202 protein-coding genes, 2 tRNA genes, 1 rRNA gene and 1 pseudogene (1 of these 206 running past the window's edge) are annotated in these 229109 nt (G+C 73.1%); 86 read left to right on the forward strand and 120 right to left on the reverse strand.

Annotated elements, in window-relative coordinates; translation table 11 throughout:
- Positions 1 to 107: ribosomal RNA gene (locus ACFQQL_RS13940) — 16S ribosomal RNA — on the reverse strand; the annotation flags it as partial.
- Positions 108 to 722: 615 nt separating this feature from the next.
- Here ACFQQL_RS13940 and ACFQQL_RS13945 point away from each other — a divergent pair.
- A complete protein-coding gene (locus ACFQQL_RS13945; protein WP_382395420.1) occupies positions 723 to 2537 on the forward strand; it encodes an L-lactate permease in 1815 nt (604 codons plus the stop codon).
- A 58-nt stretch (positions 2538 to 2595) separates the two neighbouring features.
- On the opposite strand, the gene ACFQQL_RS13950 is transcribed toward ACFQQL_RS13945, so the two are convergent.
- From ACFQQL_RS13950 to ACFQQL_RS13995, 10 genes are all read right to left on the reverse strand, one after another.
- Positions 2596 to 3984, reverse strand: coding sequence for a (Fe-S)-binding protein (locus ACFQQL_RS13950; RefSeq protein ID WP_465254063.1), 1389 nt, complete (start codon positions 3982 to 3984; stop codon positions 2596 to 2598).
- A gap of 102 nt (positions 3985 to 4086) precedes the next feature.
- On the reverse strand, positions 4087 to 5352 hold the full coding sequence (locus ACFQQL_RS13955) for an FAD-binding oxidoreductase (protein ID WP_382395424.1): 1266 nt from the start codon (positions 5350 to 5352) through the stop codon (positions 4087 to 4089).
- Positions 5352 to 6812, reverse strand: a complete 1461-nt coding sequence (locus tag ACFQQL_RS13960) for an FAD-linked oxidase C-terminal domain-containing protein (RefSeq protein WP_382395426.1) — start codon at positions 6810 to 6812, stop codon at positions 5352 to 5354. The genes ACFQQL_RS13955 and ACFQQL_RS13960 overlap by 1 nt, the downstream gene beginning before the upstream one ends.
- Positions 6813 to 6929: 117 nt before the next feature.
- A complete protein-coding gene (gene aceB / locus ACFQQL_RS13965) occupies positions 6930 to 8516 on the reverse strand; it encodes a malate synthase A (RefSeq protein ID WP_382395428.1) in 1587 nt (528 codons plus the stop codon).
- A gap of 118 nt (positions 8517 to 8634) precedes the next feature.
- Entirely contained in the window at positions 8635 to 9744 is a 1110-nt protein-coding gene (locus ACFQQL_RS13970; protein ID WP_382395430.1) for a glycerate kinase, read from the reverse strand.
- A 27-nt stretch (positions 9745 to 9771) separates the two neighbouring features.
- Positions 9772 to 11271 carry an NAD-dependent malic enzyme gene (locus ACFQQL_RS13975; RefSeq protein WP_382395432.1) on the reverse strand — a complete coding sequence of 500 codons (1500 nt, stop codon included), beginning with the start codon at positions 11269 to 11271 and terminating at the stop codon, positions 9772 to 9774.
- A gap of 100 nt (positions 11272 to 11371) precedes the next feature.
- A complete protein-coding gene (gene gatB, locus ACFQQL_RS13980) occupies positions 11372 to 12877 on the reverse strand; it encodes an Asp-tRNA(Asn)/Glu-tRNA(Gln) amidotransferase subunit GatB (RefSeq protein WP_382395434.1) in 1506 nt (501 codons plus the stop codon).
- Positions 12874 to 14397, reverse strand: a complete 1524-nt coding sequence (gene gatA, locus ACFQQL_RS13985) for an Asp-tRNA(Asn)/Glu-tRNA(Gln) amidotransferase subunit GatA (RefSeq protein WP_382395436.1) — start codon at positions 14395 to 14397, stop codon at positions 12874 to 12876. Before gatA ends, gatB begins: the two co-directional genes overlap by 4 nt.
- Positions 14394 to 14693, reverse strand: coding sequence for an Asp-tRNA(Asn)/Glu-tRNA(Gln) amidotransferase subunit GatC (gene gatC / locus ACFQQL_RS13990; RefSeq protein ID WP_382395438.1), 300 nt, complete (start codon positions 14691 to 14693; stop codon positions 14394 to 14396). Before gatC ends, gatA begins: the two co-directional genes overlap by 4 nt.
- Before the next feature lie 54 nt (positions 14694 to 14747).
- Complete coding sequence (locus tag ACFQQL_RS13995; RefSeq protein WP_382395440.1) at positions 14748 to 15167, reverse strand: pilus assembly protein CpaE; 420 nt, start codon at positions 15165 to 15167, stop codon at positions 14748 to 14750.
- Between the two features lie 124 nt (positions 15168 to 15291).
- Between ACFQQL_RS13995 and ACFQQL_RS14000 the strand changes: the two genes are divergently transcribed.
- On the forward strand, positions 15292 to 16575 hold the full coding sequence (locus tag ACFQQL_RS14000; RefSeq protein WP_382395442.1) for a phospholipase D-like domain-containing protein: 1284 nt from the start codon (positions 15292 to 15294) through the stop codon (positions 16573 to 16575).
- On the opposite strand, the gene ACFQQL_RS14005 is transcribed toward ACFQQL_RS14000, so the two are convergent.
- The 3 genes from ACFQQL_RS14005 to ligA form a co-directional block, all read right to left on the reverse strand.
- Positions 16572 to 17288: a hypothetical protein gene (locus ACFQQL_RS14005; RefSeq protein ID WP_382395444.1), complete on the reverse strand. Its 717-nt coding sequence runs from the start codon at positions 17286 to 17288 to the stop codon at positions 16572 to 16574. The two genes, ACFQQL_RS14000 and ACFQQL_RS14005, sit on opposite strands and share 4 nt — an antisense overlap.
- Positions 17289 to 17353: 65 nt before the next feature.
- Positions 17354 to 17884, reverse strand: coding sequence for a GNAT family N-acetyltransferase (locus ACFQQL_RS14010; RefSeq protein ID WP_382395446.1), 531 nt, complete (start codon positions 17882 to 17884; stop codon positions 17354 to 17356).
- The gene (gene ligA, locus ACFQQL_RS14015; protein ID WP_382395448.1) at positions 17881 to 20265 is read right to left on the reverse strand and encodes an NAD-dependent DNA ligase LigA; all 2385 of its coding nucleotides are present in this window, start codon (positions 20263 to 20265) and stop codon (positions 17881 to 17883) included. The genes ACFQQL_RS14010 and ligA overlap by 4 nt, the downstream gene beginning before the upstream one ends.
- Before the next feature lie 164 nt (positions 20266 to 20429).
- Between ligA and ACFQQL_RS14020 the strand changes: the two genes are divergently transcribed.
- The 4 genes from ACFQQL_RS14020 (at position 20430) to ACFQQL_RS14035 (ending at position 25985) form a co-directional block, all read left to right on the forward strand.
- Positions 20430 to 21767 carry a sensor histidine kinase gene (locus ACFQQL_RS14020; RefSeq protein WP_382395450.1) on the forward strand — a complete coding sequence of 446 codons (1338 nt, stop codon included), beginning with the start codon at positions 20430 to 20432 and terminating at the stop codon, positions 21765 to 21767.
- Positions 21768 to 21771: 4 nt separating this feature from the next.
- Entirely contained in the window at positions 21772 to 22464 is a 693-nt protein-coding gene (locus ACFQQL_RS14025; RefSeq protein ID WP_382395452.1) for a response regulator, read from the forward strand.
- Between the two features lie 216 nt (positions 22465 to 22680).
- Positions 22681 to 23439 (forward strand): ABC transporter ATP-binding protein, encoded by a 759-nt coding sequence (locus ACFQQL_RS14030; RefSeq protein WP_382395454.1) that lies wholly within the window; start codon positions 22681 to 22683, stop codon positions 23437 to 23439.
- Complete coding sequence (locus ACFQQL_RS14035; protein WP_382395456.1) at positions 23436 to 25985, forward strand: ABC transporter permease; 2550 nt, start codon at positions 23436 to 23438, stop codon at positions 25983 to 25985. The genes ACFQQL_RS14030 and ACFQQL_RS14035 overlap by 4 nt, the downstream gene beginning before the upstream one ends.
- Positions 25986 to 26053: 68 nt before the next feature.
- Here the strand turns inward: ACFQQL_RS14035 and ehuA are convergent, their stop codons facing one another.
- The 4 genes from ehuA to ACFQQL_RS14055 are packed head-to-tail and all read right to left on the reverse strand — an operon-like array spanning position 26054 to position 29164.
- Positions 26054 to 26869 carry an ectoine/hydroxyectoine ABC transporter ATP-binding protein EhuA gene (ehuA, locus tag ACFQQL_RS14040; protein ID WP_382395458.1) on the reverse strand — a complete coding sequence of 272 codons (816 nt, stop codon included), beginning with the start codon at positions 26867 to 26869 and terminating at the stop codon, positions 26054 to 26056.
- Positions 26856 to 27506, reverse strand: coding sequence for an ectoine/hydroxyectoine ABC transporter permease subunit EhuD (ehuD, locus tag ACFQQL_RS14045; protein WP_382395460.1), 651 nt, complete (start codon positions 27504 to 27506; stop codon positions 26856 to 26858). Before ehuD ends, ehuA begins: the two co-directional genes overlap by 14 nt.
- Positions 27503 to 28246: an ectoine/hydroxyectoine ABC transporter permease subunit EhuC gene (ehuC, locus tag ACFQQL_RS14050; RefSeq protein WP_382395462.1), complete on the reverse strand. Its 744-nt coding sequence runs from the start codon at positions 28244 to 28246 to the stop codon at positions 27503 to 27505. The genes ehuD and ehuC overlap by 4 nt, the downstream gene beginning before the upstream one ends.
- 9 nt (positions 28247 to 28255) lie before the next feature.
- Complete coding sequence (locus ACFQQL_RS14055; RefSeq protein ID WP_465254059.1) at positions 28256 to 29164, reverse strand: transporter substrate-binding domain-containing protein; 909 nt, start codon at positions 29162 to 29164, stop codon at positions 28256 to 28258.
- Between the two features lie 456 nt (positions 29165 to 29620).
- Between ACFQQL_RS14055 and ACFQQL_RS14060 the strand changes: the two genes are divergently transcribed.
- A complete protein-coding gene (locus tag ACFQQL_RS14060) occupies positions 29621 to 32902 on the forward strand; it encodes an FtsK/SpoIIIE domain-containing protein (protein WP_382395466.1) in 3282 nt (1093 codons plus the stop codon).
- Here the strand turns inward: ACFQQL_RS14060 and ACFQQL_RS14065 are convergent.
- Positions 32882 to 33295, reverse strand: a complete 414-nt coding sequence (locus ACFQQL_RS14065) for a hypothetical protein (protein ID WP_382395468.1) — start codon at positions 33293 to 33295, stop codon at positions 32882 to 32884. The genes ACFQQL_RS14060 and ACFQQL_RS14065 overlap by 21 nt on opposite strands.
- Before the next feature lie 286 nt (positions 33296 to 33581).
- On the opposite strand from ACFQQL_RS14065, the gene ACFQQL_RS14070 reads away from it, so the two are divergent.
- Entirely contained in the window at positions 33582 to 33833 is a 252-nt protein-coding gene (locus ACFQQL_RS14070) for a WhiB family transcriptional regulator (protein WP_382395470.1), read from the forward strand.
- Positions 33834 to 33911: 78 nt separating this feature from the next.
- Here the strand turns inward: ACFQQL_RS14070 and ACFQQL_RS14075 are convergent, their stop codons facing one another.
- A complete protein-coding gene (locus ACFQQL_RS14075; RefSeq protein ID WP_382396140.1) occupies positions 33912 to 35369 on the reverse strand; it encodes a sensor histidine kinase in 1458 nt (485 codons plus the stop codon).
- A 125-nt stretch (positions 35370 to 35494) separates the two neighbouring features.
- Between ACFQQL_RS14075 and ACFQQL_RS14080 the strand changes: the two genes are divergently transcribed.
- The 11 genes from ACFQQL_RS14080 to ACFQQL_RS14130 all read left to right on the forward strand — a co-directional run bounded on the left by ACFQQL_RS14080 (position 35495) and on the right by ACFQQL_RS14130 (position 42635).
- Positions 35495 to 35992 (forward strand): DUF2505 domain-containing protein, encoded by a 498-nt coding sequence (locus ACFQQL_RS14080; RefSeq protein WP_382395472.1) that lies wholly within the window; start codon positions 35495 to 35497, stop codon positions 35990 to 35992.
- 185 nt (positions 35993 to 36177) lie between these two features.
- Positions 36178 to 36645, forward strand: a complete 468-nt coding sequence (locus ACFQQL_RS14085; RefSeq protein ID WP_382395473.1) for an OsmC family protein — start codon at positions 36178 to 36180, stop codon at positions 36643 to 36645.
- Positions 36642 to 37304, forward strand: a complete 663-nt coding sequence (locus ACFQQL_RS14090; RefSeq protein WP_382395475.1) for a hypothetical protein — start codon at positions 36642 to 36644, stop codon at positions 37302 to 37304. Before ACFQQL_RS14085 ends, ACFQQL_RS14090 begins: the two co-directional genes overlap by 4 nt.
- A gap of 10 nt (positions 37305 to 37314) precedes the next feature.
- A complete protein-coding gene (locus tag ACFQQL_RS14095) occupies positions 37315 to 37617 on the forward strand; it encodes a hypothetical protein (protein WP_382395477.1) in 303 nt (100 codons plus the stop codon).
- A complete protein-coding gene (locus ACFQQL_RS14100) occupies positions 37614 to 38165 on the forward strand; it encodes an AAA family ATPase (protein WP_382395479.1) in 552 nt (183 codons plus the stop codon). The genes ACFQQL_RS14095 and ACFQQL_RS14100 overlap by 4 nt, the downstream gene beginning before the upstream one ends.
- A 137-nt stretch (positions 38166 to 38302) precedes the next feature.
- A complete protein-coding gene (locus ACFQQL_RS14105) occupies positions 38303 to 38671 on the forward strand; it encodes a YciI family protein (RefSeq protein WP_382395481.1) in 369 nt (122 codons plus the stop codon).
- Positions 38672 to 38889: 218 nt separating this feature from the next.
- On the forward strand, positions 38890 to 39330 hold the full coding sequence (locus ACFQQL_RS14110) for an Hsp20/alpha crystallin family protein (protein ID WP_382395483.1): 441 nt from the start codon (positions 38890 to 38892) through the stop codon (positions 39328 to 39330).
- 114 nt (positions 39331 to 39444) lie between these two features.
- Entirely contained in the window at positions 39445 to 40275 is an 831-nt protein-coding gene (locus ACFQQL_RS14115; protein WP_382395485.1) for a thymidylate synthase, read from the forward strand.
- Positions 40275 to 40772, forward strand: coding sequence for a dihydrofolate reductase (locus ACFQQL_RS14120; protein ID WP_382395487.1), 498 nt, complete (start codon positions 40275 to 40277; stop codon positions 40770 to 40772). The genes ACFQQL_RS14115 and ACFQQL_RS14120 overlap by 1 nt, the downstream gene beginning before the upstream one ends.
- A gap of 222 nt (positions 40773 to 40994) precedes the next feature.
- Positions 40995 to 41759, forward strand: a complete 765-nt coding sequence (locus ACFQQL_RS14125; RefSeq protein WP_382395489.1) for an endonuclease/exonuclease/phosphatase family protein — start codon at positions 40995 to 40997, stop codon at positions 41757 to 41759.
- Between the two features lie 219 nt (positions 41760 to 41978).
- Entirely contained in the window at positions 41979 to 42635 is a 657-nt protein-coding gene (locus ACFQQL_RS14130) for a hypothetical protein (protein WP_382395491.1), read from the forward strand.
- Here the strand turns inward: ACFQQL_RS14130 and ACFQQL_RS14135 are convergent.
- A complete protein-coding gene (locus ACFQQL_RS14135) occupies positions 42526 to 44625 on the reverse strand; it encodes a sensor histidine kinase (RefSeq protein WP_382395493.1) in 2100 nt (699 codons plus the stop codon). The genes ACFQQL_RS14130 and ACFQQL_RS14135 overlap by 110 nt on opposite strands.
- Positions 44626 to 44788: 163 nt before the next feature.
- Between ACFQQL_RS14135 and ACFQQL_RS14140 the strand changes: the two genes are divergently transcribed.
- Positions 44789 to 45415, forward strand: a complete 627-nt coding sequence (locus tag ACFQQL_RS14140) for a hypothetical protein (RefSeq protein ID WP_382395495.1) — start codon at positions 44789 to 44791, stop codon at positions 45413 to 45415.
- 18 nt (positions 45416 to 45433) lie between these two features.
- On the forward strand, positions 45434 to 46126 hold the full coding sequence (locus ACFQQL_RS14145; RefSeq protein WP_382395497.1) for a response regulator transcription factor: 693 nt from the start codon (positions 45434 to 45436) through the stop codon (positions 46124 to 46126).
- Between the two features lie 44 nt (positions 46127 to 46170).
- Here the strand turns inward: ACFQQL_RS14145 and ACFQQL_RS14150 are convergent.
- Both ACFQQL_RS14150 and ACFQQL_RS14155 read right to left on the reverse strand, forming a co-directional pair.
- Positions 46171 to 46247 (reverse strand) — tRNA-Met (locus ACFQQL_RS14150).
- 106 nt (positions 46248 to 46353) lie between these two features.
- Complete coding sequence (locus tag ACFQQL_RS14155; RefSeq protein WP_382395499.1) at positions 46354 to 49386, reverse strand: UPF0182 family membrane protein; 3033 nt, start codon at positions 49384 to 49386, stop codon at positions 46354 to 46356.
- 226 nt (positions 49387 to 49612) lie between these two features.
- Here ACFQQL_RS14155 and ACFQQL_RS14160 point away from each other — a divergent pair, with 226 nt between their 5' ends.
- Positions 49613 to 50188: a PPA1309 family protein gene (locus tag ACFQQL_RS14160; protein WP_382395501.1), complete on the forward strand. Its 576-nt coding sequence runs from the start codon at positions 49613 to 49615 to the stop codon at positions 50186 to 50188.
- Positions 50189 to 50191: 3 nt separating this feature from the next.
- On the opposite strand, the gene ACFQQL_RS14165 is transcribed toward ACFQQL_RS14160, so the two are convergent.
- Positions 50192 to 51331: a YlbL family protein gene (locus ACFQQL_RS14165; RefSeq protein WP_382395503.1), complete on the reverse strand. Its 1140-nt coding sequence runs from the start codon at positions 51329 to 51331 to the stop codon at positions 50192 to 50194.
- Positions 51332 to 51472: 141 nt separating this feature from the next.
- Here ACFQQL_RS14165 and ACFQQL_RS14170 point away from each other — a divergent pair, with 141 nt between their 5' ends.
- The 3 genes from ACFQQL_RS14170 to ACFQQL_RS14180 all read left to right on the forward strand — a co-directional run bounded on the left by ACFQQL_RS14170 (position 51473) and on the right by ACFQQL_RS14180 (position 54515).
- A complete protein-coding gene (locus ACFQQL_RS14170) occupies positions 51473 to 52945 on the forward strand; it encodes a zinc-dependent metalloprotease (RefSeq protein WP_382395505.1) in 1473 nt (490 codons plus the stop codon).
- 70 nt (positions 52946 to 53015) lie between these two features.
- Positions 53016 to 53354: a DUF6506 family protein gene (locus ACFQQL_RS14175; protein WP_382395507.1), complete on the forward strand. Its 339-nt coding sequence runs from the start codon at positions 53016 to 53018 to the stop codon at positions 53352 to 53354.
- Positions 53355 to 53468: 114 nt separating this feature from the next.
- The gene (locus tag ACFQQL_RS14180) at positions 53469 to 54515 is read left to right on the forward strand and encodes a ThiF family adenylyltransferase (protein ID WP_382395509.1); all 1047 of its coding nucleotides are present in this window, start codon (positions 53469 to 53471) and stop codon (positions 54513 to 54515) included.
- 94 nt (positions 54516 to 54609) lie between these two features.
- Here the strand turns inward: ACFQQL_RS14180 and ACFQQL_RS14185 are convergent, their stop codons facing one another.
- The 3 genes from ACFQQL_RS14185 to ACFQQL_RS14195 form a co-directional block, all read right to left on the reverse strand.
- Positions 54610 to 54873, reverse strand: coding sequence for a WhiB family transcriptional regulator (locus ACFQQL_RS14185; protein ID WP_382396141.1), 264 nt, complete (start codon positions 54871 to 54873; stop codon positions 54610 to 54612).
- 215 nt (positions 54874 to 55088) lie between these two features.
- Positions 55089 to 55226, reverse strand: coding sequence for a hypothetical protein (locus ACFQQL_RS14190; RefSeq protein WP_382395511.1), 138 nt, complete (start codon positions 55224 to 55226; stop codon positions 55089 to 55091).
- A 225-nt stretch (positions 55227 to 55451) separates the two neighbouring features.
- Positions 55452 to 57518 carry an ATP-dependent DNA helicase UvrD2 gene (locus ACFQQL_RS14195; RefSeq protein WP_382395513.1) on the reverse strand — a complete coding sequence of 689 codons (2067 nt, stop codon included), beginning with the start codon at positions 57516 to 57518 and terminating at the stop codon, positions 55452 to 55454.
- Between the two features lie 117 nt (positions 57519 to 57635).
- Between ACFQQL_RS14195 and ACFQQL_RS14200 the strand changes: the two genes are divergently transcribed.
- Positions 57636 to 57896, forward strand: a complete 261-nt coding sequence (locus ACFQQL_RS14200; RefSeq protein ID WP_382395515.1) for a mycoredoxin — start codon at positions 57636 to 57638, stop codon at positions 57894 to 57896.
- Positions 57897 to 57902: 6 nt separating this feature from the next.
- On the opposite strand, the gene nudC is transcribed toward ACFQQL_RS14200, so the two are convergent.
- Complete coding sequence (gene nudC, locus ACFQQL_RS14205; protein ID WP_382395517.1) at positions 57903 to 58865, reverse strand: NAD(+) diphosphatase; 963 nt, start codon at positions 58863 to 58865, stop codon at positions 57903 to 57905.
- Positions 58866 to 58907: 42 nt separating this feature from the next.
- A complete protein-coding gene (locus ACFQQL_RS14210; protein WP_382395519.1) occupies positions 58908 to 59198 on the reverse strand; it encodes a hypothetical protein in 291 nt (96 codons plus the stop codon).
- A gap of 232 nt (positions 59199 to 59430) precedes the next feature.
- Here ACFQQL_RS14210 and ACFQQL_RS14215 point away from each other — a divergent pair, with 232 nt between their 5' ends.
- Positions 59431 to 60123, forward strand: coding sequence for a ThuA domain-containing protein (locus ACFQQL_RS14215; RefSeq protein WP_382395521.1), 693 nt, complete (start codon positions 59431 to 59433; stop codon positions 60121 to 60123).
- Complete coding sequence (locus tag ACFQQL_RS14220) at positions 60108 to 61202, forward strand: Gfo/Idh/MocA family protein (protein ID WP_382395523.1); 1095 nt, start codon at positions 60108 to 60110, stop codon at positions 61200 to 61202. The genes ACFQQL_RS14215 and ACFQQL_RS14220 overlap by 16 nt, the downstream gene beginning before the upstream one ends.
- A gap of 48 nt (positions 61203 to 61250) precedes the next feature.
- On the opposite strand, the gene mnmA is transcribed toward ACFQQL_RS14220, so the two are convergent.
- From mnmA to ACFQQL_RS14240, 4 genes are all read right to left on the reverse strand, one after another.
- A complete protein-coding gene (gene mnmA / locus ACFQQL_RS14225; protein ID WP_382395525.1) occupies positions 61251 to 62366 on the reverse strand; it encodes a tRNA 2-thiouridine(34) synthase MnmA in 1116 nt (371 codons plus the stop codon).
- On the reverse strand, positions 62366 to 63577 hold the full coding sequence (locus ACFQQL_RS14230) for a cysteine desulfurase family protein (RefSeq protein WP_382395527.1): 1212 nt from the start codon (positions 63575 to 63577) through the stop codon (positions 62366 to 62368). Before ACFQQL_RS14230 ends, mnmA begins: the two co-directional genes overlap by 1 nt.
- Before the next feature lie 73 nt (positions 63578 to 63650).
- Positions 63651 to 64628: an electron transfer flavoprotein subunit alpha/FixB family protein gene (locus tag ACFQQL_RS14235; RefSeq protein ID WP_382395529.1), complete on the reverse strand. Its 978-nt coding sequence runs from the start codon at positions 64626 to 64628 to the stop codon at positions 63651 to 63653.
- Between the two features lie 12 nt (positions 64629 to 64640).
- Positions 64641 to 65423: an electron transfer flavoprotein subunit beta/FixA family protein gene (locus tag ACFQQL_RS14240; RefSeq protein WP_382395531.1), complete on the reverse strand. Its 783-nt coding sequence runs from the start codon at positions 65421 to 65423 to the stop codon at positions 64641 to 64643.
- Between the two features lie 83 nt (positions 65424 to 65506).
- Between ACFQQL_RS14240 and glgX the strand changes: the two genes are divergently transcribed.
- Positions 65507 to 67840: a glycogen debranching protein GlgX gene (gene glgX, locus ACFQQL_RS14245; RefSeq protein WP_382395532.1), complete on the forward strand. Its 2334-nt coding sequence runs from the start codon at positions 65507 to 65509 to the stop codon at positions 67838 to 67840.
- Positions 67841 to 68013: 173 nt separating this feature from the next.
- Complete coding sequence (gene trpS, locus ACFQQL_RS14250) at positions 68014 to 69120, forward strand: tryptophan--tRNA ligase (RefSeq protein ID WP_382395534.1); 1107 nt, start codon at positions 68014 to 68016, stop codon at positions 69118 to 69120.
- On the opposite strand, the gene ACFQQL_RS14255 is transcribed toward trpS, so the two are convergent.
- The 5 genes from ACFQQL_RS14255 to ACFQQL_RS14275 all read right to left on the reverse strand — a co-directional run bounded on the left by ACFQQL_RS14255 (position 69114) and on the right by ACFQQL_RS14275 (position 75249).
- Positions 69114 to 69323 carry a hypothetical protein gene (locus ACFQQL_RS14255; protein ID WP_382395536.1) on the reverse strand — a complete coding sequence of 70 codons (210 nt, stop codon included), beginning with the start codon at positions 69321 to 69323 and terminating at the stop codon, positions 69114 to 69116. The genes trpS and ACFQQL_RS14255 overlap by 7 nt on opposite strands.
- A 22-nt stretch (positions 69324 to 69345) precedes the next feature.
- A complete protein-coding gene (gene glgP, locus ACFQQL_RS14260) occupies positions 69346 to 71928 on the reverse strand; it encodes an alpha-glucan family phosphorylase (RefSeq protein WP_382395538.1) in 2583 nt (860 codons plus the stop codon).
- Between the two features lie 76 nt (positions 71929 to 72004).
- Positions 72005 to 73486, reverse strand: coding sequence for a sodium:solute symporter family protein (locus tag ACFQQL_RS14265; protein ID WP_382395540.1), 1482 nt, complete (start codon positions 73484 to 73486; stop codon positions 72005 to 72007).
- Between the two features lie 47 nt (positions 73487 to 73533).
- Positions 73534 to 73929, reverse strand: a complete 396-nt coding sequence (locus ACFQQL_RS14270) for a RidA family protein (protein WP_382395542.1) — start codon at positions 73927 to 73929, stop codon at positions 73534 to 73536.
- A gap of 54 nt (positions 73930 to 73983) precedes the next feature.
- Positions 73984 to 75249: an amidohydrolase family protein gene (locus ACFQQL_RS14275; RefSeq protein WP_382395544.1), complete on the reverse strand. Its 1266-nt coding sequence runs from the start codon at positions 75247 to 75249 to the stop codon at positions 73984 to 73986.
- A 142-nt stretch (positions 75250 to 75391) separates the two neighbouring features.
- Between ACFQQL_RS14275 and ACFQQL_RS14280 the strand changes: the two genes are divergently transcribed.
- Genes ACFQQL_RS14280 through glgB form a run of 3 tightly spaced genes read left to right on the forward strand, consistent with a single transcriptional unit; the run spans position 75392 to position 83228 of the window.
- A complete protein-coding gene (locus tag ACFQQL_RS14280) occupies positions 75392 to 77455 on the forward strand; it encodes an alpha-1,4-glucan--maltose-1-phosphate maltosyltransferase (protein WP_382395546.1) in 2064 nt (687 codons plus the stop codon).
- Positions 77452 to 79488: a maltose alpha-D-glucosyltransferase gene (gene treS / locus ACFQQL_RS14285; protein WP_382395548.1), complete on the forward strand. Its 2037-nt coding sequence runs from the start codon at positions 77452 to 77454 to the stop codon at positions 79486 to 79488. Before ACFQQL_RS14280 ends, treS begins: the two co-directional genes overlap by 4 nt.
- Positions 79488 to 83228, forward strand: coding sequence for a 1,4-alpha-glucan branching protein GlgB (glgB, locus tag ACFQQL_RS14290; RefSeq protein ID WP_382395550.1), 3741 nt, complete (start codon positions 79488 to 79490; stop codon positions 83226 to 83228). Before treS ends, glgB begins: the two co-directional genes overlap by 1 nt.
- A gap of 36 nt (positions 83229 to 83264) precedes the next feature.
- Here the strand turns inward: glgB and ACFQQL_RS14295 are convergent, their stop codons facing one another.
- From ACFQQL_RS14295 to ACFQQL_RS14305, 3 genes are all read right to left on the reverse strand, one after another.
- Positions 83265 to 84218, reverse strand: coding sequence for a tetratricopeptide repeat protein (locus ACFQQL_RS14295; RefSeq protein ID WP_382395552.1), 954 nt, complete (start codon positions 84216 to 84218; stop codon positions 83265 to 83267).
- A 119-nt stretch (positions 84219 to 84337) separates the two neighbouring features.
- Positions 84338 to 85354: a DUF8094 domain-containing protein gene (locus ACFQQL_RS14300; RefSeq protein ID WP_382395554.1), complete on the reverse strand. Its 1017-nt coding sequence runs from the start codon at positions 85352 to 85354 to the stop codon at positions 84338 to 84340.
- Complete coding sequence (locus ACFQQL_RS14305; protein ID WP_382395556.1) at positions 85351 to 86565, reverse strand: hypothetical protein; 1215 nt, start codon at positions 86563 to 86565, stop codon at positions 85351 to 85353. Before ACFQQL_RS14305 ends, ACFQQL_RS14300 begins: the two co-directional genes overlap by 4 nt.
- Positions 86566 to 86860: 295 nt before the next feature.
- Here ACFQQL_RS14305 and ACFQQL_RS14310 point away from each other — a divergent pair, with 295 nt between their 5' ends.
- Positions 86861 to 88162 (forward strand): coiled-coil domain-containing protein, encoded by a 1302-nt coding sequence (locus tag ACFQQL_RS14310; RefSeq protein WP_382395557.1) that lies wholly within the window; start codon positions 86861 to 86863, stop codon positions 88160 to 88162.
- 28 nt (positions 88163 to 88190) lie between these two features.
- On the opposite strand, the gene ACFQQL_RS14315 is transcribed toward ACFQQL_RS14310, so the two are convergent.
- A complete protein-coding gene (locus ACFQQL_RS14315) occupies positions 88191 to 88673 on the reverse strand; it encodes a GNAT family N-acetyltransferase (RefSeq protein ID WP_382395559.1) in 483 nt (160 codons plus the stop codon).
- 48 nt (positions 88674 to 88721) lie between these two features.
- Here ACFQQL_RS14315 and ACFQQL_RS14320 point away from each other — a divergent pair, with 48 nt between their 5' ends.
- The gene (locus ACFQQL_RS14320; protein WP_382395561.1) at positions 88722 to 89135 is read left to right on the forward strand and encodes a hypothetical protein; all 414 of its coding nucleotides are present in this window, start codon (positions 88722 to 88724) and stop codon (positions 89133 to 89135) included.
- Here ACFQQL_RS14320 and ACFQQL_RS14325 read toward each other — a convergent pair.
- From ACFQQL_RS14325 to ACFQQL_RS14355, 7 genes are read right to left on the reverse strand one after another with little or no spacing between them, the layout of a single operon-like run.
- Positions 89117 to 89953, reverse strand: a complete 837-nt coding sequence (locus ACFQQL_RS14325; protein WP_382395563.1) for an alpha/beta fold hydrolase — start codon at positions 89951 to 89953, stop codon at positions 89117 to 89119. The two genes, ACFQQL_RS14320 and ACFQQL_RS14325, sit on opposite strands and share 19 nt — an antisense overlap.
- 47 nt (positions 89954 to 90000) lie before the next feature.
- Positions 90001 to 91230: a CehA/McbA family metallohydrolase gene (locus ACFQQL_RS14330; protein WP_382395565.1), complete on the reverse strand. Its 1230-nt coding sequence runs from the start codon at positions 91228 to 91230 to the stop codon at positions 90001 to 90003.
- Complete coding sequence (locus tag ACFQQL_RS14335; protein WP_382395567.1) at positions 91227 to 92063, reverse strand: ChbG/HpnK family deacetylase; 837 nt, start codon at positions 92061 to 92063, stop codon at positions 91227 to 91229. Before ACFQQL_RS14335 ends, ACFQQL_RS14330 begins: the two co-directional genes overlap by 4 nt.
- Positions 92060 to 93442, reverse strand: coding sequence for an MFS transporter (locus tag ACFQQL_RS14340; protein ID WP_382395569.1), 1383 nt, complete (start codon positions 93440 to 93442; stop codon positions 92060 to 92062). The genes ACFQQL_RS14335 and ACFQQL_RS14340 overlap by 4 nt, the downstream gene beginning before the upstream one ends.
- 21 nt (positions 93443 to 93463) lie before the next feature.
- Entirely contained in the window at positions 93464 to 93769 is a 306-nt protein-coding gene (locus ACFQQL_RS14345; RefSeq protein WP_382395571.1) for a hypothetical protein, read from the reverse strand.
- A complete protein-coding gene (locus ACFQQL_RS14350; RefSeq protein ID WP_382395573.1) occupies positions 93769 to 95217 on the reverse strand; it encodes a GH1 family beta-glucosidase in 1449 nt (482 codons plus the stop codon). Before ACFQQL_RS14350 ends, ACFQQL_RS14345 begins: the two co-directional genes overlap by 1 nt.
- Positions 95214 to 96431, reverse strand: coding sequence for an N-acetylglucosamine-6-phosphate deacetylase (locus ACFQQL_RS14355; RefSeq protein ID WP_382395575.1), 1218 nt, complete (start codon positions 96429 to 96431; stop codon positions 95214 to 95216). The genes ACFQQL_RS14350 and ACFQQL_RS14355 overlap by 4 nt, the downstream gene beginning before the upstream one ends.
- A 257-nt stretch (positions 96432 to 96688) precedes the next feature.
- Between ACFQQL_RS14355 and ACFQQL_RS14360 the strand changes: the two genes are divergently transcribed.
- A complete protein-coding gene (locus ACFQQL_RS14360) occupies positions 96689 to 98692 on the forward strand; it encodes an HNH endonuclease signature motif containing protein (protein WP_382395577.1) in 2004 nt (667 codons plus the stop codon).
- A gap of 187 nt (positions 98693 to 98879) precedes the next feature.
- Positions 98880 to 99767: a hypothetical protein gene (locus ACFQQL_RS14365; RefSeq protein ID WP_382395579.1), complete on the forward strand. Its 888-nt coding sequence runs from the start codon at positions 98880 to 98882 to the stop codon at positions 99765 to 99767.
- 50 nt (positions 99768 to 99817) lie between these two features.
- Here the strand turns inward: ACFQQL_RS14365 and nucS are convergent, their stop codons facing one another.
- The 14 genes from nucS to ACFQQL_RS14435 form a co-directional block, all read right to left on the reverse strand.
- Positions 99818 to 100513: an endonuclease NucS gene (nucS, locus tag ACFQQL_RS14370; RefSeq protein WP_382395581.1), complete on the reverse strand. Its 696-nt coding sequence runs from the start codon at positions 100511 to 100513 to the stop codon at positions 99818 to 99820.
- 98 nt (positions 100514 to 100611) lie between these two features.
- Positions 100612 to 101019, reverse strand: coding sequence for a DUF2550 family protein (locus tag ACFQQL_RS14375; RefSeq protein WP_382395583.1), 408 nt, complete (start codon positions 101017 to 101019; stop codon positions 100612 to 100614).
- A gap of 23 nt (positions 101020 to 101042) precedes the next feature.
- Positions 101043 to 101306, reverse strand: coding sequence for a F0F1 ATP synthase subunit epsilon (locus tag ACFQQL_RS14380; RefSeq protein ID WP_382396142.1), 264 nt, complete (start codon positions 101304 to 101306; stop codon positions 101043 to 101045).
- A gap of 40 nt (positions 101307 to 101346) precedes the next feature.
- Positions 101347 to 102807, reverse strand: coding sequence for a F0F1 ATP synthase subunit beta (atpD, locus tag ACFQQL_RS14385; protein ID WP_382395585.1), 1461 nt, complete (start codon positions 102805 to 102807; stop codon positions 101347 to 101349).
- A 17-nt stretch (positions 102808 to 102824) separates the two neighbouring features.
- Positions 102825 to 103721, reverse strand: coding sequence for a F0F1 ATP synthase subunit gamma (locus ACFQQL_RS14390; RefSeq protein WP_382395587.1), 897 nt, complete (start codon positions 103719 to 103721; stop codon positions 102825 to 102827).
- A 3-nt stretch (positions 103722 to 103724) separates the two neighbouring features.
- Positions 103725 to 105365: a F0F1 ATP synthase subunit alpha gene (gene atpA / locus ACFQQL_RS14395; protein WP_382395589.1), complete on the reverse strand. Its 1641-nt coding sequence runs from the start codon at positions 105363 to 105365 to the stop codon at positions 103725 to 103727.
- Positions 105366 to 105439: 74 nt separating this feature from the next.
- A complete protein-coding gene (locus tag ACFQQL_RS14400; protein WP_382395591.1) occupies positions 105440 to 106255 on the reverse strand; it encodes a F0F1 ATP synthase subunit delta in 816 nt (271 codons plus the stop codon).
- Positions 106255 to 106833 carry a F0F1 ATP synthase subunit B gene (locus tag ACFQQL_RS14405; RefSeq protein ID WP_382395593.1) on the reverse strand — a complete coding sequence of 193 codons (579 nt, stop codon included), beginning with the start codon at positions 106831 to 106833 and terminating at the stop codon, positions 106255 to 106257. The genes ACFQQL_RS14400 and ACFQQL_RS14405 overlap by 1 nt, the downstream gene beginning before the upstream one ends.
- On the reverse strand, positions 106833 to 107060 hold the full coding sequence (gene atpE / locus ACFQQL_RS14410; RefSeq protein WP_382395595.1) for an ATP synthase F0 subunit C: 228 nt from the start codon (positions 107058 to 107060) through the stop codon (positions 106833 to 106835). Before atpE ends, ACFQQL_RS14405 begins: the two co-directional genes overlap by 1 nt.
- Before the next feature lie 107 nt (positions 107061 to 107167).
- The gene (gene atpB, locus ACFQQL_RS14415) at positions 107168 to 107962 is read right to left on the reverse strand and encodes a F0F1 ATP synthase subunit A (protein WP_382395597.1); all 795 of its coding nucleotides are present in this window, start codon (positions 107960 to 107962) and stop codon (positions 107168 to 107170) included.
- A gap of 243 nt (positions 107963 to 108205) precedes the next feature.
- Positions 108206 to 108727, reverse strand: a complete 522-nt coding sequence (locus tag ACFQQL_RS14420; RefSeq protein ID WP_382395599.1) for a hypothetical protein — start codon at positions 108725 to 108727, stop codon at positions 108206 to 108208.
- On the reverse strand, positions 108724 to 109848 hold the full coding sequence (locus tag ACFQQL_RS14425) for an MraY family glycosyltransferase (protein WP_382395601.1): 1125 nt from the start codon (positions 109846 to 109848) through the stop codon (positions 108724 to 108726). The genes ACFQQL_RS14420 and ACFQQL_RS14425 overlap by 4 nt, the downstream gene beginning before the upstream one ends.
- Complete coding sequence (locus ACFQQL_RS14430) at positions 109845 to 110501, reverse strand: L-threonylcarbamoyladenylate synthase (protein ID WP_382395603.1); 657 nt, start codon at positions 110499 to 110501, stop codon at positions 109845 to 109847. Before ACFQQL_RS14430 ends, ACFQQL_RS14425 begins: the two co-directional genes overlap by 4 nt.
- Positions 110502 to 110551: 50 nt before the next feature.
- Positions 110552 to 112063: an outer membrane protein assembly factor BamB family protein gene (locus ACFQQL_RS14435; protein WP_382395605.1), complete on the reverse strand. Its 1512-nt coding sequence runs from the start codon at positions 112061 to 112063 to the stop codon at positions 110552 to 110554.
- A 48-nt stretch (positions 112064 to 112111) separates the two neighbouring features.
- Here ACFQQL_RS14435 and ACFQQL_RS14440 point away from each other — a divergent pair, with 48 nt between their 5' ends.
- Positions 112112 to 112474, forward strand: coding sequence for a VanZ family protein (locus tag ACFQQL_RS14440; RefSeq protein ID WP_382395607.1), 363 nt, complete (start codon positions 112112 to 112114; stop codon positions 112472 to 112474).
- Here ACFQQL_RS14440 and prmC read toward each other — a convergent pair.
- From prmC to ACFQQL_RS14490, 10 genes are all read right to left on the reverse strand, one after another.
- Positions 112458 to 113339, reverse strand: coding sequence for a peptide chain release factor N(5)-glutamine methyltransferase (gene prmC / locus ACFQQL_RS14445; RefSeq protein WP_382395609.1), 882 nt, complete (start codon positions 113337 to 113339; stop codon positions 112458 to 112460). The genes ACFQQL_RS14440 and prmC overlap by 17 nt on opposite strands.
- On the reverse strand, positions 113326 to 114447 hold the full coding sequence (prfA, locus tag ACFQQL_RS14450; protein ID WP_382395611.1) for a peptide chain release factor 1: 1122 nt from the start codon (positions 114445 to 114447) through the stop codon (positions 113326 to 113328). Before prfA ends, prmC begins: the two co-directional genes overlap by 14 nt.
- A gap of 124 nt (positions 114448 to 114571) precedes the next feature.
- Complete coding sequence (rpmE, locus tag ACFQQL_RS14455; protein ID WP_382395613.1) at positions 114572 to 114781, reverse strand: 50S ribosomal protein L31; 210 nt, start codon at positions 114779 to 114781, stop codon at positions 114572 to 114574.
- Positions 114782 to 114958: 177 nt separating this feature from the next.
- Positions 114959 to 116938, reverse strand: a complete 1980-nt coding sequence (gene rho, locus ACFQQL_RS14460; protein ID WP_382395616.1) for a transcription termination factor Rho — start codon at positions 116936 to 116938, stop codon at positions 114959 to 114961.
- Positions 116939 to 117177: 239 nt separating this feature from the next.
- On the reverse strand, positions 117178 to 118074 hold the full coding sequence (gene thrB / locus ACFQQL_RS14465; RefSeq protein ID WP_382395618.1) for a homoserine kinase: 897 nt from the start codon (positions 118072 to 118074) through the stop codon (positions 117178 to 117180).
- Between the two features lie 4 nt (positions 118075 to 118078).
- A complete protein-coding gene (gene thrC / locus ACFQQL_RS14470; RefSeq protein WP_382395620.1) occupies positions 118079 to 119179 on the reverse strand; it encodes a threonine synthase in 1101 nt (366 codons plus the stop codon).
- Between the two features lie 2 nt (positions 119180 to 119181).
- Positions 119182 to 120474 carry a homoserine dehydrogenase gene (locus ACFQQL_RS14475; RefSeq protein ID WP_382396143.1) on the reverse strand — a complete coding sequence of 431 codons (1293 nt, stop codon included), beginning with the start codon at positions 120472 to 120474 and terminating at the stop codon, positions 119182 to 119184.
- 190 nt (positions 120475 to 120664) lie between these two features.
- Entirely contained in the window at positions 120665 to 122044 is a 1380-nt protein-coding gene (gene lysA / locus ACFQQL_RS14480) for a diaminopimelate decarboxylase (RefSeq protein ID WP_382395622.1), read from the reverse strand.
- Positions 122041 to 123684 (reverse strand): arginine--tRNA ligase, encoded by a 1644-nt coding sequence (locus tag ACFQQL_RS14485; protein WP_382395624.1) that lies wholly within the window; start codon positions 123682 to 123684, stop codon positions 122041 to 122043. Before ACFQQL_RS14485 ends, lysA begins: the two co-directional genes overlap by 4 nt.
- Positions 123685 to 123770: 86 nt before the next feature.
- On the reverse strand, positions 123771 to 124814 hold the full coding sequence (locus tag ACFQQL_RS14490; RefSeq protein ID WP_382395626.1) for a hypothetical protein: 1044 nt from the start codon (positions 124812 to 124814) through the stop codon (positions 123771 to 123773).
- Between the two features lie 188 nt (positions 124815 to 125002).
- Here ACFQQL_RS14490 and ACFQQL_RS14495 point away from each other — a divergent pair.
- Positions 125003 to 125078, forward strand: a tRNA-Arg gene (locus tag ACFQQL_RS14495).
- Positions 125079 to 125151: 73 nt separating this feature from the next.
- Here the strand turns inward: ACFQQL_RS14495 and ACFQQL_RS14500 are convergent.
- From ACFQQL_RS14500 to ACFQQL_RS14515, 4 genes are all read right to left on the reverse strand, one after another.
- Entirely contained in the window at positions 125152 to 125922 is a 771-nt protein-coding gene (locus tag ACFQQL_RS14500) for a glycerophosphodiester phosphodiesterase (RefSeq protein WP_382395628.1), read from the reverse strand.
- 25 nt (positions 125923 to 125947) lie between these two features.
- Entirely contained in the window at positions 125948 to 127018 is a 1071-nt protein-coding gene (locus tag ACFQQL_RS14505; RefSeq protein ID WP_382395630.1) for a M23 family metallopeptidase, read from the reverse strand.
- Positions 127019 to 127281: 263 nt separating this feature from the next.
- Positions 127282 to 128331: a hemolysin family protein gene (locus tag ACFQQL_RS14510; RefSeq protein WP_382395632.1), complete on the reverse strand. Its 1050-nt coding sequence runs from the start codon at positions 128329 to 128331 to the stop codon at positions 127282 to 127284.
- Complete coding sequence (locus ACFQQL_RS14515; protein WP_382395634.1) at positions 128328 to 129647, reverse strand: hemolysin family protein; 1320 nt, start codon at positions 129645 to 129647, stop codon at positions 128328 to 128330. The genes ACFQQL_RS14510 and ACFQQL_RS14515 overlap by 4 nt, the downstream gene beginning before the upstream one ends.
- 277 nt (positions 129648 to 129924) lie before the next feature.
- Between ACFQQL_RS14515 and ACFQQL_RS14520 the strand changes: the two genes are divergently transcribed.
- The 11 genes and pseudogenes from ACFQQL_RS14520 (at position 129925) to ACFQQL_RS14570 (ending at position 141247) form a co-directional block, all read left to right on the forward strand.
- Positions 129925 to 133728: a multifunctional oxoglutarate decarboxylase/oxoglutarate dehydrogenase thiamine pyrophosphate-binding subunit/dihydrolipoyllysine-residue succinyltransferase subunit gene (locus ACFQQL_RS14520; RefSeq protein ID WP_417398504.1), complete on the forward strand. Its 3804-nt coding sequence runs from the start codon at positions 129925 to 129927 to the stop codon at positions 133726 to 133728.
- A gap of 117 nt (positions 133729 to 133845) precedes the next feature.
- Positions 133846 to 134430, forward strand: a complete 585-nt coding sequence (locus ACFQQL_RS14525) for a GDSL-type esterase/lipase family protein (RefSeq protein ID WP_382396145.1) — start codon at positions 133846 to 133848, stop codon at positions 134428 to 134430.
- Between the two features lie 66 nt (positions 134431 to 134496).
- On the forward strand, positions 134497 to 135603 hold the full coding sequence (gene moaA / locus ACFQQL_RS14530) for a GTP 3',8-cyclase MoaA (protein WP_382395636.1): 1107 nt from the start codon (positions 134497 to 134499) through the stop codon (positions 135601 to 135603).
- A gap of 183 nt (positions 135604 to 135786) precedes the next feature.
- On the forward strand, positions 135787 to 136104 hold the full coding sequence (locus ACFQQL_RS14535; protein ID WP_382395638.1) for a MoaD/ThiS family protein: 318 nt from the start codon (positions 135787 to 135789) through the stop codon (positions 136102 to 136104).
- A gap of 188 nt (positions 136105 to 136292) precedes the next feature.
- Positions 136293 to 136652: pseudogene (locus tag ACFQQL_RS14540) on the forward strand (spermine/spermidine synthase domain-containing protein); the annotation flags it as partial.
- Between the two features lie 316 nt (positions 136653 to 136968).
- Positions 136969 to 137739 carry a VOC family protein gene (locus ACFQQL_RS14545; protein ID WP_382395640.1) on the forward strand — a complete coding sequence of 257 codons (771 nt, stop codon included), beginning with the start codon at positions 136969 to 136971 and terminating at the stop codon, positions 137737 to 137739.
- A complete protein-coding gene (locus tag ACFQQL_RS14550; protein WP_382396146.1) occupies positions 137700 to 138266 on the forward strand; it encodes a VOC family protein in 567 nt (188 codons plus the stop codon). Before ACFQQL_RS14545 ends, ACFQQL_RS14550 begins: the two co-directional genes overlap by 40 nt.
- Before the next feature lie 118 nt (positions 138267 to 138384).
- On the forward strand, positions 138385 to 139722 hold the full coding sequence (locus tag ACFQQL_RS14555) for a phytase (protein ID WP_382395642.1): 1338 nt from the start codon (positions 138385 to 138387) through the stop codon (positions 139720 to 139722).
- A gap of 40 nt (positions 139723 to 139762) precedes the next feature.
- Positions 139763 to 140110, forward strand: a complete 348-nt coding sequence (locus ACFQQL_RS14560) for an ArsR/SmtB family transcription factor (protein WP_382395644.1) — start codon at positions 139763 to 139765, stop codon at positions 140108 to 140110.
- Positions 140111 to 140114: 4 nt separating this feature from the next.
- On the forward strand, positions 140115 to 140594 hold the full coding sequence (locus tag ACFQQL_RS14565; RefSeq protein WP_382395646.1) for an SRPBCC family protein: 480 nt from the start codon (positions 140115 to 140117) through the stop codon (positions 140592 to 140594).
- 11 nt (positions 140595 to 140605) lie between these two features.
- Positions 140606 to 141247, forward strand: a complete 642-nt coding sequence (locus ACFQQL_RS14570; RefSeq protein WP_382395648.1) for a maleylpyruvate isomerase family mycothiol-dependent enzyme — start codon at positions 140606 to 140608, stop codon at positions 141245 to 141247.
- Between the two features lie 12 nt (positions 141248 to 141259).
- On the opposite strand, the gene ACFQQL_RS14575 is transcribed toward ACFQQL_RS14570, so the two are convergent.
- From ACFQQL_RS14575 to ACFQQL_RS14600, 6 genes are all read right to left on the reverse strand, one after another.
- Positions 141260 to 141715 carry a molybdenum cofactor biosynthesis protein MoaE gene (locus ACFQQL_RS14575; RefSeq protein ID WP_382395650.1) on the reverse strand — a complete coding sequence of 152 codons (456 nt, stop codon included), beginning with the start codon at positions 141713 to 141715 and terminating at the stop codon, positions 141260 to 141262.
- Positions 141712 to 142017, reverse strand: a complete 306-nt coding sequence (locus tag ACFQQL_RS14580) for a DUF6457 domain-containing protein (RefSeq protein ID WP_382395652.1) — start codon at positions 142015 to 142017, stop codon at positions 141712 to 141714. The genes ACFQQL_RS14575 and ACFQQL_RS14580 overlap by 4 nt, the downstream gene beginning before the upstream one ends.
- Entirely contained in the window at positions 142014 to 142643 is a 630-nt protein-coding gene (locus ACFQQL_RS14585; protein WP_382395654.1) for a hypothetical protein, read from the reverse strand. The genes ACFQQL_RS14580 and ACFQQL_RS14585 overlap by 4 nt, the downstream gene beginning before the upstream one ends.
- Before the next feature lie 8 nt (positions 142644 to 142651).
- A complete protein-coding gene (locus tag ACFQQL_RS14590; RefSeq protein WP_382395656.1) occupies positions 142652 to 143464 on the reverse strand; it encodes a DUF4097 family beta strand repeat-containing protein in 813 nt (270 codons plus the stop codon).
- Between the two features lie 9 nt (positions 143465 to 143473).
- On the reverse strand, positions 143474 to 144448 hold the full coding sequence (locus tag ACFQQL_RS14595) for a zinc-binding dehydrogenase (protein ID WP_382395658.1): 975 nt from the start codon (positions 144446 to 144448) through the stop codon (positions 143474 to 143476).
- A gap of 119 nt (positions 144449 to 144567) precedes the next feature.
- Positions 144568 to 144645, reverse strand: a complete 78-nt coding sequence (locus ACFQQL_RS14600; protein WP_382396147.1) for a 50S ribosomal protein bL37 — start codon at positions 144643 to 144645, stop codon at positions 144568 to 144570.
- Between the two features lie 200 nt (positions 144646 to 144845).
- Here ACFQQL_RS14600 and ACFQQL_RS14605 point away from each other — a divergent pair, with 200 nt between their 5' ends.
- The gene (locus tag ACFQQL_RS14605; protein ID WP_382395660.1) at positions 144846 to 145706 is read left to right on the forward strand and encodes a phosphatase PAP2 family protein; all 861 of its coding nucleotides are present in this window, start codon (positions 144846 to 144848) and stop codon (positions 145704 to 145706) included.
- Here ACFQQL_RS14605 and rsrA read toward each other — a convergent pair.
- Both rsrA and ACFQQL_RS14615 read right to left on the reverse strand, forming a co-directional pair.
- The gene (gene rsrA / locus ACFQQL_RS14610) at positions 145672 to 146007 is read right to left on the reverse strand and encodes a mycothiol system anti-sigma-R factor (RefSeq protein ID WP_382395662.1); all 336 of its coding nucleotides are present in this window, start codon (positions 146005 to 146007) and stop codon (positions 145672 to 145674) included. The two genes, ACFQQL_RS14605 and rsrA, sit on opposite strands and share 35 nt — an antisense overlap.
- Before the next feature lie 16 nt (positions 146008 to 146023).
- The gene (locus ACFQQL_RS14615) at positions 146024 to 146701 is read right to left on the reverse strand and encodes a sigma-70 family RNA polymerase sigma factor (RefSeq protein WP_382395664.1); all 678 of its coding nucleotides are present in this window, start codon (positions 146699 to 146701) and stop codon (positions 146024 to 146026) included.
- Positions 146702 to 146868: 167 nt separating this feature from the next.
- Between ACFQQL_RS14615 and ACFQQL_RS14620 the strand changes: the two genes are divergently transcribed.
- From ACFQQL_RS14620 to rsgA, 3 genes are read left to right on the forward strand one after another with little or no spacing between them, the layout of a single operon-like run.
- Positions 146869 to 147366: a DoxX family protein gene (locus tag ACFQQL_RS14620; protein ID WP_382395666.1), complete on the forward strand. Its 498-nt coding sequence runs from the start codon at positions 146869 to 146871 to the stop codon at positions 147364 to 147366.
- A gap of 6 nt (positions 147367 to 147372) precedes the next feature.
- Positions 147373 to 148722, forward strand: coding sequence for a 3-phosphoshikimate 1-carboxyvinyltransferase (aroA, locus tag ACFQQL_RS14625; RefSeq protein WP_382396148.1), 1350 nt, complete (start codon positions 147373 to 147375; stop codon positions 148720 to 148722).
- Positions 148719 to 149753, forward strand: coding sequence for a ribosome small subunit-dependent GTPase A (rsgA, locus tag ACFQQL_RS14630; RefSeq protein ID WP_465254064.1), 1035 nt, complete (start codon positions 148719 to 148721; stop codon positions 149751 to 149753). The genes aroA and rsgA overlap by 4 nt, the downstream gene beginning before the upstream one ends.
- Before the next feature lie 50 nt (positions 149754 to 149803).
- Here rsgA and ACFQQL_RS14635 read toward each other — a convergent pair whose 3' ends face one another.
- Genes ACFQQL_RS14635 through ACFQQL_RS14645 form a run of 3 tightly spaced genes read right to left on the reverse strand, consistent with a single transcriptional unit; the run spans position 149804 to position 153208 of the window.
- A complete protein-coding gene (locus ACFQQL_RS14635) occupies positions 149804 to 150973 on the reverse strand; it encodes an NAD(P)-dependent alcohol dehydrogenase (RefSeq protein ID WP_382395670.1) in 1170 nt (389 codons plus the stop codon).
- A gap of 58 nt (positions 150974 to 151031) precedes the next feature.
- Complete coding sequence (locus ACFQQL_RS14640) at positions 151032 to 152258, reverse strand: glycosyltransferase (protein WP_382395672.1); 1227 nt, start codon at positions 152256 to 152258, stop codon at positions 151032 to 151034.
- Positions 152255 to 153208 carry a hypothetical protein gene (locus ACFQQL_RS14645; RefSeq protein WP_382395674.1) on the reverse strand — a complete coding sequence of 318 codons (954 nt, stop codon included), beginning with the start codon at positions 153206 to 153208 and terminating at the stop codon, positions 152255 to 152257. The genes ACFQQL_RS14640 and ACFQQL_RS14645 overlap by 4 nt, the downstream gene beginning before the upstream one ends.
- Positions 153209 to 153535: 327 nt before the next feature.
- Between ACFQQL_RS14645 and ACFQQL_RS14650 the strand changes: the two genes are divergently transcribed.
- Positions 153536 to 154741, forward strand: coding sequence for a glycosyltransferase family 4 protein (locus ACFQQL_RS14650; RefSeq protein ID WP_382395676.1), 1206 nt, complete (start codon positions 153536 to 153538; stop codon positions 154739 to 154741).
- On the opposite strand, the gene ACFQQL_RS14655 is transcribed toward ACFQQL_RS14650, so the two are convergent.
- Positions 154696 to 155643: an alpha/beta fold hydrolase gene (locus ACFQQL_RS14655; RefSeq protein ID WP_382395678.1), complete on the reverse strand. Its 948-nt coding sequence runs from the start codon at positions 155641 to 155643 to the stop codon at positions 154696 to 154698. The genes ACFQQL_RS14650 and ACFQQL_RS14655 overlap by 46 nt on opposite strands.
- Positions 155644 to 155714: 71 nt before the next feature.
- Between ACFQQL_RS14655 and hisN the strand changes: the two genes are divergently transcribed.
- Genes hisN through ACFQQL_RS14675 form a run of 4 tightly spaced genes read left to right on the forward strand, consistent with a single transcriptional unit; the run spans position 155715 to position 161303 of the window.
- Positions 155715 to 156521, forward strand: a complete 807-nt coding sequence (gene hisN / locus ACFQQL_RS14660; protein ID WP_382395680.1) for a histidinol-phosphatase — start codon at positions 155715 to 155717, stop codon at positions 156519 to 156521.
- Between the two features lie 52 nt (positions 156522 to 156573).
- Positions 156574 to 156978: a DnaJ family domain-containing protein gene (locus ACFQQL_RS14665; RefSeq protein ID WP_382395682.1), complete on the forward strand. Its 405-nt coding sequence runs from the start codon at positions 156574 to 156576 to the stop codon at positions 156976 to 156978.
- A gap of 57 nt (positions 156979 to 157035) precedes the next feature.
- Positions 157036 to 158244, forward strand: a complete 1209-nt coding sequence (locus ACFQQL_RS14670; protein WP_382395684.1) for an exonuclease SbcCD subunit D — start codon at positions 157036 to 157038, stop codon at positions 158242 to 158244.
- Entirely contained in the window at positions 158244 to 161303 is a 3060-nt protein-coding gene (locus tag ACFQQL_RS14675; RefSeq protein ID WP_382395686.1) for an AAA family ATPase, read from the forward strand. The genes ACFQQL_RS14670 and ACFQQL_RS14675 overlap by 1 nt, the downstream gene beginning before the upstream one ends.
- Here the strand turns inward: ACFQQL_RS14675 and ACFQQL_RS14680 are convergent.
- The 3 genes from ACFQQL_RS14680 to ACFQQL_RS14690 are packed head-to-tail and all read right to left on the reverse strand — an operon-like array spanning position 161287 to position 163920.
- Positions 161287 to 161781 (reverse strand): DUF6912 family protein, encoded by a 495-nt coding sequence (locus tag ACFQQL_RS14680; protein ID WP_382395688.1) that lies wholly within the window; start codon positions 161779 to 161781, stop codon positions 161287 to 161289. The genes ACFQQL_RS14675 and ACFQQL_RS14680 overlap by 17 nt on opposite strands.
- A 31-nt stretch (positions 161782 to 161812) precedes the next feature.
- The gene (locus ACFQQL_RS14685) at positions 161813 to 163201 is read right to left on the reverse strand and encodes an AAA family ATPase (RefSeq protein WP_382395690.1); all 1389 of its coding nucleotides are present in this window, start codon (positions 163199 to 163201) and stop codon (positions 161813 to 161815) included.
- On the reverse strand, positions 163198 to 163920 hold the full coding sequence (locus ACFQQL_RS14690) for a hypothetical protein (protein WP_382395692.1): 723 nt from the start codon (positions 163918 to 163920) through the stop codon (positions 163198 to 163200). Before ACFQQL_RS14690 ends, ACFQQL_RS14685 begins: the two co-directional genes overlap by 4 nt.
- 119 nt (positions 163921 to 164039) lie before the next feature.
- Here ACFQQL_RS14690 and ACFQQL_RS14695 point away from each other — a divergent pair, with 119 nt between their 5' ends.
- Positions 164040 to 164252, forward strand: a complete 213-nt coding sequence (locus ACFQQL_RS14695) for a helix-turn-helix domain-containing protein (RefSeq protein ID WP_382395694.1) — start codon at positions 164040 to 164042, stop codon at positions 164250 to 164252.
- Between the two features lie 49 nt (positions 164253 to 164301).
- On the opposite strand, the gene ACFQQL_RS14700 is transcribed toward ACFQQL_RS14695, so the two are convergent.
- Positions 164302 to 164817 carry a hypothetical protein gene (locus ACFQQL_RS14700; protein WP_382395696.1) on the reverse strand — a complete coding sequence of 172 codons (516 nt, stop codon included), beginning with the start codon at positions 164815 to 164817 and terminating at the stop codon, positions 164302 to 164304.
- Between the two features lie 139 nt (positions 164818 to 164956).
- Between ACFQQL_RS14700 and ACFQQL_RS14705 the strand changes: the two genes are divergently transcribed.
- Entirely contained in the window at positions 164957 to 165715 is a 759-nt protein-coding gene (locus ACFQQL_RS14705; protein WP_382395698.1) for a LysM peptidoglycan-binding domain-containing protein, read from the forward strand.
- Positions 165712 to 166224, forward strand: coding sequence for an Rv3235 family protein (locus ACFQQL_RS14710; RefSeq protein WP_382395700.1), 513 nt, complete (start codon positions 165712 to 165714; stop codon positions 166222 to 166224). Before ACFQQL_RS14705 ends, ACFQQL_RS14710 begins: the two co-directional genes overlap by 4 nt.
- An 11-nt stretch (positions 166225 to 166235) precedes the next feature.
- On the opposite strand, the gene ACFQQL_RS14715 is transcribed toward ACFQQL_RS14710, so the two are convergent.
- The 11 genes from ACFQQL_RS14715 to mtrA form a co-directional block, all read right to left on the reverse strand.
- Positions 166236 to 166853, reverse strand: a complete 618-nt coding sequence (locus tag ACFQQL_RS14715; protein WP_382395702.1) for an FMN reductase — start codon at positions 166851 to 166853, stop codon at positions 166236 to 166238.
- Between the two features lie 22 nt (positions 166854 to 166875).
- On the reverse strand, positions 166876 to 168057 hold the full coding sequence (locus ACFQQL_RS14720; protein ID WP_382395704.1) for an LLM class flavin-dependent oxidoreductase: 1182 nt from the start codon (positions 168055 to 168057) through the stop codon (positions 166876 to 166878).
- 82 nt (positions 168058 to 168139) lie between these two features.
- Positions 168140 to 171004 (reverse strand): preprotein translocase subunit SecA, encoded by a 2865-nt coding sequence (gene secA, locus ACFQQL_RS14725; RefSeq protein WP_382395706.1) that lies wholly within the window; start codon positions 171002 to 171004, stop codon positions 168140 to 168142.
- Between the two features lie 132 nt (positions 171005 to 171136).
- On the reverse strand, positions 171137 to 172453 hold the full coding sequence (locus ACFQQL_RS14730; RefSeq protein WP_382395708.1) for a winged helix-turn-helix domain-containing protein: 1317 nt from the start codon (positions 172451 to 172453) through the stop codon (positions 171137 to 171139).
- Positions 172454 to 172482: 29 nt separating this feature from the next.
- Positions 172483 to 173112, reverse strand: coding sequence for a UdgX family uracil-DNA binding protein (locus ACFQQL_RS14735; RefSeq protein WP_382395710.1), 630 nt, complete (start codon positions 173110 to 173112; stop codon positions 172483 to 172485).
- Positions 173112 to 173948: a DUF72 domain-containing protein gene (locus ACFQQL_RS14740; RefSeq protein WP_382395712.1), complete on the reverse strand. Its 837-nt coding sequence runs from the start codon at positions 173946 to 173948 to the stop codon at positions 173112 to 173114. The genes ACFQQL_RS14735 and ACFQQL_RS14740 overlap by 1 nt, the downstream gene beginning before the upstream one ends.
- Positions 173949 to 174169: 221 nt before the next feature.
- Complete coding sequence (gene hpf, locus ACFQQL_RS14745; RefSeq protein ID WP_382395714.1) at positions 174170 to 174844, reverse strand: ribosome hibernation-promoting factor, HPF/YfiA family; 675 nt, start codon at positions 174842 to 174844, stop codon at positions 174170 to 174172.
- Between the two features lie 262 nt (positions 174845 to 175106).
- The gene (locus ACFQQL_RS14750; RefSeq protein ID WP_382395716.1) at positions 175107 to 175850 is read right to left on the reverse strand and encodes a phosphoribosyltransferase family protein; all 744 of its coding nucleotides are present in this window, start codon (positions 175848 to 175850) and stop codon (positions 175107 to 175109) included.
- Positions 175851 to 175948: 98 nt separating this feature from the next.
- Positions 175949 to 177655 carry an LpqB family beta-propeller domain-containing protein gene (locus ACFQQL_RS14755; protein ID WP_382395718.1) on the reverse strand — a complete coding sequence of 569 codons (1707 nt, stop codon included), beginning with the start codon at positions 177653 to 177655 and terminating at the stop codon, positions 175949 to 175951.
- The gene (mtrB, locus tag ACFQQL_RS14760) at positions 177652 to 179421 is read right to left on the reverse strand and encodes an MtrAB system histidine kinase MtrB (protein WP_382395720.1); all 1770 of its coding nucleotides are present in this window, start codon (positions 179419 to 179421) and stop codon (positions 177652 to 177654) included. The genes ACFQQL_RS14755 and mtrB overlap by 4 nt, the downstream gene beginning before the upstream one ends.
- Positions 179418 to 180101 carry an MtrAB system response regulator MtrA gene (gene mtrA / locus ACFQQL_RS14765; protein WP_382395722.1) on the reverse strand — a complete coding sequence of 228 codons (684 nt, stop codon included), beginning with the start codon at positions 180099 to 180101 and terminating at the stop codon, positions 179418 to 179420. Before mtrA ends, mtrB begins: the two co-directional genes overlap by 4 nt.
- 103 nt (positions 180102 to 180204) lie before the next feature.
- Here mtrA and ACFQQL_RS14770 point away from each other — a divergent pair, with 103 nt between their 5' ends.
- From ACFQQL_RS14770 to ACFQQL_RS14800, 7 genes are all read left to right on the forward strand, one after another.
- Positions 180205 to 181485 carry a DUF7847 domain-containing protein gene (locus ACFQQL_RS14770; protein ID WP_382395724.1) on the forward strand — a complete coding sequence of 427 codons (1281 nt, stop codon included), beginning with the start codon at positions 180205 to 180207 and terminating at the stop codon, positions 181483 to 181485.
- Positions 181485 to 182159: a DUF4129 domain-containing protein gene (locus ACFQQL_RS14775; RefSeq protein ID WP_382395726.1), complete on the forward strand. Its 675-nt coding sequence runs from the start codon at positions 181485 to 181487 to the stop codon at positions 182157 to 182159. Before ACFQQL_RS14770 ends, ACFQQL_RS14775 begins: the two co-directional genes overlap by 1 nt.
- Positions 182156 to 183352 (forward strand): DUF4350 domain-containing protein, encoded by a 1197-nt coding sequence (locus tag ACFQQL_RS14780; RefSeq protein WP_382395728.1) that lies wholly within the window; start codon positions 182156 to 182158, stop codon positions 183350 to 183352. Before ACFQQL_RS14775 ends, ACFQQL_RS14780 begins: the two co-directional genes overlap by 4 nt.
- The gene (locus tag ACFQQL_RS14785; RefSeq protein WP_465254060.1) at positions 183349 to 184530 is read left to right on the forward strand and encodes an AAA family ATPase; all 1182 of its coding nucleotides are present in this window, start codon (positions 183349 to 183351) and stop codon (positions 184528 to 184530) included. The genes ACFQQL_RS14780 and ACFQQL_RS14785 overlap by 4 nt, the downstream gene beginning before the upstream one ends.
- Entirely contained in the window at positions 184530 to 185822 is a 1293-nt protein-coding gene (locus tag ACFQQL_RS14790) for a DUF58 domain-containing protein (RefSeq protein ID WP_382395730.1), read from the forward strand. Before ACFQQL_RS14785 ends, ACFQQL_RS14790 begins: the two co-directional genes overlap by 1 nt.
- Positions 185823 to 185896: 74 nt before the next feature.
- Entirely contained in the window at positions 185897 to 189484 is a 3588-nt protein-coding gene (locus tag ACFQQL_RS14795; RefSeq protein ID WP_382395732.1) for an ATP-binding cassette domain-containing protein, read from the forward strand.
- Between the two features lie 34 nt (positions 189485 to 189518).
- The gene (locus tag ACFQQL_RS14800) at positions 189519 to 189896 is read left to right on the forward strand and encodes an RNA-binding S4 domain-containing protein (protein ID WP_382395733.1); all 378 of its coding nucleotides are present in this window, start codon (positions 189519 to 189521) and stop codon (positions 189894 to 189896) included.
- A gap of 94 nt (positions 189897 to 189990) precedes the next feature.
- Here the strand turns inward: ACFQQL_RS14800 and ACFQQL_RS14805 are convergent, their stop codons facing one another.
- The 6 genes from ACFQQL_RS14805 to ACFQQL_RS14830 all read right to left on the reverse strand — a co-directional run bounded on the left by ACFQQL_RS14805 (position 189991) and on the right by ACFQQL_RS14830 (position 196437).
- Complete coding sequence (locus ACFQQL_RS14805) at positions 189991 to 191349, reverse strand: peptidoglycan DD-metalloendopeptidase family protein (protein ID WP_382395735.1); 1359 nt, start codon at positions 191347 to 191349, stop codon at positions 189991 to 189993.
- 10 nt (positions 191350 to 191359) lie between these two features.
- Positions 191360 to 192274 carry a permease-like cell division protein FtsX gene (ftsX, locus tag ACFQQL_RS14810; RefSeq protein ID WP_382395737.1) on the reverse strand — a complete coding sequence of 305 codons (915 nt, stop codon included), beginning with the start codon at positions 192272 to 192274 and terminating at the stop codon, positions 191360 to 191362.
- 17 nt (positions 192275 to 192291) lie between these two features.
- Entirely contained in the window at positions 192292 to 192981 is a 690-nt protein-coding gene (gene ftsE / locus ACFQQL_RS14815; RefSeq protein ID WP_382395739.1) for a cell division ATP-binding protein FtsE, read from the reverse strand.
- Positions 192982 to 193113: 132 nt separating this feature from the next.
- A complete protein-coding gene (prfB, locus tag ACFQQL_RS14820; RefSeq protein WP_382395741.1) occupies positions 193114 to 194226 on the reverse strand; it encodes a peptide chain release factor 2 in 1113 nt (370 codons plus the stop codon).
- A gap of 11 nt (positions 194227 to 194237) precedes the next feature.
- Positions 194238 to 195392, reverse strand: coding sequence for a multidrug effflux MFS transporter (locus ACFQQL_RS14825; RefSeq protein WP_382395743.1), 1155 nt, complete (start codon positions 195390 to 195392; stop codon positions 194238 to 194240).
- A gap of 139 nt (positions 195393 to 195531) precedes the next feature.
- Positions 195532 to 196437, reverse strand: a complete 906-nt coding sequence (locus ACFQQL_RS14830; RefSeq protein ID WP_382395745.1) for a LysR family transcriptional regulator — start codon at positions 196435 to 196437, stop codon at positions 195532 to 195534.
- A gap of 71 nt (positions 196438 to 196508) precedes the next feature.
- On the opposite strand from ACFQQL_RS14830, the gene ACFQQL_RS14835 reads away from it, so the two are divergent.
- Positions 196509 to 197027, forward strand: coding sequence for a CBU_0592 family membrane protein (locus tag ACFQQL_RS14835; protein ID WP_382395747.1), 519 nt, complete (start codon positions 196509 to 196511; stop codon positions 197025 to 197027).
- A gap of 47 nt (positions 197028 to 197074) precedes the next feature.
- Here the strand turns inward: ACFQQL_RS14835 and ACFQQL_RS14840 are convergent, their stop codons facing one another.
- Genes ACFQQL_RS14840 through ACFQQL_RS14850 form a run of 3 tightly spaced genes read right to left on the reverse strand, consistent with a single transcriptional unit; the run spans position 197075 to position 201096 of the window.
- Positions 197075 to 197989, reverse strand: a complete 915-nt coding sequence (locus tag ACFQQL_RS14840) for a hypothetical protein (RefSeq protein WP_382395749.1) — start codon at positions 197987 to 197989, stop codon at positions 197075 to 197077.
- A 49-nt stretch (positions 197990 to 198038) separates the two neighbouring features.
- A complete protein-coding gene (locus ACFQQL_RS14845; RefSeq protein ID WP_382395751.1) occupies positions 198039 to 199724 on the reverse strand; it encodes an FAD-dependent monooxygenase in 1686 nt (561 codons plus the stop codon).
- A gap of 43 nt (positions 199725 to 199767) precedes the next feature.
- Positions 199768 to 201096: an MFS transporter gene (locus ACFQQL_RS14850; protein ID WP_382395753.1), complete on the reverse strand. Its 1329-nt coding sequence runs from the start codon at positions 201094 to 201096 to the stop codon at positions 199768 to 199770.
- A gap of 142 nt (positions 201097 to 201238) precedes the next feature.
- Between ACFQQL_RS14850 and ACFQQL_RS14855 the strand changes: the two genes are divergently transcribed.
- Positions 201239 to 202198, forward strand: a complete 960-nt coding sequence (locus ACFQQL_RS14855; protein WP_382395755.1) for a LysR family transcriptional regulator — start codon at positions 201239 to 201241, stop codon at positions 202196 to 202198.
- Between the two features lie 179 nt (positions 202199 to 202377).
- Positions 202378 to 203457: an SRA domain-containing endonuclease gene (locus ACFQQL_RS14860; protein WP_382395757.1), complete on the forward strand. Its 1080-nt coding sequence runs from the start codon at positions 202378 to 202380 to the stop codon at positions 203455 to 203457.
- A gap of 148 nt (positions 203458 to 203605) precedes the next feature.
- On the opposite strand, the gene ACFQQL_RS14865 is transcribed toward ACFQQL_RS14860, so the two are convergent.
- The 3 genes from ACFQQL_RS14865 to ACFQQL_RS14875 form a co-directional block, all read right to left on the reverse strand.
- Positions 203606 to 204817, reverse strand: a complete 1212-nt coding sequence (locus ACFQQL_RS14865; protein WP_382395759.1) for a GmrSD restriction endonuclease domain-containing protein — start codon at positions 204815 to 204817, stop codon at positions 203606 to 203608.
- A gap of 363 nt (positions 204818 to 205180) precedes the next feature.
- Complete coding sequence (locus ACFQQL_RS14870) at positions 205181 to 205915, reverse strand: nucleotide-binding protein (RefSeq protein WP_382395761.1); 735 nt, start codon at positions 205913 to 205915, stop codon at positions 205181 to 205183.
- A gap of 64 nt (positions 205916 to 205979) precedes the next feature.
- Entirely contained in the window at positions 205980 to 206324 is a 345-nt protein-coding gene (locus tag ACFQQL_RS14875) for a hypothetical protein (protein ID WP_465254061.1), read from the reverse strand.
- Between the two features lie 382 nt (positions 206325 to 206706).
- On the opposite strand from ACFQQL_RS14875, the gene ACFQQL_RS14880 reads away from it, so the two are divergent.
- From ACFQQL_RS14880 to ACFQQL_RS14900, 5 genes are all read left to right on the forward strand, one after another.
- The gene (locus tag ACFQQL_RS14880; protein ID WP_382395763.1) at positions 206707 to 207066 is read left to right on the forward strand and encodes a hypothetical protein; all 360 of its coding nucleotides are present in this window, start codon (positions 206707 to 206709) and stop codon (positions 207064 to 207066) included.
- A gap of 584 nt (positions 207067 to 207650) precedes the next feature.
- Positions 207651 to 209183, forward strand: a complete 1533-nt coding sequence (locus tag ACFQQL_RS14885) for an ABC transporter substrate-binding protein (protein ID WP_382395765.1) — start codon at positions 207651 to 207653, stop codon at positions 209181 to 209183.
- Positions 209184 to 209199: 16 nt separating this feature from the next.
- Positions 209200 to 210165: a carbohydrate ABC transporter permease gene (locus ACFQQL_RS14890; RefSeq protein ID WP_382395767.1), complete on the forward strand. Its 966-nt coding sequence runs from the start codon at positions 209200 to 209202 to the stop codon at positions 210163 to 210165.
- Positions 210162 to 211061, forward strand: coding sequence for a carbohydrate ABC transporter permease (locus tag ACFQQL_RS14895; protein WP_382395769.1), 900 nt, complete (start codon positions 210162 to 210164; stop codon positions 211059 to 211061). Before ACFQQL_RS14890 ends, ACFQQL_RS14895 begins: the two co-directional genes overlap by 4 nt.
- A 62-nt stretch (positions 211062 to 211123) precedes the next feature.
- On the forward strand, positions 211124 to 213196 hold the full coding sequence (locus ACFQQL_RS14900) for a beta-galactosidase (RefSeq protein WP_382395771.1): 2073 nt from the start codon (positions 211124 to 211126) through the stop codon (positions 213194 to 213196).
- Between the two features lie 10 nt (positions 213197 to 213206).
- Here ACFQQL_RS14900 and ACFQQL_RS14905 read toward each other — a convergent pair whose 3' ends face one another.
- On the reverse strand, positions 213207 to 213914 hold the full coding sequence (locus ACFQQL_RS14905; RefSeq protein WP_382395773.1) for a FadR/GntR family transcriptional regulator: 708 nt from the start codon (positions 213912 to 213914) through the stop codon (positions 213207 to 213209).
- A 214-nt stretch (positions 213915 to 214128) separates the two neighbouring features.
- Here ACFQQL_RS14905 and ACFQQL_RS14910 point away from each other — a divergent pair, with 214 nt between their 5' ends.
- The 8 genes from ACFQQL_RS14910 (at position 214129) to ACFQQL_RS14945 (ending at position 222311) form a co-directional block, all read left to right on the forward strand.
- Complete coding sequence (locus ACFQQL_RS14910) at positions 214129 to 214446, forward strand: UxaA family hydrolase (protein WP_382395775.1); 318 nt, start codon at positions 214129 to 214131, stop codon at positions 214444 to 214446.
- Positions 214422 to 215585, forward strand: a complete 1164-nt coding sequence (locus tag ACFQQL_RS14915; protein WP_382395777.1) for a UxaA family hydrolase — start codon at positions 214422 to 214424, stop codon at positions 215583 to 215585. Before ACFQQL_RS14910 ends, ACFQQL_RS14915 begins: the two co-directional genes overlap by 25 nt.
- Positions 215582 to 217009 (forward strand): NAD-dependent succinate-semialdehyde dehydrogenase, encoded by a 1428-nt coding sequence (locus tag ACFQQL_RS14920; RefSeq protein WP_382395779.1) that lies wholly within the window; start codon positions 215582 to 215584, stop codon positions 217007 to 217009. The genes ACFQQL_RS14915 and ACFQQL_RS14920 overlap by 4 nt, the downstream gene beginning before the upstream one ends.
- The gene (locus ACFQQL_RS14925; protein WP_382395781.1) at positions 216994 to 217998 is read left to right on the forward strand and encodes an NAD(P)-dependent oxidoreductase; all 1005 of its coding nucleotides are present in this window, start codon (positions 216994 to 216996) and stop codon (positions 217996 to 217998) included. Before ACFQQL_RS14920 ends, ACFQQL_RS14925 begins: the two co-directional genes overlap by 16 nt.
- Positions 217995 to 219026, forward strand: coding sequence for an Ldh family oxidoreductase (locus ACFQQL_RS14930; RefSeq protein ID WP_382395783.1), 1032 nt, complete (start codon positions 217995 to 217997; stop codon positions 219024 to 219026). The genes ACFQQL_RS14925 and ACFQQL_RS14930 overlap by 4 nt, the downstream gene beginning before the upstream one ends.
- Positions 219016 to 219816: an SDR family NAD(P)-dependent oxidoreductase gene (locus tag ACFQQL_RS14935; protein ID WP_382395785.1), complete on the forward strand. Its 801-nt coding sequence runs from the start codon at positions 219016 to 219018 to the stop codon at positions 219814 to 219816. The genes ACFQQL_RS14930 and ACFQQL_RS14935 overlap by 11 nt, the downstream gene beginning before the upstream one ends.
- Positions 219813 to 220982, forward strand: a complete 1170-nt coding sequence (dgoD, locus tag ACFQQL_RS14940) for a galactonate dehydratase (RefSeq protein ID WP_382395787.1) — start codon at positions 219813 to 219815, stop codon at positions 220980 to 220982. The genes ACFQQL_RS14935 and dgoD overlap by 4 nt, the downstream gene beginning before the upstream one ends.
- Positions 220983 to 221072: 90 nt before the next feature.
- Entirely contained in the window at positions 221073 to 222311 is a 1239-nt protein-coding gene (locus ACFQQL_RS14945; RefSeq protein WP_382395789.1) for a phosphotransferase, read from the forward strand.
- Here ACFQQL_RS14945 and ACFQQL_RS14950 read toward each other — a convergent pair.
- Entirely contained in the window at positions 222308 to 223234 is a 927-nt protein-coding gene (locus ACFQQL_RS14950; protein WP_382395791.1) for a macrolide 2'-phosphotransferase, read from the reverse strand. The genes ACFQQL_RS14945 and ACFQQL_RS14950 overlap by 4 nt on opposite strands.
- Before the next feature lie 57 nt (positions 223235 to 223291).
- Here ACFQQL_RS14950 and ACFQQL_RS14955 point away from each other — a divergent pair, with 57 nt between their 5' ends.
- The gene (locus ACFQQL_RS14955; protein WP_382395793.1) at positions 223292 to 223867 is read left to right on the forward strand and encodes a TIGR03086 family metal-binding protein; all 576 of its coding nucleotides are present in this window, start codon (positions 223292 to 223294) and stop codon (positions 223865 to 223867) included.
- A 22-nt stretch (positions 223868 to 223889) separates the two neighbouring features.
- On the opposite strand, the gene ACFQQL_RS14960 is transcribed toward ACFQQL_RS14955, so the two are convergent.
- The gene (locus ACFQQL_RS14960) at positions 223890 to 227273 is read right to left on the reverse strand and encodes an ATP-dependent helicase (protein ID WP_382395795.1); all 3384 of its coding nucleotides are present in this window, start codon (positions 227271 to 227273) and stop codon (positions 223890 to 223892) included.
- Positions 227270 to 229109, reverse strand: the 3' portion of a protein-coding gene (locus ACFQQL_RS14965) for a PD-(D/E)XK nuclease family protein (protein ID WP_382395797.1). The gene runs 1355 nt beyond the window's last position; only the last 1840 of its 3195 coding nucleotides appear in the window; its start codon lies off the right edge, out of view; the stop codon is at positions 227270 to 227272. Before ACFQQL_RS14965 ends, ACFQQL_RS14960 begins: the two co-directional genes overlap by 4 nt.

The raw sequence follows: 229109 nt of genomic DNA on the forward strand, positions 1-229109 counted from the left end.
TTCGCCACTAATCCACCCCCAGCAAGCTGGAAGCTTCATCGTTCGACTTGCATGTGTTAAGCACGCCGCCAGCGTTCGTCCTGAGCCAGGATCAAACTCTCCGAACAAAACCATCCCCCACCAACCCAAAAAAAGCCAGCAGGAAACAATCCATACGAAAAAACCCCAGCCCAACACACCCAACCAACACCCAACCAAGGGCACCAGCCAGGCGCATCAAACCAAAAAACAGAACACCCACACAACCACCAGGCCGCACAGGCATCCCAAACATGGCATCAAAAAACTTGGCACACTGTTGAGTTCTCAAAAAACAGACACACACCGAACGGGCCTGACCGTTGAAGGCCGAACCCGTCTCGGGGCAACCGCATCAACTTAACCGATGTGCCCTACCGTGTCAATCCGGCCCGTCGGGCCGAACGCCAGGCAGAGACGCCGATCAGTCGTGACCCAGGGCGCGATGGATCCACGTCCTGGTTCAGGGAGTCGCGCGGGACCGGCCACCGTGAGTGTCCGTACCTCCTCGGCGTGACATGTCGATGTTAGGAGAGCGTTCACCCGAGGGTCAAACGTGGTGGCCATGGCCTGCGTCACAGCATTCGCGCGACACGATGTCCCCTTCGCGCAGCTCGGTGCTATGTTGACCGCGGCGTGGAGTCCCACTTCCGTGATGTGAAAATGTTGCCGATCCGGCGAAGATGCCGGGCCCAGGAGTGCTCATGGATAACCTCGCGGTCCTCGCACTGCTCGCTGTGCTCCCGATCGCTGTCGTCGGCACGCTGCTCGGCCTGCGGTGGCCGGCGAAGAAGGCCATGCCGGTCGGGCTCGTGGTGGTCATCATCATCGCGCTCACCGTCTGGCAGATGCCTGTCCAGACGATCGCGGCGTCCATCGTCCAAGGCGTGCTCGTCGCCGTCGGCCTGCTCTGGATCGTCTTCGGCGCGCTGCTCCTGCTGGAGACGATCACGAAGAGCGGGGCGCTGACGGCCATCCGTGCCGGTTTCACGAACATCAGCGCGGACCGCCGTGTCCAGGTGGTCATCATCGCGTGGCTCTTCGGCTCCTTCATCGAAGGGGCTGCCGGCTTCGGCACACCGGCAGCCGTCGTCGCGCCGCTGCTCCTCGCGCTCGGCTTCCCCGCGATGGCCGCCGTCATGGCCGGCCTCGTCATCCAGTCCACGCCGGTCAGCTTCGGTGCCGTCGGCACGCCGATGATCACCGGGATCGGTACGGGTCTGGCCGGCAGCGACGGGAACCTCGTCCCAGCGGTCCAGGAGCGGGCGGACGCGCTGGGGCTGGACAGCATGGGCTTCGTGGCCCACACCGCGACCCAGGTGGCAACCGTCCACGCGATCGTCGGGGTCCTGGTGCCACTCTTCATGACGACCATGCTGACCGGCTTCTTCGGCGAGAAGCGCAGCTTCCGGGCGGGGTTGGCGGTCGCTCCCTTCTGCCTGTACGGGGCGCTCGCCATGATCGTCCCCTACGTGGCCGTCGCGTACCTGCTCGGTCCGGAGTTCCCGTCCCTCCTCGGCGGGTTCGTCGGCCTGGTGGTCGTCATGTACACCTCGTCCAAGGGCTTCCTGATGCCGAAGGAGACCTGGGACTTCCCGCCGCGGGCGCGCTGGAGCGACCGCTGGATGGGGTCGGTCAACCCGGCGGCGGAGGCCGCGACCACGACCAGGAGGATGTCGCTGCCACTGGCGTGGAGCCCCTACGTCATCGTGGCCCTCCTGCTGCTGGTCACGCGGAACGTGCCGTCCATCCAGGAGTTCCTCAACGTCACCACCGTCATCCCGGTGCAGAACATCTTCGGGACCGGGATCTCTCAGGACACCGCACTGCTGTACTCCCCCGGCGCGATCTTCCTCGTCACCTGCCTCGCCACCTACGGCCTGCACCGGATGAACCGGCAGCAGATCGTGGAGTCCTGGAAGGTCGCGGGCGGGCAGATCGCGGGCGCCGCGTTCGCGCTGCTGACGGCGCTGCCCCTCGTGCGCATCTTCATCAACTCAGGCAGCGACTTCAACGAGGCAGGGCTGGAGTCCATGCCGATCACGCTCGCCGAGGCGGCCGCCAACGTGGCCGGCCAGGGGTGGCCCGTGATCGCGCCGTTCATCGGCGCCCTGGGCGCCTTCGTGGCCGGCTCGAACACCGTCTCCAACACGATGTTCGCGCTGTTCCAGTTCTCGACCGGGGAGGGCATCGGTGCCTCCTCGCCGGAGACCGTCGTCGCCCTGCAGGCGGTGGGCGGGGCCGCGGGCAACATGGTCGCGGTCCACAACGTGGTGGCGGCCGCCGCCACCGTCGGCCTGCTCGGGCGCGAGGGTGACCTCATCCGACGCACCGTCGTGCCCATGACGTACTACTGCCTCGCCGCCGGAGCGATCGGCTACCTGTGGGTCTTCGGCTTCGGCCTCAACCTGGGCCTCGTCGTGCTGCTTGCCGTCATCGCGGCGCTGGCCGTCACGGCCGTACGGCTCAGGACGATGAAGGAGGTCGACAACCCCGACCTGCGGATGCCCGTGACCTGACCGGCCACGTTGCCCGCGCTCGGCGCGTCGCCCGCTGCCGCGGCGGGTGCGCCCGCCGTCAGCCCCCGCAGCCGCCGGGGTTGCCGCAGGCGCACCCGCCCTTCTCGGACGGCCCGGCCTGCCGACGGCTGCGCGTCGCCGGCGGGTCCAGGAGCGTCTCGACACCCTTGCCGCGCAGCGAGGCGTCGAGGACCAGCACCATGTGCGCCGTCGAGATGTGCTTGCCCTGCCGGGCCAGCGCGTCCGTGATCTGCAGGAGGCAGCCCGGGTTGGAGGTGACCAGCAGCTCGGCTTCGGTCGCCGCGACGTTGGTCGCCTTCCGGTCCCCGAGCTGCCGAGCGGGCTCCGGGTTGACGAGGTTGTAGATCCCGGCCGAGCCGCAGCACAGGTCCCCCTCGGTGATCTCCTTGATCGTCAGACCGGGGATGCCCCGCAGGAGCTCGCGCGGCTGCACCCGCACGCCCTGGGCGTGGCCGAGGTGGCAGGCGTCGTGGTACGCGACGGTGACCGGGAGCGGGTGACGCTCCGCGACCGGCCCGAGCTCGACCAGAACCTCGCTGATGTCGCGGACCTTCTCCGAGAACTCCCGGGCACGTTCCGCGTAGTCCGGGTCGTCGGCGAGCAGGTGCGCGTAGTCCTTCATGCTCGAGCCGCATCCGGCCGAGTTGGCGACGATGCGTTCGACCCCGGCGTCGGTGAAGGCGTCGATGAGCGCGCGGGCGTACCGCAGGCCCTCCTCCTCACGGCCGGCGTGGATCGACAGCGCACCGCAGCAGCCCTGCGCCGGCGGCGTGACGACGTCGCAGCCCTCCATGGTCAGCACCCGCACCGTGGCGGCGTTGACGCCGGGGTAGAACTCGCGCTGCACGCAGCCGAGCAGCAGACCGACGGTCATCCGCTTCTCGCTCCGAGCGCGCACCATCTCCGGGATCCGGACCTGCCGCTGGACCGGCGGGGCGATGGCCTCCATGGTCGCCAGCGTCGGGGAGAGCCGCTCCAGCAGGCCGGACCCGCGCACGAGCCGGCTCAGGCCGGTGCGCTGGTACAGGGCCAGCGGACCGCGCAGCAGACGGAGCCGCTCGGGCCGCGGGAAGAGCGCGAAGATCGCCTCCCGGACGGCGCGGTTGACCGCGGACCGATGCTGAGAGCCGCGCCGCTCGACCTGCTGACGCGTCGCCTCGATGAGCTTGTCGTACTGCACTCCTGACGGGCAGGCGGTGACACACGCCATGCACCCGAGGCACGCGTCGATGTGCTGCACGAGGGCGGGCGTCATCGGCTCGCCCTCGAGGCCCTCCTTCATGAGGTAGATCCGCCCGCGCGGGGAGTCCATCTCCTCGCCCCACAGCGTGTACGTGGGACACGCGGGCAGGCAGAAGCCGCAGTGGACGCAGTCGTCGATGAGGTCCGCGGACGGCGGGTGGTGTCCGTCGAACGCGGACGTCATGCCCAGCACGTCCGGCCTGCTCCCGTCCGCCGCGGTGGGCGCAGAGGCGCTCGGGTCCGAGCCCAGCTGGCCCTGCGGGCTGGTGATGTTGGGCCGAGCCACTCAGATACCTCCCACGAATCGTCCGGGCGAGAAGTTGCGGCCCGGGTCGAGCCGCTCCTTGATGCCGCGCATGAGCTCCAGGCCGCCCACCGGCCCCCAGACGTCGAGTCCGGCGCGCAGCTCGGGCGGTGCCACGAGCACGGTCACCGTGCCGTCGCGCGGACTTGGCGCTGCCGCGCGCAGGCGTGACAGGACGGACGCGACGGCGTCGTGCTCCGGTGCCGTGACACCGGCGTGCAGGACGCCGGCCGCGGTTCCCCGTAGCGCGACGGCGGCGCCGTGGGCCTGCTCGGCCTCCCGGGCCGCCCGGAGCAGGTCCGCGACACCCGTCAGGGTCGCCGTCGCCTTGGCGAGCAGATCCCCGCCCGGCAGGCGGCCCCACCACGCCGGCAGGTCGGCGACCCGCCCACCGATCAGGCCACTGGTCTCCTCCGCGCGAGCGGCCACCGCGTCGTCCGTGCCCTCGAGGAGCACGGCGACGGTGGCCTCGTCGCTGCCGGCCGGTCGATCGATCTCGACGGCGGCCGGCGCCAGCTGGGAGGCGACCACCTCCCGGGCGAGGGCCGCGACGTCCTCGAGCGGCCCGGTGCGCAGCACGACCGCCCGGGCTGGACGGACGGGGTGGAGCCGGAACGCCGCGCGGACGACCACGCCGAGCGTGCCGAGCGCGCCTGTCATGAGCTTGGCCAGGTCGTAGCCCGCGACGTTCTTGACGACCTTGCCGCCCGAGGAGGCCACCGTGCCGTCCGCGAGGACCACGGTGGCGCCGAGGACCAGGTCACGGACCGCGAGCCGCTGCAGCCGCCGGGGTCCGGACGGCGCGGTGGCGAGCAGCCCGCCGACCGTCGACCCCGCCGAGACCCGCTCCGGGGGCGCGTCGGCGACGAGCTCCTGGCCCGCGCCCGCGACCCGTTCCTGCAGCTCCCGCAGCGGCAGCCCGGCCTCGGTCACCACGACGAGGTCACCCGCCTCGTGCTCGACGAGGCGGTTCAGCCCGGTGAGGTCGAGGAGCAGGTCGACCCGCTCGGGCGGCGCACCCCAGTCGAGGGCGGTGCCGGCCCCGCGCGGGACGGTGACCAGGCCCTGCGTGGTCGCCTCCCGCACGACGGCGGCGACCGCCTCGATGCTCGTCGGCCCGGCGACGGCGGTGGCCGGCACGCCGTCGACGGCGTCCCGCGGACCGGCCTCACGAACCTCTCCGGCGCCGTCCAGGCTCCGACCGAGCGCCGCGAGGTCGGCGACCGGTGCCTGTGGGGTCGCCGCCATCAGAACACCTCCGCCACGCCGGCCTCCTGGAGCGGGTGCGCACCCTGGCGACGGCCGGGCCGTTCGCCGCACAGCCGCGGCGTCGGGAAGACCTTGCCGGGGTTGGAGATCCGGTCGGGGTCGAACGCGCAGCGCACGTCCTGCATGGTGTCCAGGTCCGCGTCGGTGAACATCCTCGGCATGTACTTGGCCTTGTCGGACCCGACGCCGTGCTCTCCGGTGATCGAGCCCCCGTTGGCGATGCAGAGCTCGAGGATGCCGCCTGCGACCTCCTCGGCCCGCTCGGCTGCGCCTTCCTCGGCGTCGTCGAACAGGACCAGCGGGTGGAGGTTCCCGTCGCCGGCGTGGAAGACGTTGGCCACGCGCACACCCCGCTCCGCGCCGAGCTCCGCGATCTGCCGCAGCACCTGCGGCAGTGCCGTGCGCGGGATGACGCCGTCCTGGACGATGTAGTCGGGGCTGATGCGGCCGACTGCGGCGAACGCCGACTTCCGTCCCTTCCAGATGAGGGCCCGCTCGGTGTCGTCCGCCGCGACCCGGACCTCGAACGCGCCGGCCGCCTCGCAGTGCCGCACGGCGGCGTCGAACTCGCCCGCGACGTCGGCGGAGTGGCCGTCGAGCTCGACGACGAGGACCGCCCCGGCCCCCTCGGGATAGCCGCAGTGGACGGCCTCCTCCGCCGCCTCGATGGCGAGGGCGTCCATCATCTCGATCGCGGCCGGCACCACCCCGGCCGCGATGATCGCCGAGGTGGCGGCTCCGGCGTCGTCGACGCTGCGGAAGCCGGCGAGGATGGTGCGGACCTCCTGCGGCAGCCTGGTCAGTCGCACGGTCACGGACGTCACCACGCCGAGCGTGCCCTCGGAACCGACGAGCGTGCCGAGCAGGTCGTAGCCCGGCGGGTCCGGTGCCTTGCCGCCGATCTGGACCGTCTCGCCGGACGGGGTGACGAGGTCCAGGCCGGTGACGTGGTTGGTGGTGAACCCGTACTTGAGGCAGTGCGCTCCGCCCGAGTTCTCGGCCACGTTGCCGCCGATGGAGCAGACGGACTGGCTCGAGGGATCCGGCGCGAAGTAGTACCCGTCCGGGCTCGTCGCGCCGGTCAGCTGCAGGTTGATGACGCCCGGATCGACGACGGCGCGCTGGTTCTCGGCGTCGATCTGAGCGATGTCACGCATCTGGGACATGACGATGAGGACGCCCTCCGCCTCGGGCAGCGCACCGCCCGACAGACCGGTGCCCGAGCCTCGGGCGACGAACGGCACCCGGTGCCGCGCGCAGGCCCGCACGGCGGCGCGCACGTCCGCGGCGTCCCGGGCGAGCACGACGAGGCCGGGCACCACCTTGTACTGGGCGAGGCCGTCGCACTCGTAGGTCCGCAGGCGCTGCCGGTCGGTGATGACCCGGTCCGGGCCGAGCACCCCGGCGAGCTCGTCGGTGACCGTCCTCAGCGCGGACATGGCACACCCCGGGCCGGTCCCCGACCCACCGTTCGCTCCAGCACGTCAACCTCCTCGTCGGTTCCCGCACGCGCGGCGTCGGTCCGGCGACGTCCCCGGACCGCGGTGCCGGACCGGTCAGGCCATGCGCTCGTACGCCGGCAGCGTGAGGAAGTCGGCGTACTCGTCGGCGACCGCCACCTCGAGGAACGTCTGCTTCGCCTCCTCGTAGTCTGCCGGGTCCCCCGGCAGCTTCGCGATCTCGTCCGCGACCACCCGGTCGACGAGCTCCCGGGTGACCTTCTCGCCGCTGTCGGCGAGCGTCACGTCGTTGTGCAGCCACTGCCAGACCTGGGACCGCGAGATCTCGGCCGTCGCGGCGTCCTCCATGAGGTTGAAGATCCCGACCGCGCCGAGCCCGCCGAGCCATGCCTTGAGGTACTGGATGCCGACGGAGACGTTGTTGCGCAGGCCGGCCTCCGTGCACTCGCCCGGGGTGGAGGCCACGTCCAGCAGCTCGGCGGCGGTGACCTGCACGTCCTCGCGGGTGCGGTCGATCTGGTTCGACCGGTCACCGAGCACGGAGGTGAAGACCTCCTTGCACAGCTCGACCATGCCCGGGTGGGCCACCCAGGAGCCGTCGAAGCCGTCGTTCGCCTCCCGGGTCTTGTCCGCCCGCACCTTCTCGAAGGCGGCCGTGTTGACCTCTTCGTCCTTGCTGGGGATGAACGCCGCCATGCCGCCGATCGCGTGCGCCCCGCGCTTGTGGCAGGTCCGCACCAGCAGCTCGGTGTAGGCGCGCATGAACGGCACCGTCATGGTCACCGCGTTGCGGTCCGGCAGCAGGAACTGCGTGCCGCGGGTCCGGAAAGACTTGATCACCGAGAACATGTAGTCCCAGCGTCCGGCGTTCAGGCCCGAGGAGTGCTCGCGCAGCTCGTAGAGGATCTCCTCCATCTCGAACGCCGCAGGGTAGGTCTCGATGAGGACCGTGGCGCGAATGGTCCCGCGCGGGATGCCGAGGAAGTCCTGGGCGATGACGAAGGCGTCGTTCCACAGGCGGGCCTCGAGGTGGGACTCCATCTTCGGCAGGTAGAAGTACGGGCCCTGGCCCTTCTCGATCTGCCGCAGCCCGGCGGTGGCGAGGTACAGGGCGAAGTCCACCAGGGACCCGGAGGTCTCGCGACCGTCGACCAGGATGTGCTTCTCGGGCAGGTGCCAGCCGCGGGGCCGCACGATGATGGTCGCGAGCTCCTCGTCCGGCTTCAGCGCGTACGTCTTGCCGTTCTCGGCGGTGAAGTCGATGGTCCGGTTGATGGCGTCGAGCAGGTTGAGCTGCCCGCCGACGACGGAGCTCCACTGAGGCGTGTTCGCGTCCTCGTGGTCCGCGAGCCACGCCTTGGCGCCCGAGTTGAGCGCGTTGATGGTCATCTTCCGGTCCGTGGGGCCGGTGATCTCGACGCGGCGGTCCGCCAGGCCCGGGGCGGGCGGCGCGACGCGCCAGCTGTCGTCCTCGCGGACGTGGCGGGTCTCGGGGAGGAAGTCGAGGGTTCCACCGCTCGCCAGGTCCTCGATGCGGCGGGCGCGCGCCTCGAGGAGCTCCAGGCGTCGGTCGTCGAGCTGCCGGTGCAGCGTCGCGATGAGCTCGAGGGCGGTCGGGGTGAGCACCTCGTCGTAGCGCTCGCCCAGCTCGCCGGTGATCGTCAGGCCGTCCGGAGTTGCCACGTCAGTGCTCCAATTTCCGCCATGCGAAATCCAGTGTTTTCTCAGTGGAAACTCTAGATCGCCGGACCGGTCCGGTCAACGCGAACGCGGCGGCCGGAAGCGCGCGACGCGGCTGTGCTCAGAGCGTGGCCGCGAGGCGGGTGCCGAGCTCCTCGAGGAGCTCGCCGGCCCGGGCCATGGACCGCTCGACGTCGGGCTCCAGGTCCGCCAGTGCGTGCACCGAGCGGAAGCCCGCCTCACGTGCGCGGCGGGGGTCGAGCGTCGAACGTCCGCAGACGGCGACCGCGGGCACGCCGTGCGCCGCCGCGGCCCGGGCGACGCCGACCGGCGCCTTCCCGTGCAGGGACTGCTCGTCGAGGCTCCCCTCGCCGGTCACCACCAGGTCGACACCCGCGAGGCGACGCTCGAACCCGGCGAGCTCCAGCACCACCTCGACGCCGGGTCGGAACCGGGCGCCGAGAAGGAGGCATCCGTACCCGACTCCGCCTGCCGCTCCGGCGCCAGGGGACCCCGCCAGGTCACGAGCGCCCGGGCGGACCCGTTCGAGGAGGTCCACCCAGCACGCGAGCCCTTCCTCGAGATCCGCGAGCGCCGCGGCGTCGGCGCCCTTCTGGGGTCCGTAGACCGCGGCGGCGCCGTGCGGGCCGAGCAGCGGGTTGTCCACGTCGCTCGCGAGCACCAGGTCGACCTCGCCCAGGCGCCGGTGCAGCCCGTCGAGGCCGACACTGGCGAGCCGCCGCAGCGCGTCACCGCCGTCCGGCAGCGCCCCGTCGGGGCCGGACAGGGTGGCCCCGAGGGCCGCCAGCATCCCGGCGCCACCGTCGGTGCTGGCCGACCCGCCGACGCCGATGACCACCGTGCGCGCACCACCCTCGAGCGCGTTCACGAGGACCTCGCCGAGACCACGGGACGTCGCACGGCGGGCGGTCGTCGCGTCGGGCCTGAGCATCTCGAGCCCGGTCACGGCCGCCATCTCCACCACGGCGGTCTCGCCGTCGAAGGCGTAGCGGGTCCGGACCGGCTCACCGAGCGGGCCGGTGGCGGTCAGGGCGACCTCACGCATGCCGGCCGCGAGCGCCGCCTCGACCGTGCCGTCCCCGCCATCGGCCACCGGCAGCTCGTCGACCTCGACGCCGACGCTCCGCAGGCCGGCGGCCAGCCGTGCGGCGACCGCTGTGGCCCCCAGGGACCCCTTGAACTTGTCCGGGGCGAGCAGCACGCGCGTCATGGCGTCAGTCACCGGTCGCGGTGGGACTCAGAGCGCCGACCCGACGGCCGGCCCGGTCGCCGGCTCCGTCGCGTAGAGCGCGGCCCGGTCGTCCGTGCCGGACCTCGTGGAGGCGAGGTGCTGCTCGGACTCGCTGCGCACCGCCTCGGCGACGGCCTCGGCGACGCGGCTGTCGAACACGCCGGGGATGATGAACGCGGGGTTGAGCTCGTCGTCCGAGACGACTTCGGCGATCGCGACGGCGGCCACGCGCAGCAGCTCGTCGGAGATCTCGGTCGCGCCGACGTCGAGCAGGCCGCGGAACAGCCCGGGGAAGGCCAGCACGTTGTTGATCTGGTTCGGGTAGTCGCTCCGTCCGGTGGCCACGACCGCGGCCGTCTCGCCGGCGGCGATCGGGTCGACCTCCGGCGTCGGGTTCGCCAGGGCGAAGACGATCGCGCCGTCGTTCATCCGGGCGATGTCCGCACCGGTGAGGATGTTCCCGGCGGAGACGCCGATGAAGACGTCGGCCCCCTCGAGGCCGTCCTGCAGCGAACCTGCGAAGCCCTCGGGGTTGGTGTGCTCGATGATCCAGTCGCGGTGCGCGTCACCGTTGCGCACGCCCTCGTGCAGGGATCCGCGCCGGTCGAAGCCGACGACGTGGCGAGCACCCTGGGCGAGCAGCAGCTTGATGATGGCCGAGCCCGCGGCGCCGACGCCGGAGACGGCGATCCGGACGTCCGCCATCGACTTGCCGACGACCTTCAGCGCGTTGATGAGGGCCGCGAGGACCACGATCGCCGTGCCGTGCTGGTCGTCGTGGAAGACCGGGATGTCCAGCTCCTCGCGCAGGCGTGCCTCGATCTCGAAGCAGCGGGGCGCGGAGATGTCCTCGAGGTTGACCCCGCCGTACGCCGGCGCGAGCGCCTTGACGATGGCGATGATCTCGTCGGTGTCCTTGGTGTCGAGGCAGACCGGCCACGCGTCGACGCCGGCGAACTGCTTGAACAGGGCGGCCTTGCCCTCCATGACGGGCAGCGCGGCCGCGGGACCGATGTCACCGAGGCCGAGCACCGCGGTGCCGTCCGTCACGACGGCCACGGTGTTCCGCTTGATGGTCAGCCTGCGCGCGTCCTCGGGGTTGTCGGCGATGGCCAGGCAGACGCGGGCGACGCCCGGGGTGTAGGCGCGGGAGAGGTCGCGACGGGTCTTCAGCGGCACCTTGGGGTTCACCTCGAGCTTGCCGCCGAGGTGCATGAGGAACGTCGAGTCCGACATCTTCAGCACGCGGACGCCCTCGAGGCGGTCGAGCGACTCACGCACCTGCTCGCCGTGCTCGGCGTCGACGGTGTCGCACGTGACGTCGACCGTCAGCGCAGTGGTCGAGGAGTGCACGATGTCGACGCCCATGACGGCTCCGCCGGCCTCCGCGACGGCATGCACCAGGGTGCTGGTGGCCCGCTGCGAGGCGGGCACCTCCACCCGCAGGGTGATCGTGTAGCTGGGGCTGGGCAGGCCGTGCTGACTGCTCCGGGGCGTGTCGCCCATCGATGTTCCTTTCCGGCGCCGCGGTGCGAGCCGAGATCTAATGTTCCGACATCCGGAATGCTACTTCCAAAGGAGCCTACCGCCCGCGACGCATCCCCGGTCAGCCGACCCGCGACATGAGGATCTCGCGGACCTTGGCCGCGTCGGCCTGGCCACGGGTGGCCTTCATGACGGCCCCGACGATGGCGCCGGCGGCCTGCACCTTGCCCCCGCGGATCTTCTCGACGACGTCGGGGTTCGCTGCGAGGGCCTCGTCGACGGCGGCCTCGAGCGCGCCGTCGTCCGAGACGACCTCCAGGCCACGGGCAGCGACGACCTCCTCCGGCGAACCTTCGCCGGCGAGCACACCGGAGAGCGCCTGACGGGCGAGCTTGTCGTTCAGGCGCCCATCGTCCACCAGCGCCTGCAGCTGGGCCACCTGCTCCGGGGTGACCGGCAGGGCCTCGAGGGCGACCCCGTCGGCCTTCGCCGTGCGGGACAGCTCCCCCATCCACCACTTGCGCGCGGCGGCGGGGCTCGCGCCGGCCGCGATCGTGGCGGCGATGTGCTCGGTGGCCCCGGCGTTGACCAGGTCCCGCATCTCGGCGTCGGTGAAGCCCCACTCGGACTGCAGGCGACGCCGTCGCACGGCGGGCAGCTCGGGCAACGACGCGCGGATCTCCTCGACCCACTCCCGCGACGGCGCGAGCGGCACCAGGTCCGGCTCGGGGAAGTACCGGTAGTCCTCGGCGTCGGACTTCACCCGGCCGGGCGAGGTCACGCCGGTGTCCTCGTGCCAGTGTCGGGTCTCCTGGACCACGGCCGCACCGCCGTCCAGCACCCCGGCCTGGCGCGAGATCTCGTGACGCACGGCCCGGTCGATCGAGCGGAACGAGTTGACGTTCTTCGTCTCGGTGCGGGTCCCCAGCGGCGCATCCGGCGCGGGCCGCAAGGAGACGTTGACGTCGGCACGGACGTTGCCGCGCTCCATGCGGGCCTCAGAGACCTCGAGCGTCCGGAAGATGTCCCGCAGGGCCGAGACGTACGCCCGGGCCACCTCCGGGGCGCGCTCACCCGCGCCGGTGATCGGCTTGGTGACGATCTCCACCAGCGGGATACCGGCACGGTTGTAGTCGACGAGCGAGTACTCCGCCCCGTGAATGCGCCCGGAGCCACCCACATGGGTGTTCTTCCCGGCGTCCTCCTCCAGGTGCGCCCGCTCGATCTCGACCCGGAAGATCTCGCCGTCCTCGAGCTCGACGTCGAGGTACCCGTCGAAGGCGATCGGCTCGTCGTACTGGGACGTCTGGAAGTTCTTCGGCACGTCCGGGTAGAAGTAGTTCTTCCGGGCGAAGCGGCACATCTCGGCGATGCGGCAGTTCAGCGCGAGCCCGATGCGGATCGCGTACTCCACGGCCTTGCCGTTGACGACCGGCAGGGCGCCGGGCAGGCCGAGCGAGACCGGGGTCACGGCCGTGTTCGGCGCGGCCCCGAAGGTCTGGGGTGCGCCGTCGAACATCTTGGACGCGGTGCCCAGCTCGACGTGCACCTCGATCCCGAGCACGGGGTCGTACCGGCGCACTGCGTCGTCGTAGTCCACGAGTGTCGTCGCGTCTGGCTGGGTCATGCCGTGACCTCCAGCTCGGGGGCCTTGTCCAGGATCGGGCCGCCCCACTCCTCGGTCAGCATCCGCTCCAGGACGCCGCCGACCCGGTACAGCCGGGCGTCCTCGCGGATCGGCGCGAGCACCTGGAAGCCGGCGGGGAGCCCGTCGTCGCTGAGCCCGGACGGCAGGGAGAGCCCGGGCACGCCGGCGAGGTTCGCGGGGATGGTGGCGACGTCGTTGAGGTACATCGCCAGCGGGTCGTCGACCTTCTCGCCGAACCGGAACGCCGTGGTCGGAGCCGTCGGGCTGACGAGCACGTCCGCCTGCTCGAACGCGGCGGCGAAGTCGCGCTGGATCAGGGTGCGGACCTTCTGCGCCGAGCCGTAGTAGGCGTCGTAGTAGCCGGCCGAGAGGGCGTGCGTGCCCAGGATGATGCGGCGCTTGACCTCGTCCCCGAAGCCGGCTCCGCGGGTGGCCGCCATGACGGTCTCGGCGGTGACCGGCCCGTCCGCCGGCTCCACCCGCAGCCCGTACCGCATGCCGTCGAACTTCGCCAGGTTGGAGGAGGCCTCCGCCGGCAGGATGAGGTAGTAGGCCGCGAGGGCGTAGTCGAAGCTCGGGCAGGAGACCTCGACGACCTCGGCACCGGCCCCGCGGAGCAGCTCGACGGCGTGGTCGAACGCGGCACGCACGCCGGGCTGGTAGCCCTCGCCCCCCAGCTCGGTGACGACGCCCACCCGCATGCCGGCCAGGTCCCTCGAGCGGGCGGCGGCCACCAGGCCGGTGGCCGGGTCGGTCAGCGAGGTCGAGTCGAGCGGGTCGTGGACGCCGATCACCTCGTGCAGGAGCGCCGAGTCCAGCACGGTCCGGGAGACCGGGCCCGCCTGGTCGAGCGAGGACGCGAGCGCGATGAGCCCGTAGCGCGAGACACCGCCATAGGTCGGCTTGACCCCGACGGTGCCGGTCACCGCGGCGGGCTGACGGATGGACCCGCCGGTGTCCGTCCCGATCGCGAGGGGTGCGAGCCCGGCGGCGACGGCCGCCGCCGAACCGCCGCCCGAGCCGCCCGGGATCCGGTCCAGGTCCCACGGGTTGCGCGTCGGGCCGAAGGCCGAGTGCTCGGTGCTCGACCCCATGGCGAACTCGTCCATGTTGGTCTTGCCCAGGATCGGCATGCCCGCCCGGCGCAGCTCGGTCACGAGCGACGCGTCGTAGGGCGGGACCCAGCCCTCGAGCATCTTCGAGCCCGCGGTCGTGACCTGGCCCCGGGTGACCACGACGTCCTTGACGGCGATCGGGACCCCGGCCAGCTCGGGCAGATCCTCCCCGGCGGCCCGGCGCTCGTCGACCCGGGCGGCGTCCTCGAGCGCCTCGTCGGTGTTGACGTGGAGGTAGGCGTGCACGGCCGGGTCGACGGCGGCCACCCGGTCCAGGTGGGCCCGGGTGACCTCCACGCTGGAGACCTCGCCGGCGCGCAGCAGCTCCGCGAGCTCGGCCGCGGTCCGCCGGGTCAGGTCCTCGCCGGCGCTCCCCGCGCTCATGCGTCTTCCCCGAGGATCTGCGGGACGGCGAACATGCCGTCCTCGGCCTGCGGGGCACCGCCGAGGACCTCGTCGACCGGCAACGGCGTGGTCACGACGTCCTCACGCATGACGTTGGTCAGGGGGACGGGGTGCGAGGTCGCCGGTACGTCGGGGGTCGCGACCTCGTTGACCCGGGCCACGGCGTTCGCGATGACGTCGAGCTCGCCGGCGAGCCGGTCGACCTCCTGCTCCGTCAGCGCGATCCGGGCGAGGGCCGCGACGCGCGCGACCTCCTGCGAGGAGATGGTGGACATGGCGTCGATTCTAGGCGCCCGTCACCGCGTCGCTGTCCCGCCCCCGGGTCGCCGTCAGCCGGTCGAGCGGCGCACCAGGTCCAGAAGCGCGGCACCGTAGGCGTCGTCCGCCACGGGAGCCGCGTGCTCGACCTCCTCGAGGCCCCCGGTCACCGGGAAGGCGGCGCGGACCCGGAACAGCCCGTCGTCACGCTCCAGGACTCGGAAGGTAGCTCCGAGCAGCTCGCGGAGCTGGTCCTCGCGGGGCAACCAGATCGTCTCCTCGAGCGTCACGGAGTCCAGCGCCCACTCCGTGGTGCCGTTGAAGCCGAGGACGGTCCCGGTGGGGAAGGCATGCGCCTCGACGGTCATCTCCGAGACGGTGAAGACCTCGCCCTCGAGAGCCGGCTGGTCGATCGTGAACCGGTCCCCGGAGGACGGCTGCCATCGCAGGCCGGCCCCGGCGAGCGAGCGGGCGAGTTCGATGGAGATCACCTCACCAGTATCGGCAACGTCGTCGCGTCGCGCAGGCCGCGGCCGGAGACTCGTGCGGGCGCCCAGCGGCAGAACCAGGAAATGCGCAGGTGCCGCCCGTGCCGCTCTGCCTAGAGTGCTGTCCATGCGTGCTGCTCGCCCCGGGCGATTCATCAGGCTGCCACGCCCCCGTGCGCGCGACGTGTGGCGCGCGGTGCGGTGGTACGCCGGCAGCGTCGTCACGCTCCAGGCCGCCGCGGTGGCGACCGTGCTCGCGGTCGACCGGGTGCGCAAGCGCCGCAAGCCGCCTTCCGGGCTCTTCCCGCACACCGAGCCCAGGACGGTGGACGTGGCGGGCTCGCAGGTCACGACGTTCACCTACGGGGCCGACCTCTACGCGGACATGCTCGACCGGATCGCCTCGGCGGAGCACACCATCTACTTCGAGACGTTCATCTGGAAGGCGGACCGGACCGGTCACGCGTTCAAGGAGGCGCTGCTGGCGGCCGCGCGACGGGGCGTGCAGGTCTTCGTCGTGCTGGACGGCTGGGGCAACGGCGTCGTGCCGCCGTCGTTCAAGCAGTTCCCGGAGATGCCGAACCTGCACGTCCTGAAGTTCCCGTTCTTCCGGCCGGGCCTGCTCACGCTGGACGTCCGCAAGACCGGCCGCGACCACCGCAAGGTCCTGGTGGTCGACGGCACGTCGGGCTACGTGGGCGGCTACAACATCGGCGATCTGTACGCGACCCGGTGGCGCGACACCCACATCCGGGTGGACGGCCCCTCGGCGTGGGAGCTGGAGAACGCCTTCGTCGACTTCTGGAACGACCACCGCAAGCGTCACCACCCCGAGATCCCCGACCGTGGGGCGCGGTCCTGGGAGGCCCGCATCCGTGCGGCGCAGAACCACCCGGCGCGGCTGCTGTTCCCGGTGCGTGGGATCTACCTGGACGCGATCGACCGGGCCGAGCACCACATCTACATCACGCAGGGCTACTTCATCCCGGACCGGGAGATCCTGTCCGGGCTCGCCAAGGCGGCGCGGCGCGGGGTGGACGTGAAGGTACTCATCCCGGAGGTGTCCAACCACGTGGTCGCCGACTGGACCGCACGCACCTACTACACCCGGCTGCTCGAGGCCGGCGTCACGATCTGGCTGTACCAGGAGGCGATGGTCCACGCGAAGACCATGACGGTCGACGGCCGGTGGACCACGGTCGGCACCACCAACATCGACCGGCTGTCCATGACGGGGAACTTCGAGATCAACCTCGAGCTCTTCGACCGCGAGCTCGCCGAGCACATGGAGACGATCTTCACCGGGGACCTGACCAACTGCCGCGAGCTCACGCTCGAGGAGTGGCAGCGGCGCGGCCTGCTGCCGCGCATCGGCGAGCGACTGCTGAAACCCCTCGGACCGCTGCTCTAGCGCCGGCCGTCCCAGCCGTCCGACCAGTCCCAGCCGTCGCCGCGGTCCCACCCGTCCGGGTCGTCCCAGCCTCCCCCGTCACCGGGGCCGTCCTCCTCGACCGGGCCCGACGGCGGCCAGGCCGGCTGCTGGGGCCAGTCAGCCGGCCACCGCGGCTGCTCCTGGCCCGGCTCCACCTCCTCTGCCGGCTCCTGCGTCGCATCCTCGGTGGGCTCGGCGGGAGCGGCCGGCTGCGGCGCCGGCGGGTCCTCGGCCGGCGGGTCGGGGACCTCCGCGGCCTCGGGTACGGCAGAGGCGGCGGGGACGCCGGTGTCGATCATCTCGACCGACTGTGGCGCGGTGGGCGCGCTGGCCCGGGCCGCGAACTCGGTGAACGACGCCGCCTCCCACGGCGCGTCCGGGGTGTCCGCACGTTGCGGGGGGCCGTGGTCCACCTGCTCGACGGACCGGGTCACTGCGCCGTCCCCTGTGCTGCTGTCGATCGCGACCTGCTGCGTCGCAGACCCGCCCGTGGCGCCGAGGGTTGAGGCCGCGACGACGACGGCGGACACGGCGGCCGCGCCGGCGAGCGTGACGACCACCGCGGATCCGACGGGCGGCGCAGCGGCGCGCCGGTGCACCCGGGTGGCGGTGGTGCTCCGGACTCCCCCGGTGCCGCGGACGACGTCGTCGAAGCGGGCGGCACTGCGGGTCCAGATCGGTGCTTCGTCCACCGGTCTCCCCCCTTCCTCCGTGGCAGGGTACCGGTGCCGGAGGCTGACGTCCTGCGAGCGCGGGCTCAGCGGGAGCCGGTCAGCGGCAGCTCGTAGAACCACATCCTGGGCCGCGGGTGCCACCAGCCGACGTAGTCACGGGACGGGTCCCGCCGGTAGCCGAGCCGCTCGTAGAGGCGGTGCGGCGTGCTCCGGCCGCCGCTGCTCACCACCGACAGCACCAGCGCCTGGTACCCGTGGTCCCGGGCCCAGGTCTCCGCAGACCGCATGAGCGACTCACCCACGCCGCGACCCTGGGCGTGCGGCGCCACCGAGAGCATCCGCACCTCGACCTCGCCGGTCCGTGCCAGGTCGGCCCAGCGCGTCCCGGCGGGGGCGAGGGTGACGGAGCCGACGGCGCCCGCGCCGGTGCGGGCGGCGAGCACGGTGCCCCCACCCGTGGTGCGCTCCTCGACGGCACGCAGCGCATCGGCGTACTCGTCGTTCAGTCCGGCGTCGGTGTAGCCCGCGGAGCGGTATGCGCGGACCCCGATGTCGCCGAGCACGGGGAACTCGCCGGGCTCGGCGGGTGCCACGGTGAGCGGTGGTGCGGTCATGCTCCTCCGTCCTCCTCCTGCACGCGGTCTGCCACGGCGTCCGGCCCGCCCTCGAGCAGGGCGACGAACCCCTCCTCGTCGAGGATCGGGCGGCCGAGCTCGCGGGCCTTGGCCTCCTTGGACCCCGCGCCGTCCCCCACCACCACGAAGTCGGTCTTCTTGGACACCGAGCCGGCCGCCTTGCCGCCGCGGGAGACGATCGCCTCCTTCGCGGAGTCGCGACTGAAGTCCGCCAGCGAACCGGTGACGACCACGGTCAGGCCCTCCAGGGTGCGCACCAGCGACTCGTCGCGCTCGTCCGCGGTGCGCACGCCGGCGGCCTGCCACCGCTGCAGGATCTCCTGGTGCCAGTCGACCGTGAACCACTCGGCCAGGGACTCCGCGATCGTGGGACCGACGCCGTCGACGGCGGCGAGACGCTCGACGTCGGCGTCCTGGATGGCGGCCAGCGAGCCGAGCTCGGAAGCGAGGGCGCGTGCCGCCGTCGGACCGACGTGGCGGATGGACAGCGCGACGAGGACCCGCCACAGGGGCTGCGCCTTGGCCTTGTCCATCTCGGCGAGCATGCGCTCGGTGGTGGCGGTGGGCTTCGCGGGCTCCTTGACGGTGCCGTCCGCCTTGAGCTTCGGCATCGTCCAGAAGAACGGCCGCTGCTCCCACTCGCCGGTCCCCTGACCCTGCCTGCGGATCTCCCGCCAGATCCGCACGTCCTTCAGGTCCTCGGCGGTCAGCTCGAAGAGTCCCGCCTCGGTCTCCAGCACGGGCGTCTGGCGGTCCGGCAGCTCCGCGTCGGCTGCCGCGCGGGCGTCGGCGTCGTCGGTCTCCTCGTGCCCGGCCGCCAGCAGGCGCGCGTCGATGACGCGGTCGCGGGCCGCCTCGGGGTCGGTGAGCGCGAGTGCCGCCTCCCCGCCGAGCGCCTCGATGTCGAGCGCGCCGCGCGAGGCGATGTGGGAGACGCGTTCGGTGAGCTGCGCCGGGCAGGATCGCGCGTTCGGGCAACGCAGGTCGACGTCGCCCTCCTTGGCCGGGGCCAGGCCGGTCCCGCAGGACGGGCACTCGGCGGGCATGACGAACTCGCGCTCGGTGCCGTCACGGAGGTCGACGACGGGGGCCACGATCTCCGGGATCACGTCCCCGGCCTTGCGCAGCACGACGGTGTCACCGATGAGGACGCCCTTGCGACGTACCTCGCTGGCGTTGTGCAGCGTCGCCTGGGAGACGGTCGATCCGGCCACGAGCACCGGCTCCATGACGCCATAGGGGGTCACCCGTCCGGTCCGGCCCACCTGGACGCGGATGTCGAGCAGGCGGGTGTTGACCTCCTCGGGCGGGTACTTGTAGGCCGCGGCCCAGCGGGGGGCTCGCGAGGTGGAGCCGAGCTGGCGCTGGCGGGCGAAGGAGTCGACCTTGACGACGATCCCGTCGATCTCGTGCTCGACGTCGTGCCGGTGCTCGCCGTAGTGGGCGATCATCTCCTCGACCTCGTCGAGCGAGGCCACCCGCCGCGTCCGCGGGGAGACCGGGATGGCCCACGAGGCGAGCAGGTCGTACAGGTCGGACATGGAGGACCAGCGCTCGGGTGGCCCCTCCGGTCCCCACTCCACGGCGCCGACGCCGTGCGCGACCATCTCCAGCGCGCGGGAGGCGGTGACGCGCGGGTCCTTCTGGCGCAGGGACCCGGCGGCGGAGTTGCGGGGGTTGGCGAACGGCGGCTTGCCGGCCTCCACGAGCGAGGCGTTGAGCGCCTCGAAGGCGCTGACCGGGAAGTAGACCTCGCCGCGGATCTCGATGAGCGCCGGGTGATGGTCGCCGTCGAGCTGCTGCGGCACGGAGTCGATGGTGCGGACGTTGAGGGTAACGTCCTCGCCGGTGCGCCCGTCACCGCGGGTCGCGGCGCGGACCAGCCGGCCGTGCTCGTAGAGCAGGCTGACGGCGAGCCCGTCCACCTTGAGCTCACAGGTCATGGCGACGTCGGTGCGTCCCAGCTCGGTGTGCACCCGCCGCGCCCACTCGCGCAGCTCCTCGAGCGAGAAGACGTCGTCGAGGCTCTGCATCGGCCGGCGGTGCTCGACCGTGGCGAACTCCGTGGAGTAGGTCCCGCCCACCCGCTGCGTCGGGGAGGAGGGCACGCGGAGGTCCGGATGGGCCTCCTCGAGCGCCTCCAGCTCCCGCAGCATCGCGTCGTACTCGGCGTCGGAGATCGTCGGTGCGTCCCGCACGTAGTAGTTGAACTGGGCGACCTCGAGCTGCTCGGCGAGGTCCGCCCACCGCTGACGGGCCTCGGCGTCGGCAGCCGGGCGCTCGGTAGCGTCACCGGCAACCGGGGCGGCTCCCGACCCACCGGCCTGCTCATCCTGCTCACTCCGGGCGCGCGCGTTCACGGGTCCATGATGTCGCACACCACCCACGCCCCGGCCGCCGGCGGGCGCGGTGTCCTCCCCCGCGCACCCCCACCCACCGGGCCGCGACGTGCGACCGTGGTCGTACCCCGTGCCCACCCCGGGGACGACCCGCCGTCGGACGCCGCATCTCTACGCTGGGCTCCATGGAGAGGATCGCGCGGCTGCTCGCCCGCCTGCGCGACCCGCGGTCGTACCAGCGCGTCGACACCGCCGTCGCCGTCGTCGCGGCGTTTGTGACCGGTCTGCCGGCGCTGGTCATGGGGGTCGGGTACGGTCTGCCGCCGTACGGCGGCGGCATCATGGGTGCCGCCATCGCGGGGATCGCGATGCTCTGCGCCGCGGTCCAGTGCGCGGCGCTGGCGTGGCGCCGCACCCGCCCGGTCCCCTCCGCGGTGGCGATCTACGCCGCCGCGCTCGTGCACTTCGCCGCCGGGGCTCGGATCCTCAGCACGGACGTGCTGGTGCTCGTGGCGCTGTACTCGGTGACGGTCCACACCGAGCCACGGGAGAAGGTGTCGCGCCGTCTCGCGCTGGCCGGGGCCCTCTGCGGCGCGCTGCTGATGGGCGTCCTGCTCGCCGGCGGACCCGTCGAGGCGCTGGCCAACCTCTCCGCCCTGGGCAGCGGCTTCCTCATGGTCGCGGCCATGGTCTTCGCCACCTGGGCGATCGCCCTGGCACGGCGCGGACGGGTCGAGCGGCTGGCCTCGCTCGAGGACCGGGCTCGCCGGCTCGAGGTCGAGCGGGACCAGCAGATCCAGATCGCGACGGCCGCCGAGCGCACCCGCATCGCGCGCGAGATGCACGACGTGGTCGCGCACTCCCTCTCGGTGGTCATCGCCCAGGCCGACGGCGGACGGTACGCCGCCCGCACCGACCCGGCGGCCGCCGAGCGCGCCCTGGAGACGATCTCCACCATGGGCCGTGACGCCCTGGCGGACATGCGGCGCATCCTCGGGGTGCTGCGCACGGAGCTGGCTGCCGGACCGGGCGGTGAGCCCGCGCCCGGCGAGCGCCGGCCGTTGCCGGACAGCGGCGACCTCGAGCCGTTGCTGGAGCAGGTGCGCGGCGCCGGCACCTCCGTCTCGCTCGTCCGGGCGGGAACGGCCCGGACGCTCCCGCCCGGGGTGGGGCTCGGCGTCTACCGCATCGTCCAGGAGGCGCTCACGAACGTCCTCAAGCACGGCGGGCCGGGAGCCCGGGTGACCGTGCTGCAGCAGTGGCTGCCCGCGTCCCTCGTCGTCCAGGTCGACGACGACGGGCGGGGCGCGGCGTCGTCCTCCGACGGCCACGGGCACGGCCTGCTCGGCATGCGCGAGCGGGCCACGCTGCTCGGTGGCACGCTGTGGGCCGGGCCCCGGCCCGGCGGCGGCTTCCGCGTCCGGGCCGAGATCCCCCTTCCCGCCACCGACGGCGGGCCACCTGGACCGCCCGAGCACCCCACCCACCAGCCCGGCCAGCCGGCCGGCCACACCGGACAGTGAGACCGTGACAGCCCCGACCACGCAGAACCCGATCCGCGTCGCCCTCGTCGACGACCAGCAGCTCGTCCGGGCCGGCTTCGCCATGGTGATCGCCTCCCAGCCGGACATGGAGGTGGTCCTGGAGGCCGGCGACGGTGCGCAGGCGTTGCGCCTGCTCGGATCCCACTCGGTGGACGTGGTGCTCATGGACGTGCGCATGCCCACCATGGACGGGCTGGCGGCGACCGCGTCGCTGACCGGCTCCGACGCCCCCGGCGACGCACCGAAGGTCGTCATCCTCACCACCTTCGACCTCGACGAGTACGTGCTGCACGCGATCCGCGCCGGCGCCTCCGGGTTCCTCCTCAAGGACGCCCCACCGGAGGAGATGCTCACCGCCATCCGCACCGTGCACCGCGGCGACGCCGTCATCGCACCCTCCTCGACGAAGCGGCTGATCGAGCACCTCGCGACCGTGCTGCCCAGCGAGGAGCGCTCCTCCCCCGCGGTCCTCGACGGGCTCACCGAGCGCGAGCGCGAGGTCCTCGTCCTGATGGCGCGCGGACGGTCCAACACCGAGATCGCCGGCGAGCTCTACGTGGCCGAGGCGACGGTCAAGACGCACGTCGGTCGCGTGCTCGCCAAGCTGGGCGCGCGGGACCGGGTACAGGCCGTCGTGCTCGCGTACGAGACCGGTCTGGTGAGCCCCGGCGGCTGACCGTCCACCGTGGTCGTCGGCGTCGGTCGTCGGCGTCGGTGTCGGGCGTCAGCCCTGCGGTCGCGGCCGTCGCCCTCGGGATCGAGGCGGGGCGCGCCGCCGTCCGCCCCAGGGATGACGTGCGGACCAGACCACGGCCCGACGACGCCGACCCGCACGCTCCGTAGCGTCGTTCGTGCCGGCGATCCCGCCGACCCACGCAGCAGAAGGAGCGTCATGAACGAGGTGCCAGCCGCGAGCGCCGTCGGCCTCGCCAAGATCTACGGCAGCGGTGACGTGGCCGTCCACGCCCTGCGCGGCGTCGACGTCGCGTTCGCCGCCGGGGAGTTCACGGCCATCATGGGGCCCTCCGGGTCCGGCAAGTCCACCCTCATGCATCTGCTGGCCGGCCTCGACGAGGCGACGGCGGGACGCGTGTACCTCGGCAGCACGGACCTGACGTCCCTGGACGACAAGCGCCTGACGCTGCTGCGCCGGGAGCGCGTCGGGTTCGTCTTCCAGGCGTTCAACCTGCTGCCCATGTACACGGCCGAGCAGAACATCACCCTGCCCTGCGAGCTGGCGGGCACCTCCGTGGACCGGGCGTGGTTCGGCGAGCTGGTCGGCATCCTCGGCCTGCAGGACCGCCTGACGCACCGTCCGTCCGAGCTCTCCGGCGGGCAGCAGCAGCGCGTGGCGATCGCCCGTGCCCTGGTGACCCGGCCGGACGTCGTCTTCGCGGACGAGCCGACCGGCAACCTGGACTCGGCCGCCGGCGCCGAGGTGCTCTCCTTCCTGCGCACCTGCGTGCGCGAGCTGGGCCAGACGGTCGTCATGGTCACGCACGACCCGGCCGCGGCCGCCTACGCCCAGCGCGTGGTGCTGCTCGCGGACGGCCGGGTCGCCGGCGAGATCACCGACCCCACCCCCGACTCGGTGCTGGCCGGACTGGACGCGCTGCGCGGCGCCGGTGCGCCGGAGGTGGCCGCGCGATGATCCGGCTCACCCTGGCGCAGATGCGCCGCAGCGCCGGCCGCCTCACCGCGGCGGGGATCGCCATCATCGTGGCCACCGCGTTCGTCACGGCCACGCTGCTCAGCGGCTCGCTCATCACCTCGACGACGGAGCGCGCCGTCACGGCGAGCCTCGCCGACGCCGACGTGGTGCTCCGCTCGCCCGACGAGCCGCTCGGCCCGGCCGAGGTGGAGAAGCTGGCGAACCTGCCGGAGAGCGGAGAGGCCGAGGGCACCGTCCAGATCTACGGCCAGGTGACCTCGGGCGGGCGGAGCGACGCCGGCCTCGTCACCCCGGTGGCCGGCGTGGCGGCCCTCGACCCGTACGAGATCGCCGACGGATCGGCACCGGGCGACGGCGAGGTCGCGCTGACCCGCAGCACGGCCGAGCGCCTGGACGTCACGATCGGCGACACCGTGACGGTCGGTGCCGAGGCGGCCGCCGCCGACGGCACGACGGCGCTGCAGGAAGACCTGACCGTCTCCGGCACGATCACCGACCCGCCCGCCATCGTGGCGCCGGTCGGGACGATCCTGGTGGACCGGCCGCTCGCCGAGGGCTGGGCCCAGCTGGCCGGCGGCGGTGAGCTCGGCTACGACTCGGTGCTGCTCACCGCCGCGGACGGCGTCAGCCCCGATGACCTCGCCGACGCGGCGCAGTCGACCACCCCGGGGACCCAGGTCCGCACGGCCGAGGAGGAGGCGCAGTCCAGGGCCGCGGAGCTGACCGGCGGGACCTCCATGCTCGTCGGCATCGTGCTGGCGTTCGCGGCGGTCGCGCTCTTCGTGGCGGGCATCGTCATCACCAACACGTTCCAGGTGCTCGTCGCGCAGCGTCGCAACACGCTCGCGCTCCTGCGGTGCGTCGGGGCGACCCGGACGCAGGTCCACCGGTCGGTGCTCGTCGAGTCCGTCCTGCTCGGTGGGCTGGCCTCGCTCGGCGGGATCGCGGTCGGTCTCGCCTTCGGCCAGGGCGCCCTGTGGTTCCTCACCCGCGCCGACCTCGCGATCCCGGTCCCCGAGGTCATCACGCCGTCCGTCGCCACCATCGTCGTGCCCCTGCTGACCGGCACGGCCGTCACGCTGCTCTCCGCACTCGCTCCCGCTCGGGCGGCCACCCGGGTCACGCCGGTCAGCGCGTTGCGGCCTGCGCAGGACCCGGGCTCCCGCGCGGGGGGCGGACGCCTCCGCCGGGCGCTGTCGATCGCGTTGGTCGCGTTCGGCACCCTGCTGCTGGTCGGCGCCGTGGCGACCGCGCTGTCGACCGAGGACGACCTCACCGTGGTGCTGTCCCTGGGCGTGGGGGTGCTCGGCGGGATGATCTCCTTCGCCGGCGTGCTGGTCGGCGCCGTGTTCCTGGTCCCGCACGTCGTGCGGGCGGCCGGTGCCGTGTGGGCGCGCGTCGCGCGAGGCTCACGCTCCACGGTCCGGCTGGCGGCGGCGAACGCCGGCCGCAACCCGCGGCGCACCTCGGCCACCGCCTCGGCCCTGCTGATCGGGGTGGCGCTGGTGACCATGATGGCCACCGGCGCCGCCAGCTCCCGCGCGACGCTCGACGCCACGCTCGACTCGCACTTCCCGGTCGACGTCATGGTCTCCGGGCAGGGGCAGGCACTCACCACGGAACAGGTCCGAGCCGTGGCCGAGACGGAGGGCGTCGCCCAGGCGGTCGCGATCCCGACGACCACGGCCACCGTGTTCTCGGGCGGCTCGAGCACGGAGCTCACGGTGTCCGGCATGGACGCCCGCGACCGGGCGGTGCTGCGCGATGCGGACATGTTCGCCGGACTCGGCGGCGGGACGGTCCTCCTCGGCCAGGACGTCGCCGCCGAGCTGGACGTCGCCGACGGCGGATCGGTCCGGCTCGAAGGGCCGTCCGGCGAGGTGGTCGCGGGCGTCACGCTGCTCGAGGACGGCGGCAGGACCGTCGTGGTGAGTCGTGCCGCGCTGGTCGGGCTGGACGCCGATGCCCCGGTGACCGACGTCTGGGCCCGGCTCACTCCGGACGCGTCGGCCGGCGCGACCGTGGCGGCCGTTCAGGACGGGCTCACCGAGGTCAGCGCCTCCGGGACGGTGCCGTGGACCACGGGTGCCGCCGCCGAGCGCGAGGCGTACGACCAGATCATCGACACGCTGCTGGGCATCGTGATCGGCTTGCTCGGCGTCGCTGTGGTCATCGCCGTCATCGGCGTCGCCAACACCCTGTCGCTCTCGGTCATCGAGCGGCGGCACGAGCACGCCCTGCTGCGGGCGGTCGGGATGACCCGGGGCCAGCTGCGCGGCTCGCTCATGGTCGAAGGTGTGCTCGTCGCGCTCGTGGGCACCGTCCTGGGTGTGGCCCTCGGGCTGCTGTACGGCTGGGCGGGCTCCGCCGTCGTGTTCGGCGGCGGGGGCGAGCTGAGCCTGGTGGTTCCGTGGCTGTACGTCGCGGCGTGCGCCGTCGGTGCCGTCGCGGCGGGCCTGGGCGCCTCGGTGCTGCCGGCGCGCTCGGCGGCGAAGACTCCTCCGGTGGCCGCGCTGGCCGCCTGAGGACTACGAGGCCCCGGCAGGTCTCCGCGTGGAGGGCGCGGAGACCGCCGGGGCATCGTCGTGGTTGCCTAGAGCACGGCCTTGAGGAAGGCCTGGGTGCGCTCGTTCTCCGGGTTGCTGAACATCTGCGCCGGCGGCTTGTCCTCGATGATGTGACCCTGGTCGAACATGAGGACGCGGTGGGAGACCTCCTGGGCGAACTGCATCTCGTGGGTGACCAGCAGCATCGTGATGTCCGTGGTCTCCGCGATGGTGCGCAGCACGTTCAGCACCTCCCCCACCAGCTCGGGGTCGAGGGCCGAGGTCACCTCGTCGAGCAGCAGGACCTCCGGGTCCATGGCGAGCGCCCGCGCGATCGCCACGCGTTGCTGCTGGCCGCCGGAGAGGCGAGTGGGGTGCTCGTCGACCTTGTCCCCGAGGCCGACGTGGTCCAGCAGCTCACGCGCCCGCTCCTCGGCCTCGGCCCTGGACTTGCCGAGCACGTGGATCGGGGCCTCGGTAAGGTTCTCCAGCACCGACATGTTCGGGAACAGGTTGAACTGCTGGAAGACCATGCCGATCTTCGTGGTCAGCCTCGCGACGTCCTTCTTCTTCCGCTCGACGCGCTTGCCGCCGCGCATCTCGTGCGTGAGCGGTTCGCCGTCGAGGTAGATGAACCCACCCGTGAGGTGCTCCAGGGTCATGACCAGCCGCAGGATGGTCGTCTTGCCGGAGCCGGAGGGCCCGATGAGGGTGACACGCTCGCCCTTGCCGACAGAGAAGTTGAGACCGTCGAGGACCGTGTGGTCCCCGAACTTCTTGAGGACGTCCTCGAACTTCAGGACCGGGGCGGAAGGATCCGCGCCGGACGTGACCGGGACTGCGTTGGGGTCAGTAGCGGGCAAGTCGCACTTCCAATCGCCTCAGGAGGATGGCCGTGGGGTAGCTGGCGGCCAGGAAGATCAGGCCGCACAGGGTGATCGGTTCGAGCAGCCGGAAGTCGGACGCACCGTACTCGTACGCGGCAGCCAGCATCTCCGTCACGGTGATCACGATGAGGAACGGCGTGTCCTTGAACATGGAGATCACCCACGTCCCGAGCGCCGGCACGGTGATGCGCAGCGCCTGCGGGATGACGATCCGCCGCCACGTCCTCGTCGTGGACATCGACAGGGCCGTCGCGGCCTCCCACTGGCCCTTGGGCACCGCGTCGATTCCCGACCGATAGACCTCGGCCATGTAGGAGGCGTAGTGGACGCCCAGGACGACGATCCCGATCGTCAGCGGACTGAACTGCTGGAAGGTGTAGTAGGCGAACAGCAGCTGGATGACGATCGGCGTCATCCGGATGAACTCCATGACGCCGTGTACTGGCATGGCGATCCATGACGGCGCGAGCCGGCGGATCATGGCGATGACGAGGCCGAGCACGGCGGCGATGATCGAGCCGACAACGGTCGCCACCAGCGTGACCTGGAGGAAGGCCTCCACAAGGTCCGGGAGGACCTCGCCGGCAGCCTCCCAGCTCCAATCGAAGGTCATGCCTTGCTTCCCCCTGCCAAGGCCTGGGGCGAGCCGGCCAGATCCATGGAGGCTCGCGCCCGCCGGGTGCCGTCCGGGAGCTGGCCGAGGCGGCGCTTGGCGCGGCGCTCGAGCAGGTTGGCGAGCAGCACGATTGCGAGTGCGATGACGAAGTAGACCACCATGCCCACGCCATAGGAGAAGAACGTGTTACCCGTGGCCTGCCGGAGCTGGTTCGACTCCCACGTGAGGTCATGCATGAGGATGATGTACGCCACCGCGGTGCCCTTGAGCAGCATGACGAAGAGGTTGCTCAGCGACGGAATCATGATGGCCCACGCCTGCGGCCAGATGATCCTGCGCAGGCGGTGGGTCGGTCTCAGGCTCAGTGCCGTGGCCGCTTCCCACTGTCCCTTCGGCACAGAGTTGATCGCCCCGCGGACGACCTCCGACGCATAGGCGCCGTAGTTCAGTCCGAGCGCCAGCACGCCGCAGAACAGAGCATCCAGGCGGTACCCCAGCAAGGGCAGGACGTAGAAGAGCCAGAACAGCTGGACCAGTAGCGACGTGCCACGGAAGAACTCGATCACGGTGCGGGCAGCGCCGCGCACGAGGATGTACTCGCTGCGCGCGGAAACTCCCAGGATGACGGCGATCACGAACGCCAGGACTCCGCCGAGCACCGTGAGCTCGAACGTGATGAGCACACCGTGACCGAAGGCGGGAAGCCGTTCGGCGAGGATCTGGAGGTTGTCGCCCATGGGCGCAGGTCAGCTCGGGTCGTCGGCGCAGAGCTGCTCGGCAGTCAGCTCGCCGGTCGGCCGCTCCTCCGCGGTGAACCCGAAGTCGCCGACCACGTCGAGGTAGGTCTGCTCGTCGCCGGTGACCGTGGCGAGCTCCTCGTTGTAGGCATCACGGAGCTCGGTGTCGGCGCTGCGGAAGACCGTGCCACCCGCGCCGACCTGAGGTTCGCCGTCGATCTCCTGGACGAATGACTCGGTGACCTCGACCGGGGCGTCCGGGTTGTTCTCAGCCATCCAGTTCAGCGAGATTCCGGTCAGTGCGAACACGTCGGCGCGCCCGTTCACAACCGCGTCCATGCCGTCCTGAGGGTTGGCCACCTGGGTGGAGTCCAGTCCGAGGGACTCGGCGTAGTCGGACTCGATCGCACCGGTCATCGTCGAGAGCTGCGCGTCGGTTCCCTCCACGTCGTCGAGAGTCTGCAGGCTGAACGGGTTGCCCTCTTGGACCATCAGTGCCGTGGTGTACATGAACTCCGGCTCCGAGAAGATGGCCTGCTCGCAGCGCTCAGGCAGGATGGACATGCCCGCGGCGATGACGTCGAACCTCCCCGCGTTGAGGCCGGGGATGAGCTGGCCGAACTCAGCCTGGACGCCCTCGACATTGTCGATACCGAGCTCGCCCCAGATGCGCTCGTGGAGCGCGACCGTCGCGCCGGTGAGCTCGCCGCCCTCCCGAAAGCTGTACGGCGCCTCGCCGGCGAAGCCCACGGTGATCGTGCCGTCTTCTCGGAGCTGCTCGAGCGTCAGGGCCTCGCCACCACCCTCACCGCCGCCCTGCGGGTCGCCTCCGGTGGCCGTACAGGCTGCGAGGCCGGCAGCGAGAAGGCCCGCTCCGGCCACGGCAGCCGTCCTGCGTCGGGTGGTGCTTGTCATCATGGTCCCTTCGGTTCGGACGAGGCATGGCCTCCCGGCTCCGCGGACCATCCGGTCGCGCGGCACCGGACGGTCACCCCGAGGTCATGGTGCGCAGCCACGTTAGGAAGGTCTGGGTCCAGCCTCAAATGGCCGAACCGTCGCGCGGCGTCCGCTCCGACCCACCTCCCGACCCGACCCCGACCTCCCAGGCCCGCAGTATGACGCGGTTTCCGCGGGGTCGCACAGCAATCGGCGAGGCACCGTCACGGAGCAGTCGAGAATCCGGCGATCGTTACCGGTCTGCAATCTTGGGGCGAGCGATGTCCTGCACGTGACTCGGCCTTGAGCAGTACTTGAGGACACCTTGACACGACGGCCCGCGCCAGGCAACCGCGCCATCCACAGGGCGTCCCGGACCCTACGGTCGTCCACAGGACGCCCGCCGCGAGCACGGCATGCCGGTGCACTCTCGGACGCGTGACCGCTCTCCTACGCACGCCGCCCGCCGTCGACGTCGCGCGGTCTGCCCTGAGGACGCCCTGGCACCTCGCGGTGGTCGCCGGACCGGACACCGGATGGTGCGCGGGCCTCGGCCCCGACGTCACCGAGCTGGGCCGGCGGCCGCTCGGCTCGGACCAGGTCCTGCCGCTGACCGACCCGCTCGTCTCCCGGCGGCACGTCGCGGTGCGGGCGCGCCGCGGACGCCTCGAGGCCCGGGACCTGGGCTCGGCGAACGGCACCAGGCTCCGCCGGGCCCGCCGGCGACGACGGCGGCGTGGGCCGAGACCCGGGCGATGGGCGCGGTCGCTGCGCTCCCGCTGGCGGCCCCTCGGCGAGGGCGACCGCCTGGAGCTGGGCAGGACGGTGCTGGAGGTGCGCCGTCGGCCGGACGAGCTGCGCCCGCCCTCCCCTCCGGAGCCCGAACGCCGCCGCCCCGCCCGGGACTGGCTGCGGCTGGCCCTGCCCCTCGTCGCGTGCGTGACGATGGTCCCGATCCTGCTGGTGGGGTCCGCGAACCCCTGGCGGTGGGCCGTCCTCGCGGTCCCGGTCGCACTGGTCGTCGCGATGGCGCTCGGGCAACGACGGGCAAGACCACCCGACCTGCCGGATGCCGCTACCGTGCTGCTGCTGGCCGCCAGCCGCGCCGTCCCGGCGGACCCCGGCGAGACGTTGCGGGTCCGGCTCGGGACGGGCGGCCGCCGCTCGCCCGCCCCGATCGACCTGGCCGACGGCGACCGGGTGGCCCTCGTCGGCCCCGACGACGCCGTCCTGGCGACCGGCCGATGGCTCGTCGCACAGCTAGCCACCTGTCACCCGGCGAGCGTCGAGCTCCCCGACCGCCCGCGGCTGGGCGCGCCGCGCGCGCCCTGGCAGGTCGTCGTCCATCGGGAGCCCTTCGCCGCGGAGCCACCGGTGCACGGCCGGACCGGGCGGACTGACGAGCCGTCGCGGGTCGACCTCGTCCTCGCCGGTCCGTTGGAGGCCGTCCCCGCCTGGTGCACCCGCGTACTGAGCGTGCCGGACGACGGCGTCGCACCCCCGTGGGCGAACGCCGTCGCCGACCTGCTCGCCGCGCCGGCCGAGCAGACCGCCGCCACCGCCGCACTGCCCGGCGACGTGCCGCTGCGCGACCTGGTCGGCCCGGCCGAGGACGTCGGCAACCAGTGGCGCGAGCCCTCTCCCGGCCTGTCCGCACCGATCGGGATCTCGGCCGACGGACTGGAGGAGATCGACCTGGTCCAGCACGGCCCGCACGCCCTGATTGCCGGCACCACCGGCGCGGGAAAGTCCGAGCTGCTGCTCGCGTGGCTCGTGGCCCTGGGTGTCCGGTACTCGCCGCGTGACCTGCAGCTCCTGCTGGTCGACTACAAGGGCGGGGCCACGTTCGCCCCGCTCGCCGGGCTGCCGCACGTGGCCGGAGTACTCACGGACCTCGACCCGGCCGCCACGACGCGGGCGCTGACGAGCCTGCGCGCGGAGGTGCGCCGGCGCGAGCGGCTGCTCGCCGCTGCGGGGGCGAAGGATCTCGCCGGTTACCGGGAGGCGGGCCCGGACCGGGAGCACCTGGCTCGGCTCGTCGTCGTGGTCGACGAGTTCCGCGCCCTGGCTGAGAGCCACCAGGACGTCCTGGACGCCCTCGTTCGACTCGCCACCCAGGGCCGTTCGCTGGGCATCCACCTCGTCCTGGCCACGCAGCGTCCGGGTGGCTCGGTGGGCGCCGACGTCCGGGCCAACCTCACGCTGCGGATCTGCCTGCGGGTGCTGGAGCCGGCCGAGTCGCACGACGTCATCGGTTCCGCCGCCGCGGCCGAGCTGCCCGCCGTGCCCGGCCGGGCCGTGGTCCGCGGCGACGGTCTGCGCACCGTGCAGGCCCCGTGGTGCGGCGCGGACGGCTGGGTCGACGCCGTCGTCGCGCGGGCCGCGCAGTCGTGGCGGGAGCTGGCGGGCTCCGCGGCACCACCGCGCCCCTGGGCGCCGCCGCTGCCGGAACGCGTCGCCCTGTCGGACCTGGCCACCGAGGCCGGCCGCACCGCGTGCCTGCCCCTCGCCACGACCGACCTCCCCCAGGAGCAGCGGCTCGGCACCTGGCACTGGGAACCCGACGGACTCCTCGTGGTCGGCGGACCCGGCACCGGCCGGACCACCACGCTCCGCACCGTCCTGGCGGCGGCCCTGGCGGCCGACGTCCCCGTCCATCTGGTCGCGGCCGAGCCGGCGCGGTTCACGGACCTCCGTGGGCCCTCGCGGGGCACGGTGGTCGGCGCCGATGACCCGCGCCGGGTGGCCCGGCTCCTGGAGCGCCTGGACGGCGACGGCCTGCTCCTCGTCGACGACGCCGACCTCGTCACCGAGCGGCTCGACCTCCTCGCCGGGACCGGGCAGGGCGCAGCACTGCTGGCCCGTGCCGTCCGCGACGCCCGCCGGTCGGGCGTGCGCGCGGTGCTCAGCGGACCGCCCTCGCTCGCCGGCGCCCGGTGGCTCGAACCGTTGCGGACCCGCCTGGTGCTCGCGGCCAAGGACGAGACCGAGGCGCTCGTCGCCGGCGTGCCCCGGGACCTCGTCGGCGGGCCGCCGCTGCCCGGCCGCGGGGTGCTCGTGGAGCCCGGGCGCGCCACCGTGCTCCAGGTGGCGACCGCGGGCGCGTGCGACCTGGGCCCGCCGCGGCCGGGGATCCTGCGGCTCGCGCCCCTCCCCGAGCAGGTACCGGTGCACACGCTCCCGCGCCCCGGCCGACCGGACTGGACCGCCGTCGTCGGCCGTGGCGGGGACGACGCCGGCCCGGTCCGGGTCCGCTGCGGCCCGGGCGAGGTGGTCCTCGTGGTCGGTCCGCCCGGCAGCGGCCGCACGACGGCGCTGCGCACGATGCGGGACCAGCTCGCGCCGGTACCCGGCTCGGCCGTCGCCCCGGAGCCGGGTGACGTGCTGCCGGGCGGCACGTCCGTCGTCGTGCTCGATGACGCCGACACCTGGCCGGTGCACCACCTCGAGGAGCTCGCGGCCACGACGCGCGGGGTGGCCGTCCTCGCGTCCGCTCGTCCCGAGTCGGTCGCGGCCGCCTATCGCGGTCCGCTCGCCCTCTGGCGCGCCCGCGCCTCGCTCCTGCTGCTGCGTCCCTCGGCCTCCGGGCCGCAGCTGACCGACGTGCCCCTCCGCACGGCGGTCGACCCGACGCGCCCGCACCAGGCCGGGCTCGGCGTGCTCGTCACGCGTGGCCGGGCGACCCCGGTCCAGGTGGCCTCAGACGACGGCGCCCGGTGAGCGGGTGGTCGAGGCGTGCTCGCGCGAGCTGGGCCACAGGATGCCGACGACGACCGCCACGGACAGCGCCACCACCGCCATGACCGCCGCGACCGGTAGGCCGGTGACCAGCGTGACGGAGGTGATGATCTGGAGGAGCTGCCAGGTGATGAGCGGACCACGTCCCCACCGCATCCCGCGCCACTGCGCGCGCGCCGCCGCGGCCAGGAGCAGGGCGAAGCCGACCAGCAGGACGGCGAACGGCACGACGACGCCCAGGCCACGGCCTCGCCCCGCCGAGAGCGCACCGGCGACCACGATGACGGCTGTCCCGACGAGGAGCAGCGCCTCGAGCAGCGCCCCGGCCAGGGCGAGCTTGAGCGGCAGCGGGACGGCCGCGCGGGTGGTGGTCACAAGCCCGAATCTACCGTCGCGGAGCGTCCGCGGAGATCCCGCCCGAGCGTCCCCCGACGGGCCGTCCGACCCACCCGCGCGTACCGCTGCACGGACACCAGGCGCCCACGTCGCGGACAGGCACCGGCGCCACGCGCGCCTGTGAGAAAGGGCACGACGTCACCGAGAAGTCATCTCCCGGAAACCCTTGTGAACGATTCAAGGGCCGTGCAAAGGTTGTCGGCGGCACTTTGATCCCGGACCGCCCCTCCCTCAGGGCACGGCCCGCATGCGCAAAGGAGACTCTATGGACTGGCGTCACCGCGCCGCCTGCCTCACCGAGGACCCGGAGCTGTTCTTCCCCATCGGAAACACCGGACCTGCCCTCCTCCAGATCGAGGAGGCCAAGGCCGTCTGCCACCGGTGCACGGTCGTCGACACGTGCCTGAAGTGGGCGATGGAGACCGGGCAGGACTCCGGAGTCTGGGGCGGGCTGAGCGAGGACGAGCGTCGTGCGCTGAAGCGCCGCACCGCTCGTGCCCGGCGAGCCGCCGGCTGACGCCAGGCCCACAGAGAACCACCGACGCCGCCGGGAGACCGGCGGCGTCGTGCTCTGTCCGGGCGCCGCGTTCCGCGGTCAGAACCGGCGCACGATCTGCCCAGGGACGCCGATCCACGCCGAGAGCGCGACCTCGGTGCCGCCCTCGTCGCGGCGACGCCACTCGATCGAGCCGTTCAGCTCGCCCTTCACCAGGGTCTCGACGATCTGGGTGCCCAGACCCGAGAGCACCCGGCCGTCCTCGATGCCGACACCGTCGTCGCTCACCGTCACCTCCAGCTCCGGGCCGGATCGTGCGGCCCGGACCTTGACCGTCCCGGTCCGGCCGGCCAGCCCGTGCTCCACCGCGTTCGAGACCAGCTCCGTGAGCACGACGGCGAGGGACGTCGCCGCCTCCGCACCGACCTTCCCGAAGGTCCCGTCCACGACCGTGCTCACCGAGGAGTCCTGCGAGGCGACGTCGGCCGCCAGTCGCAGCAGCCGGCCGAACACCTCGTCGAAGTCGACCACCTCGTCCAGGCCCTGCGAGAGCGTCTCGTGCACCATCGCGATCGTCGAGACCCGCCGCTCCGCCTCGTCCAGCGCCGCCTGCGTCTCCGGGTTCGGGCTGCGGCGGGACTGCAGCCGCAGCAGCGCGGAGACCGTCTGGAGATTGTTCTTCACGCGGTGGTGGATCTCCCGGATGGTGGCGTCCTTGGTGATCAGCTCCCGCTCGCGGCGGCGCACCTCCGAGACGTCACGGCACAGCAGCAGGGCCCCGCGCCGCTCCCCGTTCTCGGTGAGGGGCACGGCCCGCAGGGTGAGGGTCACCCCGCGCGACTCGATCTCGGTGCGCCACGCGGCCCGTCCCATGACGACGACGGCCATCGTCTCCTCCACCGTGCTGTGATCCTCGATGAGGGACGTGACGACCTCGCCGAGGACCTGCCCCTTCAGCTCGCCGATCACGCCGAGCCGGTGGAAGTTGCTCAACGCGTTCGGGCTCGCGTAGATGACCCGGCCCTCCGGGTCGAGCCGGACGAGCCCGTCGCCGACGCGCGGCGCCCCACGCCGGGACCCGGTCGGGGCGCCCTGCTGCGGGAACTCACCCCGGCTGATCATCCCGCACAGCACGTCGGCGATCTCGATGTAGGACACATCCAGCCGGGACGGCACCCGCGAGGTGGGCAGCCCGACCTCGCGGGTCAGCACGCCGAGCATGCGGCCGGCGCAGACGACCGGCAGCAGCACCTCACGCATCGGCAACGAGGCGCGGCCCTGCGGGTCGGCCCGCACGTGGATGCCGCGGTCCGCCATGGTCTGCGCCATGAGCGCGCGCCGCACCTCCGACGGCTGCTGGCCGACGATGTCCTGGTAGTGCACAGTGGCGGCGGTCGACGGCCGGCAGTGCGCGGCCGCCACGAAGTCGCCGTCCTCGGTCGGGAGCCACAGCACGAGATCGGCGAACGCGAGATCGGCGACGACCTGCCAGTCCCCCACGAGCTGGTGCAGCCACTCCGCGTCACGCTCGTCGAGGTGTCCGGACTGGGCGATCATCTGGGCGAGCGTGTGGGCCACGGCCCCAGCGTAGGACGTGCTGGCACCCCCGCGGTGCGACGTTACGCTGGCCGCACCAGCCCGTGCTGAGCCAACGCCGAACCGCGTCCCGAGGAGCCCTCCCCGTGCAGTTCACCACCACGATCACCTACCCCGCGGACGTCGAGACGGTCGCCGCCATGCTCGCGGACGAAGACTTCGTCACCAGGAAGATGGAGGCAGCGGGCGCGCTGCGCTCCAGCTGCGACGTCACCCGGGACGGCGAGGCCTTCACGGTCACCACGCGCGCCGACATGCCGACGACGAAGATCCCGCCCGCCTTCCGCTCGCTGGTCGGCAGCTCCCTGGAGGTCGTCATCGTCGAGGACTGGGGCGCCCCGGTCGACGGCGCACGCACCTCCACGTTCACGCTCGAGATCAGCGGCGTGCCGGTGAAGGTGCGGGGCAGCCAGCACCTGGTGCCGACCGCGGACGGGAGCGAGGAGACCTACTCCGGGGACGTCACGGCCTCGGTGCCGCTGGTGGGCCGGAAGATCGAGAAGACCGCCGTCGACACCGTGGACAAGGTCGCCGCGGTGGAGCGGCGGCTGGGCCTGCAGTACCTCGACGGGCAGCGCGCCTGACGCGGCTCGTCAGCGACTCCGAGAGAGGTGCCCCTGGCTCGCCATTGAGCCAGGTGCGTTGCCCACCGTACTCGGATGTGACGTGGCGCACGGCACATCCGACGCGCGAGACGACTGTTCCGCGCAGCCCAGCACCCGCGCCTCGCCGGACAGCGGCGCGGCCGGACGCGTGCGACGATGCGGTCATGACTGCGACGAGCGAGGACAGTCCGAACCCCGAGGTCGACGGCCGCACGAGGACAGCGTCGGCGCTGTGGGCGGAGCGCACGGGCACCCGGTCCTACACAGGTCGGAACGCCCGTGGCGCCGAGGTCCTGGTGGGCGACGGCGAGGGACAGTTCACGCCCGGCGAGCTGCTGCAGATCGCCCTGGCGACGTGCTGCACGCTGTCCGCCGACCATCGCCTCGCCCATGCTCTCGGCGATGACTTCGCCGCCACCGTCGGGGTCTCCGCGGAGAAGAACAAGGAGGAGAACCGCTACGCCTCCCTCACCGCGGAGATCGTCACCGATCTCTCCGGCCTGGACGACCAGACCCGCACCAGGACAGTGGAGCGGGCGGAGGCGGCGATCGAACGGCAGTGCACGGTGGGCCGCACGCTCGCAGCGGGCGCCGGTCACACCGTCGTGTTCACGGACGAGGTGGCAGGTTGAGCCCCCGCACGGAGCGTCGGCGCGGCCGCACTCTCGAGCGGCTGCTGGATCTGGCCGTGCGGCGTGCCGCCAAGGGAGCCGACCGTGTGGCCGAGCTGCGGCGGGAGCGTCCCGGGATCACCCCGGCCGAGGCGATCGCCCACCTCGAGAAGCGCTACCTGGCTCGGGCGGCCCGGCTCGGCGGCGCCGTCGGCGCGGCGGCGGCCTGGCCGGGCATCGGTACCGTCAGCGCGCTGGGGCTCACCGGCGCCCAGTCGCTGGCCTTCCTCACCAGCTCGGCCGAGCACGTCATGGCCGTCGCTGCGGTCCACGGGATCGACGTCGAGGACGTGGAGCGTCGCCGCACGCTGCTGCTCGCCGCGCTGCTCGGCGAGGACGGCGCCCAGGCCGTGAGCGGGCAGCTCGGCCTCGGCACGCTCTACTGGGCGCGGGCCGCCCTGACGAGGCTGCCGCTGGGCACCGTGAAGGCCGTCAACAAGATGCTCGCACGGCGGCTGGTGCAAGCCGGCCTGACCCGTGCGGGCGCGCTGTCGGTCGGTCGCCTCACCCCGTTCGGCGTCGGCGCGGCCGTGGGCTACTGGGGCACCAGGATGATGGGCCGGAGCGTCCTGGAGGGGACGCGGGAGGCGTTCGGTCCCCCGCCGGAGAGCTTCCGCTAGCCTCACCACGGTGTCCACCGCGGTCCGTGCGTCCGGCCTGCTGCCCGTCGGCGGCGGCCACGAGATCTACTGGGAGGAGTCGGGCGACCCGCATGGGATCCCGGCGCTGTACCTGCACGGCGGTCCGGGCGGCGGGCTCGGCAAGGGCGGGTACCGCGAGCGGTTCGATCCGCAGAGGTTCCGCATCGTCGGCCTGGACCAGCGCGGCTGCGAGCTCGTCGTCGACGAGGACGAGGGCCGTGGCGGCGCCAACATGGCCGAGGCCTGGCAGGCGGCGAACACGCGGCACGCCCAGCGGGTCGGGACGGCGTGACCGACGGCGTCGCGCTGCATCCCCGGCTGATCGTGGTGAGCGGCCCGCCGGGCTCGGGCAAGACCACGCTCGCCCACCGCCTCGCCCGACGTATCGGCTGCCCGGCGGTCTGCCGCGACGAGATCAAGGAGGGCATGGTCCACGCGCACGGACCCGGGTTCCTCCCCGACACCCGCGATCCGCTCACCGCGCGCACCTATCCCCTGTTCTTCGCGTGCGTCCGCCTGCTCCTCGACGGTGGCGTGACCGTCGTCGCCGAGGCCGCCTTCCAGCACGGCCGCTGGGCGGCCGGCCTCACCCCGCTACGCGACCTGGCCGAGCTCCGGATCGTGCGCTGCGCGGCCGCTCCCGACGTCCTGCTGCGACGCCGGCAGCAGCGACTGGCCGAGATCCCCACCCGCTCCGCGCATCCAGACGCCGGCTGGCCTGAGACCGATCCGGCGTGGGAAGCGATCAGGCTCGACGTCCCGACGCTCGATGTGGACACCGGCGACGGGTACGACCCGGCGCTCGAGGACATCGTCACCTTCGCCGCGGCCAGGACCTGACGCGCCGCGCTCGGACCCACGTGATGCGGCCGGCGCAAATTCCGTTCTCGGTACGCCGCCGGTGTGCCAGGCTCCGGAGCGTCAGGGTGGCGCTCACCACGACCCGGGCGGACGGCCTCCGCCGAAGGGAGCAGGCAATGACGCAGTACATGCTGACCAACCCGCACGACTCCGCGGAGGAGCCGACCATGGCCGACATGGATCCGGCCGTCCTCGAGGCGCTGCTCGCCAAGACCATGGCCTTCCTCGACGACCTCCGGGCCCAGGACGCGCTCGTCTTCGCAGGCGGCCTGCACCCGCCGTCGAGCGCGAAGACGGTCGACGCCACCGGTGAGACGCCGACGGTCGAGAACCGGCCGTTCGTCGAGGCCGACCAGTACGTCGGCGGCTTCTGGGTCATCGACGTCGCGAACGAGGAGGCGGCGGTCGAGTGGGCCACCCGCGCCTCGGAGATGCTCGGCGGCCCCATCGAGGTGCGCGCGTTCCAGGAGATCCCGGACGCTTGAGGCCGCACTGCTGGGCCCCGCGGCCGGCGCGAGCCGGCCACCGCCTTGAGCGTTGTCGACTCAACTTTTCGCCCTGAGCGATCACCGCTTAGCACTCGAATAGGGAGAGTGCTAAATCTGTTGTCGTGCACGAAGCACCCGACCGGTCCGCAGCGACGGTCCCGGCCGGGCGGCCCGGAAGGTCCGGGCCGACAGTGTTGGATCAGGGGTGATCTTTCATGGCTACGCGTTTCGACCCGTTCCGGGAGATGGACGAGTGGCTCGCCACCATGCGGCGCCAGGTCCCGAACGCACCCGGCATGCCACTGGACCTGTACCGCGAGGGTGAGTCCTACGTCGCCCGCGTGGACCTGCCCGGCGTCGACCCGGCAACGATCGACGTCGACGTCGAGGACCGAACGCTGACCGTGCGCGCCGAACGGCGCATGGACGTTCCCGAGGACGCGCAGTGGCTCACCCACGAGCGCCCGACCGGCACGTTCGCCCGTCAGCTCTCGCTGGGCCACGGCCTCGCCCTCGACCGGATCCAGGCGGCCTACGCCGACGGCGTGCTCACGCTGACGATCCCGGTCGCCGAGGAGGCCCGACCGCGCAAGATCGAGGTGGCCCACACGGGCAACCGCGCCGAGGTCGAGCAGCGCTCCGAGCCTGCCGCCTGAGGTCCCGGCAGTACACCGAGGCCCGCGCACGTCGCGGGCCTCGGTGCTGTCCGGCACCGGGGCGCACCGCGCGTCGATCGGGTCCCGTGACTTGGCCGGTCCTACCATGGAGGCGTGAGCCAGACCGAGACGCCGCTCGCCGCCACCGCCGCCGGCACGGCCTACGAGGATCTCCTGCGGCACGTCCTGGAGCACGGCACCCCCAAGAGCGACCGGACGGGGACCGGGACGCGCAGCGTCTTCGGCCACCAGATGCGGTTCGACCTGCGTGCCGGCTTCCCGCTGGTGACCACGAAGCGCGTCCATCTGAAGTCGATCGTCGGTGAGCTGCTGTGGTTCCTGCGCGGCGACTCGAACGTCCGCTGGCTGCAGGACCACGGCATCCGGATCTGGAACGAGTGGGCGGACGAGGACGGCGACCTCGGACCGGTCTACGGCGTCCAGTGGCGATCCTGGCCCACGCCCGACGGTGAGCACGTGGACCAGATCCGGCAGGTGCTCGAGACGCTTCGCCGCAACCCGGACTCCCGCCGCATGGTCGTCTCCGCCTGGAACGTCGCCGAGCTCGACCAGATGGCACTCATGCCGTGCCACGCGTTCTTCCAGTTCTACGTCGCCGAGGGGCGGCTCAGCTGCCAGCTCTACCAGCGCAGCGCCGACCTCTTCCTCGGCGTGCCGTTCAACATCGCCTCCTACGCCCTGCTCACGCACATGGTCGCCCAGCAGGCCGACCTCGAGGTCGGCGACTTCGTGTGGACCGGCGGCGACTGCCACATCTACGACAACCACGTCGAGCAGGTCCGCGAGCAGCTGACCCGCGAGCCGTACCCGTTCCCGACGCTGCGCCTGCGCAAGGCGTCCTCTCTGTTCGACTACGACTTCGACGACGTCGAGGTGGTCGACTACCAGCACCACCCCGCGATCAAGGCACCGGTCGCGGTCTAGTGCCCCTCGGTCTCATCTGGGCCCAGGCGCGCGACCGGGTCATCGGCGCCGACGGGACGATGCCCTGGCACGTGCCGGAGGACATGGCGCGGTTCCGCCGGATCACCGCCGGCACGACAGTGGTCATGGGACGGACTACCTGGGAGTCCTTCCCCCCGGGGTTCCGGCCGCTGCCGGACCGCCGCAACATCGTCCTGACCCGCCGCACGGACTACTCCGCGCCGGGCGCGGAGACGGTGGCGGACCTCGAGACCGCGCTCACGGCGGCCGGGAGCGGCACGGTCTGGATCCTCGGGGGCGGGGAGATCTACGCGCAGACGATCGACCGGGCCGACGTCCTGGAGGTCACCGAGATCGACATCGAGGTCGACGGCGACACCCGGGCCCCGGAGATCGACCCGGCCGTCTGGCGCGTCACCTCGGTTGACCCCGACGACGGGTGGCACGTCTCCTCGAAAGGGCCCCGCTTCCGCTTCCTCACCTACCGGCGCGCCTGAGCCGCACGGGCCCCCACGCAGGAACCGGGCACCCGACCTAGCCCCGCGTGCGCGCACTGCGCCCCCGGTGCGCACAGAGGCGCGGTCGACGCGACCGGCACTCAGTGCTGCTGAACGTGCGGGTGCAGCTCGCTCTCTACCGCCGCTGTGTGGTCTGTTGCAACAATCGCGACGTCCACATCGGCTATGGACGCCGTTCGTCCGCACGGGGGGAGAAGCCACATGTCGTACGAGATCAGCCGCCGCGGTCTCATCACCGGGACGCTGGCAACGGGTGTTGCCGCCGGCCTCGGTGTCGATCCCGCAGCGGCCGCCGCGAGGGAACGCGGGCTCAAGCTGTCGACCGCCAATGTCGGCTTGGAGAGCACGCCACGGGTCGGATCGATCCTGTCCGGACAACGACCGCACGTGATGGTGCTCAGCGAGGCCGAGAACGCCCGGTCACATCTGTCCGCTCTGGCCGATCGGCACGGCTACCGGCTCAAGCAGTACACCAGGAAGCACGGTGATCTCGCGCCGGAGATCGCGTTCCTGATCCGCGACGACGTCACGATCCTGCAGCGCCGGCTGCTGAAGATGACTGAACGGTGGCGGTTCAAGCGGTGGCGCGAACCGCGTCGCTACCAGGCCTTCAAGGTCAGGCACAACGGAGCTACCTGGTGGGTGATCGGGATCCACTTCCCCCCGATGGGTTACCTCCGCGAGGCGAACCAGCAGGCGTGGCGGGAGTCCCGGATGCGGATCCAGCGGTTCGCGCACAGCCACCCGAACCACCCCGTGATCGCGGTCGGCGACTTCAACAAGCTCGCGCCCGCCGTCGACGACGCATTCCCTCGTTTCACGACCAAGCTCGGCAGTCATAAGACGCACGCGATCAGCATCAACGGCCGCGGTGACCGGTTCGGCCGGAAGAGACGGCACGAGCCGAAGCCAAAGGGTGGCAACGGCCACGGCTGGGTCACCTTCAATCTGTGGCAGGCTGTCTGATCCCGATGCCCGTGGGGTGATCGACCCGGCCATCCGGCGCGTCACCTCCGCCGACCTCGACGACGGGTGGCACGTCTCCTCGACGGGCCGCGCTTCCGCTTCCTCACCCACCACCGCCGCGGGTGGGGAGGCTGCACCGTCACTGTGCGGGCTCCCCCCTCGTCGTGCTCCGGGGCGGCTGCGACAGTGATCGCAACGACGGCGGAGGCGGTGGGCCCGATGAACGCACGCGCACAGGGCGACGGGCCGGGGTTGCTGCGAGGCGGCGTGCGGCCATGGGCCGCTGTGCTCGTCGGCGCCGTTGCCGGCCTCGCCTGGGCGGCGGCACTACGCGCCTACATGGCCGAGCTGGCCGGCAGCACCTCCGAGGTCGGCTGGGCGGGCACGTTCCTCGCGATCCTCCTCCCCGGTGCGCTCACCGGCGGCGTCCTGGGGTGGGCGCACGCGCGCGGCCGGCGTCCGGCGCCGCCCCGATGGCCTGTCCTGGCGCCACTGCCGTTCGCCGTCGCGCCGCTCTTCCTGCCGGGCGCGCTGGCGGATCTCTTCTCCTCCGCGCTGGGCCTCGGCGCCCTCGCCGTCGCGCTGTACGGCATCGCGGGCGGCTACGCACTCTCGGGCCGTGGAAGCCGCCTCGGACGCGCGCTGTGCGCGGTCCCCACCGCCGCGGTGGCGATCGGGATCGGCATCACGCCCCCGCTCGTCGGCGGGCCCGACCTCACCCTCACCGAGCCCCGCGGCGCATGGGTCGCCGTCCTCGGCGTCACGCTCATGGTCCTGGCGGCCGTGGCGTGCTCGATCCCGTGGCGCTCGGCAGGTCCGGTACAGGTACCGAGCCGCAGATCCGAGCTCCGTCACCTGAGCCGCTCTCGATCGTGAGCGTGCCGCCCACCGCGGCCAGCCGGTCACCGATGTTCACCAACCCGGACGTCGCACGGTCGTCGTCGGTCCGGTAACGGTCGAAACCTACGCCGTCGTCGCGGACCGAGAAGGTCAGCGTGCCCCCATCCACGGAGAGCTCCACCTGGATCCGTCCTGCGCCGCTGTGCTTGAGGGCGTTCTGGATCGCCTCGAGGCACGCGAAGTACACCGCGGACTCGATCGCCGCGTCGTAGCGTGCGACGCCGTCGGCGGACACGTCCACCGGGACGGGCAGCCCGCGGGCGTGGGCGCGCAGCGCCGCGGCGACGCCGGCCTGGTCCAGGATCGGTGGCTGCAGCCCGTGCGCCAGCACCCGCAGCGTGTCGACCGCGCCGTCGATGCCCGCGGCGACCTCCCCGAGATCCGCCGCGAGGTCACCGGGCGCCGGCAGCGCGGCCTGGATCACGGCCAGCCGGAGCCGCAGGGCGATCAGCTGTGCCTGTGCGCCGTCATGCAGATCCCGTTCGATGCTCCGGCGTGCCGCGTCCTGGGCCTCGACGAGGCGCCGGCGGGACGAGCGCAGCTCGACCAGCTGGTGCTCGAGCGCCGCCGACAGTCGGGCGTTGTACAGCGCCGCCGCCGTGATGTGACTGACGTCCGCAAGCAGCTGGTGACTCCAGCGCGGGAGATCGCCCGGGACGTCGGCCAGCAGCCGGAGCTCGCCCAGCTGCTCGTCATGGCTGACGACGGGCGCGGCGAGCACGGTCCCGAACGCGCCCTCGCGGCCGGATGTGGCCGCAAGGACCAGCTCGCCGTGCTCACGCAGCCACGCCTCCGCCCGCGCCGAGCCGGTCGCACGCCTGAGCACGTCGACGACACCCGCGAGCAGGTCCGTGGCGGCGCCGGCACTCGCCTGCGCCGCCATCTGAGAGACCACCTGCGTGTGGTCGGTCCCGAGGTGGTAGACCGCGCGGGTGATCAGGCGGCTCGTCACCCGGCGGACCGGCTCGACGCCGAGGGCCACCAGGCCCACCGCGACCAGGGGCAACAGGTCGTTGTCGCTCATGCGCGCGGCGACCCAACCGACGGCGACGATCGCCGCCGCGACGAGCGCCGTCACCACGACGGACAGCCCGACGACGACGGTGCGCCGGGCGAGCACGGGCTCGAGGTCGTGCACCCGCAACCGGGCCACCGCGAGCGCGTAGGCGAGCAGCACGAGCTGCAGCGCCACCAGGCTCGTCGGCGTCCACATCCACGGCCACGGATACGTCGCGAGGCACAGCACGGCCAAGAGAGTCACCGCCGTGCCGACGACCTGGAACGGGCGACGTTGGTCCGCGGCCGTGTGCCGCCACCGAACGACCATGGCGGCCAACGCCCCCAGCGTGGCCGCGGCGAGCAGCGCGAATCCCGGCAGGAGCAGGAGCGGGACGACGACGGGCTCGGAGCCGACGGCCCAGTCCGCCGCCGGCCAGCCGTCGACGACCAACCCGGCCAGGGCCAGGACCCCACCGGCCGCACCGAGCCGTAGCACGAACCGCCAGCGCGGCCCGGGCAGGTGCCCGTCCGGGAAGATCGCCGGCAGGACCGTCACCAGCAGCACCACCTGCGGCAGCCACAGCCAGTTCATGAACCACAGCGGCACGGACGCCGCGGCCGGCATGCGGGCCGGGATCAGGTCCGGCACGGTCGGGATCGGCGCACTGTGCCCCCACTGCACCATGCCGACGTCGGCGAGCGCGGCGACCACCACATGCGCGGCGCCCAGTGCGGCCACCACCAGCAACAACCTGCCGATCGGGTTGCCAGGCCGTCTGCGGACGACGAGCCGGCCGACCCAGGAGAGCATCAGCGCCGTCGGAGCGTTGTGGAGCACGAACAGGCCGTACATCACCTCGACCGACCGGCCGCGCAACCACAGTGAGCCGACGGCGACCACGACGGCGGCCGAGATAGCCGTCGCCGCCACGGTCGCCCACGGGCGTCGAGCCGCGACCCGCTCCACCCAGCGAGTATCGACCGCTCGGCCGCCGCCCGTGAGGCGATCAGCCGCACCGGGCTCGTACGGCCGGCCTCCCGGCGGTTCGTCGGCGGGCGCCCTGGGCGCAGCACCGGACCGGAGCGAGGCTCGAAAGGTCCGTGCAGCACTAGACCCTTCGGAGACCACCATGAACGTCACCCGTCCTGGCGACCGCTTCCTCGCGTCCGCCGTCGTGCTCGCCCCGATCGTCTTCCTGGCCGGCGACGTCGCCTACATCGTGGCCGGGAACGGCGTGAACGACGGCGTCCTCGGCGGCACCGTGGGCGTCTGGTCGTGCTTCCTCCTCGGCTGGGCCTTCGTCGGCCTGGCACGGTGCCTCGCGGCTTGCGCTCCCCGCGGGTCTCTCGCCCTGCTGGTGCTCGCCCTTCCAGCCGTCTGCGCCGGGGCGGGGTTCAACGTCAACGCGCTGCACCGGGCACAGTTCGGCAACGACTTCCCGGAGGCCGCCTTCACCGATCCTGCGGGGGCCATCGGTGTGCTCGCCTTCGTGCCGTGGGGCTGGTTCGCCCCGGCGGCCTTCGTCCTCACCGGCGTCCTCGTCTGGCGGACCCGGATCGGCCCGCGGTGGGCGGCGGCGCTGACCACAGCCGGTGGTCTGTTGTTCATCAGCGCGCGTCCGGTCGCCATCGACCCGCTGGTCGTGGTCGCCGACCTGACCCTCGTGCTCGGGCTCGTCCCCATCGGCATCGCCATGCTCGCCCGGCGCCGGCCCGCTGCCGATCCGGAGCTCCCGGCCGCGGCCGCGGTGCGCTGAGCGCGCTACCGTCCCGTCATGGAGCCTGCGCCGGCGCTCCGGATCGTCGCCGCCGAGGACAGCTACCTCATCCGGGAGGGGCTGCGGGCCCTGCTCGCGACGCAGGACGACATCGACCTGGTCGGAACGGCCGCCTCCCTCCCGGAGGTGCTGGCCGTCGTCGCCGAGCACCGGCCGGACGTGCTGGTCACCGACGTCCGCATGCCGCCCGGCCAGGGTGACGAGGGCATCCGCGCAGCCGAGGAGCTGCGCGCCGGCCATCCCGAGACCGGCGTGGTGGTCCTCTCGCAGTACGTGGAGCCCGATTGGGCGCTGCGGCTCTTCGACCCGACCGCGGCCGGACGTGCCTACCTGCTCAAGGAGCGCCTGGGCGACATCCGCCAGCTCCGGCAGGCGATCCGCTCGGTCGCAGCCGGTGGCTCCATGCTCGACCCGCGCGTCGTGGAGGCGCTGGTCCGGGCGCGCACGGCGCGGGAACGCTCTCCCCTCACGCGCCTCGCCCCCGGTGAGCGTGACGTCCTGGAACTCATGGCGGCGGGGCTGTCCAACGCGGCGATCGCCGAAGGGCTGGTCCTCTCGGAGAGGGCGGTCGAGAAGCGCATCACCGCGGTGCTGACGAAGCTCGACCTGGGCCCGGATGACCCGGGCGTCCACCGCCGCGTCCGGGCGGTGCTCATGTACCTGGCCGGCACGGCCGGCGGCGGTTCTTGAGCTGACGACGAAGGCCCGGTCCGTGTGGACCGGGCCTTCGTACTTGGTAGCGGGGGCAGGATTTGAACCTGCGACCTCCGGGTTATGAGCCCGGCGAGCTACCGAACTGCTCCACCCCGCGTCGGCCTGACCAGGTTACGCCGCCCGGAGTTCTGCGCACAAATCAGCGGCGCGTGCGTTCCCTCACAGGTGGTCCCGGCAGGCTCGTGGCCGGACCGGTCCCCGCGTCAGCCGTCGGTGGGCTCCTCGTTCGACTCGTCGGTCTGCTGCTCGGCCCCGCCGCCCTCGGTCGCGGCGATCTCCTCCTCGGCGGCGAGCGCCTCCTCGAGCGCCGACTGGAGCCGCTCCTGCGCCTCGCCGTACGCGGCCCAGTCCCCGGAGGCGAGTGCCTCGCTGGAGGCGGCCATGGCCTCCTGCGCCTCGGCGAGCGCCTCGGTGAGGCGCTGCTGGGCCGCGATCGGCACCTCGGTGCTGCCGCTCGGCTCCTCGCCACCGTCCCCGGGCTGCTCCTGCCCGTCCTCCTCACCGGAGTCGCCCGTCTCGGCACCCGAGTCACCGCCGAACACGGCGTCGAGCGCCCCGTCGAGGGTGGGCGCGAAGCCGATCTCCTCGCCGAAGGACACCAGGACGCGCCGCAGCAACGGATACGAGGTGCCGCCGGTGGACTGGACGTACACGGGCTGGACGTAGAGCAGGCCGCCCCCCACCGGGAGTGTGAGCAGGTTGCCCGGCAGCACGTTGGAGTCGCCCTGCCGCAGCAGGTTGAGCTCGCTGGAGATCTGCGGGTGCGAGTCGAAGTTGTTCTGGACCTGGCCCGGCCCGGGCACGGTGATGTCCGATGGCAGCTCGAGCAGCCTCAGCTGGCCGTACTCGTCCCGGGGCCGGCCGGCGGTGTTCCCTGTCTCGGAGTCGACGGCGAGGAACCCGGTGAGGATGTTCCGGTCGGTCTGACCGCCGGGGATGTAGCTCGAGGTGAGCGAGAACGTCGCCGCGTCCTGACCGGGCATCTGCATGGTCAGGTAGTACGGAGGCTGGAGCTCGCCACCCTGGCTCGTGGGGTCCGCCGGCAGGTTCCACTCGTCCGAGCCGGAGTAGAACGTGGCCGGGTTGGTCACGTGGTAGCGGGACAGGAGCGTGCGCTGCACCTTGAACAGGTCCTCGGGGTAGCGCAGGTGGCTCATGAGGTCGCCACTGATCTCGGACATCGGCCGGACGTGTCCGGGGAAGATGTTCTGCCACGTCTGCAGGACCGGGTCCTCCTGGTCCCACTCGTACAGCGAGACGGATCCGTCGTAGGCGTTCACGACCGCCTTGACCGAGTTGCGGATGTAGTTGACCTGCTCGGGGATCTCGCCGGCGGCTGCCGCGTTGGTGGGAGCCCCCTCCTGTGCGAGCAGCGAGTCCTCCGTCGCGGCCTCGAGCGACTCGCGCGCGGAGTACGGGTAGTCGTTCGTGGTCGTGTACCCGTCGATGATCCAGACGAGCTCCTTCGGGGTCGACGGGTCATCATCGGTGTCCACGACGGCCGGGTAGGCACGGTTGTCGAGGGTCAGGTAGGGCGCGACCTTCGCGACGCGGTTGTGCGGATCACGGTCGTAGAGGATCTGCGACACCTCGGTAACCCGGTCGGAGAAGAGGATCTGCAGGTCGCCGAAGCGCAGGGCGTAGAGCAGCTTCTCGAAGAAGTTGCCGACCGACGGGCCGCCGTCGCCCGAGTAGGTCGTCGGGACGTAGCCGTCCTCGGCCTGGTCGTCGGGGTAGTCGAGCTCCCACGGCTCGGCCCCCTCCGGGGCGCCGACGATCGAGTACTCCGGCATGTTCTGCCCGAAGTACACCCGCGGCTCGTACTCGCCGAGCGCACCGGTGCTCGGGATGCCCTGCTGGAAGAACGCCGGACGGCCGTCGGCCGCGGTCTGGTTCCCGTACGCGGCCACCACGCCGAACCCGTGGGTGTACACCGTGTGATCGTTGACCCAGCTGCGCTGGTCCGCGCCGAGCCCGTCCTGGTTGAGCTCGCGGACGGCGATGACGGTGTCCCGGCTCTCGCCGTCGATCGCGTAGCGGTCGACGGCCAGCTGCTCGCTGAACCCGTAGTACTGGCGCGACTGCTGCAGCTGGTTGAACGTCGGCGAGACGATGTTCGGGTCCAGCAGACGGATCGAGGCCGTCGACTGGCTGTCCTCACGCAGCTGGCCGGCCTCGGCCTCCGTGGTGGCCGAGTACGTCTCCATCTGGATGTCCTCCATGCCGTACGCCCGCAGCGTGGCCTGGATGTTCCGGTCGATGTACTCGCTCTCCGCCTCGATGGCGTTGGGCTCGACCTGGAAGCGCTGGATCATCGCGGGGTAGGCCGTGCCGATCACGAGCGCGGAGACGATCATCAGGGCCACGCCCGCCGCCGGCAGCCGCCACGTGCCCCGGACGGCCGTAACGACGAAGAGGACCACGACGATGAGGGCGATGCCCGCGAGGATCAGCTTGGCGGGCAGCGTGGCGTTGATGTCGGCGTACGAGGCGCCCGCGAAACGGTCGTTCTGCCCCACCAGCGCCGAGTACCGGTCCAGGAAGTAGCTGACCGCGATGAGCAGGACGAATACCGCCGCGAGCACGGACAGGTGCACGCGCGCCGGCGTGGTCACGCGCTGCTGGCGCGGTGCAAGCGAGACCCCGCCGTACAGGTAGTGCGTGATCAGCGCGGCGACGGCGGAGAGAAACACGACCGTCATGAGGAACGAGACGACCGAGCGCAGCACGGGGAGGGTGAAGACGAAGAAGCCGATGTCGAGCCCGAACTCCGGGTCGGTCTCACCGAACGGCACCTGGTTCAGCCAGACGAGGACCGGCCGCCACATCCCGCTGAAGGAGGAGCCGGCGAAGAGGCCGAGCACCACCGGCGCGCCGATCATGATGAGCTTGCGCAGCGGCTCGATGCTCTCCCGGTAGCGGTCGAGGTTCCGCTCCTCGGGCGTGGTCGGCGGGTAGACCTGCCGCTTCGAGTAGGCCAGGTGCAGGTTGAGCCAGATGGCCCCGCCCATGACGAGGAAGCCGATCACGAACAGCAGCACCCGGGCCGTCCACTCGCGCAGGAGCACCGCGGTGAAGCCGAGCTGCTCGTACCAGCGGACCTCCGTCCAGACCTGCGCCATCGCCATGACGACGGCGACCAGGACGGCCAGCACCACGAGGGTCGGGACGAACGCGCCGCGGCGGCGCGGCCCACCGTCCTCCCGGCTCGGTCGGGGGGCGGATGCGAAGGTCACTGAGCAGCACCTCTGAGTTGTCTCGTACCGACGATGTGTCTCGGCCCTGGCCGGTCGTCCCGCCGCGCGATCGTCGCGCGCCGCCATCCTGGCAACGGGTGGGCCCTCCCCAAGGTTCCCATATCGCGACCCCGCTTGCCCAAACGGTCGCGGCACGTTTTCGGCGTCGCAGGGCGGCAGGCGCCGCATGCACGCCGCCCGCCCGGCTCGCGCGATGATGGGAGGCATGACGAACCCCGCCGAGCCCGCCGACCCGCCCGCACCTCCCAGCCCGCGCACGCTGGCGCTGCGCGCCGCCGTGCTGGACCTCGAACGCCACGTCGCGACGCTCGGCTGGGACGGTCCGGTCGTGGTCTTCGCGCTGGTTCGCACGGCGGACGCCCTCGGGGCCACGCCGTCGCTGGCGGACGAGCTGCCCGCCGAGGCGCTGGCCGACGCCCGCGAGGACCCCGAGCACCTGACGAGCATCGAGCAGGACGGCCTGCCGGAGGCGGCCACGCTCGAGGAGCTGCTCGGGCAGCTCGCGTGGCCGGAGCAGGTCGACGGCGCAGCGGTCGTCGTCGAGCGGATGGTGGTGCCGCCGGAGGCCGAGCAGGGGCTGCCCGACGACCCGCAGGAGGCGCTCGAGGCGCTCATGGCGCATCCCCAGCGCCAGGACGTGCGGATGGCCGCCGGGGTGCTGCGCAGCGGCGAGTCGTGGTGCGCGCTGCGGAGCCGCAACAACGACGCCGACGACGCCGTCGCCGGCTCGCCGGACGCCGTGCCGGGCCTCGTCGAGGCGCTCCGGGCGACGCTCCGCTGAGCCTCAGCCCTCGGCGCAGGTCGGCAGCGAGTCGCCGTCCCCCTGGCCGATGGCCTCGACCGCGTCACGTGCCTCGGCCAGCGTGCCCACCGGCACCACCCGCAGACCGTCGGGGACGTGCCCCTCGGTCTGCTCGCAGTTGCCCTCGGGGGCGAGGAACCAGTCGGCGCCGTCGCGCCGGGCCCCGACGAGCTTCTGCTCGATGCCGCCGATGATGCCGACCTGGCCGGCGAGGTCCATCGTCCCGGTACCGGCGATGTGCTCCCCGCCGGTCATCTCACCCGGCGTCAGGGTGTCGATGATCCCGAGGGCGAACATCGTCCCGGCGCTCGGTCCGCCGATGTCGTCGATGTCGAAGCTCACGTCGACCGGGACCTGGATCTGCGGGTCGAGGTAGATCCCGAGGACGGAGCCCTCGGTGCCGCTCGGCGCGCGGCGCGTCACGACCGGGACGTCGAGGTCCTCCCCCTCCCGGTGCACCCCGAGCTGCACGGTGGTTCCGGGATCGGTCCGTTGCAGGACCCCCACGAGCTGGGAGTACGCACCGACCTGCACCCGGTCCTGGCCCGGTGCCCGCACGGAGGTGAGGAGGTCGCCGTCGTGCACCTTGCCCGCGGCGTCGGAGCCCTGCGCGACGCCGGAGACGGTCAGCTCCATCGGCACGTCGTAGTCGAGCTCCTCCAAGGCGGCGACGGTGGCGTTGGTCTGGGAGGACGCCATCTGCACGTTGGACTGCTCGTCGAGCTCCTCCTGCGTCGCGTCGTCCGGGAACACCGCCTCCACCGGGAGGACGAGCTGGTCGGCGCGGAACCACCCCAGCAGGACGTCGAACGACGTGACGGGGTACCCCGGTCCGCCGACCACGGAGACCGTGGTCAGCCGCAGATCACCGGAGGTCGGATAGGTCTCCTCATCGGTGACCTCGATGAGCGGCTCGCCCTCGTGCTCGCCCAGGGTGTTGACGGTGGGGCCGGGCCGTTGCACCGCGTACGGGACCGGCAGCAGCATCGCCAGGAGCAGGGAGACCGCCAGCAGACCACCGGAGACCACGAGCGTGACGGCACGCGGCACCCGCCACTCGGAGACCGGTGCCGGGTCGGGTGCCCCGTCCACCTGCGGGACTGCCGGCTCCTGCTCGTGCACCGAGCCATCATGCCCCACCGACGCGGTGGTCCGTGCGGCCCGCTGCGCCCTGAGCGAACCTGGCCGCACGCGACGGTGCCCGGACCCCGCGGCCGGGCCCGTGCGGTTTACCGTGGAGGTCCATCAGGAGCAGGAGGCGGAATGAGCACCGACCCGATCCGCAGCGAGGGCGAGGAGCCCGACGGCTGGGAGGAGCTGCTGCGGTCGATGCTCGGCGGCCCGGCGGCCGAGGAGGCGATCCGCGCGCTGCGAGCCTCGGGCGTGGACCCCGCAGCCATGTCGCAGGCGGCGGGCCTGCCGACGGACCGCAACCAGCTCATGCTGATGATCTCCCAGATGCAACAGATGCTCGCCTCCGGGGGCGGGGATCCGGTCAACTGGCGGGTCGCCCACGACCTCGCCCGGCAGACCGCGCACGCGGGCGGCGACCCCACGGTGACGGCGTCCGAGGCGCAGCAGGTCCGCCAGGCGATGGCCGTCGCGGACCTCTGGCTGGACACGGCCACGGAGCTGGGGCCCGCCGGCGGCGCGCAGGAGGCCTGGAGCCGCGCCGACTGGGTGGAGCGGACCATGCCCACGTGGAAGCGGCTGTCCGAGCCGGTGGCGGCGTCGGTCGCCGCGGCCCTGGCCGACGTCGTGCGGTCCCAGGCCGAGCACCTGCCGCCGGAGGCGCAGGCGATGACCGCCGACGCCGGACCGGTGCAGGGCATGCTCAAGCAGCTCGGCAGCGCCGTCTTCGGGATGCAGGTCGGCCAGGCGGTCGGCACGCTCGCCCGCGAGGCCTTCGGTCCCACCGAGACCGGCCTGCCGCTGGTGGAGGACCGCGCGGCGGCCCTCGTGCCGGCCAACGTCGCCGAGTTCGGCGACGGCCTCGACGTGCCCACCGACGAGGTCCGCATGTTCCTCGCGGTCCGCGAGGTCGCCCATGCGCGGCTCTTCGCGCAGGTCCCGTGGCTGCGCGCGCACCTGCTCGGCATCGTCGAGGCGTACGCGCGCGAGATCACCATCGACGTCGAGGCGATGGAGGAGGCGGTCCGCGGAATCGACCCGACGAACCCGGAGCAGCTGCGCGAGGCGCTCTCCGGCGGGGTGTTCGCCCTGGAGCAGTCGCCCGCGCAGCAGGCCGCCCTGGTTCGCCTGGAGACGGCGCTCGCCCTCGTCGAGGGATGGGTTCAGGAGGTCACCGGCAAGGCCGTGGCGCCCCACCTGCCGCATGCCGTCGCGCTGCAGGAGATGCTCCGTCGGCGGCGGGCCGCCGGCGGGCCGGCCGAGCAGACGTTCGCCACCCTCGTCGGCCTGGAGCTTCGCCCGCGGCGCCTGCGTGAGGCCGCCGCGCTGTGGTCGGCGCTCGACGCGGAACGCGGCCAGGCCGAGCGGGACGCCCTGTGGTCGCACCCGGACCTCATGCCGGCCCCGGAGGAGCTCGACGACCCGTCCGGGTTCGTCGCGGGCCGCAAGGCCGCCCGCGCCGCGGAGGAGGATGTCGACGCCGCGCTCGCGGCGATTCTCGACGGCGACGACGCGCCCGGTGACGACGCTCCCGACGACGGGTCCGACGGGCCCGGCGGGGTGCCCGGCGAGGACACGCAGGACGAGGACCCGCGGCGAGACTGACCGACCAGCGTTGACCTCGACCGCAGTTGAGGTCTTAGCGTCGGTGCGGACAAGCCGGAGGGACCGCACCATGAGCGTCAGCTGGGCGTACATCTACGAGCACCCGGGCACCGATCCGGTCGGGGACCGCACGGTCGTCGATCGTGGCGGCCAGCGCGCGCTGCTGGTGCCGGTGCCCACCGCCGCCTCGGCTGCCGACGTCGCCCGGACGCTCGTCGAGGAGGACGGCGTCACCCTCGTCGAGCTGTGCGGCGGATTCACGTCCGCGGACGTCGCCCAGGTGGCAGGGTCGCTCCCTCATCACGTCGCCGTCGGCCACGTCACCTTCGCGGCGGATGCCCTCGCCGCCGCGGTCGCGTACTCCGGGGCCGCTGCGGCGGCGATCGAGTCCGCCGGGCGGACGGGCTGACAGGCCGCCCACACCCCGGCGGCGTCCTCCAGGTTTTCCACAGCACACGCCCTGCCATCGGCGACACCCGCCACGGTCGTGCCAGAGTCCTGCGCACGACGGACGGAGGGGACGATGCGGCTACGGTCGGGACTGTCGGTGCTGTGGCGCCGCGAGGGAGAGAGCCAGATCGGCGTCGACCCGCGGTGCGCCGTCGTGCTGGAGAATCTCTCGGCCGGCGAGCAACGGCTCCTCGACCGTCTCGACGTCGAGACGGTCGAGCCCAGCGAGGCCGACCTCCTTCGCGCGGGCCGCGCCGAGGGCGTCCGTGCACGGCGGGTCCGGGAGCTGCTCGAGCTGCTGCGGCGCTCCGGCGTGCTGGATCCCGTGACGGACCGTGTCGCCGGGGCACCGGTCGCGCCCGAGGAGGCGTACTGGTCGAGGTTGCTGCCCGACGGCGACGGCCGTGACCTGTTCGCCCGGCGTGGCCGGGCGATGGTCGAGGTCGTCGGGCTCGACCACGTGGGCATGCGCATCGCGACCCAGCTGGCCGAGGCTGGTGTCGGGGCGCTGCGGCTCGAGGACGACGGTCGCGTCCAACCCTCCGACGTCGGGCCCTACGACTCCCTCGACGTCGGTCGCCGGCGGAGCGTGCGTGCTCCGGCACGGCTCCGGTCGCTCTTCCCGGCGCTGCGGACCGAGCTGCCGCCCGACGCCCGCCCGGACGTGCTCGTCGCCGTGTCGTCGGGCGTCGCCGACCCCGTGCGGCTGCTGCCGCTGGTCCGGGACGACGTCGCGCACCTGCCGGTGGTGGTCGGCGACGTCGACGTCGTGGTGGGGCCGACGGTGGTGCCCGGACACGGGCCGTGCACCCGGTGCGTGGATCTCCACCGCACGGACACCGACCCGGCGTGGCCGGCCGTGGCCACCCAGCTGCGGTGCATCCCGCCGCCGGTGACACCGGCCCACCTCGGCCAGCTGGGGGCGGCGATGGCCGTCAACCAGGTGCTGGCCGCGCTGGACGGGCGTGAGCTGGTGACGCAGCAGGCGAGCCTCGAGGTCAGCGCGCTCAGCCCGCTGCCCGTGCTGCGGCCGTGGGCCGTCCACCCCGAGTGCGGCTGCCAGGACGTCTCCATGGCACGCCCGGGCGAGCAGGAGCGGCAGTCGGTCCGGCCGGCGTGAGCACGCACGAACCGGCGGCCTGGGCAGGGTCGGGTACCTGCCTGGCCGCCGGTTCGCCTGGTTCGCCGGGCGAGCCGCCTCGCCGCCGCTGCCGTCAGGCGGCCTCGGTCTTCCGCGGGCGTCCGCGTCCACGCTTGCGCGGGACCACGACGCCGCCGACGAAGACCTCGCCACCCCAGACGCCCCACGGCTCGCCTCGCTCGAGGGCGCCGGCCAGGCACGCCTCGCGCACGGGGCACTCGCGGCACAGCGCCTTCGCCAGCTCGACGTCGGCGGTGCGCTCCGCGAACCACAGGTCACTGTCCTCGGCGGACTGGCACGGGATCACCGCGCCGCCCTGCACGGACTGCGTGGGCAGGACTCCCCAACCGGCCTCGCCGTGGTTCGTCGCCGGCGGGGTCTTGGGCCAGGAGACGGATGATCCCTGGCTGATCTGGTCGAGTAGAGCCGTGAGCTGCACTGCTGCTCCTTGGTCGTTCTCAGTCGGTGTCCTGGTGTGGGGACTCCGGACGTCTCTGACGACGACGGCCGCGGTCCCGATGGGATCGCGGCCGGAGCTGCAGCTCTGAGAGCTCAGGTCCTTCGGGCGATCCCTTTCTCGCCGATGCGGATGCGCACGCGCGTGCCACCCGGGGCGAGGACAGACTTCTCCCCCTCAAAGGCGGCGAAACCGGGTGCGGCCATATCGGCGCAGAGGATCTTGTAGTCCATCGGGTTTCGCACCTCCCTCGGGGATCGGGGACCCTTGATGCTGGCTAGGCAGGATCCGGCGGCTCAGAGAACACGTAGGAGCCTAGACCCACCCTTCAGCGGAGGGCAACGCTTTTTCTCGGAACTTTCTCCCTCGTTCGTTCCGCCGTCCTCGCGGCTCCCCGTGCCGCCTGGTGACTAGGTCCGACAACCGGCTTCGTGCCCGGTTTCTTCCCGTCGTCCGGTTCAGCTCGCCAACCACTCCCGCACGTCGACCTCGTCCCCGCGTACCACGGCGAGGACCTGCCCCCCGTAGGCCTCGAGCTTCGTCGCCCCGATCCCCCGCAGCAGGGCGAGCTGACGCAGGTCTTTCGGCTTCGCGGTCGCGATCGCCTGGAGCGTCGTGTCATGCAGCACCGTGTACGCGGGCTTGCTGATCGCGCGGGCGACCTCGCCGCGCCAGGCACGCAGCCGCTCGTAGAGCTCCGCGTCCGCGGGGTTCTCCTCGAGAAAGGCCTCCGTGCGCGCCCGCGCCGCAGCGCGCCGGGACACGCCTCCGCGCCGGGCGGCGGCGCCGTCGTCCGGCCAGATCCCGTCGAGGAAGCGCGAGCGCTTGCGAGAGGCGCGCCCGCCGACGGTCCGTGCCCGGGCGTAGGAGAGCTGCAGGTGCTCCCGGGCTCGGGTCACCCCGACGTAGAGGAGCCGCCGCTCCTCGGCGATCGCCTGGTCAGTCTCCGCGAGCGAGATGGGCAGCAGTCCCTCGCACACCCCCACGAGGAACACGGCGTCCCACTCCAGCCCTTTCGCGGCGTGCAGGCTCGCGAGGGTCACCCCCGCGACCGTGGGCGCGTGCTGCGCGGCGGCGCGCTCGTCGAGCTCGGCCACCAGCTCCCCCATACCGGCGCCACGGGTCGCGTGCAGGTCGTCGGCGAGGTTGACCAGCGAGTTGAGCGACTCCCACCGCTCACGGGTCGCCCCACGGGCGGCCGGTGGCGTGACGGACCATCCGACCGAGGACAGCACGTCCCGGACGGCCTCCCCCACCGGCTGGTCCGCGCTGGACCGGACCGCGGCACGCAGCATCGCGATGGCCTCCTTGACCTCGCGCCGGGCGAAGAACCGCTCCCCGCCCCGGACGAGGTAGGCGATGCCGGCGTCCGCGAGCGCCTGCTCGAGGACCTCCGACTGCCCGTTGGTGCGGTACAGGACGGCGATCTCGTTCAGCGGGACGCCGTCCTTCTCCAGGGCCGCGACGCGGTCCGCGACGGCACGGGCCTCCGCGAGGTCGTCGTCGTACACCTCGAGGCGGACCGCGACGGAGGAGGGGCGCTGCGCGACGAGCTCCACCGCGGCCGAGTCGCGTTGCCGGCCGGCACGGGCCAGCACCTTGTTCGCGAGGTCCACGACCTGCGGCGTGGAACGGTAGTCACGCACCAGCCGGACCACCGGCGCCTCCTGGAAGCGCCGGGTGAACTCGGTGAGGAACCGGGGCGTCGCCCCGGTGAAGGAGTAGATCGTCTGCGAGACGTCACCGACGACGCACAGCTCGCGCCGCTCGCCGAGCCACAGGTCGAGGAGCCGCTGCTGGAGCGGCGAGACGTCCTGGTACTCGTCGACGACGAAGTGGCGGTACTGCCCGCGGACCTGGGCGGCGACGTCGTCCCGCTCGAGGAGGATCCCGACGAGCAGCAGCAGGACGTCCTCGAAGTCGATCACCCCACGTTCGTTCTTGACGTCCTCGTAGACGCTGAGGAGCCGGGCGATGGTGGCGTGGTCGTGCCCACCCACTGCCTCCCGGCCGGAGCGGGCGGCCCTGGCCGCGTAGTCGTCCGCGGTGACCATCGAGACCTTCGCCCACTCGACCTCGCCGGAGAGGTCCCGGATCGTGGTCCGGTCGGCGCCCAGACCGAGTCGTCCGGACGCCTCGGCGACCAGTGACGCCTTGTGCTCGGCGATCCGCGGCAGGCCACCGCCGACGACCTGGGGCCAGAAGTAGGACAGCTGGCGCAGCGCAGCGGCATGGAAGGTGCGGGCCTGGACCCCGCCGACGCCGAGGTCGCGCAGCCGCGAGCGCATCTCGCCCGCCGCACGCGCGGTGAACGTCACGGCCAGCACGGTCTGCGGGTTGTAGGTGCCGGTCAGGACGCCGTGCGCGATCCGGTACGTGATCGCACGGGTCTTGCCGGTACCAGCGCCGGCCAGCACACACAGGGGTCCGGTGAGTCGCTCGGCGACGGCGCGCTGGTCCTCGTCGAGCGCGTCCAGGAGCTCGTCCGTGCTGCGGGTGGGCTGCTCGGCCGGGGGGTTGCTCATCGCCGGTCAGTCTCTCAGGTGCCGGTGACACGGCGGAGCACTCGCCACACGCGCTGTGGACGGACGGGAAGAATCTCGGCGGCCGTGTGGTTGGCTGCGAGGACGAGAGGAGATGTCATGACGACCGAGGCTCCCGAGGCCGGCACGATCACGATGTACTCGACCAGCTGGTGCGGCTACTGCCGACGACTGAAGTCCCAGCTGGATCGTGAGGGGATCACCTACCGCGAGGTCAACATCGAGGAGCACCCGGAGTCCGCGGACTTCGTCGAGTCGGTCAACCAGGGCAACCGCACGGTCCCCACCGTCCTCTTCCCGGACGGCTCGGCGGCCACCAACCCGTCCCTGGCGGAGGTCGTCGAGCGGCTCGGCGCCTGACGGCGATCAGAAGCCGCGGGTCTCCAGCGGTCCGCCGTACCAGTCCTCGATGAGCGCACGGGCGATCGAGGAGCGCATCGGCAGCAGGATCTCGCCGGCCGCGACGGCGGCGGCGAGCTCCTCCCGGGTGAAGAACCGGGCCGCGGTGATCTCGACGGCATCGACCCGCACCTGGTCCTGCCCGTCGGCGAGCACCGCCCGGAAGCCCAGCATGAGCGAGGCCGGGAACGGCCACGGCTGGGACGCGACGTACTCGACGTCGGCGACGTCGAGCCCGACCTCCTCCTTGACCTCGCGCGCGACCGCGACCTCGATGGACTCCCCCGGCTCCACGTAGCCGGCGAGGGTCGAGAACCGCCGCTCGGGCCAGTGCGCCGCATGCCCCAGCAGGATGCGGTCCGCCCGGTCGGTGACGGCCATGATGACCGCCGGGTCGGTGCGCGGGAAGTGCAGGGAGCCGTCGGCGGTGCAGCGCCGGACCCAGCCGGAGTCGACCACCTCGGTGGGCTCGCCGCACCGCGGGCACCTCGGGTGCCGCGCGTGCCACGAGCTGACCGCGACGGCGGTGGCGGCGAGACCGGCGTCGAGGTCGCCGAACGCGTCCCCCACGTCCCTGAGGTGGGTGAAGCGCAGGGCCGCCACCAGCTCCACCAGCCGGGCGTCCTCGACGACGGGGACGCCGTCGAGGTCGCGCTCCTCCCCCAGGTGCTCCGGCAGCGTCAGCGACAGATAGGCGTGATGCTCGTCCCGCCCGAGATAGACGACGTGCTCTGCGTCCCAGGCGTCCGAGGGCAGCTCGTCGGGCGCCCGGAGGTCGAGCCCGTCGCCGTCGGTCGCGAGCAGGCCGCGCTGCACGAGGACGACTCGCGTGGTCGGGTCGGCGACGAGCCGGGACACGAGTGCCGCGTCGGTGCGGGAGACGGCGTCTGGGTCGACGGCGGTCCGGGCCAGCGGGAGGAGGTCGTGCACGACGCCACCGTAGCGGGCGACGCTGCCGGGCCCGCGGGCGTCTCAGAGCGGCCAGACGAGCGGTGCTCCCGCACGCACGAGCTCGTCGAGCCCGAGATGCAGCGCGGTGCCGACGACGAGCCCGCTCCCGAGCCATGTCACCTCGCGGCTCCACGGCGTCAGGTGCCGGCGGCCGTGCAGGCCGGCGGCCAGCACGACCGGCCCGATCGCCCACGCCATGAACCCGAACGGGCCGAGCGCGATCAGTCCGCCCACCACGGCGGTCACCAGGACGAGCGGCAGGGTGGTCCTCGACCGTTGGTGCCCGGCCAGTGCGGTGTTGTGCTGCGTCATCAGGTCTCCCGCGCCATCGCGACTCCTGGGCACCGAATCTATCGCCTCGGGAGCCGTGACGGGGCAGAGACGGCCGCGTGGCGGCGAGGAGATTTCGGGCATGGCCGTCGCTTCCGCCACACTGGTCCCGCTGGCCCCGCCCGCGACCGAGCGGGGACCGGCTCTCGGACGTCCCACGGCTCATCGGAGGCCGTGTGGCACGCTGCCACCGACGAGGGGAGCAGAGCACCGCATGAGCAAGCAGGCGATCATCATCCGCGGAGGCTGGGACGGGCACCAGCCCGTCGAGGCCACCGACCTCTTCCTGCCGTTCCTGGCGGAGAACGGCTTCGAGACCGAGATCTTCGACTCGCCGGCGATCTACGCGGACGCCGGGCGGATGGCGGGGACCGACCTCGTCGTGCAGTGCATGACGATGTCGACGATCGAGAAGGAGCAGGTGGAGGGGCTGCGCGCCGCCGTCGAGGCCGGCACCGGACTCGCCGGCTGGCACGGCGGCATCGCCGACTCCTACCGCTCCTCCGACGCCTACCTGCAGCTCATGGGCGCCCAGTTCGCCAACCATCCGGGCAAGCACCCGAGCGAGCGGGTCGGGGACCAGGCGGACAACTACATCCCGCACCGGATCGACATCCTGCCGGAGGCCGCCGACCACCCCATCACGCGCGGCATCGAGAGCTTCGACCTCGTCACGGAGCAGTACTGGGTGCTCACCGACGGCCTGCTCGACGTCCTCGCGACGACCACGCTGCCGAAGCGCGAGTTCGACCCGTGGCACCGCGAGCACACCTCGCCGGCGGTCTGGACGCGGCAGTGGGGTCGCGGCCGTATCTTCGCGTGCACGCCGGGTCACCGGGTCGAGATCCTGGAGAACCCGAACGTCCGGACGATCATCGAGCGGGGCATGCTGTGGGCCAGCCGCTGAGGGTCGGGCTGGTCGGCGCCGGGAACATCTCCGCGCAGTACCTGGCGACGTTCGACCGCCTGGCGGACCTGGAGCTGGTCGCCGTCGCCGACCTCGACCTGGAGCGGGCCCGCTCGGTCGCCGAGCAGCACGGCGCCGTCGGTCTGAAGGTGCCGGAGCTCCTGAGCCGGGACGACGTCGACGCCGTGGTCAACCTGACCGTCCCGGCCGCGCACGCAGACGTCTCGCTCGCCGCCGTCGCAGCAGGCAAGGGCGTGTACGTCGAGAAGCCGCTGGCGGCCACGACGGCGGCGGCCACCCAGATGCTCGACGCCGCCTCCGCCGCCGGCGTGGTGCTCGGCGGTGCACCGGACACCGTGCTGGGCACCGGCGTCCAGACCGCCCGCTCCGCCGTCGACGGCGGCGCCATCGGCATCCCGACGAGCGCCATGGCGACGATGGTCACCCCGGGGCACGAGCGCTGGCACCCGGCTCCGGACTTCTACTACCAGCCGGGCGGTGGCCCGCTGCTCGACATGGGCCCGTACTACATCACGGCGCTGGTGACGCTGCTGGGCCCGGTGGTCCGCGTGATCGGTGCGGCGAGCGCGCTGCGGGACGAGCGCGTCATCGGCTCGGGCCCGCGCGCGGGCACCCGGATCCCGGTCTCCACGCCGAGCCACGTCACCGGTGCCCTCGTGCACGCCTCGGGCGCGATCTCCACGCTGCTCATGAGCTTCGACGCGGTCGCGTCCCGCGCGGCGAACATCGAGGTGCACGGCACCGAGGGCTCGCTGGCGGTCCCCGACCCCAACCACTTCGCCGGCACCGTCTCGGTCGCGACGACCGAGGACCCCGCCTGGCGGGAGCTGCCCGTCTCGGCCGGGTACCGCGGCGCCGCGCGCGGCTACGGGCTGGCCGACCTGCTGTGGGAGGGCGCGTTCGCTTCCGACCCGACGGCGGGACGCGCCCAGGGCGTCGTGGCCTTCCACGTGCTGGAGGTCATGGAGGGTGTGCTCGAAGCCGCCCGCGAGGGCCGCTCGGTCGAGATCACCAGCACGGTCGAGCGCCCGGCGGCGGTCCCGCTCGACGACCGCTGACCGCCGGGCCGCCCCTGCGCCACCGGCCGGCCCGGTCAGGCGGCCCGGTCAGGCCGGGACCGGTGCGCCGCGCCGCGCCGCGGCGATGGTCGCCTGGCCCAGCACCCGCGTGCCGCGGTAGACCACGAGCGACTGGCCCGGCGCGATCCCGCGCAGCGGTGTCGCCAGTCGGGTGACGATCTCCTCCGGCGTGCGCCGTACCGTCGCCGGGACCGGGTCGCCGTGCGCCCGCACCTGGACCTCGGCGTCGGTCCACTCCCCGGCCGCGACGTCCTCGGCGAGCCAGACGCTCTGCTCGGCGCGGATCTCGTCGACGCTGAGCAGCTCGCTCGGCCCCACGACCACCTGGTTGGTCTCCGGGCGGGTCTCCAGGACGTAGCGGGGGCTCCCGTCCGGGGCGGGGCGGTCCAGCCCCAGGCCCTTGCGCTGCCCGACGGTGAACGCGTAGGCGCCGTCGTGCTCGCCGAGGACGGTGCCGTCGGCGTCGACGATCTCTCCGGGCCGGCTGCCCAGCCGGTCGCGGAGGAACCCCCGGGTGTCGCCGTCGGCCACGAAGCAGATGTCGTAGGAGTCCGGCTTCGCCGAGACGCTCAGGCCGCGCGTCGCGGCCTCCTTGCGTACCTCGTCCTTGGACGGGGCGTCCCCGAGCGGGAAGAGCGAGCGGGCGAGCCGCTCGGGCCCCATGACGGCGAGCACGTAGGACTGGTCCTTGGCGACGTCGACGGCGCGGTGCAGCTCACGCCGGTTCTCGCCGTCCGGCCCGGGCACGTCGACGATGCGGGCGTAGTGCCCGGTGCACACCGCGTCGAAGCCGAGCGCGAGTCCGCGGTCCAGCAGGGAGGCGAACTTGATGTGCTCGTTGCAGCGCACGCAGGGGTTGGGGGTGCGACCGGCCTGGTACTCCGAGAGGAAGTCGGCGACGACCGTGTCCTCGAACTCCTCGGACAGGTCCCACACGTAGTACGGGATGCCCAGGACGTCGGCGGCGCGGCGCGCGTCGGAGGCGTCCTCGATGGAGCAGCAGCCGCGCGAGCCGTTGCGGTGCTGGGCGCGGGAGCGGGACAGCGCCATGTGCACGCCGACCACATCATGGCCGGCCTCGACGGCACGGGCGGCGGCGACGGCGGAGTCGACCCCTCCGGACAGGGCGGCGAGGACGCGCATCAGGCGGCTCCCTCCCGGACTGCGCCGCGTGACGTGCGCGCGGCGGCGCGTGCGGCGTAGGCCTTGCGGGCGGACCCGACCACGCCGGGGAGCGCCGCGAGCACGGCGTCGACGTCCGCATCGGAGGTGGTCCGGCCCAGGCTGAAGCGCAGCGCGGAGCGGGCCTCGTCGGTGTCGTAGCCCATGGCGAGCAGGACGTGCGACGGCTGCTGGACGCCCGCCTGGCAGGCCGACCCGGAGGACGCCGCGATGCCGGCCATGTCCAGGCCGAGCAGCAGGGCGTCGGGATCGGCTCCGGCGACCGTCAGGTGCGCCAGCCCGGGCAACCGGTGGTCCGGCCCGGGTCCGGTCACCCGCAGCCCGTCGACCGCCGCGGTGGCCCCGGCGACGAGCCGGTCCCGCAGGTCGCGCAGCCGGGCGGCCTCCGCCTCCTGGTCCGCGACCGCCATCTCCACCGCGAGCGCGAGGGCCCGGGCGCCCGCGACGTGCAGCGTGCCGGACCGGACCCCGCGCTCCTGGCCACCGCCGTGCTCGACGGGTATGAGGGCGAGGTCGCGGCGGGCCACCAGGGCACCGGTGCCCACCGGGGCGCCGAGCTTGTGGCCGGTGAGGCTGAGCGCGTCCAGGCCGGAGCGGTCGAGGTGGACGGGCACCTTCCCGACCGCCTGGACGGCGTCGGAGTGCACCGGGACGCCCGCGGCGTGCGCGCGGGCCGCGACGTCCCGGACCGGCTGGAGGGCGCCGGTCTCGTTGTTGGCCCACATGACCGACACGACGGCGACGGTCCCGGTGGCGAGCACCTCCTCCAGGTGGCCGGGGTCCACGACGCCGTCGCGGTCGACGTGGAGCAGCACGACCTCGGCCCCCTCGTGCTCGCCTAGCCACTCGGCGGCCTCGAGCACCGCGTGGTGCTCGACGGCGGAGACGGCCACCGTCCGCAGGCGCTCGTCCCCGGCCCGGCGTGCCCAGTAGCCGCCCTTGACGGCGAGGTTGTCGGCCTCGGTGCCGCCGGAGGTGAAGATCACCTCGGCCGGCTCGGCGCCGATCGCCGCGGCCAGCTGTTCGCGGGCCTCCTCCAGCCGCCGGCGGGCGTCGCGTCCCGCAGAGTGCAGCGAGGACGGGTTCCCGAGCCGCGTGAGCTCCTCGGCGTAGGCGGCGGCCACCTCCGGGCGCACCGGGGTGGTGGCGGCGTGGTCGAGGTAGGTGCTCACCGATCCAGTGTAGGGACGGCCGTGAGCCCACTACATGGGTCCAGGCGTAAGGAATACGTCACGCCTGGACCCATCAGGCGGTGGCGTCGCCCTCGCGCAGCCGCCGGATGGCCTCGATCGCCTGCGGCAGCACGTCGTTCAGATCCCCGACCACGGCGACGTCGGCCATCTCGAGGATCGGGGCGTCCGGGTCGCTGTTGATGGCCACGATGGTCTGGGCCGCCTGGATCCCGGCGGTGTGATGGATCGCGCCGGAGACACCTGCGCCGATGTACAGGCGCGGCGCGATGGTGACACCGGTCTGACCGACCTGGGCGGCGTGGTCGATCCACCCCTCGTCGGTGGCCACGCGGGTGGCGCCGACGGCCGCGCCGAGCACGTCGGCGAGCTCCTCGACCAGGCTGAAGTCCCCCTCGACCCCGCGCCCGCCGACGACGACCGTCCGCGCCTCGGGCAGCGGGGCCCGGCCGCGCGGGTGCGCGGTCCGGCCGAGCACCCGGACCGCCCGCGCGGTGCCGGACAGCTCCACGGGCACCTCGACCACCTCGGGGGTGACGCCGTCGACCGGGACCGCGTCCACCACTGTGGGCTTGACCGCGATCACCGGGGTCCCGGCGGTCACCCGGCACGTGGTGTCCCAGGTGCCCTGGAGGACGGTCTTCGTCGCGACCAGTGCGCCGTCGTCGTCGCGGACACCGGTGGCGTCCACGACGGCGCCGGAACCCAGGCCGACGGCCAGGCGCGCGGCCAGCTCCTTGCCGGCGAAGGTCGAGACCAGCAGCACCGCGGCCGGGTCGAGCGCCGCGACCACCGCGAGCACCCCCTCGGCGGCGACGGCGGAGACGGTCGGTGCGTTCCCGTCGAGGTCGGGCACGTGGACGGTGCCGGCCCCGTACCTGCCCAGGGCCGGGAGGTCCGGCGGTTCCAGCGCGACGGCGGCGACCGGGGCGTCGGTGAGCTCCCGGGCGAGCGTGAGGACCTCGGCGGACGGGGTCGTCAGGGCGCCGTCGACGTGATCGACGACGACGAGGATCGGCTGGTCGTCACTCATCACGGATTCCCCTCAGACGAGCTTCTGCTCGACGAGGAACGCGGCGAGCTTCTCTCCCGCGTCCCCCGTGTCGGTGATGATCCGCCCCGTCTCCCGCGGCGGGCGTGGCTCGGCGGACAGGACCGCGGTGCCGGTCAGGGTCTCGCCGGCTGCCGCACCGCCGTCGAGCTCGTCCAGCGAGAAGGTGGCGACCGGCTTCTTCCGGGCGGACATCAGCGACGCGGCGCCCGGGATGCGCGGCTCGTTGAGCTGATCGGTCACGGACAGCACCAACGGAAGGCCCGCGCTCTGCTGTTCATCTGCGTCCCCGATGCTCCGGGTGATCGTCACCGCGCGGTCCGCGAGGGAGACGCTGCTGGCGAGCGTGAGGGCCGGGCGATCGAGCACGGCCGCGAGCGCCGCCGGGACCATCGACGTGAGGCCGTCCATCGTCGCCATGCCGGTCACCACCAGGTCCACCGGCCCGTCCCGCTCGACGGTGCGCACCGCGGCGGCGAGCACCCGAGCCGTGCCGACGACGTCCGCGCCCGCGATCCGGTCGTCGAGGACGTGCACGCCCGAGGTGGCGCCCATCTGCAACGCGCGGCGCACGGCGTCCACGGCGTCCTCGGGTCCGACGGTGAGCGCGACGACCTCGGCCTCCGTCTGCTCGGCGAGGCTGACGGCGGCCTCGACGGCGTTCTCGTCCAGCTCGTTGATGGCGTCGTCGAGCCCGCGTACCAGGCGCCCATCGGCATCGAGCGACCGGTCCGACTGCAGGTCAGGGACGTACTTGACGCACACGACGATCCGCATGGGACCAAGGGTGCCACCTGTCGCGGCACGGCACGGAATCATCCCGACGCCGGACACCGCCCCCGTGGAGTTCAATGGGGCGGGTGACCACCGCTCACCTCTCGACCCCGGCCCTCGGCGACGCGACCGGGCGGGCACCCGGCCCGGCGGCCAACCCGCGGCGGCTCGGGGCTCACCTGGTGGGCGACGGCATCGACGTCGCGGTGCACGCGGCGCAGGCGGAGCGGGTGGACCTGTGCCTCCTCGACGTCTCCGGGGAGGCGCTGACCGAGCGGCGGTTCACCCTCCACGGGCCCGTCGACGGCATCTGGCACGGTCACGTCCCCGGCATCGGCGCCGGCCAGCGCTACGGGTTCCGCGCCCACGGCCGGTGGGAGCCGGACGCCGGCCTCCTGCACAACCCCGCGAAGCTGCTCCTCGACCCGTACGCCCGCGCCCTGGCCGGGACGGTCCGGCTCCGGCCGGAGATCTACGGCCACGTGGTCGGCGAGGACCTGAGCGCCCCGGACGGACCGTGGGAGCCCGACCCGCGGGACTCCGCCGGCCACGTCGCGCACGGCGTCGTCGTCGACGACGGCTTCGACGGCGCGGTGCCCCCGCCGCGGGTCCCGTGGGAGAGGACGGTGATCTACGAGGCCCACGTGCGCGGACTGACGAAGCAGCTTCCCGAGGTGCCCGAGGAGCTCCGGGGCACCTACGCGGGCCTCGCCCACCCGGCCACCGTGGCGCACCTGAAGGACCTCGGTGTGACCACCGTCGAGCTGCTGCCGATCCACGCCAAGGTCACCGAGCCGTGCCTGGCGCAGCGAGGGCTGAGCAACTACTGGGGCTACAACACGCTGGCCTTCTTCGCGCCGGAGCCGTCCTACGCGACCCGCGCCGCGCAGGAGGCGGGTCCCGCGGCGGTGCTCGCGGAGGTCAAGGGGATGGTCGCGCTGCTGCACGCCGCGGGCCTCGAGGTGATCCTCGACGTCGTCTACAACCACACGTGCGAGGGCGGCAGCGGCGCGGACGGGGCGGGGCCGGCCCTGTCCTTCCGTGGCCTGGACAACACCGGCTACTACCTGCACGACGGCGGAGCCCCCGCCCGGCTCGTCGACGTCACCGGCACCGGCAACTCGCTCGACTTCCGCCGCACCCGCGTGGTGCAGCTGGCCCTGGACTCGCTGCGGTACTGGGCGGGCGAGGTGGGCGTGGACGGGTTCCGCTTCGACCTCGCCGTCACGCTCGGCCGCCAGGGCGCGGACTTCAGCTCGCACCACCCGTTCCTGGTGGCGATGGCGACGGACCCGGTGATCGGGGCGACGAAGCTCATCACCGAGCCGTGGGACCTCGGCCCGGGCGGGTGGCGCACCGGGCAGTTCCCGGCTCCGGCGGCGGACTGGAACGACCGCTTCCGCGACGCCGTCCGATGCTTCTGGCTGGCCGACGCGGCCGCGGCGGCGAAAGGGCAGACCGGTCATGACCTCCGCGAGCTCGCCACCAGGCTGGCCGGCAGCGCCGACCTCTTCGGCCGCGGCGAGGCTCCGGGTGGCCGGGGTCCGCTGGCGTCGATCAACTTCGTCACCGCCCACGACGGCTTCACCCTCGCCGACCTCGTCACCTACGAGCACAAGCACAACGAGGCGAACCTCGAGGGCAACCGGGACGGCAGCGACGACAACCGCTCCTGGAACCACGGTGTCGAGGGTCCGGTGGGCCGGCACTCCCCCGCCGCCCAGGTGGCCCCGGTGCGCCGGCGGTCCGTGCGGAACCTGCTGGGCACGCTGCTGGTGGCGGCCGGCACCCCGATGCTCACGGCCGGCGACGAGATCGGCCGCACCCAGGGCGGCAACAACAACGCCTACTGCCAGGACAACGAGATCTCGTGGGTGACCTGGGCGCGCGAGGGCTGGCACGGCGAGCTGCTCGAGACCGCGACCTACCTGCTGCGGCTGCGCCGCGAGCACCCGGTGCTCCGGCCGGCGCGGTTCGCCACCGGCCGGCCCGGGCTGGGCGACGACGTGCCGGACCTGTCGTGGTACGACGAGGCCGGGAACCCGATGACCGCGGAGGCATGGCACGACCCGGGCGTGCGCGTGCTGCAGATGCACCGATCGGGGCCGCACGGCTGCGCCGACGCGCTCGTGGTGCTCAACGGGTCGCTCGACGAGCGCACCGTCCGGCTCGCCGCCGGGCGCGGCGAACGCTACGCGCTGGTGTGGGACTCGGCCTGGGAGCACCCCGGCGACCACCGGGCGGAGGACTCGGCCGACGACGAGGCCGAGCGGGCGACCGGCGACGAGAGCACCGCCGACGAGGCGGTTGCGGAGAACGGGAACGGTCGGGACAGCCTCGCCGAGCCGGGTTCCGCCGTCGAGCTGGAGTCGCTGAGCATGCGGATCTACCTCACGGGCGGTGCCGCCGCCGGGTGGTGAGTGGGACCTGGGCCGTGTCCGCGGCCCGGCGCGGAGTCAGTAGAGTTGTCCCGTGCCGATGACCCGCTCCTGGTGGCCGTCCTGACGGACGGACCCGAGCAGCGTCCCCACGCCCGGCCGTCCCCGTGCGGCGGCCGCCCGCCCGCGGGCCGGCCCCGACACCCGAGGACCACATGACCGAGCAGCAGACCGCCGACCTGGCGGAGTCCACCTCCGACGCGTCTCTCGAGCGCACCCGGGTCCGGAGCGCCGAGATCGAGCGGGAGATCACCAGCGACCCCGGCCGGTTCCGTATCCTCACCGGCGACCGGCCCACCGGGAACCTGCACATCGGCCACTACTTCGGGTCGCTGCGCAACCGGGTGCGCCTGCAGCAGGCGGGCGTGGAGACGTTCGTGCTGGTGGCCGACTACCAGGTGATCACCGACCGCGACGGCGTCGGCCCGATCCGCGACCGTGTCCTGTCGCTGGTCGCCGACTACCTGGCCATCGGCATCGACGCCGAGGCGGGGACGATCTTCACCCACTCCGCCGTCCCGGCGCTCAACCAGCTCATGCTGCCGTTCCTGTCACTGGTGACCGACGCCGAGCTGCGCCGCAACCCGACGGTGAAGGCGGAGCTGGAGGCGACCGGGGACCGTCCGATGTCCGGGCTGCTCCTGACCTACCCGGTCCACCAGGCGGCCGACATCCTGTTCTGCAAGGCGAACCTGGTGCCGGTCGGCAAGGACCAGCTGCCCCACCTGGAGCAGGCCCGCGTGATCGCCCGCCGCTTCGACGAGCGCTACGGCCGGTCCGGCGAGGGGTCCGCGCCGGTCTTCCCGCGACCGGAGGCGCTGCTCTCGGAGGCGGCCAGCGTCCTGGGCACGGACGGGCAGAAGATGAGCAAGTCGCGCGGGAACACGATCGAGATCGGCATGGACGCCGACTCGACGGCGAAGCGGCTCAAGAAGGCGGTCACCGACGCCGACCGGCACATCACCTACGACCCGGTGAACCGGCCCGAGGTCTCCAACCTCGTGCTGCTGGCGGCACTGGCGAGCGACCGGGCGCCCGAGGACGTCGCCGCGGAGATCGGCGACGGCGGAGGTGGCACGCTCAAGAAGGTCGCCACCGAGGCCGTCAACGAGATGCTCGCGCCGATCCGCGCGCGGCGCGCAGAGCTGGCCGCCGACCCCGGTTACCTGCTCGGCGTGCTGCGGTCCGGCAACGAGCGCGCGGGCGCGATCGCGGAGGCGACGCTGGCCGAGGTCCGCGAGGCCATGCAGATGGTCTACTGAGCCCGCGGGCGGGCGACGGCGAACCCCAGCGCCGCCGCCGCGGCGGCCAACCTGTCGTCGTAGGTGACGATCTCCCCGACCGCGTCCTCGTCCACCGCGTCGCCGGCGAGGATCATGGCAGCTCCGAGGTGGATGTCCGCCAGGGCCCGGTCCAGGTCCTCCCGATCCCGCCCGAGGCGCACTCCGAGCCGTGCGAGCTCCACGTCGTGCAGAGCCGCTACCGGCTCAGCTCGCGGAGGTCGCCAGCCCCAGCTCGGCCGGGCCGTCCATGAGCGCGTTCTTCGGCACGATCCGCACCGTGTACCCGAACGGCCCGGTGCCGTCGAGCACGTGCGTGCCGGAGAAGGCGTGCCGGCCGCCCTCGTAGGACTCGGTCAGCTCCAGCGGGAAGAGGCGCAGGTCGGTGAGGTTGTCCTCGTCGTCGACCCGGCCCCCGACCGCCTGGACCTCGACGTCCTGCGGCGTGAGGTCGTCGAGCGCGACGTAGGCGGTCACCGAGACGGGGTCCCCGACGTTGACGACCTCGCCGATCCCCTCGGACTCGACGTGGTCGACCCGGACGGACGGCCATGCGGCGCGGACCCGCGCCTTCCAGTCGGCGAGCACCCGAGCCTGCTCGTGCCCGGGACCGTCCAGGGCACGCGAGGCGGCGGCCGCCGGCGTGTAGAGCTCGGTGACGTACTCCCGCACCATCCGGGTGGCCTGCACCTTCGGCCCGAGCGTGGCGAGCGTGTGCCGGACCATCTCCATCCAGCGGCGCGGGACGCCGCCGTCGTCCCGGTCGTAGAACCGGGGGACGACGGTGTCCTCGAGGAGCTCGTAGAGCGCGGAGGCCTCGAGCCGGTCACGCTCGGCCGGGTCCTGGACGCCGTCGGCGGTCGGGATCGCCCAGCCGTTGCGGCCGTCGTACCACTCGTCCCACCAGCCGTCGAGGATCGAGAGGTTCAGGGCGCCGTTGAGCGCGCACTTCATCCCGGACGTGCCGGAGGCCTCGAGCGGACGCAGCGGGTTGTTGAGCCAGACGTCGCAGCCGGGCATGAGCCGCTGGGCCATGGCGATGTCGTAGTTCGGCAGGAACACGATGCGCTCCCGCACCCCGGCGTCGTCGGCGAACTGGACCAGCCGCTGGATGAGACCGACGCCCTGCTCGTCGTCCGGGTGGGACTTGCCGGCGACGACGATCTGGATGGGCCGCTGGGGGTCGGTCAACAGCCGGGTGAGGCGCGCGGGGTCGGAGAGCATGAGAGTGAGGCGCTTGTACGTGGGGACCCGCCGCGCGAACCCGATGGTCAGGACGTCCGGGTCCAGCACGTCGTCGGTCCAGCCGAGCTCGGCGGGTGACGCGCCGCGGTCCAGCCAGGCCTTGCGCACCCGCCGGCGCGCCTCGTGCACCAGGGCGGTCCGCAGCCGGCCGCGGAGCGTCCACAGCTCCTCGTCGGACAGGCCGCCCTCCTCGGGTGGCAGCCGGAACCCATCGCCGGAGGCGATCTGCTCGTCGGTGAGCCGCTCCCGGGCCAGGGACACGAACTGCGGGTCGGTCCAGGTGTCCCCGTGCACGCCGTTGGTGATCGAGGTGATCGGCACCTCGCTGACGTCGAAGCCGGGCCACAGCTGGTGGAACATGCCGCGGGAGACCTTGCCGTGCAGCGTCGCCACGCCGTTGGCGCGGCGCGCGGTCCGCAAGCCCATGATCGCCATGTTGAACACGGCCGGGTTGCCGCCCTCGAAGTCCTCCGCCCCCAGGGCGAGGATCTTCTCCAGGGGCACCCCCTCGAGCGCGGCGCCGCCGCCGAAGTACTCGCCGATCAGGTCCGTGCCGTAGCGGCTGATGCCGGCGGGCACCGGGGTGTGGGTGGTGAAGATCGTGCCGCCCTTGACGGCCTCGAGAGCGGCCTCGAAGGTCAGGCCCTCCTCCTGCACGAGCTCGCGGACGCGCTCGACGGACAGGAACCCGGCGTGGCCCTCGTTGCAGTGGAACACCTGGGGTGCCGCGGTCCCGGTGAGCCGGCAGTACGTCCGCACGGCCTTGACCCCGCCCATCCCGAGCAGCAGCTCCTGCCGGAGGCGGTGGTCGGCGCTGCCGCCGTAGAGCCGGTCCGTGACGCGGCGGGCCGCGTCGTCGTTCTCCACGACGTTGGAGTCCAGGAGCAGCAGCGGGACCCGGCCCACCTGCGCCACCCAGATCTGGGCGTGCAGGCGCGTGCCGCCCGGCAGCCCCAGCGACACCCGGGCGGGGGTGCCGTCGGTCTCGCGCAGGAGGGTGAGCGGGAGGTTGTCGGGGTCGAGCACCGGGTAGGTCTCGTGCTGCCAGCCGTCCCGTGTGAGGGACTGCTTGAAGTAGCCGGAGCTGTACAGCAACCCGACGCCGACGATCGGCACGCCGAGGTCGGACGCCGACTTCAGGTGGTCGCCGGCGAGGATGCCCAGGCCGCCGGAGTACTGGGGCAGCACCGCCGTCGTGCCGTACTCCGCCGAGAAGTAGGCGATCGTGTCGGGCTTGTCGGGGTCCTCGAGCTGCTGGAACCAGCGCGGCTCGGTCAGGTAGGTGCGCAGGTCGGCGTCGAGCCGCCCGACCTCGGCGATGAGGCTCCGGTCCTCCGCCAGCTGGGCGAGACGGCGCGGGCTGAGCGAGCCGAGCAGGGCCACCGGGTCGCCGTGCACCCGCTGCCACAGCTGCGGGTCCAGCGAGGCGAACAGGTCACGGGTCGGGGCGTGCCAGGACCAGCGCAGGTTCAGCGCGAGGGTGTCCAGGGGCGCCAGCGACTCGGGGAGCACGTTACGGACCGTGAAGCGTCGGATGGCTCGCACGACGCCGAGTCTAGGGCCGCCGGCCGCCCGCCGAGACGTGACGGACGCCGAGGCGGCCCGCCCACGTCCACGGCGGCTACCCCTCGCGGGCCCGGAGGGCGTCTGCGGTCTCCAGGTGGGCCCTCTCCTCACGCAGCACGCGCAGCGCCTCCTCGCTGCTGACCCGGTTCCGCGGCGTCACGAGGCTCACCACGACGCCCGCGACGAGCGCGGCGGCGAGCGACGGGATGACGGCGTTGCCCCAGAACTCGGTCAGCGGGCCGCTGCTGTTGACCACGAGGGCCGCGGCCGAGCCGCACACCATCGCGGCGATGCCGCCCGGCCACGTGGCCCGCCGCCAGAACTTCCCGAGCAGCGACGCCACGAGCAGTCCGGTGAGGATCGTGGCGATCATGGTGGTGATGTACTCGATGATCGTCTCGGCCGCCAGGGCGAACACCAGTGCCAGGCCGAGAACGGCACCGAGCCCGAGGCGGGAGTAGAGCACCACCCGGTCCGCTCGCGGGACCCGTCCGGTCACGAGCTGGGCGACGTCGCGGATGAGGATGCTGACGCCGACGATGGCGTCGGAGTCTCCGGAGGACATGGTCGCGGACAGGCCGGCGATGAGCAGGAACGCCCCGACGAACGCCGGGAAGAGCTCGGTGGCGAGGTACGGGAAGGCCATGTCCGGGCTCGGCAGGTCCGGCGCGAGCCGGCTGGCCGCGATGCCGGCCACGGCGGGCAGCGCGGAGAAGGCCGCGAAGAGCAGCCCGGCGAGCAGGAAGCTGCGCCGCACCGTCCGCACATCGGCGGCGGCGTAGATCCGCTGCCGGTAGGACGGCCCGGCCACGACGCCGACCGCGATCACCAGCGCGAGGGAGACCGCGGGCAGCGGGCCGAGCGCGTCGAGCCCGAGGGCGCCGGCCGCCTCGGCCGACGTGCCCTCCGACAGGCCGGCCGGCCCGCCCACCTTGACCAGCGCCAGCACCGCCAGCAGCGTGAAGCCGAGGAAGAGCAGGGTGCCCTGGATCGCGTCGGTCACGACGACGGCCAGGTAGCCGCCGATGATGGTGTAGATGCCGAAGCCGAGGGCGATGACGATCTTCGCCGTGTCGTCGCCCATGCCGGTCAGGTACGACAGGTAGATCGCGCCGCCCATGATGTGCGCGCCGAGCCAGCCGACCGAGGCCAGGAAGAGCAGGACGGCCACCAGGCCCTTCACCACGCGGTTCGCGCCGTAGTAGTAGCTCATCTCCTCGGCGAACGTCATGAAGCCCTTGTCCCGGACGTCGGCGAAGAGCCACAGCAGCGCGAAGACGCCGACCGCGCCGCCGATGCCGTACAGGGCGCCGGCCCAGCCGCTCTCGTAGGCGTACCCGACGGCACCCAGGCTCGATCCGGTCCCGACGAGCGTGGCGAGCGTGGTGCCCATGACCAGCGGGGTGCGGAGCTTGCGTCCGGCGAGGAGGAAGTCCTCCCCGTCGCGGGTCCGCATCGCGACCCACCAGCTGATCCCGATCATCAGCAGGACGGCACCGGCGAGCGGGACCAGGAATCCGGGATTCGGCTCGATCATGTCGTGGCTCCTTCGGGTGTGGGCGGGTCGTCGTGCCGGGCGGAGCCTCAGCGGCGGGGCGTGTACAGCACGGCGTCCACCTCGATGAGGAAGCCGGGAAGGTCGGCCTGGATCGTGGTCCGGACGGGCGGCTCGTCGCCGAAGTACTCGGCGAAGATCTCGTTCATCGCGGCGAAGTCGTCCTGGTGGCGGAGGTAGACACGGGCCTGGACGGCGTCCGCTAGGGAGGAGCCGGCGGCCGCGGCGATCGCGGCGAGGTTGTCGAAGGTCTGCCGGGCCTGCTCGTCGAAGCCGCCCTCGACGAGGGAGCGGTCCGTGCGGTGCGGCGTGGCACCGGCCAGGTACACGAAGTCCCCGGCGATCGCGGCGTGCGAGTAGGGGCCACCGGGAGGGGCGGCGTCGGGGGTGATCAGGACCTGCTTGCGGGTGGTTGCGTCGGTCATGTGTCCTCCTTCGGGACGGTGGGTGGTGCGGATGTCGTTGATCGGTCGGTGTGGTCAGGGGGCTTGGTCCCGCGGGAACGGCTCGTCGAAGTCCTCCGGACGCTCGAGCGTCGGGGCGGCGTCCCGCAGGCGCCGGACGCGCTCCGCCTCCGCGGCGCGCTGGGCGTCGGACAGCGGCACCCAGGGCGGGGGCGGGGCGGCGGCGGCCGGGGGCAGCAGCCGTCCGGCCACGTAGGTGGCGGTGTTGCGGAGCCGGAGCGGCGCGTGCCGCACCTGCCGGTGGACGTCGAGGGTGGGGAACGAGCCCTCCTCGACGTCGAAGACCGCGATGTCCGCCGGCGCCCCGACGGCGAGGGTCCCGGCGTCGAGGCCGAGCGCCCGGGCGGGCCGGACGGTGACCGCGGCGACGGCGTCGGCGAGCGGCATCCCGGCGGCGAGCGCCTTGCCGAGCACGGTCGGCAGGTCGAACGCCGGACCGTGGACGGACCGGATGTGCAGGTCCGTCGAGACGATCGGCCGGAGCCCGGCGGCGAGCTCCGCCTCGAGCACGTCGAAGGCGAACGCGCCGGAGCCGTGACCGAGGTCGAGCAGCACGCCGGCCTCGACGAGGCCGTGCAGCACGTCGGTGGGCCGGCCGTCTCGCACGAGGTCGGTGGCCGCTCCGGTGGCGCAGTGGGTGAGGATGTCGCCCGCGCCGAGGTGGGGGGCGACGTCGGCGACGGTGGGCGGCCCGTACCCGATGTGCACCATGAGTGGCCGCTCCAGGGCGTCGGCGAGCTCGCGGGCCCGCCGCAGGGGCTCGAGCCCGTGCTCGGCGACGGTATAGCGGTCGATGCGCGCCTTGACGCCGCGGACCAGGTCCCGGTGCTCGGTGGCGACGGCGCAGGCGGCCGCGACGTCGAGGTTCTCCAGCTCGCGGTGCTCGCCGGTGCGGCCGACGAGGCCGATGCCGGAGACGTTCAGGAGCGCGTGGATGCGCACGGGGGCCGGCTCGACCACGCCCCGGCGGAAGGCGGCCATGCCGTAGGCGCCGGCCGAGCCGGCGTCGACCCAGGTGGTCACCCCGGTGCGCCAGGCGAGCGGTGCGGGGTCGACGCCCCAGTAGGTGGCGCCGTGCCACACGTGCGTGTGCAGGTCCACCAGACCCGGCACGACGAGCTGCCCGGAGACGTCCACGACGCGAGCGGCGGCGCCGCTCAGTCCGGGACCGACGGCGTCGATCCGGCCGCCACGCACGGCGACGTCCGCGACGCCGTCATCGACCTGACCACTGCCGGTCGGCTCCAGGACCCGGCCGCCGCGCAGCACGAGATCCCACACGCCGGGTCACCGTCCTTCCGCACTCCTCGTGCCGGCGACTATGGCACACGCTCGTCCGATACCCGTCGCGGACGATCACCGCGTGGGACGCGACGCCCGTGCGCCCCTGCGTGCGAGCGGCAGACCTGGTTAGGTTCGTCGTGTGACCAGCACGCAGCCAGCGCAGTCCACGTCTCCGCGGCCCGTCCCGGCACCGTTCGCGCCGATCGGGCGGATCCCCGTCGTCGAGGTCTCCCCCGTCATCGAGGACGGGCGCTGGCCCGCCAAGGGCACGGTCGGCGAGGCCTTCCCGGTCCGGGCCACCGTCTTCCGGGAGGGGCACGACGCCGTCGCCGCCACCGCCGTGCTCATCGCCCCGGACGGCACCGACCACTCCTGGTCCCCGATGGTCGACGTCGCCCCCGGGCTTGACCGCTACGAGGCGTGGCTGTGCCCGGACGCCCCCGGTGACTGGGGGTTCCGGATCGAGGGCTGGTCGGACCCGTACGGCACGTGGCTCCATGACGCGACCGTCAAGGTGGCGGCGGGCGTCGACGTCGAGCTCATGCTCGCCGAGGGCACGCTCGTGCTCGAGCGGGCGGCGCGGAGCCCCATGCCGGAGGATGCCGCCCAGATCCTCGCCGACGCCGTCGCCGCCCTGCGGGACACCGGCCGTCCACCGCAGGCGCGGCTGGCCGCGGCCACGGGCGAGGAGGTCCGGGCGGTCCTGGCCGCCCACCCGCTGCGGGACCACGTCTCTCCGTCCGCCACCTACCCGCTGCGCGTGGATCGCGAGCGCGCCCTGTACGGCTCGTGGTACGAGATCTTCCCCCGCTCCGAGGGCGCGCACCGCGACCCTGCCACAGGCGAATGGGTCTCCGGCACCCTGCGGACCGCCACCGAGCGGCTCCCGGACATCGCGGACATGGGCTTCGACGTCGTCTACCTCACCCCGGTCCACCCGATCGGCACGACGAACCGCAAGGGCCGCAACAACACCCTCGAGGCCGGGCCCGGCGACCCCGGGTCGCCGTACGGGATCGGCAGCCCCGACGGCGGCCACGACGCCATCCACCCGGACCTCGGCACCTTCGCCGACTTCGACCACTTCGTGGCCCGCGCCCGCGAGCTCGGCCTGGAGGTCGCGCTCGACGTCGCGCTCCAGGCCTCGCCGGACCACCCGTGGGTCACCGAGCACCCGGAGTGGTTCACCACCCGCGCGGACGGCACCATCGCGTACGCCGAGAACCCGCCGAAGAAGTACCAGGACATCTACCCGCTCAACTTCGACAACGACCCCGAGGGCATCTACGTCGCGATCCGCGACGTGCTGCTCACCTGGGTCGAGCACGGGGTGAGCGCGTTCCGTGTGGACAACCCGCACACCAAGCCGCTGAGCTTCTGGCAGCGGCTGCTCGCCGAGTTCCGGGAGCGGCACCCGGACGTGCTGTTCCTCTCCGAGGCGTTCACCCGGCCGGCGATGATGCGCACGCTCGGGGCGATCGGCTTCCACCAGTCCTACACGTACTTCACGTGGCGGCACACCAAGGAGGAGCTCGGCGACTACCTGCTCGAGCTGGCCCGGGAGACGGATGCCCGGATGCGGCCGAGCTTCTGGCCGACGACGCACGACATCCTCACCCCGTACATGCAGCAGGGCGGGCGGGCCGCCTTCGCGATCCGCGCCGTGCTCGCCGCCACCGGGTCGCCCACCTGGGGCATCTACGCCGGGTACGAGCTGGTCGAGAACGTCGCGCGTCCGGGTGCCGAGGAGCAGATCGACAACGAGAAGTACGAGTACAAGGAGCGGGACTGGGCGCGGGCCGAGTCCCTCGGGATCGCGGACCTGCTGCGCGAGCTCAACCGGATCCGCCGCGCCCACCCGGCGCTGCAGCGGCTGCGCGACGTCCACGTGCACCCCACGACGGACGACGCCACCCTCTGCTTCTCCAAGCGGCTGCGCGCCGAGCACTCACCGACCGGCACGGAGGACGTGGTCATCGTCGTGGTGAACCTCGACCCGTACGCCACCCGGGACGGCCTGGTGCACCTCGACCTCGAGGCGCTCGGCCTGACGGCGACGGCTGCGCCGACGGACGGTGACGTCCCGCTGATGGAGGTCCACGACGAGCTCGGCGGCGAGACGTACTACTGGGGCTCGCACCCGTACGTGCGGCTGGACCCGCACGTCACGTGCGCGCACGTGCTCGCGGTGAGGCCGCTGTGAGTCCCTCGAGGGTGCAGCCGCCGTCCGGCGTCCCGCCCGAGCCGCCGGCGGGGACGCTGCCCCCGCGCGTCCAGCCCGTCCGCGACCTGGGGACGGACCGGCCCGGGCTGGGCGAGGAGAGCGACTGGCACCGCACCGCGGTGTTCTACGAGGTGCTGCTGCGCGCCTTCCATGACTCCGACGGCTCCGGCATCGGCGACCTGCGCGGGCTCATCAACCGGCTCGACTACCTCCAGTGGCTCGGCGTGGACTGCCTGTGGCTGCCGCCCTTCTACCCCTCGCCGCTGCGCGACGGCGGCTACGACGTCTCCGACTACACGTCCGTGGACGAGAAGTACGGCACGCTCGAGGACTTCGCCGAGCTCATGGAGGACGCGCACGCCCGGGGCATCCGGATCATCATCGACCTGGTGATGAACCACACCTCGGACCAGCACCCGTGGTTCCAGGCCTCCCGGTACAACCCCGACGGCCCGTACGGCGACTTCTACGTCTGGTCCGACACGACGGAGCGGTACGAGGACGCGCGCATCATCTTCGTCGACACGGAGACCTCGAACTGGGCGTTCGACCCGGTCCGCCGCCAGTACTACTGGCACCGGTTCTTCTCCCACCAGCCGGACCTGAACTTCGAGAACCCGGCCGTGAAGGAGGCGATGTTCGACGTCGTGCGGTTCTGGTGCCGCACGGGCGTGGACGGCTTCCGGCTCGACGCCGTGCCGTACCTGTACGAGGAGGAGGGCACCAGCTGCGAGAACCTCCCGGCCACGCACGAGTTCCTCGCCGACCTGCGCGCGATGGTCGACGCGGAGTTCCCGGGGACGATCCTGCTGGCCGAGGCGAACCAGTGGCCGGAGGACGTCGTGGCCTACTACGGCACGGCGGACCGGCCCGAGTGCCACATGTGCTTCCACTTCCCCGTCATGCCGCGGCTCTACTACGCGCTGCGCGAGCAGCGGGCCGGGGCCATCCGCGACATCCTCGCCGACACGCCCGCCATCCCGCCGGGCGCGCAGTGGGGCACGTTCCTGCGGAACCACGACGAGCTGACGCTGGAGATGGTCTCCACCGAGGAGCGTGCCGCCATGTACGGCTGGTACGCCGAGGACCCCCGCATGCGCGCCAACGTCGGCATCCGGCGCCGGCTGGCGCCGCTGCTGGGCAACTCGCGTGCGGAGATCGAGCTCGCCCACGCCCTGCTGCTGTCCCTGCCCGGCTCGCCCACGCTGTACTACGGCGACGAGATCGGGATGGGCGACAACATCTGGCTGCCGGACCGCGACTCCTCCCGCACCCCCATGCAGTGGACCCCGGACCGCAACGCCGGCTTCTCGACCTCCGACCCGGGCAAGCTCTACCTGCCCGTGGTGCAGTCCCTGGTCAACCACTACGCCGCGGTCAACGTGGAGGCACAGCTCGCCCAGCCCACGTCGCTGCTGCACTGGGTCCGCGGGATCCTCGAGGTGCGGCGGCGCCACCCGGTGTTCGGGCACGGCGACTTCGTCCCGCTCGAGGTGGACAACGACGCGGTGCTCGCCTTCACGCGGTCCGACGCGTACGAGACGCTGCTGTGCGTCATGAACCTCGCGAACACGCCGCGGGCGGCGACGATCTGGCTGCCCGGGTACGCCGGGCGGCACCTGACGGACGTCTTCGGCGGGGCCCGGTTCCCCGCGGTCGCCCGGGACGGGCACGTCTCCCTGACGCTCGGGTCGCGCGACTTCTTCTGGCTCGTGGTCTCCGACGCGGACGAGACCGAGGACGCCCCGCTCGGCGGCATCCCCGCCGAGGTGCCGCCGTCCGGCGAGGAGCCGGAGGTGCGGGTCACGACGGAGGTCCACACGGTCAGCCCGGCGCACCCCGCGCCGCACGGCCACGCCCGGCCCAGCACCTACGTGGTGCCGACGACGTCCTCCGCGCCGCGGGCACCCGGCCTGCCGCCCACGGCCGGTCCGCCGTCCCGGGCGCCCGCCGCCCCCGCGGCCGGGGACGGCACGCCCGCGGCGGCCACGCCGGAGGAAGCGGGTTCCTGATGCCTGGGCTCGACTCGCAGCTCCGTGCCCTGCTCCCCGGGTGGCTGGCGCAGCAGCGCTGGTACACGGGCAAGGGCCGCGAGCCGCGGCTGCGCCGGATCGGTGGTCTGCGGCTGGCGGCGCCCACCGGACCCGGCGAGAGGAGCGGGGTCGACGTCGAGACCCACCTCGTCCTCGACGAGGCCCCGACCGTGCCGGTGCTGTACCAGGTGCCGCTCACGTACCGGGACGCCCCCCTGCAGGGTGCCGCGCCGCAGGCGCTGGTGGGCACGGCCGACAGCGGGGGTGCCCGGCGGTGGGTCTACGACGCCTGCCACGACCCGGTGGGCGCCACCGCACTGCTGCGGTGCGTCACCGAGGAGCTCGAGGTCGCCGGCGACGGTGCCGGGACCGGCGACGGGCCCGACAGCGGCACCTGGGCCGAAGGGCACCACACCGGCCTGCTGCCGCCGCTCGAGGTCCGCGGGTCCCGCGTGCTCGCCGGCGAGCAGTCGAACACGTCGGTCGTGCTGCACGCGGCCGACGTCAGCGGCAGCGCCGGCGAACCCGTCGACCGACCGCTCATCCTCAAGGTCTTCCGGGTCCTGCACGCCGGCCGGAACCCCGACGTCGAGCTGCAGCAGGCCCTCGCCCTCGCCGGCTCGCCGCACGTCCCCGCCCCCGTGGGCGACCTGCTGGGCCGGTGGCCCGGCCCGGACGGCGCGCCCGTCACCGGGCACCTCGCCGTCGTCCAGGAGTTCCTGCCGGGCGCGCCCGACGCGTGGCGCGTCACCCTCGCGGCGCTGCAGCGCGCCGAGGACCCGACGGCGAGGGCCCGGGCCCTCGGCGAGGCGACGGCGGAGGTGCACGCCACCCTGGCGGCCACCCTGCCCACCACGCCCCCCGACGAGGACGCCCGGGCCGCGGTCCTGGCCTCCTGGCGCGCGCGGCACGCAGCCGCGGCAGCCCTGGTGCCGGCCCTCGACGCCCGGCACGACGCCGTCGAGGCCGTCTTCGCCGCGGGCGCCGCCGCGCCCTGGCCGGCCCTGCAACGCATCCACGGCGACTACCACCTCGGCCAGGTGCTCGACGTCCCGGGCCGGGGATGGGTGCTGCTGGACTTCGAGGGCGAGCCGCTGCGGCCCCTCGCCGAACGCACCGCGCCCGACCTCCCGGAGCGCGACGTCGCCGGGATGCTGCGGTCCTACGACTACGCGGCGGCGTCGGTCGAGATCGCCGGCCACGTCGACGGGGACGCCGCACGAGCCTGGGCCGAGCGCGCCCGCGAGGCGTTCCTGGACGGCTACGCCCACCTGACGCGCAGCGACCCGCGGGACAACCCCGCCCTGCTGCGCGCCCTCGAGCTGGACAAGGCGCTCTACGAGGTGGCGTACGAGGCCGGCAACCGTCCTTCCTGGCTTCCCGTCCCGCTCGCCGGGGTCGAGCGCATCCTGGGTCCGGGCCCGGATGCCCCGGCCGGTCCCGGCGCGACGCCGCCTCGGGCGGCGAGACTCCCGACGGACGGTCACGATGGGAGAGTGAGCAGCATGAGCGAACCGGTCCCGGTGGATCCCGACCTGCTGCGCGAGGTCGCCCACGGCCGGCACCACGACCCGCACGCCGTCCTCGGGGCGCACCCCGGCGAGGACGGGGTCACGATCCGCACGGTGCGGCACCTGGCCGACGCCGTCGCGATCGTCACCGCGGACGGGACCTACGACGCGACGCACGAGCAGGACGGCGTCTGGGTCGCCGTCGTACCCGGCAGCGAGGTGCCGGACTACCGGGTGCGGGTCGCCTACGGCGAGCGCACCCAGGTGACGGACGACCCGTACCGGTTCCTGCCCACGGTCGGCGAGATGGACCAGTACCTCATCGGCGAGGGCCGGCACGAACAGCTGTGGCAGGTCCTCGGCGCACACGTGCGCCGCTACCCCAGCAGCCTGTCCGACGACCACGGCGCCGACGGGGTGGAGGGCGTCGGGTTCGCCGTCTGGGCGCCGAACGCGACCGCTGTCCGGGTGGTCGGGGACTTCAACGCCTGGGACGGGCGCGGCACGTCCATGCGGGCGCTCGGCTCCACCGGCGTGTGGGAGCTGTTCGTCCCCGGCATCGGCCCCGGCGAGCGCTACAAGTTCGAGCTCGGGCACCGCGACGGCACCTGGCAGCACAAGGCCGACCCGCTCGCGCGCCGCACGGAGGTCCCGCCCGCGACCGCCTCCGTCGTCGAGGAGTCCGACTACGTGTGGGGCGACGAGGAGTGGCTGGCCCGGCGGGCCGCGTCGGATCCGCACGGCGGCCCGATGAGCGTCTACGAGGTCCACCTGGGCTCCTGGCGGCCGGGCCTGAGCTACCTGGAGCTGGCCGAGCAGCTCGTGGAGCACGTCCAGGCGCACGGCTTCACGCACGTCGAGCTCATGCCGGTCGCCGAGCACCCGTTCGGCGGGTCCTGGGGCTACCAGGTCACCTCCTACTACGCGCCGTCGAGCCGGTTCGGCTCCCCCGACGAGCTGCGCCACCTCATCGACCGGCTGCACCGGGCGGGCGTCGGTGTCATCGTCGACTGGGTGCCGGCGCACTTCCCGAAGGACGCGTGGGCCCTGGCGCGCTTCGACGGCACGGCGCTGTACGAGGATCCGGACCCGCTGCGCGGGGAGCACCAGGACTGGGGCACCTACGTGTTCAACTTCGGCCGGCGGGAGGTGCGGAACTTCCTCGTCGCGAACGCGCTGTACTGGCTCGAGGAGTTCCACGTCGACGGGCTGCGGGTGGACGCGGTCGCCTCGATGCTCTACCTCGACTACTCGCGCAAGCCCGGTCAGTGGCGGCCGAACGTGCGCGGCGGACGGGAGAACCTCGAGGCCATCAGCTTCCTGCAGGAGACCAACGCGACCGCCTACCGCAAGACGCCCGGCATCGTCATGGTGGCCGAGGAGTCGACCGCGTTCCCGGGGGTGACGGCGCCGACGTCGGCCGGCGGGCTGGGGTTCGGCCTGAAGTGGAACATGGGCTGGATGAACGACACGCTCCGCTACCTCGCGGAGGAGCCGATCAACCGGCGCTATCACCACGGCGAGCTCACGTTCTCCCTGGTCTACGCCTTCTCCGAGCAGTTCGTCCTGCCGCTCAGCCACGACGAGGTGGTCCACGGCAAGGGGTCGCTGCTGCGCAAGATGCCCGGCGACCGGTGGCAGCAGCTGGCCGGGGTCCGCGCGCTGCTGGCCTACCAGTGGTCCCACCCCGGCAAGCAGCTGCTGTTCATGGGCCAGGAGTTCGCCCAGGAGGCCGAGTGGAGCGAGTCCCGCGGGCTCGACTGGTGGCATCTGGACGACCCGGGCCACGCCGGCGTCGCGCGGCTCGTGGCGCGCCTGAACGAGATCTACCGGCAGCGGCCGGCGCTCTGGTCGGACGACTTCAGCCACGGCGGCTTCGCATGGATCGAGGCCGGCGACGGCGACCACAACGTGCTCGCGTACCTGCGGCGCGAGCGCGCCGACGGCGAGGACGACGCCGGCGCCGGCGTGGTGGCCTGCGTGGTGAACTTCGCCGGCACCCCGCACGAGGGCTACCGCATCGGCCTGCCGCACGCCGGCGGCTGGCTCGAGGTCCTCAACACCGATGCCGAGGAGTACGGCGGCTCCGGTGTCGGGAACCTCGGCCGGGTGGTCGCCGAGGAGCAGCCCTGGCACGGCTACCCCGCGTCGGCCACCCTGCGCGTGCCGCCGCTCGGCGCCGTCTGGCTGGTGCCGGACGACGGGTAGCCCCGGCCCGACCGCCTCGCCGGGGCCGCCCAGCCCTCAGTAGAGCGCCGAGGCGAGGTTGCGCCGCGCGGGACCGACGTCCGGATGGTTCTGCCCGGCGATCTCGAAGAGCTCGACGATCCGGACCCGGACGCGCTCCCGCTCGTCGCCGGCGGTCGCCCGGACGGCGGCGAGCAGCCGCTCGAACGCCGCGCCGAACTGGCCGGTGGTCGCCTCGACGTCGGCGGCCGCGAGGTGGGCGTCGACGTCGGAGGCCGGGGCGTCGCTCGCGGCGGCGAGCACCTCCTCGGGGTCGCGCCCCTCCACCCGGCGGATCAGCTGCACCTGCAGCAGCGCGGCGTGCGCGTCGTCGTCACCGGGGTTCTCCTTGAGCGCGCGCCGGTAGGCGTCCTCTGCGCCGTCGAGGTCACCGCGCTCGATGGCGGCGAGCGCCTCGGCGTGCAGGGGCGGCAGCGGCGGCTCCGCAGGCTCCTCGTCCGGGCCGTCCTGGTCCTCCCCGGAGGGCTGGAGGACACCCGTCACGCCGGCCTGGGCCGCCAGCCGCAGCACCTCGTCGAGCACCTGACGCAGCTGCTCCTCCGGGTAGGCGCCCTGGAACAGCGGCGCCGGACGCCCGCCGATGAGGGCTACCACGGTCGGGACGGACTGGACCTGGAAGGCGCCGGCGATCTGCGGCGAGGTGTCGGCGTCGACGTTCGCCAGCTGGAACTTCCCGCCGTACTCCCGGGCGAGCTTCTCCAGGACCGGCGTGAGCTGGCCGGAGGCACCGGAGCGCGCCGAGGTCAGGTTGACCAGGACGGGCACCGTCGTGGAGCGCTGGACGACCTCTCCGAACGTCTCCTCGGTGACCGAGACGACGAGCTCTCCCGGGACGGCACCACCGGTGCCGCCCCCGGCGGGCGCGGCCGGCCCGTTCGAGCCCGGCTGCTGGGCGAGCGCCGAGAGGTCGACGGCGCCGTGGAGGTTCATGCCGGACGTGGGTTGGCTCATCCCGTGCACATCCCCTGGTCTCGCTGGGCGGTGGTCTGACGAAGGACCGTGGTCTGGCGAAAACCCTACGCCGCTCCCGGGGTGCAACGGGACCGGCGCAGGCGGTTTTCGCGCAGGGCCTACTCCGGCGCCGCGTCGTCGTCGCGATTGACGTCGGCCAGCACGCTGGTGGCTCCGATCGGCTGGATCGTGGTGTCCTCGGCGTCCGCCGGCGGGACGTAGAAGGCGATGGTGACGTCCGAGACACCCGAGACGGACCCCACGACCTCGTCGTCCTCCATGAGGGCGGCGAGCTCGCCGCCCGCGGTGAGCTCGCTCTCCGGGACGGTGCGGGTCATGGTCAGGGTGGAACGCAGCTCGCTGATGACGATCGCGCCGCCCTCGGCGGTGGCGAGCGCGAGCGGGCCGTCGTCGCCGACCTCGGCCTCGACGCTGGCCTCGCCGGCCGCCTCGATCGCCTCGCTGAGCTCGTCGGTCGTCTCGTGGGAGGAGGTCCGGTACGGGTCCTCGGCGAAGGCGTCCGCGAAGTCGCTGTCGTCGCCGTTGTTGAAGACGTTCACGTACCGGTCCACGACCTGCTCCGGCGTGGCGGCCAGGCCCTCGGCGTCCGGCTCGAGCACCGGCGAGCCGGTCTCGATGCGGTCCATGCCGGGCAGCTGGATCCCGGGGAAGAGGGTCACCCAGCCCCACAGCGCGTACGGGTCGCGCGGGTTCGGCTGGACGAGGCCGAGCAGCAGCGGCAGGTTCTCGCCCTCCGGGACGTCGGTGATGACCATCGCCGGGCGCGGCCAGCTGTCGGACGCCGCGACCGAGGTCACGTTGGCGTCGGTGATCAGGGGCGCCGGCGAGGTGTTGCCGTCCGTGGCCCGCGCGAGGGCGTACTCGGCGCGGCGGGTGTCCGCGGCCGGGCCCATGATGCGCGGACCGAGGCGCTGGCCGTCGTTCTCCTCGTCGCCCTGGGCGATCGTGCCCTCGACCTCGGAGAGGACGCGCTGGAGGCGGTCCTCGTCAAGTGCCGGCGGGGGCGTCTGCGGGGGCTGCTCCGGCCGCGGCTGGGGCAGCTCGGTCGCACAGCCGGCGAGCAGCGTGGCCGAGACGGCGAGGCAGAGCCCGGCGAGGGTGCGGCGCGGTGTCATCGCTGCTCCTTCTCGTCCGTGTGCGGGTCGGTGGCGGGCGGCTCCTCGCCGGTGGGTCCGAAGCCCCACATGGCACGCCAGCCGGAGGTCTGGGCGGTCTCGTCCTCCGCCTCGTCGGTGGGCGTCCGGTCGGTCGACGCCCCGGTGGGCTCGTCACCCTCGTCCGGGCCGGCGGGCTCGGCCACGTCGGAAGCCGGCTCAGCGTCCTCCGGCTGCGCCTCGTCCCGCCCGGCGCGCAGCTCGGTGGCCCGCGGCGAGGCGGGCACGATGCCCGCGCCGCGGGCGGTCCCGGCCTCGTCGGTCGCGCGGTCGGTCGCGTGCGCCTCCGGCTGGTCGGTGGCGATGGCGGCGGCCGCGGTCTCCTCGGGCGAACGTCCCCAGAGCCGGCGACGCCGGCGCCGGTGGCGACCGTGCTCGTGCGGCTCGCGACCCGGCTCGGCGTCCTCGGAACCCACGGCCGTCAGGACGGCGGTCTCGTCGGCGCGCGCGGCGACGGCGGCCTCGTGGTCCCGGGCGCGACGCCCGGCGCGCGCCTGCAGGACGAGGAGGAGCACACCGACCAGTACCAGCACGGTGCCGACGACGATGCCGGGAATCAGCCAGGGCGTGCGGACCTCGACGGGCCAGGTCAGGGAGACCTCGGGTGCCGGTCCGCTGCCGTCGGTGGCGGCGAGCAGGCTCCAGCGGCCGTCCTGGTCGGTCCAGGTCATCTCGGCGGAGCCGGTACCGGTCTGCTCGGCGACCCACAGGTCGGAGCCGGCCGGGTCCGGGACGGAGGCCTCCTCGGGCCCGGCACCCTCGGTGGTCTCCTCCTCGCCGCCGGTCGTCTCCTCGCCGCCGCCGGTCGTCTCCTCGGCGGGCTCGGTGGTCTCCTCGACCGGGTTCGCCGTCTCGACCGCGAGCTCCTCCCAGGAGGCCAGGCCGGTGACCCGCTCGTGCGGGGCGGAACCCACCCAGGCGTCCACGTCCTCGGTCCGCCCGACGGCGAGGGTGACGGGGTCGTCGTCGCCCGCGGTGGCGCGGACGGTCACCTCGGGGCCGACCGTGTCCAGCACGCCGGCGTTGGTCACGACGAGAGGTGCGTCGGGCCGGGCGGGCAGCGAGAGCCTTGCGATGTCCGTCGGCCGCCAGATGGTCGCGGAGGCGATCGCCGCCAGGACGGCGACGAGCCCCAGGACGATCAGCGCGACGGAGATGATCCGTCGTGTCACGTGAGCGGGTGTCCTCCCGTCGGGATGCCCGGGTCGGCATCGTCAGGTCGTCACAATACGTACCGATAACCAGCCATGCGCCCATCGGTGCCCGATATCACTCCTGGCCAGTGGGCGGCATCACAAGCCTACGCACGGCGCGTCCCGGCGTGCGCGCGGACCGGGAGTGTCCGGCGGGCGGTGCTCGAGCCCCTCTGTGGGTGCCGGGCCGGGCCTCGGCGCCGCCCCCCGTTTCGGCCCTGGACGGCGGCCGACTACGGTTGACGCGGCAGCACGAGTGTCAGGAGACGTCGAGATGAACCAGCCCGCCGACAACGAGGACCAGCCGGCCTTCCCGGTCGTGCTGCGCGGGTACGACCGCGCGCAGGTGGACCAGCGGCTGCACGCGCTCAGCAGCGCGCTGGCGGACGCCCGGAAGAAGGTGGGCACGCTGGACGCCCGCCTGCTGAAGGTCTCCGGGGAGCTCTCCGAGGCCCAGGCGCGCCTCAAGGAGAACGAGCGTCCGAGCTACGCGGGCCTGGGCTCGCGGGTCGAGCGGCTGCTGCGGTCCGCGGAGGAGCAGGCCTTCGACGTCGTGGCGCGCGCCAACGCCGACGCCGAGCGGATCGTCTCGCGCGCCAACGAGGCGGCCCGGGCACTCACGCAGCGGGCGGAGCAGGAGTCCGCGACGCTGCTGGCCGACTCCCGGCGGGACGCCGAGCAGGCGACCCGTACGGCGGAGGAGACCGCGCGCACCACCGAGGAGAACGCCCGCCGGCGTGCCGAGGAGATGGTCGCCTCGGCCGAGCGGGAGGCCGAGCGGCTGCGGGTGGGCATCGAGACGGAGGTCTCCGAGCGGCGCGCCGGTCTCGACCGCGAGGTGGGCCTCGCGCGCGCCCTGGTGGAGAAGGAGACCACCGAGCTGCGGCTGCGCACCGAGAACGAGGTGGCCCGGCTGAAGGCGACCGCGGAGAAGGAGGCCAGCGAGGCGCACGAGAAGGCCGTCGCGGAGACCGCCGCCGTCGTGCAGGAGGCCGAGCACCGCGCCGCGGAGGCCGAGCGCCGGCTCGCCGAGGCGGTCGAGCGCACCGAGAGCATGCTGCGGGACGCCGACCAGACGGCCCGGGCCCGGCGCGAGGAGGCCGAGAACCAGGCCGCGCGGGCCCTCGCCGACGCGCGGGCCGAGGCGAGCCGGCTGCGCAGCGAGGCGGAGGCCGCGGCCGAGGAGGCCCGTTCGACGGCGACCCGTCAGGTCGAGGAGCTGACGAAGCAGCGGGAGTCGATCGCCTCCTACCTGGAGGACATGCGCAGCCTGCTGGCGAACCGGGAGGGCGAGACACCGCCCCCGCCACCACCGGCCGACGACCTGCCCGCCTCGCCGAGCGAGGCGGCCGCGCAGGACGTGGCCGTTCCCGAGCCGGTCCGCCAGAGCGCTCCCGAGCCGGAGCCCGCTGCTCCCGCACCGGCGGTCGACTCGGCCGGTGCCGCGCCGCCCCCGCCGGGCGACGCCGCCGAGCAGGCGGAGAGCACCACGGGCACGGCCGGCGCCGCCGGCACCGAGGACACCGCCGAGACCTCGCCGAACGAGAGCACCGACGCACCCGCACGCAAGGGCTGAGCCCGACCCCCGGCGGCCGAGGCCGGCCTCAGCGCAGCATGCGCACCTCGGTGAGGTGACCCCCGAACGCGGGCCGGTGTGCGCCGTCGGGCGCGAAGCCGTGGTGACCGTAGAAGCCGATCGTGCGCTCGTCCCCCTCGAGCACCCAGAGCTGGCACGGGGCGTCGCCGATGGCGAGCTGCAGCAGGTGCGTCCCGGTGCGCCTGCCCTGCTCGGCGGCCAGCACGACGAGGTACGTCAGCTCCAACGACCGGACCTCGCCCGCACCGGGTGCCGTGGCCTGCGCGAAGCCGACGGCGCGGCCGTCCCGGCGGGCGATCCAGGTCGTCGGACCGGCCGTGTCGGCGAGCATCGCCTCCCACTGTCCCGGCCCGTGCTCGGCCCGCTCGGCGTAGACGTCCTCCGGGAGGAGGTCGCCGTACCTCTCGCGCCAGGCCTGCAGGTGCACGGCGGCGAGGTCCGGCGCGTCGAGCACGGTGGCGGGTCGGATCCGGGCGTTCGGTGCGCTCACCGCGCCAGGCTAGCCCCGCCGTCGCACCGACCGATCTAGGCTGTGCGGGTGAGCGAGGCATGGGCGGAGCGCCGGCGCGCGGACGCGGCGGCCAAGGCCGAGCTGCTGGACCGGCGCCGCCGGGCGGAGCACGAGCGGGCGCGGGCCATGCTGGTGGCGTTCGCCGAGGCCGCGCGCCGGAGCGGTCCGGAGCCGGAGGTGCTGCGGGTGCGCGACTACGGCGGCACGGTGACCGCCCGCACGTCGCTCCGCGGTTGGTACCTGCGCAGGGACCGCAGCGTCGCGGTGGGCACCGACGGCGCCTTCTACGTGCTCACCGCACAGCTGAGCCTCCTGGACCGTGTCCGCGGGGCGCAGGTGGCGCCGAGCGACCCCCCGCTGGTGATCGGCGCGTCCGGGAAGGACGGCGACTCGATCGCGCTCGAGGCGGCGCTGGACCGCGTCTACCCGGGCTGGCGCTGAGCCTTCTCGTGCCGCACGGCCCGCTCGTGCAGCGCCCGCAGCGCCGCGGCGACGGCGCCCGGGTCCTCGACCGCGCTCAGGTGGCCCGCGTCCGGCACGACGACGACCTCGACGTCCGCGAGCGCCTGCGCCATGGTCTCGACGTCCTGGTCGCTGCTGCTCGCGTCGTCGGCACCGCGCAGCACGAGCGCCGGGACTCCGAGCCCGTCGAGCGCCGAGCGCCGGTCGGGTCGGCCCGCCATGGCCCGCTGCGCCCAGGCGATGCCGGCCGGCGGCGCCTCGGCCAGCCAGCGCGAGACGGTGGCGACGACCTCCGGCCGCTGCCGGTGCGTCGTCGGGCTGAGCACCGCGTCCACCATCGGGGCCACGGCACGCGACCCGAGCGACCCGGCGGCCTGCTCGGCCACCCGCACCCGGTTGGCCCTGGCGTCGGCGTCGTCCGCGGTCGCCTTGGTGTCGAGCAGACCGACGCCGGCGAGCAGCGCGCGGCGCCGTTCCGCCAGCGCCAGGGCGACGTAGCCGCCCATGGACAGCCCCGCGACCACCGCACGGTCGACACCCGCGCCGGTGAGCGTGGCGGCGACGGCGTCCGCGTACGTCTTGAGGGAGGGCGCCAGCGGCCGGCCGACGGCGTCGGCGACGGCGCGCGGTGACCGGGACGCCCCGAAGCCGGGGGCGTCGAGCGTGATCACCGGGATCTCGGGCAGCTCCCCGATGACGCCCTCCCACATCCGGGAGTCGAGCGGGAAGGCGTGCAGCAGCACCAGCGGCAGGCCCTCGGCGGCCCCGTGCCTGGTCAGGGACAACGGCGCGGTCATGGCACGAGGATGGCACGGCCGGCCGGCACCCGCACGGGCCGGGCGGGTCAGGTGCAGATCGCGAGGATCTCCCCCGTCGGCGTCTCCAGCCGGTACGGCCCGGTGCCCGCCCGGTGCGCGGGCAGCACCACGCGGTCCCCGTGCAGCAGGCGTGCCCGGCCCTCGACGTCGCCCAGCACGGCGCCGTCCGCATCCAGCGCCGCGAGGTCCTCGCCGAGCCGGACCAGGGCGGGTGCGTCGGGGGCGGTGAGACGGGTGACGGCGGTACGGCCGGCCCGGGCCGCGTCGAGCAGTGCCTCGACACTGCGGTCCTCCGCCAGCACCCAGGTGGCGGGAGTGCCCGGCAGGTAGCCGTGGGACGGGTTGTGGTAGTCGCTGCCGCCGAGCAGCGTCACGCCCGGGCGCCACCGGGCCAGCAGCGCCCAGGGGGCGGTGGCGGTGGGGTGGGCGAACCAGCTGACGTGCGCGAGCTCGAGCGCGTCGGGCGGTTCGGTGAGTGGGTGCTGCCACGCCCACTCCCCCTGCAGCGGGTGGTTGATGCTGAGCAGCCCGCCGCGCGCGGCGACGTCCCGGACCCACCTGTCGGGAGGCTCGCGGAAGTCGACCCAGCCGATGTCGCCGAAGGCGTTCGCGTGCCCGCGCGGCGTGGTCACCTCCTGCCCGGGCAGCAGCGTGAGGTCGTGCGCGGCGCCGATGCCGGGCAGCAGGGGGTGGTGGGAGACGGTGTTGTGCTCGGTGACGGCGAGGAAGTCCAGGCCGTTGCGGACCGCGAGGCCGGCGAGCTCGCCGAGCGACTGCTCGCCGTCGGAGTGCGTGGAGTGGGCGTGGAAGTCGCCCGCGAACCAGGTGAGGCCCTCCGGCGCGGGCAGCCGGCGGTCGCTCGCCCGCGGGGTCGACGGCGCCGGGACGACCTCCGGCTCGGGCGGGACCGGCGAGGTCGCGGGCGTCTCCACGGTCACCCGGACCGGGACGGGCTCCACCGGGAGCCGGTACAGGCCGAGCTGGACGCTCCACTCCCCCGGCTCCAGCGGCCCGGGCAGGTAGCCGGGCGTGGCGGCATCGGCCCCGACGACGACACGGTCGCGGGCACCCCCGGACCAGCCGCGCCACCCGTCCGGCCCGGAGCAGCCCAGGTCGACGACGGCGGCGGTGCGGTCGTACTCGAGCGTCACCTCGAGGCTCGGGTCACCGCCCTGGACCTCGAAGGGCAGGGTGCGCAGCTCCTGCTCGAGCCGGTCTTCCAGGCCGAGCCGGAGGTCGTGCACGATGCGTGTCACACCCACCATCCTGCGACCACCTCGATGCCGTGGTGGGACAGCGCGCCGTGCCAGGCCGGATCGCGCAGCAGCCTGGCCTCCCAGGCGTGCACCGGGTCGCGCCCGGCCCGGTCCGCCTCGTCCACCGGGTGCAGGAACAGCTCGCTGATCCCGTCGGGCAGCGTCTCGAGCCGAGCGACGAGGTCCGCGCGCAGGGCCTCGTAGGAGCCGAGATCGGCTGCCGTGCGGCGGTTGGTGAGGATGGCGGCGGGGATCGGCACGCCGAGCCCGTCGGCGAGCGCCACGGCACGCGCGTGGTGCCCGGCCAGCGCGTCCGGGACGGGCGTGCCGGCGTACGGGGCCAGGTCCCGCGGGAGCCGCAGGGCCAGCCCGTGGCGCGCGCACCAGGCCAGCGCCTCATCGGCCACCCAGTGGCTCTGCGCGCCGTGCAGTCCGTAGAGCGTGCCGGCGTGCGAGTCGACGGCTGCGGGGACGAAGCCCTGGGTCCGCATCCAGCCCAGCTGGGCGTCCAGCTCGGCGACCAGGTCGTCCCGCTCCAGGCCGGCCGCGAGCTCGTGCGGGTCTTCGAGCAGCGCGCCGCGCGGGCCGGTCAGGCTCGCGCCGGCCGTCAGCGGCGCCCAGGCCGGCCGGCCCTGCTCCCCGGTCAGCGTGACGTGCAGCCGCGGCCGGGCACGGAGCACCCGGGCACGTCTCGCCGCGTCGGCGGCGTCCGGTGAGACGGGCACGAGCGTCGTGGCGGAGACGGCGTGCTCGGCGAGCAGGGCGAGGACCGTGTCGTTGGTGGCGGGGTCGCGACCCAGGTCGTCGGCGGTGAGGACGAGCCGGCGTGTCACGGAGCAGGTTCCTGCGCCGTCGGGACGGACGGTGGTGGCATCGGGGTCTCCGGGGAGCTCTCGGTTCGGTCCGCCGTCGGGGCGCCGACGTCGACGAACCGGGACGCGATGGCACCGATGGTGGTCAGCACGAACGGGTAGACGCACAGGTAGAACCGGAAGGCGAGGCCGGGGTCCTGGCCCGGGTCGTCGCCGGAGTTGTAGCCGAAGAAGATCCCGAGAGAGGTCAGGGCGAGGCCGGTGAGGACGCCGTTGAGGCGTCCGAAGAAGCCGAAGGCGGACAGGAAGAGGCCCTCGCGGTGCTCGCCGCGGGAGGCGGCGTCGTCGTCGAGCACGCGGGCCACGACCAGGTCGTTGGTGGCGAGCATGCCGGACCAGCCGACGCCGACCAGGGCGCCGGCGAGGATGGCCGGGACCAGCCCGTCCGCGAAGAACAGGACCACGAAGCTGGCGGCGAGCACGGCGTACGCCACTCGCCAGGTGCGGACCGCGCCGCGGCGCCTGACCACCCGGGTCCAGACCACCAGGCCGCCGGCCGCGACGAGGATGACGGCGCCCTGGAGGTACAGGGCATTGGTGACCGCGAGCCCGAGCGAGTACCGGACGTACAGCTGCACACCCGACAGGACGAGCGCCATCGCGACGCCGTAGCAGGCGCCCACCAGCCCGACCTTCCAGAACAGCGGGTTCCGCAGGATGTCGGCCACGCCGGCGAGGAGCCGCGGGCGGTGCTCGGTGGCGTAGCGCGGGTTCTCCCGCGCGCCGAGCGCCATGAGCACGATGACGGCGGAGGCGAGGGCGCCGTAGAGGATCGCCGTGGTCGTGAAGCCCGACGTCGTCTCCTCGGTGCCGAACACGCCTGTGGTGAGCACCGGGGTCACGGCGAGCGAGACCACGAGGGCGACGAGCTGAAACCCCTGGCGCAGCCCGTTCGCGACGGCGCGCTCCCGCTCACGCGGGAAGAGCTCGGGCAGCAGCGCCCCGTAGTTGGCGTTCAGCACCGAGTCGAACGCCTCGCACAGGATCGCGAAGACGGCGAACCACAGCACCAGGCCGACGCCGTCGAGGGACGCGGGTGCCGAGAAGAACGCGATCATGCTCGCCGCGAGCAGCGGGGCGGCGACCACGAGCCAGGGACGGCGGCGCCCGAACCTGGTACGGGTGCGGTCCGAGAGGTAGCCGAGCACCGGGTTGTCGATCGCGTCGATGACGGCGTAGACCGTCATGACGATGCCGTACGCGCGCACGTCGAGGCCGAGGATGTCGACGTAGTAGAGGATCACCGACCCCTTGATCATGTTGATCGGGATCGAGGTGCCGAACATGCCGACGGCGTAGCGCCACGGAGGCGTGCGCGCGGCCGGCGCGACGGCGGTCATGGAGACACAGTAGAGCGATGGTCAGCGTGCCGGGCGGCGCTTGGCTCTCCAGCAGGAGGTGTGCCAGTGACGGCGCTCGTCCAGGCCCGCGCGGGTGCCGAGGAGGTGCTCGGTCGGCCAGGCCACCACGTGGGCGAGGCCGGGCGGGACGACCTGGTCGCAGCCCGGGCACCGGTAGGACTTCTCCGACCCGGCGACCTCGCGCACCGCGTACTCCTCGCCGCCGGGCCCGCGCTCCGTCCGGGTCATGCCGCGCAGCCGACCCTCGTCCAGCGGCACGTGCCCCTGGCCGTAGGGACGGCGCCGGGACCGGCGGGAGGAGGGCATCAGGAGCTCGCGGTGCTCGGCACCCGGACGATCCCTGTGCGCACGACCTCGGCGTACCAGCGCGCGGAGTCCTTGGGGATGCGCTCGAGGGTGTCGTAGTCGACCCGGACGATGCCGAAGCGCTTGGAGTACCCGCGCGCCCACTCGAAGTTGTCCATGAGGGACCACACGAAGTAGCCGCGCACGTCCGCGCCGTCCTCGATCGCCTGCGCGACCGCGTCGAGGTGCCGGGCGATGTAGTCGATGCGCTGCTCGTCGTGGACCACGACGCGGCCCTGGGCGTCGGTCGTGGGCTCGTCCTCGAACGCCGCCCCGTTCTCGGTGACCATGAGCGGGAGGCCGTCGTAGGCGTTGTCCAGCGCCGTCAGGAGCTCGTGGAGCCCTTCCGGCTCGATGTTCCAGCCCATGGCCGTCAGCGGCGGCTCGGAGGGGAGGAACTCGACGTCGTCGAGCGCGACCCAGGGGCTCGCGGCCCCTGCCCCGTGGCCGCCGGAGTCGCCGCTCGGCTCCTCCCCGGGTGCGAGCTGGCGCACGTAGTTCGTGGAGTAGTAGTTCACCCCGAGCACGTCGATGCGCTGGCGGATGAGGGCCAGGTCGCCGGTCTGCACGAACGACCAGTCCGTGATGTGCCGGGTGAGGTCGAGGAGCGCGGTCGGGTAGGAGCCGTCGAGCAGCGGCCCGAGGAAGATGTGGTTGCCGACGAGGTCGACGCGGTGGGCCGCCTCGAGGTCCGCTGCGCGTTCGGCGTCCGCGGGCCGCGTGACGTGCAGGTTCAGCGTGATCGAGACCGGGGTGTCGTCGCCGAGCTCGTCGCGGATGGCCGACGCGGCGAGGCCGTGGGCGAGGTTGAGATGGTGGGCCGCGGCGAGCGCCTCGGCCGGGTCGGTGTGGCCGGGTGCGTGGACGCCCGAGGCGTAGCCGAGGTAGGCCGAGCACCACGGCTCGTTCAGAGTGGTCCAGGTGGTGACGCGGGTACCGAGCTCGCGGGCCATGTGCCGGGCGTACTCGGCGAAGGCGTAGGCCGTCTCACGGTTCACCCAGCCGCCCGTGTCCTGGAGCTCCTGCGGCAGGTCCCAGTGGTAGAGCGTGACGACCGGCTCGATGCCCGCCTCGAGGAGTGCGTCGAGGAGGTCGCGGTAGAAGCGGACGCCCTCGGGGTTCAGCGGGCCGGTCCCGCCCGGCTGGACCCGGGACCAGGAGATCGACAGCCGGTAGGCCTGCAGCCCGAGCTCCTTCATGAGGGCTATGTCCTCGCGCCAGCGGTGGTAGTGGTCGGCGGCGACGTCGCCGGTCTCGCCGTTCCTGGTCCGGCCCGGGGTGTGGCAGTAGGTGTCCCAGATCGACGGGCCGCGACCGCCCTCGTTCACCGCCCCCTCGATCTGGTAGGCCGCGGTCGCGGATCCCCAGACGAAGTTCTCCGGGAAGCGTCGTTCGGTGCTCTCGGTCATGTGACCTCCTTGCCGTGGCGGATGACGCGGACGGGGTACAGGTTCTCGTCGGTGATCAGGACGTCGGCGCGCCGGCCGGCCTCGAGCGCACCGACGGAGGTGTCGCCGAGGACGGCGGCGGGACCGGTCGCGGCCATGTGGACGGCGTCGACGAGCGGGACGCCGGCCTCGACGCTGGTGCGGACGACGTCGAGGAGGTGCGCGGTGCCGCCCGCGATCGACTCGCCGTCGGCGAGGCGCGCGACGCCGCCCGCCACGACGACGTCCTGGGTGCCGAGGCGGTAGGCGCCGTCGGACATGCCGGCGGCGGCCATGGCGTCGGTGACCAGGACGGCGCCCTGCCGGCCCACGATCGCGTGGACCTCGCGCACGACGTCGGGCTGGAGGTGGGTGCCGTCGCCGATGAGCTCGACGACGGCCTCGCCACCGGCGGCCGCGGCGAGGAACTCGCCCACCGGTCCCGGGTCGCGGTGGTGCCACGGACGCATGCCGTTGAAGAGGTGCGTGACGGTGGCGCGGCGCCGGGACGGCGCGAGCAGCCGGGCGCCCGCCGCGAGGGCCGCCCGTGCCTCGTCCGGGCGGGCGTCGGTATGGCCCCAGGAGGGCAGGGCGCGGGCGTCGGCCAGCAGCGTGAGGACGTCCTCGACGCCGTCGCGCTCGGGGGCGAGCGTCATCGTGACGACGTGGCCGCGGCCGAGGCGCAGCAGGTCCTCGGTGAGCTGCGGGTCGGGCGGGATGATGAGGTTCGGGTCCTGGGCCCCGCACCGTGCGGCGGACAGGAACGGGCCCTCGAGGTGGATACCGGCGATCTCGCCGTCGTCGGCCAGCTCGGCGAGCAGGGCGACCCGCTCGCGGAGCGTCTCCGGTGACGCGGTGACGAGTGAGGCGACGACGGACGTGGTGCCGTGGCGACGGTGCTCGGCGACCGCCCGCAGGGCGTCCTCGCGCGTGCGCGCGTCCGGGAAGGAGGCGCCGCCGCCGCCGTGGTTGTGCAGGTCGACCAGGCCGGGCAGCAGGTACCGGGTGGGATCCGGCCGGGTCTCGGCGATCGCGGCGGTGAGCGCGTCGGTGAGGTCGGACCCCGTTGCCGACGCGTCGGCGGCGGTCGAGGCGGCGCCGACCCAGCTGATCGTGTCGTCGTGGATGACGACGACGCCGTCGTCCTCGATCCGGTCGGGAGTGACCACACGCCCTCGGAGGACCACGTCGCTCATGGGGACATCCAACACCGTGCGCGGGCGCACGCTCGAATCCGGGCCGCCGGAGTCCGGTTCTGCGCGGTGCCGTCGCTGCAGGCGTCTGCAGCCCGCGACGGCGTCGCGCCCGTCCCTGTCGCCGAACCGCGCTCCGGGCTCGTGGACCTCCTGCGGGCCGACACCCGGTGCGGCCGCGGGCCGCCGGCGACCGACGCCCCCGACCGGCCGATCCGCGGCTGACGAGCCATGTCGGTGGCCGCATGTATGTTCGAATCATGGAAGGCGGAGCGACGCTCGAACCGGCAGGCGCCTGCTGCATCGACGATGCGGCGGACGCTCTGCCTTGCGAGCACGCCCGGTCGCTGATCGCAGCGCTGGACCGGATGGCGCTCGAGTCCGAGCGGCGCTGGTTCGCCGAGGTCACCCGCAGCGTCGCGGAGACGGGCCGGGACGCTCTGGCCGAACGGGCACGAAGGGGTGATGAGTGGGCGGCGTACGTGCTGGACGAGCTCGCGGCGGCAACGGAGTACGACGCCGCGCCGATGGAGCACAAGCCGCACGAGCCCGTGACCGACGAGCCCGTGACCGACGAGCCCGAGCCAGTCGCTCAGGACGCCGCCGTTGAGACCGAAGGGGCGCACGCCCTCGCGCTGGACTGGGACGGCGGACCGAGCTCGGATTGGGGGCACCGAGCGCTCGAGGGCGCGGCGAACGCGTCCGGTCTGGCCCTCGCCACTCTCCTGGACTCCGTCGACGTGACCGAGCTCGGCGCCGGCGACGCGGTCGACGCCGTCGCCCTGTGGGGCCGGGTGGTCTCGTACGCGCAGGCCCGCCAGGCCAGCGCCGCTGCCGCGGTCGAGGACCGACTCGACGCGATCTACGGACCTGTGACGGCGGTCGCGCGGCGTCCCGGTCCCGCAGGCGAACCGCTTCCCGCCCCCACCGGGCGGGGCTCCGGGCAGTCGCAGCCTCGTGCTGCCACCGAGCTGTCCATGCGGCTGGCGACCACGCGGCACGCGGCTGCGAGCCTGATCCGAACCGGCCGACTGATGGAACGGACGATGGTAGCCACCGGGGAGGCCCTGCTGGCCGGCGAGCTGACCTGGGCCAAGGCCGAGGCGATGACGTCGCAGCTCGAGGACCTCCCCGAGCCGCTCGTGCTCGAGGTTGAGGACGCCGTCCTGCCGGACGCGCCGGCCTCGACGCCGCCCAAGATCCGGCGTGACGTCGCCCGGGCGGTCGCGGAGATCGACCCGGAGGGCGCGGATGCGCGACACCGCGCCGCACGGTGCAAACGCCGGGTCAACCACGCCCGTCCGCTACCCGACGGGATGGCGTCGATCTCCGCGTACCTGCCGGCCGAAGGCGCCATCGCACTGGATCATGCGTTGGACGGTGCCGCTCGCGCGGCGCGCTCCGGCGGGGACTCCCGGACCATCGACCAGCTCCGCGCTGACATCCTTGCCAGTATCGGGTTCGACGCGCTGCGCACCGGCTGGATCGGTCCGCTGCCGCCCGAACAGCTGCCGCTGCTGGGGGCGGACGAAGGCGTTCGCCGCGATGCGGCCGGCCATGCCGGGTCTGGTGCTGCCGGGGCCGACGCCAGCCACCCGCTCTCGCCGGACCCGATCGGGAACGACCCGCCCGTGCGACCGGACGAGCCTGGTCAGCGCCCGCGTTGGCCGATAGCCACCACGGGACGCGCCCCGGTCCAGGTGAGCGTCACCGTGCCCATCTCGACCATGCTCGGGGGCGACGAGCCTGCCGTGCTGGACGGGTACGGGCCCGTCACCGCATCCGCCGCTCGAGCCCTGACCACCGAGGCCACGGTGCGGCGCCTGCTCACGGACCCGGTGAGCGGCACGGTCCTCGACGTCGGGCGGACCCGGTACCGCCCGCCGGCAGACCTCGCACGCCTCGTCCGGGAGCGTGACCGGACCTGTGTCCGGCCAGGGTGCAACACCAAGGCGTCCGCCTGCGAACTCGATCACACCGTGCCGTTCGGCCACGGCGGCACCACCGCCCTGACCAATCTCGGCGCGCTGTGCCTCATCGACCATCGCGAGAAGACGCTCGGCCACTTCCGGCTGGTCCAGCACGACGGCGGAGTCTTCGACTGGACCTCCCCGACCGGTCACACGTATCGCCGGGAACGGGACGGCACCATCACGCACGCCGGGCCCGGGCGATCCCTGCCACCGCCGTCCGCTCCCGGACGGTCCGGGACGGACGAGACATCGTCCTCCGTGGACGACGACGGGCCGCCACCACCGTTCTGACGACCTCCGCCCACCAACGGACGAGCCCCCTGGCCCGCCGCGTCCGGCCCCCTCTTCACGGCTGGCGTGATGCCCGCTACGCTCGTCGCCGCCACGCGAACGATGACGTCCCGGCCTCATCGCCCACAGTCTCTCAGGATCTGACGTGCCTCGACCGAGCAGGTGCCACCGGTGCGGTGCACCCGTGATGCCGGATGCGAGACGTGGCGGTGCATGGATCGACCAGGGCGGCTCGTACGTCTGCCCGAACGGTGCGTCGTGGCACATCGCGACACCATCGTCCGGCGGGCCACGGGCCGTCGTCATCGCCGCCGCCGTCGGGGGCGGGCTCGTGGTCGTCGTCGCGCTGGTGCTCGTCCTGACGCAGGTGATCCCCACCGGCTCCGGCAGTCCGGACCCCACGAGCGCCGAGCCGTCACCTGCCGACGGGGCAGCACCCGAGGGAGCAGACTCCGGGAGCACAGCGAGCGAGACCCCCGCGCCCGAGGGGGCGCCCGTGCTGTGCGCAGAAGGCAGCCTGCACAACTGCTTCCCGGATCCTGCCGTCGGGCCACAGTCCATGGACCACCTCGAGTCGGAGCTCGACTGGACCTGCTGGGACGAGGGTGAGCGGGATGCGCAGGACAACCCCGTGACACGCACCCGCCAGTGCGGCGCGGACGACCCGGCCGGGAACCATGACCGTGTGGCCTCGATCGGGTACGACGCCGATCCTGACTCCGATCTGGTCACCGGTTTCTGGATCAGCACCGACGTCACTGCCGACGCGGGCCGGAACCAGGAGGTCACCCGCGAGAACCTCGCCGAGCTCACGGCCACCGTGACCGACTTCGCCTGGGCCGCGATCTGGCCTGACGACGCGGACATCAGGAGCCAGATGCGAGAAGCCTTCTTCGAGGTGCACCAAAGGTGTGCGAACCTTGCCGCCGATCCCACCGACGGCGCCACCGCCTCGATCCCCCTGGGCTACGAGGTGACCTGTTTCAACGTGGAGGAGATCAACGTCACCGTCAACACGACCATCCAGTCCTACTTCATGAACGTCACTGTCCAGCCGGTTGCCCCCGAGCACTGAGCAAGCCCCGGCACCCCGGCGACACCACCTGGCCGATCTGACCGCGCACGTCAGAACAGCCGCGACTCCACGTCGTCGAGCCCGCGCATCGCGTCGTAGTCGAGCACCACGCAGTCGATCCCCCGGTCGACGGCCAGCACCCGGGCCTGCGGCCTGATCTCCTGTGCGGCGAAGATGCCGCGGACGGGCGCCAGCAGCGGGTCCCGGTTGAGCAGCTCCAGGTAGCGCGTCAGCTGCTCGACGCCGTCGATCTCACCACGGCGCTTGATCTCGACGGCGACCGTCGCGCCGTCGGCGTCGCGGGCGAGGATGTCCACCGGACCGATCGCGGTCGGGTACTCCCGCCGCACGAGCTGGTGCCCCGGGCCGAGGATCTCGATCTGCTCGGCCAGCAGCTTCTGCAGGTGGGCCTCGACGCCGTCCTTCACCAGCCCGGGGTCCACGCCGAGCTCGACGCTGTGGTCCGCCACGATCTCGTGGACCCGCACCACCAGCTTGTCGTCCGTCTTGGCGTGCTGCACCGTCCAGACCTCGACGACCCCGGCACCGGCCTCGTCCTCGCTCGGCTCGCCGACCTCGAGCCGGCAGGGCGGGCTCATCCAGTTCAGCGGCTTGTACGAGCCGCCGTCCGAGTGGACCAGCACGGACCCGTCCGCCTTGACCATGAGCAGCCGCGTCGCCAACGGGAGGTGCGCGTCGAGCCGCCCCGAGTAGTCCACCGAGCAGCTGGCGATCACGACCCGCACGACGACCTCCTCCTGACCTGCTCCGTTCGCACGTTAGCCCTCGCCCCACGTCGTTCGGACCTTCGACCGGCATCCGCCGGACCGGCGACCCGCATCCGCTAGACCAGCGGCTCACCCCGAGGCGGTGCCGCCTCCAGCCAGCTCACCAGGCCTGCCAGCGACTCACGCCGCATGGCCAGGTCGACCTCTTCACCCTCGTACCGGCAGCGCACCTCGACGAACTCCTCGTCCAACCCGCCCCGGCGCTCGGAGAGCTCGAGACGCTCCCGCACGAACGTCCGTGCCGGCAGGAGCGACAACGACACGAGCCGGTACCACTGGACCCTGCCGACGCCGTAGACCGCTACTCCCCCGGACCAGTCCTTCCCGCCGCACTTCACGGCGCACTCGAAGGAGCCCACCCGACGGTCCAGCCGGTGCACCCGCACCTGGAAGAGGACCACGACCGTCACGACGACGACGGCGACCGCGGCCACGACCAGCCATACGATCCCCGTCGTCGTCAAAGAGGCCTACCTCGCGATCGCCGCTACTGTTCCGTTGCCCGGGCGCCGCGCTCGACCACGACCGTGACGGCGTCGTCGTCGACCGAGACGAAGCCCTCGTCGACCTCGAGCTCCACGGGCCCGCCGCCCGACGTCGGCGTGATCCGCACCGTTCCGGGCTTGAGCAGGGCGAGGACCGGCTCGTGACCGGTCAGGATGCCCATCGACCCGTCCGCGGCGGGGACCACCACGGACGATGCCTCGCCGCTCCACAGCGCGGCCGTCGTCGAGACGACGTCCACATTCATCGCCACGCTGGCGACCTCCTCGACCTGGTTGGGAACGGGCTCAGCGCATCTCGGACTGGAGCTTCGACCACGCCTTCTCGAGATCCTCGAGCCCGCCGATGTTGTAGAAGGCCTGCTCCGGCACGTGGTCGTACTCGCCGTCGGAGATCTTCTTGAAGGCCTCGATCGTCTCCGCGAGCGGGACGGTCGAGCCCGAGACACCGGTGAACTTCTCGGCCATGTAGGTGTTCTGCGAGAGGAACTGCTCGATCCGGCGCGCACGGGCGACCGTGATCTTGTCCTCCTCGGAGAGCTCGTCGACACCCAGGATCGCGATGATGTCCTGCAGTTCCTTGTTCTTCTGCAGGATCGTCTTCACCCGGGTCGCGACGTCGTAGTGCTCCTGGCCCACGTACTGCGGGTCGAGGATGCGCGACGTCGACGCCAGCGGGTCCACCGCCGGGTACAGGGAGCGGGCCGCGATCTCACGGGAGAGCTCCGTGGTGGCGTCCAGGTGCGCGAACGTCGTCGCGGGGGCCGGGTCCGTGTAGTCGTCGGCGGGGACGTAGATCGCCTGCAGCGAGGTGATGGAGTGGCCACGCACGGAGGTGATGCGCTCCTGCAGCTGCCCCATCTCGTCCGCGAGGTTCGGCTGGTAGCCCACCGCGGAGGGCATGCGGCCCAGCAGCGTCGAGACCTCCGAGCCGGCCTGCGTGAACCGGAAGATGTTGTCGATGAACAGCAGCACGTCCTGCTTCTGCACGTCGCGGAAGTACTCCGCCATCGTCAGCGCGGACAGCGCGACCCGCAGACGCGTCCCCGGCGGCTCGTCCATCTGACCGAAGACCAGCGCGGTCTTGTCGAAGACGCCGGCCTCGTCCATCTCGTGGATCAGGTCGTTGCCCTCACGCGTGCGCTCACCGACACCGGCGAACACGGACACACCGCCGTGGTCCTGCGCCACGCGCTGGATCATCTCCTGGATGAGCACGGTCTTGCCGACGCCGGCGCCGCCGAACAGGCCGATCTTCCCGCCCTGCACGTAGGGGGTCAGCAGGTCGATGACCTTGATGCCCGTCTCGAACATCTGGGTCTTGGACTCCAGCTGGTCGAACTGGGGCGGCTCACGGTGGATCGGCCAGCGCTCGTTGATCTCGAGCTGCTCGCCCTCCTCGAGGTTGAGCACCTCGCCGATGACGTTGAAGACGTGGCCCTTCGTGACGTCACCGACCGGCACGGAGATCGGGGCGCCGGTGTCGACGACCTCGGCGCCGCGCACGAGGCCGTCGGACGGCTTCAGTGCGATGGCGCGCACGAGGTTGTCACCGAGGTGCTGGGCGACCTCGAGCGTCATCGTGAACGTGTCCTCACCGAGGGAGACCTCGGTCGTGAGGGCGCTGTACATGTCCGGGATGGCGTCCGACGGGAACTCGATGTCGACGACGGGGCCGGTGACGCGGGCGATACGGCCCACGCCGGGCCCTCCCGTCTGCTGCGTCGAGTCGGTGGCAGTGGCGGTCATTGGTCCTTTGTCCTTCCTCAGCTCGACGCTGCGAGCGCGTCGGCACCGGAGACGATCTCGGAGATCTCGGTGGTGATGTCGGCCTGACGGGCGCTGTTCGCCAGTCGGGTGTACTCGCGGATGAGGTCCTCGGCGTTGTCCGTGGCGGTCCGCATGGCCTGCTGCCGGGCGGCGAGCTCGGACGCGGCCGCCATGAGCAGCATCGAGTGGATGCGGCGCCGCACGTACATCGGCAGCAGCGCGTCGAGCACCTCCTCGGCACTGGGCTCGAACTCGTACATCGGCGTCGGCTCGCTGCCCGGCTCGGCGACGCCCTCGACGATCTCCAGCGGCAGCATGCGCCGGGACTCGGGCACCTGGCTCACCATGGAGGCGAAGCGCGTGTACACGACGTGCACCTCGCTGACGCCGCCCTCCGCCACGGGGGCGAGGTAGGCGCCGAGCAGCGCGTCCGCGATCTCGTGCGCCCGCTCCACGGTCGGGGAGTCCGACCCGCCGACCCAGGTCTCGGCCATCGGCCGGCCACGGAACCGGAAGTAGCTCTCGCCGCGGCGTCCGCTGACGTAGACGACCGGCTCCTTGCCCTCCTCGCCGAGCCGCTCGATGAGCCGCTCGGTGGCCCGGAGCACGTTGGCCGAGTAGGCGCCGGCCTGGCCGCGGTCCGAGGTGACCACGAGGATGGCGACCTTCTTGGTGTCGGTGCGTCCCTCGATCAGCGGGTGGTCGAGGTTGGCGTGCGACGATACCGCGGAGACCGCCCGGACGAGCGCCCGGGTGTACGGGTCGGACGCCTGCGCCGCGGCACGAGCCTTGCCGATGCGCGAGGCCGCGATCAGCTCCATGGCCCGGAACATCTTCTTCAGGGTCTGGGTCGCCCGGATCTTCTGCTTGTAGACCCTCTGCTCACCGGCCATCGGTCAGCCTCGCTTCGCGCGGACGATCTGCTCCTGCTCCTGCTCAGCCTCGACCTCGTCCGGGTAGCTCTCCGGCTCGGCGCCGAGCGCGTCACCCGACGCGCCCAGGAAGCCCTTGCGGAACTCCTCGACGCCGGCGCGCAGCGCGGACTCGGTCTCCTCCTCGAACTTCCCGGTGGAAGCGATGTCGGAGAGCACCGAGGTGTGCCGCTTGAGGTGGTCGAGCATCTCCCGCTCGAAGCGGGCCACGTCCGCGACCTCGACGTCGTCGAGGTACCCGTTGGAGCCGGCCCAGATCGAGGCCACCTGCTCCTCCACGGGGTACGGCGTGTACTGCGGCTGCTTGAGCAGCTCCATCATGCGCTCACCACGGGTGAGCTGCTGCTTCGTCACCGGGTCCAGGTCGGAGGCGATCATCGCGAAGGCCGCCATCGCGCGGTACTGCGCCAGCGTGCTCTTCAGCGTGCCGGAGACCTTCTTCATGGCCTTGACCTGCGCGTCACCACCGACGCGCGAGACCGAGATGCCGACGTCGATCGCGGGGCGCTGGTTGGCGTTGAACAGGTCGGACTGCAGGAAGATCTGGCCGTCCGTGATGGAGATGACGTTCGTCGGGATGTAGGCGGAGACGTCGTTCGCCTTGGTCTCGATGATCGGCAGACCCGTCATCGAGCCGGCACCCATCTCGTCCGAGAGCTTCGCGCAGCGCTCCAGCAGGCGGGAGTGCAGGTAGAAGACGTCACCGGGGTACGCCTCGCGGCCCGGCGGGCGGCGCAGCAGGAGGGAGACCGCGCGGTACGCCTCGGCCTGCTTGGAGAGGTCGTCGAAGACGATCAGGACGTGCTTGCCGGCGTACATCCAGTGCTGGCCGATGGCCGAGCCGGTGTACGGGGCGAGGTACTTGAAGCCGGCCGGGTCGGACGCCGGCGCGGCGACGATGGTCGTGTACTCCAGCGCACCGGCCTGCTCGAGCGCGCCGCGGACCGCCGCGATGGTCGAGCCCTTCTGGCCGACGGCCACGTAGATGCAGCGGACCTGCTTCTCCGGGTCGCCCGAGTCCCAGTTGGCCTTCTGGTTGAGGATCGTGTCGATCGCGACGGCGGTCTTGCCGGTCTGCCGGTCGCCGATGATGAGCTGGCGCTGGCCGCGACCGATCGGGATCATGCCGTCGATCGCCTTCAGGCCGGTCTGCAGCGGCTCGTGCACCGACTTACGCGCCATGACGCCGGGCGCCTGGGCCTCCAGGTTGCGACGGCCCTCCAGCCCCGTGATCTCGCCGAGACCGTCGAGCGGCTCGCCCAGCGGGTCGACGACCCGGCCCAGGTAGCCCTCGCCGACGGGCACGGACAGCACGTCGCCGGTCCGGCGGACCTCCTGCCCCTCCTCGATGCCGTCGAACTCGCCGAGGACGATGACGCCGACCTCGCGCTCCTCGAGGTTCATCGCGAGGCCGAGCGTGCCGTCCTCGAAACGGAGCAGCTCGTTCGCCATGGCCCCCGGCAGGCCCGAGACCCGCGCGATGCCGTCGGCCGCGAACGTGACGTGGCCGACCTCTTCGCTCGCCGCCTTCGAGGGCTCGTACGAACTCACGAAGCTGTCCAGCGCAGCCCGGATCTCCTCGGGCTTGATCGTCAGCTCAGCCATTGCTCTTCCTTCGTCGTGTCTGCCGCCGGTGGTGGCGGTCGGTCATGTCTGTGTTGTCAGCCGGGCGGTGATGGTCAGCCGGCCAGGCGGCGGCGTGCGTCGGCGAGACGGGAGGCGAGGGTGGCGTCCACCACCTGCTCCCCGACCTGGATCCGCAGGCCGCCGACGACCTCCGGGTCGAGCCCGACGTGCACCTCGACCTCGCGGCCGTGCTGCCGCGTCAGGATGTCGGCGAGACGGGTGATCTGCTTGTCGGACAGCGGGACTGCCGAGGTCACGGAGGCCACGAGCCGCTGCCGACGAGCGGCCGCCATCTCCGCGATCTCCCGGAGCGCGACGTGCACCGAGCGGCCGCGGGGCGTCGAGGCGGCCCGCACCGCGAGCACCTCGGTCTCCGGACCGACCTTCCCGGCCAGCACGTCGGCCATGAGGCGTCCCCGCTCCTCCCCGGACCGCTCCCGCGCCGCCAGCGCGAGCCGCAGCTCCCGCTGGCCGTCGAGGATGCGGTCCAACCGGTACGCCTCGTCCTCGACCTCCTCCAGGCGGCCCGCGTGCTCCGCGGCCGCCAGGACCGAGGTCGTCCCCAGCGACTCGATGGCGTCGGTGAAGTCGCCGGGCTGCGACCAGCGTTCCCGCACGAGCCCGGCCACGAGGTCCGCGACGGCGGCGTCGACCTTGCCGCCGAGCACGGCCTCTGCGAGGCGGGCCCGGTCCTCACCCTCGCGGGAGGGCTCGGTCAGCGCGCGGCGCAGCGCGACGTTGGCCTCGAGCAGGTCGACCACGCCGAAGAGCTGCTCGCCGTAGGTCGCGGCCGTGTCGCCGGCGTCCCGCAGGACCGGCTCCCACCGCTCGCGCGCCTGGGCGAGCGACGCCGTCGAGGTCGCCCGCATCACGCCTCCCGGCCCGCGGCGGCCGACGCCTCGGAGGCACCGGCCGTGCTCTCGTCGGAGTCGAGCTCGTCGAGGAAACGGTCGATGACGCGGGACTGGAGCACCTGGTCGTTGACGGACTCCCCGACGATCCGCGACGCCAGCTCGGTGGCGAGCATGCCGACGTCGGCGCGCAGCGAGATCTGCGCCGCCTGCCGGTCCGCCTCGATCTGCCGGTGCGCGTTCTCGGTCACCCGCTCGGCCTCGGTGACGGCCTTGCTCCGCGCCTCGGTGACGATCTGCTTCGCCTCCTCCTGGGCGCGCTCCCGGATCTCGGCCGCCTCGCGCCGCGCGACGCCGAGCTCCTCGGCGATCTTGGCCTCGGCGTCGGCCGCGGCCTTCTCCGCACGCTCGGCCTGGGTGAGGCCGTGCTGGATCTTCTCCGCGCGCTCGTCAAGGACCGTCGTCAGCCGCGGAAGGGCGTACTTCACGAGGAAGACGGCGATGATGACGATGCAGACGGCCGACCAGATGATGTCGTACCACGCCGGGATCAGCGGGTTCTGCGTCGCCTCCTCGGCCAGCAGCACGGGAGACATCAGGCAGCCGGGAAGACGAAGCCGGCCGCGAGACCGAGCAGACCGAGAGCCTCGACCAGCGCGATACCGATGAACATGTTGGTGCGCAGCGGGCCGGCCAGCTCGGGCTGACGGGCGATCGACTCCTGGGTCTTGCCGATGAGGACGCCGACACCGATACCGGGGCCGATGGTGGCGAGACCGTAGCCCACGGCCGCGATGTTTCCGATCAGTCCTGCGTTCTCCATGCGGAGTTCTTCCTTCCTGTGTGGCGTGACCTGCCGGTCACGTCGGGGGTTGCACCGCAGCGAGGGCCGCGGGGGCGTCTGGGGTTGTGGGCACCGTCCCTGGCGGCTCAGTGTGCCTCGACGGACAGCTGGATGTACACGGCGGACAGCAGGGCGAAGACGTACGCCTGCAGGAACGCGATGAAGACCTCGAGCAGGGTGAAGGCGAGCCCGCCCGCCAGCGTGATCACGCCCGCGGCGGCGAGCGCCCCGCCCGCGTCGAGGAAGAGGTAGTGGGTGGCCGCGAAGCACAGCACCAGCAGCAGGTGCCCGGCGATCATGTTCGCCAGGAGACGGACGGTGAGCGTGACCGGCCGGAGGATGAACGTCGAGATCAGCTCGATCGGCGCCAGCAGGATGTAGACCGGCCACGGCACGCCCGGCGGGAAGAGCTGCTCCTTGAAGAAGGACACCGTGCCGTGCGCCTTGATGCCGGCACGGACGAACGCGACGTACGCGACGACGGCGAAGACGAGCGGCACCCCGATGACCGACGAGCCGGCGAGGTTGAGGAACGGCAGGACACCGGTGATGTTGAACGCCAGGACGCCGAAGAAGATGACGGCGATCATCGGGGTGTACTTCCGGCCGAGCTCCTTGCCGAGCGTCTCCTCGGCGATGCCGCGCCGGACGAAGTCGACCGCCATCTCCCCGAGCGACTGGATGCGGCTGGGCACGAGCTGGGTCCGGCGCGCGGCCAGCCAGAAGAAGAGCACCAGCCCGGCGACCGCGATGAACCGGACGAGGGTCACGCGGTTGAACTCGAAGATCGTCCCGTCGCCGAACAGCGCCGGCGGGAAGAAGTCGGCCAGGCTCGGCGGGTGGAATCCACCGCTCTCCTCACCGTGGGAGGCTGCGAGCACGGTGCTGGAGAGCGTCAACGACGATGCGGCAGACAGGGCGTCCCCCTGGGTGGGCTCGAGTCGGTCACAGTCGGGTTCCGGGCACGTCCGACGACGGGCGTCGATCCGGGAACACAGAGAGCCTAACGTATGCGCGGGTGTGCTCCGAACCGCGGTCTCATGCCGGAGAGCGGCTGCCGCGGTGACATCCGGCACGCGGCCGCGGCGAGGGTCGTCGGCTCCGGCGGCCCGGCCGGTCCGGCGTCAGCCCTGGGACGTCGACGGGCCCTCGGACGACGGACGGCCGCCGGTGTCCGGGTCGGCCTCGTCGTCCGGCGTCGGGACGACCGGGGCGGACGGCGTGGGCTCGACGGTCGGCATCCGGGTGGTCATCACCCCGACCGCCTCGATGAGCAGAGAACCGATGACGGCGACCACGAGGACCCCGAACAGCACGCCGGGGTCGTAGAAGTCGCGTCCGCGCAGCAGCACGAGCACCCCGAAGACGAGCAGCAGCTTCACCAGCAGCCCGACGACGACCGCCACGTTGACGACCGTCAGCGGCCGGTCCGCGGTGAGCAGCATCGTCACCACGGTGGCCACCATGAACAGCGCGGCGATGGTCGCCCCGAGGAGGGCGCCCCACACGCCGGGCATCCCGGCGAGGAGGTACCCGACCACTCCCCCGCCGACGGCGAGGACCGCCACCAGGACGGCGGTCCGGCGGATCATGGTGGAGTACATCGCGCGGACGGCGACGTGCGTGCTGCTCTCGGGCTGGCTCATCGGGTGTGCTCTCTCGTGCTGGGGGCGGTGCTCGACCGCAGGCCGGGCAGCTGCGTCCAGGTGATCACGGCCGCGACGACGGCGGCGACCCCGGCGCCGACGGCCACCTGGCCAGGGCTGAAGGTGACGAGCGCGACGGCGCTGAAGGAGACCACCGCCGTCCACAGGTACAGGATCAGGGTGGCACGGCGCTGGCTGTGGCCGAGGTCCAGGAGGCGGTGGTGCAGGTGCATCCGGTCCGGGTGGAAGGGCGACTTGCCGGCGCGGAGCCGCCTGACCACCGCCAAGGTCATGTCCAGCAGGGGCAGCAGCAGCACCGCCACGGGCAGCAGGATCGGCACGTACGCCGGCAGCACCTGTGAGGTGGTCACGTTCGCGGGGTCGATCTGGCCGGTCACCACGATCGCGGCGGCTGCCACGGTCAGTCCGAGCAGGTACGCACCGGAGTCACCCATGAAGATGCGGGCGGGGTGGAAGTTGTGCGGCAGGAACCCGATGCAGGCACCCACGAGGGCCGCGATCACCGCCGTCGCGACGTTGGAGAAGTCGCCGGGTGACGCGGTGCGGGTGAGCAGGTAGGAGTACAGGAAGAACGCGCCGCCGCCGATCGCGATGAGACCCGCCGCAAGCCCGTCCAGCCCGTCCACGAAGTTCACCGCGTTGATCGCGACGATGACGACGAGGATCGTCGCGAAGAGCGACAGCCGGGAGGAGCCGATCGTCAGCCCGAACACCGGGAAGGTGATGAGCTGGACGCCGTTCCAGGCCATGAACCCGGCCGCGAGCACCTGCCCGACCAGCTTGGTCATCCAGTCCAGCTCCCAGATGTCGTCCGCCACCCCGAGCAGGCAGACGATCACCGCGCCGGCGAGGATGGCCCACACGACGCGGGACTGGTCGAACGCCCCGCCGAGGAACGGCACCTGGGATCCCACGAGCAGCGCGACGGCCAGGCCGGCGAGCATCGCGAGGCCGCCGAGCCGCGGAATCGGCGTGGTGTGCACGTCGCGGTCCCGCACGGCGGTCATCGCGCCGGTCGCCAGGGCCAGCCGTCGCACCACCGGGGTGGACAGGAATGTCACCGCCGCGGCCGTCAGCAGGACGAGCAGGTAGACCCTCACGCCGGGGCCGCACCCGACTCGCGCAGCTCCGGCGCGACGGCGGCGAGCTGCTCCACCGAGAGCGCACCGTGCCGCAGCACGGTCAGGCGTTCGGCCGTCGCGTCCAGGATGGTCGACGCGACCGCCCCGCGGGACGGTCCGCCGTCGAGGTAGAGGGAGACCGCGTCGCCGAACGACTCGACGGCCTCCTGCGCCGTCGTCGCCGCCGGGCGGCCGGAGAGGTTCGCGCTGGAGACCGCGAGCGGACCGGTCCGGCGCAGCAGCTCCAGGGCGATCTCCTCGTCCGGCATGCGCAGGGCCACCGTGCCGTCGGTGTCCCCCAGGTCCCAGGCCAGCGACGGCTGGGCCAGCAGCACGACCGTCAGCGGTCCGGGCCAGAACTCCGCGACGAGGTCCCGCACGACGTCGGGGACCTCGGTCGCGAGGCCGTCGAGCGCCGCCGTGTTGCCGACGAGCACCGGCGGTGGCATCTGCCGCCCACGGCCCTTGGCCGCGAGCAGCGCGGCCACGGCGTCGGCGTCGAAGGCGTCCGCGGCGATGCCGTAGACGGTGTCGGTCGGGATGACGGCGAGCTCGCCGCGCCCGAGGACCTCGACCGCGGCGTCGAGTCCGGCGGCGCGCTGCTCGGGATCCTGGCAGTCGTGCACACTCACGCGAAGAGTCTGTCACGTGCCGGGCCCCCTCCGGACCGGACGTGCCGGGCTCAGCCGAGGCGGACCGGGTAGACGTCCGTCCCGACCTGGACGGCCTCCGCCGTGGCGCGGAAGTCTCGGGCCTCCCCCGGCCCGTCGGCGGCAAAGGGCACGTCGACCGTCATCGCCCGCTCACCGTCCAGGACGGTCACCGCGTGGAACTCGCCGCCGACGAGGTCGTGCCCGCTCCAGACGACGATCGTCCGGTCGGCTGGAGCCCGGTACTCGTCGCGGTACACGTAGTTCCAGGTCAGGCCGGTGGCGCGCGTGCCGATCACGGTACGCGGGACGTCGATCTCGACGAGCCCGCCGTGCACGGTGTCGTACAGGAGGAGGCGGTCGAGCGCCTGCGTCGTCGTGGCGTCATGGAACCCGCGGGCGAAGCCGGACATCTGCTGCGCCGCCGACGCGGGCTCGAGCGGCAGCAGCACCGCGGACTGTCGCCCATAGGGGTCGTCAGCGAACTCGAACCCGTCCACAGCCGAGGACATGGAACGCCCGCGCTCGTCGACGAGCTGCACCGTTCCTCCCACGTCGTCGACCGTCCTGACGTAGCCGTCCACCTGGTTGAAGGAGGACGGGGGGACGGGATGGGTGCTCTCCACGGTCCACCTGTCGCCCGTCGCCTGCGTACCACGGACCTCGGCAAAGTCCGCCTCCACGATCGTCGAGCCGAGGAGGAACTCATAGTCGTGCTCGCGGCCCGCGACACCTTCGATCACCGTCGACCCGTCCGCGGCGCGCAGCACGGCGTACTCGGGATCGTCGTCCTCACCTGCCCGGTCGACCAGGATGTGGTCGCTGTCGCCCACCTGCCAATCCCGGCCGGGGTTGTAGCTCTCCGGCCGCCCGGCCACCGTCCCGGGACTTCGCCAGAGCACCGTGCCGGTCTCCCGAGCGAGCCCGATGGTCTCAGGATCGTCCGGGAGCACGATGACACCGTCGGTGACCGTGTCGGGGGCGCTCCCACGGACCGAGCCGTAGAGCTCGTGCCGCCAGAGGACCTCGCCCGTGCTGACCGCCAGCGCGGTGAGCACCGGGTCCTCGGCATCCCGGTCCCCCCAGACGAGCACCTGGTCGTCGCTGATCATGCCCCCGACTTCGTCGCCGCCGTCGACGACCGGCTCCGAGGTCCACGTGATCTCGCCGGACTCCGCACGGCTCGTGATCTGCCCGGAGCCCAGGGCGAAGACGAACGATTCGCCGTCGGAGTCCAGGAGCCGCTCGGCGTCCCCGACCGTGAAGCCGTCGGGCTCGACATGGCCGATCCGCGGGACGAGCAGGCCGGCGGCGGCCAGGGCGAGCGCTCCCGCGAGAACGACCACGCGCCGAGGACCGCGGCCCGCGAGGCCGATGACGGCGAGCCCTGCGACCGCCACGGCGATCCCGAGCAGCCAGGCTCCCCAACCCCACATCCGCCAGATCGTCGCGGCTCCGAGGACCGTCCCCACCACCACGAGCCCGAGCCCGAGGACGGTGCCTCGTCGGCCGGGACGGGCCGCGCCGCCCTTCCGCTCCCCCACGGGCGCGAGTCTCGCACGGCTGGGCGGCCGACCTGAGACGCTGGTCCGATGACGAGACGCGTCGCCTGGTCCGCAGCACTCGTCCTCGCGCTCGCGATCCAGCTCCTCGTCCTGTACCTGCCGCAGACGCCGGACGCCCCGGGCGTGACCGTCCCCGGCCTCGACAAGGCCGTGCACCTGATGGTCTTCGGCGCGGTGACCCTCGCCGGGCTGCTGGCGGGCCTGCCCCGGGTCGTGGTGGTGGGCTACGGCGTCGCCCACGCCGTGGTCAGCGAGCTGGTCCAGCACCTGCTGCTGGCAGACCGGAGCGGTGACGTGCTCGACGTCCTCGCGGACCTGGTCGGCGTCGCCGCGGCCGTGTGGGTCGTCACCGCCCGAGAACGGCGCGACCAGGTCAGCGAGTCGCCGTGACGAACCGCTCCCGGCCGGTGAGGTCGCGACCGCTCTCCGCCGACCGCAGACCCGCGTCGGTGACCATCCGGCGGACCGCCTCGGCCTGGACCTCGGCGTGCTCCATGACGAATCGGCCACCCGGCCGCAGCAGCCGCACCGCGGACGCGACGACGGCGCGCGGGACCTCCAGCCCGTCGGCGCCGCCTCCGTAGAGGGCCATGTCGGGCTCGTGGTCGCGAACCTCGGGGTCGACCGGCTCGGCGTCCGGTGGCACGTAGGGCGGGTTGGAGACGACGACGTCGACGCTGCCGTCCAGCTCGGGAAGGGCGCTCGCCGCGTCACCCTGGACCAGCCGCACGTCCGGTGCGTGGTCTGCGACGTTCGTGGTCGCGATCGCGAGGGCGTCCGCGGAGAGCTCGACGGCGTGGACCTCGGTACCCGGCACCTCGGTGGCGAGGGCGACGGCGATCGCCCCGGAGCCCGTGCACAGGTCGACCACGACCGGGTTCCGCCCCTGGCGCCGGACCGCGCGGGCCGCGTCGATCGCGACCCCCGCGACGACCTCGGTCTCCGGCCGCGCCACGAACGCGCCGGGCCCGGCGGTCAGGACGAGCCGGCGGAAGCCCATGGTTCCGGTGATGTGCTGCAGGGGCTCGCGCCGCCGGCGACGGTCCACGAGCTCGGCGAACCGTGCGAGGTCCTCGGCGGTCGGGTCCGGCGCGAGCAGGAGGGGGCGGCCCAGCACGTGCTCGGCGAGCAGGCGCGCGTCGACGTCGGGTGACGGTGCGTCCGCCTCGGCGAGGATCCGGGAGGCGCCGGCGACCGCGGCGCGCCACGTGGTGGGCTGCCGAGCCGGCCCGGACGCGGTGTCAGGCGCTGCCAAGTCGCGCCGCCTCGTCCATCGAGACCGCCGAGGCGATGACCGGGTCCAGGTCGCCGTCGAGGACCTGGTCGAGGTTGTAGGCCTTGTACCCGGTGCGGTGGTCGGCGATCCGGTTCTCGGGGAAGTTGTACGTGCGGATCCGTTCCGAGCGGTCCACGGTCCTGACCTGGGAGCGGCGCTGCTCGGAGGCGGCGGCCTCCGCCTCCTCCTGCCGCGCGGCGAGCAGCCGGGCACGCAGCACGCGCATGGCCTGCTCGCGGTTCTGCAGCTGGGACTTCTCGTTCTGCATCGACACCACGATGCCGGTGGGCAGGTGGGTGATCCGCACGGCCGAGTCCGTCGTGTTGACCGACTGCCCGCCGGGTCCGGAGGAGCGGTAGACGTCGATCCGCAGGTCGTTCTGGTCGATCTCCACCTCGCCGGGGTCATCCACCTCCGGCAGCACCAGCACGCCGGCGGCCGAAGTGTGGATCCGGCCCTGGGACTCGGTGACCGGCACTCGCTGCACCCGGTGCACACCGCCTTCGTACTTCAGGCGCGCCCACACGCCCTCGGCCGGCTCGCTCGGCGCGGATCGGGTCTTGATGGCGACCGAGACGTCCTTGTACCCACCGAGGTCGGACTCGGTGGCGTCGAGCACCTGCGTGGTCCACCCCAGGCGCTCCGCGTAGCGCAGGTACATCCGGAGCAGGTCGCCGGCGAAGAGAGCCGACTCCTCGCCCCCCTCCCCCGCCTTGACCTGGAGGATCACGTCCCTGCCGTCGTCGGGGTCGGTGGGCAGCAGCACCCGCCGGAGCTCCTCGGCGGCCTGGCTCGCCGCCGCCTCGAGGGCGGGGAGCTCCTCCGCGAACGCGACGTCGCCGTCCGCGAGCTCACGGCCGGCGCCGAGGTCCGCGACGGCGGACTCGTGGGCCCGGTACGCCCGCACGATGCGACCGAGCTCGGCGTAACGGCGCCCGAGCGAGCGGGCGCGCCCGGGGTCGGCGTGCACCGCGGGGTCGGCCAGCTCCCGTTCGATCTGCGCGTGCTCCGCGAGCAGCGGCTCGACGGCGCGGGCCTGGTCGGGGATGACCTCGCCCACGGCCGGCTGCTCGGGGTGGGTGCTCACGGCGTGTCCTGGGACCTTCTCGTGGGTGGGGCAGGCAGAGACGGCAAGGGTGGGTGGGAAGGCAGAGACGGCGACGCCGGCGGGACCGCGGCTGTCCGCGGCCTCCGCCGGCGCTGGGGCGTCGCTACTTCTTCTTGCCGTAGCGGGCCTGGAAGCGGGCCACGCGGCCACCGGTGTCGAGGATCTTCTGCTTGCCGGTGTAGAAGGGGTGGCAGTTGCTGCAGACGTCGGCGTGGATCTCACCGGACGTCGCGGTGCTGCGAGTGGTGAAGGTGTTGCCGCACGTGCACGTCACCTGCGTGACGACGTACTCCGGGTGGATGCCCTGCTTCATGGATTCTCCTAGGTCGTTCCTGCCCCGGGTCGCACGCGGGCGCGTGCGTGAACCGGAAGCCGACTGGTCAGTCTGCCAGACCCGGCACCCGGCCGACAGTGGGCCGTCGCCGTTCCTGACGCTTCGGGAGCAACGTCACACCCCCGCGGGATGTTCCCGCCGGGGATGGACGCCGACTCAGCGGATCGCGAGCTCCGGCTCGCCCTGCGGCGCCGGGGTGTTCTTCTGCACCGTCATGAGGAACTCGGCGTTCGAGGCGGTCTCCCGGAGCTTGCCGAGCAGCAGGTCGGAGGCCTGCTGCTGGTCGAGCGCCCCCATCACGCGGCGGAGCTTCCAGATGATCTTGATCTCCTCGGATCCGAGCAGCAGCTCCTCGCGGCGGGTGCCCGAGGCGTTGACGTCCACCGCCGGGAAGATGCGCTTGTCCGCCAGCTGGCGGGACAGCCGCAGCTCCATGTTCCCGGTGCCCTTGAACTCCTCGAAGATCACCTCGTCCATCTTCGAACCGGTCTCCACCAGGGCGGTGGCGAGGATCGTCAGGGAGCCGCCGTTCTCGATGTTGCGGGCGGCACCGAAGAACTTCTTCGGCGGGTAGAGCGCGGAGGCGTCCACACCGCCGGAGAGGATGCGGCCCGAGGCAGGTGCGGCCAGGTTGTAGGCCCGGCCGAGCCGGGTGATGCCGTCCAGCAGCACGACGACGTCCTGGCCCAGCTCGACGAGCCGCTTGGCCCGTTCGATGGCGAGCTCGGCGACCGTGGTGTGGTCCGTGGCCGGCCGGTCGAAGGTCGAGGAGATGACCTCGCCCTTGACCATGCGCTCGAAGTCGGTGACCTCCTCGGGCCGCTCGTCGACGAGCACCACCATGAGGTGGACGTTCGGGTTGTTCACCGCGATCGCGTTCGCGATCTGCTGCATGATGATCGTCTTGCCCGCCTTGGGCGGCGCGACGATGAGGCCGCGCTGCCCCTTGCCGATCGGCGCCACGAGGTCGATGACCCGGGGCGTGATCGCCTTGGGCGTGGTCTCCAGCCGCAGCTGCTCCTCCGGGTAGAGGGGGGTCAGCTTCGTGAAGTCCGGTCGCTTGCGGGACTGCTCGATGCTCATGCCGTTCACGGCGTCGAGCCGCACGAGCGCGTTGTACTTCTGCCGGCCGCCCTGCCGCTGCTCCTCGCCCTCGCGGGGCTGGCGCACGGCGCCGGTGATGGCGTCACCGCGACGCAGGCCGTTCTTCTTGACCTGCCCCATGGTGACGTAGACGTCGTTCGCGCCGGCGAGGTAGCCGGAGGTCCGCACGAACGCGTAGTTGTCGAGGATGTCGAGGATGCCGGCGACGGGCAGCAGGACGTCGTCCTCGCTGATCTCCGCGGGCTCCTCGATCGCGAAGTCGTTGCCACCGCCGCGGCCGCGCCGCTTGCGGTCGCGGTTCCGGTCCCGGTTGCGACGGCGGGAGCGGCCCGAGCGGCTCTCGGGGTCGCCGTCGTCCCGCCGGTTGCGGCCCCCGTTCGGGTCGCCGTTCGCGCCGTCGCCGGAACGACGGCGGGCCGCGGCCTCGCCGAGGGCGTCGAGGGACAGCTCGGACTGCTCGGCGGAGCGGTCCTGCTCGCCGCGGCGGGCACGCTCGGCCAGCTCGCGCTTGAGCGCCTCCTTGGCGTCCTCGGTCTCCTCGCCGTCGACCTGCTCGGGCCGGGGGGCGTGCTGGGTGTCCCGGGACTGCTGGGCCGGCTGACCCTGGCGGGACCTGGCGGGCCTGCGGTCCTGGTCCTGCCGGTCGCGGGCGGGCTCCGCCTGCTCGACCGGGGCCGAGCCGGGCTGGGTGGACGGCTCGACCGGTGCGGTCGTGGGAGCGGTGGCCCTGCGGGAGCGGCGCCGAGGCGCGGTGTCGGCCGCGCCGTCACCGCTCTCGCTCTGCCCGTCCCGGCTCTCGGCGGTGCCCCCGGGGCGCTCGGCAGCACCGTCCTGGGCGGGCTCCGCGGCGTCTCGACGGGACGCCTGAGCGTCCCGGATCGCCGTGATCAGGTCGCTCTTGCGCATCCGCGTCGTGCCCTTGAGGCCCAGCCGGCCGGCGATGGCCTGCAGCTCGGGGAGGCGCATGGTGGTCAACGAGCCCCCGTTGCTCTCGGAGTTGCCGGTGGAGGGGGCGTCGACGGTTTCGGTCACGAGGTTCCTTCCCTCGAGGTACGTCCTGATGAAGGACGCGGGTTCGGGTTCGCCCGGCCCGGGAGGCAGGGCGGACGGACGGCCCCGGGCACGCTACGCATCAACGTGACTGGCGGGGCTGGATGCACCGTCTTCCGGTGCTGTCGCCGCGGGAGTAGAGATCCGGGACGACGTCCGCAGGGGACTCGGTGCGCCTCGATGGTATCAGCACGTCGGCGGACGGCGAGCAACTTCGGTCCTCACGTGTCGATCAGGTGTGCGCCGTCCGGCGCGACGCCGGGGTCGAGCACCTGCCAGCCGTGCGCCGCGAGCGCGTCACCGGTGGCTCGATCGAGCGGCTCGAGCACCAGGATGCTGGGCCCGGCGCCGGAGACGACAGCGGGCCAGCCGGCGTCCCGCAGCGCCCGGACCGCGTCCGCCGTGGGCCGCATGACGTCCGCCCGGTAGTCCTGGTGGAGGCGGTCCTCGGTGGCCGCGAGCAGCAGGTCCGTGCGGCCGCCGAGAGCGAGCACCAGCAGCGCGACCCGGGCCACGTTGTGCGCGGCGTCATCGAACGGGACCTGCCGCGGCAGCACGCGGCGCGCGGAGGAGGTGGTGAGCGTCTCCTGCGGCACCAGCACGGTCGGCCGCAGGCCGGCGGCGATCGGGATCGCGACCGCGTGCGGTCCTTCGGCGTCCACCCACGAGGTCGTCGCACCCCCCAGGAGTGCCGGGGCGGCGTTGTCCGGGTGGCCCTCGAGCTCGGTGGCGAGACCGAGGAGCGTGTCGTCGTCCAGCGCCGACTGGTCGGAGATCAGGCCGCGCGCGGCGACCAGGCCGGCCACGACGGCGGCCGCGGACGAGCCCATGCCACGGCCGTGCGGGACCGCGTTGCGGCAGTGCAGCTCGAGACCGGCCTGAGGCGCTCCGGCCATCTCCAGCCCGGCGCGGACCGCCCGCACGACGAGGTGGTCCTCGCCGTCGGGCAGGGAGCCGTGCCCCTCGCCCTCGACGACCACGCGGGTCGGCCCGGCGACGGCCCGCACGGTGACGTCGTCCCAGACACCGAGGGCGAGCCCGAGCGCGTCGAAGCCGGGCCCCAGGTTGGCCGAGGTGGCCGGGACCCGGACCCGGACCTGCTCCCGCGCGATCCGCATCGCGCTACAGGCCGAGGATGTCGGTGACGGCGTCCAGGGTCGGCGCGACGGTGTCGGTCGTCGTCTCGGCCCGGCCCAGCGCGGTGGCGGTGTCCTTCAGGCCGTTCCCGGTGACGGTGCACACCACCCGGGCGTCGTCCGGCACCTCGCCGGCCTCGGCGTGCGCCAGCAGCCCGGCCACGGACGCTGCGGACGCAGGCTCGACGAACACGCCGACCTCGGCGGCGAGCAGGGCCTGGGCGTCGAGGATCTGCGCATCGGTGACGGCGTCGATCCGTCCGCCGGAGTCCTCGCGGGCGGCCTCCGCGAGCGTCCAGGACGCGGGGTTGCCGATGCGGATGGCGGTGGCGACGGTCTCCGGGTGCTCGACGGTCGTGCCCTTGACGAACGGCGCAGCCCCCTCGGCCTGGACACCCCACATGCGCGGCACCCGGGTGGCCGCAGGCTCGAGCCGGGTGGCCGTCTCGTCCATCGACGCCGCCGTCGTCCGGCCGGCGTACTCGTTGTACCCCAGCCAGTAGGCGGAGATGTTGCCGGCGTTGCCGACCGGCAGGACGTGGATGTCGGGGGCGTCGCCGAGCACGTCGACGATCTCGAACGCCGCCGTCTTCTGCCCCTGCAGCCGGTACGGGTTGACCGAGTTCACCAGCGCCACGGGGTAGTCGTCGGCGAGCCGGCGCGCCAGGCGAAGGCAGTCGTCGAAGTTGCCGTCCACGGCCACCAGCCGCGCTCCGTGCACGATCGCCTGGGCCAGCTTGCCGGCGGCGATCTTCCCGGCCGGCAGCACGACGGCGCAGGTCAAGCCGGCACGGGCCGCGTAGGCGGCCGCCGAGGCGGAGGTGTTGCCGGTGGAGGCGCAGACCACCATCTCGGCGTCGGTGCCCGCGATCTGGGAGATCGCGGTCGCCATGCCGCGGTCCTTGAACGACCCGGTCGGGTTGGCCCCCTCGACCTTGAGCCAGACACGCGCCCCGACCCGTGCCGACAGCGCCGGGGCCTCGACCAGCGGGGTGCCGCCCTCACCGAGCGTGACGACCGGTGCGTCCGCTGCCAGCGGCAGCCGCTCGCGGTACTCCTCGATGATGCCGCGCCAGGGTCGTGCCACGGTCACTCGCTCCCCTCGACCTGCGTCACCGAGATGATCTCCTGGACGCGTGACTCCGCCACGAGCCGCTCGACCGTCCGCGTCAGGGACGCCTCGGTGGCGGCGTGGCTGGTGATGGTGACGCGGGCCTGCCCGTCGTCGGACCGCTGCTGGTGGACGCTCTCGATGGAGACGCCCTCCTCGCCGTAGATCCCGGCGACCGCGGCCAGGCTGCCCGGACGGTCGGCGAGGCGGAGCTGGACCTGGGTGCGCGCCGGCGTCGCGTCCGGGCCCAGCAGCGGGAGCTGGGCGTAGGCGGACTCGCGGGGCGCGTGGCCGCCGCGCATCGCGTGCCCCGCCGCCGCGACGACGTCGCTGAGCACCGCCGAGGCGGTGGGCGTGCCGCCCGCGCCCTGCCCGTAGAACATGAGGCGGCCGGCCGCCTCTGCCTCCACGACGACGCCGTTGAACGCTCCTCGCACGGCGGCGAGCGGGTGCGTCTCGGGCACCAGGGCCGGGTGCACGCGGACCGCGACGCCGGCGTCGGTGCGCCGGGCGACGGCGAGCAGCTTCATGACGTGCCCGCCCGCCTGCGCGGCGGCGATGTCCTCGGCCGTGATGTGCCGGATGCCGGTGACCGGGACGTCACCGATCCCCACGCGCGTGTGGAAGGCGAGCGAGGCGAGGATGGCGGCCTTGGCCGCGGCGTCGTGACCGTCGACGTCTGCGCTCGGGTCGGCCTCGGCGTAGCCGAGCTCCTGCGCCTGCGCGAGCGCGTCCGCGAAGTCCAGACCCCGCGTCGACATCTCGTCGAGGATGTAGTTCGTGGTGCCGTTGACGATGCCGACGACCGCGAGCACGTTGTCTCCGGCGAGCGACTCACGCAGGCCGTACACGACCGGGATCGCGCCCGCGACGGCGGCCTCGTAGTAGAGGTCGGCGTCTCCCTGCTCGACGGCGGCGTGCAGCTCGGGCCCGTGCCGGGCGAGCAGCGCCTTGTTGCCGGTGACGACGCTGCGTCCCGAGCGCAGCGCACGCAGGACGAGGCTGCGTGCGGGCTCGATGCCGCCGACGAGCTCGATGATGACGTCCGCCCGGTCCACCAGACCCTCGGCGTCGTCGGTGAGGAGGTCGCGCGGCACCCACGGCGCGCGGGGCGCAGAGACGTCGCGGACGGCGATGCCGACCAGCTCGAGGCGGGCGCCGGAGCGGGCGGCCCAGTCCTCGCCGTGCTCCTGCAGCAGACGCACGACCTGGCTGCCCACCGTGCCGCACCCGAGCAGCGCGATCCGCACGACGCCGTCCGTGGCACTGATGGTCACGCGGTGTCCTCTCGGTCGTCGCGGTCGCCTCCGGCCCGCCGACCCGACGGCGCGGGCTGGCCGCAGGAACGGGGCGGGCGCCCCAAGGATAGGCACCTCGCGGTGGCGTGGGCGCCCGGCGTCCACGGCGCGGGCAGCCCGAGGCACGTCCTCCACCGGACGGTGTGCCGGTGACCGACCGCCGTCAGGTCCCGACGTCGAGGCCCAGCACGTCCTCGAGGGTCTCCCGCCGCACGAGGACGCGCGTCCGCCCGTCGGCCGCCGCCAGCACGGGCGGACGCGGCACGAGGTTGTACGTGCTCGCCATCGACCGCCCGTAGGCACCCGTGGCGGGGACGGCGAGCAGGTCGCCGGCGCGGACGTCGGCGGGCAGGGCGACGTCGTGCACGACGATGTCACCGGACTCGCAGTGCTTGCCGACCACCCGGGCGTCGACGGTCCCGGCGTCCGAGGACCGGTTGGCCAGCGCCGCGGTGTAGGCCGCGCCGTAGAGCGCGGGACGGATGTTGTCGCTCATCCCGCCGTCGACGCTCACGTACGTGCGCACGCCACCGCCGTCGAGTGCGACGTCCTTGACCGTGCCGACCGTGTACAGCGTCAGGCCCGCCGGGCCGACCACGGAACGGCCGGGCTCGATGCTGACGCGCGGCGGCGGGCTGCCCAGCTCCTGGCAGGTCTCCCGCACGACGGCGGCCAGCCGGCCGGCGATCTCGTCCGGGGCGGGCGGCACGTCGTCGGCGTCGGTGTAGCGGATGCCGTAGCCGCCACCGAGGTCGACCTCCGGCATGAGGTGCCCGGTGGCCTGCGCGACCTCGGCCCGCAGACGCAGGACGGCGCGAGCGGCCACGGCGAAGCCGTCCAGGTCGAGGATCTGGCTGCCGATGTGCGAGTGCAGTCCGATCAGGTCGAGCGCGTCCGTGGCGAGGATCTCCTCGACGGCCTTCCGGGCGGCGCCGGAGGCGAGCGAGAGGCCGAACTTCTGGTCCTCGTGCGCGGTGGCGATGAACTGATGGCCCCCCGCGTGCACGCCCGTGGTCACGCGCACCATGACGGGGGCGCGGACGCCGGCCCGGGCGGCGATGCCCGCCACGCGCGGGATCTCGGCGAGCGAGTCGACGACGATCCGGCCGACGCCGTGCTCGAGCGCCGTCGAGATCTCCGCGTCGGACTTGTTGTTGCCGTGCAGGCCGATCGCCTCACCCGGGAGGCCGGCACGCAGGGCGACGGCGAGCTCGCCCGCCGTCGAGGCGTCGACCCGCAGCCCCTCCTCATGGACCCAGCGGGCGACTGCGACCGAGAGGAACGCCTTGCCGGCGTAGTAGACGTCCGCGCCGGCCAGGCCGGCGTCCGCGGAGAAGGCGTCGGTGAACGCCTCGGTGAAGCCGCGGGCGCGCCGGCGCAGGTCCGCCTCGTCGAGGACGTAGGCGGGGGTGCCGTGCTCGGCCGCCACCTCTCGCAGGTCCGCTCCGGCGACGGCGAGCGCTCCGCCGGCGCTGCGTGCCACGCCGGTGGACCAGACGCCGGTGGTGGCGCCGTCGGGCTCGGGTGCGGGCGTCGAGCTCACATGCGCTCCGGGGCCGTGACACCGAGCAGGCCCAGCCCGTTGGCCAGCACCTGCGTGGTGGCGTCGTTGAGCATGAGCCGGGCGCGGTGCACCGGCTCGATCGGGTCCTCCCCGCGGGGGGTGACGCGGCACTGCTGGTACCAGGTGTGGTACGCCGCGGCCAGGGACTCGAGGTAGCGGGCGACGCGGTGCGGCTCCCGCTCCCGCGCCGCGTGCGCGACCACGCCCGGGAACTGCCCGAGGGCGGCCAGCAGGACGCTCTCGGTCTCGTGGTCGAGGGTCGCCGGGTCGAAGTCCCCGCGCGTGACGCCGTGCTGGGCGGCGTTGCGCGCGACGTTGCAGGTCCGGGCGTGCGCGTACTGCACGTAGTAGACGGGGTTGTCGAGGTTCTGCTCGCGCAGCTTCTCCCCCTCCAGCGACAGCGGCGAGTCCGCCGGGTAGCGCGCGAGCGTGTAGCGGATCGCGTCGGTTCCGAGCCATTCGATGAGCTCGTCCAGGAAGATGGCATTGCCGCGCCGCTTGCCCATCCGCTCGCCGGCGATGTTGACGAGCTGGCCGATGAGCACCTCGATGTTGGCGTCCGGGTCGTCCCCGGCACACGCGGCCAGCGCCTTGAGCCGGGCGACGTAGCCGTGGTGGTCGGCACCCAGGAGATAGATCTTCTCGGTGAAGCCGCGATCCTTCTTGGACAGGTAGTAGGCGGCGTCGGCGGCCAGATACGTGGGCTCGCCGTTGGCGCGTACGAGCACACGGTCCTTGTCGTCGCCGAAGTCGGTCGTGCGCAGCCAGACGGCCCCGTCGTCGTGGAAGACGTGGCCCTGCTCCTCGAGGCGCGCGACCGCCTTGGCCACCGCCCCGTCGTCGTGCAGTGACTTCTCGGAGAACCACACGTCGAAGTGGACCCCGAAGCTCTCGAGGGTGCGTCGGATGGCGTCCATCTGCGCGTCCGTGCCCGCCTGCCGCACGTACGCCAGGGCCTCGTCCTCGGGCAGCTCGAGCAGGTCGGACCGCGAGGCGAGGACGTCCGCGGCGCGCTCGGCGACGTACTCACCCGGGTAGCCGTCCTCGGGCACGGGCTCACCCTTGGCACGCGCGAGGATCGACGCCGCGAACCGCTCCGTCTGGCTGCCCGCGTCGTTGATGTAGTACTCGGTGGTGACGTCGGCGCCCGACGCCCGCAGCAGGCGTGCGAGCGCGTCGCCGAGCGCGGCCCAGCGGGTGTGCCCGATGTGCAGCGGGCCGGTCGGGTTCCCCGAGATGAACTCGAGGTTGATGGTGTGCCCGTCCTCGGAGGTGTTGCGGCCGTACTCGACCCCGGCCTCGACGATGGTGCGGGCCAGCTCGCCGGCCGCGGACGCCGCGACGCGGAGGTTGAGGAACCCGGGACCGGCCACCTCGGCGGTGACGCCGTCGGCGTCGTTGAGGCGGGCGGCGAGGGTCTCGGCGAGGGCGCGAGGGTTCGTGCCGGCCTTCTTCGCGAGCTGCATCGCCACGTTGGTGGCCCAGTCCCCGTGCTCGCGCTGCCTGGGTCGCTCGACCTTGGGCAGCGGCACCTCGTCGGCGGCCAGGTCGACCTCACCGGCGTCGACGGCGTCGAGCAGGACGGAGCGGATCAGGGTGGAGAGCTCGGCAGGGGTCACCGGACCAGCGTATTCGCACCGGACGCCCGCTCCGGTCGCCCACGGACGTGACGAGGGCCGCACCGGCACGGCGCGGCACCACGGCGTCAGATCGACATGGCCTCCCAGACCTGCTCCACCTGCTCCCGGGGACCGGTGAGGGTGAGCACGATCCCCGTGTCGGTGCGCCAGACGATCGTCTGCGTGCCGTCGCCGTCGTCGAAGGCCCAGAAGTACCCGCTGCCGTCGGGGTACACGGGGCCGTCGCTCGTCGGCTCCGAGCCGGACTCCTCCCGCTCGGTGGCGACCTGCTCGGCGTAGGCCTCGTGGTCGGCGAGGGTGTCGAAGGCGACGGCCGTGATGGGCATCTCGGTGCTGCCGTCGGTGTAGACGCCCTCGATCGCCTGCCGGGCACCGGCGTCAGCGCCGGCGTCGGTCTCCGACCACCCGTCGTCGGTCAGCGCGAAGTCCGTGCCCTGGACGGACCCGTCGACGATGTTGCGCAGGTCGTCCGTGACGACGTCGCCGCCGTCGGTGGGCTCGTCGGTGGGCTCGTCCGTGGGTTCGTCCGTCGGTGCATCGGTGGTCTCACCGGTCGGTGCGTCGGTGGGCTCGCCGGTCTCGTCCGTCGGCTCCTCGGTGGGCGTCTCCGTCGTCGGGGCGGGCGTCGGGTCGGGCTCCTCGCCCTCGAGCCCGAAGAGCAGGTAGGCGCCGATGGCGACGAGCACCAGCACGACGATGCCCACGATCGTCGGCATCACCCACGCGTTCTGCCGCGGCGGCTCGGCGTCGGCCGGGCCGGCCGGCTGCTCGGCGTCCGCCGGAGGCACCGGCGGCTGCTCCCCGTAGGGTGGCTCACCGCCGTACGGGGTCTGCCCGCCGTACGGTGCTCGTCCTCCCGCCGGCGCCTGCTCGGCGTCCGCTCCCTGCGAGCCCGCCGGCGGCGGCGCCGCGGGGTACGGCTGCTCGGCCTCGTCGGCCCGGTGCGCGCCGCGGGGCTCGTGACCGCCTTCGGACTCGTGACCACCTTCGGACTCGTGACCACCTTCGGACTCGTGACGGCCACCGGACCGGTGGCCGCCCTCGGGCTCGTTCTCGCCCTCGGGCCGCTGCCCGCCGGTCCCGGGCGGAACCTCTGGCGGATTCGACATCTCCTGCTCCTCCCTGCCGCCCCGGGCGGGGTCGCTGGGGCGCCGTCTCGCGCGACGCAGCCAGGCTAGAGGGGCGCCGGAGTCCTGTCGCCCTCGACGGCCGAGCTCCTGTCGTCCCGTACGGCCGGGACGGTGTGAACCAGGCGCCCCACGGCTGGTAACATCTCATGGCGCTGCCAGCCGGCCAAGCCCCTTTAGCTCAGTGGATAGAGCGTCTGCCTCCGGAGCAGAAGGTCGTGGGTTCGAATCCCGCAGGGGGCACCATCTCCTTCATCGTCGCCGGTCCGGTTCTGCGGACTGCCGCATGCCCGGGTCCGGTGTGATGAGCCGCCCCGCGTCAGTGCCAAGGACCGCGCGAGTCGAGCACCGTCTTCAGCACACTCGGCCGGTCGGTGACCAGGCCGTCGACGCCGAGGTCGAGCAGGCGCCGCATCTCGGCGGGCTCGTCGATCGTCCACACGTGCACGGCGAGCCCCAGGCGGTGCGCGGTCTCGACGAACGGACCGGTCACCACGGGTAGCCCGAGGTACGTCGGCGGGACCTGGACGCACGCCGCGTGCAGCGACTCCGCCGCGACTGTTCGTGCGGCCCGGGCGGGCAGGCGCGAGGCGGCGAGCAACCGCGCGACCCCGCGGCGGCCGAGTCCGGTGGCGACCTGCGGTCCGAGCGCGGTGCGCAGCACATGGACCCGGGCGTCGTCGAACGACGTGACGCACACCCGGTCCAGCGCTCGGGTGGCGTGCAGGGCCGCGACCACCGGCGCGATCGAGGCCTCGTCCTTCGCGTCGATGTTCACCCGCAGGTCCGGGTAGTCGCCGAGCAGCTCCTCCAGCCGCAGCGGCGGCGACCCCGAGGCGTCTCGCAGCCGGGACAGCTCCTCCCAGGAGAGGTGCTCGACGGCACCGCTCGTCCCGGTGACCCGTTCGACGGTCGGGTCGTGGAACAGCACCGCGACGCCGTCGCGCGTGGTACGCACGTCCGTCTCGAAGTACCGCAGCCCGAGCGCGAGGGTGTGCTCGACGGCGGCGCGCGAGTTCTCCGGCGCCTCGAGGGATCCGCCGCGGTGGGCGATGGCGACGGGGCCCTCACCCGCCAGGTACGTGCTCACCAGCGTCCGGCCCGGGGCAGCCGGCTCAGCACAGCTCGGTGATGTCCACGGCACCGTGCTGCTCGAGCCACGCCAGCGGCTCCGTGGTGGTGCCCTGGTCGTCGGTGTGGACCTCGAAGTGGAGGTGCGGGCCGGTGGAGTTGCCGTTGTTCCCGACCTCGGCGATCAGCTCGCCGGCGGAGACCTCCTGGCCCTCGTGCACGAAGATCCCGAAGTCGTACATGTGCACGTACCAGGTGTAGACGGTCTCGCCGTCGAGCTCGTGGCGCAGCACCACGAGCATGCTCGAGCGTCCGTCCTTGCCGTAGCCGACGTAGTCGACGACGGCGTCGGCGACCGCGTAGATCGGGGTGCCCATCGGGGCGGCGAAGTCGGTCCCGGTGTGGAAGCCGTACCCGCCGAACGGATGGTGGCGGTAGCCGTAGCCGGAGGTGTTGCGATAGGCACCCGTGGCGACCGGCCGGATGAGATCCGGGGGCTCCTCGGTGACGGCCGCGCGGGTCCCGCTCGCCCCGTCCACCGCGTCACAGGTGCGCTCCTGGCGGTCGGCCGCCCGGGACGTCTGCAGCACGGTCGCGCGGGTCGAGGCCGCCGGGTCGGCGAGCAGGCTCGTCGGGGCCGCAGCCGCGGCAGCCTCCTGGGTGGAGCTGTCGAGCACCTCGAGGACGCTGGTGTCCACCGGTCGCACGGCCGGCTCGGCGTTGGCCTCCTCCCGGTCGGGGGCGGCGAAGCCGGTCAGCGGCGCGACGATGGTGAGCGAGCCGAGCGCCCCGAGGAGGGCGGCGCGCGGCGCCCAGGCACGAGCGCGGGAACGTCGCGGCGCGGGTGCGTGCCGCTCGCGCAGCGAGCGGCGGCTCGGGACCGCCTCCCGGGCGGGCAGCACCTCGGTGGAGGTCTCGTCGGCGATCCGCGGCGCCCGGGCCGCGCCGCTTCGCCGAGGCACGTCGAGGCGGGCGACATGCTGGGAGCGGCGGTGATGCTCCGGCGCGCCACCGGCCGCCGGTGCGTGGTCGCGGGAGGCGCTCGCCGTCGTCGCGGAGTCCTCGGCACCCTGACGCCGGCGCTCCGCCTCACGCAGCTGCCGCCGCGTCGGCACCGTGGCCTGCGTCCCCGCCTCGCGAGCCCGTTCCGCCTCTCGGATCTGCCGCCTGGTTCTCGGCGCCTCAGGCACAGCACGATCCGTCATTGGCGGAGAACCTCCGGAGGGTGGGTGCAGCACGTCCCCCTATCGTGCCGCGGGCCTGATCCCGAACATGTGTCACGGAACCATAACGACGATCCCGTGGCCTCGTCCAATATCGCCCTGGCCGGGCTGTGGACGACCCGGTCATCGATATCACCTGTGGACGGCCGGGCGTGTCAGGCACGCCGCGCCCGCTGCATCGAGTCGCGGACCTCGCCGACGAGCTCCTCGAGGATGTCCTCGAGGAAGACCACACCGATCGCGGTCCGCTCCCCCGGCGGCACGACCAGGGCCAGGTGCGCCCCCGTGCTCTGCATGACCGCCAGCACGTCCTCCACCTCGTCCTCGGGCGCCACCGACGCCAGCGCACGCATCCGCCACGCCGGGACGGGACGCTCCCGCTCCTCCGGCGTCGCGAAGAGCACGTCCTTCAGGTGCAGGTAGCCGGACAGCGTGCCGTCCGCGGCGTGCAGCGGCAGCCGCGAGTACCCGGTGCGCGCGACCTCGCGCTCGACGTCGGCCGGCGTGCAGCCCACCGGGAGGGTCACCAGCCGCTCCGGCGGGACCATGACCTCCTGCGCCGTCTCCTCCGAGAACTCGATCGCACCTGTGAGCAGGCCCAGGTCGTCCCGCAGCACGCCCTCGGCGCGTGAGCGCTCGACGATGGAGGCGACCTCCTGCGCGGTGAACGCCGACGTGACCTCGTCCTTCGGCTCGACCCGCATGAGCCGGAGGATCCCGTTCGCGATCCAGTTGAGGACGCCGATGAGCGGCAGCAGCACCTTGGAGAGGGCGACGAGCGGGGGCGCGAACCAGCGCGCCGCGCGTTCCGGCGCCGTCACCGCGAGGTTCTTGGGGACCATCTCCCCGAGCACCACGTGGAGGTAGACGACGATGCCCGTCGCGACGAGGAACCCGACGACGTGGCTCGCCTGGGCGGGCAGGCCGAGAGCGATCAGCGGGTCTTCGACGGCGTGCGCGATCGCCGGCTCGGCGACGATGCCCAGGCCGGTGGAGCAGATCGTGATCCCGAGCTGGGCGCAGGCCAGCATGAGGGAGACGTTCTCCATGGCGTACAGCACCGTCTTCGCCGAGCGGGAGCCGGCGTCGGCGAGCGGCTCGACGCGCGACCGTCGCGCGGACATGACCGCGAACTCCGCGCCGACGAAGAAGGCGTTCAGGGCCAGCAGGACGACCGCGATCATCAGCGCGGTGCCGGTGCTCACGAGGTCCCCTCCTCGTGCGGCGCCTGCCAGACGCGCAACCGGTCGACCCGGCGGCCGTCCATCTGCTCGACGTGCAGCACGACCTCGGCGACGCGCACCTCGTCACCGACCTGGGGGATCCGGCCCACCCGATCCATGACGAGACCGCCGAGGGTCTCGTACGGGCCGTCGTCGGGGACCACGAGGTTCGCCCGGTCCGCGAGCTCGTCCGGTCGCATGACGCCGGGGACCACCCAGGACCCGCCGGGGCCGGCGTGGGCGCCGGACCGGCGCCGGTCGTGCTCGTCGGCGACGTCGCCGACGAGCTCCTCGACGACGTCCTCCAGCGTCACCACCCCGGAGGTGCCGCCGTACTCGTCCACGACCACGGCCATCTGGAGCCCCTCGTCGCGCAGCTGGACCAGCAGCGGGGCGAGGGCGACGGTCTCGGGCACGCGCGGGGCCTCGACCATCAGCGAGGAGGACGCGACCGACACCTCGGCGCGACGCTCGTAGGGCACCGCGATCGCCCGGCGCAGGTGCACCAGGCCGACGATGTCGTCGCTGTCGTCACCGATCACCGGGAACCGGGAGTGCCCAGAGGCGCGCGCCAGCTCCACGACGTCGGCCGCCGTCTGGTCGCGCGTGAGGGCGTGCAGCCGGCCCCGGTCGGTCATCACGTCGACGGCGGTCAGCGCACCGAGCCCGATGGACCGGGTCAGCAGCGTCGCGGTCGAGACGTCCAGCGTCCCCTGCTCGGCGGAGCGCCGCACCAGCGCGGCGAGCTCGGAGGCGGACCGGCCGCCGGAGAGCTCCTCGGCGGCCTCGACCCCGAACCGGCCGAGGATCCAGTTCGCCGACTCGTTCAGCGCGGTGATGATCGGACGCAGCACGGTGGTGAAGCCGACCTGCAACGGGGTGACGTAGCCCGCGGTCGCGAACGGCTCGGCGAGCGCGAGGTTCTTGGGGACGAGCTCGCCGAAGAGCATGGAGAAGCCGTTGACGAGGATCAGCGAGATGACCACGGCGGCGCCGGTCGCGGCGGCCTCGGCCAGCCCGACCGAGCCGAGCGGACCGGCGAGCAGTTCCGCGATCGCGGCCTGGGCCGTGTAGCCGAGCAGGATGGTCGTGGCGGTGATGCCGACCTGGGCGCCGGACAGCTGGAGGGAGAGGCTGCGCAGCGCCTGCCGGACGCCGGCGGCACGCTTGTCACCGGCCGCGACGCGCCGGTCGACCGTGCCCGGGTCGAGCGCGACGAGGGAGAACTCGGCCGCGACGAACACCGCGGTGCCGGCGGTGAGCAGGACGCCGAGCAGGATGAGGAGCCATTCGGTCACGGCTGGTCCAGCGTGGCCGGGAGGGCTTCGGACTCGTCAGGGTCGGTATGTCGACCGCGGCGGGAGCGTCGCATGATGGGCAGATCCTAGCCGCGGCCCGGACCCCTGCCTAGCGGGTCGGTGACGCCGTCTTGACCCGTCGTTGGTCCCCTCCGCCGAGGAGGCCGCCACCGGTGTAATCCAGACCTCACTTTCGGCCTGCCGCTCAGCACCTGCGCGGTCCAGCACATAGGGTTGAAGGGATCTCCGTCACACCCCGGAAGAGGGCGATCTTCGAGTGTCCACGCAGGAACACCACGACCCCATGGCCGCCTTCGGCGCCAACGAATGGCTCATCGAGGAGCTCTACGAGAAGTACAAGCAGGACAAGAACTCCGTGGATCCCGCCTGGTGGGACTTCTTCGCCGAGTACGAGCGCAACGGCCGGGGCCGTCGCGACGGTTCCGCGCAGTCGACCGCGAACGGCGCCCAGGCGCCGCAGACCGAGGCGAGCGCCGCGGACGACGGCGCACCGGTCGAGCGGCCGGACGCAGCGGTCACCCGTGAGCCGGCCGACCGGGTCACGCGCGTCGACCCGCGCTCCGAGCAGCCCGCCACCGAGTCCCTCCGGGGCGACCTGCCGCCGGCTCCCCCGGTCGCAGCCCAGCCCGCCTCGCAGTCCTACGACGAGCCGGCGGCCAAGCTTGCCGGCGGCGAGACGAGCGAGGAGGAGGAGACCGCCAAGCTGCGCGGCGCCGCGGCGCGCACGGTCACGAACATGGAGACCTCGCTGGAGATCCCGGTCGCCACGAGCGTCCGGGCCGTGCCGGCGAAGGTGATGGTCGACAACCGCATCGTCATCAACAACCACCTCAGCAGGGCGCGGGGCGGGAAGATCTCCTTCACCCACCTCATCGGCTTCGCCATGGTCGAGGCGCTGGCCGACATGCCCGACATGAACTACGCGTACACCACGACCGAGGACGGCAAGCCCGCCGTCTTCAAGCCGGCGCACGTGAACTTCGGCCTCGCCATCGACCTGCCGAAGCCGGACGGGACCCGCACGCTCGTGGTGCCGTCGGTCAAGCAGGCCGACACCATGGACTTCGCCCAGTTCTGGGGTGCGTACGAGGACCTCGTGCGCAAGGCCCGGAACAACAAGCTGACCCTCGAGGACTACGCCGGCACGTCCATCACGCTGACGAACCCCGGCGGCATCGGCACCGTCCACTCGATCCCCCGCCTGATGAAGGGCCAGGGCACGATCATCGGCGTCGGCGCCATGGACTACCCGGCCGAGTTCGCCGGCTCCTCCGAGGAGACCCTCGCCAAGATGGGGGTCTCGAAGGTCCTGACGCTGACCTCGACCTACGACCACCGCATCATCCAGGGTGCGGCGTCGGGCGAGTTCCTCAAGATCATCCACAACAAGCTGCTCGGCGAGGACGGCTTCTACGACCGCGTCTTCGCCGCGCTGCGCGTGCCGTACGAGCCGGTGCGCTGGCTGCGGGACGTCGAGTACGACCCGGCCATCGAGATGGGCAAGCCGGCACGGATCGCCGAGCTCATCCATGCGTACCGCTCCCGCGGGCACCTCATGGCCGACACCGACCCGCTCGCCTACCGGCAGCGTCGGCACCCCGACCTCGACGTCGCGAGCTACGGCCTGACCCTGTGGGACCTGGACCGGACCTTCCCGACCGGTGGGTTCGGCGGCGCCCCGCGCCTGAAGCTGCGCGACATCCTCGGGCAGCTGCGCGACGCCTACTGCCGCACGGTGGGCGTGGAGTACATGCACATCTCCGACCGCGAGCAGCGCGAGTGGTTCCAGGAGCAGCTCGAGCAGCCGTACGCCAAGCCGACCACCGAGCAGCAGCGCCGCATCCTCAGCCGGCTCAACGCGGCGGAGGCGTTCGAGACCTTCCTGCAGACGAAGTACGTGGGGCAGAAGCGGTTCTCCCTCGAGGGTGGCGAGTCCCTGATCCCGCTGCTGGACACCCTGCTGACCGGTGCCGCGCAGGAGGGCCTGGACGAGGTCGGCCTCGCCATGGCGCACCGCGGGCGGCTCAACGTGCTCGCCAACATCGCGGGCAAGTCCTACCGCCAGATCTTCTCCGAGTTCGAGGGCAACCAGGACCCCCGCACGGTGCAGGGTTCCGGAGACGTGAAGTACCACCTGGGCACCGGCGGCGAGTACACCGCCCCGGACGGGTCGACGACGGCCGTGTACCTGGCGGCGAACCCCTCGCACCTGGAGGCCGTCGACGGCGTCCTCGAGGGTGTGGTGCGCGCCAAGCAGGACCGCATCGACCTGGGCGAGCAGGGCTTCTCGGTCCTGCCGGTGCTCATCCACGGTGACGCCGCGTTCGCCGGGCAAGGCGTCGTCGTCGAGACGCTCAACCTCTCCCAGCTGCGCGGCTACCGGACCGGCGGCACGGTGCACATCATCGTGAACAACCAGATCGGCTTCACCACCGGGCCCTCCAGCGCGCGCTCCTCGTACTACGCGACCGACGTCGCGAAGGGCCTGCAGATCCCCGTGCTGCACGTCAACGGGGACGACCCGGAGGCCGTGGCCCGGGTGGCGGAGCTGGCGTTCGACTACCGCCAGCGCTTCCACAAGGACGTCATCGTCGACATGGTCTGCTACCGCCGGCGCGGCCACAACGAGGGCGACGACCCGTCGATGACGCAGCCGGTGATGTACTCCCTCATCGAGAACAAGCGGTCGGTGCGCAAGCTGTACACCGAGTCGCTCATCGGCCGCGGCGACCTGACCGAGGAGCAGGCGGAGCAGGCGCTCAAGGAGTTCCAGCGCGAGCTCGAGCGAGCCTTCACCGAGACCCGCGAGGGCGGCTGGCGCCCGGACCGTGACCAGGTCGCGGGCCTGGAGCTGCCGGAGTCGCAGCAGGAGGACGCCGGCACGGTCGTGGGCTGGCAGACCGCCGTCAGCGCCGAGGTGCTCGAGCGGGTCGGGCAGGCGCACGTGCGACCGCCCGAGGGCTTCGCCGTCCACCAGAAGCTGCAGCAGCTGATGCAGAAGCGCGAGGCGATGTCCCGCGACGGCGGTATCGACTGGGGCTTCGCCGAGATCCTCGCCTTCGGCTCGCTGCTCATGGAGGGCACACCGGTACGCCTCGCGGGGCAGGACTCGCGCCGCGGCACGTTCGTCCAGCGGCACTCCGTGCTGCACGACCACCGCACCGGCGCCGAGTGGACCCCGCTGCTGTACCTGACGCCGGACCAGGCGAAGTTCTGGGTGTACGACTCCTCGCTGAGCGAGTTCGCCGCCATGGCGTTCGAGTACGGCTACTCCGTGGAGCGTCCGGATGCGCTGGTGCTCTGGGAGGCGCAGTTCGGCGACTTCGCCAACGGTGCGCAGACCGTCATCGACGAGTTCATCTCCTCCTCTGAGCAGAAGTGGGGCCAGACCTCCTCGCTCGTGCTGCTGCTGCCGCACGGCTACGAGGGCCAGGGACCGGACCACTCCTCCGCACGGATCGAGCGGTTCCTGCAGATGTGCGCCGAGGACAACATGGTCGTCGCACAGCCCTCCACCCCGGCGAACCACTTCCACATGCTGCGCCGTCAGGCGTACGCCCGGCCGCGCCGGCCGCTGGTCGTGTTCTCCCCGAAGCAGCTGCTGCGCCTCAAGGCGGCGGCGTCGGACGTCGAGGAGTTCACCTCCGGCACGTTCCGTCCGGTGATCGGCGAGGTCGAGGGGACCGTCCGCGAGGCGGCCGACCAGGTGGACCGCGTGCTGCTGTGCTCGGGCCGGGTCTACTACGACCTCGCCGCGCAGCGGGCGAAGTCCGGCGACAGCCGCACCGCGATCGTCCGCATCGAGCAGCTGTACCCGGTGCCGACCGAGGAGGCGAAGGCCGAGCTCGACCTGTTCGCCGGCGCCGAGCTGGTCTGGGTGCAGGACGAGCCGGAGAACCAGGGCCCGTGGACCTTCGTCTCCGACCACCTCGCCCCCGCGCTGGGCGGCCGCCAGATGCGCGTCGTGTCCCGGCCGGCCGCAGCATCGCCGTCGACCGGCTCCGCGAAGCGGCACAAGGAGGAGAACGCCGACCTGATGGCTCGCGCGTTCGCGCGATGACCCCCTGACCCCACCGACGCCCCGGCCTCGGCGCGCGTCCCGGGCGCCCGGCACGGAGCAGGCAGGATGGACGCGGTCAGCGAAGCATCGCGCGAAGGAGTGATCGTGGACGAGGGCATGCGGGTCTGCGTCGTCGGGGACGAGCTCGTCGCCGGACTGGGCGACGCCCGAGGGCTCGGCTGGGTCGGCCGGGTCGTCGCACGCACGACGACGGAGGAGCCCCTCTTCGTCGCGCCGCTCGCCGTGCCGGGCGAGTCGACGTCGGCGCTGTCCGGTCGGTGGGAGGCGGAGACCCAGCGCCGGTTCGGGGCGCACAGCGACAACCGCCTCGTCGTCGGCCTGGGACCTCAGGACCTGTTCGACGGGACGTCCCTGGCCCGGTCCAGGCTCAACCTCGCGAACGTCCTCGACGTGGCCGCCGCCTCACGGGTGAGCTGCTTCGTCGTCGGCCCGCCGCCCCGGCCGGACGTCGACGACGACGCCCTCGCCCAGCTCTCGCAGGCGTTCTCCGACGTGTGCCGCCGCCGGCACGTGCCGTACGTCGAGACCCACGAGCCGCTGCGCACCCACGACCAGTGGCACGCGGACGTCGCCGCCGGTGACGGCATCCATCCCGGGCAGGCCGGCTACGGCCTGCTCGCGTGGCTCGTGCTGCACAACGGCTGGCACAGCTGGCTCGGCCTGCCCTCCGAGGCCGGCTGAGCCCTCGGCCGGCCCACCGGTTCGCTTCGCCCCGCACGTGCGGGCCTGCGTGGATACAGTGGACGGGTGCCGACCGTCGACCTCGGGCTTCCCCGGCCGCGCCCCGCGGCACGGGACGCCACCGCGAGCGCCCCGCGCGCCCCACGCCCTGTGACGACGGAGCTGCTCGACTCCTACGGGCGCGTCGCACGAGACCTCCGCGTGTCCCTGACCGACCGGTGCAACCTGCGCTGCGAGTACTGCATGCCGGCCGAGGGGTTCGACTGGCTGCCCACCCCGCAGGTCCTCTCCGACGCCGAGGTCATCCGCCTCATCACCGTGTCCGTCGAGCAGCTGGGGATCCGCGAGGTGCGGTTCACCGGCGGCGAGCCGCTCCTCCGCAAGGGCCTGGAGCGGATCATCGCCGCGACGACGGCGTTGCGCACCGATCAGGGCGAGACGCCCGAGGTGTCGCTGACCACCAACGCCCTCGGCCTCGAGCACCGCGCGAAGGGGCTGGCCGAGGCGGGGCTGCGCCGCATCAACGTCTCGCTCGACTCGCTCGACCGGGCCACCTTCGCCGAGCTGACGCGACGCGACCGCCTGCCCGACGTGCTCGCCGGCGTGCAGGCCGCGGCCGCGGCCGGCCTGAAGCCGGTGAAGATCAACGCCGTGCTCATGCGCGGCCTCAACGACGACGAGGCGCCCGAGCTGCTGGCGTGGGCGCTGCGGCACGGCTTCGAGCTGCGGTTCATCGAGCAGATGCCGCTCGGACCTCCCGAGGCCTGGGAGCGCGGGGCGATGGTCACGGCGGCCGAGATCCTCGCCGCGCTGCGCACGCGGTTCACCGTCACCCCGCACGACCCGGCCGAGCGCGGCGCGGCACCGGCCGAACGGTTCACCGTCGCCCCGTCCGGCGACCTGCCCGGCGGGACGGTCGGCATCATCGCGTCCGTGTCCGAGCCGTTCTGCGCGGCGTGCGACCGGACGCGACTGACCGCGGACGGCCAGGTCCGGGCGTGCCTCTTCGCCCGGGAGGAGACGGATCTGCGTGGACTGCTGCGCGGCGGTGCGTCCGACGAGGAGGTCGCGGAGCGGTGGCGGGAGGCGATGTGGGGGAAGAAGGCCGGGCACGGGATCGACGACGCCGGCTTCCTGCAGCCGGCCCGACCGATGAGCGCGATCGGTGGCTGACGAGCGCGAGGCGGAGTGCGGGGCGAGGAACGAGACCCGCCGAAGCCGGAGCGCGAGGAAGCCACCACAACAAGCACGGTGGCTGACGAGCGCGAGGCGGAGTGCGGGGCGAGGAACGAGACCCGCCGAAGCCGGAGCGCGAGGAAGCCACCACAACGCCCGTGACGGACAGGGAAGGGTGACATGAGCGCGAACGTCGAGAGCGCAACGTCCGGGGCCGGCGCACCGCCTGCGGTGCTCGTGCACCTGCGCTACTTCGCGGCAGCCGCCGAGGCGGCGGGCTCTTCCGCGGAGGACGTCGCGCTGCCTGCCGGCGCCACGGTGTCCGACCTGGTGGCACGGCTGACCGACGCCCACGGAGCGGCGCTCGGCCGGATCCTGACCATCTCCAGCCTCCTGGTCGACGGCGAGACGCGCGTGGTCGCGGACGACGGGGGCACCGCCCTGACGCCGTCCGGCGCGGTGCACGTGGACGTGCTGCCTCCCTTCGCCGGCGGCTGACGGGATTCATGTGCCGAAGGGGGCGCTATACCGCTCGCCCCGGCACATCAACATCGACCGGACCGGCACAGCTCCCGCGAGGACCGTCCATGGAGCAGCTCGCACGCAGCACCTCACCGCGCGGTGAGGTGGTGCTGCTGCGCCGCCCGTCGGGCGCCCTCGAGCTGCGCGCCAACGGCGTGTTCGTCATGGACACCGCGGAGGTCGGGACGGAGCGGACCCTCGCGAGCGCGTCGCTCGCCGCCTCGCCGCACCCACGCGAGGTGCTCGTCGGCGGCCTCGGTCTCGGCTTCACCCTCGCGGAGGTCCTGGCCGACCGGCGAGTGGCGCGGTGCCACGTGGTCGAGATCGAGGCGGACCTCGTCGGGTGGATGCGCAGCGGCACCGTCCCGCACGGCCCGGACCTGCTCCGCGACGCGCGGGTCGACGTCGAGGTGGCGGACGTCCGCGACGTGCTGGCACGTTCCGACGCGCGATACGACCTGGTCCTGCTCGACGTCGACAACGGCCCCGACCACCTCGTCCACGCGTCGAACCGCGAGCTCTACCGTGCCGCGGGCCTGGCCGCGGTCCGGCGCGCACTGCGACCCGGTGGGACGGTGGCCGTCTGGTCCTCCGCGCCGGCACCTCGCCTCGCCGACGCGCTCGCCGCCGAGGTCGGCGAGGTCGAGACGACGGCGCTGCCGGTGCGCCTGCAGGGCCGGGACGAGCGGTACTGGCTCTACCGGGCGCAACGCGCGGAGGGTGCCGGCCCGCCGTCCGGAGCCACTGCACCTGCCGATCGACTGGTGACCGACGCTGAGTGGCCGACCTCGAGATGGCCGTCCCCCTGCGGATGTCGGCCCGCCCTGCCAGGATCCGGGCATGGCGACCGGGCACCTCACGGCGAGGCAGTTCCAGCAGGCCGGCGGCACGGAGGACTGGCGGACGCTCGCCTTCGGTGCCGGCGCATGGTTCGACGCGCCGTCGCACCCGGCCGGCGCAAGGCTCCTGGACCGGATCGCCGGCCTTGCGGACGGCGCCGAGCTCGACGTCGATCTGCGCAGCACCGGCGTCCACGTCCGTCTCCCGGCCCGCGGTGGGTTCCCCGCGGAGCACGTGGCGCGCGCACGTGCCGTCTCTGCCGCCGCCCGCGAGCTGGGGCTGAGAGCCGACCCGGCCGGCACACAGTCACTCCAGGTCGCCGTCGACGTGCTCGACCGGTCCGCCGTCGCGCCGTTCTGGCAGACCGCGCTCGGCTACACCTCCGGCGGGCCGGACCTGGTGGACCCATTGCGCCGCGACCCCGCGGTGTGGTTCCAGCGGATGGACCGCCCGCGCCCGCTGCGGAACCGGATCCACCTCGACGTCGTCCTGCCGTACCCGGCGGCCGCCGAACGGATCGCCGCGCTCACCGCGGCGGGCGCGCAGGTCCGGCGGGAAGAGGAGTACTACGCGACCGTCGCCGACGCGGAGGGCAACGAGGTCGACCTCCTGCCACGGGTCCCGTCCGAGGCGCCAGGCGCCCCGGCGGCGTCGGACTGGCGGCTGCACTTCGGCGCGACCGTGTCTACCCGACGGACAGCTCCCGCACGTCCGCCGAGCTGGCCCTGGCCGTGGCCCGGCTCGCGGACGACGCGGGGATCCCGCTGCTGATCGACGTGCGCCGCGCGGGTGTCACGATCGACTCCGGCAAGGACCGGTGGGAGGCCGACCCGGAGGCGTACGGCGCCCTCGCCGGCGCCGTCCAGCAGGCTGCGCACGCGCTGGGTCTCACCGCCGACCCGGCACCGCTGCGCTTCGTCCAGGCGGTCATCGACGCGGTCGATGTCCCCGCCGTGCGGCGGTTCTGGTGCGCCGTGCTCGGCTATCGGCCCGACCCCCGCGAGCACGTCACGGACATCGTCGACCCACGGGACCTGAGCCCGATCCTCGTCTTCCAGCCCATGGCCGCGGACGAGGCGGACCGGCGCGCCCAGCGGAACCGGATCCACCTGGACCTCTTCGTGCCCGACGACCAGGCCCGGGCACGCCTCGACGCGGCTCTCGCCGCGGGCGGGCGGATCGTGTACGACGACGAGGCACCCGAGTGGTGGACGGTTGCGGACCCGGAGGGGAACGAGGTCGACATCGCGGTGTCCGCCGGGCGGGAGGAGCTGCAGCGTGCCTCACGCTCGACCTGACTGCGCGCACTCGCCCCGGGGACGCGCTCGCCCTGAGTGTTGGGACGGCATTCATCCCACGGTCACCGCGGCGCCGCCGTCGTCGGCGACGCTTCGATGCATGGTGCGACGACGCTCTGTGGCCACCCTCCTGACACCCGCCATCCTCCTGCTCGCCCTGGCGGCACCGGCGGCGGCGGGCCCGCCTACGACCGAGCGGGCCGGCCTGCCTGCGCCGGCGCTCGTCACGACGGACAACGAGACGCCCGTCCTGTACGACGACGAGGCGGGCGGCAACGCCTCCGGTGACGACCCGGCGATCTGGGTGCATCCGCACGACTCCGCGCGCTCGATCGTCGTCGCAACGGCCAAGGAGGGCGGCCTGCGGGTCTACGACCTCGCCTCGCGCGAGCTGCAGTCGCTGCGGGCGGACCCGGCGCCGCGGGCGGACGGCGTCGACGGCCGCTACAACAACGTCGACATCGCGTACGGGTTGGAGCTCGGCGGCGAGACGGTGGACGTCGCCGTCGTCTCGGACCGGTACAACGACCAGCTGCGGTTCTTCGTCATCGACCCGGCGGGCGCGCGGGCCGAGACTCCCCTGACCGAGGTGACCGCGCCGGAGCTGGAGTTCCTCTTCAGCCCCGACCGGACCACGGTCGAGGAGGAGCGTACCGCCTACGGCGTCGCCGTCTGGCAGCCCGGCGACGGCGAGACCTACGCCGTGGTCACGCAGGAGGGCGACACCCGCATCGCCACCGTGCGGCTCACCCCGGGCGCCGACGGCACGGTCGGGTACACGGATCTGCGGCACCTGAGGATGCCGGGCGAGTTCCCGCTGCCGGACGGCAGCACATGGGTGCCGTGCGAGGAGCCCGGAGCAGGACCCCAGCTGGAGGGGGTCGCCGTCGACCAGCGCACGGGCACCCTGTACGCCGCCCAGGAGGACGTCGGCCTGTGGCGGCTACCCCTGCCGCTCGGCTCCGGCGAGCCGGTCCTGCTCGACCGCGTCGAGGACTTCGGGATCCACGACGTCTATGACCCCGAGACCGAGGAGTGCGAGCCGCGCGACCCGGAGGCACCCGGCCTCGGAGGCGGGAACCTGACGGCAGACGCCGAAGGGGTCGACATCTACTACGGTCCCGGCCGGACGGGGTACGTGCTGGTCTCCAGCCAGGGCGACGACCGGTTCGCCGTCTACGCCACCACCGGCCGGAACCGCTCGCTCGGGACGTTCCAGGTCCGCGGCGACGGCGTCGACGACGTCGACGGCTCCGACGGTCTGGCGGTGACGAACCGACCGGTCGGCCCGTACGAGGACGGACTCCTGGTCACGCACGACGAGCCGGAGACCGGGCCGGAGGTCGACGACGGTCGCGATGCGACGAGCTTCTCCTACGTCGACTGGGGCGAGGTTGCGGGCGCGCTCCGCCTCCGCGTGGATACGACGGCCGGCAACGACCCGCGGTGGCGATGAGCTCTTGCCCCACCCATCCGTAAGGAGTAACTTACGGTAAGTGGCCACTGACCAAGCGGATGTCTGGACCGCTCTCGGCGACCCCAGCCGGCGGCAGATCTTCCGGCGCCTCGCGACCCGACCGCACTCGGTCTCCGAGCTCGCCGCCGACCTCCCCATCAGCCGGCCCGCCGTCTCCCAGCACCTGAAGGTGCTGCGGGAGGCGACGCTCGTCCAGGTGCGCCCGCACGGCACCCGGCACATCTACGAGGTGGATACCACGGGCCTGCGCGCGCTGCAGGCCGAGCTCGACGCCTTCTGGGGAACCACCCTCGCCAACCTCAAGGCCGTCGCCGAGGACGACGACGGCACTCACCGCGGGCCCGGCGGCCCCACCGAGAAGGAGTAGACCGATGGCACTGACCAGCAGCACGTCCGTCCGCCACGAGGTCGTGGTCGACGTTCCGGCCGACCGCGCGTTCGCCGTCTTCACCGAGCGGTTCGACCAGATCAAGCCCCGCGAGCACAACCTGCTCGCCTCCCCCGTCGTCGAGACCGTCTTCGAGACGTTCGTCGGCGGCTCCGTCTACGACCGCGCCGAGGACGGCACCACCTGCGCCTGGGCACGCGTCCTCGTCTTCGAGCCGCCGCACCGTTTCGTCCTCAGCTGGGACATCAGCCCGCAGTGGCGGGTCGAGACTGATCCGGACCGGTGCAGCGAGGTGGAGGTGCAGTTCATCCCCGACGGCCCGTCCCGCACGCTCGTGGCGCTGGAGCACCGCCACCTCGACCGGCACGGCCCGGGCTGGGAGGCGGAGCGGGACAGCGTCGACGGCGACCAGGGCTGGCCGATCTACCTGGCACGGTTCGTGGCCACGGCGACCGAGGCCTGAGCTTGGACGTCATGGCGCTCGCCCGGGACGAGCGTCGCGAGCTCGCGGAGCTCCTGGAGACGCTCACACCCGAGCAGTGGGCCACCCCCAGCCTCTGCGCGGGGTGGTCGGTCCGCGACGTGGTCGCGCACATCGTCAGCTACGAGGTCATCGGCTGGCGTGGCCTGCCGGGCCGCGCCGTGAAGGCCCTGCTCGGCCGGCGCACGGGGCACACCGGTGCTCGCGGCTTCGGTGATCGCGCCAACGCGGTCGGGCTGCGCGAGCTCGCCGGCCACACCTCCACGCACCTGCTGGCGCTCCTGCGAGACCACCTGACGCCGCGCGGCCTGACGTCGTTCCCGGACGGCCGGATCGCCCTGACGGACGGCCTCATCCACCAGCAGGACATCCGCCGGCCGCTCGGCAGGCCACGGACGGTCGCTCCTGAGCGGCTCGCCGTGGTGCTGCCGCAGGCGCTCCGCGCCCCACTGATCCCGGCCCGGCAGAACGCGGACGGTCTCCGGCTGGTCGCCACGGACGTCGACTGGTCCGCCGGTGACGGCCCGGAGGTGCGCGGACCCGGCGAGGCGATCCTCATGGCGATCGCCGGCCGGCGTCCCGCGCTCGGCGACCTCGAGGGGGACGGTGTGCCCGTGCTCGCCGCCCGGCTCTGAGCGGGACGGGTCTCAGGCGCTGCCGGTCCACTCGTGGGAGCCGTCGGGGAACACCTGCCGCTTCCACACCGGGAGCCGTCGCTTGACCTCTTCGACCAGCTCGGCCGCCGCCTCGAACGCCTCCGCCCGGTGCGCGGCGGAGACGGCGGCGGCGAGCGCGACATCGCCCACCGCCAGCGTCCCCACACGGTGCACGACGGCGACCGCGTCCACCGGGAAGCGCGCCGCCAGGTCCGTGGCCACCTGAGCCACGACCGCGTCCGCACCCGGGTGGGCGACGTACTCGATCCCGGTCACCTCCCGGCCGCCGTCGTGGTTGCGGACCACGCCGCCGAAGGCGACGACGGCGCCGGCCGCGGCGTCGGCCACTGCGTCCTGGCACTCGGCCACCGTGATCTCACGGTCGCGCACCTCCGCGAGGACCACCCGGCCCGCGGGTGGGGTCCGGCGCGCCGCCTCCCCGGTCATCGGGCCTTCCGCTCGTCCAGCAGCCGGTCGACCGTCCGAACCCGGGCGGTCACGGCGGTCCGCGCGGCGCCGTCGGCGCCCGCGGCGAGTCCGACGGCGAACGCGGTCAGAGGCGCGCCGGGGCGCGAGGGGCCGTGGGCGACGCGCCCGACGAGGCGGAGCAGGTCGGGCGTCACCTCGGCCAGCACGTCCCGCTCGAGGCCGAGCTCGGCGCAGACCTCGTCCAGCCACGCGTTCATGGCGACCATCTTCCGGGTCTCGTCGCCCCGTCCCTCCTCGGGGCGATCCGACGGCTCGCTCATGAGGACACCTCGCTCCGGTAGTCCGTACCACTCTCCACCGACAGCACGGCGAGCACCAGCCGGCCGAGGGTCCGCCAGACGGTCGCGCGTGCCTCGGCGGCGAGGCGCCTGCCGACGTCCGGGAGCACCGGGACGAGGGACGCCTCGAGCAGCTCACGCTCACTGGTCCGCAGCTCCCGCGCACCGGGCGAGTCACCCGCCTCCCACGCCGCGGCCTCCCGGCGGCACAGGTCGGCTACCGCCCGTGCCGGGTCGGCGAGGTCGCCCGCCGGCGCGACGAGCTGCTCGAAGTCCTGGCGGAGCGCCACCAGGTCGTCCTCGGGCCGGCGTCGCCGGGCGGCGCGGACGTAGGCGTCCAACGCGATCAGGTCGGTGACGAAGAGCTCGGCGTCCGCCTCGAGCCAGCGTGCCGCGAGCCGCCAGGAGTCGCCGATCTCGCCGGAGCGGAGCCGCTCGGTGGTCCGCTCGTCCGGCGGGCAGAGGACGTCCGCGACGGCATCCCAGGCACCGGCACGGTCGCGTGCGGCGCGGACGAGCTGTGCCTGGAACCCGGACACGCTGTCCGCCGCGGGCGCCGGCGAGGAGGCTGGGGCGGCGGCGCCGTCCGGGAGCAACCGGGGGGTCATCGGGCGAATCAGCTGCCGGGCAGCGCGGGGGCGACGCGGGTGACGTCGAGGTCGCCGGAGACGGACCGGGCACCGAGGAAGCAGATGCCGCCCTCGGTGCGCTCCTCGATCGTCGTCGCGCCGAAGCCGGTGCTCTTGCGGTCCTGACCGTCCAGGCGCACCGCGCCGCTGACGGTGCGGGCGGACAGCGAGACGCCGGTCCCCGGCGGAAGCACCACCCGCATCGCGCCCGAGACGGTGGCGACGTCGACCTTGGACGTCTCCGCCGTCGTGGTCACCTCGACGGCGCCGGCCACCGTGGTGACGGACGCCCGCGGTACGTCTCCGTCCACGCGGGCACGCCCGGCAGCCGTGCTGACGGTGACCGGACCGTGCTGCCCCGTCACGGTCACCCGTCCGGACGCGGAGCGGATGGTCGCAGCCCCGTGGCAGCCTGTGACCTCGACGGAGCCGGCAGCGGTGTTCAGCCTCAGGTCCTCCGCGACGTCCGTGATCGCCACGGCAGCGCTCGCCGTCGCCACCGAGGTCTCGGTCGCGGCGGGCACGTGCACGGTGAGGCGCGCGGAGTCGGACGAGGAGTAGGACGTCAGCCGCTTGACCCAGCCGTCCCACCCGATGGCGGGGTAGCCGATGGTCAGGCGGTCACCCTCGACGGTCATCTCCAGCGGGTTGCCGCTGACGTCGGTGACGTCTACCCACACGTGCGGGGCGTCGTGCGTGCGGACCTCGACCGCGCCCGCCACGAGCTGCACCCGCAGCCGTGCGACGTCGGTGATCTCGTGCTGGGACGGTCCGGGAACGATCCAGGAACGGGTGGCCATGGCTCGACCTTACTTCTCGGACCCGAGGGCCACGACGATCTTGCCCATCACGTCTCCGGCGGCCATCCGTCCGAGCGCCGACGGCACGCCCTGGAGGTCCGTCACCGAGTCGACCAGCGGGCGGACACCCGTGGTGGCGAGGAAGCGCTGGAGATCCACCAGCTCGGACCTGGTGCCCATGGTGGTGCCCACCACGCGGAGCGAGCGGAAGAACACCCGGTTCAGGTCGGCCGGCGGCATGGCGCCGGACGTGGCACCGGCGACCGCCACCACCCCGCCGGGTCGCAGCGCCTTCAGCGAGTGGGACCAGGTCGCCTCGCCGACCGTCTCGATGACGGCGTCGACCTGCTCGGGGAGCCGGGCCCCGGTCTCGAACGCCTCGTGGGCGCCCAGCTCGAGCGCCCGGCTGCGCTTCTCCGGGGTGCGGGAGGTGACCCACACGCGCAGCCCCGCTGCCCGGCCCAGCAGGACGGCCGCGGTCGCCACTCCCCCGCCGGCACCCTGGACCAGCACCGTCTGACCCGGACGGAGGTCGGCGGCCCGGAAGAGCAGCCGGAACGCGGTGAGATACGCCGTCGGGAGGCAGGCCGCCTCCTCCCAGGTGAGCACCGGGTCCTTCGGGACCGCGTTGCGCGGCGGCACCCAGACGGTCTCGGCAAGCGTCCCGGGGTGGCGCTCGGACAGCAGGGTGCGGCGCGGGTCGAGCGTCTCCTCGCCGTGCCAGTCCGGCGAGGCCACCACCGAGTGGACGACGACCTCGGTGCCGTCCCGCAGGACGCCGGCGGCGTCCGTGCCGAGCACCATCGGCAGCCGTTCTGCCGGCAGACCGACGCCGCGCAGCGACCAGAGGTCGTGGTGGTTGAGCGAGGCGGCCCGAACGGTCACCGGGACCCAGCCATCGGGCGGGTCGAGGTCGAGCTCGGTGAGCTCCAGGCCGGCGATCGGGTCCTGCGGGTCCTGTCTGACGGCGACGGCGCAGCGCATCCGGCCAGGCTAGTCACCCCGGCGGGGGCGCGGCACGGCGTGACGCGTGGGCGGCGGTGGTCCGCGGTGAGAGCGGACGGACGGGCCGGAGCTCCGGCCCGTCCGGGCGGGTCCCTCCCTCAGCCGGCGTTGGGACGCTTGCCGTGGTTCGCTGCGCTGCCCTTGCGGGCCCGGCGCTTACGACCGCGCTTGCTCATCGTGGCTCTCCTTGTCCGGATCGTGCGGTGCCCCATGGTCCCACACCGACCGCCGGAGCCGTCTCGTCACGTCCTCTTGGCCCGTCGTTGCCCCCGCGTTGCCCGCACGTTCACCGGCGCCGCGATCCGGCTCACAGTCCGTCCGAAAATTCGCCGTGGCGCAACCCCAGGAGGCCCGTGAGCGTCTACTGTTCATTGACGTGCGTCACCTGCAGCGACTGGCTTCCCTGCCGGTTCTCGCGACGGCGTTCGTCGTGCTGACCCTCCTCGCCGGTGGCCCGCTGCGCCCGTACGAGAGCGTCTGGCACCGCTTCTGGATCCGGGAGTACCCGGAATGGGCCAAGTGGCTCCTCCAGGACGTTCTCGACCGCCTCACCGGAGACACCGTCTCGATCCCGGTCCTCCTGATCACCGCGATCGTCGTCGCGCGGCGCCTCCGGTCGTGGCGTCCGATGTACTTCGCCGCCGCGACCGTGGTCTCGTTCGCCGGAATCGGGATCCTCAAGGTGGTGCTCGCCCGGCCGACCCCGATGCGGCAGGACCCGACCTTCTTCGCCGGCGGCTGGTTCACCGACGGCTGGCAGGGCATCGCCTACCCGTCAGGGCACGCGTCGGAGGCGATCCTCTTCTACGGGGCCGCCGCCTACCTGATCCTCCACTACGAACGGCCCGGGCGACGCGTCCGCCGGATCGCGGTCGGCTCGGTCGTCTGCGTCGCGATCATCTCGGTGACCACCTCCTACATCCTCGGCTGGCACTGGCTCACCGACATGCCCGCCGGCCTCCTCGCCGGCGGGGTGATGCTGCACATCGCCATCTGGGCGGACCGCACGATCGTCCCCCGGGTACTCGCACGCCTCCCCTGGTTGCCCGGCCGGCCCGCGCCGCAGAGGCGCCCGCAGGCGGATCGGCCGACGGTCGATCCGCCGCCGGCCGGCCGGCCGTCGACCGGTCTGGCGGCCGATCAGCCACCGGAACCGCCGCCGTGCGATCAGCCCCCGGCGGATCCGCCCGCCACGGGCTCGGTCAGTCCGCCGTCCACGTCATCGTCGTCCGCGTGACGCGCAGCACCGACAGCTGGGAGCGGACCCGCAGCCGCAACGAGCTCGGGGCGACCTCGGCGCACGAGCGCCGCACGAGCTCCCGGATGTGCTGCTCGGCGTCGGCCGCCGCGGTGCACGTGGGGCACTCGGCGGCATGCCGCCGCAGCCGCGCGTCCTGATCCTCGTCCAGCTCGGAGTCGAGGAACTCGAAGAGGTGTTCCAGCAGCTCCTCGCAGCTGCACGGGCCACGCTCGCCGGCGCGTGCGCGCACGGCCCGTTCGGCGCGGTCGGCGAGCTCCTCGTGACGCTCGGTGCTCATCGTGTGCTCCTCGCGCTCATGCCTTGGCCTCCGTCCGGATGCCGAGCTCGCGCGCGTGGTCCACGAGACGCTCGCGCAGCTGGCGCCGGCCGCGATGCAGACGGGACATCACCGTCCCGATGGGAGTGCCCATGATCTCGGCGATCTCCTTGTAGGCGAAGCCCTCCACGTCCGCCAGGTACACGGCGATGCGGAAGTCCTCCGGCAGCTCGCCCAGCGCGTCCCGGATCTCCGAGTCGGGCAGCAGGTCCATCGCCTCCGCCTCGGCGGAACGCAGGCCGCTGGAGGTGTGAGAGGCGGCACGGTGGATCTGCCAGTCCTCGACCTGCTCGGCGTCGGACTGCTGCGGCTCGCGCTGCTTCTTGCGGTACGAGTTGATGAAGGTGTTCGTGAGGATCCGGTACAGCCACGCCTTGAGGTTGGTGCCGGGCCGGTACTGGTGGAAGGACGCGAACGCCTTCGCGAAGGACTCCTGCACCAGGTCCTCGGCATCGGCCGGGTTCCGCGTCATGCGCATCGCCGCACCGTAGAGCTGGTCCAGGTACGGCAGGGCGTCACGCTCGAACCGTTCGGCGCGGGCGGCGTCGGTCTCGTCCTCCGGGGCGCGGTGCTCGACGTCGTCGGCTCCCGGTGCCATGCCCGTGCCGGGCTCGTCGCCGGCGTGGAGGCCGCCCTCCTGCGTCTCGCTCATCATCAAGGAGCCTAGCCGCGGAACGGCCGCCGCGCGTGCGGGCCCGGGGTCCTTCGGGCGGTGACGGGGTGCCAGCAGGGTGGTGCTCACGCCGGGGACAACCATCCCACCGCCGCGCGCATTCCTGCGGAGGGCTCGCAGCCGCGGCCGTTGTGCGGTAGCAATGAGCCATGACAGCTCTCCGCCTGCTCGCGCGCCCGATGCTCGCCGCCCCGTTCGTCGCCGACGGTGTCGACGCCCTGCTGCACCCGAAGGACCACGTCGAGAAGGTCCGCAACGTGCAGCCGGTGCTCGAGAAGGCCGGCGTCCCTCCGGCCCTGCTCGCGGACCCGACGCTGATCGTGCGCGCCAGCGGGGCCGTCACCGCACTGTCCGGCCTGCTGCTGGCCACCGGGCGCAACCCGCGGACCGCCGCGCTCACGCTCGCGGCGATCACCCTGCCTGCCACGCTCGCGAAGAACCCGGTGTGGCAGGCCACGACGCCGCAGGAGCGCTCAGGCCACGTCGCCGGCCTGCTGAAGGGTGTGGGTCTGTGCGGCGGCGCGCTGCTCGCCGCCGCCGACCTCGCCGGGATGCCCTCCTGGTCCTGGCGGGTGGCGAACGCGCGCGACAACCGCGCCCGCCTCCGTGCGACCAAGGCCAGGCTCAAGGCCCGGTACAAGGACTGAGTGACGCTGAACACCATCCGTACCGCCGCGGACCCGTGGCCGGCGCCCCTCGCACCCGGGCCCCTGGACGCCGTCGTGGACGTCCCCGGTTCGAAGTCCCTCACCAACCGCCACCTGCTGCTGGCCGCCCTCGCCGACGGCCCCACCGAGATCGTCCGTCCGCTGCACTCGCGGGACAGCGCCCTCATGGTCGGGGCGTTGCGCGAGCTCGGCGTCCGCGTGGACGAGGCCGGTCCCGACCTGGTGGTCACGCCCGGCACGCTGTACGGGGGCGGGAAGGTCGACGCCGGGCTCGCCGGCACCGTCATGCGCTTCCTGCCACCGCTCGCGGTCCTCGCGGACGGCGAGGTGCACCTGGACGGTGACGAACGGGCCCGCGAACGCCCGATGGGGCCGGTGGTCGAGGCGCTGCGCTCCCTCGGCGCCCGGGTCGACGCGGCCACCGGGCCGGGCGGCGAACCGGTCCTCCCGCTCACCGTGCACGGCACCGGAGGCTTCGCGGGCGGCACCGTGGAGATCGACGCGTCCGCCTCCAGCCAGTTCGTCTCCGCGTTGCTGCTCGCCGCCCCCGCCTTCGCCCAGGGCGTCGACGTCCGCCACGTGGGGGCAACGCTGCCCTCGCTGCCGCACATCGCGATGACGGTGGACGTCCTCCGCGGGCACGGCGTCGTCGTCGAGGAGCTCATGGCGGACGGCGGGGCCCTTCCGGTGGGCGGGACGCCGACACGCTGGCGGGTCCACCCCGGCCCCGTCTCCGGCGGCCGGGTCGTCGTCGAGCCGGACCTGTCCAACGCCGGACCGTTCCTCGCCGCGGCGGTCGCGGTCGGCGGCACGGTCCGGGTGCCACGCTGGCCACGCACGACGACGCAGGCCGGGGACGCGCTGCGAGACCTGCTGGCGAGGATGGGTGCCACCGTCACCCGGACCGACGACACGCTCGCGGTCACCGGCCCCGTCGACGGCCGGATCCGCGGGCTCGACGCCGACCTCCACGAGGCCGGCGAGCTCACCCCGACGATCGCCGCGCTGTGCGCGCTCGCCGAGACCCCGTCCCGGCTACGGGGCATCGCCCACCTGCGCGGCCACGAGACCGACCGCCTCGCCGCGCTCGTCACCGAGATCACGCGCCTCGGCGGGTCCGCCCGGGAGACCGACGACGGCCTCGAGATCACGCCCGCCCGGCTGCACGGGGGCACCGTGGAGACCTACCACGACCACCGCATGGCCACCTTCGCGGCGATCCTCGGCCTGCGCGTGCCGGGGGTCGAGGTGGTCGACGTGAGCACCACCGGTAAGACGCTCCCGGACTTCCCCGGCATGTGGGGTGACATGCTCGCCACCGCGGGAGCGCGCTGACCGTGCGCGACACCGGGACGGACGACGCCCGGGTCCGGGTTCGGCCCAACCGGCGCGGGAGCCGGCCACGCACCAAGGTCCGGCCCGAGCACTCGGACGCCACGTGGGCGCTGGTGCTCGGCGTCGACCGAGGTCGCTACCAGCTGCTCAGCGACGGCGGCGTCCGGCTGGTCGCGGTCAAGGCGCGCGAGCTGGGCCGCGGGGAACGGAGCGCGGTGGTCGTCGGGGACCGCGTGGGCGTCGTCGGCGACGTCTCGGGCCGCCGGGACACCCTGGCCCGCATCGTGAAGGTCGCGGACCGCACCTCGGTGCTGCGCCGCTCCGCCGACGACACCGCGTCCGGCGAGGCGGGCCCCGAGCGGGTCATCGTCGCGAACGCCGACCAGCTGCTCATCGTCACCGCCGTCGCGGACCCCGAGCCGCGGCCACGGCTGGTCGACCGGTGCCTGGTCGCCGCCTACGACGCCGGCATGGACCCGGTGCTGTGCGTGACCAAGGCGGACCTGGCCGACCCGGCCCCGTTCCTCCAGCGGTACGCGGCGCTGGAGGTGCCCGCGATGGTCACCTCCGTCGTCGAGGGCGCGGTGGCCGGCATCGAGACGGTGCGGGAGCGGCTCGCCGACCGCACGTCGGTGCTGGTGGGACACTCCGGCGTCGGGAAGTCGACGCTCGTCAACGCGCTCGTGCCGGACGCGGACCGGGCCACCGGCGAGGTGAACGCGGTCACCGGGCGGGGCCGGCACACCTCCTCCAGCGCCGTGGCCCTGGCCCTGCCCGGTGGCGGGTGGGCCATCGACACGCCCGGTGTGCGGTCCTTCGGGCTGCAGCACGTGGGACCGGAGGACCTGCTCCAGGCCTTCGACGACCTCGCCGCCGTGGCACTGGACTGCCCGCGGGGGTGCACGCACGCCGAGGACGCCCCGGACTGCGCGCTGGACGACTGGGTGGCCGACGGGCGTGCCGGGGCGGCCGGCGAGGAGCGGCTGGCGTCCTTCCGACGCCTGCTCGAGGCGCGGAGCCTGGACCAGTAGGCCCACGGGCCGGGAGCGCCGAGGTCCCGGCCAGGGGATGGTGCCCCCGCTCAGGCGATCCCGGTGACGTCCTCCGTGTCCGCAGGCGGCTCGCCGTCGTGCCGGACGCGCAGCACCGGCTTGATCGCCTCGCCGCTGCGTGACGCCTCCAGGGCGCCCTCGACGTCGTCGAAGTCGAAGTGGCGGATGAGCTTCTCGAACGGGAAGCGGCCCTGCCGGTGCAGCTCCAGCAGGCCAGGGATGAGCGTGTCGCTGCGGCCGCTGCCGCCGAGCACACCGACGATCCGCTTGCCCCACAGCGCGGACAGGTGGTCGACGGTGAAGGTCGCGCCGGCCGGCGCCCCGCCGACGAGCAGGCAGGTCCCGAGCATGCCGACGGTCGCGACCGCCTGGTGCACCACGTCGATGACGCCGGTGCACTCGATCGCGACGTCGGCCGATCCGCCGCACAGGTCCCGGACCACACCGGCCACGTCCTCCTCGAGCGCGGCGTCGACGGCGTGGGTCGCACCGAGCTCGCGGGCGAGCTGCAGGCGCGAGGCGTGCCGGTCGACCGCGACGATCGTCGTCGCCGGGGTGCTGGCCGCGGCCATCACCGCCGCGAGCCCCACGGCGCCCACGCCGTAGACGACGAGGCTCGATCCCGGCTCCGGGCGGGCCACGTTCAGCACGGCACCGGCCCCGGTGGAGATGCCGCAGGCCAGCGGCCCGGCGATGTCCAGGGGCACGTCGTCCGGCAGCACGACGGCGGAGCTCGCCAGCGCCAGGGAGTGCGTCGCGAAGGAGGACTGGCCGAAGAAGTGTCCGTGCAGCGTCCCGCCGTCGGCCGTGCGGTAGCCGCTCCGGCCGGCGCGCGGCCCCAGCAGGCGGGTGCCGGAGGCGACGGCCTCCCCCAGCCGCAGGCAGTAGCGGTGCTCGCCGGCCCGGCAGTGCCGGCACGTGCCGCAGTACGGCCAGCCGAGCACCACCCGGTCGCCGACGGCGGGGGTCTCGACGTCCTCGCCGACCGCCACCACGACGCCCGCCCCCTCGTGGCCGAGGACGGACGGGAAGGGCATGGGCAGGTCACCGTGCCGGGTGATCTCGTCGGTGTGACAGACGCCGGTGGCGACGATCCGCACGAGGATCTCCCCCGGTCCGGGCTCGTCGATCTCGATGTCGCGGTAGGTGAACGGCCTGCCGACGGCGTCCACCACGGCAGCCGAGGCCGAGACGGTCATGACTCTCCTCTCCGTCGAGAAGCGCGACGGCCCGGTCTGGGCTCGCGCCGTCCCGACGCTAGCGGCTCCGCGTCGTGGCGACCTGCCGGTCCGGCCCGCGGGCCGCGACGAGCGCCGCGCGGGGCCGTGCGGGGGCGGCCGCCGGGGCGAGGGAGGCGTAGAGGGCCTCGAACTGCGCGAGCGTGGCCTCGACCGCGTGCCGGGCGACCAGCTCGCGACTCCGGTGCCCCATCGCCGCGCGCCGCGCGTCGTCCTCGAGGAGGTCCTGGAGGTACCCGGCGAGCCGGTCCACGTCGCCGGGCGGGAAGAGCCAGCCGTTCTCATCGGGCCGCACGAGGTGCGGCAGCGCCATCGCGTCAGCGGCCAGCACCGGCTTCCCGGCGGCCATCGCCTCGAGCGTCGCGATGCTCTGCAGCTCGGCGATGCTCGGCATGCAGAACACGGCGGCACGGCCGTACGCGGAGAGCAGCTCCTCGTCGGAGACGTGCCCGTGGAAACGGACCCGGCGGTCGACGTCGAGGTCCGCGGCGAGCCGTTCCAGCTCCGCGCGCTGATCTCCGTCGCCGACGATCTCCAGCACCGGCGCGGGCTCGGCCCGGACCTGGGCGAAGGCCCGGATCAGCTCCCCGATGCGCTTCTCCGGGTCCAGGCGCCCGACGAAGAGGAGGTGCGGCGCCGAGGTGGCCGGCGCCGCGCAGGTGGCGCGCCAGAAGCGGTCGGCGTCGACCCCGCAGGAGACCGCCTCCCCGGTGAGACCCGTCGCCTCCTCCAGCAGCCGGACGGCCCGCGGGGTCGGTGCCGTCACCAGGTCGGCGTGACGGAAGACCCGGGCAAGGTCACGCCAGGCCACGCGGCCGGCGGGCCCGAACAGCCACCGAGGCAGCAGCGGCACGTACCCGAGGACGTTCTCCGGCATGAAGTGGTTGGTGGCGACCAGCGGCAGCCGGTGCCGCCGGGCCGCGTCCACCAGCTCGCGTCCCACGACCAGGTGGGACTGGACGTGCACCACGTCGGGACGCAGTCCCTCGACAAGCCCGCGGATGGGGCCCCGGGCCTGCCAGGGCAGGCAGACGCGCAACGAGGCGTGGCGGTGGTAGCGCACGGACGGCAGCCGGTGGACCACGCAGCCGCCGACCAGCTCGGCCCGAGGCTTCCCGTCGTCGGACGCGCACGCGACGTGCACCTCGTGGCCACGCCCGGCCAGGCCGACGGCGAGCCGTTCGGCGAACCGCGCGGAACCGTTGATGTCGGGCGCGTACGTGTCGGCGCCGATGAGGATCTTCACAGCGTCTCCTTCGCGTCGGTACCGCGTCCGGTCGGGACGGTCGGTTCGGGGCGGCCGATCCCGGGCCGGCTCCGCGCCAGCGCCACGACGCCGACGACCGCCGGGACGGCGCACGCCGCCATGGCCACCATCGCCGGCGTCGAGAGATCGGCGCCCTCCCCGAGGGCCATCAGGCCGATGAGCACGGCCACCATCGGGTCGACGACGGTCAGGCAGGCCAGCACCACCTCGGCGCGGCCGCTGGCGTAGGCCTGCTGGACCAGCCAGGCACCGACAAGACCGTTCAGCGCGAGCAGCCCGACCATGGCCAGTGTCGACCCCTCGAGCAGACCGTGGCCGGCCTGCAGGTGCTGGACGGTCGCCCGGGCGAGCGCCGCGACGGACCCGACGGCGGCGGCGCCGCCGATGGCGTTCAGCACGCACCGCGACCACCCGTGGACGTAGTGCGCGACGATCGCGCAGAGCGCGGCGAACGCGAGGAGCACCGCCTCCAGCCGCAGCAGGTCGGGCAGCTCGACCGCGTGCCGGCCGCTCGCGTGCGTGGCGGCCAGCCACACGAAGACCGCCACGCCCACGACGCACGCGGCGATCGGCAGCCGGGCGCCCGCCGCGGGCGGGTGGTGGTCGAGGCGGGCGGCGAGGTAGACGGCGATGGGCACGCCGAGCACGCCGATCGGCTGGATCACCGAGACCGGCGCCAGGACGAGCGCCACGACGTGCAGCAGCACGCCGACGACCATCAGGCCGGCACCGGCCAGCCAGCCGGGCTGCCGGGGCAGCGACAGCAGGCCCCGGAGGTTCAGCCGGTGGTGGCGCGGATGGAGGTCCTCGCCGTCGTCCGTGCCGGCGTGGCGGTGCACCGTGTGCCGCACGGCACGCTGCTGCACGACGGCGGCCGCGGCGAAGCAGGTCGCGTCGATGATCGCCAGGGCGATAGCGAGGACGGTCATGTCTCGTGCGAGCGTAGGGGGCGCGCCTGCGGCGCGGTGACGTCCCGGCAAGTGTCCGACGACGAGTCGGTGAACGTCGTCGGTCGGTCCCTGCCGGCGCGCCGGCCGCGGTGCTCGCTGCTGATCACGGCTCCCAGCCTGTCGGCAGGCGCGGGCGGGCACAATCAGGTGCTCCACCGAGATCTCGGTGTCCGACCCCCGAGGGGTGGTCTCCGGGTGATCCCCGAGACGCGACCTGGCGGGAGATCGGCCGCCCGCTGGTCTGACATGCTGGGCGCCACCACCTCAGATCGGAGCTCCCGGTCCGCGCCGGACCGTTCGCGCATCATGTCTCCACGCATCGCCCTCGTCTGCGACTACGCGCTCGACTACCTGGGCGGCGCGCAGACGGCACTGCTGCAGGAGGCGGCCGCGCTGGTCGGGGCCGGTGCCCGGGTGCTGCTGGTGGCGCCGTCGTCCGGGAGCGTGCCGCGCCATCCGGAGGTGACGCTGGTGACCGTCCCGGCCCGGTGGCGTCTGCCGGGCCTGGACCTGCCGCTGGTGCGCCACGACGGCGCGCTGCGGGAGCGCCTGCGACAGACGCTGGAGACGCACGGCATCGAGGTGGTGCACCTGCACTCCGAGCTGGGCCTGGCCGCCGCGTCGGTCGCCGCCGCCGGGCGGGCCGGGCTGCCGGTGGTGCACACCGTGCACACGTTCTTCTGGCAGGCGCCGGCGCCGGGCCAGCGGCTCCTGGCGCCGCTGGTGCGCGCGTACCACCGGCACGTCACCGGATGGCGTGACGGCGACGGGGTCCGGCTCGCCGACCGGCCGGCGGACGACGCCTTGCGCCGGATGACGCTGACGGCGGCGCGGCGCGCCGACCTGGTCCTCTCCCCCTCCGCCCATCAGGCCGGCCGGCTGCGCGACGCCGGCCTGGATCCGGTGGCGGTGCTGCCGAACACCGTCACGGCACCGGACGCGCCACCGCTGGAACGGGTGGACGCGCCGCTGCGGGTGCTGTGGGTGGGCCGGTGCGTCCCGGAGAAGCGGATCCTGCCGTTCGTGCGGGCCGCGGTGCTGGCGCAGCAGCGGCTCGGCCCGGGCCGCCTCGAGGTCACCGTGGCGGGCGAGGGCAGCCAGCTCGAGCAGGCCCGCGGCATCGCCGGCGGAGCCGTGCGCTTCCTCGGCCGCCGTCCGCACGAGGAGGTCCCCGGCCTGCTCGCGGACTCGCACCTGCTGGCGCTGACGTCCGCGGGGTTCGACAACCAGCCGATGACCGTGGTGGAGGCCGTGATGGCCCGGCGGCCCGTGCTCTACTGCGACGAGGCGCTGACCGAGGGGCTCGCGGGACCGGGCATCCTCGCGCCGCCCACGCCGGAGGGCCTCGCGGACGCGCTGGTGGACCTCGCGCGCGATCCCGGCCGGGTGGTGAGCGCCTCACGTGCCGCCGGCGCGGTGCGCGAGGTGTTCACCCCGCGCCGGCACGCCGAGGACCTGCTGCGGCTCTACCGGTCGCTGCCGGGCCCGCTCGCGGACCGCGACGGCCCCTGAGGCGGGGCACCACCGCCCAGGAACTCCCCGATGAGCGCCGCGGCGGCGGCCGGCCGCTCGTAGTGGATGAGGTGCCCGACGCCGGGCAGGATCTCGAGCCGGCTGCCCGGGACGGCGCGGTGCAGCCGCTCGACGGCGGGGACCGGCACCAGGTCGTCCCGGTCGCCGGCGACCAGCAGGGTCGGCACCGTGAGGCCGGCCGCGTGCTCGGCGACGTCGTGCGAGACCGACGCCGAGAACGCCTCGAGGACCACGCGCCGGTCGGCGTAGCCGGAGAAGTACCGATGGTGCTGGTCGTGGATCCACCGCCGCAGCGGCTTCTGCCGCGTGGTCACCATGAGCTGGCTGATCGCCCGCACGACGGCCCGGTTCGCGAGGAGCTGGTTGCCGAGCGCAGCGGGCAGCCGCGCACCGAGCCGGTAGTACCCGACGGCGATCGCCGACAGCACCGCCCGCCGCCCCTGGAGCGCGGGCGCGGCGATGGGATTGACCAGCACCAGCCGGTCCGGCCGGAGCCCGCCCGCCACCGCGGCGGCTGCGACGACGGACCCGAAGGAGTGCCCGAGGAGCGCGACCGGCGTGTCGGGGAACCCGGACCGCAGCAGGTCGCACAGCTCGGTGAGCCAGGCGGCGTAGGCCGCCAGGTCGTGCGTCCCGGGGAACGGCGCGGACTCGCCGAAGCCGGGCAGGTCCGGGGTGATCACCCGGTGGCCCGGCAGGTGGGCGACGATCGGCAGCAGCCCGTGGTGGTCCCCTCGGAACCCGTGGACGGCGACGAGCGTGGTGGCGGCGTCGGGATCGCCCCACACACGGTAGGAGGTCGCGGCGCCGGCGACCGTGGGGCGGTGCTCGGCGAGCAGGACCGGGTCAGGGCCCGGTGCCGCGACGGTCCGGGAGGGCATCGGCGTCGAGCGTAGCCGGTCCCGGTGCGCCCTGGCCGGGAGGCGAGCCGCCCCGCGATAGGTTGCCCGACATGACTGTGCACGCCTCGAGCCGCTACACCGACGACCTGCGTCTGGCGCACGTGATCGCCGACCAGGTGGACGGCCAGACGATGAGCCGCTTCGGGGCGCAGGACCTGGCCGTGGAGACCAAGCCGGACCTCACGCCGGTCTCGGACGCCGACCGCACCGCGGAGGAGATCGTCCGCAGCCAGCTCTCCCGGACCCGCCCGCGGGACTCGGTGCTGGGCGAGGAGTTCGGCACGACGGGCCACTCCCCACGCCAGTGGGTGATCGACCCGATCGACGGGACCAAGAACTTCGTCCGGGGCGTCCCGGTCTGGGCCACGCTCGTCGGGCTCGTCGAGGACGGCGAGGTGGTGCTCGGGGTGGTCTCCGCGCCGGCGCTGAACCGGCGGTGGTGGGCCGCGAAGGGATCCGGCGCGTGGACCGGCCGGTCGCTCTCGGCCGCGCGCCAGCTGAGCGTCTCGAAGGTGTCCTCGCTCCAGGACGCCTCGCTGTCCTACTCCAGCCTGCACGGCTGGGCGGAGCGCGGGTCGCTGCGCTCGTTCCTGTCGCTGGCGCAGGACGTGTGGCGGACCCGCGCGTACGGGGACTTCTGGTCCTACATGCTCGTGGCCGAGGGGGCGGTGGACATCGCGTGCGAGCCGGAGCTGGAGCTGTACGACATGGCCGCGCTGGTGCCGATCGTCACCGAGGCCGGCGGCCGGTTCACCGGTCTGGACGGCACCGACGGGCCGTTCGGGGGGAACGCCGTCGCCACGAACGGGCTGCTGCACGAGGAGGTGCTGGAGATCCTCGGCGCCCAGCAGGACTGAGCCGAGCCGAACGGCCTGCGCGCACCGGTCCACGGTTGACAGACTGGTCCGCATGACGGAGCGCAAGCCCCCGGGCGTGCCGGTCGGGAACTGGGTCGACGAGATCATCCGCGCGGCCACGGCCCGCGGGGAGTTCGACGACCTGCCCGGTGCCGGCAAGCCGCTCGCGGATGACCGGCCGCCGGACGAGGACTGGTGGCTCCGGCAGAAGATCCGGGACGAGGAGGTCCCCGCCGACGTCTTCCTGCCGCCCGGGCTGCAGCTGCGCAAGGAGGTCGCGAGGCTGCCCGAGACCGTCCGTGACCTCCCGACCGAGGACGCGGTGCGCGAGACGGTGCAGGAGCTCAACGCGCGGGTCGCGGCCTTCATCCGCACGCCCACCGGCCCGGTGGTGCCGGTCGCCCCGGCAGACGTGGAGAAGGTCGTCGCGGCCTGGCGGGAGGCGCGCGGGAGGTAGGGCTCCCGCGGGCGTGTTCCCGCGGCGATGTCGGGACCGGGGTCTACCGTCCGAAGCATGCGGATCCTCCACACCTCGGACTGGCACCTGGGCCGGACCCTGCACGGTGTGGACCTCACCGACCATCACGCGGCGTTCCTCGACCACCTGGTCGAGGTGGTGCGTGAGGAGCGGGTGGACGCCGTGCTCGTCGCCGGGGACGTCTACGACCGGGCGCTCCCCCCGGTGGACTCGGTCGCCCTGCTCTCCGACGCGCTGACCCGGCTGACCGAGCACACCCGCGTGGTCCTCACCCCCGGGAACCACGACTCGGCCACCAGGCTGGGCTTCGGCTCCGGGCTCTTCCGGGACCGGCTCTGCGTCCGCGCCCGGGTGCCGGACCTCGGCCGGCCGGTGGAGCTGCCGGCGGCCGACGGCTCGCTCGGCGCCCGCGTGTACGCGCTGCCCTACCTCGACCCGGACCTCGCCCGCGAGGACCTCGCCGACCCGGGCGAGGACGGCGCCGGCCGGACGGTCCCCGCCCGCTCGCACGAGGCGGTCACGACCGCAGCCCTCGCCCGCGTCCGGTCGGACCTCGCGCGGCGGCGCGCTGCCGAGGCCCGGGCCACGCCCGCGGCGCTCGTCGCGCACACGTTCGTCACGGGCGGCGCGCCGAGCGAGTCGGAGCGGGACATCCGGGTCGGCGGGGTCGACCAGGTGCCGTCCGGCGTCTTCGCGGACGTGGGCCTGGACTACGTCGCGCTCGGTCACCTGCACGGACCGCAGCGGGTCGGGCGCGACGGCGTCGACCCGGCGATGCGGTACGCCGGCAGCCCGCTCGCCTTCTCCTTCTCCGAGGCCCGGCACCGCAAGTCGACGGCGATCGTGGACCTCGGCCCCGACGGCGTCCGGGACGTCGACCTGGTCGAGACGCCCGTCCCGCGCCCGCTCGCGGACGTCACCGGACCGCTGGAGGAGGTGCTGGGCCGCCGGTTCGACCACCTCACCGGTCACTGGGTGCGTGTCACCGTCACGGACCCGGTCCGGCCCGAGCAGCTCTGGGCGCGGGTGTCCCGGCGCTTCCCGCACGCCCTGGTGCTGCGTCACGACCCGGCGGACGTCCCCGCCCGGCGGCCGGGGCCGTCGGCCGCGACCGTCGCGCAGGACCCGCTCGAGGTGGCCACCTCCTTCCTCCGCGCGGCCGGCGGACGACCGGCGGAGGAGGCGGAGGTGGCCGTGCTGCGGCAGGCGTACGAGTCGGTGCTGGCCGCGGAGCGGAGCGCCTGATGCGCATCCACCGGCTGACGGTGCAGGCCATCGGCCCGTTTCCGGGGCGGCACACCATCGACCTGGAGGAGCTGGCTGCCGGCGGGCTGTTCCTGCTCGAGGGGCCGACCGGTGCGGGCAAGTCCACGCTCCTGGACGCCATAGTGTTCGCGCTGTACGGCACGGTCGGTGCCGAGTCGTCGGACGACCGGCTGCACTCCGACCACGCGGACCCCGGCGTGGAGCCGTTCGTCGAGCTCGTCTTCTCCACCGGTGCCGGCACGTTCCGGGTCTGGCGCTCCCCCAAGCACGAGCGGCCGAAGCGGCGCGGGGACGGCGTGACCGTGCAGAACGCCCGCGCCAAGCTCTGGCGGCTAGCCGGCGACAGCGATGTCACGCCTGGCGTCCCGGTGTCCGCGCACGTGCAGGAGGTGGGCGACGAGCTCGCGCGCATCGTCGTGCTGGACCGCGCCCAGTTCACCCAGACCGTGGTCCTTCCCCAGGGGCAGTTCGCCGCCTTCCTGCGAGCACGCCCCGAGGACCGGCGCTCGGTCCTGCAGGAGGTCTTCGGCACGGAGATCTACGACCGGCTCCAGCAGCGGCTCGCGGAGATGGCGCGTCAGGCCCGCGAGACCGTCCACACCGCGCACCAGGAGGTCGTCTCCGCGGCCGACGCCCTGGCTCGGGCGGCGCACGGCGGTGAGGACCCTGCCCCTGGCCGCGGTGCCGCTCCCGCCGCGGAGGAGCAGACCGGCCGGGCCGCGGTCGCGAGCCTGCGGGAGGCGGCGGCGGTGCCGGACGGTGACCGGCTCCGGAAGCTCGCCGAGCAGGTGTGCGAGCTGTGGGCCGACCGTGAGCGCCGCGACGTCGAGCGCCGGGACGCCTGTGCCGCGGCGGAGAGCGCGGCCCGGGCCCTGCTCGACTCCGCGCGTGAGCTGGCGTCCCGCCTCGCGCGCCGCGCGGACCTCGAGGCCGCCGAGCATCGCCTCCGGGAGGACCGGGAGGCGGTGGAGGACGCCGTCGCCCGGCTGGACCTCGCCCGGCGGGCGGCGCCGATCGGGCCGCTGCTGGACGAGGTGGACCGGGCCGTTGCCCGCGACGAGCGGGCCGCAGCGGCCCGGGAGCAGGCCGCCGTCGCCGCGAGCGGTCACGGCCTGGAGGACCTCACCGAGCCCGAGGCCGTCCGCGCCGCGCTGGAGGAGGCGACCACGACGCTGGGGTGGCTCGAACCCCTCGCCACGATCGAGGAGGCGCTGCCGGCGCGGGCTCGTGCGGTCCGGGAGGCGCGCGCCGAGGCCGACGCCGCCACCCGCCGGACCGCGGAGCTGGCGGCGCAGGTCGACGCCCGGCCGGCCGCGCGGCAGGCGCTCGTCAGCGAGCTCGACCGGTACCGGGACGCCGGCTCGCGCCGGGAACGGGCACGCGTCGCCCAGGAACAGGCCTACGCGGTGCTCCGTGCCGCGCAGGACGCCGAGGCCACCGAGGCCGAGGTGACAGCCGCGAAGCAGCGGCTCGAGCAGGCCGCCCGCGACGCCCGGGGGACCCTCGACGCCGAGCACGAGGTCCGTCGTCGCTGGGTGGCGGGGATGGCCGGCGCGCTCGCCGCGGAGCTCGAGCCCGGCCGGCCGTGCGCCGTGTGCGGCGCGACCGAGCACCCCGATCCGGCGCGTGCGACGGACGAGCATGCGGCGGACGAGGACGTCGCCGCAGCCGAGCGCGCCCGCGCCGAGGCGGACGGACTGCTGACGGAGGCCCGCTCGACCCACACCGAGGTCACCACCCGGCTCGCCGGGCTGCGCCAGGCGGCCGGTGGCGCGAGCGTCGCGGCCGCCGAGGAGGCGCTCGACCGGGCCGAGGCGGCGTTCCGGGAGGCGGAGGCCGCCGTGATCCGTCACGCCGAGCTGGACCATCGGCTGGCCGAGCACGACGCCGAGACCGGCCACGTCGTCGAACGGCTCGGCGCCGCGCGCGCGGCCGACGCCGCTCGTGCCGAGCGGCTCGAGGCACAGGTCCGCCGGCTCGCCGAGGACGAGGAGCGGTGCGCCGAGGCGCGGGGCGAGCATGCGTCGGTGGTCGAGCGGGCCGAGCGGCTCCGTGGCCGGGCCCGGGCGGCCCGCCGGCTCGCGGACGCCACCGCCGAGGTCCGCACGGCACGGGAGGCGCGTGCGGACGCCGCGGCCCGCCTGCGCGAGCGGCTCGACGCCGTCGGCCTCGAGGACCCCGAGGCGGCGCGGGCCGCGCTGCTGCCGGAGACGGAGGCGGCGAGCCTCGCCGACCTGGTCGAGCGTCACCGGGCCGAGGCGACACGGGTGGCGCAAGGCCTCGCCGAGCCGGAGCTGGCCGATCTCGACGGCCGGACCACGCCCGACGTCGCCGCCGCGGAGGCCGCGCACGCGGACGCCATGGCCGACCTGACCCGAGCGGCCGGCGCCGCGAGCGAGGCCGCGCTGCGGTGCCGGCAGACGCTCGCGGCCGCCGAGCGGCTGACGACAGCGGTGCAGGCGCACATCGAGGCCGCAGGCCGGGCGGCTCCGGTGCTCCGGACGGCCGCACTCGCCACGGCGGGCGAGGGCAACACGATCGACACCACGCTCGCCACGTACGTGCTGCTCCGGCGGTTCGAGGACGTCGTCGCGGCGGCGAACGACCGGCTGGCGACGATGTCGGACGGACGGTACGCGCTGGAACGGATCGACGAGCGCGAGGGCGGTCAACGCTCCCGCAAGGCCGGACTCGGGCTCCGCGTCCGTGACCAGGTCACCGAGACGCCGCGGGACCCGCACACCCTCTCCGGCGGCGAGACGTTCTACGTGTCCTTGTGCCTCGCCCTCGGTCTGGCCGACGTGGTCCGCTCGGAGGCAGGGGGCATCGAGCTCGGCACGCTGTTCGTGGACGAGGGCTTCGGCTCTCTGGACCCGGAGACGTTGGACGCCGTCATGACCGAGCTGTCACGGCTTCGCGAGGGCGGGCGCGCGGTCGGCGTCGTCTCGCACGTGTCGGAGATGAAGGACCGGATCCCCGACCGGGTCTCGATCCGGCGGGAGCCGTCCGGCGCGTCGACCGTCAGCGTCCGGCGCTGAGCTCCCCCAGCAGGTCCACCCGCTCCGTGACGTCGTACCAGAGCAGATCCCGCTCCGCGCTGCGCTCCAGCGCCTCCTCGTCGCCCGCGGCGGCCGCCGCGACGTCCTCCTCGGCGGCCGCCTCGTCCACGAGCAGCGCGACGACGTGGTCCCACGTGACGGTCTCACGGAGTCGGACCGCGGTCGGGAGGCGGTCGCCGTCGGCACCTGCGGGCGCGACGGCGTCGTCCGGCACGTCGGCGGCGGCGACGACCCGCCGCGGCACCAGGAGCGAGGACGCGGTGTCCGCACGCACCGCACCCGCGAGCAGCCGGACGGAGTCGTCCGCGGCCGCGAGCGTCGCGGTCATCTCGAGTCCTTCGTCCTCCTCGTCCGGCATCTCCCGCCGCAGGGCGCCGGTCACCGTGTGCGCCCAGCGAGGCGTCACGCCGGCGTCATCGGCCAGGTCGCCCGCCGTGGCGGGCAGGTAGATCCGCATGAGCCCAGTCTGGCAGCGCCGGGCGCACCGCTCAGCCGCGCACGCGCGCGAGGCGCCGACGCCGGGACCGCGGGCGCTCGCCCGCCAGCCGCCGGGCGAGCCGTTCGATCTCCGTACGGGCCGGCGAGCCGGGAACCACCTGCGGCAGCGCACGGCCCTGCATGACCGCCTTGTCGAGCGCGGCCCGGTCCTCGGGGACGAGGACGGCGTCGCTCACACCGGCGAACCGAGAGAGGGCCTCGTGGACGGCCTGGGCCGGGGCGCGACCCGCGGCGGTGCTCCGGACCCGGTTCACCACGACGAACCGCTTCGCCGTCGCCATGAGGTCGGCCTCGCCCAGGTCTCCGAGGGCCATGACGAGCCGACGCATGCCGACCGGGTCCCCGGAGCCGACCACCACGACGACGTCGGCGGCCGCCAGCGCCGACGCGGTGGCCTCGTGCCGGCTGGGCCCGAATCCGGAGCCGTCCGCCTCGGGCAGGGTGCTGCCGGTGTCGACGACCGTCCACGGCACGGCCGCGCGGGCCACGTCCCAGACCACCTCCAGCGCCGCGGCGGGCAGCTCGCGCCATCGGTCCGCCCGGGTCAGCCCGGTCATCACGTGCATCGATCCGTCCACCAGCGGGCAGGCGCGCAGCAGCGCGGTCGGATCGAGCCGCCCGGACAGGGCCAGCCGGGACACCGAGGCCACCGCAGAGGCGTCGTCCAGGATGCCGAGCACCTGGGTGACTGAGGGCGCCTCGGTGTCGGCGTCGACCAGCAGCGACCGCGACGCGAGCCCGGCGAGCTCGGACGCCAGGGTGACCGCCAACGTGGTCCGACCGGGTGCGCCCGGCGGTCCCCAGACCACGACGAGCTGTCCGCGCGTCTGCGGTGGGCGGGTCTCCTCGCCGCCGTCGGCACCGGTCCCGACGTCGTCGCTCGCGCGACCGTCGTCGGCAGGTGGCGGCGGGGGCGGTGGAGCCTCAGGTCCGCCCTGACGGGCCGGCACGTCTTCGACCGGGCGGGGTGCATCCTCCTCGGGTGCGGTGGGCCGGGCGCCCCGGGTGAGGTGCCGTCCACGCGAGGTGCCGTCCCCGACGACGGCGGCCACGGCGTCGGCCAGGGTCGCGGCGGCGACACCCGCCGGCTCGACGGCGTCGGCCCCGAGGGCGCCCGCGCGGTGCAGGTCGTCCGGTGCGGCGACGAGCAGCACCCGGGCTCCGGAGTCGTGCAGGCGCCGCACCACGGAGCGGTCCACCCCGGCGAGGTCGGTGCCGACGACGGCGATCGCGCCGAGCCCCGCGGCGGCGGCCGCGAGGACCTCCGCGACATCGGCGCAGCGGCGGACCACACGCACGCCGGACCCGGGCGCGTCGAGCGCCCGGACCAGGTCCGACTCGACCGGCCCGGTCAGCGCCAGGAGGACGCCCGCCGTCACGTCTCGCTCGCCGTCGGGGACTCGTCCGGCGTCTCCTCCGGCTCACCGCCCGCGGGGCGGTCGGTGTCCGCCATGGTCGGCACCGCGACGAGGCGGCCGTCGCCGGACAGGGCGGCCAGGACGGTCGAGACGTCCCGCCGAGGTACCAGGACCTCGATCGACGTACCGTCGGCCCCCGCGATCACCGAGTCTTCCTGAAGGATCTCGGCCACGACGAGACCGCCGACCAGGAGCTCGGGGTCGGGCGGTGGCTCGGCCGACGGCGCGGCGCCGCCCACCGGGGCGGCGGGCGCGAGCCACAGGTCCACGGTGGCCCCGGGCTCGAGCCCGGCCGGGACGGACAGGCCGAGGTCGACCACGACGGGCTGGACCTCCACGGCGTCCGGACCGCCCAGGGCGGCGCGCGGGACGAGCTCCCCCGGGCCGACGGTGCGGACGGCGACGGCACGTTCCGGGAGGCCGTCCGCCACCAGGTGGTACAGGTCCTCGTCGTCGCCGAGCCGGACCTCGCGGACCAGGAGGTCGTCACCGGTGACGACGTCGCCCGGCGTGAGCGCGTCTGCCGCGGCGTAGACCTCGACGGTGGCGGCCGCGTCGCGGACCGCCCACGTCCCGAGCGCCACGGATCCCCCGACGAGCAGCAGGCCCACACCGAGGCGCGGATCCCGCCACGTGGGACGGCGCAGGCGGCGTGCCTGCGGTAGGTCGTCGGTGCTCATCGCTCCCCCCTCGTGCCTGGGCGCTCCATCGTGCCAAGCGATGCGGCCGAGCTCCCATCATTGTCCACAGGGCCATCCCGGCGCACGTGCCTGGTCCGCGACGGTGCCATCATGGACGCATGCCGCAGCGATTCCTCACCCTGGCCGACGTCGCGGAGGCCCTGGCCGTCTCCGTCGCCCAGGTCCGCACCCTCGTGCGGTCCGGTGAGCTTCGCGCCATCCAGGTCGGTCCGAAGAAGGTCTGGCGGATCGAGGACACGGCGCTCGAGCAGTACATCTCGGAGCAGTACGAGCGCACCAAGGCACGCATCGAGGCGGAACAGCACCCCTGACGCGTGCAGGCCCACGGCGGGCCACGTCCCGTCGGCACCCTGGTGAGCGTCACACGGTCGAGACGAGGACCACGGACCGCAGCGCGAGCGTGAGGGAGACCGGCTCACCGGCCGCGGACCGCAGGTCGACGTGGTCCGCGCCGACGCGAGTCAGCCAGCCCGTGTAGGAGCCGCCCTCGCACGCCACCCGGACCCGCGCCCCCTCCCGGGCGAGCGCGCGAAGCACGTGGGACATGCCGAGCCGCCGCTCGACCGCACCCGGCTCGGGTGCCACCGGGCCGAGCGGCCAGGCGGCCTGGACCGACGTCAGCGGGCAGAGCGTACGACGGTCCGCCTCGCCGAGGAGGACCCACTGCGGGGCCGCGTCGAGGACGACGCCGGCGACGTCCTCGCCGGTTCGCAGGCGGAACCGCACCTCGTGGCCCCGCCGCGCCCGGATCCGGTCCGCGAACGCGGTGGTACCGACCTCGGCCTCGGTCAGCTCGGCGACGAGGGCGTCGTCCTGCGCGCGTTCCGCGGCGGAGAGCTGTCCCTCCAGGTCCTCGAAGAGCGCCTCCCACCTCATGGGACGACGCTACTGGGCTCACGCGCGACGAGGAGGCGTTGCCACCCACCCTTGCGCGAGCGTCATGACTGAGGTACAAATCACGTCTACGTGCATCAATCATCATCAACCGCCACGATAGAGACCGAACGGATCGAACATGACCGAACGTCCGACCACCCGGCTGGCCGTGGTCCTCATGACGGTCTCGGCTGCGCTGTGCGCGTGGCTGGGCGTCTCGGCGTGGTCGGCGACGCCAGCGATAGCCGACACCCGCGACGTCGCCGACGCGGTGGCCGCCCTGACCATGTGGGCCGGGTGCCTCGCAGCGGGCTGGTACACGACGACCTGCGTGGCTGCCCTCATGGTGCACGGCGCCCGCGCGACGGGCCGCCGGGCGCTCGCGCTCGAACGCGCGGTGCGCCGCTGGGGCTTCCCGTTCCTGCGACGCGCTCTGCTGAGCACGGCGGCGGCGGGCGTCGGCGCCTCGGTCGCGCTCGGGTCTGCCGCGGCGGCACCGGCCGGCACGCACGTCCCGCACGACCTGGGCTGGGGCGCACCCGAGGACGCACCGGCGACGCAGGTCCCGAGCGAGCCCGAGCCGAGCCGGTCCGCGCCACCGCCGGACCCAGAGCCGGCCGCGCCGCGGACCGCCGCGCCCGCCGACCCAGAGGCCGAGCCGGCCACCGACCCCGGTGAGACTCCCACGCCCGGCACGCACGAGCGCACCTACCGCGTGCGGCCGGGCGACTCCCTCTGGTCGATCGCGGCCGACCACCTGGGCCCTGACGCCCACGCCGGTGACGTCGCGGCCGCATGGCCCGGCTGGTACGAGACCAACCGTGACGCCATCGGCACCGACCCGCACCTCATCCAGCCCGACCTGACCCTGCAGATCCCGACCGAGGAGACACGATGACCACGACCCTCACCCGCCCGGTCCGCCCGGGCACGCCGCGTACCGGCGTCGAGCGTCCCGGCGGCACCGGTACACCCCGGACGTCGGCCGCCCACCCCTGGGACCGCGTCCGCTTCGCCGGACCGCCGGTACGGGCGTGCGGACCGGACGAGGAGAGCGCGCCGGTCGACGAGGTTGACCTCCCCGATCCGCAGCAGTGGGCAGGCGCCCTGGTCCGTTCGACCGTCGAGGTGCTGTGCGGCAGCCGGCCGGTCGCACAGCTGGCGCGGTGGCTCGCACCCGAGCTTTTCGAGTCCGTGTCCCGGCGCGCGGGCCTCGCCGAGCGGATCCAGGGACGGCCCCGGATGGCTGCACGGGCGATCATCCGCAGGGTGCACGTGTGCCGGATCGAGGCCGGGACCGTGGAGGCGTCCGTCGTCGTCCACGACGGCAGCCACCTGCGCGCCGCCGCCGTCCGGCTCGAGGCGCACCGCGGCAGGTGGCGCGCCACGGCCCTGCAGATCGGTTGAGCTCTCTCGGGTCAGATGCCCCGCAGCATCTGGTCGAAGGACGGGACGTCGTCGTACAGGCCTGCCGCACCGTCGGCCGGACGCTCCGCGACGCGGTCCGCGAGCTCCTTGCCGGCGCGCCGGATCCGAGCCGGCAACGGGTTGACCGTGTCGACCTCACCGGACCAGTCGTCGGTCGCGGCGAACACCGAGGTGGGCACCACGTCCGCCCGCAGGTAGGTCAGCAGCGGACGCATCGAGTACTCGAGGGCGAGGGAGTGCCGGGCCGTCCCGCCCGTGGCACCGAGCAGCACCGGCATGCCGGTGAGCGAGTCCTTGTCGATGACGTCGATGAACGACTTGAACAGGCCGGAGTAGGTGGTGGTGAACAGTGGGGAGACGAGGACGAGCCCGTCCGCGGCCGTCATCGTGTCGAGCGCCTCCCGCAGACTCCCGGTCGGGAAGCCGGTGAGCATGGCGTTGACGATCTCGTGGGCGATGCCGCGCAGCTCGATCGTCTCCACCCGCGCGCCGACGTTTCGGCTCGCCAGCTCCGCCGTCGTGGCCTCCGTGAGCCGGTCGGCCAGCAGCCGCGTGGAGCTGGGCTGGCCCAGACCGGCCGAGATCGCGACGATCGTGCGCTCGTTCATGCTCTGCTCCCTTCGCCGGACCTCAGCGCTCGGCCGAGGTCTCGGACTCGGTAACGGTCTCGCCCGCCGGGCTCTTCCCGGTCCACCGGTCCTCGCCCGCGACGTGGCCCTGGTGCTCTGCACCGGACGCCCGGGCCGCGGCCACCCGCTCGGCGTGGCTCGGCGGGCCGGACGGGACGCCGTCGGGACGGTGCGGCTCCATCTCCTTGCGCAGCGCCGGGACGATCTCCTCGGCGAGGATGTCGATCTGCTCGAGCACGGTCTTCAGCGGCAGGCCGGCGTGGTCGATGAGGAAGAGCTGGCGCTGGTAGTCGCCGACGTGCTCACGCATCGCGGCGTAGCGGTCGATGATCTGCTGCGGGCTGCCGACCGTGAGCGGGGTCTCGGCGGTGAACTCCTCCATCGAGGGGCCGTGGCCGTAGACCGGGGCGTTGTCGAAGTAGGGGCGGAACTCGTTCCAGGCGTCCTGACTGTTCTTGCGGGCGAAGAACTGCCCGCCGAGGCCGACGATCGCCTGGTCCGCACGCCCGTGCCCGTAGTGCTCGAACCGCTGCCGGTAGTACTGCACCATGCGCGTCGTGTGGCTCATGGGCCAGAAGATGTTGTTGTGGAAGAAGCCGTCGCCGTAGTACGCGGCCTGCTCGGCGATCTCGGGGCTGCGGATCGATCCGTGCCAGACGAACGGCGGGACGCCGTCGAGCGGTCGGGGCGTGGCGGTGAAGCCCTGCAGCGGCGTGCGGAACTTGCCCTGCCAGTCGACCACGTCCTCCTCCCAGAGGCGGCGCAGCAGCGCGTAGTTCTCGATGGCCAGGTTGATGCCCTGGCGGATGTCCTTGCCGAACCACGGGTAGACCGGGCCGGTGTTGCCGCGGCCCATCATGAGATCCATCCGGCCGTTCGAGAGGACCTGCAGCATGGCGTAGTCCTCGGCGATCTTCACCGGGTCGTTGGTCGTGATGAGCGTGGTGGCGGTCGACAGCACGATGTTCTTCGTCGACGCGGCGAGGTACCCCAGCATCGTGGTCGGCGAGGACGCGACGAACGGCGGGTTGTGGTGCTCACCGGTGGCGAAGACGTCGAGGCCCGCCTCGTCGGCGTGCTGCGCGATCGCGAGCATCGACCGCACGCGCTCCGTGTCGTCAGGTATCCGACCCGTCGTGGGGTCGGTCGTGACGTCGCTGACGCTGAAGATTCCGAACTGCATGGTGCCGACTCCTGATCGATGCCTTTGCATGAATGTTCCGAAGGCGGAACATCGGGCACCTGCACCCTATTCCCGCCGCGGGTCAGCGCTTCTTCTTGGCCGCCCGCGCCGCGGCCCGGCGCTGCTCGCGGTTCTGCGGCTGCGCGCCGCCGCCTGCGCCGGCCGAGCCCGTGCCGGCTGAGCCTGAGCCGCCTCCCGAGGTCGCACCGGTCTCGCCGGCGAGGCTCGGCGTGGGGTTGCCGTCCATCGCGGAGGCCGAGTAGCTGAGCTTCGTCGGCCGTGCCGGCGCCTCGAGCCCGAGCAGGTCCGCGGTGTCGCCGTCCTTCGTCTTGGCGTCGTCCGCGGCCCGCTTCCCGTCGTCGCTGCTCGCTGCGGCGCTCGCCGTGGCCGCGGCCGAGGCCGCGGTGACGATCGGCGCCTGGCCGTCGGTGCGCTCCTCCTGCTCGGCCGGCTTCTTGATCTCGAGCTGGAACAGGTACCGGACCGACTCCTCCTTGATGGCCTCGTTCATCGCCATGAACAGGTCGTAGCCCTCGCGCTGGTACTCCACCAGCGGGTCACGCTGGGCCATGGCACGCAGGCCGATGCCGTTCTTGAGGTAGTCCATCTCGTAGAGGTGCTCGCGCCACTTCCGGTCCAGCACCGAGAGCACCACGCGGCGCTCCAGCTGGCGCATGACCTCCTCGCCCAGCTGCTCCTCGCGCTCGTCGTACGCCACGCGGATGTCGGACCGGAGCTCCTCGAGCAGCATCTCCTGGCTCAACCGGGTGGCGCTGCCCGCCTCCTCGATGACGTCCTCGACCGTGATCGTGACGGGATAGGTGTTGCGCAGCTCGGTCCACAGCGTCTCGAGGTCCCAGGTCTCCGGGGCACCCGCGGCGGTGTACTCGGTCACCAGCGAGGTGACGACGTCGTCCAGGAACTGCTTGACCTGGTTCTCGAGGTCCTCCCCGCCGAGGATCCGGCGACGCTCCTCGTAGACGATGTTGCGCTGCTTGGACAGCACGTCGTCGTACTTCAGGACGTTCTTCCGGGTCTCGAAGTTGCGCGCCTCGATCTGGGCCTGGGCGCTGGCGATGCCCTTGGAGACGAACTTGTGCTCCAGGGGCATGTCGTCCGGGTAGGCGCCGGAGTCCATGACACGCATCGCGAGCCCCGAGTTGAACAACCGCATGAGGTCGTCCTCGAGGCTCAGGTAGAACCGGGACTCCCCCGGGTCGCCCTGGCGGCCGGAGCGTCCACGGAGCTGGTTGTCGATGCGCCGGGACTCGTGCCGCTCCGTGCCGAGCACGTACAGCCCACCGAGCTCGACGACCTCGTCGTGCTCCTTGGCGACCGCCTTCTGGGCGGCCTCGAGCGCGTCGGGCCAGGCCGCCTCGTACTCCTCCGGGTTCTCCCCCGGGTCCAGGCCTCGCTTCTTGAGGTCGGCGACGGCGATGTGCTCGGCGTTGCCGCCCAGCATGATGTCGGTGCCGCGCCCGGCCATGTTGGTCGCCACGGTGACCGCACCCTTGCGCCCGGCCATGGCGACGATGTTCGCCTCGCGCTCGTGCTGCTTGGCGTTGAGGACCTCGTGCGGGACGCCCTTCTTCTTGAGCATCTTCGAGAGCACCTCGGACTTCTCCACGCTGGTGGTGCCGACGAGCACCGGCTGGCCGTCCTCGTGCCGCTCGACGATGTCCTCGACGATGGCGGTGTACTTCTGCTCGACACCCTTGTAGACGAAGTCGGGCTGGTCGAGCCGGATCATCGGCTTGTTCGTCGGGATCGGGACGACGCCGATCTTGTACGTGTTGGCGAACTCGGCCGCCTCGGTCTCGGCGGTACCGGTCATGCCCGCGAGCTTGTCGTAGAGGCGGAAGTAGTTCTGCAGCGTGATGGTGGCGAGCGTCTGGTTCTCGGCCTTGATCTGCACGTTCTCCTTGGCCTCGATGGCCTGGTGCAGACCCTCGGAGTAGCGCCGGCCGGCCAGCACACGGCCGGTGTGCTCGTCGACGATGAGGACCTCGCCGTTCTTGACGATGTAGTCCTTGTCCCGCTTGAAGAGCTCCTTCACCTTGACGGCGTTGTTGAGGAAGCTGATCAGCGGGGTGTTGAGCGACTCGTAGAGGTTGTCGATGCCGAGGTGGTCCTCGACCTTCTCGATGCCGGGCTCGAGGATGCCGACCGTGCGCTTCTTCTCGTCGACCTCGTAGTCCTCGTCCTTCTTCATGCGCGTCACGAGCCGGGCGAACTCGAGATACCACTTGTTGACGTCGCCCTGCGCCGGACCGGAGATGATCAGCGGGGTCCGCGCCTCGTCGATGAGGATGGAGTCGACCTCGTCGACGATGGCGAAGTGGTGGCCGCGCTGGACGAGCTCATCGACCGTCCACGCCATGTTGTCGCGCAGGTAGTCGAAGCCGAACTCGTTGTTCGTGCCGTAGGTGATGTCGGCGGCGTACTGCTCCCGGCGCTCGTCGGGCTTCTGACCGGCCACGACGGTCCCGGTGCTCAGCCCCAGGAACCGGTAGACGCGGCCCATGAGCTCGCTCTGGTACGAGGCGAGGTAGTCGTTGACGGTCACGACGTGCACGCCCTTGCCGGTCAGCGCGTTGAGGTAGGCCGGCAGCGTCGCGACGAGCGTCTTGCCCTCACCGGTCTTCATCTCGGCGATGTTGCCCAGGTGCAGGCCGGCACCGCCCATGACCTGCACGGTGAAGTGCCGTTGTCCGAGCGTGCGCGTGGCGGCCTCCCGGACCGTGGCGAACGCCTCGGGCAGGAGGTCGTCGAGCGACTCGCCGTCGGCGTACCGGGCCTTGAACCGGTCCGTCTCCTCGCGCAGCTCCGCGTCGCTGAGGTTGGACACCGAGTCCTCGAGCGCGTCCACCTCCGCCGCCATGGCGGTCAGCTTCTTCAGGACGCGCCCCTCGCCCATCCGGAGGATCTTGTCGAGGATCGAAGGCACGCAGCACTCCAGGTCGTCGGTCGTGGCGGGGCATCCGCGGCACGAGCGCCCGCGTCCGGGCGCACGCCCCATGGTAGGCGCTGGCCCGCCCGGCGTGTGCGCCCGGGGCTGGCCGGGGCGTACTGGTGCGGCCTACGTGGCGGTGGGACGTCCGAGGACCTGTCGGGCGAGCTCGGCGACGAGGTCCCCTGCGGCGTCCGGGTCGACGGCGAGGTCCTCCAGCCCCAGCCAGGCCGCCATCTCGTGCAGCTCCGCGGTCAGCTCGGTGACGACGTCATGCCGGTCCGGCCATGCTCCGCCGCCCGTACGGGGCAGGCCGGCCACCTCCTCAGGCCGCTCGGAGAATGCCGAGCGGACCCGCAGGACGCCGGAACGACGGTCGGCCTTGAGGTCGACACGTGCGACGAGGTGCTCGCCGAGCAGGAACGGCAGGACGTAGTAGCCGTGCGTGCGCTGCTCGGGCGGGGTGTAGATCCCGATCCGGTAGTGCATGCCCCAGAGCGCCAGCAGCCGGTCACGCTCGAAGACGAGCGGGTCGAACGGCGCCAGCAGGGCACGGACGCGGGTCCGCCGGGGCACGCGGGCGGTCACGTCGAGGTAGGCCGGCCTGCCCCAGCCGGACACCTGGACCGGCTCGAGCGCCCCTTCCTCGACGAGCTCGCGCACCGCCGTCGTCGTGGCGTCGATGCGGAGCCGGAAGTAGTCGGCGAGGCATCCGACGGTCCCGACGCCGTGCGCCCGGGCCGCGATCCGGACGAGCTCCCGGATCGCGTCCGGCTTGTCGAGCAGGGGCGCGGCATGGACCTCGGGCGGCAGCACCCGCTCGGCAAGGTCGTAGGACCGCTCGAACTGGCTGGTCCGGTGGGAGACGACGACCTCGCCGACGTCCCACAGGTGCTCGAGGGCGTGCTTGGCGGGCGTCCAGTTCCAGCCCCAGTGCTCCTTCGGTCCACGCTCGTGCCCGAGGATCGCATGCAGCTCGCCGGCCGTCACCGGGCCGTGCTCCGCGACGAGGTCTCGGACGCCGGCGAGCAGGCCCGGGTACTGCTGCTCGTACCGCTTCTCCTTGTCGCGGTACGCCTCGCGGCGCCAGTGCAGCAGCTGGTAGGTCCGTGGCGGGACGTAGGAGGCCACGTGCGCCCAAGACTCCACGATCCGCCGCGGCGCACGGCCGGCGGCCCGGTCGAGCAGCGAAACGTCGTAGGTGCCGAGCCGGGAGAAGACCGGCAGCAGGTGGGCCCGCGCGAGCACGTTGACGGAGTCGATCTGCAGCAGGCCGACCCGGTCCAGGAGACGGGCGAGGTGCGCCATGGTGACCCGACCGGACGGAGCGGGGCCGTCGAGGCCCTGGGCTGCGACCGCGATGCGGCGCGCCTGACCGGTGGTGAGCGTGCGGGACGACGGCGCCAGGGGACTCGCGCCCCGCCGCCGGAGAGCTGTCGTGGTCACCCGAGTCATCATGCCGGGCCCCACCGACATCACGTCGCGAGGCCGAGGTCCTCGACCAGCGCGGCGAAGGCCGCGTCCCACTCCGGCTTGCCGCGCAGCCGCAGCACGGCCGACGGGTGGGTGGTCACGACGACCCGGTAGCCGGCGTCCTGCTCCGCCTCGAGCACCTGTCCGCGGACCTCCCCGACGCGCACGTCGTGGCCGAGCACGGCCCGCGCCGCGGTGGCGCCGAGGCACACCACCACGTCCGGCGACACGGCGGCGAGCTCGGCGAGCAACCACGGACGGCAGGCCTCGAGGTGTGCGACGCCGGGCTTCTTGTGCAGCCGGCGCTTGCCGCGCTCGACGAACCGGAAGTGCTTGACGGCGTTCGTCGAGTACACGCGGTCCGCGTCGATACCGGCGGCCTCGAGGGCGTCGGAGAGCACCCGCCCGGCCGGACCGACGAACGGCGCCCCCTCGCGGTCCTCCCGGTCGCCCGGCTGCTCCCCCACCACCACGACGCGGGCGCGCGCGGGACCGGCGGAGAAGACGACCTGGGTGGCGTCCGCCCACAGCTCACAACCCCGGCAGCCCGGAGCGGCCTCGCGCAACGCGTCGACGTCTCCGTCCTGCGGCACCCACTGCTCGGCGCCGGGGCGTTCGGGTGCGCGTGCCATCAGACCCCTTCCCGTACCGGCAGCAGCTCCGCCAGACGTCCGGACAGGCCCAGCGCGTCGAACGGCGCCCGCACCTTGGCGTCGTTGTCGAAGTAAACGTAGACGTCCCGGACCTCCTCATGCCACCTGCGCACCCGGAGGGCCCACTCCGCCAGCGCGACGTCGTCGTAGCCGGAGACGTACAGCTCGGCGTCACCGTGCAGCCTCACGTAGAGGAAGTCGGCGGTGATCACCTCCAGGAACGGCCAGCGGCCCGCGGTGTCGGCCACGACGACGGCGACGTCGCAGGCCCGAGCGAGGTCGGGGAACGCGGGGTCCCGATAGGAGTCGTGGCGCACCTCGACCGCGTGCCGGAGGGGCCGGTCCGGGCCCGGCTCCGTCCAGGCGCGTCCCTCGAGCCGCTCGTCGTGCCCGGCGGCGAGGCGCGCGGCCTCGCCGGTGGTGCGTGGCAGCAGCCGCAGGAAACGTTCCAGCCGTCCGGCGTCGAAGGCGAGGGTCGGCGGAAGCTGCCACAGCACCGGTCCGAGCTTCTCACCGAGTGCCAGAACTCCGGACGCGAAGAAGTTCGCCAGTGGCGTCCCGACGTCGGTCAGCTTCTTCATGTGCGTGACGAAACGTGGCCCCTTGACCGCGAAGAGGAAACCCTGCGGGGTCTGCTCGTACCACCTTCGATAGCTCGTCGGAGTCTGCAGGGAGTAGAACGACCCGTTGATCTCGACCGTGCCGAGCCGCGCCGCGACGTAGCCGAGCTCCTCCCGCTGCGGAAGCCCGCGCGGGTAGAAGGTGCCGCGCCACGGCCCGTAACGCCATCCGGAGATCCCGACGTGGACCGTCATCCGGCGAGCGTAGGCGCGGACCTCCCCCGCCGCACGAGCAGAGCGTCCGGGCCGGGAGGGCCGGCGCCGGAGCGCCGGCGGCGGCCCTCCCGAACGGTGCGCGTTCGGGCCGGCGGCGGAGCGTCGTGAGGCTGGTGGGCCTGGCAGGAGCCGCGAGGTACGAGCGGCGAGCGGACGCCTCGCGACGCCCGGCGGCGGCCCTCCCGGAATGGCGACCGACGTCAGCTTGCGGCGGCGGTCACCGACTCCTCGACGTGGTTCGTGCCGCCGCCCATCACGGTGTTGAGCCGGATGACGCCGTACGTCCAGCCGTGCCGGTGGTAGACGACGCAGGGCTGTCCGGTCTCGTCGTCGATGAAGAGGTAGAACGGGTGGCCGACGAGCTCCATCTCGTACAGCGCCTGGTCGACCGTCATGGGCTCGGCCTCGTGCAGCTTCTGCCGCACGACGACCGGCGAGTCGCCGAGCTGCGCCTCGACGCACTCGCCCGGGGTCGTGGGCGGCACCGGACGGTCGGCCATCTCTGCGTCGTCGCGGTCCGCCGCCGGGTCCGGGAGCGTGGCGTCGACCGGGGCCGGGACGGCGTAGCGGTGGTGGTTCTTGCGGCGGTCGCGGCTGCGGCGCAGCCTCTCGAGGAGCTTGTTCGAGGCCAGGTCCAGGGCTCCGTACCGGTCCGAGGCGCGGGCCTCGGCGCGGATCACCGGCCCGCGGTCACGCACCGTGATCTCGACCCTCTCCGACACCTCCGACTGCCGCGGGTTCGGCTCGTGGGTCAGCTCGACCTCGACCCGCTGGGCACGCGGAGCGAGCTGGGCGACCTTGCCGAGCTTGCCCTCGACGTGGCTGCGGAACCGGCCGGCGATCTCGGTGTTACGGCCCTTGACGACGATCTCCATGGTTGGCGACCTCCATGATCGGGACACGGGAGCGGCTCCCGCGGTGACGGCCTGCTGGCGGCTCGCGCGGTCAACGGCGAGCCTGCGACGAAGCGACCACCTCCCCCCGGCCGGGCCCGGCCGGCGCTCCTTCGCGCCTTGCGTCGGGTCCGACAGTGCCCTCCATAGGATCACGCTAGTACCGATCCGGCCCGATGTGGATACCGGGCGGGAAGTTCGGGCCGAGGGCCCGGGAACATGCGGGACCGCACGCGCGGGACGTCTACGTCAGCCCCGCCGCCCCGGACGGCGCGGGTGCGGAGGCGAGTGCCAGCGCAGCGACCGCACGGCCACCCGCCGCCTCGACCGCGCGGGCGCACGCCGCCAGGGTGGCGCCCGTGGTCACGACGTCGTCGACCAGCACGACGGCGGTCCCCGCGGGGAGCGCCTCCCGCGCGCGCACCGTGCCGCTCCGGTTGGCGGCCCGTCCGCGAGCGCCCATCCCGGCCTGGTGCGCCCGCCCGCCACGGCGCCGGAGCAGGTCGAGCACCAGCACCTCCCGCCCGCCGCTCCACGCGCGCGCCAGCCCGCGGGCCACCGCGTCCGCGAGGTCCGCCACCACGAGCCGTCCCGCCGCGCGCCGCCGCCAGCCGGACGGCGCGGGAATCACGACGACGGCGTCCTCGCCCTCGAGCAGGACGCGGACGTCCGGGTCGTCCGCCCAGCGGCAGGCCGCCTGCGCGGCGGCGGCCAGGACCTGCCCGGCGATGTCCTGGCGCCGGTGGTTCTTCCAGGCCAGCACCGTCGCCCGCAGCGCGCCGCGGTAGGCGCCGATCGACCATGTGGGCAGCATCGGCCCGGTACCGACGCCGGCGAGGAGCGACGTCCGGTGCTCGCAGCGCACGGGGCGGCGCCGCAGCAACGCCGCGCACCGCGGGCACAGCGGGACGTCCCACCGGCCACAGCCGGCGCACTCGACGGGGATCACCAGTCGTCCGGCGTCCGCGACGGCGCCGCGCAGGTCCATCCGCACAGCCTGGCCACCGGCCTGCCGACAATGGCCCACGCGCCTGCGCCGCTGTGGACGGCGGGGCTGTCCCCGGGACGACCGGGGACGGGACGGCGTCAGCCGGGCAGCGCCGGGTCGGCGAGCCGGCTGAACGCGGTGGGACGCCAGGCCGCGCCGTTGCGCTCGTAGAGCCGTCCGTCCTGGGTGGTCAGGACCAGGGAGCGGTCGCCGCGGCCTGCGGTGAGCTTGACGGCGCCGGGGACCGGCTCGAGCGTCGTCGTCGGGCCGCCGATCGGCAACAGGTGGACGGTCGGCTCCGGGGCGTCCGGCGAGGTTCCCAGGACCGCCAGCATGCTCTCCTCCACCCAGGCGATGTCGGTCGCGCCGGTCATCGTCTCGCCGACGCTCAGGGGCTCACCCAGACGGACGGGCATCATGTCGCCCTGCCGGACGATCGCCGCGACGTCGAGCATGACGCTTCCCTCGGACTCCCAGACGACCGCGATGCGGGCACCGTCCCGCGAGACACGGACGGCTCGTACCGTCCCGTCGGCCAGCCAGGGCGCGTCCACCGAGACGGCCTCGCCGTTGCTGCGCACGGCAGTCAGCGTCCCGTCGCTCGCCTCGGGAGTGGTCCACACCCATCCGAGACGGTCCACCGACGGCGGAACCAGCGCGGGTCCCTCGGTGAGCAGGATGGACTGGTCGCCGGTCGCCGGCACGGTGACCAGCCGGTCGGTGCCGTCGAGCACGACGGCGGTCTGGACCGGGGTCTCGTACCCGAGCGCGGGGTCGCGCGGGTCGATGCCGGCCAGCAGCTCGCTGCCCGCCCTGGGGCGAGCCCCCTGGACGACCTCGACGAGGGCGTCGTCCCGGACGGCGGTCAGCGGCGCCGAGGTGTACGGGTAGGAGGTGAGCTCCGGCAGCGGCTGGTTGAGCTCGAACGGGGCGCCGGCGGCCCTGATCTCGACGTCCTGGACGCCGGGCACCGCGGCGAGCGTCGCCTCGATCTGGGCGTAGAGCATGGCCCGCTGCCGCCCCTCGGCGGCGAGGGCGTCCGCGGAGAGGTCCACGCTCGCGATCCCGTCGGTGAGCTGGACCGACTCGACGACGAGCCGGGTGCCGACGGGCACCGCCGTCGTGACGCCCGGCTGCAGCCACGGCGAGGGGCCCTCGAGGAGGGCGCTGACGAGGGAGGTGGCAAGGTTCTCGGAGGGGAACCACCGCGCCTCCGGCACGAGCGCCTGCTGGTCCGGGGACAGGAAGTACAGGCCACTCTGGGAGTACAGCGAGTTGAAGTTCGCGGCCGTGATGAGGATGCCGTCGGCGAGCTCGACGATCCGCCACTCCCCGTCCTGGTTGCGCGCCAGGGTGAAGTCCGCCTCGACGGTCGAGGTCTCTGCCGCCTCCGTGTACCGGCCCGCGGCGTCCAGGGAGGCCTCTGCCGACATCGAGACGCGGACGCCGCCGTCGTCGGCACGCTCGATGAGGGGTGCCGGGGCGTCGGCGTAGACGTGCACCTGGGCGAGTGGCTGCCAGGTGTCGAGCGCCGGGCCGGCGAGGAACTGGCGGGCGACGAAGAAGTCGTCGTCGATGCCGGCGGAGGACGCGGTGAGGAATCCGTCGACGATCTCCTCGGGGGTGGCGCCGGGCTGCGGACCCGTCGCGAACAGGCCGATGCCCTGGGGTGCCGGCAGGTCGGGGTCGGACGCCGTCACGGGCCCGGTACGGGGCAGGCTCGTGCACCCCGTCAGCAGCATCAGCACGGCCAGGAGCGCGGCGAGCACGGCGCGGCGCGGCGGCGGCGTCCTCGTCGTCGTCATCCCGCCTCCTCGGCCATGCGGGTGACAGACGCCGGGTCCTGCCGGGAGGCGCCCTCCTCGGCCGGACCGAGCGGCGCGGTGGCGGTCCCCTCCTGCCGTGGGTCCTGCAGGTCCAGCGGCGGGGTGACGACGGCGGCGCCGGCGCGCCGGGGCAGGGTGAGGAGGAAGGCGGCGCCGACGTCGCGGCGACCCCATGCCTCGAGGGTGCCGCCGTGCAGCCGGGTGTCCTCCAGCGCGATGGCCAGGCCGAGCCCGGTGCCGCCGGTCGTCCGCGCACGGGCGGGGTCCGCCCTCCAGAACCGGTCGAAGACGTGCCGGGCCGTCTCGGCGTCCATGCCCACACCGTGGTCGCGGACCCGGACGGCGACCGCCGTCGCGTTGACGGCCACCGTGATGTCGATGGGCCGCCCGTCCCCGTGCTCGATCGCGTTGGTGAGCAGGTTCCGCACCACCCGCTCGACGCGCCGGGGGTCGACGTCGGCCGTGCACGGCTCCTCCGGCGCGTCCACCCGGATCGGGGAGCCCTTGGCCTCGGCGAGGATCTCGGTCATGTCGATGACACGCTGGACGAGGTCACGCAGGTCCCGCTCCTCGACCTCCAGGACGGCGGCGCCGGCGTCGAAGCGCGAGATCTCGAGCAGGTCGCCGAGCATCGACTCGAAACGGTCGAGCTGGGCGTGCAGCAGCTCGGCGGAGCGGCGCACCGTCGGGTCGAAGGAGTCCCTGGCGTCGTGGATCATCTCGCCCGCCATGCGGATGGTCGTCAGCGGTGTGCGCAGCTCGTGGGAGACGTCCGAGACGAACCGTTGCTGCACGCGGGAGAGCTCTTCCATCCGCTCGATCTGGCGCTGCAGGGACGCGGCCATCTCATTGAACGACTGCCCGAGCAGGGCGAGCTCGTCCCGGCCGCGCACGTCCATGCGCTCGTCGAGCTGGCCTTCGGCGAGGCGCTCGGCCGCCAGGACCGCGTCCGTGACGGGCTGCAGCACCCACCGGGTGATGCCCCAGGTCATGACGCCGAGGAGGACGACGATGGCGACGGCCCCGACCGCCAGGACGCGGAGCACCAGGGAGATGGTCTCCTCCTCCGGCTCGAGGCTGTAGAAGAGATAGAGCTCGTAGTCGCCGGCCACCGGGAGGGTCACGGGGCTGCCGACGACGATGCCCGGTGCGTTCCCGCCGGTCTGGGTCGGCAGCGCGACGGGCTGCCAGTGCTGGCCGCCCTCCCCCGCGACCGCACGGCGCAGGTCAGGGGTGATGAGCTCGCGCAGGCCGACGTCCGTGCCGGGCTCGATGATCGGGACGCCGACGGCGTCGGGCGAGCGCCGCAGCGTCGCACCGACCGCGTCGGACCCGGTGGTCGGCAGACCGTAGAGCCAGCTGTTGGCGATCTCCTGGGCCTGCTGGGCGGTGCTCGCCGTCGCCCCCTCGAACGTGGCCCGGGCGTTCTCGGACTGCAGCGCCGCGTCCTCCAGCATCTGGGTGACGCGCTCGTCGTACAGGCCGCTGCGGATCTGCGAGGAGAGGACACCGCCGATGACACCCAGGGCGATGAGGCCGCCGAGCACCGTGCTGGCGACCACGCGGACGGTCAGCGACGAGCGCCACCGGCGCAGCAGCATGAGCATCTTCCGCCGGACCCGACGGCGCAGGCCCGTGCGCGAGCGCGGGCGGTACGTCGTCGCCGGCCCGGCGGGGTGGGCGACGGCACCCGCCCGCGGTCCGGCGGGTGGTGACCCGCCGACGTCCCCGGGCAGATCGGTCACTCGTGTGGCGCCCCCGCCCGGTATCCGACCCCGCGGACGGTCACGACGACCTCGGGGTGCTCGGGGTCCTTCTCCACCTTGGCGCGCAGCCGTTGGACGTGGACGTTGACCAGCCGGGTGTCGGCGGCGTGCCGGTAGCCCCAGACCTGCTCGAGCAGCACCTCGCGGGAGAACACCTGCCAGGGCTTACGGGCCAGCGCGACGATGAGGTCGAACTCCAACGGCGTGAGGGAGATGACCGCGCCGTTGCGGGCGACCTCGTGCCCGGCCACGTCGATCTCCAGGTCGCCGATGCGCAGCCGCTCCGGCTCCGGGTTGTCCTGCCGGCGCAGGCGCGCACGGACGCGCGCGACCAGCTCCTTCGGCTTGAAGGGCTTCGCGATGTAGTCGTCGGCACCCGCCTCGAGGCCCGCGACCACGTCGAGGGTGTCCGACTTCGCCGTGAGCATGACGATCGGCACGTCCGACTCGGCGCGGATCTGCTTGCAGACCTCGATACCGTCGAGGCCCGGCAGCATGAGGTCGAGCAGGACGAGATCGGGCTGCTCCGCGCGGAACCGGTCGGCGGCCTGGGCACCATCGGCGCAGAAGGCGGTGTCGTACCCCTCGGCCTCGAGCACGATGCCGATCATCTCCGCCAGCGCAGTGTCGTCGTCGATCACGAGCAGCTTGGAACTCATGGTGGACATGTTCCCATCCCGGGCGCCTCAGGGTGTGGATCGCCGGGCGGAGCGGGCGGACACCGTGCGACGATGGGGCCCACCGCGACGGGGGAGGTGAGAGGTGAGCGGCCAGTACGGGCAGTACGGCCAGTACGGCCGGTGGGGAGCCGACGGCGGACGGCCGGACGACGGCGCCGGCCAGCAGAACCCCCCGAACCAGTACGGCCAGCCCAACTCGCCGGAGCAGTACGGCCAGTACGGGCAGTACGGCCAGTACGGACCCTCGGGCGAGCACGGCCAGCACGGCGCCTCCCCCGGCTGGGGCGCCTCGGGCACGCCGGCATGGGGCTCCGCCGGCCAGCAGCCGACCGGTGCGGCCGCATACGGCCAGTACGGCGACGCCACCGCCCGGCCGCTGCCGCGCGGCTTCGGCGGGGGTGACCGGCCGGGGATCATCCCGCTGCGCCCGCTGTCGATCGGGGAGATCCTCGACGGCGCCTTCCGGGCGATCCGTGCCAACCCGCGTGCCACCTTCGGGCTCTCGCTCCTGGTCATGGGCGGCACGTCGGTGATCCAGGCGATCGTCCTCGGGATCGTCACCGGCACCTCGCTGCTCCCCATGGTGGACCAGGGCGCCGCCGACGTCGGGATGGAGGAGCTCGGCGCCGGGGCGCTGGCCGGCAGTCTCGGCACCATCCTGTCCACGATCGCGATCTTCGCCGCCTCGATCGTCCTCACCGCACTGCTCATCGTCTCGGTGAGCCAGGCCGTCGTGGCGAAGGTGGCCACCATCCGGCAGATGTGGGACGCCGCCAAGGGCCAGATCTGGCGCCTCCTGGGCCTGACGCTCCTCCTCGGGCTGATCTTCATGGCGTCGTTCATCGCCATCCTGGTCGTCGTCGGGGCCCTCGTCGGCCTCGTCGTCTCCCAGGGCACCCCGGACCCCGGCACGATCCTGACGGTGGTGGGTCTGTCGTTCGTGCTGATCTGTGCGGGCGGCGTCGCCATCGGCTACGTCGTCATCCGCCTGACGCTCGCGGCCCCCGCGCTCATGCTGGAGCGGATCGGCCCGATCACGGCGATCAAGCGGTCGTGGTCGCTCACGCGGCGGAACTTCTGGCGCCTGCTCGGCGTCATGCTCCTCACCTACGTCATCGTGGTCATCCTGACCTACGCCATCTTCATCCCGATCACGATGCTGGCCTCGTTCATCGGTACCCCCGGACCCGAGATGCTCTCGGTACTGACGGTCGTGCTCGGCGTCCTGATGGTCCTGGTCTCCGCGCTGACCACCCCGTTCGTCGCCGCCGTCATCTCGCTCGCGTACATCGACCTGCGCATCCGCAAGGAAGGGCTCGACGTCGCGCTCGCGGAGGCGGTGCGCAGCGGAGGATCGAGCTAGTGCCGGTTCCCGTCGTGCTGGCCGGGGTCCCGGTCGATCCCGACGCCGCCGAGGCGCAGGAGTGGGCGGAGGAGGAGCTCGCCAAGGCGGTCTACGACGACCAGCCCGGGCTGCTCGAGCGCATCATCATGTGGATCCTCGACGTGCTGGACGCGATCGGATCCCTCGGGGTCACCGCCCCGCCGTCCTTCGTGCCGGTGATCGTGGTGGCCGCGTTCGTGCTCGTGGTGGTGGTTGCGCTGCTGCTCGGCGGGCGGGTCCGCGCCCGGCGTCAGGCGACGGCGCGCACCTCGCACCAGCTCTTCGAGGACACCCGCGACAGCGCCGCGCTCCGTTCCGCGGCTGACGAGGCCGCTCGGCGCGGCGACTGGGAGACGGCCGTGCTCGAACGGTTCCGGGCAATGGTGCGGCTGCTCGACGAGCGGGCGGTGCTGGAGGACCGGTCCGGGCTCACGGCCCGGGAGGCCGCCGGGCTTGCCGGCTCGGCGCTGCCCGCGCTCGCCGACGACCTGCGCTGGGCGGGCCGTCTCTTCGACGACGTCTGCTACGGGCATCTGGCGCCCGGGCCGGCGGAGGACGGCCGGCTGCGCGAGCTGGCCGCCGCCGTCGGGAGGGCCCGGCCGGCGCGGACGCCGGCCGGGCCTCCCACCGAGCAGTGGGCGGGGGTCCGATGAGCGTCGCGGCGTCCGCCCCGCCGGCCGGGCAGGCCGAGCAGCCCGACGACGAGGCGCCGTCACCCCGCCGCACGCGGCGCCGTCGCCTCGTGACCGTCGCCGTCGTGGTGGTGTTCGTGGGGCTGGCGACCGTCGCCGCACTGATGGAGCAGCGCACCTCGGACCGGCCCTTCGCCCCGGACAACCCCGCGCCGGGCGGCGCGATGGCGGTCGCCGAGATCCTCCGCGACCAGGGCGTCGATGTCACCGAGGCGGGCAGCTGGGCCGAGCTGACGCACGAGGCCGGTCCGAGGACCACGGTGTTCGTGCCGGACGCGCAGCGGCTGCGGCCCGGCCAGTACGACGACCTCGTCGGCACCGGGGCGGACGTCGCGATCGCGGGCTACCCGTGGAACGACGAGGTCCTCCAGGACCTGCCGGTGGACGCCGAGCCCGGCAGCGGGCAGGGCGTCACGGTCGCCGAGTGCTCGGACCCGGACGCGCGGGCGGCGTCCCGCATCGCGCTCGGCGGGCCCGTGCTCCTGCCTCGCACGGCCGCCGATGCCACGGTCTGCTTCCCCGCGTCCGGCACCACCCCCGGCGCCGGCGGCTACGCGGTCTGGTCGGCGGACCAGGCCCAGGTCCGCTACCTCGGCGACCACACCCTCCTGACGAACGAGCGGCTCGCCTCTCACGGCCACGCGGCCCTGGCGCTGCGCATGCTCGGCCACCACGAGACGCTCCTGTGGTACATGCCCTCGACGGTCGCGGACACCTCGCCCGAACCCGGCCCGCAGGCTCCGCTGGTGCCGCCCGCCGCGACCTGGGTGCTGTGGACCCTGCTGGCGGCGGCGGCCGTGCTCGGGGTGGGCCAGGCACGCAGCCTCGGCCCGGTCGTCGCCGAGGTCATGCCCGTCGTCGTCCGCGCCGCGGAGACGACGCGGGGCCGGGGGCGGCTCTACCGCCGCGGACGCGCCCGCGGGCACGCCGCCGAGTCGCTCCGGGCCGGCACGGCGAGCCGGCTGGCCCACACCCTCGGGCTGCCACGGTCCGCCGACCGGCCCACCCTCGTGGACGCCGTCGCCCGGGCGACCGGCCGCGACCGCACCGACGTCGACAACCTGCTCTACGGCACCGCACCGACCGACGACCGCGGGCTGCTCACCCTGTCCGCCATGCTTGACGACCTGGAGAGAGAGGTCCATCGATCGTGAGCCACGCATCCGGCCCGGGCGGCGACGAACGCTTCGCGCCGCGCCCCGCCCACCCCGCCCAGGCCGACCGGCCCCCGCCCTCCCCATCGCCCGGCCCGCAGGCACCCGGCCCTGCGGGACCAGGCCCGCAACCGGGACCGGAGGGGCACGGACCGGGGCCGGCCCCGCGTCAGCCCGCCGGGCCGGGCGTCCCGGCCCGGCCGCCGACGGGCGGGCCGGCACCGTCCGACTCTTCCTCCCGCGGTCGGCTCGCCGCGCTGCGGACGGAGGTCGGCAAGGCGGTGGTGGGCCAGGACGCGGCGGTCACCGGTCTGGCGATCGGGCTGCTGTGCGGCGGCCACGTCCTCCTCGAGGGTGTGCCCGGCGTGGCGAAGACGCTGCTCGTGCGCACCATCGCGTCGGCGCTCGACCTGGGCACCAAACGCGTGCAGTTCACGCCTGACCTCATGCCCGGCGACGTGACGGGCTCGCTGGTCTACGACGCGCGCACCGCCGAGTTCTCCTTCAAGGAGGGCCCGGTCTTCACCAACCTCATGCTCGCCGACGAGATCAACCGGACGCCACCGAAGACCCAGGCAGCCCTGCTGGAGGCGATGGAGGAGCGGCAGGTCTCGGTCGACGGGCAGCCCCGGAAGCTTCCCGACCCGTTCATGGTGATCGCGACCCAGAACCCGGTGGAGTACGAGGGCACCTACCCCCTGCCCGAGGCGCAGCTCGACCGGTTCCTCCTGAAGCTGATCCTGCCGCTGCCGGAGCGGCGCGAGGAGATCGAGGTGCTGCACCGGCACGCCGGCGGCTTCGACCCGCGGGACCTCGGCGCGGCCGGGGTCCGTGCCGTCGCCGGGCCGGCCGACCTCACGACGGCGCGGCAGGAGGTCCGTACGGTGCAGATCGCGCCCGAGGTGCTCGGCTACGTCGTGGACATCGTGCGGGCCACCCGCACGTCGCCCTCGCTGTCCCTCGGCGTCTCCCCGCGCGGGGCGACGGCGCTGCTCGCCACCGCACGGGCCTGGGCGTGGCTGTCCGGCCGGGGCTACGTCACCCCGGACGACGTCAAGGCGCTGGCCCACCCGACGCTGCGGCACCGTGTCCAGCTGCGGGCCGAGGCCGAGCTCGAGGGCGTGACCGCGGAGACCGTGCTCGACGGCGTGCTCGGCACGGTGCCGGTCCCCCGCTGATGATCCCGAGCACCCGGGCGGCGCTGGTCACCGCCCTCGGCGCCGTCCCGGTGGGCCTGTGGCCGCGGCTGTCCACGCTGGCGCTCTGGGGCGGCCTGGTGGTGCTCGCCTGCGTACTCGACTGGCTGCTGGCCGCCTCACCGAGGGACGTGCGCGTCGAGCGGTCGGTGCCCGGCTCGGTCCGGCTCGGTGAGCCGGCCACGTCGACGGTGACGGTGACGAACACGGGCCGACGGCGGCTGCGGGCGCTGGTGCGGGACGCCTGGCCGCCGTCCGCCGGGGCGGCGGAGAACCGGCACCGGGTGACGGTCCCTGCCGGTGAGCGCCGTCGGGTGCGCACGGCGCTGCTGCCCACCCGCCGCGGGGAGCGGCCCGCCGACCAGGTCACCGTCCGCTCGTCCGGCCCGCTCGGCATGGCCGCACGGCAACGGTCGCTGCCCGCGCCGGCGAGCCTGAGGGTGCTGCCACCGTTCCACTCCCGCCGCCACCTGCCCTCCCGCCTCGCTCGGCTCCGCGAGATCGACGGCCGGGCGGCCGTGCTGGTGCGCGGGCAGGGCACCGAGTTCGACTCGCTGCGCGAGTACGTCATCGGTGACGACGTCCGCGCGATCGACTGGCGCGCGACGGCGCGCCGGGCCGACGTCGTGGTCCGTACCTGGCGGCCCGAGCGGGACCGGCGGGTGCTGGTGGTGCTGGACGTGGCACGGCTGTCGGCCGCCCGGCTCGGCGACGCACCGCGCCTGGACGCCCAGATCGAGGCGGCGCTGCTGCTGGCCGCGCTGGCCACTCGCGCCGGGGACCGGGTCGACCTGGTCGCGATCGACAGCCAGGTCCGTGCCCGGGTCACCGGAGAGTCGGGGCCGCGGCTGATGAGCGCCCTGGCACAGTCGCTCTCCGGTGTCGAGCCGTCGCTGGTCGAGCTCAGCACGGTCACCGTGACGCAGGTGGTGCGCGACTCCCTCTCCCAGCGCGCGCTCGTGGTGCTGCTGACGGCGCTGGAGCCGTCCGCGATCACCACCGGGCTGCTGCCGGTGGTGGGCGCGATCGCCCACGACCACACGGTGGTGCTGGCCTCCGCGGCAGATCCCGAGGTCGCCGAGCTGCGTGCCGACCGGTCCTCCGCCGACGCCGTCTACGACGCCGCGGCCGCCGAGCGCGCGGCCCTGGAGCGGGACGCCGTCGCCGTCCGGCTGCGGCGCCGAGGCGTCGAGGTCGTCGAGGCGACGCCCGAGGAGCTCGCCCCCGCCCTCGCGGACACCTACCTCGCGCTCAAGGCCGCCGGACGCCTCTAGCAGGCGCGCCGCTGCCCGCGGGTGCGCCGGAAAATCCGTGGGGCGGGCCGTCCCCGGAACCGTAACGTTGCCGGGTGACCTCGCAGGACACGCTCCTCGGCGATCCGCCGGTGCAGCGGCCCGAGCGCCCGGCGGCCGCGACGGCGGACCCGAGCCGGACGCTGGACTGGCGACGCCTGCGCGGCCCGCTCTCCGCCGTCGCGCTGACCGCGTTGGCCGTCGGGGCGACCGGCCAGGCCGTCGGCACCGTCGCGGCCGGACGTCTCGCCGAGCAGGCGACCGTCGTCGGTCTGCTGCTGCTGGCGCTGTGCATGGTGGGCGGGGCGATCATCGACTCGGCCGGCCAGGTGGTCTGGGCCGGCGTCGTCGACCGGGCCGAGGGCCGGCTGCGGGGCGACCTGCTCACGGCGGCGATGAGCCAGCCGCTCGCGACACTCTCGGAGCAGGCTGTCGGCGAGGTCCTGGACCGGGTCGACGACGACACGCACGCCGTCGGCACGCTCGTCCGACGCCAGCTGTGGAGCGCCGGCCGCACGGTGGCCGGCGTCGTGCCGATGTGGGTGGTCGCCGGGCTGACCTGGTGGCCCGCCTGGTTCGCGTTCCCCGCCCTCGGTGCCGTCGTCGTGCTGCTGGTCCGCCCGCTGCTCGGGGAGATCGCGCGCCGCAAGGTGGTCGAGGAGGTGGCCTGGACCGACCACGCCGCGGCCTTCGAGGAGGCGGTCGCGGCCCGCAACGACCTGCGCACCAGCCTGGGGCAGCCGTTCGCGGTCCGCCGCCTGGCGCAGCTCTCCGCCGAGGTCCACCGCACGTTCGCGCGGGTGGTGCGGCTGGAGGCCTGGCTCATCACCAAGAGCGAGGTCATCCTGCACGCCCTGCTCGGCGGCGTCGCCATCGCCGGCGTGGCCGCGGTCGCCGGGGGCGGCCTGTCCATCGCGAGCATCGTCACGCTCTTCCTGGTCACGGCGATGCTCGTGGGCTCGGTGTCGAACATGGTGCAGCACCTCCCGGACATCCAGGAGGGGCTCGGGGCGGTGATCCGTCTGCGGCAGATGCTCGGTGTCGAGCCCGAGCCTGAGGGTGGCGCCGACGTCCCCGACGGGCCGCTGGAGCTGCGGGTGCACGACCTGCGGTTCGCGTACGACGAGGGCACCTTCGCGCTCCAGGACGTCTCGCTGCGGGTGCCCGCCGGGCAGACGGTGGCCCTGGTCGGACGCACGGGCTCGGGCAAGTCCACGCTCGCGGCCCTGTTCTCCCGGGCCGTGGAGCCCCCGCGGGGGTCGGTGTTCCTGGGCGGCGTGGACCTGCGCGACCTGGACCTGCAGAAGCTGCGTGCCGCGGTCGGCGTGGTCACCCAGCGGACCGAGCTGCTCTCCGGCACGCTCGCCGAGAACATCGCGCTCTTCGCACCGGTCCCGCGCGCCGACATCGAGGCCGCCGTGGCCGAGCTACGGCTCGGCGAGTGGGTGGCGAGCCTCCCGGACGGGCTGGACACCCAGCTCGGTCCCGGCGGCACGGCGCTGTCCGCCGGCGAGGAGCAGCTCGTCGCGTTCGCCCGCCTGCTCGTGCGTCAGGTGCAGGTGGTCGTGCTCGACGAGGCGACCGCCCGGATGGACCCGCTGACCGAGGCCCGGGTCGTCGCCGCGTCCGAGCGGCTGCTGCGCGGCCGGACGGGTGTGCTCATCGCCCACCGGCTCTCCACCATCGAGCGGGCCGGCCTGGTCGCCGTCCTCGACCACGGCCGGGTGGTCCAGCACGGGCCGCGCACCGAGCTGGCCACGGCCCCCGGCCCCTTCCGCGACCTGCTGACGGCAAGCGCCGCCGCCGGCCCGCTGCTCGCCGAGGACGAGGCGCCTGCGACGTCTGTGCCCGGGCACGGAGACGCCCACGACGGCGCAGGGGACCCGGCCCCGTCGGCCGACGCGACCGCGGTGGGAGCGCGCCGCCGGCACGGCACTCCCCCGGAGCTGCCGGACCCCGGTGACGGGCCGAGCCTCGCCCGCAGCGTGCTGCACTCTCTGCTGGTCCGTCCGCGGTGGGGGTTGTGGGGAGCGGTGCTCTTCCTCGTCTCCAGCCTGGTCGCCGCCCAGGGTGCGGTGACCGGGTACCTGTGGGGCGGCATCGTGCAGACCCTGCAGTCCGGCGAGGCCGTGCCGTGGCTGCGTCTCGTCCTGCTGGCCGGGCTGGTCATGGTCGCGCCGCTGGCGCTCGCCTGGGCCATCGCGATCTACCCGCGCTGGTGGGTCGAGATCCTGCTGCGGGTCCGCATGCGCGTCATGCACGGGCAGACCCGGCAGTACCGGCTGCGGCCGACCCCGCCCGGGGAGATCGTGGCCCGCGCGATGGACGCCGACCGGTTCGTCCGGTACGCCGATCGCTGGGTCGACTTCGTCAACGGCCTCGTCGTCGCGGCGGTCACGGCGCTCATCGCCCGGTCCTGGCTGGCGGGTCTGGTGCTGTTCGGCGTCATGGCGATCTCCGCGGCTGCCTCGGCGGTCGGCAGGCCGATCGCCGGTCGCTCGGCGGCCCGGTCCTCGGCCGCGCGAGCACGGTTCGGCCGTGCCCTGGTCTCCTCCCTCGACGCGGCCCGCACGGTGAAGCTCGCCGCGCGCACGCCGGACGTGCACCGCCACCTGCGTGAGGTCGACGCGGGGCGGGTGGAGGCGGCGGTCTTCGAGCACCGGGTCCAGGCCGTCCTGGACGGCGTCCCCATCGTGATGCTCCACCTCGGCGTCGTCGCCGCGTGGGCGGCGCTGCTGTCCGGCACGTGGGACCTGGCCACCACACTGCTCGTGGCGAACGCGGTCATGGGGTTCGGCTGGTTCGGGATCGTGGCGGGGGCGGTGGTGACCGAGGCGCCCGGCACCTGGGCCTGGCAGCGTGCGACCGCCCGGTTCGCGGGCGGGGTGGACCTCGTCGACCAGGTGAACGGGGTGGACCTGGTCTCCGGGACGGCGCCCGGGCCACCGGCACCGCCGCGCCGCCCGCTGCAGACGCTGGAGATGTCCGGCGTCACGGCCGTGCACGACGACGGCACCCTGGGGGTCTCGGACGTGGACCTGTCGGTGCGCCGAGGCGAGCTCGTGCTGCTCCTGGGTCAGGTGGGCTCGGGGAAGTCGAGCCTGCTGTCGTCCCTCGCCGGGCTCATGGAGCACACGGGAGAGATCCGCTGGAACGGCGCGCCGGTCACCGACGTGGCGTTCCTGAGGCCCGGCCAGGTCGCGTACGTCGCGCAGGTGCCGCGGGTGCTGTCCGGGACGTTCGCCGACAACGTCCGTCTCGACCACGAGCGCGAGATCGACCGCTCGATCGACGGCGCGCGGCTCGGCCAGGACGTGGACGAGGCCGGCGGTCCGCACGCCTTGGTCGGCCACCGCGGTGTGCGCCTGTCGGGCGGGCAGGTGCAGCGTCTCGCGCTCGCGCGGGCATTGGCCGCCGACGCCGAGCTGCTGCTGGCCGACGACGTCTCCAGCGCCCTGGACGCCGCCACCGAGATCGAGCTGTGGGACTCGTTGCGGCAGCGGGGCACCACGGTCATCGGCGCGACGTCGAAGCGGGCAGCCCTCGCCCGGGCGGACCGGGTCGTCGTGCTGCGCGAGGGCCGGGTCTGCGACGTCGGGCCCTGGCGCGAGCTGGCCGGGCGGTGGAGCCACCTGGCCGGCTGAGCGGGCCACCGCCGGCACGATCTACGCTCGGTCCATGAGCGGCGTGGCCTCGACGCGTGTCGACCGGTGGCTGTGGGCCGTCCGGGTGTTCAAGACCCGCTCGGCGGCGGCCGCCGCGTGCCGGGCCGGGCACGTGCGCGTCCGGGGCGAGCGGGCCAAGCCGGCCACCTCGGTCGCCGTCGGGGACGAGGTCGTGGTCCGGGGCGTCGATCGCAGCCGCCCGGAGCGCATCCTCGAGGTGCGGCGGCTGCTCGAGAAGCGGGTGGGCGCCTCGCTGGCGGCCGAGGCGGTGGTGGACCGCAGCCCCGCGCCGCTGCCCCGCGAGCTCTTCGCCGTCCCGGTGCGCGAACGCGGCTCCGGCCGGCCGACCAAGCGCGAGCGTCGCGAGATCCAGCGCCTCCGCGGCTACTGACGGCCTGGGGCCGGGTGCGTGGCGGGCGCGGGAGGACGGAGTCCCGCGCCGATGACTGGTCCACGCAGACGCGTCGCCTACCGGGCCTGACCCGTCACCAGAGCGACATCGGGTCGATCGTCGAGCCGTTCTTCCACACCTCGAAGTGCACGTGGCAGCCGGTGACCGCGCCGGTGGCGCCGGTGTAGCCGATGACCTGGCCCTGGGACACGGACTGCCCCTGGGAGACGGCGAAGCCGGATAGGTGGTTGTAGACGGTGACGTAGGAGGCACCGTTGATGACGCCGTGGTTGATCATCACCTGGTTGCCGTGCGTGCCGTTCCCGTAGGCGCCCCGGACGGCGCTGACAGTCCCTGCCGCGGCGGAGTGCTGCGCATTGCCGCACGCCGAGCTCAGGTCGACTCCGTTGTGCATGAACCAGCCGCCGGTGATCGGGTACACGCGGTACCCGTAGGACGAGGTCACGACCAGGGGCGTCACCGGCGGCGCGATGAAGGCGCTGCTTCCGCCGCCGCCACCGCCGCCACCGCCGCTGGGGGGCGGGGCCTGCTCCTCACGCGCCGCGCGCTCGGCCGCCCGGCGCCGTGCCTCCGCGGCTCGCCGGCGGTTCTCCGCGTCGATCTCGGCGATCTCGGAGGCGATCGACTGCTGGTCCTCCTCCAGGTCCGAGAGCTGCGACTGGTACTCGGACTGGCGCTCCTCGAGCTCGGTGGACAGCTGCTGCATCTCGGCCTCGATCTGCTCGATCTCGGCCTTGCGGGCGGCGGCCTCGTCGCGGGCCTCGTTCGCCGCGACGACGGCGGCATCGGCCTCCGCCTTGAGCTCGGTGATCCGCTCCTGGACGGCCTCCTGGCGCTGCTGCCGGTTCCGGGTGACCGCGGTCGCCTCCTCGAGGTCCTCGAGCACGCGAGTCTGGGAACGCACCGCCGAGGTGGTCACCGAGTAGCTCTGCAGGAAGTCGTCGGTCGAGGACGCGTCGAGGACGACGTCGAGCGTCGAGGTGGCGTTGTCGCCGCGGTAGGTGCTGCGGGCTAGCTCCCCCATCGCCGACTCGGTCTGCGCGATCTCCTCGGTGCTGGCCGCGATCTCCTCCTCGAGGGAGGCAGCCTCGGCCTCGGCCACCTCGAGCCGCGCGGCCACCTGCTCCTGGTGCCGCTCCGCCGCCGCGAGCTCCTCCTCCGCGCGCTGCAGCTCCGCCTCGGCCTGAGGCAGGCGCTCACGGGCGCGCTCCAGCCTGAGGTACGTCTCGGCGAGGTCGGCGTCGACGCCCTCGAGCGAGGACTCCAGCTCCGCCTGCCGGTCGGCGTTGCGCTGCTGCTGCTGCTGCAGCTCGTCCCGGCGGTCCGCGTACGCGGACGGCGCGAGCAACGACAGGACGAGCAGGCAGAGGACGGCGACGGTTGCGCGACGGGTGTTGCGTCGGGCGGTGCGTCGGGGGGAAGGACGGCGCACGAGACCCACCTCAGACTTTCGTGTATCGACCGAGTGTCACCAGTGAGCTGATACCGGCGAGCAGGATGGCGGCGAGGACGAGGAACGGTGCCACGGTGAGCACGTCACCGGTGTCGATGAACTGCACCCACGGCGTCGACGTCGCGAGCCACTCCTCGACCAGGTACTTCACGCCGAGGTAGAGCCCGCCGACGGCGAGCACGGCGCCCGCGAGCGCGGCGAACGCGCCCTCCAGCATGAAGGGCAGCTGGATGAACAGGTTCGACGCGCCGACCAGACGCATGATTCCGGTCTCCCGCCGGCGCGACATCGCGGACAGCCGGATGGTCGTGGTGATGAGGAGCACGGCAGTGACGATCATGACGACGGCGAGGCCGATCGAGAGCATGGTCGTGCGGTTGAGGATGAGGAACAACGGCTCGAGCTGCTCGCGCTGGTCGACCACGACCTCGACGCCCGGGCGGCCGCCCAGCTCGTCCGCGACGATCTGGTACTGCTCGGGGTCCACGAGCTTGACCCGGAACGACACCTGCATCTGGTCCTCGGTCACCGTCTGCGCCCAGACGGTGTCCTCCATCTGCTCCTGGAACGCCTCGTAGGCGTCCTGCTTGGTCTCGAGGTAGACCTCCTCGACGTACGGCTCCAGGGCGTCCGACTCCAGGAGGGCGGCGACGTCGTCGATCTGCGCCTGCGTGGCCTCGCCCTGCGCGCAGTTCGGGGTCGAGGAGCTCGCCGGGCACATGAAGGCCGAGACCTCGACCTTGTCGTACCAGTCGTTCTTGAGGTTCTCGACCTGGATCTGCAGGAGCGCGCCGGCGCCGACGAAGATGAGGGAGATGAAGGTGACCAGGGCGACCGAGACGGTCATCGCGAGGTTCCGCGAGATCCCCTGGATCGTCTGGGAGAGGACAAATCTCAGACGCATAGCTGCCTCTCGCCCCCTTACCGCACCGCGCCGTAGACGCCGCGCGACTGGTCGCGGACCATCACGCCGTCGGAGAGCTCGACGACGCGCTTGCGCATCTGGTCGACGATCTCGTCGTCGTGGGTCGCCATGACGATGGTGGTACCGGTGCGGTTGATGCGGTCCAGCAGCCGCATGATGCCGATGGACGTGGTCGGGTCGAGGTTCCCGGTGGGCTCGTCGGCCAGCAGGATCGCCGGCCGGTTCACCATGGCCCGGGCGATCGCTACGCGCTGCTGCTCGCCACCGGAGAGCTCGTGCGGGAGCCGCTTCTCCTTGCCCTCCAGCCCGACCATCTCGATGACCTCGGGCACGGTGGTGAGGATGTGGTGCCGGGGCTTGCCCGTCACCTGCGGCGCGATCGCGACGTTCTCGAAGACCGTCTTGTTGTTGAGCAGCCGGAAGTCCTGGAACACCGTGCCGATCTGACGGCGCAGGTGCGGGACCTTCCACGAGGAGATCTGCCCCAGGTTCTTGCCGAGCGCGTGGATCTTCCCCGACGTCGGACGCTCCTCGCGCAGCACGAGGCGGATGAACGTGGACTTGCCGGAGCCGGAGGCACCGACGAGAAACACGAACTCACCCCGCTCGACCTCCAGGCTGACCTGGTCGAGAGCGGGGCGCGCGCCTCGGGCGTAGACCTTGGAGACGTTCTCGAATCTGATCACGGCGACTCTCGGCCAGTCTCGACAGCGGGGAAGAACAACCACTGGCCTCCGCGCAGACTAGGCATGCCCGCGGACCGAACCACCCTCGACACGCCGCGACGGGGCCCCGGAACTTCGGTCGGCCGAGCTCGCTCAGGCCTCGTTGTTCTTGCGCCAGCGGATACCGGCGTCGATGAAGTCGTCGATCTCGCCGTCGAACACGGCTGCCGGGTTCCCGGACTCGTGCTCGGTGCGCAGGTCCTTGACCATCTGGTACGGCTGCAGGACGTAGGAGCGCATCTGGTCGCCCCAGCTGGCCTTGACGTCTCCGGCGAGCGCCTTCTTCTCGGCCTGCTCCTCCTGCTGGCGCAGCAGCAGCAGCCGGGACTGCAGCACGCGCAGCGCGGCGGCACGGTTCTGGATCTGGGACTTCTCGTTCTGCATGGACACGACGGTGCCCGTGGGGATGTGCGTCATGCGCACGGCGGAGTCCGTGGTGTTCACGGACTGCCCGCCCGGCCCGGAGGACCGGAAGACGTCGACCTTGATCTCGTTCTCGGGGATCTCGATGCTGTCGGTCTGCTCGATGAGCGGGACCACCTCGACCGCGGCGAAGGACGTCTGCCGCCGCCCCTGGTTGTCGAAGGGCGAGATCCGCACCAGCCGGTGCGTGCCGCCCTCCACCGAGAGCGTGCCGTACGCGTACGGCGCCTTGACCTCGAACGTCGCGGACTTCAGCCCGGCCTCCTCGGCGTAGGAGGTGTCGAGCACCTGCGTCGGGTAGCCGTGCCGCTCGGCCCACCGCAGGTACATCCGTAGCAGCATCTCGGCGAAGTCGGCGGCGTCGACGCCGCCGGCGCCGGAGCGGATGGTCACGACCGCCTCGCGCGGGTCGTACTCCCCGGACAGCAGGGTCCGGACCTCCAGCTCGCTCAGCGACTTCCGGATCGTCGTGAGCTCCTTCTCGGCGTCCTCGAGGAAGGCCGCCGCGTCGTCGCCGTCCTCCTCCTGGCCGAGCTCCACGAGAGCCTCGAGGTCGTCGATCCGCTCCCCCATCCGCTCCACGCGCCCCAGCTCGGCCTGGGCGTGAGAGAGCTTGGACGTGACGGCCTGGGCGGCGTCGGGGTCGTCCCAGAGGTCGGGCGCCGCGGCCTTCTCCGAGAGCTCCGCGATCTCGGCCTTGAGCGCCTCCGGGTCCGTCACGGAGCGGATGGAGTCGTAGGTCGAGCGGAGCTCGGAGATCTCGGCGGAGAAGTCGATGGCCACGAGCGGCTACGTTACGCGATGCGGCGGTAGGCCGGGGTGGCCAGACCGACGACGGCGAGCGCGACGAGGACCGTCCCGAGCATGACCGTGGCCATCGCCACACCGTGCCCGCCGAGCGCCCCGACGATCGGGGAGATCGTGCCGGCGAGGCCCGCCTGGAGCGCGCCGACGGTCGCCGCCGCGGACCCGGCCCGCTCCCCGTGCTGGGAGAGCGCCAGCGCCGAGGCGTTCGGCATGAGGAGCGAGTTGGTGGACACCAGCAGGAACAGCGGCACGAGGAGGGCGACGAGACCGCCGGTGCTGTGGTTGCCGGCCAGCGCGACGAGGAGCAGCCAGACCGCCAGGACGACCGCCGCCGGCGCGACCACCCGGATGACGCCGAGCGGTGAGAAGCGCCCCATGAGCGCGGCGTTGATCTGGGACCCGGCCACGAGCCCCGCGCCGTTCAGCGCGAAGATGAGCGCGAACTGGGTCTCGGTGAGCCCGTACTCCTGCTGGAAGACGAAGGGTGAGCCCGAGACGTAGCACATGAGGCTGCCCAGGGCCAGGCCCGGCAGCACCGCCAGCGCCATGAACTGCCGGTCCCGCAGCAGGTACCCGTAGCCGCGGAAGGCCGCGCGCAGCCCGTCCGCCCGGCGCCGTTCGGGCGGCAGGGTCTCGGGCAGCGCAAGCGCGACCACGCCGATCATCGCCGCCCCGAGCACGGCCAGCACGACGAAGGTCGAGCGCCACCCCCACAGGCTGGCGATGAGCCCGCCGGCTGTCGGCGCGAACAGCGGCGCGACCCCGATGACCAGCATCAGGCGCGACATGAGCACGGAGGCGCCGGCGCCGCTGTACCGGTCGCGGATGACCGCCATCGCCGTCACGGTGGCGGTGGCGTTGGCGGCGCCCTGGAGGAAGCGCAGCACGACGAGCGGCCAGATGCCGGCGCTCACCGCGCACAGCACCGACAGCACGACGTGCAGGCCGAACCCGACCAGCACCGGCAGCCGCCGGCCGTACCGGTCCGACAGCGGGCCGGTGAGCAGCTGCCCCGCGGCGCCGCCGACCAGCACTCCGGTGATGGTCGCCTGGACCAGGGTGTGTGAGGCCTCGAGCTCGTCGGCGACGACGGGGAGGGACGGCAGGTACATGTCCGTCGTCACGGCAGGCAGAGCCGCCATCGAGCCGAGGATGAGGACCAGTGATACGGGGGGCCGCGCTCTGGCGGGAAAACTCACGGATGCCATCGTGGCACGGACCCGACCCGTCGGCAGGGTCGACCAGCAGATGGATGAGGGCGAGTCCGCCGTCCGGGCGCCCTCAGAGGGGCTCGAGCGCGGCCGCGACGCGGATCATCTGCTCCAGCACGGCGAGCGTCGCCGCGCGCGGCTCGGTGCGGGTCACGCGGTGCCGCACGAAGAGGCGGCGGTAGCCGAGCCCGGGCGGCGCGGCCCACTGGACGTTCTCCGGCAGGTGCCGGCGGATGGCGAGCTCCGGCAGCAGGGCGATGCCGAGGCCGGCGGCCACCATGGACAGGGCGACGTCGAAGTCGCGGTACCGGTGCGCGGCGCGGGCGGTGAGGCCCAGCTCGGTCGCGAGCCGGTCCAGGGCGCGGGCGGTCGCGCCGCTCTGCTGCGGAGCCAGCCAGGTGCGGTCCGCGAGCTCGAGAAGCCCGGTGGGCGCCGGCTCGCTCGCCGGCATGGCGACCACCCAGGGCTCGTCCAGGAAGGGCACGTCGAACGTGCCCGCCGGCGGCGGGGCCTGGACGGTCACGTCGTGCTCCGTTACGAGGAGGTCGAGCTCGCCGCGGCGCAGCGCCCGCTGGCCGTGCTCCTCCGCGACCTCGTGGACCACGAGGTCGATCCCGGGCAGTGCCTGCTCCAGCTCCTCCAGCAGCGGCACCAGGACGGCACGGATGACCGTCTGGAAGGCCCCGACCACGACGACGCCGGAGACGTTCCCCTCCAGCTCGGACAGTGCGCGGCGCGCCTCACCGAGCTCGGACTCGATCCGCTCCGCCGTCTCGGCCAGGAGCCGTCCTGCCGGGGTGAGCACGGCGCCGGCGGGCTGCCGGTCGAGCACGCGGATGCCCAGCTCGGACTCCAGACGAGCGATTTGCTGAGAGACGGCAGAAGGGCTCACATGCATCGCGTCGGCCGCCGCCAGGACTCCTCCGGACCGGCTGACAGCCAAGAGAAAACCAAGTCGGCGTGGGTCGATGTCCATGTAGCAGAACTGTACTCCGGATACGGAAACATTCGATTGATCTTTACGAGATCAGGCCTCAGGCTGGAAGCATGTCTGTGCTCCTCACCCTCGTTGCCGTGATCGGCTGGGTCGGCGTCGCCGTCCAGCTGATCGCGTATGCGCGCCTGTCCAGCGGCCGGCTGCGCGCGGGGTCGGTGAGCTATCAGGGCCTCAACGTCATGGGTGCCATGGCTGTCGGTGCGAGCTCTGCCGCCTCGGGTGCCTGGCCGTCCGCCGTCGCGAACGCGATCTGGATCGGCATCGGCGTCATCGCCATCATCGCACTGCGTCGCCACATCCTCGAGCGCCGGCTGGCGGCCGCCCGCCGCAAGGCGGTCGCCGTCGCCGAGTCGAGCTTCCGGCGCGCCGCACGGCGCTCGGTCGTCTCCCCCGCCGGCGCGACGACGGACGGTGACGTCGCCGTCGCCATCGCGGATGCCGACGGCCCGGCCTCGGCGCAGCCCTCGTCCGAGTCCGCGGTGCCGGGCGGCGGTGGCGGCAAGGCGCCGACCCGCCCGCCGGGCCGCCGTCGGACGCGCCGGCGTCGTCGGTCACAGCTGGCCGCCTGACCCCCACGGCCACACTCTCCGTCAGGGCCGGGACCGAAGGAGAAGCGTCACGACCTGCCCTGCAGGCCGCGCAGCGTCCGGCGGGCGTCCTCGAGCGCGTCCTCGGCCTCCTCGGCCGCGGCCGTGGCCGAGTCGCGGGCGTCCTCGGCCATCTCGAGCCGGTCCTCGGCGTCCATGAGCGCGTGCTCCCGGTCCACGAGGCGACGGCGTAGCTCGTCGATCTCGGAGCGCAGCTGCAGCGCGCGGGCCTCGAGCCGGGAGACCTTCTCCTCCTGGGACTTGACCTCTCGACCGGCCTTCCGGGCCGCGCGCTCGGCCTCCTCGACGGCGGAACGGGCTCGCTCGGTGGCCGCCTTCCGCTCGGCCTCTTCGTCCTTGCCCGCCCGCGCGCGCCTCGGGGACGCCTTCCGGCCGGACGCGCGCGGCGCCGCCTCGCCCAGCGCATCGGGCACCGCCACCACGCCCTCGAGGTCGACGCTCCCGAGGCCGGTGGCACTCATCGGCTGGACGAGCAGCCCGGTGCGCAGCGCGGCGGCTGCGGTCTCGTCGGCCATCGCGGCCTGGAGGGTGTCGGCGGCCTGCTCCGCCACCGAGCCGCTGACCTTCTGGTCCTGCTCGGCGGCGAGGTCACGGCCCTTGTCGACGACCGCGGCGAGCAGCTTGCGCCGCTGCTGCCCGAGGGCGCGCAGCTGCTTCGCGTCGAGGTCGCCCTGCGCCCGGCGCAGCGTCTCGCCGAGCTCGAGGACCTGACCGATCTCCTCCGACATGTGCCGGACCATGAGGTTCACCAGCCAGGCCGCGGTCGACGGCTTCGCCAACCCCTGGATGGCCCAGGCGAGGTCGGTGTCGCCGTCCTTGCGGGCCTGCTTCGCCCGCGTGTTGCGGGTGGGCACGAAGTCCCCCAGGGGCAGCCCGTACAGCTCGTTCGCGACGGAGAGAAGGTCGGGGGACGGGCTCGGCATGAGCCCATTCAAGCGGACCCGGGCTGGCCCTGCTGACCGCGGCGCAGGCTCAGCCGGTGCGGGCGGCCGCGAGCGCCTCCGGGTCCGCGGTGTCGGCACGGCGTCGTGCGCCGAGCCGCGCGGAGAACGCCGGCACGTCCTCGGGCAGGTGATCACCACGCCAGGCGATGTGCTGGTCCTGCCGCACCAGGAGGTAGCGGGTCGTGTACTCCGCGGGCGCGAGCGCACGATCGAGCACGAGCACCTCGACGGGCAGGCCGGCGCGACCGGCCTCGTCCGCCCACGACCCGCCCGCCGCGCCGTCGTCGAACGCCACGAGCGTGTACCAGGGGGCGAGCCGGTCGTAGAGGGAGGAGCCGTCGGGCAGCCAGAAGTGCGGCAACCGGCACCCCGGCACGGTCGAGGGCGTGTACTCCCCCATCGTGTAGGCGGGCGCCTCGCCGTCGGGGACGATGATCGGCGAATCGGCGTAGGAGTAGCCGAAGTTCAGGCCCGCGGCGGCGAACTGCTGCACGTTGAGGTCGTACGCCAGGCGCCCGAGCTGCCGGCGAGCCCGCTCGCCCGCCGGTCCGTCGGCCTCCAGGTCCTCCGGGACGTCCGTGTCGCCGATCTTGCGCAGGTGGGACATGGCGAGCCGGGAGACCTGGTCGGTGATCGGCTGCCGCTCGGCGACGTAGGCGTCGAGGATGGACTCCTTGGCCCAGCCGTCGACGACGGCTCCGAGCAGCCAGGCGAGGTTGAGGCCGTCGGCGATGCCCGCGTTCATCCCGTACCCCCCGTACGGCACCCACAGGTGGGCGGAATCCCCGGCCAGGAACACGCGGCGGTCACGGAACGTGTCGGCGACCAGGCGCCGGGCGGTCCAGTCCTCCTCCGAGATCACCCGGTAGGCGAAGTCCTCTGGGACGCCCAGGATGTCCCGGATGGCCCGGTCACGATCGACGCTGCCCCGCGCCGCCTCTTCCTCGCTGAGGTAGGTGTGCACGAGGAAGACGTCCTTGCCGTCGATGGCGTACACGTGGCCGTTGCGGCCGGAGCCGAAGGTGTAGCACCCCCAGCCGGGCGGGGCCTGCATGAGGTCGTAGAGGCCGGGGGCGGAGATGCACGTGGACTGCACGCGCTGCAGGACCGGGTCGCCGTGCAGCCGCGCGCCGATGGCCTTGCGCACCATGGATCGGCCGCCGTCGGCACCGATGAGGTAGCGCGCCCGCACCGATCCCGTCGTCCCGTCGGCGCGGCGGACGGACGCGGTCACGCCCTCCTCGTCCTGGGACACGGACTCGCAGCGCACGCCGTTGCGCAGCTCGGCGTGCTCCAGGGTGGTGACGTGGCGCTCGAGGATCGGTTCGAGGTACCGCTGGTTCACCCGGTGCGGCGGCTCCGGCGTCGCCCACGTGGTGTCCGGCCCGACCGCGCCGCCGCGCCGCCGGTCCGCCCGGGAGGGGATCGGGATGCGGCCGAACTCCGTGCCGGTGACGCTCGTGCGGAAGACGATGTCCTGAGGATGCTCGGGCGGCAGGCCGGCGTCCCGGACCGTGTCCGCGACGCCGAGCCGCCGGAAGGCCTCCATGGTGCGCGCCGATACGTGGTTGCACTTCACGTTGGGCGGCTCGAGGTAGGGCCGTTCCTCCAGCACCACGGTGCGCACACCGCGTCCGTCGAGGTCCATCGCGGAGACCAGTCCTACCGGTCCGCCTCCGACGATGACGACGTCGGCGTCGAGCTGTTCCGTCATGCCGTTCCCTTCATGTCCGGCCCCTCCGAGGTGCTCGTGGTCGTCAGCGGATCGTCGCGAGGTCGCGCTCGCGCCCCTCGGGGGCCAGGAACAGGGCGCCGAGGCAGAGCACGAGCACGGCGATCCACACACCGCCGAGCAGCCCGATGCCGCCGGTCGAGGCGACGATCGAGCCGGCCACCATCGGGGTGAAGCCGGCGCCGATCGCGGAGGCACCCTGGAACGCCAGCGACGCGCCGGTGAAACGCACCGCGGTCGGGAAGAGCTCGGCGAGGAACGCGGCGAGCGGACCGAGGATGATCCCCTGGATGCCCTGTCCGACGATGACGGCCACGGCGAAGAGGACCGTGGAGCCGCTGCCGGTGAGCATCAGCAGCGGGTAGGCGAAGGCGGCGGCAGCCACGATGCCGACGGCGATGACGGGGCGTCGGCCGAAGCGGTCGCTCAGCCGGGCGGACACCACCGTCATGACGAAGAGCGCGACGGCGGAGGCGACCTTGGCGTTCAGGGCACCGGTCTCGTCGGCGCCGCTGGCGGTCGCGTAGCTCAGGCCCCACACGCTCGCCATACCTGAGATCGTCAGCTGGGTCATCGCGACCAGGACGCCGAGGATCAGCACCCGCGGGGCGCCGGTCAGGACCTGCATGAGCGGGACGCGCCGCTGCTCGGCCTCGCGGTCGAAGCTCAGGAACAGCGGGCTCTCCACGACCTTGAGGCGCACGAAGAGCCCGATCAGCACGAGGGCGACGCTGAGCAGGAAGGGCACCCGCCACCCCCAGGCCAGGAACTGCTCGCGCGGGAGCAAGGAGAACAGCCCGAGCATGCCCGCGGACAGGATCGACCCGGCTGGTGCGCCGAGGTTGGCGAAGGAGGCGGCGAAGCCGCGCCTGCCACCCGGGGCGTGCTCGAGCGCGATGAGCATGGCACCGCCCCATTCGCCGCCGACCGCGAACCCTTGGACGATGCGCAGCACGATGAGCAGCATCGGGGCGGCGGCGCCGATCTGGGCGTAGGTGGGCAGGAGGCCGATGAGTGCCGTCGCCACGCCCATCATCAGCATCGTCACGACGAGCACGCCCTTCCGGCCGAGCTTGTCGCCGAAGTGGCCGAAGACGATGCCGCCCAGGGGCCGCGCGACGTAGCCGGCGGCGAGCGTGCCGAACGAGGCGACGGTCGCGAGCGCGGGCTCGAGGTTCGCGAAGAACACCGGGCTGAACACGAGGGCGGAGGCGCTCGCGTACAGCATGAAGTCGTAGAACTCGATCGCGCTGCCCAGGAAGCTGGAGGCGAGGATCCGACGCATCTGCGGCGTCTGGAGCGACTCCTGCTCGTGGGAGTCCGGCGCGTGCTCACGTGCGCGTGTGGTGCTCATCGTTGAGGCTCCTTCGCGGGGCGGCCGCCTGGACCGGCCACCTGGACCGGCCCGGCATCGACATCGGGCGTGAGGAGTCTGCTGCGCCGCCCGCTGCTCATGCAACGACAAGTTTCTACAGAACTTGTTTAGGATCTCTGATGTGGAAGGCCTGTCCTCGCTGTCCCTCCGGCACCTCGAGTTCTTCTGCGCCGTCGTCGAGCAGGGATCGATCTCCGACGCCGCCCGGGAGCTGCGTGTCTCGGCCGGTGGCATCTCGACCGCGCTGACGCAGCTCGAGCGGCGGCTGGACGTCCAGCTCACGCTGCGCACGCGCGGCAGGGGCGTCGTCATCACTCCGGCGGGCCGACGGGTGTACGAGCATGCCCGCGAGGTGGCCACCGGCATCGAGGACATCCGGGCCGTCGCCGCGACGATGCGCGGCGAGCTGACCGGTTCGCTCCGTGTGGGCTTCTTCTCGACGCTCTCGCCGTGGCTGTTCCCGCGCATCGCCGAGCACTTCGCCACGCGGTTCCCCGGTGTGGACCTCCAGCTCGAGGAGGCCGGCTCGGCGGTGCTGCAGGAGCATCTGCTCGGCGGGGCCCTCGACGCCGCGCTGCTCTACGAGAACCACCTCGTCGGCGGCGTCACGGCCTCCCGGCTGACTCCGGTGCGCCTGCAGCTGGCGGTCGCCCCCTCGCACCCGCTGGCGCGGTACGAGGCCGTCCCGCTGCACGCCCTCCGGGACGAGCCCGCCGTCATCCTGTCGGTCCGGCCGGCGACGGACCACGTCGAGGCCATCCTCCGCGAGGCGGGGATGACCCCGAACGTGCGGTGGCGCAGCGCGAACGTCGAGACGATCCGCTCGCTGGTGGCCCGAGGTCTGGGGTACTCAATCATCATGGGCCGCCCGTACGGGGACACGACCTACGAGGGCATGCCCGTGGTCTACCGCCCCATCGCCGACGAACTCCCCCCGAACCACCTGGTGCTGGCCACGGCAGGCGGCGCCCGGCCGACCGCCAAGCTCGACGAGCTCCGGACCTTCTGCGAGCGCGTCTACGGCGACGACACCGCGCCGCGGGACCCGCTCCACGAGAGCCGCATGGGGCGACTGAGCTGACCCTTCAGCCGGACACGGCGCGAGAGGTGACCTGCAGCGTGATGCCGTCGCTCCACGGCACGAGCGGCGGGCGGGCCAGCGCCAGGCTATAAGGATGTTCCGGTCCTGGATAGCGGGAGCACGCTGCGGAACGAATAGCGCCACCGTAACCGCTATGACAGGTTCCGATGCGTGGTTCGGTGGCCGAGCGAACGCATGTTGGCTCGACCTATCGTGATTCGATTGGGGAGATGGCGATGGCTGAAGAATCTGATGTCGGCGCGAACTACCGCTGGACTTTGGTCCCGGGTGACTACCTCACGCGAGAGGAGCGTCGTGCCCGCTATGGCGGTGCTCTTTTTGGCGGGATAGAGCCATCACGGAAGACGCCGAACTTATTCGTATACTCTGATCCAGCGGCCGGAGAGGCATACGGGTACAACTTTGACGGCTGGGATGATGTCGGCGACGTGTTCCTCTACACCGGGGAGGGGCATTTCGGCGATCAAATGTTGCGCGACGGTAACAAGGCGTTACTAAACCACAAGGCAGACGGTCGCGCGCTAAGACTCTTCGTAGCGGATGGCATAGTTGCAGGCACTGCGAGCAAGAACCATATCTATATTGGCGAGTTCGAAATCGATTTGGATGCACCATACATCCGGGCCGACGCTCCAGGAACGGACGGCGAGATGAGATCCGTCCTCGTCTTTCGTCTTCGGCCCGTCAGTGGCGCACTACGACGTGAAAAGGATTTAAGCGTGTCGACGGTGACCAATGCACTCCAAGATTCGACCAAGATTGTCGCTCGCAACATTCCCGACCTCGCAGTTGTTTCGCATGTTGCTCCCGAGGCAATCAAAGACGACAGGTTCGACATCGACAGCTTCCCCGGTGGCTACGGGTTCAGGCGAGAAGCCAGGCTCGTAGCCGACTTCCGAAAGCACCTGGAGCAGCAAGGGCACGAGGTGTTACGTCACCAGATCACACCCCCCGACAGCATTGGGATGTTATATACCGACCTTTACGACGCGTTGTCGAACGTACTGTATGAGGCGAAAGGTACGGCCACGCGGGAGGCCGTCCGTCTGGCGATAGGTCAGCTATTCGACTACCGCCGATATATACATCCCAAGCCGCAACTGTCGATCCTGCTTCCCGTGGACCCGGGTCGGGACATAATAGGTCTGCTGTCTGAACTCGGGATCGGCTGTGTCGTACAACGCCATGACCTAAGAGGCTTTGATTCATTAACGTTGCCCTCCACCCAGAAGCGTTAGAGTCGGGCATCTACGGCGGCCTCGCCCCGGTCATTTCATCCGTAAGTCGCCGGCCGCATGAATGGCCGGCGCCCAGCGGATAGAACCCCGTTTGTGCTGTTTGGCCTACAGGGCTACATCAGAGTCGCCCCGGTTGGTCCCGGCCGCGTTACCTCTCGCAGACGATCCCATCGCTGTCCGAGTCTCGGTACCAGTCGTACTCCGGATCGACACCAGCGAAGTAAGGACCCAGGCCGTGATCAATCGCCTCGCCGCACGTGCCGTACCGCGGATCGGTGCCAGCATCCTCGGGCTCGGGCTCCGGCTCAGGTGCCGGCTCTGGCGCCTGTGTTGTCGGAGCAGGCACCGGTTCCGGCTCCGGCGCATGCGTAGTCGGCTCCGGCTCGGGTGCTGGCTCGGACAATTCCGGCATCAACGGCGCCGCACCCCACACCGCTGGTCGCGCATCCGAGCACTTCGACAGCACACGCGTCATCGCATCGTGCTCAGCCGGTGTCACCCACAGGTCGTACTCCGCCTTCACCGCGACCTGCGCCGCGACGTACTCGCAGCGAAACGACCGGTTCGGCGGCAACCATGTTGCCGCGTCGCCGTCCCCTTTACGACCATTGAGCAGCCCGTCAACGGCGAGGAGGTTCATCGGGTCGTTACCGAACTCCCGCATCCGCTCCTCGTCCCACTGGAACGCCCCCGTAACCCACGCGTTCGCCAGCGCCACCACGTGGTCGATCTGCACATCGTCCGACGTATCAGAGCCGCGCACGAACTCGATCGTCTCACCCGAGTACGGACCATCTAACGTCCCGGACTCAACCACGCACCCATTGGTGCCGTACCCGATCACAATGTTGTCGAGGTCGCGACGCAGCACGTCGTTACGGACATCGCAGCCGTTGCGGTCGATATCCTCCTCGCGATAACCAAACGCGTCCCGCTCGTACCCGGTCATCGGGGCACGGCCCTTGACATCGAGGTCGGCAAGGAGTGCCAACGCTGTGCCCGGTTCCGGCTCAGGCGTGGTCGGCTCCTCCGACGGTTCCTCCGACGTCGTCAACTCCGGTTCCGAAGGGGTCGACTCTTCCCCCGCACCAGCATCCTGCGCCGGTTCGACCGTTGGCGAAATGAGTCCGCCGACGATGAACAGCAAGAAGCTCGCCCCGAGCGCCATGGCGCCACCTCTGCGGCCCGGAAGACGCCAGACGTGCCGTCCACTGATGAGGACGAACAGCGCGACGATAAGCAGCCCGAGGGCCGCCATGATGAGCCCGCCACCGAAGCCGGACGCACCAGCTCCGAGCACAAACAGAAGTCCGAGGACCAGCACCGGCGCCAGCCACCACAAGGACGAGGATCGCTTCACGAGCCGAGCTTAGGGCGCCCTCACGGCGGGCGTCGATAACCAGACGTGGGTCCTGCCCACGGATGGATGCGCAGATTCGCCGGCAATGGTAATTAATTGTCCCAGTGGGTAGTAGCGCCGACCGCAGGACCCAGGTGCGGCGCTTAGCCCTACACTGATGACACCGTGGCTCTACGGTTCACCTGGTTGGCCACCCAGGAGGTGGTCAGGGGCGCGAAGCTCCATCCATGGTGGATCCAGAGGGCAGCGGTCGAGGCGCGGCATGCCCCTTGCGGGAGCTCTCGGTAGAGCCCGGGTTGGAGCGCCGTCTCTCTGCGGGCCAGGGCCGCACGGTACAGCCTGCAGAGAGACATGCCTCGCCCCTTAGAAGGGCGACTCGTCCACGGGCCGCCGGATGCTGTTGTTCACGCGCAGGCCAGCGGACCGGACCTCGGCTGCGAAACGACGGAGCTCGGCACGTGTGGTTTCAGGCCTGCTCTTCGTGAGTGTGTGCGTACGCCCCCGAGGCGGCTGGAGTCGTAGGGTCGTCGGACTGTTAGTTCGAACGGTCCAGCCCTGAGAGACGGCGTTGGCAATTAACAGGTCGAGCTCCTGGTCCAACGAGGCATGGGGCGAGCCTTCGCTAGCACCACTCCTGCGCCTGAGTGGCCTGAGCCTGTCCATCCGCTCCTCGATCAGCACGGCTGCAGCGCTGACGGCAGCGCGCGTGTTTGACTGATGGTGGTACGGCAGCCGCGTTAGGCCGAGGACGTCAGTGGGCAGCTTGAGGTCGCCGGTCGCCAGCAGGTAGGTGCGGTCTCGGCCGAGCGCGCCAGCGAACAGACCGAACTCCAGCACGATGTTGTCGCGCGGTGAGGGACGCTCCTCAGCACGACTGACCGTGGTGTCGTCGGGGGTGGCGACCAGCACCGCGAAGTCCACCTTGGCCGCTGTGTCAATGAGCGAGTCGAGCGTGTAGCCACCTGGCTCGAATACACCCTGGTCCCAGCGCACGACGTCGCAGGCACCGCCCAACTCCGCCTGCAAGCTCCGCGCTACGTCGCGGCCCTCGGAGGAGGAGCCGATGAACAGGCGCACAGGCTGGGATGCAGCTGTCACACGCCAACATTACGAGACCCGCGCGAGCCACGGTCGAGAATCGCCTGCCCAGCCAACCACCCTGTTACCTTCCCCTCCGAGTGGTGCCCGCGACGAGGATGTTCATGCGGGCGACCACGGCCGCGTCGAGGAACGTCGCCGCCTGCTGGCTGAGCGACCCGAGCGTCACCAGATCACCGATCCGCCGGGCCCGGGTGACGTACTTGCGGATGTTCACAGCCCAGGCCGAACGGGTGATGTCCGGGATGACCACGTGCACGCGGCCCCCACCCGCCAGCGAGGCATCGGCGAACGGGGTCGAGAGGTCCAGCCGGCGCCCGGACAGCCGTAGCATGCGCTCGACCAGGTCGCGGATCTGGCTCTCCTCGAGGATCGTGGTCGTCAGCTCGGACTTCCCGGATCGGGCCACGAAGACCTTGCCCGGCTCATTGATCCAGAAGTACCCCTCACAGGTTGGCCAAGGTGGGTAGCTGTTGGAACCGCGTGATCGTGCGGATTCTCAGCGTTGGGGGCGTTGGCGGGGATCGCCCCGAGTCGACCCCTTGCGGACTTTCTGCGGACTGTTACGCGTCCGCGCGGCACAGGTCGCCCGTCGGCGGATGGGCCCCGGGTCGCGGTTGAGCGGAACTGCTCACGCACTACAGGCCGCCCGCGCGACGCGCCCTCTCGAGATTCAGGCCCCATCGAGGGAGATGGTTGCCCGTTTGCGAGACTTCCAGAGATAGGTCGGGTGAGACTTCAAGTCTCCACGACCGAGGCCCCATCTCAGGGGTGGGGAGGGAGGCATCCCAGTGAAAGTAGCCACACGCAATGCCGTCGGCCTGGCAGGGGCCGGGCTGGTCATCGGCCTTGTCGTCGGGCTCGCCCTTCCTCGCGTCGAGGCTGAACCCGAGGTCATCAGCGAAACTGCGACCGAGACGGTTCGGGTCGAGGTAATACCGAGCGCATGTCGGATGGCGCTGGCCGAGGCGGACGAGGGATTCATAGCCGCCGCAGACTTCGCACGCGCGGCACAGGACGGCTTCCTCGCCGCTTCCAACATGGACATTGCCGGCATGGAAGCAGCTAACGCCGACATCGAGGCGATCACCGCCAGACTTCAGGGAAACAACTACCGGAGTTACGCGGACGATTGCCTCGAAGACCGCTGAGACCCCGCTCGCTCGAAGCCGCACGTCGCGCACGCGCTCGGCTGAACAAGATGCCCCGGCATCTCCTCCGCCACCCCCGAACGGCCACCCGAGTGGCATACGGCTCTCGCTGTGTGTACTGGTCTCGGGATCCAGACAAGGTCCGGCAGCCGGACCGGCCCGGCCCCCTCCACCCGCCCGAAACGGCCAGCCCTAGGGCATATGGCCTCTCTCCCTAGTCGAGTCCCTGCCTCAGGGCGCGCCGACTTCGCTTCGACCGCCACGGGTGAGCGACGGCACCGCCTCGAGCAGCACGCCGAGCCGCGATCTCATCGATCGGATCCCGACCCGGAGACTGACGCCGCCGCTGCTCCTCGATCTCGGCCAGCACCGACTGCAGGCGGCCCGTCAGCGCGGCGAGATCTCACAGCCAAGCACATAGCACCCAGACGAGCCTTTCAGGCTCGGGTCGCCGACATTGTCCGGGGCGGAACCCTCCTCGGTCCGACGTCTTGCCCGCTGCGCGAACAGAGGTCTAAGGTCTGACCAGCAGTAATCGATTTCGCCTTGCCCAGTCCATCACCGCCGATCGACGGAGCTCGCGCATGACACCCCGACTCTCCTCCCCCGGTCCCTCCCGCCGCTCCGTCCTGGCCGGCGGCCTGGGAGCAGGCACCCTCCTCGCGCTCGCGGCCTGCCGGCCACCGTCGGAGCAGCCGACCGGCAGCGCGTCCGGCTTCCAGATCCCCGATCCCGCCTCCCCGCTGCCCGAGGGCGACGTGACGATCCGGCTGATGGACAGCGGTGACACCAAGGTCCCCTACTGGCAGCAGCTCCTCGCCGCCTACTCGGAGAAGCACCCCAACGTCACGAACGAGTACGACGGCCTGCCGTGGGAGCAGATCGACGAGCTGGTGCCGCTTGGCGTGCGGAACGGCACGCTGCACGACGTGTTCCAGCTCGCGCCGGGGTCCGCGTTGCACTCGCAGGCCATCAGCGAGGGCTGGGTGCAGCCGCTGGACGACATCATGCCCAACTTCGACGAGTGGAAGGCCCAGTACCCCGAAGGGCAGCTCGTCGAGGGCATCCACATGTTCGACGGCAAGACCTACTGCCTCCCGTCGACGGCGGACATGCGCTACGAGATCTGCCTGATGTACTCCAGGCAGCTCATGAACGACGCCGGGTACGACCCCGAGGAGGCGCCGCTCAGCTGGGACGAGTACCGCGACGCCGCGCGCCGGATCACCCAGGCCGGTGACGGCCAGGTCTACGGCATCGTGCTCGAAGGCGCGCAGACGGCACGGCTCGAGGCCTACATCAACGGCTTCGCCAACCAGCTCGGCGCCTTCGGCTCCGACCCGCGAACCGGCGAGATCGACTACACCACCGACGGGTGGATGCAGTCCTTCGAGCTGCTCCAGGCGCTCCTCGCCGACGGCAGCATCTTCCCCGGGTCCACGTCGCTGCAGGCTCCGCAGGCGTGGCCGCGGGTGCCGAGCGGGTCCGCCGGGATGGTCACCGCCGGGCCGTGGGTCATCACCCTGTGGGAGAACGACAGCCCGGACTTCGAGTTCGGGGTCGGCGCCCACCCGCGGCCCGAGGCGGACGCCGTCCCGCTCGGGCTCCCGCTCGGCCGGGGCAACGACGCGATGTTCGTCTACGCCGAGACCGAGGTCCCGGAGTTCGTCGGGGACCTGCTCGCCTACCACGGGAGCCCGGACGCGGCCGAGCAGTGGGGCCGGATCGTCGGACCGGGCAGCCCGCCGCCCTTCCCGGACGTCGTCGCGGCGCTCGCGGACGAATGGACCGACGCCGGCAACCGGTCCGTCGAGCTCGCCGAGGGACTCGTGCTGCTGCCGAACGCGATCATCAAGAACCCGAACGTCGCCCGCGCGAACCAGGAGATGCCGCCGTTGACGCCCTCGCTCGGGGAGATCGTCGCCGGCGTCATGGACGGCTCGATCACCGATGTGCGTCCAGCCCTGCAGGACCTCACCGACCGGGCGCGACGCCAGCGCGAGGACGGGGTGGCCGCCGCCCAGCAGGCCGGCGTCGAGGTGGAGCTGAGTGACTGGGAGTTCCCCAACTACGTCCCCGGGGAGAGCTACACCCCCGAGAAGTACGACGAGCTCTGAGGCGCGAAGGACATCGATGGCCACCCTCACCGCCGTCTCGCTGGAGACCGCTCCACCGCCGGAGAACACCAAGTCGTTCGGCGCACGGCTCTGGGAGTACCGCTGGTGCTACCTCTTCATGGTGCCCACGACGGTGCTCGCGGTCCTGTTCACCTTCTACCCGATGATCAACTCCTGGGTCATCGCCTTCCAGGAGTGGAACGGGATCACCGAGGACCGGACCTGGGTGGGCCTGGCGAACTTCCGCGAGATCCTCGCCGACCCGTTCTTCTGGCGCGCCTTCGGCCGCACCGGGCTCTTCGTCCTCATGGTCGTGCCGACCTCGCTGCTGATCGCGCTGCTCATCGCGATCGTCCTCAACGACTACTCCTACCGGCTCCGTCCGCTGTTCCGGACCGTGTTCTTCCTCCCCGTGGTCACCACGACTGCGATCGTCGGCATCGTCTCCACGATGATCCTCAACCCGTTCGACGGCCCGCTGAACCAGGCACTGCTGACGATCGGCGTCATCGACGCGCCCATCGACTTCCTCGGCGACCCGAACGTGGCGCTGTGGTCGGTCGCCGGGGTCTACGTCTGGAAGTGGATGGGCATCTCGATGATCTACTGGCTGGTCGCCCTCCAGACGGTCCCCCGCGAGCTCCTCGAGGCGGCCGCCGTCGACGGCGCGCCCGCCTGGAAGCAGCACCGCCACATCACCGTGCCGATGGTGATGCCGTTCGCGGTGATCATCACGCTCATCGCCGTCGTCGGGGCCTTCCAGACCTTCCCGCTGGTCCAGGCGATGACACGCGGTGGGCCAAGCTACGCAACTGAGCTGATGGAGCTGTTCATCTACCGGCTGGCGTTCGCCTCCGCCGGCGAGCCCCGGCTCGGGTACGCCTCCGCGGCCGCGGTGATCTTCGGCCTGGCGGTCCTCGTCTTCACGCTGCTGCAGGCCTGGGGCGTGAAGAAGGTGGCGCAGATGAGGTCCGGCTCATGAGTGCGACGGCAGTGCGCGAGACCGTCACTCCGCCGAGGCTGGAACCACCACGACGCCGCCGCGTCGCGAACCGCCGCCGGCTGGTCCGGCACGTGGTGGTCACGCTCATCCTGACCCCGGTCGCGGCGCTGTGGCTCTACCCGATGCTGTGGCTGGTCTCGGCGTCGTTCAAGACGAACTCCACGATCTTCTCCTCCATGGGCCTGATCCCGGAAGAGGTCGATGTGTGGAACTACTCCCGCGCGTGGTGGACCGCGAACATCGGCCCCTACTTCTGGAACACGCTGCTCATCACGGTCGCCACCGTCGCGATCGTGGTCATCACGACGGCGATGATCGGCTACGTGCTCGGCACGTTCCCGTTCCCGGGGCGACGATTCGTCACCATCCTGCTGGTCGCCACGATGTTCATGCCGGAGGGGTACACGATCATCCCGATCTTCGACCTCATCCGGAACCTCGGACTGAGTACGTCGCTGGCCGGCGTCATCCTGGCCGAGTCCGGCGGCGCGCACGTCATCATCATCCTGTTGTTCGCCGGCTACTTCCGGCAGCTCCCGCGCGAGCTGATCGAGGCCTCCCGGATCGACGGCGCCGGGTTCCTGCGCACCTTCTGGTCCGTCATGATGCCGATGGCGAAGCCGGCGATCGCGACCGCGATCATCATGACCCTGCTGCGGGTGTGGAACAGCTTCCTCATCCCGCTGGTGCTGACCCTCACCCGGCCCGACCAGCGCACCCTCGCCGTCGGGCTGTACGCCTTCGAGGGCGAGAACGCCACCGACTGGACCGGCATGGCGGCGGCGTCGACCATCACGCTGCTGCCGATCGTGCTGGCGTTCCTGTTCCTGCAGCGGTACTTCGTCGAAGGCATCGCCGGCGCCATCCGCGGCTGACCCACCGTCCATCCGTCCGCCCCCGATCCCTGCCGTCACCACCCACACCGAGGAGTCCTCTCTTGCTGTACGGCGTGTCCTACTACCCCGAGTACCAGCCCTTCGACCGCCTCGAGCAGGACGTGGAGATGATGCGCGCGGCCGGCATCAACTACGCCCGGCTCGCCGACTCGATCTGGACCCTCTGCGAGCCGGCCGAGGGGCAGGTGGACGTCTCGTGGCTGGGCCCGGTGCTGGACGCCCTGCACGCCGCCGGCATCAAGGTGGTGCTGTGCACCCCGACGTACGCGATCCCCGCCTGGTTCGCCAAGCGCTATCCCGACTCGATGAACCGGCGCCTCGACGGCACCCCGCTCCCCTACGGCGACCGGCAGAACGTCGACTTCACCGACCCCACGTACCGGCGGCTGACGGAGCGGCTCATCCGCGCGCTCCTCGACGCATACGCCCAGCACCCGGCCCTCGTCGGCGTCCAGGTCGACAACGAGACCGGCGGCCGGCCGATCGCCACGCCGCGCGCCTTCGCCGAGTTCGTCCGCCGCCTCGAGGAGAAGTTCGGCGACGTCGAGACCGTGAACGAGGTCTGGGGACTGAACTACTGGTCCCACCGGCTCGGCTCCTTCGACGAGCTGTGGGCGCCGGTGGGCAACACCAACCCCGGCTACGACCTGGAATGGCGCCGCTACCAGGCCGACCTCGTCGCGGAGTTCCTCGACTGGCAGGCGCGCATCGTGCGCGAGTACCTGCGGCCGGACCAGTTCGTCACCCACGACGTGGTCGGTGCGCACGGCCTGCCGCACGCCGACCGGAAGAAGATCGGCGACGTCGTGGACATCGCCGCCGAGAACACCCCGCACCACACCCAGGACCACCTCGCCCACCCGCCGGTCGGCGGGCACGCGACGTACCACGACCCCGACGGCGTGCACGGCGCCTACCAGCTCTACATCCGCGGCGACATGGCCCGGGCGAGCGGCCACCAGAACTTCCTCGTCACCGAGATGAACCCGATCAGCGTGGGCGGCGCCGGGCACACCTACACCGCGTACGACGGGCAGTGGCGACTGGCCGCGTACACCTGCATCTCGCGGGGGGCCAACGCCGTCGCGTACTGGCACTGGCACTCCCTGCACTACGGGAACGAGACGTACTCGCACGGGATCCTCAACCACGACCTCGAGGCGAACCGCTGCTACGACGAGGTCGCCCGCACCGGTCACGAGCTGCAGCGGGTGGGTGACCGGCTCACCGACCTGGCCCCGGCCGCCGAGGTCGCGTTCCTCTACTCCCCCGACTCGCGGTACGCGATGGTGTCGCAGCCTGCCCTGTCGGAGCCTGGCTCGATGCGCCCGGACCGGCGGTCCTACGAACGGATCTTCAACGCGTTCTACCGCGCCTACTTCGACGAGCGGGCCCAGATCGCGGTCACGCACGAGGTCCCGGACCTCGCCGGCCACCCGGTGGCCGTGGTGCCCGCCCTGTACATCGCCGACGACGCGACGCTCGACGCCCTGGTCGGCTACGCCGAGGACGGCGGGCACCTGGTGCTGAGCTTCCGGTCCGGGTACGCCGACACCTTCGCCCGGGCACGCTGGGAGCGCGCTCCGGGCCGCCTGCGCGCGGCCGTCGGTGCCGGGTACAACCTCTACTCCAACGTCGAACGCCCGATCGCCGTGCGCGCCGACGGCGACGCCGACCTCACGCTGCCCGCGGACGCCGCGGCGACGGCGTGGATGGACGAGCTGGTCCTCGAGGGCGCGACCCCCCTCGTCCACTACGACCACCACACCTTCCACCGCTTCCCGGCGGTCGTCACCCACGAGGTCGGGCGCGGCCGGGTGACCTACGTCGGGACGCTTCCGAACGCCCCGCTGGGCCGCGAGGTCGCCCGCTGGGTGCTGGACGCCGCCGGGGTGGAGCGGGCCGGCACCGGGCTGCCCGAGCCGGTCCGGGTCAACCGCGCCACGACGGCGGGCGGCGAGGTGCTGACGTTCGTGTCGAACTTCGGCCACGAGCCGCTCGAGGTCCCCAGCCCCACCGCGGGGACCGACCTGCTGTCCGGTGACCCCGTCACCGACGGCCAGGTGCTCGCGCTTGATCCGTGGGACGTGAGGATCATCGATGCCCGCGCCTGAGCGGGCGCCGCTACGGCTGGCCGTCCCGCTCCGCGGCGATCCGCTCCGTCGCGGCCGCGTGCGCGCTGCGGATGTGGGCCGCTGCGGCCCTGCCCGCCGCGGCCGGGTCGCGCCGCTGCAGCGCAGCCACGATCCGCTCGTGCTGCTTGCGCGCCTTCTCCCGGCGGCCGGGGATGAGCAGCGTCGTCTTCATGCCCTCGATGAGGATGTCGTGGAGCACGTCGGTGGTCTGGCGCAGGAAGCGGTTGCCGGCGGCCTGGGCGATCGCCAGGTGGAACGTGGCGTCCAGCCGGGCCAGCCGCTGGAACTCCCCGGAGTCGTCGTCGAACGCCGCATCGAGCTCGACCAGGATCTGGTTCAGGGAGTCCACCTGCTCGTCCGTGATCCGCTCGGCCGCCCACCGTGCCGCGGGGACCTCGAGCACCTCCCGCATGGCGAAGAGCTCACCCAGATCCACCTCCGGGTTGCTCAGCGCCGCGCCCAGCGCCCGCCGCGTCTGGGACTCGGCCACGAAGACGCCTCGGCCGTGCCGGACGATCAGCCGCCCCTGCGCCTGCAGGATGCGCACCGCCTCGCGGACCGAGGGCCGGCTGGTGCCCAGCAGGCTCGCCATGTCCCGCTCCGTCGGGAGCTGGTCACCGGGCTTGAGCTCGTCCCGGGCGAGCATCGCCTCGATCTGGGCGACGATCCGCTGGGAGACGTTGCCCGCCTGGCTCACCGGTTCCCACACTGTCGTACCCCCATGTCGCCTCCTCCACCCGACGTCGCCGTCGCCGGAGGCGAAGGTCTCCGTCCGGAATCTGGACGTCGTCCATCGTATCCCTGGCCCCTCGCGCCACAGCGTCGCTTGGGCCATTGCCGTCAGACCTCGGACTCACTAGTGTCTAGAGGTCATACCACTGACCACTTACCCGAACGGAGGGCTCACCGACGTGCCCGAGCATGAGTCCCGCACCGCCCCACACTTCCTGGCGCACCACGACGGCGACCACGTCGCCGTCGCAGTCCAGGACGTCTCCCCCGGACCGGCCACCGTGGTGGTCCTGCACGGCCACCAGAGCCGCACGGTCGACGTCCGAGACCCGATACCGCTGGGGCACAAGGTCGCCCTGACCGAGCTGGCGGAGGGCGCCGAGGTCATCGAGTACGGCGTGCGCGTCGCGGTGACCAGCGAGCCCGTGCCGGCCGGCGGATACGTCCACACCCACAACGTGAGGAGCGCACGGTGGCAGACCTCCGTAGCCCGCTGACCGGCTACCGACGCCCCGACGGGCGTCCCGGCATCCGCAACCACGTCATCGTCCTGCCTGTCGACGACCTGTCCAACGCCGCCTGCGAGGCCGCGGCCGCCGTCGTGCCGGGCGCGCTGGCCGTCCCGCACGCCTACGGCCGGCTCCAGTTCGGCGAGGACCTCGAGCTGCACTTCCGCACCATCATCGGGACCGGCGCCAACCCCAACGTGGCGGCCGTCGTCGTCATCGGGATCGAGCCCACCTGGACCGACCGGGTGGTGCAGGGCATCGCCGCGACCGGCAAGCCGGTCGAGGGGTACTCGATCGAGCGTCACGGTGACCTCCGCACGATCGAGAAGGCCGCGCGGACGCTCGCGCGGTTCGTCCAGGACGCCTCGGAGCTGACCCGGGAGCCCGTCGAGCGCGGCGAGCTCATGCTGAGCATCAAGTGCGGCGAGTCGGACACCACCAGCGGGCTCGGCTCCTGCCCCACCACCTCCCAGGCCGTGGACCGCTGGGTGGAGGCAGGCGGCACGGTGCTGTTCGGCGAGACGAGCGAGCTGACCGGCGGGGAGCACCTCATCGCCGAACGCTGCGCCAACGACGAGGTCCGGAAGAAGTTCCAGCATCTGTACGACCGTTACCTCGCACGCATCGAGGCCGAGGGGGCCAACCTGCTCGGGTCCCAGCCCACCCAGGGCAACATCCGGGGCGGGCTGTCCACCATCGAGGAGAAGGCGATGGGCAACATCGCCAAGACCGGCACCGTGCCGGTCGTCGACGCGCTGGAGCCGGCCGAGGCGCCGAGCGTGCGCGGCCTGAACTTCATGGACAGCTCCTCGGCGGCCGCCGAGTGCATCACGCTCATGGCCGCGGCCGGGGCGGTGCTCCATCTCTTCCCCACCGGTCAGGGCAACGTCGTCGGGCATCCGATCGAGCCCGTCGTGAAGCTCACCGCGAACCCCGTGACCGCGGAGACCATGACCGAGCACATCGACCTGGACTGCTCCGGCCTGCTCCGCAGGGAGTACACCCTGGCCGCCGCGGGCGAGCGCCTGATGGAGGTCTGCGACCGCACGATCAACGGCCGGCTCACCGGTGCCGAGGTCATGGGCCACCGCGAGTTCTCCCTCACCCGGCTGTACCCGAGCGCATGACCGCCGGGAGCTACATCGCCGGCGAGTGGCGAACGGATGCCGGTGAGCACCTGGTCGTGCGCAACCCGGCCGACGGCTCGACGGTCGGCGAGGTCGCCGTCGGCGGCGCCACCGAGGCCCACGCCGCCGCGGACGCGGCGGCCGGCGCCCTCCGCGGCTGGGCGGACGTGCCGGCACGCGCCCGGTCCGACGTGCTGGTCCGCGTCGCGGACCTGCTCGAGGAGCGGGCGGAGCCCATCGGCACCCTCCTCGCCCGGGAGACCGGCAAGCGGCTCCCCGAGGGACTTGCGGAGATCCGGCTCTCGGCCGAGTTCTTCCGGTGGTTCGGGCACGAGATCCGGCAGCCGACCGGCGAGCTGCTCGCCGCCGAGGTCCCCGGGCGGCACCAGGTCACCCTCACTCGTCCGGCCGGCGTCGCGGTCTGCCTGACCCCGTGGAACTTTCCGGTCTCGATCCAGGCCCGGAAGCTCGCCGCCGCTCTCGGGGCCGGCTGCACGACCGTCTCCCGCGCGTCCGAGAAGGCACCGCTCGCCGTCGTCGAGCTGTTCCGTGCCCTCGCCGACGCGGGAGTCCCGGCGGGGGTCGCGAACCTCGTGCAGGGTCCGGCGGCGGAGCTGACGGACACGCTGCTCGCCCATCCCGCCGTGCGCGTCGTCAGCTTCACCGGCTCCACCCGGGTGGGTGAGCGGATCATGGCCGCGGCAGCGCGGCGGGTCGTGCGCCCGGCGCTCGAGCTGGGCGGCGACGCCGCGTTCGTGGTGTGCGCCGACGCGGACCTGGAGAAGGCCGTCGAGGGCGCGATGATCGCGAAGTTCCGGAACAACGGGCAGTCGTGCATCGCCGCGAACCGCTTCCTCGTGCACCGCGACGTCTACCAGGAGTTCCGCGACCGGCTCGTCGCGGAGGTGGACGCCATGACGGTCGGCGACCCGCTGGCCGACCCGACGCCGGACCTCGGGCCGCTCATCGACACCGACCGGGTGACGTCCGTGCAGGACCTGCTCGCCGAGGCTTCGGCCGCCGGAGCCCGTCGGCTGACCCGCGAGCACCCCGTGCCCGAGACCGGGAGCTTCCTGGCGCCATCGCTGTGGGAGGACGTGCCGGACCACGCACGGCTGGCCACCACCGAGGTCTTCGGACCGGCGGCCGCGCTCATCCCGTTCGAGACCGACGACGAGGCGATCGACCGGGCCAACGCCACCGAGATGGGCCTCGCGGGCTACGTGTACACGCGCGACGCGGCACGCGCCTGGCGCTACGTCGAGGAGCTCGAGGTCGGGATCCTCGGGTGCAACAACCCCGTGCCGCCGGCCGTGAACGCGCCGCTCGGCGGCGTGAAGCAGAGCGGTCTCGGGCGCGAGGGCGGCTCCCGCGGCCTCGAGGAGTTCCAGGTCGTCCGGTACGCGTCGTGGCAGCTGGGGTGAGCGTGCGCGGCGACGACATCGTGATCTCCGAGGACGTGTGGGGAGAACCGCTGGCGGCACTCGGCCGGGAGCACACCGTCCTCGCCGACGCGGACCTCTGGTCGGACCGGACCCGCCTTCTGCGTGCCCTGCGTGACGCCCGCGCGCTCGTCGTGCGCAACCGGACCACGGTGGACGCGGAGCTCATCGCGGCGGCGCCGCAGCTGCAGGTCGTGGCGAGAGCGGGGGTCGGTCTGGACAACATCGACGTGGCGGCGGCCGACCGGCGCGGCGTCGTCGTCGTCTCTCCTCGGGGAGCGAACGCCCGCAGCGTGGCCGAGTACACCGTGGGGGCCGCGCTCGCCCTGGTCCGCGGACTCCTCGAGCACGACCGGGCCGTCCGCGCCGGCGGGTGGGACCGCCCCGCCGGCCGTGAGCTGGCCGGGCGGACGTGGGGCGTCCTCGGCGTCGGGTCCACCGGGCTCGCCGTGGCCGAGCTCGCCCGCGCGTTCGGCATGCCCGTGCTGGGCCACGACCCGTACGTGTCCGCCGACTCCCCCACGGTCATCGCCTCCGGGGTGCGCCTGGTGGATCTGGAGACGCTGTGCCGCGACGCGCACGTCATCAGCATCCACCTCCCGGGCGGCCCCCAGACGGCGGGCCTGGTCGATCGCCGCCTCATGACGCTCATGGGTCCCGACACCTACCTCATCAACGTCGGCCGCGGCGAGGTGGTCGATGAGGAGGCACTCGCCCACATGCTCGGCTCCGGAGACCTGGCGGGGGCCGCGCTGGACGTGCGCCGGGCGGAGCCGCCGGCACCCGGTGAGCTGGAGCGGCTCGAGGGCACCCTCCTCACACCGCACGTCGCCGGCATCACGGAGGAGTCCCAGCACCGCATCGTCCTGGCCCTGGCCGAGGACATCCGCTCCGTCCTCGCCGGCCGGGCAGCGGCCTGCGCCGTCGGCGCCGCGGACGGCGCGGCCGGTGCCGCGGGAGCCCTGACATGAGCGGCGCAGGTGCGGCCACGACCACCATCGGCGAGGCGACGGCGCTCGCCGCGCGCCTGCTGGGCAGGACCGGCGTGCCCGAGCACCACGCCGACCGCACCGCGGAGCTGTTGGTCCTCGCGGACGTCTGGGGCATCGGCTCGCACGGCCTCATGCGCCTGCCGTACTACCTCTCCCGGCTCACGGCCGGCGGCCTCGACCCGAGGGCGGAGCTCGACGTCGTCCGGGAGAACGGGTCGGTGCTCGCCTACCACGGCAACGACGGTCTCGGTCACTGGCAGCTGTGGCGCGCGGCCGAGGCCGCCACGGACCGGGCCCGCGAGCACGGTCTCGCGGTGGCCTCGGTCGCCTCGTCCTCGCACTGCGGCTGCCTGGGCCTGTACGCCCTCCCGGCCGTACGGGCGGGTCTGGTCGCTCTGGTGTTCTCGACCGGTCCGGCCGTCATGGCTCCGCCCGGGACCGCGACGCCGCTGCTGTCGACGAGCCCGCTGGCCGCCGGCATCCCGAGCCGGCCGCGGCCGGCGATCGTCGACCTGGCGACCTCCGCCGTCGCCCGGGGGAAGATCGCCGCCCACGCGCGACGCGGCGAGCCGCTCGGCGAGGGGTGGGCGGTCGACGCCGGGGGTGAGCCGACCACCGACGCGCGCGCGGCGCTGGCGGGGATGCTCGCGCCGCTCGGCGGCGGCAAGGGGTTCGCGCTCGCCTTCCTGGTGGAGGCGCTCGCCGCGGGCCTCGCCGGGCCGGACCTCGCCACGGACGTGGTCGACATGTTCGATCGCCGTCACGACGCCGTCCCGCAGCGCATCGGTCACCTCGTCCTGACCCTCGACCCGGGGGCGATCGCGGCCGACGGGAGGGCCCAGGAGCGGCTGGACGAGCTGGCCCGGCAGGTCGGCCGGGCGGGCGGCCGCATCCCCGGGGCGGCCCGGCAGATGCCGTGGGAGCTCGACGAGGCCGCACCGGTGGAGATCGACCGGACCGTCCTCGACCAGCTGCTGTCGTGGGAGGCTGCCTCGCATGCGTCATGAACAGCTCGCCGGGCAGGTGGCCGTGGTGACGGGCGCCGGCGCCGGCATCGGCCGGGCCACGGCCCGGCGGCTCGCCGCCGACGGGGCCCGAGTGGTCGTGGTCGACGTCGACGATGCCGGCGCACGCGGCACCGTGACCCAGATCGAGGACGACGGCGGCACCGCGGAACCGGTCGTCGCCGACCTCGCCGACGCGGGCCAGCGGAGCACGATCGTCCCCGCCGCGCTCGAGCGGTTCGGCCGGGTCGACATCCTCGTCAACAACGCGGCCGACCACGGCTCACGCACGCCCGTGCTCGAGCTGCGCGAGGAGGACTGGGACCGCGTCATGGCCACGAACGTCACGGCGGCCATGACCCTCGCCCGGGACGCGGCGGCCGACATGGCGCGCCGCCAGGCCGGCGCGGTCGTCAACATCACCTCGCTGCACGAACGACTGCCGCTGGTCTCCCACACCGCCTACGCCACCAGCAAGGGCGCCCTCGCCGCACTGACCCGGTCCCTGGCGACCGAGCTCGCCCCCTACGGCATCCGCGTCAACGCCGTCCGGCCCGCCGTGATCGGCACCGAGGCCCTCGAGGTGAGCCTCGGCGAGTCGACCCGGATGCCGCCCGCCACCCTGCTGCGCCGGGCGGGGTCGCCCGAGGAGCTGGCGGCCTCCGTCGCGTTCCTGGTCTCGCCGGACGCCTCGTTCATCACCGGTGCCGAGCTGCCCGTGGACGGCGGCCGCGCGATCAGCCGGCTGCCCGACCCGTTCGGCGCGCAGTACAACAGCGGGAGCGAGGCATGATCGCCTCGGCCATCCGCACCGTCGAGACCTTCCAGGTCCCGCCGCGCTGGATCCTCGTGCGGGTCGGCACCGAGGACGGCCGGGTCGGCTGGGGCGAGTCCATCGTCGCCAAGCGCGCCCGCGCGGTCCGCGCCGCCGTCGCGGACATCGGCGAGAACCTCATCGGCGCGGACGCGCGACGGATCGAGGACGCGTGGCAACGGATGTACCGCGACGGGTTCTTCCGCGGCGGGCCGATCCTCATGACCGCCGCGGCCGGCATCGAACAGGCGCTGTGGGATCTCAAGGCACGCTCGGCCGGGCTCCCGGTGCACGACTTCCTCGGCGGCCCGGTCCGTGAACGCGTCCGCAGCTACGCGTGGATCGCGGGTGACGACCCGGCCGGCGCGCTGGAGCACGCGCGGCAGCGGGTCGGCCAGGGCTTCAGCGCGGTCAAGATGAACGCGACCGGCGCCTCGGACCATCTCGACCGCGTCACGACGATCGACCGCACGGTCGGGCAGGTCGCCGCCGTCCGCGAGGAGTTCCCGGACCTGGGCATCGCGCTGGACTTCCACGGCCGCGTGCACCGCGACGTCGCCAAGGTGCTGCTGCGCGAGCTCGAGCCGTTCCGGCTGATGTGGGTCGAGGAGCCGACCGTGGCCGGGAACGAGGATGTCCTGCGCGAGCTGCGCCGATGGTCCGGTTCGGTCCCGATCGCCACCGGTGAGCGTCTGCTGTCACGGTGGCAGTTCCGGTCCGTGCTGGAGGACGGCGCCGTGGACATCATCCAGCCGGACGTGTCGCTCACCGGCCTGTTCGAGCTGGAGAAGATCGCCCGCATGGCCGAGGCGTACGACGTGGCCGTCGCACCGCACTGTCCCAACGGTCCGGTCTCGCTCGCGGCCTCCCTGCAGGTCGCGTACTGCTGCGCGAACGTGGTCATCCAGGAGCAGAGCGGCGGTATCCACTACAACCAGGGCTACGCGGGCCTGCCCTCGGGTGAGCTGTTCGACTACGTCAGCGACGGGGACCTCCTGCGGACGCACCAGGGGTTCTTCGTCCGGGGCGAGGGCCCGGGCCTGGGCGTCGTCGTCGACGAGGACGCAGTCCGTGCCGCCGACACCGCGTGGCGGATGCCGGACCCGAACTGGCGGCACGAGGACGGCCGGCTCGCCGAGTGGTGAGCCCTGCCGGTGGGCGGAGCCGGACGCCGGTCCCGGCTGCGAACGGCGCGGGTCCTGGCCCGGGCGGCCCGCGCGGCTTACGTTGACCGTGTGGTCCGTTCATCGCTCGCCCTCGCCGCCCTCGCCACCACGGCCATCCCGGGCCTGGACGTGGTCGCCACGCGTCCGCCGCAGTCGACGACGACCGAGTTCCAGACCACCGGCCTGCTCGACGCCGGCGGCCGCAGCTGGGTGGTGCGGGCGCCCCTGACACCCGCGGCCGGTGCCGCGCTCGAGGGTGAGGTCGCGCTGCTCGGCCAGCTGGTCCGCGAGGTCGACGAGGGGCGCCTGCCGTTCGACGTGCCCCGTCCCGCCGGGTTCGCGGAGCTGCCGGAGGGCGGCCGGGCCATGATCCACCGGGCGCTGGTCGGCCGGCCGCTCGCGATCGACGAGCTCACCGCCGGTCCTGGCGTCTCGGCCGCGCTCGGCCGCGCCATCGCGGCGTTCCACGAGCTGGACTCCTCGGTGGTCGCGAACGCCGGGCTGCCGGTCTACGACCCGAACGCCTACCGCACGCGACGCCTCGCCGAGGTCGACGAGGCCGCACGCACCGGGCGGGTCCCGGCCGCGCTGCTCAACCGGTGGGAGCACGCGCTCGAGGACGTCCGGCTGTGGCGGTTCCGGCCGACCCCGGTGCACGGAGACCTCGCGCCCGAGCACGTCCTGGTCACCGAGGGGCGTGTGAGCGGGGTGCTGGGCCTGTCCGAGGTGCACGTCGGCGACCCGGCCGAGGATCTCGCCTGGCTGCAGGCGTCGGCGCCCGAGGAGGCCCTCGACACGATCGAGGAGGCGTACTCGCTCGCCCGCACGGAGAGCGCGGACGCCACGCTCATGGACCGTGCGCTGCTCGTCTCGGAGCTGGCGCTGGCCCGCTGGCTGCTGCACGGCGTGCGCACCGGCGAGGAGTCCGTCGTCGAGGATGCCGCCGAGATGCTGCGTGTGCTGGCCGCGGACGTGGCGGACGCGCCGGAGATCGGGGCCACGGAGCGCACGGCCGGCCGGGTGGCCGAGTCGGCGCCGCACGTCGCCCCGCGCGAGGAGCAGACCGGCGCCGAGCACGTGGCGGACGACGAGCAGGGCGACCCGACTGCCGAGACCGAGGGCCGCGGGGCCGAGGCCACCGATGAGCCGGAGACCGAGGCGACCGCCGACGACGCGCCCGGCGACGAGGACGAGGCGCCACGGCGCAGCGACCCGGCCGGTGTGACGGAGAACCTCGACCTCGGCTCGAAGCTGCCGGACTTCCTGGCCGGACGTGGGAACCGCGACGACGACGGCGAGCGGCGCTAACCGACCGACGCGAGCTGCGCGGCAGCAGCCTCGCGGTGCTCTGGCTCGCCGGTGGTGAGCGCGTAGATGCCGTAACCGACCGGGGCGGCGGCCCACATCTCGGCGCAGTGGTCCGCCAGCCGCGGCCAGACGCTCCCGCCGGCGCGGACGTAGGCGTCGACCGTGGCCGCGAACGCCTCCTCTCCCGCGACGCCGCGCTGGAAGAGGAAGTCCCGGGCGGGGTCGTCGACGCGGGCGGTGGTCCAGTCGAGGACGCCGGAGATCGAGCCGTCCTCGTCCAGCAGTGTGTGACCGGGGTAGATCTCGCCGTGGGTCATGACCGAGCGGTCCGGCCAGAAGGTGTCATCCGCCAGCCAGGCCTCCCAGCGCCGCAGGAGGGCCGCCGCGACCTCGAACTCGGTCGCGACTCTCGCGACGTCCGCGCGCCAACGCTCACGGACCGCGGCCGGTTCGCGGATCTCGACGTCGGCGGACCGCGCGTCCTCGACCGGGATGCCGTGGAGCTGCGCCAGCAGCTCGCCGAGCGAGGCCGCGTACCGCGGTGACGAGGGGTCCATGTGCCACTCCGGCTCGTCCGAGACCGTCAGCCCCGGTGTGCCCGGCAGGGCCGGGTAGGCGAGGAGCTCGTCCGTGCGGATGCGCCAGTCCGGGACAGCGGCACGCAGCCGGGGACGCACGAGGTCGAGGATGGCGGCCTCGCGCTCGATCGTCGGCAGGACGTCGGCTCGCCGCGGGATGCGCAGCACCCAGGGCGTGCCGTCCTCCTGCGCGGCGAGCACGACGCGGAAGTCGAGACCCGTCTCCACCAGGGTCGCCGACCCGGCCTCGAGACGGAGGCCGTGCGCGGCGGCACGGGCGAGGGCGTCCATCGGCGAGGGCATCGGCTCACGTTGCCACGAGCGCATCCGCGGCCACAACGCCATTCCCGCTCGTCAACCAGGCGGTTGACAAGCGGTCGTCGCTGGACTTCAATCAACCTCATGGTTGCGAACGGGGCGGGTGCCGGCACATCGGCCGACGAGCATCGCGAGATCGCCGCCGGGTTCACGGCCCGCGTGCGCGGGGCGGCCGAGGCGGCGTGGGAGAGCCCGTCTCCGGTCGCGGGGTGGACGGCCCGCGACGTCGTCCGTCATCTCCTGGAGTGGTTCCCGGCATTCCTCGAGGGCGGCACCGGGATCCGGCTCCCGGCCGGCCCGTCTGTCGACGAGGACCCGGTGGCCGCGTGGGAGCACCACACGGCAGCGATCCAGGCGCTGCTCGAGGATCCGGAGACCGCGCGATCACCCTTCCGCCACCCGCGCGTCCCCGAGCTGCCGCTGGCCGACGCGGTGTCTCAGTTCTACACGGCGGACGTCTTCATGCACACGTGGGACCTCGCGCGCGCCACGGGCCAGGACGAGCGGCTCGATCCCGAGCGGTGCCGGGCCCTGTACGAGGGCATGCTGCCGATGGAGGAGCTGCTGCGTTCCAGCGGTCAGTACGGCCCACGTGTGCCCGTGCCGCAGGACGCGGACTGGCAGACGAAGATGCTGGGGTTCATCGGCCGGCACGTCTAGCCGGCACGTCTAGCCAACAGGTCTAACCGGCACGACCACCGCCGGCCTCGATCGCCCCCGTGATGCGGGCGACGATCTCGTCCTCGTCGAGGTCGCCGGCGCGCACGGTCACGTCGTGCCCGACGTAGTAGAACGCACCGCCGATCCGTTCCAGCGGGACGTCCTGCGCCCTTGCCCAGGCCAGCCGGTACAGGGCGAGCTGCATCTCCTTCTCGGCGAGCTCCTCGTCCGTGCGCGGCGGGCGGCCGGTCTTCCAGTCGACCACCTCGAACGCCCCGTCGGAGGCGAAGACGGCGTCGATTCGGCACCGCACGATCGTGCCCGCCACCGGTGTCTCGAGGTCCACCTCCACCTCGACCGGTCGTCTGCTCGCCCACTCGGAGGCCGTGAATACGCGCTGCAGCCGCGCGAGCTCCTCGTCGGAGAGGTCGAGGGCGACGTCGTCCTCGCCGCTGCCCGTGACGTCCTCGACGTCCAAGAGCGCCGCCCGACCGTAGAAGTGCTCGACCCACGCGTGGAAACGGGTGCCCCGGCGGGAGACGACCGTGGGCTCGACGGGTACGGGTCGGCGCCGGTCGCGGGCGAAGGCCTGCGGGTCATGGATGAGCCCGACGACCGCCGAGGCGGACAGGTGGCCGTCGAGGGCGACCTCGTCGGCCGACCGGCGCTCCTGGTCGCGCTCGCGGAGCAGCAGGGCGGCGTCGTGCCGCCACCGGGCCGCGACGTCGTCACTCGCCGCCGCGGGCAGCCCGCCTCCGCGGGCGGCGCGTACGGCCGCTGCCGCCTGCTCGACGGCGCCGCGTCGCGCCCCGAGCGGGTCGAACGGCCACGGCGCGGGTGGCGCGTCGGTACCGGGATTCTGGGCGCCGTCCGCCGGCTCGGGCGCCCAGGGGGCGAGGTCCTCGACCAGGCCGGCGCGCCGCGGCTCGGCGAGGAACCGTGACGGCGGCAGCACCGACTTGCCCTCCCGGAACCACGACCCCGACAGCAGCAGGCTGTGCCGGGCACGGGTGAGCGCCACGTAGGCCAGCCGACGTTCCTCGGCCACCCGGTGCTCACCAGCGGCGGCGCGGAAGGCCTTCCGGGCCTCCTCCACCTCCTCGTGCGTGGTTGTGCCGGCGACGTCGAGAGCGGGCAGCGCGCCGGAGTCCCGCCGCAGTGGGTAGGGCAGCTCGCCGACGGCGGTCAGCCAGGCAGACGCCGTCACGCTGCCGTCCGGCCGGACCCGGCTGTCGTAGCCCGGGAACTGCGACTCGACGAGCCCGGGGACCGCCACCACGTCCCACTCCAGGCCCTTCGCGGCGTGCACGGTGAGCACCTGCACGACGGCGGAGTCCGGTTCGACCTCTCCGGTCTCGACCGCGTCCAGGCCGCGCTCGCGCTCCTCGGCGGCGTCGAGCCAGTCGAGGAACGCCCCGAGGCCCGCCCGCTCGGCGTCGGCGGCGAAGGACGCCGCGACGTCGGCGAAGGCGTCGAGGGCGGCGCGTCCGCCCGCGGTGCCGGCGCCCGTCCAGGCGCGCCGGACCGCGACCTCGACGTCGAGGCCGAGCAGCTGCTCGGTGGCGACCACCAGCTCGGGCAGGGCGAGATGACTCAGCGCCCGGACCTGCCGCAGCACGGAGCCGAGCCGGCGCACGCGGGCAGCGCCGGCCTCGCTCATCGCCTGCCCCCGCGGGCCGGTCCACCCGGCGGGCGGCGGGTGCTCGACGGCCTCGACGAGGCTCGCCTCCTCACGAGCGTCGAGGCGCCGGTCCGCGTCCGTGGCGAGCTGCTCGACCGCGGCGGCGGCGAGGTGCCGTGCCCAGTCCTGCAACACGTGCAGGTCCGCGACGCCGAGTCGCAGGTTGGTCAGCAGCCGGACCAGGGCGTCGCCACGGGAGGCGTCGTGGGCGACCCGCAGCGCCGCCCGCACGTCGACGATCTCGGGGGTCGCCAGCAGGCCTCCCATACCGATGACGCGGTGTGGGAGGCCGCGCTCGTCCAGGGCCCGGACGATCCCCGCGAACTGACTGCGCTTGCGGCACAGCACGGCGGCGGTCCGCTCCCCCGCGGGGCTCCAGCGTTCGGCGACGAAGTCCGCGACCCGTGCGGCCTCCTCCAGCTGGCCCGCGGCGTACAGCCCGACGACCTCGCCCGCGTCCGCACCGGGCCGGGCCTGCAGCCGCGGGACCTCGACGGCCGGTCCGGGCCGGTCCGGCCCGGGGGCGGCACGCAGCGGGACGGAGACGGCGTTGGCGGCGTCGAGGATCGCCCGGTCGTTGCGCCACGAGGTGCTCAGCGCCAGGGACTCGGCCGGCACGTGACCGGCGCCGTCGCGGCGCGGGAACCGCTCGGGGAACTGGGCCAGGGAGGCGGCCGAGGCGCCGCGCCAGCCGTAGATGGCCTGGTGCGGGTCGCCGACGGCGGTCACCGGGTGCCCGTCGCCGAACAGGTTGGCGAGCAGCTCCAGCTGAGCCACCGAGGTGTCCTGGAACTCATCCAGCAGGACCACCTTGTACTGGGCGCGCAGCTGCGCGCCCACCTCGGGTGCCGCGGCGGCGACCCGCGCGGCGAGGGCCACCTGGTCGGCGAACCCGATGAGCCCGCGCTCCCGCTTGCGGCGCTCGACCGCCTCGACGACGTCCAGCAGCGCCGCCCGCTCGTCGAGGGAGGCGAGGATCTTCTTGACGTCGGCGGTCGGCTCGGTGCGCCGGCCGCCGCCCTTGTCGGCGATGTCCGACCGCAGGTCTGCCAGCAGCGCACGGGCGTCGGCCGGGGTGAGGACGTTCTCGGTCAGCGTTCCCGCGAGCTCGAGGACCGCCTGGGTGACGGTGCTGACGGCCTTCTCGGTGGCCAGGTCCTCCTGCCAGCTCTGCACGACGTCGTCGGCGAGCTGCCAGGCCCCCGCGTCGGTGAGCAGCCGGGCGTCCGGGTCGGCGCCGACCCGCAGGGCGTGGTCCCGCGCCAGGGAGCCGGCGAAGGAGTTGTAGGTCGAGATCTGGGGGCGGTCCACGTCGAGGCCGTCCGGACCGGCCAGCGCGGCGGCCGCGTCGTCTGTATGGCCGCCGGGGTCCGGCGGGGTCAGGCCCGCGGCGCGGAGGGCACGCAGCCGCAGCCGGACCCGGTGGGCGAGCTCGGCGGCCGCCTTCCGGGTGAAGGTCAGCCCGAGCACCTCCTCCCCGCGCACGAGGCCGTTCGCCACGAGGTAGACGACCCGGGCGGACATCGTCTCCGTCTTGCCCGAACCGGCGCCCGCGACGACGAGGAGCGGCTCCAGCGGGGCCTCGATGACGCGGGTCTGCTCCGGCGTCGGGGCGTGCTGGCCGAGCGCGTCGGCGATCTGCGCCGCCGAGTAGCGCGGCGCGGGCGCGCGGGCGGCCACCTCCTCCGGCCCGAACAGCTCGAGCTGCTGGCTGGTCCGGCTCATGAGGTGACCCGGCCCCCGTCCTCCTGCAGCGGGCAGGACGTGCGGACCGGACAGGTACGGCACCTGTCGTTGACGACGGCGACGAACACCGACCCGCCCATCGTCTCGGCGGCCTCGGCGAGCAGGTCGTGCGCCCATCGCGGGTCCTCGGCCTCCGCCAGCGCCGGCTGCTGACGCAGAGTGGCCCCGCGCGCACCGGTGCCGAGGTAGACCAGCCGGGCACCGGCGGCACGCACGTCGCCGAAGGCGCCGGACTCGACGGCCACCTGGTAGGTGCCGAGCTGCGGGTGGTGGGCACCGTCGTCCTTGGACACCGGATTCTTCGACGTCTTGAGGTCGACGACGCGCACCTCCTCCCCCACGTGCTCGACCCGGTCCATGCGGCCCAGCAGCTTCGCGCGCCCCACGTCGACGGCGAAGCCGCGCTCGACGTCCACGTCCCCCGGGATGGACGCGAGGTAGTCGGCGAGCCGCTCGATCATCGCCTCGGCCTGCTCGCGGCGCCGCCGGCCCACCCAGCCGTCGCCGACGCCGAGCTCCTCCCACCGGTCCTCGAGCGCGGCGCGCAGCTGATCGAGCGTGCCGTGCGGGTGCTCCGCGGCGATCTCGTGGACGAGGTTTCCGACGGCCTGGTCCTGCGACGGTGGTGTGCGGCCGCCGGCCTGCTCCAGCGCCCACCGCAGGCCGCACGTGGTGGCCTGCTCCACGCCGGACGGGCTGACCGGTACCTGCTCGCCGGCAGCGCGCAGCGGCTGCACGGTGGAGTCCTCCGCGAGGCCGGCCCAGGTGGCCGGGTCGGCTCCCGCGACACCCTGGTCGGCGAGGTGGGCCAGGAGGGCGGCGGCATCCTCCCGGCGCTCGTGTGGCGTCGAGGGGTTCTCGAGGGCCGCGCGCAGCTCCGCGACGAGCCCGCGCAGGTCCAGCGCCGGCGGGACGTCCTCGACGCGGGACGGGTCGCGGTCGGGGGCCAGCAGGTCGAAGAACGTCGAGGGGCGGGTGTCCTCGTCGAGCACGGCGGTGACCAGCAGACGTCGCCGGGCCCGCGAGACCGCGACCGCAAGCATGCGCAGCTCGTCGTCGAGGACGGCGCGCCGCCCGGCCTGGTAGGCGCGACGGTCCGCCCCGCCCGGCACCGCGCGGCCGGCCTCGAGGTCCGCCAGCGCACCGGCGCCCAGCGTGGAGTCCCGGAGCCGGAGGTCCGGCCACAGGTCCTCCTGGAGCCCGGCCACCGCGACGACCTGCCACTCCTCGCCGGCGGCTCCGGCCGGGGTGAGGACCTGGACCGTCTCGCCGCGGACCCCGTGCGCAGCAAGCGTGTCCGCGGGCAGGTCCTGCGCCCGCAGGTGCTCGAGGAACCCGGCCGGACCACCGCCGACGGTCCGGTCCGTGTACTGCTCCGCCGCCCGGAACAGGGCCATGACGGCGTCCAGGTCGGCGTCGGCGCGTTCGGCACCCGGTCCGCCCGCGAGCGCTCGCTCGCGCCATGGCTCGGCGAGCCCGGTGGCGTCCCACAGCGCCCACAGGACCGTCTCCGCTGTGCTGCCGGGCCGCGCGAGAGCCCGGTTCCCGGCGTCGAGGACGGCCGCCACGCGCTGCACCGGCGCGGCCGCGGCGGCCGGCAGCCCGGCGGCCAGCTCCGGGTCGCTGACGACGGCGGCGAGGACGTCGTCGACCGGCCGGGACCCGCCCGCGGCCCTCTCCAGGCCACGCAGCGCACGCCGGACGCCGCGCACCGCGACGGCGTCGGCACCCCCGATCGGTGAGGTGAGCAGCTCGGCCGCCTGCTCCGCCGTCGGGGTGCCGGCGAGGGCCGCGGCCAGGGCCACCAGCAACGGC

The organism is Georgenia alba (genome assembly GCF_042665525.1).
Taxonomy (GTDB): Bacteria; Actinomycetota; Actinomycetes; order Actinomycetales; family Actinomycetaceae; genus Allobogoriella; species Allobogoriella alba.

Excerpts from the sequence above, each read along its gene's own strand:
- ACFQQL_RS14590 (WP_382395656.1), bottom strand. The coding sequence starts at position 143,464 with ATGGCCACCCGTTCCTGGATCGTTCCCGGACCGTCCCAGCACGAGATC.
- ACFQQL_RS14620 (WP_382395666.1), top strand. The coding sequence starts at position 146,869 with ATGACAGCTCTCCGCCTGCTCGCGCGCCCGATGCTCGCCGCCCCGTTC.
- ACFQQL_RS14750 (WP_382395716.1), bottom strand. The coding sequence starts at position 175,850 with ATGGACCTGCGCGGCGCCGTCGCGGACGCCGGACGACTGGTGATCCCC.
- ACFQQL_RS14140 (WP_382395495.1), top strand. The coding sequence starts at position 44,789 with ATGAACGTCACCCGTCCTGGCGACCGCTTCCTCGCGTCCGCCGTCGTG.
- ACFQQL_RS14000 (WP_382395442.1), top strand. The coding sequence starts at position 15,292 with ATGCGTGCTGCTCGCCCCGGGCGATTCATCAGGCTGCCACGCCCCCGT.
- dgoD (WP_382395787.1), top strand. The coding sequence starts at position 219,813 with ATGATCGCCTCGGCCATCCGCACCGTCGAGACCTTCCAGGTCCCGCCG.
- ACFQQL_RS14665 (WP_382395682.1), top strand. The coding sequence starts at position 156,574 with ATGACGGAGCGCAAGCCCCCGGGCGTGCCGGTCGGGAACTGGGTCGAC.
- ACFQQL_RS14740 (WP_382395712.1), bottom strand. The coding sequence starts at position 173,948 with ATGACGGTCCACGTCGGGATCTCCGGATGGCGTTACGGGCCGTGGCGC.
- trpS (WP_382395534.1), top strand. The coding sequence starts at position 68,014 with ATGACCGAGCAGCAGACCGCCGACCTGGCGGAGTCCACCTCCGACGCG.
- ACFQQL_RS14145 (WP_382395497.1), top strand. The coding sequence starts at position 45,434 with ATGGAGCCTGCGCCGGCGCTCCGGATCGTCGCCGCCGAGGACAGCTAC.
- ACFQQL_RS14125 (WP_382395489.1), top strand. The coding sequence starts at position 40,995 with ATGTCGTACGAGATCAGCCGCCGCGGTCTCATCACCGGGACGCTGGCA.
- ACFQQL_RS14825 (WP_382395743.1), bottom strand. The coding sequence starts at position 195,392 with ATGGCGGCTCTGCCTGCCGTGACGACGGACATGTACCTGCCGTCCCTC.
- gatB (WP_382395434.1), bottom strand. The coding sequence starts at position 12,877 with ATGACCCAGCCAGACGCGACGACACTCGTGGACTACGACGACGCAGTG.
- ACFQQL_RS14840 (WP_382395749.1), bottom strand. The coding sequence starts at position 197,989 with ATGCCGAGCCCGTCCCCCGACCTTCTCTCCGTCGCGAACGAGCTGTAC.
- ACFQQL_RS14075 (WP_382396140.1), bottom strand. The coding sequence starts at position 35,369 with ATGATCGCCCAGTCCGGACACCTCGACGAGCGTGACGCGGAGTGGCTG.
- ACFQQL_RS14010 (WP_382395446.1), bottom strand. The coding sequence starts at position 17,884 with ATGACCGCACCACCGCTCACCGTGGCACCCGCCGAGCCCGGCGAGTTC.
- ACFQQL_RS14105 (WP_382395481.1), top strand. The coding sequence starts at position 38,303 with ATGACGCAGTACATGCTGACCAACCCGCACGACTCCGCGGAGGAGCCG.
- hisN (WP_382395680.1), top strand. The coding sequence starts at position 155,715 with ATGACTGTGCACGCCTCGAGCCGCTACACCGACGACCTGCGTCTGGCG.
- rsrA (WP_382395662.1), bottom strand. The coding sequence starts at position 146,007 with ATGAGCACCGAGCGTCACGAGGAGCTCGCCGACCGCGCCGAACGGGCC.
- ACFQQL_RS14310 (WP_382395557.1), top strand. The coding sequence starts at position 86,861 with ATGAACCAGCCCGCCGACAACGAGGACCAGCCGGCCTTCCCGGTCGTG.
- ACFQQL_RS14835 (WP_382395747.1), top strand. The coding sequence starts at position 196,509 with ATGTCTGTGCTCCTCACCCTCGTTGCCGTGATCGGCTGGGTCGGCGTC.
- ACFQQL_RS14705 (WP_382395698.1), top strand. The coding sequence starts at position 164,957 with ATGACCGAACGTCCGACCACCCGGCTGGCCGTGGTCCTCATGACGGTC.
- ACFQQL_RS14300 (WP_382395554.1), bottom strand. The coding sequence starts at position 85,354 with ATGACACCGCGCCGCACCCTCGCCGGGCTCTGCCTCGCCGTCTCGGCC.
- ACFQQL_RS14755 (WP_382395718.1), bottom strand. The coding sequence starts at position 177,655 with ATGACGACGACGAGGACGCCGCCGCCGCGCCGCGCCGTGCTCGCCGCG.
- atpA (WP_382395589.1), bottom strand. The coding sequence starts at position 105,365 with ATGGCTGAGCTGACGATCAAGCCCGAGGAGATCCGGGCTGCGCTGGAC.
- ACFQQL_RS14265 (WP_382395540.1), bottom strand. The coding sequence starts at position 73,486 with ATGATCGAGCCGAATCCCGGATTCCTGGTCCCGCTCGCCGGTGCCGTC.
- ACFQQL_RS14715 (WP_382395702.1), bottom strand. The coding sequence starts at position 166,853 with ATGAACGAGCGCACGATCGTCGCGATCTCGGCCGGTCTGGGCCAGCCC.
- gatC (WP_382395438.1), bottom strand. The coding sequence starts at position 14,693 with ATGTCCACCATCTCCTCGCAGGAGGTCGCGCGCGTCGCGGCCCTCGCC.
- ACFQQL_RS14345 (WP_382395571.1), bottom strand. The coding sequence starts at position 93,769 with ATGCCCTCCTCCCGCCGGTCCCGGCGCCGTCCCTACGGCCAGGGGCAC.
- ACFQQL_RS14680 (WP_382395688.1), bottom strand. The coding sequence starts at position 161,781 with ATGCGGATCTACCTGCCCGCCACGGCGGGCGACCTGGCCGATGACGCC.
- ACFQQL_RS14595 (WP_382395658.1), bottom strand. The coding sequence starts at position 144,448 with ATGCGCTGCGCCGTCGCCGTCAGACAGGACCCGCAGGACCCGATCGCC.
- ACFQQL_RS14200 (WP_382395515.1), top strand. The coding sequence starts at position 57,636 with ATGACGACCGAGGCTCCCGAGGCCGGCACGATCACGATGTACTCGACC.
- ACFQQL_RS14575 (WP_382395650.1), bottom strand. The coding sequence starts at position 141,715 with ATGACCGGGGAGGCGGCGCGCCGGACCCCACCCGCGGGCCGGGTGGTC.
- ACFQQL_RS14175 (WP_382395507.1), top strand. The coding sequence starts at position 53,016 with ATGAGCGTCAGCTGGGCGTACATCTACGAGCACCCGGGCACCGATCCG.
- ACFQQL_RS14390 (WP_382395587.1), bottom strand. The coding sequence starts at position 103,721 with ATGGCCGGTGAGCAGAGGGTCTACAAGCAGAAGATCCGGGCGACCCAG.
- ACFQQL_RS14270 (WP_382395542.1), bottom strand. The coding sequence starts at position 73,929 with ATGACCGACGCAACCACCCGCAAGCAGGTCCTGATCACCCCCGACGCC.
- ftsX (WP_382395737.1), bottom strand. The coding sequence starts at position 192,274 with ATGCGTCTGAGATTTGTCCTCTCCCAGACGATCCAGGGGATCTCGCGG.
- ACFQQL_RS14690 (WP_382395692.1), bottom strand. The coding sequence starts at position 163,920 with ATGAGCACCGACGACCTACCGCAGGCACGCCGCCTGCGCCGTCCCACG.
- ACFQQL_RS14070 (WP_382395470.1), top strand. The coding sequence starts at position 33,582 with ATGGACTGGCGTCACCGCGCCGCCTGCCTCACCGAGGACCCGGAGCTG.
- ACFQQL_RS14355 (WP_382395575.1), bottom strand. The coding sequence starts at position 96,431 with ATGAGCGACGTGGTCCTCCGAGGGCGTGTGGTCACTCCCGACCGGATC.
- gatA (WP_382395436.1), bottom strand. The coding sequence starts at position 14,397 with ATGAGCGCGGGGAGCGCCGGCGAGGACCTGACCCGGCGGACCGCGGCC.
- ACFQQL_RS14790 (WP_382395730.1), top strand. The coding sequence starts at position 184,530 with ATGATCCCGAGCACCCGGGCGGCGCTGGTCACCGCCCTCGGCGCCGTC.
- ACFQQL_RS14160 (WP_382395501.1), top strand. The coding sequence starts at position 49,613 with ATGACGAACCCCGCCGAGCCCGCCGACCCGCCCGCACCTCCCAGCCCG.
- ACFQQL_RS14850 (WP_382395753.1), bottom strand. The coding sequence starts at position 201,096 with ATGAGCACCACACGCGCACGTGAGCACGCGCCGGACTCCCACGAGCAG.
- ACFQQL_RS14615 (WP_382395664.1), bottom strand. The coding sequence starts at position 146,701 with ATGATGAGCGAGACGCAGGAGGGCGGCCTCCACGCCGGCGACGAGCCC.
- ACFQQL_RS14800 (WP_382395733.1), top strand. The coding sequence starts at position 189,519 with ATGAGCGGCGTGGCCTCGACGCGTGTCGACCGGTGGCTGTGGGCCGTC.
- atpE (WP_382395595.1), bottom strand. The coding sequence starts at position 107,060 with ATGGAGAACGCAGGACTGATCGGAAACATCGCGGCCGTGGGCTACGGT.
- ACFQQL_RS14535 (WP_382395638.1), top strand. The coding sequence starts at position 135,787 with ATGAGCGCGAACGTCGAGAGCGCAACGTCCGGGGCCGGCGCACCGCCT.
- ACFQQL_RS14720 (WP_382395704.1), bottom strand. The coding sequence starts at position 168,057 with ATGCAGTTCGGAATCTTCAGCGTCAGCGACGTCACGACCGACCCCACG.
- ACFQQL_RS13975 (WP_382395432.1), bottom strand. The coding sequence starts at position 11,271 with ATGGGCGACACGCCCCGGAGCAGTCAGCACGGCCTGCCCAGCCCCAGC.
- ACFQQL_RS14565 (WP_382395646.1), top strand. The coding sequence starts at position 140,115 with ATGGCACTGACCAGCAGCACGTCCGTCCGCCACGAGGTCGTGGTCGAC.
- ACFQQL_RS14215 (WP_382395521.1), top strand. The coding sequence starts at position 59,431 with ATGAGCAAGCAGGCGATCATCATCCGCGGAGGCTGGGACGGGCACCAG.
- mnmA (WP_382395525.1), bottom strand. The coding sequence starts at position 62,366 with ATGCGCGTCCTCGCCGCCCTGTCCGGAGGGGTCGACTCCGCCGTCGCC.
- hpf (WP_382395714.1), bottom strand. The coding sequence starts at position 174,844 with ATGGAGATCGTCGTCAAGGGCCGTAACACCGAGATCGCCGGCCGGTTC.
- ACFQQL_RS14405 (WP_382395593.1), bottom strand. The coding sequence starts at position 106,833 with ATGTCTCCCGTGCTGCTGGCCGAGGAGGCGACGCAGAACCCGCTGATC.
- ACFQQL_RS14490 (WP_382395626.1), bottom strand. The coding sequence starts at position 124,814 with ATGTCGAATCCGCCAGAGGTTCCGCCCGGGACCGGCGGGCAGCGGCCC.
- ACFQQL_RS14890 (WP_382395767.1), top strand. The coding sequence starts at position 209,200 with ATGGCCACCCTCACCGCCGTCTCGCTGGAGACCGCTCCACCGCCGGAG.
- ACFQQL_RS14365 (WP_382395579.1), top strand. The coding sequence starts at position 98,880 with ATGCCGGATGCGAGACGTGGCGGTGCATGGATCGACCAGGGCGGCTCG.
- ehuD (WP_382395460.1), bottom strand. The coding sequence starts at position 27,506 with ATGACCTTCGATTGGAGCTGGGAGGCTGCCGGCGAGGTCCTCCCGGAC.
- ACFQQL_RS13955 (WP_382395424.1), bottom strand. The coding sequence starts at position 5,352 with ATGGCGGCGACCCCACAGGCACCGGTCGCCGACCTCGCGGCGCTCGGT.
- rpmE (WP_382395613.1), bottom strand. The coding sequence starts at position 114,781 with ATGAAGCAGGGCATCCACCCGGAGTACGTCGTCACGCAGGTGACGTGC.
- ACFQQL_RS14360 (WP_382395577.1), top strand. The coding sequence starts at position 96,689 with ATGGAAGGCGGAGCGACGCTCGAACCGGCAGGCGCCTGCTGCATCGAC.
- ACFQQL_RS14830 (WP_382395745.1), bottom strand. The coding sequence starts at position 196,437 with ATGGACATCGACCCACGCCGACTTGGTTTTCTCTTGGCTGTCAGCCGG.
- ACFQQL_RS13945 (WP_382395420.1), top strand. The coding sequence starts at position 723 with ATGGATAACCTCGCGGTCCTCGCACTGCTCGCTGTGCTCCCGATCGCT.
- ACFQQL_RS14570 (WP_382395648.1), top strand. The coding sequence starts at position 140,606 with ATGGCGCTCGCCCGGGACGAGCGTCGCGAGCTCGCGGAGCTCCTGGAG.
- ACFQQL_RS14240 (WP_382395531.1), bottom strand. The coding sequence starts at position 65,423 with ATGCGGATCGTCGTGTGCGTCAAGTACGTCCCTGACCTGCAGTCGGAC.
- ACFQQL_RS14885 (WP_382395765.1), top strand. The coding sequence starts at position 207,651 with ATGACACCCCGACTCTCCTCCCCCGGTCCCTCCCGCCGCTCCGTCCTG.
- ACFQQL_RS14695 (WP_382395694.1), top strand. The coding sequence starts at position 164,040 with ATGCCGCAGCGATTCCTCACCCTGGCCGACGTCGCGGAGGCCCTGGCC.
- ACFQQL_RS14110 (WP_382395483.1), top strand. The coding sequence starts at position 38,890 with ATGGCTACGCGTTTCGACCCGTTCCGGGAGATGGACGAGTGGCTCGCC.
- ACFQQL_RS14710 (WP_382395700.1), top strand. The coding sequence starts at position 165,712 with ATGACCACGACCCTCACCCGCCCGGTCCGCCCGGGCACGCCGCGTACC.
- ACFQQL_RS14235 (WP_382395529.1), bottom strand. The coding sequence starts at position 64,628 with ATGAGTGACGACCAGCCGATCCTCGTCGTCGTCGATCACGTCGACGGC.
- ACFQQL_RS14340 (WP_382395569.1), bottom strand. The coding sequence starts at position 93,442 with ATGACCGCCGTCGCGCCGGCCGCGCGCACGCCTCCGTGGCGCTACGCC.
- ACFQQL_RS14130 (WP_382395491.1), top strand. The coding sequence starts at position 41,979 with ATGAACGCACGCGCACAGGGCGACGGGCCGGGGTTGCTGCGAGGCGGC.
- ACFQQL_RS14895 (WP_382395769.1), top strand. The coding sequence starts at position 210,162 with ATGAGTGCGACGGCAGTGCGCGAGACCGTCACTCCGCCGAGGCTGGAA.
- ACFQQL_RS14380 (WP_382396142.1), bottom strand. The coding sequence starts at position 101,306 with ATGAATGTGGACGTCGTCTCGACGACGGCCGCGCTGTGGAGCGGCGAG.
- ACFQQL_RS14735 (WP_382395710.1), bottom strand. The coding sequence starts at position 173,112 with ATGGCACGCGCACCCGAACGCCCCGGCGCCGAGCAGTGGGTGCCGCAG.
- ACFQQL_RS14635 (WP_382395670.1), bottom strand. The coding sequence starts at position 150,973 with ATGACCGTCTCGGCCTCGGCTGCCGTGGTGGACGCCGTCGGCAGGCCG.
- ACFQQL_RS14195 (WP_382395513.1), bottom strand. The coding sequence starts at position 57,518 with ATGAGCAACCCCCCGGCCGAGCAGCCCACCCGCAGCACGGACGAGCTC.
- ACFQQL_RS14350 (WP_382395573.1), bottom strand. The coding sequence starts at position 95,217 with ATGACCGAGAGCACCGAACGACGCTTCCCGGAGAACTTCGTCTGGGGA.
- thrB (WP_382395618.1), bottom strand. The coding sequence starts at position 118,074 with ATGCGGATCGCGCGGGAGCAGGTCCGGGTCCGGGTCCCGGCCACCTCG.
- ACFQQL_RS14780 (WP_382395728.1), top strand. The coding sequence starts at position 182,156 with ATGAGCGTCGCGGCGTCCGCCCCGCCGGCCGGGCAGGCCGAGCAGCCC.
- ACFQQL_RS14700 (WP_382395696.1), bottom strand. The coding sequence starts at position 164,817 with ATGAGGTGGGAGGCGCTCTTCGAGGACCTGGAGGGACAGCTCTCCGCC.
- ACFQQL_RS14955 (WP_382395793.1), top strand. The coding sequence starts at position 223,292 with ATGGTTGCGAACGGGGCGGGTGCCGGCACATCGGCCGACGAGCATCGC.
- ACFQQL_RS13950 (WP_465254063.1), bottom strand. The coding sequence starts at position 3,984 with ATGACGTCCGCGTTCGACGGACACCACCCGCCGTCCGCGGACCTCATC.
- ehuC (WP_382395462.1), bottom strand. The coding sequence starts at position 28,246 with ATGGGCGACAACCTCCAGATCCTCGCCGAACGGCTTCCCGCCTTCGGT.
- ACFQQL_RS14545 (WP_382395640.1), top strand. The coding sequence starts at position 136,969 with ATGGCGACCGGGCACCTCACGGCGAGGCAGTTCCAGCAGGCCGGCGGC.
- ACFQQL_RS14655 (WP_382395678.1), bottom strand. The coding sequence starts at position 155,643 with ATGCCCTCCCGGACCGTCGCGGCACCGGGCCCTGACCCGGTCCTGCTC.
- ACFQQL_RS14920 (WP_382395779.1), top strand. The coding sequence starts at position 215,582 with ATGACCGCCGGGAGCTACATCGCCGGCGAGTGGCGAACGGATGCCGGT.
- ACFQQL_RS14440 (WP_382395607.1), top strand. The coding sequence starts at position 112,112 with ATGACGAGACGCGTCGCCTGGTCCGCAGCACTCGTCCTCGCGCTCGCG.
- ACFQQL_RS14930 (WP_382395783.1), top strand. The coding sequence starts at position 217,995 with ATGAGCGGCGCAGGTGCGGCCACGACCACCATCGGCGAGGCGACGGCG.
- ACFQQL_RS14580 (WP_382395652.1), bottom strand. The coding sequence starts at position 142,017 with ATGAGCGAGCCGTCGGATCGCCCCGAGGAGGGACGGGGCGACGAGACC.
- atpD (WP_382395585.1), bottom strand. The coding sequence starts at position 102,807 with ATGACCGCCACTGCCACCGACTCGACGCAGCAGACGGGAGGGCCCGGC.
- ACFQQL_RS14210 (WP_382395519.1), bottom strand. The coding sequence starts at position 59,198 with ATGACGCAGCACAACACCGCACTGGCCGGGCACCAACGGTCGAGGACC.
- ACFQQL_RS14935 (WP_382395785.1), top strand. The coding sequence starts at position 219,016 with ATGCGTCATGAACAGCTCGCCGGGCAGGTGGCCGTGGTGACGGGCGCC.
- ACFQQL_RS14670 (WP_382395684.1), top strand. The coding sequence starts at position 157,036 with ATGCGGATCCTCCACACCTCGGACTGGCACCTGGGCCGGACCCTGCAC.
- ACFQQL_RS14960 (WP_382395795.1), bottom strand. The coding sequence starts at position 227,273 with ATGAGCCGGACCAGCCAGCAGCTCGAGCTGTTCGGGCCGGAGGAGGTG.
- ACFQQL_RS14295 (WP_382395552.1), bottom strand. The coding sequence starts at position 84,218 with ATGAGCCAACCCACGTCCGGCATGAACCTCCACGGCGCCGTCGACCTC.
- ACFQQL_RS14055 (WP_465254059.1), bottom strand. The coding sequence starts at position 29,164 with ATGATGACAAGCACCACCCGACGCAGGACGGCTGCCGTGGCCGGAGCG.
- ACFQQL_RS14845 (WP_382395751.1), bottom strand. The coding sequence starts at position 199,724 with ATGACGGAACAGCTCGACGCCGACGTCGTCATCGTCGGAGGCGGACCG.
- ACFQQL_RS14170 (WP_382395505.1), top strand. The coding sequence starts at position 51,473 with ATGAGCACCGACCCGATCCGCAGCGAGGGCGAGGAGCCCGACGGCTGG.
- ACFQQL_RS14190 (WP_382395511.1), bottom strand. The coding sequence starts at position 55,226 with ATGGACTACAAGATCCTCTGCGCCGATATGGCCGCACCCGGTTTCGCC.
- ACFQQL_RS14525 (WP_382396145.1), top strand. The coding sequence starts at position 133,846 with ATGCGGGTCTGCGTCGTCGGGGACGAGCTCGTCGCCGGACTGGGCGAC.
- ACFQQL_RS13970 (WP_382395430.1), bottom strand. The coding sequence starts at position 9,744 with ATGACGCGCGTGCTGCTCGCCCCGGACAAGTTCAAGGGGTCCCTGGGG.
- ACFQQL_RS14420 (WP_382395599.1), bottom strand. The coding sequence starts at position 108,727 with ATGAGCCAGCCCGAGAGCAGCACGCACGTCGCCGTCCGCGCGATGTAC.
- ACFQQL_RS13960 (WP_382395426.1), bottom strand. The coding sequence starts at position 6,812 with ATGTCCGCGCTGAGGACGGTCACCGACGAGCTCGCCGGGGTGCTCGGC.
- ACFQQL_RS14400 (WP_382395591.1), bottom strand. The coding sequence starts at position 106,255 with ATGCGGGCGACCTCGACGGCGTCGCTCGCCCAGGCGCGCGAGCGGTGG.
- ACFQQL_RS14950 (WP_382395791.1), bottom strand. The coding sequence starts at position 223,234 with ATGGCGTTGTGGCCGCGGATGCGCTCGTGGCAACGTGAGCCGATGCCC.
- ACFQQL_RS14325 (WP_382395563.1), bottom strand. The coding sequence starts at position 89,953 with ATGACCGCGCCGTTGTCCCTGACCAGGCACGGGGCCGCCGAGGGCCTG.
- ACFQQL_RS14180 (WP_382395509.1), top strand. The coding sequence starts at position 53,469 with ATGCGGCTACGGTCGGGACTGTCGGTGCTGTGGCGCCGCGAGGGAGAG.
- ACFQQL_RS14085 (WP_382395473.1), top strand. The coding sequence starts at position 36,178 with ATGACTGCGACGAGCGAGGACAGTCCGAACCCCGAGGTCGACGGCCGC.
- ACFQQL_RS14600 (WP_382396147.1), bottom strand. The coding sequence starts at position 144,645 with ATGAGCAAGCGCGGTCGTAAGCGCCGGGCCCGCAAGGGCAGCGCAGCG.
- glgB (WP_382395550.1), top strand. The coding sequence starts at position 79,488 with ATGCCTGGGCTCGACTCGCAGCTCCGTGCCCTGCTCCCCGGGTGGCTG.
- ACFQQL_RS14675 (WP_382395686.1), top strand. The coding sequence starts at position 158,244 with ATGCGCATCCACCGGCTGACGGTGCAGGCCATCGGCCCGTTTCCGGGG.
- ACFQQL_RS14650 (WP_382395676.1), top strand. The coding sequence starts at position 153,536 with ATGTCTCCACGCATCGCCCTCGTCTGCGACTACGCGCTCGACTACCTG.
- ACFQQL_RS14035 (WP_382395456.1), top strand. The coding sequence starts at position 23,436 with ATGATCCGGCTCACCCTGGCGCAGATGCGCCGCAGCGCCGGCCGCCTC.
- ACFQQL_RS14030 (WP_382395454.1), top strand. The coding sequence starts at position 22,681 with ATGAACGAGGTGCCAGCCGCGAGCGCCGTCGGCCTCGCCAAGATCTAC.
- ACFQQL_RS14585 (WP_382395654.1), bottom strand. The coding sequence starts at position 142,643 with ATGACCCCCCGGTTGCTCCCGGACGGCGCCGCCGCCCCAGCCTCCTCG.
- mtrA (WP_382395722.1), bottom strand. The coding sequence starts at position 180,101 with ATGAGTTCCAAGCTGCTCGTGATCGACGACGACACTGCGCTGGCGGAG.
- ACFQQL_RS14020 (WP_382395450.1), top strand. The coding sequence starts at position 20,430 with ATGGAGAGGATCGCGCGGCTGCTCGCCCGCCTGCGCGACCCGCGGTCG.
- ACFQQL_RS14645 (WP_382395674.1), bottom strand. The coding sequence starts at position 153,208 with ATGACCGTCCTCGCTATCGCCCTGGCGATCATCGACGCGACCTGCTTC.